Genomic DNA, 230,686 nt, shown 5'->3' with positions numbered 1-230,686 from the left:
CTTCGTGACACCTAATTTATCCATAGCGTCAACTAACGGGGCGGCACCTCCGTTGGAGTTGGCAATTGAGCGAAAAAGATATTTCCATCCTTTTTGCAGCCAAGCGGGATTCGTCCCCGTACCGACCTCAGGAATTTTAGCGGACTCGACCAGGTTGCCGGTTGCCTGAATATTTCCGCTTAGCTGCGACGCGATGATTCCGTTTACCTTTTTATTATCGATTAGATAAGAAACGCCCTTTACAGCACCTTCCGTTGTAGCGCCGTCATCGTAAAATTCAAATCCGATCTGTCCGCCCAGGACCCCGCCGTTTTCATTCCATTGCTTGATGCAAAGCTTGATCGCATTTAAGCCGGCTGTTCCAGCCGTCGCCACTGAGCCGGTGACACCGCCGTAATGGCCGATGACATAAGAGTACGAGCCGGTACCGGAGTTACCGTTTTCAGAGTTGGCGGCCGATACGCCGGTCTCTCCTGTAGCAGCGTTGTTTGAAGGCCCGCAGGCCGCCAAAGAGGTTGCCATTGCCAATGCCATTAATAAGCTGATGATCCTTTTCATAATAAACGCCTCCATTTTCTAAATGATTTCAATACCTGCTCCGATTCTTAACCTTTCCTCTTTCCCAGGGTAAATTTTCGAGTGATTTCACAGTACCTCCTTTATGAAAACTTGGAGCTCAATCTCCCATTGGAAATGGATTTATGCGATTGCTCTTACTGCTTGACATACTGATTGATGGTTGATGTATATCTGTATTACAACTAAACTAAAAATATTATATTCTTTTGTATATTCGCTGTCAATAGAGAAGAAAAAATTTTATAAAATGTCTTAATGTTTCTAATTATAATATAGCGAATTCCACCAATTGGTTTTTCGTCTGTTTCGAGATCAGCTCTGATTTTTGGTGCAATTCGCAACAAAATGACGAAGTTTCGGACCTGGGTTAAAGATATGGCAGCGTTAAAGTGCAAAATATTTCAATTCTATGGGTTGACAACAATCATTGGGAACGGTATAATCACACTGTAATCTGTATAACAACATACAAACTAACAGCATATACGATTTCCATACTGCTTGATATGGCCCCGGATCAGGAGCGTATCGTTTTTTGTGATGAAGCGCAGGTCCGGGAAGCATGAAGGCCTAAGGCGATCCAATGGCGGACTTTGAACAAAATATGCCGGATAGAAATTCGGTGGAAACTGTAGCTGCCTCTGCTTTACGGAAATACAGAAAAATATGGACATTTTGTGATACAACTCGTATAATTAATTATAATAAAGAAGTTAGATGCTCTAACAGACTTTAGAAACAGGGGTGGCATTGTGGCATTACATGCAATAAAAAGGACGAATATCAGCGAACAGGTTTTTAATCAGATGAAGCAGCAGCTGTTGGATGGCGCTTGGGTTGCGGGGCAGAAGCTTCCTTCTGAAAACGAACTTGCGGAAGCGTTTGGCGTAAGCCGGATTACGGTGCGTCAGGCACTTCAGAAGCTGACGGTATTGGGACTGATCGAAACAAAGCTCGGAGAGGGCTCTTTTGTTAAGGAATTCACTCCGGGAACCTATATGAATGCCATGATTCCGGCGATGTATTTGAACTCCAATTCGGTGGAAGAGGTGCTCGAATTCAGAATGATCATGGAAGTGGAAACCGCGGGAATTGCCGCAAAAAAAGCATCCGAGCAGGATGTTCAAAGACTGTCCAGCAGCTTTTCAAAAATGGAAAAGTATCGTAACAATATTGCGCTGTATACGCAGGAGGATTTTCGTTTTCATATGATCCTTGCTGAAATAACCGGCAATTCTCTGGTGGTGCGCTTGATGGAACTGCTTACGGATATTCTGGAGGCAACGATACAGAACGCAACGAAAACAATCGGGGATGAAGTCGGTTTGAAGTATCACAGCCTGATCCTGGAGGCTGTAAAGAATCATGACTATGAAAAGGCGAAAAGTGCGATGCACGATCATATTGAGATGACGTTGAAACATTTCTGCGAAAAGAACACAAAGAAAAAGTGAGTGTTCTTTTACTTCTATTTGTATGACAGCTATCATCTAACAACTAAATGGAAAGAAGGAATTTCTATGAGGGCACTGAGATATTTAGGTCCGGGTAAAATGGCGGTGGAGGAGCAGCCGAAGCCGAAACCGCAGAAAGGCGAGGTGCTGCTGAAAGTACGCGCATGCGGAATATGCGGAAGTGATGTACACGGTTCTCTCGGCCTTACGGGGAGAAGAATACCGCCTATGACAATGGGACATGAGTTTTCGGCCGAGGTCGAGGAGCTGGGCGAAAATGTCGGTACGGTAAAAGTCGGGGAAAGCGTGATTGTGCAGCCGATCAACTTTTGCGGGGAATGCCTAAACTGCAGACGGGGTTTGACAAATATGTGTCTGAACAAAAAGTTTTTCGGCGTGCTGACCGTGGACGGCGCGATGGCCGAATATGTTTCCGTTCCGGCCAAACTCCTTTATCAGCTTCCACAGGGAAAGTCCTACGCCGTGGGCGCGCTGACCGAACCCTACGCGGTGGCGTATGGGAGCGTAAAGAAAGCCGGCGAGCTGGAAAACAAGGATATCCTGATCGTGGGGGCCGGTACGATCGGCCTTTGCATTTTGCAGCTTGTAAAACTGCACCATCCCAAACAGATCATTGTCTGCGATTTGAGCGACGCACGTTTAAAAACCGCGAAAGAACTCGGCGCGGATCAAACAATCAACCCCAAAAATGAAAACTTTATGGAAGCTGTTTCAAAATACACGGACGCATTGATGATCGACACCTCTTTTGAGGCGGTGGGGGTGGAGCCAACCGCGAATCAGTCCGTAAAGGCGCTGAAGATCGGCGGTACGGCTGTCTGGGTCGGAATGTCCCAGAAGGAAATGCAGATCAATATGCAGGACGTTGTGTGTTCCGCGCGCCGGATTATCGGCTCGTTCAATTACACGCACGAGGAATTCGGTGAAGTTGTCGATTTGATCGCTTCCGGAAAAATGGAGTCGGAGAAGCTGATTACGGAGACAGTTTCTCTGGAGCAGGCCCCGGCCGCGTTTACCGCGCTGCATGAACATCCCGACGAATATATCAAAGTAATCATTGACCCGACCTTATAAGGGGATAGAAAGGGAGCTACTGCAATGAGATTTGGATGCTGTGTCAATATGATTGCGAAGGGCGAGGATGGAACCGGCGTTGAACATGTGGAAAGGCTCGCGGAGTACGGATACGATTATGTAGAGATGCCGCTTGCCGAAATGATGGCTTTGTCTGAGAATAAATTTGCACAATTGGCGGAAAGAATTCAAAAGGCGGGGATTCCCTGCGAGACCTGCAACAATTTCTTTCCAAAGACGATCAGGCTGACAGGTCCCGAAGCGGATGAGGAAAAGAATCTTCTGTATGTGGAAAAAGCGCTTGGGAAAGCGTCGTCCCTCGGGGTGCAATCTGTGGTTTTCGGCAGCGGCGGAGCAAAAAATGTTCCGTCGGGATTTCCCATGGAGGAAGGGTACGGCCAGGTGGTCTCTCTGCTTCGGAAAATAGAACCAATTGCCAAAAAGAACCATATCACGATTGTGATCGAGCCGCTTCGCCGGGCGGAATGCAATCTGATCAATACTTTTGCGGAAGGATGTAAACTGGCGCAGGATGTGGGGCCGGATTATGAAAACGTGAAGGTATTGGTGGATTTTTACCATCTTTCCGAAGAAAAGGAACCGGTTGAAAATCTTCTGCTGCAGGGGAAGGAATACCTCAGGCATGTGCATTTTGCCCGCAGCGAAGGCCGCGTTTATCCGAAGGATATGAACGAGGACAATTACCGTCCGTTTATCGATGCCCTGAAAAAAATCGGGTATGACGCACGCGTGAGCGTGGAGGCTTATGCCGATGATTTCGATCGGCAGGCGCGCGGAGCTCTGCAATTTTTAAGAGAGAATTTCTGAACACCGAAACAAAACGGGAGGATCATACGATGATTAGTCAAACAACGATAAAAAAAATAGAAAAAATGGCCGCCGAGATCAGAAAAGACGTTGTTCTCATGATCGGCGGGGAAGGGCATGTGGGTCATTTGGGCGGTTCCTGCTCTAGCGCCGATATTGTGGCCGCACTCTATGCCTATAAGATGAAGCTGGACCCCAAAAATCCCAAATGGGAGGGCAGGGATAAATTTCTGTACAGCAAGGGCCATGCGTGTATTGCCCAGTATGCCGCAATGGCCGAGCTGGGATATTTCCCGAAGGAAAAGCTTACGACTTTAAAAAGCTTCGGTTCCATGCTCCAGGGACATCCCGACGTAAATAAGACTCCGGGTGTCGAGGCAAATACCGGTTCCCTTGGACAGGGACTGTCCATTGCAAACGGCATGGCTTTGGCAATGCGCCTTGATGGGAAAGACAATAAGGTATACTGTGTGATGGGCGACGGAGAAATGGCGGAAGGGCAAATTTGGGAAGCCGCAATGGCCGCGTCGAATTTTAAGATTGACAATATTGTGGGAATCGTTGACCAGAACGGGCTGCAGGCCACGGGCTCCATCGAAGAGCGCTTTAATACAAACCCGCTTCCTGAGAAATGGGAAAGCTTCGGGTGGCATGTCATACAGATCGACGGGCATGACGTGGAAGAAATTGTCAATGCACTGGATGAGGCGGATACCATAAAGGGCAGGCCTACGGTAATCATCGCCAGAACCGTAAAGGGCAAGGGGGTTTCCTTTGCGGAAAACGTAGTCGGTTTCCATAACGGCGCTTTGACAAAGGAACAATATCAAACCGCTTTAAAAGAACTGGACGAAACCATTTCGACTTTAAACTGAAGCATAAAAATGATGAGGTGAATGATATGAGTAAAACACAAAGCCAGCGCCTGGCGTATGCTGAAGAATTGATCGCTTTAGGAAAAGAGAATCCGAATATTGTGGTGCTTGAGGCGGATTTAGGCAAATCCACCATGTCCAATATGTTCCAGCAGGTTTTTCCGGAGCGGTATTTTGAAATGGGAATTGCGGAACAGGATATGCTTTCTACAGCGGCGGGCCTTGCGGTAAGCGGAAAAATCGCTTTTGCAAGCACGTTTGCGGTATTCGCTTCAGGAAGAGCATATGACCAGATCCGGCAAACCATTTGTATCGGAAAATTAAACGTGAAGATCTGCGGTTCGTCTTCGGGAATGTCCGACTTTGGCGACGGCTCTACCCATCAGGCCATTGAGGATGTCGCGATCATGAGCGCGATTCCGAATATGACGGTTCTGACACCCTGCGACGCCACCGAGACAAAACAGGCCGTGCGGGCGGCTGCGGCGATCAACGGGCCGGTTTATATCCGCGTATTCCGGAACGATTTGCCCGATTATATCAGCGAGGACGATGCATTTGAAATTGGGAAACTCAGAGTGATCAAGGAAGGGGAAGACGCCGTCATTTTCGCACATGGAACCATGCTGGATGCCGCCGTCAAGGCAAGCGAAGACTTGAGCCGACAGGGCATCAGTGCAAAGGTGGTTAATGTCAGCACAATGAAACCTTTCCCCTACGCCGCCGCCGCGGAGATGGTAAAGGGCGCGAAAGCGGTTGTCACTGCTGAGGAGCACAACTTTATCGGCGGGCTTGCAAGTCATGTCGCACTGGCTTTGAGAAAATCCGACATACCGATGGACTATGTGGCGGTGGACGATAAATTCGGGCAGTCCGCGCATCATGTGGACGATTTACTGAACTGTTACGGTTTGACAAAAGAACATATCGCCGAAAAAGTAAAGGCCCTGCTGTAGTCGATACAAATCAATGTGAAAATTTATACATAATGGAGGTATATGGTTATGAAAATCGGATTTATCGGACTTGGAATCATGGGGAAGCCTATGGTCAGAAATTTGTTAAAAGCGGGACATGAACTGCTTGTCTTTGATGTCATTCAGTCCAATGTGGACAATGTGGTCGCAGCGGGGGCATCGGCGGCGAAATCCGCAAAGGACGTGGCGGAGCAATGCGGCCTCATCATTACCATGCTGCCCAATTCTCCGCATGTCAAAGCGGTTGTGATGGGCGAAAACGGTGTGCTTGAAGGAGCGAAACCCGGCACGATCCTGATCGATATGAGTTCAATCGCACCGCTTGCCTCTCAGGAGATCGGAAAGGCCTGTGCCGACAAGGGCGTAAAAATGATTGATGCGCCGGTGTCCGGCGGCGAACCGAAGGCAGTTGACGGCACCTTGTCCATTATGGTTGGCGGAGATCAGGAAGTGTTCGAAAGCGTGAAGGAAATTCTGCTGCTCATGGGCGCTAGCGCTGTGTATTGCGGAAAAATCGGCGCGGGCAACACGACAAAGCTTGCCAATCAGGTGATTGTGGCCGTAAACATCGCGGCGCTTTCCGAGGCACTCATGTTGGCGAAGAAGGCCGGCGTCGACCCGAATTTAGTGTTTGACGCGATCAAGGGCGGCCTTGCGGGTTCAACGGTGATGAATGCGAAAGCCCCAATGATCCTTTCCGGCGATTACAAGCCGGGTTTCAAAATCGATCTGCATATCAAAGATTTAAACAATGCGATTGATACCGGCCATGGTGTGGGGGCACCGCTGCCGCTGACGGCCTCGGTCATGGAAATCCTTCAGACAATGCGCGCCGACGGGTACGGCCAGGAGGACCACAGCGCCATTTCAAAATATTACGAAAAAATTACCGGAGTGGCTATTCGCAACGATTAAGGCCGGAAGACGGGAATGGAATTTTTTGGAGCCTATTATAAAAAGAGGGATCATATGAAAAAGGTTATACTTATCCCGGACTCCTTTAAAGGGACAATGTCATCCAGTGAAATCTGCGGCATTATGGAACAAAAAATCCACGTCTATTATCCAAAGGCGCAGGTAATCAGCATTCCTGTGGCGGACGGAGGGGAAGGCAGCGTGGATGCCTTTTTGGCCGCTGTGGGCGGCAAAAAGGTTCCAGTCTCTGTGAAAGGCCCTTATTTTGAAGAAATACCCGGCTTCTACGGTCTTCTGCCGAACCGTGTTGCCGTGGTTGAAATGGCAGCAGCGGCAGGCTTGCCGCTGGTGGGCGAAAACAAACATGCCGAAAAAACGACCACCTACGGCGTGGGCCAGCTGGTTGAGCACGCGGCGAAAGCAGGCTGTAAGAAAATCATTGTGGGTCTCGGCGGCAGCTCTACCAATGACGGAGGAACCGGCGCGGCGGCAGCTTTGGGGGTCCGTTTTAAAAATGCCGAGGGAAGGGATTTTATTCCGGTCGGTGAAACCCTGTGCAAAATCGATTCTATTGATGTCAGCGGCCTTCATCCGGTACTCGAAGGGGTTGAGCTGACAACAATGTGCGATATTGACAATCCTTTGTGCGGGCCGCAAGGCGCGTCGGCCGTATTCGGTCCGCAAAAAGGGGCGGATGAAGCCATGGTAAAAGAATTGGACATCAATCTCGCGCATCTGGCGGCGATAATCAAAAAAGATCTGGGGAGGGATATTCTCAACCTTCCGGGCGCGGGTGCAGCGGGGGGCATGGGTGCGGGCATGGTTGCTTTTTTCAATTCAAAGCTGCAGATGGGAATTGAAACCGTACTTGATACGGTCAATTTTGACGAGATTGCAAAGGACGCGGATTTTATATTCAGCGGAGAAGGAAAAATTGACAGCCAAAGTCTGCGCGGCAAGGCAGTCATCGGGATAGCGAAACGTGCAAAAAAACTGGGGGTCCCCCTGATTGCGATGGTAGGCGATATCGGAGATCCTATTGAGGGCGTCTATGATATGGGCGTAGCGGCCGTGTTCAGTATCAATAGGGTCGCAGTTGACTTCAACACAGCAAAGACCCGCAGCAAGAGCGATCTTTCTCTGACAATGGATAATCTGATTCGTTTTATGTATCGCATGAACCAACAAGCCGGCAAAGAATAAGTCCAAACTCTGGGACCTCTCTTTTCAAAAACCGCTTCCTGCTGATTTTTCAGTGGGAAGCCTTTTTTGTGTATCGTTCTGCTGCGGTTCCGGCACTGATACCTAAGAGCAGCGAAGGTCTGTGATTAAAATTTGAAAGTTGATATCTACTTTAACAATTCTTAAACAATTATCTGGTATAATACACAAAAAGGGGGGATTTCATGGTTAATATCCTCGTAGTTGAAGACGATATCAAACTTAATCAGATTGTGTGCACATCCCTGAATGACAGTGGATATGCCTCTAAGGGCTGTCTGAATCCCAGGGAAGCTTACGACCTGATGTATAACAATCCTTATGATCTCATTATTTCTGACATCATGATGCCTGAAATCGACGGCTTTGAATTTGCTAAAACGGTACGCGAAATCAATAAAACGATTCCCATCCTGTTTATGACCGCCCGCGACGATATGTCCTCCAAGCGAAAGGGCTTCGGGGCCGGAGTAGACGATTATATGGTAAAACCCATCAACATGGACGAACTTGTTCTTCGGGTTGGTGCTTTGCTTCGCCGTGCAAATATCTTCAATGAGAAGAAGCTGACGGTGGGGAACCTTATCATGGATGCGGACGAAATGACGGTGAAGGTTAGCGGTGAGGAAATTTCAGTGACTTTGCGGGAGTTCAATATCCTGTATAAAATGCTTTCCTATCCGAAGCACACCTTTTCCCGTGCACAGCTGATGGACGAGTTCTGGGGCGTAGACAGTGACACCAGTCTGCGCGCGGTAGACGTGTATGTCACAAAGCTGCGGGACAAATTTTCTTCCTGTGAGGATTTCAAAATCGTTACGGTGCATGGATTGGGCTATAAGGCGGTGTTGTCTTGAAAAAGAAACAGGTTGAAGATGACAGCCGGGTCAAGGCAAAGCACTTTACGTGGAAGGAATATGCGCTGACCTATTTTGTACTGCTGACTCTTTCTGCAGGACAGTGGATGATCTACGATCAATATGTGAATTATGGCAGCATGCCGCCGGAATTCATCTGGGGGATGCTTGGATACTGGGCGATTGTGACCGCCATTTTTTGTCTTGTTACCGCCCGCCAAAAGGTCCGCGCCTTTGACAGGCCAATGCGAAGGATCAGTGAGGCGGCAAAAGATGTGGCAGGGGGGGACTTCTCGGTTTACCTGGAGCCGGTCCACAGAGCCGACAAACATGACTATGTGGACGTAATGTTCGAGGACTTTAATAAGATGGTAGAAGAGCTGGGAAGTATCGAGACGCTGAAAGACGATTTTATCGGCAATGTGTCCCACGAGATCAAAACGCCGCTTTCGGTGATTCAGAGCTATGCCATGGCGCTCCAAAAAGAAAACCTGTCGGCTGAGCAGCGCAAGGAATACACCGCTACGATCATTACGGCGTCCCAGAAGCTTACGGCGCTGGTCACCAATATTCTGAAGCTCAACAAGCTGGAAAATCAGGAGATCAAGCCTTCCGTCGAGCCTTACGATCTGTGCCGGCAGCTCAGCGAATGCGCTCTCGCTTTCGAAGATTTGTGGGAACAAAAGGATATTGAATTTATTGCGGATATCGAAGATCGCGCCGTGATCCGCGCGGATGAAAGCATGATGGAGATCGTATGGAACAACCTGCTTTCCAACGCGCTGAAATTCACAGATTCAGGCGGGACGGTGACACTGACCCAGACTTCGGATGAGGATACTGTAACGGTCACAATATCCGATACCGGCTGTGGCATGAGCAAGGAAACCATGGAGCACATTTTTGACAAATTCTATCAGGCCGATACTTCCCATTCGCAGGAAGGCAACGGCCTTGGGCTTGCCATGACGCTTAAAGCAATCGAACTGTCGGGCGGCGCAATAACGGCTAAAAGCGAGCCGGGAAAAGGGACTGCCTTTATCGTGAGATTAAAAACACATTGATTCAAGAGGAATACAAAACAGCTTTCCACTTCGGAAGGCTGTTTTTTTTGTTTTAATATTTCTCAAACATTTCCTAAGCAATTCATAAACATTTCTCCAGTAAGATAAACCTGTCAAATAAACCACGGCGAACGGAATTAAGAGGTTTTCATACGTGTCTTTTGCTGACTCCATCGCGGATACCATCGAATGGCTGAAGCATGAAAATAAAAATTCAAATCGGAAGGAAAGCGTCATGAAAAAAGTGTGTGTTATTACGGGAGGCGGAAGCGGCATGGGTTTTGCCACCGCCAAAGTCATAGGCAGTCAGGGCTACTACATGATTCTGGCAGGCCGCACTGCAAAGAAACTCGAAAATGCCGTTGCTGAACTGCAAGCCTCTGGGATCGAAGCCGAAGCCTTTAGCTGTGATATCTCCGACCGCAGGAGCACACAGTCCTTAGCAGAGACGGCGCTTGCGCGGGGCGAAGTGAAAATCGTGATCCATGCGGCGGGAATGTCCCCTCATATGGGCGATGCACAGAAGATCATGGAAGCGAATGCACTCGGCACCATCAATGTCAACGATGCCTTTTATGAGGTGATGCACGACGGCGGGTGTGTCATCGACACGTCTTCCATGTCCGCTTATCTTACGCCAAAATTTATTATGCCAAGGCGAAGCTACAAACTCAGCCGGATTGATCGCGGCAAATTTATGAGGAAAATGATGCGCCGTGTCAATCTGTTTCCCGGAAAGGTCCGCGCCGGGGTGGCATACGGAATCAGCAAGAATTTCGTGATCTGGTTCGCCAAAACCGATGCCGCGCGGTTCGGGCAAAAGGGCGTGCGCGTTCTTTCCATTACGCCCGGTAATTTTGAAACGCCGATGGGCGAGCTGGAAAAGGATGAGGCGATGACATATATGAAATACAACGCTATCAAACGCCTGGGGCACCCAGAGGAAATCGCTCAGCTCTATGCCGCCGCTGCCGACGAGCGTATCGGTTATTTGACCGGTACGGATATCCTTTGTGACGGCGGCTGCGTCGCCAGCGGCTGCAATCCGTTGAGACGCTCGCAGTAATTGGCGCTGTACTCCCCACATACTAAAAAATATAAGCGGAGATAAAAATGAAATGGTTTTATAATCTATCAATATTCGGAAAGCTGATCATAGGTTTTATCTGTATTGCATTTACGGCTTTGATTGTCCGAGGGAATCCCCGGAAACGATCATCTAATTTTTTCGATAGATCTCAGGGTGCTGTGACAACGCCCGCAGATTATATAAAATTCAGAAACAGGAAACAGAAAGGAACTCAAAATGAAAGACACAATCTATTTATTAACAGGCGCAGCAGGATTTTTAGGCAACAATATTTCCCACAAACTGGTCTCGCAAGGGAAAAAAGTACGGGTGCTGGTGCTGAACGGTGATCCTGCCGTCAAATATGTACCGAAAGAGGCGGAGGTGTGTTTTGGAGACCTGACAGACCTGAATTCACTGAAACCCTTCTTTGCGGTACCTGAAGGCCATGATGCAGTCGTGATCCATTGCGCAAGCATCGTGACGACGTCTCCAAAGCCCAACCCAAAAGTTTATAATGTCAATGTCACGGGAACAGAAAATGTGGTTGACTTATGTGTTGCCCATCACGTAAAAAAGCTGGTGCATGTAAGTTCCACCGGGGCGATCCTTGAAGCGCCGAAAGGCCGCATCATCCGGGAGCCGGAAGAATTTTTTCCCGATCAGGTAGTCGGCTATTATGCAAAAACAAAAGCGATCGCTACCCAATATGTTCTGGAAGCGGTGTGCAGCAAGGACTTGGATGCCTCCATTGTCTATCCTTCCGGAATATGTGGTCCGGACGACAGCGCTTTCGGACTGTTTGCCAGTTTTTTAATCCGCTATTGCCAGGGGAAAATGCCCGTGGGTGTGGACGGTACCTTCAATTCCGTGGATGTTCGCGATCTTGCGGACGGCGTGATTGCCTGCGTGGAAAAAGGCCGGAAGGGCGAGGGATACATTATGAGCAATGAGATGGTCTCGATGCGAAAGATGTTCGATCTGATCAGCGAGGCAAGCGGGGCGAAGCGTGTGGAGACGATTCTGACTCCTGAGCAGATGCAGGCATCTCAGAGCAGTATCGTTGGGTCTGAAGACAAAGAAAATATGGAAGCACTAAAATTTGAACTCTACAACTTAATCCGCAACAATGACTTTTCTTCCGAGAAGGCGGAGAAAGAGCTCGGATTCCACACACGGCCGTTTTCCCAAACGATTGCCGATACCGTGAAATGGCTGCGCAGCGAGGGGAAAATCTAAGCAATTCACAAATATTCCATAGGTAAAATAAGCATGTCAAATGGCTGGAGTCAGTTTAAAGACAAATCAGAAAAGGAGCTGTTGATGATGTCTGAGATTACAAGGAACGAAAATAATTTTATCGGCTATGAGTACAAAGAGGTCACGGTTAACCGCGGCATGGAATCCGTATATACCGACGGTTATGCTAATTTTGGCTGGGAGCTCGATGGGACTGCGCCTTCCCAGCAGGGGATTTCCGCCATTACGCTGAAATTAAAGCGCGATCGCAAAATTCGCAATAAGGCGGAATTGACAAGGCTTCAGCGTCAGTTTGAATCCTGCGCCGCCGAGATCGATGTTCTGGAGCGCTCCAAGACCACCGGAGCAATGATTGCCGCATTCAGCATCGGCCTTTTCGGAACCGCATTCATGGCAGGCTCCGTGTTTGCTTACCTTGCCGGTATGCTGCCGCTCTGCATTATTCTGGCGATTCCTGCTTTCATCGGCTGGATTCTGCCGTATTTTAGCTATCATAACATTCAGCGGAAAAAGACCGCTAAGGTAACTCCGATGATTGAAAATCAGTATGATGCAATTTATGAGGTATGCGAAAAAGCGAACGCTTTACTTTCAAAGTGAGCAGCTGCCGGGAATAAACATTACGCAAATATTCAACTAAAACTCAAGGGGGAATAAAACTATGAATTTAAAAGAAAAAGCGGAGTCCTTTGCATTGGACCAGGCTATGAACTACCTTTCGGGCGATCCGGAAAAAAACCTGCCGAAACTTCTGGAATGGGTCGACCGCATTGGTTGGGGAAAGGATTTTTCCGGCCCGGACGGGCCGAAAGAAACGATCCATAAAATTGTGGATGACCAGGAGAACATCTGGTACCAGTTTATCATGAAGCTCTGGAAGGACATCGACAACGACATCCTGAAAACCACGTTCCACAATTTTGTGCTGAATGCCGCACTGCTTGGTTTCCCAAAGCAGGAGGCCCTTTCAGAGGATTACGGATGCAACATCCCATGGGCGATCCTGATGGACCCGACCTCTGCCTGCAACCTGCACTGCACCGGCTGTTGGGCGGCTGAATACGGCAACAAGCTGAATATGTCCTACGAAACGCTCGACAGCATTATCCGGCAGGGAACGAAGCTCGGCACTTATTTCTATCTGTACTCGGGAGGGGAGCCTCTGGTGCGGAAAGCGGACATCATCCGTCTTTGTGAAGCGCATCCCGACTGCCAGTTTACCGCCTTCACCAACGGCACTCTCATCGATGAGGCTTTTGCCGACGATATGCTGCGGGTTAAAAACTTCATCCCCGCCATCAGCGTCGAAGGCTTCGAAGCTGATACCGACTTCCGCCGCGGAGAAGGGACTTTCAGAAAGGTGGAAAAGGCTATGGCGCTCCTGAAAGCGAAACGCCTGCCTTTCGGCATCTCCTGCTGTTACACGAGCAAAAATTGTCAGATGATCGGCTCCGAGGAATACTTCGACCAGATGATCGACTGGGGAGCCAAATTCTGCTGGTTCTTTACATATATGCCCGTCGGGGAAGCTGCCGTGCCCGAATTGATGGTCAGCGCCGAACAGCGGAAATTCATGTACGAACAGGTGCGGAAATTCAGGGAGACCAAGCCGATCTTTACTCTGGATTTCTGGAACGACGGCGAATATGCCGGCGGATGCATCGCGGGAGGCAGGCGGTACTTCCACATCAACGCGGGCGGCGATATGGAACCCTGTGCGTTTATCCATTATTCCGATTCAAATATCCATCAAAAAACGCTGCTCGAAGCCCTGCGGTCGCCCCTGTTTATGGCCTATCGAAAAGGGCAGCCTTTCAATGAAAACCACTTGCGTCCCTGTCCTCTGCTGGATAACCCCGGTGCACTGGCGTCTATGGTGGAAACGTCCGCCGCCCGTTCCACCGATCTGGAAAGCCCCGAAAATGTGCTTGACCTTTCCAAAAAGTGTAAAACACCCGCTGAACATTGGGCACCCGTAGCGGATGACCTGTGGGAATGCTCCGGGCACTGCACCGGATGCAAAGCGAGCGCCAAAAGGTTTTCATAATTTCTGTCGCGCGGCAAGGTTTTATCATAACGATTTGAGGTGCTGCTGCGCGTGAAGTGTAAAATCATGGTGGACAGCTGCTGCGATATGACGCCGCAGCTCAAAGAACGTGCACTTTGTGTCAAGATAAATCCGGGAATGGGAGTGAGAAAACCGTGAAGAAGCTGAAAAAATGGATCTCCGGTTTTCACCCCAGGGCCGTGCCGTCTAGCGTCGCCGCCGTTGTTTTCTCGGCGGCGGCCCTTCTGATCGTTGCCAGGGAGAATGACCATGGCCTTCCTGAAGCCGCGGTATCTATCGTCTACGTTTGCGCCGCCGTATCGCTCACATTTGCGGCTTGGTCAATTACCCTTGCGGTCAGGAGCGCGTCGCTGAAAGAGCGCTTGCACAGCGCGGCGCAGAAGACGGGCTTTACCTCTAAGCTCATGGCGGATTATTCCTTTCGCACGATCACCATGACTTACGGAACACTTGTCACGGATATTCTGCTGGCGCTCATGAAAGCCGTGGCAGGCTGGTATTTCGTTTCCACATGGCTGATGGTGCTCGCCGGCTATTACGCTGTTCTGTGTGTCGCACGATTCCTGCTTTTGCGCAATAACCGCAGGCTCGCGGCTTTGAGCGACGAAAGAGACCGCCGCCGTCATGAGTTCAGGGCTTACCGCCTCAGCGGTGTGCTGCTTATTGTTATGACTGCGGCATTACAAGGAGTAGTCGTCCTCATCGTCCGCGAGGGAAAGGGCTTTTTCTATCATGGAACGCTTGTTTTCGCCGTGGCCCTGTACGACTTTTACTGTTTGACCCGCGCCGTTGTCTACATGGCCGGAACGCGGAAAATACACAGCCCTGTTCTTGTCTCCATCAAAACCTTTAGTTTTGCCTCTGCGCTCGTTGCCATGCTGTCCCTGCAGACCGCTATGTTCGCCTCTTTCGGAAGCGATACTGAACTGAGTATCCGGCGGCTCATGAACGCTCTCACCGGTTCGGCGGTCTGTCTGATATTGCTTGCGACCGGTGTTTGTATGGTAATCAGGGCGAGCAGGCAGCTTCGCCGTATGTAGGATGAGAATATCGATGCCCCGTCCGCATTTTTGTACGGACGGGGAATTTTAATATTTCTCAAACATTTTATAAGCAAATCATAAACATTCGGGAAGTAAGATTAGGCCATCAAATGGATGAGAATCATCCGATAATATGGAGGAATATTTTATGAAGAGAAGCAATTTCGTTACTCTGGTTATGTCAACCGTCGGAGGAATTCTGCTGGCAATCGGCATGTGCATGTGCCTGCTTCCCGAATGGAACGCATTTGAACCCGGAATAGTAATGGGTGCGGTCGGCCTTGTGGTTCTTCTTGTAATGGTCGCAGTCCGCCGCAAAATGGAAAATAAAGCGCCCATCAGGTGGAATGCCAAAACCGTTCTGACCGTATTTATAGGAGTAGTCGGCGCTTTGGCACTGGGCATTGGTATGTGCATGACGATGGTCTGGGGAGTGATGGTCGAAGGTATTATCGTCGGTGTTGTGGGTATCGTTATCTTATTGGCACTCATCCCCATTTGCAAAGGGATCAAATAAATGAAGCGACTCTTTTTTAGGAGGTCATCGGTCGAATATGCAATTTCTATGTATCATCATCGGATATCTCTGCGGCCGCTTTCTGACGGCCGATGTCGTTGCCCGCCGTAAAACGGGCAAAAGCGTCTTTTCAATCGGCACAGGAAATCCGGGCATGGCGAATATTTTGGAGCAGTTTGGGTTTAAGTGTGCCGCTGTCACGCTGCTCGGAGATGTTGCTAAGACAGTATTGCCATGCGTTCTCTGCCGCTTTTTGTTCAGGTCACTGGGGCCGTCCGCTACCCTTTATGCGGGATTGGCCGCCGCCGCCGGTCACGCGTTTCCTTTCTGGCACAGATTTCGGGGTGGCAGGAGCGTTGCCGTAACCTGCACTTATCTTGTGCTGTTTTCTCCTCTGTGGGGACTGCTCGTAAATCTGGCCGGACTGTGTGCCGTCCTTGCGACGGGATATCTGGCAGTCGGCGCTCTGGTGATCCCAATCCTGTTTCTGATTCCAGCTTTCCTGAATTTTGGGCTGGAGGCGGGTCTCGTCAGTTTAGCCGGCACCGCGCTCATCTTTTTTCTTCATCGGGATTCTATGCTAAGAATCATAGCCGGAACGGAAAGAAAAGTCGATCTTCCGGCCAAATTCAAGGGCCGTCGATCATGAGCTTTGCTTTTGTTCATACCACATGCTCCGAATTTCGGGGAGGAGGGTGTCTGCTTAGAGGTTGACGGTTTATAAAATGCTTGGCCATGACTAAAATAACGAATAGAATTGACAACTGAAAATTTTGTGTTATAATAAAAAACAGTTGGGATGTTACTGATTAATCAGGCTAAACCAAAATCGTAAGATTTTGGTTTTTTTTATATCCAAAAATTACACGTTAGACGTCTGATTCGGTAAGAATGGAAGACAGGATTGAAGATTTAGGTTCTTGGGGGACCGTGCAGGCCGTTGACAAGAACGGAAATTATGAACCTGACGCACTGCAATTCAGCATTTAAAATAATCAGAATTCATTATAGGAAGGGATGAGCATAGTTGTGAAACAATTCCATTATATTGTGCGTGATAAAGTCGGCATCCATGCAAGACCGGCCGGTCTGTTGGTAAAAGAGGCCGCCAAATATAAATCTACGATTGAAATAGGAAAAGGCGAGGAAAAAGGAAACGCCAAAAGGATTTTTTCTATTATGGGGATGAATATTTGCTGCGGAGACGAAGTGACCGTTTACATTACAGGTGAGGATGAGAACGAAGCTTTTGAGGGATTGCAGTCATTTTTCCAGAAGAATCTGTGACCTTAGCAAGGAGCGCCGGGTGTTAACGTAAAAAATATTTATTTTATTTTTCCGCTTTAATATTATTCAGGCGGGTTTAAATGTTAGCATTATTAAAATTACATAAAAATGAATAATATTACGGATAAATGCAATGGAGCATCGTTTTGATTGAGATTCCATTGCATTTTTTGTTGCTTATCTTAATATATTTTTATATTAATGTTGAAAGTTTATTGACATAATTACAATGATCGTGTATCATGAAACCAATACGTAACCGAAAATTTTATATTAAATAGTTATTTTAAATGGATTGTAACTGAACTGTAACAGGCAAGACCATAAAAATTCGTAATGGATTTTTATGGTCTTAATTTATTATTAGGGAGGTCCCAAATGCTTACCATTAAAAAAGTATATAATAATAACATTGCTCTGGTAACGGATCACAGTTACAACGAATTTATCGTTATGGGGAAGGGAATTGTTTTTCAAAAGAGAAACGGAGACACGGTCAATGAATCTCAGATTGAAAAGAAGTTTATTTTGGATTCCGAAAAGTTAGCAATGAAACTCACTCAATTATTAAACGAAGTTCCGTTGCATTATATTGAAGTAACCGATCGGATTGTCAAAATGGCCGAAAAAGAATTGAAAACAGAATTTAATGAATGTATTTATATCACGTTGAGTGACCATTTGAATTATGCGATATCGAGAGCGAATAGAAAAATCGATCTGCCGAATGCCATGCTCTGTGAAATCCGTAAATTCTATAAAAACGAATTCCAGGCAGCGAAAAAGGCAGTGGATATGATTTACAATTCCGAAAGGATACAGCTTAGCGATAATGAAGCAGGGTATATCACGCTTCACTTTGTAAATGCACAAATGAATTCGGACAGTATGACGGAAACAATCAGTATGGTGGAAACCATAAACGATATCGTAAAGCTTGTACAGGAGGAATTCGGGATCGCGCTGGACGAGGAGAGTGTCAGTTATATCCGTTTTATAACGCATATCAGATTCTTTTTAAAAAGAATTTTTTCAAAAGAATTATATGAGAGTGACGATGAAGATGCGATTTATCATTCATTGAAAATACAATATCCGAAAGAAGATCTGTGCTCGGAAAAGATCGCACAGTATGTTCGCAAAAAATATAATGTGGGAATTTCACTGGAGGAAAAAACATATTTTATTATTCAAATCCATAGAGTCGCTCAGCGCTGCAACAATTAATTTTATTCGGTAAATGAATTAATGGATTGTAACTCGTTAAGAGGCAAAACTTATTAATTCTTTAATAATTATTTTATTGGAGGGTTATTAATGGATTATGATCAGGTTGCCAAAAAAATTGTGGAAGCGGTAGGAGGGAAGAAAAATATTTCCTACTGTACGCATTGCGCGACAAGGATACGACTTACCCTTGCAGACAACAAGCTGGCGGATTTGGACAAGGCTAAACGTATCAAAGGAGTCATTGATGTCATTTGCAGTTCCGGCCAGGTCCAGTTCGTAATCGGGATCGAAGTGGGGCATGTCTATGAAGCCATTGAAAAATTGGGCTTGCCGTCTAAAACAGGAGGAGGGCCTGAAGAGGAGCAGAAGACAGGGAACCTGTTTTCCAGAGCTTTCAGCTTAGTCGCGAATTCTTTTTCACCGATTATTCCGGTCATCATCTCTGCCGGTATGCTGAAAGCCGTTCTGGCCATTTTGAAATTGTGCGGGTTGCCGGCGGAAGCCCAAACATATCAGATTATATCTTTAGTGGCAGATACAGGGTTTTATTTCTTCCCGGTTTTCGTTGCGGCTTCCGCGGCGAAAATACTGAAAACAAACGTATTTCTGGCAGCGGCCGTCGGCGCGGTCTTAATACATCCGAATTTCATAGCTTTAGTGAAGGCTGGAAACCCGCTGTCCATCTTCGGCTTCCTTCCGGTACCGCTGGTGTCCTATAGCTCAGCGATTATACCGTCTATTTTGGCCGCGTGGTTTTTAAGCAAGGTGGAACCTTTTATTCAAAAGATTATCCCCAAAATATTCCGGTATTTTCTGTGCCCGCTGCTCACTTTCTTTATCGTGACGCTGGCTACTCTGACGGTATTCGGGCCGATTGGTTATTGGTGCGGTTACGGTCTCGGCGCCGCCTGCGAATTCCTGCGTGTAAACGTTCCGTGGGTGCTGCCTGTCCTGATTGGCGGATTAAATCCTTTGCTTGTCATAACGGGAATGCACTGGGCTCTTTCTCCGCTGTCCATGCAGTCCTATGCGACGTACGGCTATGAAGCGATTGCCGGTCCGGGCAACTTTGTTTCCAATATTTCTGAAGGCGCCGCAGCCCTTGCCGTTTCTATAAAAACAAAAAACAAAGCCCTGAAGCAGGAAAGCTTTACGGCGGGAATCACCGCTGTTCTATGTGGAATTACCGAACCCGCCCTTTATGCCGTTAACTTAAAATTGAAAAAGCCCTTGTATGCGTGCCTGATCGGCGGCGCAGTCGGCGGATTATTTATGGGACTGACGGGCGTTGTTAAATATGTGGCGGGTACGCCGGGCTTGATTTCGAGCGCGTTGTATATCGGCGCAAACCCGATGAATATTGTATACGCTTTAATTGCCGTGGTCATCAGCTTTGTTGTCACGTTTGGGCTGACCTTTCTTTTTGGATTTGAAGATATTCCCGAAGAAGAGAGTGAAATGGAAGACAGCCGGCAAATGGAGCAGAAGCCTTTGGCGATTTCCGTACCGGTAAAGGGAGAAATCATCAGACTGCAAAATGTAAAGGATAAGGCAATTGCCTCGGGGTCTTTGGGCAGCGGTATTGCCGTTATTCCTTCAGAAGGGGAGATCTTTGCGCCTTTTGACGGTGAGGTATCCATGATGTTTCATACCGGTCACGCTGTTACTGTAAAGAATACGGAGGGTCTTGAATTGTTTATCCACGTCGGCATTGATACTGTTGAACTGGATGGAAAATATTTTGAAATGTTGGTCGCAAAGGGCGATAAAATCCGGGAAGGGCAGCCGCTGATCAAATTTGACATTGATGCTATTAAAAAAGCAGGCTATGACACGACGGTTTCCGTTATCCTAGCAAATGACGAGAATGTCAGCAAAATGAAAGTAGATGTCGTCCAGTCCGGAAGCGGGAATAAGATGCTTGTAACTCCCTCTGAATTAGCCGCAGTATAAATCCTTTAACAATTCCGTTCAGATTTCCCGCGCTGATTCCATTGTGGACATCGGCGCGGGGAAAAGCGGAAAAAAGATTTGAATTTTTCTATGCTGCGTACAGCATTTGATGCCTTGAGACGCAGAGAAAGGATGGATTATCATAATGAAAGTACTAATTGGGTTTTACTCTGAAGAAGCAAATGCCTACTCAAACAAAATCTGCAGAATCCAGGATTTTAATTTGAAGTATGGGGAAGACGTCAAGACGGAGATGTATGTAAAGGACCTTTTCGAAAAGGAAGGGATCGAGCTGATTCCGACGATCCATGCGGATGGATATGCACAGGGCTTGGTACGCAAGGATGCGTTTGATTTTATAGAGAATTGTATTTTGTCCACGCTGAAGGAAAATTTGAATGAGGTCGACGGTATTTTTCTGTTCCTGCACGGCGCGAGCAATGTCGTCGGGCTGGAAGGAGAGTCGGGTGAACATCATATTGCCAGAGAAATACGGGAAATCACCGGCCCCTTTCTTCCAATTGCAGTAGTAATGGATCCCCATGGGAACGTTACCCAGGAAATGTGCGATCTTGTGAACATTGTGACTTGCTACAGACAATCGCCGCATACCGACAGACAGGAGACGTTCATAAAAACGGCTCAACTGTTGATTCAACTGCTCAAAAACCGGAAAGACATCAAGCCGGTCTATCAAAGAGTGCCGATTGTATTGGGCGGAGAGCGCTGTGTTTCTACGGATGAACCGCTTGTTTCCATCAATAAAATGCTGGATGAGGAGGAAAAGTCCGATAAGATATTATCTGCCTGTTACCATATCGGATACACACGTCAGGATAGCTTCCTTTGCTGTGCCGCCGTGACGGTTGTTCCGTCTTCACCGGAAAACACAGAATATGCGGAGCGTGTAAGTACTAAAATAGCGGATTATGTATTTTCCAGAAGGAAGGACTTCCATTTTTCCGGGAACACCATGGAACCGGAGGAAGCGTTGGACAGCGTTTTGCAGTTTCAGGGAAGCCCGGTGTTTCTGACGGATTCCGGAGATAATCTAACGGCGGGCGGTACGGGCTATAATACGCTGGTACTGAAACAGCTGTTGGGTAAAAAAAGTTTAAACAATAAAAAGTGTTTGATCGCGGCGATTACCGACCCCGGTTGCGTGGAGTTCCTGCTTGACTATGAGATTGGGGCACACGTTGAATTTGACTTGGGTACCGAGGCCGATCCATACAGTGGAAAAGTAAAAATCAAGGGCACGATCATTCAAAAGGGCAACGTAAATTCCTACCGTAAGACCATGGTGAATATTGGAGAAACAGTTACCGTTTCCATGGATGATTTCGACATTGATATTATTGTTTCCAACAAAGGCATTTCCTACAATGAAGCGCATCAGTTCGAGGCGGCGAAAGTAAATCCGGAAGGCTACGACGTCGTTATTGTAAAACAGGGATATATTTTTCCGGATCTGATTAAAATTTCCAAATACAGCGTGATGTCGCTGACAGAGGGAACCACCTATCAATATACGGAAAGACTGCCGCGCAGAAGATCCTACAGACCTATTTTCCCGGTTGATAATATCTAAAATGGAAGAGAAATACCACGGAATCTATAGGACCGTTTTCAGAAAGTAGGATGAAGGATGGACACACAATCACAATATAACTCTAAAAATGCAGTGCTGAAGGCGGTGGCGAAACCCTCTGATTCGGCATGTGCATACCCGGTAGCTTTAACGGACGAAACAATGAAAGAGAGGCGGGAAAAGGTCTATTCTTTGATGGAGCAAAAAGGCTTAGACTGTTTGGTGATTTACGCCGACTTGGAACATGGCGCCAATTTCGAATATCTGACCGGATTTCTTCCTAGATTTGAAGAGGCGTTGCTTGTATTGCACAAAAATAGGAAAGCGTACCTTTTGCTGGGCAATGAAAATCTGAAATTTGCGAATTATTCTCGAATAGATGCCAGCGCCATTCATGTTCCCTGTTTTTCCCTTCCGAATCAGCCGACGAATAGTCCTTTTAATATGAGGGAATTGCTTGAGCAGGCGGAAATCAGGAAAGGGATAAAGATCGGACTTGTTGGATGGAAATATTTCACCGGTAACTTGGAATCCAACCGCTCCTTGTTTGATATCCCCTATTATATCGTTCAGAATATCATTGATATTATTGAAAACCCGTCCGATGTCATGAACGCTGCCGACTTATTTTTATGCTCCCCCTATGGGGTGAGAGTAACCAACAACGCCAATGAAATTGCTCATTATGAGTTCGGTTCGTCGCTTGCTTCCAATTGTGTTTTACAGGCGATGGACGAACTTCAGACAGGAAAAACCGAGATGGAGATTGCGAATTACCTGTCCAGATACGGGCAGCATCATAATGTGATTACCATTTGTGCTACAGGGGAACGGTTTCAAAACGCGAACATTTATCCCACGGACAAAAAAGTGTTGCTCGGAGACAGAATATCGCTGACGTCCGGATATAAAGGCGGGCTTTGCAGCCGGGCCGGCTATGCCGTTTACAGTGCCGATGAGCTTCCTGCCGGCGTACAGGATTATTTGAGTGTTCTCGCCGCCCCATATTTTACATCCATTGTGGCGTGGCTTGAAAATATTCATATTGGGATGCGCGGAGGAGAATTATATGATCTTATTGAGGCGGTGCTTCCGAAAAGCAAATACGGCTGGAAGCTGAATCCCGGACATCTGACTTCTGATGAAGAGTGGCTTTCCTCGCCGATTTATAAAAATTCGGTTGAAACTTTAACAAGCGGCATGCTTTTGCAGACCGATATTATTCCGTCGGTAACGGGATATGGAGGAGTCGGTTCGGAAGACGGCATCGCTTTGGCCGATGAAGAATTGAAGTTCCGGATTCAGGATCAGTATCCTGTTTTATGGAATAAATTCGAACGCAGAAGAAAACACCTTGAGAATGTTTTACACATTCGAATTCACCCGGATGTTCTTTTGCTGTCCGATACGGTAGGATATTACAGGCCGTTCTTTTTGAACAAAGATACTGCTTTTGTTTATGAAGGTCCGAAGACACAGGGGTGACATCGTCTGTATAGCCAATTCGCTCCTTCGTTCCTTTGCCCCTAGCTGCAAAACAATCAAGCCAGTCAACTATAGCTGTTGACTGGCTTAATTCATATCTTTACGTTAAATTGTTACCCGAATTATCAGGAGCCGAAAGGTTTTCCCCGCCGGGGAAGGTTTTTACGACCAAATTTTAGGTGTGAAATCTGCATTCTTGTTCAACGCGGTTCCTTCGCTTAAATTTAATGCTTGCAAAAGGCCACGGTTTCAGTAATAATATTATTGTTATAAAAGCAGGTGTGGATAATTAAAAAATGGCCTTCTCTGTGCGCAGCGGCAGTATGCCCATTTTATCATGAGCTGTGTGGAGCAGAAAAGAAGCACCATTTTGAGCAGCCATGCGTGGAACCGAATACATAAATTACATAAAAAAGAAGACAATCATGCCTATGTGACATGGGATGTTTTACCCGGAGGGAAATAAGTGGATAAGGAAACCTTGATTGGATTTAGAAACGATGGAAACGACTTTATGAGGCATAACGGTATATCTGTAAAGTCATATCAAAGAGATTGTGTGGAGGTGGAATTGAGGATTGGGGCGTGCTCTCTCAATCCATTCGGCATCCTTCACGGCGGTGCTTATTATACCATGGCAGACTGTGCGGCGGGTGCTGCGGCAAGAAGCAACGGCGGCCGCTATGTAACACTGAGCGGAGGGCTGAATTACATCAAGTCTGTTTCTCAGGGAACGGTTACTGCGAAAGGATCGGTGATTCACCGCGGGTCCACCACCTGTATTCTCCATGTGGATATTACGGATGAAGAAAGCGCTGTGTTAGCCGAGGGAGACTTCACCATGTTTTGCATTGAGCCCCCGCCGGCGGATAGCTAACAAATTCAAATTGTCTACTCGCCCGTTTTCAGCTTTTGCTTTGCAAAATCGGCGAATTTCCGGGCGGCCGGCGGCAATTCCGCATAGGAACGCATGGCTATGCCGAGTTCGCGGCAGAAAAAGGGCTTCAGCGGCAGCGCCGTGATCCGCTCCGTATAATCCGTCAGGATCAGTTCGGACAGGATGCTGATGCCGAGATGATGAATGACCATAGAGATGATCGCGCGGTCGTCCATAGAGGAATATTTCATGTCCGGATGAACCTTGCAGGTTTCCAGGGCATGGTGTATATCGTAGTCCGTCCCCACAGCCGAAATGATAAACGATTTCCCCTCAAATTCCCCCATGGGAAACGCGTCGCGCGATGCGAGCGGATAATCCTTTGGCAAAACCGCCATAAGCGGGTCGCTGGCGAGCGGAATCCAGTCCAGCCCGCAGGGGCGCGGCAGGCTCAAAAACCCGAGATCGACAATATTTTCCTGAATCCACTGCAGAATGTCATCGGCTCCGCCTTCCTTTAATATAATGTCAATATGCGGATACCGCTCTTTGAACTGATGCAAAAGAGGGGGAAGCCAGTGGACGGATATGCTGGAATACGTCGCGATGGTCAGCTCTCCTGCTTCCAGACCCTGAATCGCATGGATGGTCTGCTCCAGCTTTTCGGTTTCGGAAAGAACATTGCGGATCAGCGGGAGCAAAAGCTCCGCGTTGGGCGTGGGGGTCACTCCCCGCTTGGAACGCACAAACAGGGGGAAGCCGAGCTCCGCCTCCAGCCCTTTCAGGATATGGCTGACGCCGGACTGAGAATAGCCGAGGCGCTCCGCGCTTTTCGTAAAGCTCCTCGTCTCCGCGACATCCTCAAACAGCTTGTATTTACTGATAACCATCCTGCACGGCGATCTCATAAAAACAGGAATTCTGCCCGGAGGCTCTCCAAAATGTCCGGAATGACTTTGCCGCGCAGACTGGTTTTATGGCGGATTGCCGAATCCACCCCCCTTTTTTCCAGTATAAGGAGAAATGACACCTGTGTCAATGTAATACATGAAAATAACTAATGGATAACATTCAAAATGCGAACTTTACTAATCGATAAAGTGCATGTATAATACAAAGCATAATCTATTCAGGGTTCTTTTATCATACGTGTCAAGGGCGACAGAACGCGAAAGCATCTGCCGCCCTTTTTGATTTTTTTAACAGGGAATGAGTGCGGTGACTGCGGAATATCGTTTTTATCTGAAACAGAATATCGGTGCCCAGTCGGAACCGGTCGTCCGGCAGGGCGACCGGGTGGAGCGCGGCGAACGGATCGCCGCAAAGCCGGAGGGCCTCGGCGCTGCCCTCCACAGCAGCGTAACCGGGACCGTCGTGCTGGTGACGGAGGATGAGATCGTCGTCCGGGATACGGGCACCGACTTTTCTTCCTACAGAAGGCTTACGGGAAAAACCCCGTGGGAAAGGGTGGAGGAAGCCGGGCTCGTCGGGCTGGGCGGGGCCGGGTTCCCGACCGCCGAAAAGCTGCGGAGCCGGCTCGGTTTGAACGCGACGGTTATCGTAAACGCGGTGGAATGTGAGCCGATCCTGTGCCACAATATTGCGCGGATCGAAGAAGAGGCGGGCAACCTGTTGGATGCACTGCAGATTGTCATGGACCTGATGAAGGCCCCTAACGGGATCGTAGCAATCAAGCGCAGGCATACGAAGGCGGTCGCCGCGCTGTGCACCGCGGACCGCGGCGGCAGATACCGTATCGCGACGCTGGAGGACCTGTATCCGATGGGAGAAGAAAGAGCCGTTGTCCGTGAAACCATGGGAGTCCTGCTTCCCCCCGATTCACTTCCTTCTGAAGCGAACGCCGTGGTAATCAACGCGGAAACGGCGCTGCGTATCCGCGAGGCGGTCGTTCTGCAAAAACCGATGATCGACAAGGATATCACCGTGGCCGGAAAACTCAGGGAAAACGCCGGAGTGAAGGTCTTGAGGGACGTTCCCGTCGGCAGGAGGGTTTCCGATGTGTTTGAGATGGCCGGCGGCCTTGGAAACGAATACGGCGAGCTGATCATGGGCGGGCCGTTTACCGGAAGCCGCACGACTCCGGCGGAGGCGGTCCGCAAGACGACCGGCGGCCTGCTCGCTGCGGAATGTTTTCCCAAAGGGCCGGAAAAAATTGGGCTTCTCGTATGCGCTTGCGGCGCAAACGAAAACAGGATGCGTGAAATCGCGCGCGGTCTGGAAAGCAGCGTCTGTGGTGTGGCCTGCTGCAAGCAGGCGGTCAAGGTCAAAAGCGCGTATAAATGTGAGAACCCGGGACATTGTCCCGGTCAGATACAAAAGGTGATGGAGCTGAAAAAGCAGGGGGCACAGGCACTGCTGATCGGCAACTGCACGGATTGTTCCAATACCGTGATGGCCTGCGCTCCAAAGCTGAACCTGAAAGTATACCATACCACCGATCAGGCGCTGCGTGCGGTCAATCATCCGCTGGTACGCAGAATGCATCCGGATGAAAAAAATGGAAAGAACAGGAGCGAAGCCAATGTCTATGACGACTGAAACGCTGAAAGCCAATTTGAAGGAACCGGCCATTTTCTGCTGCAGACGCCGCAGGGGGACCGTAATCAGTGCTGCGGATCTGGAAGACCCCAGCCTGTTTGACGACATGGCAGAGGCGGGGCTGCTGACACTGAGCGGCGATGCGCTAACCGTAGAGGAGGCTTTGGGCGCCACGTTGCTTGCGGACTGCGAAGCCCTGGCCCCGATCCTGCCGTCCATGGTGGAGGGGGCGCGCAAAACCGAAAAGGAAAAAGCGGAGCGGCCAGCCCCCATGGAAACCGGAGAGCCCGCAGGCACACTATTTGCGAAAGGAGCGTCGGGTATGATGCATATCGAAATCAAAAGTCTGGAAGGGTTGTCCCTTGATCTGCCGTGGCCCGGCCTTTTCCCCTCGGAGGCTGTGGCAGCCGCTGCACCGGCTGCTTTATCTGCCGCTGTGCCGTCCGCCGCGCAGGGGGAAGGCAAAACGCTGCGGACGCTGACAAAAAAATATTTTCAGGTGGCCGACGTGGTCATCGGGGAAAAGACCTCGTTTGAAAACGGCGTCCTGACGTTGGACCGGGGGCTGCTGGAGAAGGCGCTTCAGGCCGACCCGCTTGTAAAAGAGATCAAAATGGACGTCATCAAGCCCGCCGACCGCCATATTTACACCGACACGATCATGGACGTATGCCCGATCGCCGCCAAGGTAAGCGGTACGCTCGGCGAAGGAGTCACCCATGTGATGGAAGGCGCCGTTTTCATGCTGACCGGCGTGGACGAGGACGGCACTCAGGTGCACGAATTCGGTTCTTCGGAAGGGTATCTGGATGAAAAGATGGCGTTCGGCAACCCCGGCTGCGCGGACGAGAACGATATCATCATCCGCGTGGAAACGGTCATTCAGCGCCATACCGGGATGGAACGCCGCGGGCCGCTGGCGGCGCACAAATGTGAGGACGTCATCATTCAGGCGGCGCGCGACGTGTTAAAGACGGCAAATCAGGCCCCGCTGCGCGAAGAAATCTGCCGCGACGTAAAAAAATACGGCAGGCCGCGTGTGGTTCTGGTAAAGGAAATCATGGGCCAGGGCGCAATGCACGATAATATCCTTTGCCCGAACGAGCCGTGCGGCGTGACGGGCGGGCAGAAAAACGTGGATCTCGGGAACGTCCCGGTCATGCTTTCCCCCAACGAGGTGCTGGACGGCGGCATTCACGCGCTGACGTGTATCGGCCCGTCCACCAAGGAAATGACGCGCCACTATTTCCGCGAGCCGCTGGTCAGGGCGCTGGCGGCGGATGAGGAACTGAATCTTCTCGGCGTCGTCTTTGTGGGCAGCCCCCAGGTGAATGATGAAAAAACCTTTGTATCCGAACGGCTGGGCGCGTGGATGGAAGCGCTCGGGGCCGAAGGCGCCATCGTTACAACCGAAGGCTTCGGCAACAACCACATCGATTTCATTTCCCATATCGAGCAGATCGGCAAACGAGGCATCCCCGTCGTCGGCGTTTCCTTCTGTGCCTATCAGGGCCAGCTGGTGGTCGGCAACCGGTATGCGGACGCAATGATCGAGCTCAACAAAGATCAAAAGGGCTTTGAGAACGAGGTCGCCGGCTGCTCGGAAATCTGCCCGAAGGACGCGCTGCGCGCCGTCCAGATGCTGAAAAACAAGATGATGGGCGTCGAAATCAAGCCGGCTCCCAAAAAATGGTCGCAGCAGGTAGTCGACGGCAACAATCTTCTTCTGGGCCTGTAAAAACAGTCTGCGAAGAAATAGGAGGGCCGCCCGATGCAATACGAACTGAACCCGATCCTGATGGAGGGAAAAGTGGTGGAGGTCAACGATACGGCTATCAAGGTCGATATTCAGGGAAGGCTGGGGGTCATCACAGTCCCGAAGCGCTGGGTCCTGACGGATTTTCCGCTGCGGCCCGGCCTGAAGGTGGAATTTTATTTCAGCTATCTGCAGGTGACCGAACCAAAGCAGGCGCCGCACGGCGCCTGAAACGAAATTTTGAACGGAGGCAAGCCATGAAACTGACGGTAGTAGAAGGGATGCAGTCTGAAATCTTTGTGCCGATCACGCCGAACCCGGTCTGGTCGGAACTGAAAAAGCCGCTGAACGAATGCAGGGTGGCGTTTATCACGGCGGGCGGCATCCACCAGAAAACCCAGACACCCTACGACACTTCCGGGGATTACACCTATCGCGTGATTCCGTCCGATATCCCCACTTCCGAGCTGATGGTCACCCACGGGGGATTCGACAACTCGGATATCAACAAGGATGTGAACGCCATGTTTCCGCTGGACCGCCTGCGGGAGCTGGTCGCGGAAGGCTTTATCGGAAGCCTTGCCGATGAGATGTACGGCTTTATGGGCGGCGGCGGAAACGTCGATAAATTCCGCACGGAAACCGGCCCGGAAATCGCGGCCAAACTGAAAGCGCAGGGAGTCGATATCGTGCTTTGCACCGGCGGATGCGGCACATGTCACCGTTCGGCGACGATCGTAACCAGATGCTGCGAGGCGGCGGGCATGTCCTGCTGCGTGATCGCGGCGCTGCCGCCCATTGCCAAGCAGCAGGGGGCTCCGCGGATCACCGCGCCGCACGTGCCGATCGGTTCCAACGCGGGCGAGCCGAACAATCCGGGGATGCAGACGGCGATCCTGAAGGATACGCTGAATTTCATCGCCCACGAGGCGGACCGCTACGGCATGTGCAAGGTGCTGCCGTACGAATACAGGCATAATGTCTGACGGTCCCGGGAACGGAGCATGAAAAAGCTGATTGTGGTTTTGGGCGTGGCCGGGTCGTCCCTGTCCGCTGTTTTCGTCAGGGTCGCGGACGCGCCGCCGATGGTGCTGGTTCTGTACCGGGTGGGGTTTGCGGCGGCGTTTCTTCTGCCGGTTCTGGTCCTCCGCTGCAGGGCTGAAATCAGGGGCGTACCCCCGAAATATTTCATATGCGCCGCCATCAGCGGCATGTTTTTAAGCTTTCATTTCACCGCTTACTTCCAGTCGCTGAGCTATACGAGCATTGCCTCTTCGGTCGCGCTGGTCGACACGGAAGTGTTCTTTATCGCTCTGGCAACGTTTCTGCTGTTCCGGGAAAAACTGGGAACCAAGCACTGGGCCGCGATCCTAGTCACCTTTTCAGGCACCGTCGTCATCGCCCTGGCGGATGCGGGCAGCGGAAACAACGTTTTGCTGGGGGATTTCCTCGCACTGACCGGCGCGTGTTTTCTGTCCGTTTATACGATGCTCGGCGTGTTCTGCAGAAAGAAAATGTCCACCACGGTCTACACCTTCACGGTGTATTTCTCTGCGGCGCTGACTTTGCTCTTGATTTTATGCGTGCAGCATGTTAAAATAACTCAATATCCCAGAGTCAACGTCCTGTCCGGCATCGGCCTCGCGGTGTTCTGTACGCTTCTGGGTCACAGCCTGTTCAGCTGGGTCCTGAAGTATGAAAAGCCGGCGTATGTGTCGGCCTCAAAGATGCTGGAGCCGGTTTTTGCCACGGGACTGGGGATCGCTTTTTTCCGGGAATTTCCTTCCGCCTATGTGGCGGCGGGCGGCGCCCTCGTTGTTTTGGGCATTGTCTGCTATACTCTTCTCAACTCCGAGGCCCGGCCGGCGGATTCCCCGGACGGTTAACAGGCAGTTTTACATTTTAATATAGGATCAGAGCAAAATGAATGGACAATGGTGTTTATTTTATAACATCCTTGTCTTTTTTTTATTCATTTTTTCTGTTCATATAAATTCAAAGTATTATCAAAGGAGGATTCAACATGAAGAAAAAACTTTTGTCCTTGATTTCCGTAGCGCTGACGTTTGCAATGACGGCGGTTATGCTGACTGGCTGCGCAGGCGGCACCGAAGCTGCTTCCCAGCCGGAGAGCAGCACGGCCCCGGCAGCGTCCTCGCAGGCGGCCGGTGAAAGCGCACCGTCCTTTCAGGGCGCGCTGAAAGGGGTCACGCTGGCTGTTGGCACCTCCGGCACCTACGCGCCGTTCTCCTATTTTAAAGAGGATGGAACAACCCTGCAGGGCTTCGATGTGGAATTTCTGAATGAACTGCAGAAGCTCCTTGGATTCTCCATCAAATCCGATAAACTGCAGGATATGGACTACGGCCCGCTGACCACCTCCGTGTCCCAGGGCCAGCTGGATGTTGTGGCGGCTGCTCTCTGCGCCACGGATGAGCGCAAAAAGACCATGAACTTCACCGATACCTATTATGACGCGGGCATCGTGGTCGTCGTGGGCGAGAACAACAACGACATCAAAAGCGTGGACGATCTGAAGGACGGCAAATATACCGTGGCCGTTCAGGCCGGCACCATCGCCTATGAATACGCCGCCGCCAACCTGCCGGAAAAATGCCTGAAAACCTTCGACTCCCAGTCTCTCGCCTATAAAGCCGTGGAGGGCGGGCAGGCGGACGCCACGATCTACGACGCGCCCGGCACGGCCTATTCCATCAAAACCGGCGAGATCAAGCTGAAGATCGTCGGGGATGAATTCTACAACGGGCAGGCGCCTTACGCTATCGCTCTTTCTTTCAACATCTGCAAGGCGAATCCCGATATCGTCCAGAATTTCAACGACGCCATCGCTTACCTCCAGTCAAACGGAACCATCGATCAGCTGAAGGAAAAATGGTGTGAATAAGCAATGAACCGCCGGCGCGGCCGGCCGCAGATCCGCTTTTTTAACGTCTTTTTCCGGCGGATTTCCTCCCGCTTTGCGTACAAACGGGCTTTTCGCCCCCTTGTACGCGGGCTGCGGCGGAGAAGCCCACATTGAAAGGAGGTGTTCCAATGGATTTGGAATCCGTCAAGAATATTGCTCCCATGCTGCTCCGCGGGCTGAAGCTGACAATGGAAATTTCCGTAGTCGGCATCCTGATAGGCTTTCTGATCGGATCGGTTTCCGGGTATGCCCTGCACGGACATTTCAAGGCGGGCAGACGTATAGCCGGCGTTTATATCTGGCTGATCCGCGGCACACCGCTGGTGGTGCAGGCGCTGTATGTCTATTTTGTGGTCCCCCTGCTGATTTCCGCGGCCACGGGAACGAATTTTACGTTGGAAAGCACGGCGGCGGGCATCATCGTTATCTCCCTGAATTCCGGCGCGTTTATCTCCACCATCGTAAAGGGTGCCCTGGACGGTGTGGAGATCGGCCAGACCGAGGCGGGAAAATCCCTTGGGCTGACAAACAGGCAGATCATGTGGCATCTGATCGTCCCACCGGCGTTTCAATCCATGCTGCCTGCGCTGTTCAACCAGTTTATCATTTCCGTGAAGGATACGGCCCTGTTGTCCATCATATCGGTCAATGAAATGACCAGGCAGACCCAGAATTATATTGCGCGGACCTTTCAGACTGTTCCGGCCTACACGGTCTGCGCTCTGTTTTACTTAGTATTGCTGTCCATACTCATGGTACTGCAAAAATTTATCGAAAAGAAATTCAGTTTGAAATAGGCGGGTGACGAAAATGAGCAGCCCACTTTTACAGATCAGTCATCTATCCAAAATTTTTGGCGATCTGGTGGTTTTGAAAGATATCAACATCGAAGTTTCCGAGGGAGAGGTGGTATGCATCATCGGTCCCTCCGGTTCGGGGAAAAGCACGCTGTTAAGATGCATCAATCAACTGGAGATTCCTACCTCCGGCGATGTTTTTTATAAAGACCAGAACATGTGTGATAAAAAGGCCGATATCCGGAAATTCCGGGAGGAAGTCGGCATGGTGTTCCAGCGCTTCAATCTCTTCCCGATGAGAACCGTCCTGGGAAACGTCGCGCTGGCGCCGGTGCTGACAAAGCGCAGGAACAAGCAGGAGGCCCGCGGTAAGGCCGCAGAGCTGCTGGAGCGGGTGGGCCTGGAAAGCAAAAGGGACGCTCTGCCGTCCACCCTCTCGGGCGGGCAGCAGCAGCGGGTAGCCATTGCACGGGCACTGGCCATGGACCCTGTCGCGCTGCTTTTTGACGAACCGACGTCGGCTCTGGACCCGGAGCTTGTGGGCGAGGTCCTGAGCGTGATGCGTCAGCTTGCAGCGGACGGCATGACAATGGTCGTGGTCACCCACGAGATGGCGTTCGCAAAAGACGTCGCGGACCGCGTCATTTTTATGGATAACGGCTATATTGTGGAGGAAGGGACTCCGCAGGAGGTACTGGAAAGCCCGCGGGAAGAACGGACGAAGGCTTTTCTGTCCAGATTCCTGGCGTCTTAGCGGTCCGCGGCAGCGGACCGCCTGCGGCAAAGAAAGACAGGGGGGAAAGGTTTGGAAAAATATGTGGTCACCATAACAAGAGATTTTGGAAGCCTTGGGCGTCCGATCGCCAGACGATTATCCGAACTGCTGAACATCGAATATTACGACCGCGACATTGTGGAAGCGACCTCGGAAAAAATGGGAATGCCGGTTTCGGTGATCAGCGACGAGGAGGAGAGAGGTTCCAACTTTTTTCGGATGCTGTTTCCGCTTGGAACGGAGTCGATGGAGCGGCAGGCGCGTATCTTCCAGACGCAGAAGGACATCATCGCCGGCCTGGCGGAAAAAGGCTCCTGCATTATCGTCGGCCGCTGCGCCGACTATATTCTCGCTGAGGAAAAGAACGCGATGCACGTTTATATCTATGCGCCGTATAGGATCCGGTACGACAACTGCCTGAACACGCTGGAAATGAAGCCGTACGAGGCAAAACGGATGATCGAGGCGGTGGACAAAGCGCGCGGCAATTATCATAAGCAGTATGCCAAATATGCCCCGGATGATCCTAATCATAAGGACCTGATGGTAAACAGCGGGCTGCTGGGTGTTGAGGGAACCGCGAGGCTGCTGGCGGAGGCCGTCAGGCTGAATTTCGGCGGATAAGGAACAGGATAAATCCATATTTGCGGGAGGAACGGCATGGATATCAGGCCCAAAACGGGCAGTTACGCGCACTGCTTCAAAACCATCGATTCCCACACCGTGGGAGAAGCGACGCGGATCATTTACGAGGGGTTTCCGGAGCTGCCCGGAAGCACGATGATGGAAAAGAAAAAATATCTGGAAAAAAATTACGACCATTACCGCACGGCGCTGATGCTGGAGCCGAGAGGGCACCGCGACATGTTCGGGGCGCTGATTACCGAGCCGGTGAACCCGGAAGCGGATTTGGGCGTGGTTTTCATGGACAGCGGCGGCTACCTGAATATGTGCGGCCACGGCAGCATCGGGACCGCCTCCATGGCGGTTGAAACCGGACTGGTGGCGGTGAACGAACCGTATACCGAGGTCGTGCTGGATACGCCTTCCGGCATTATCCGCGCGAAGGTGCGCGTGGAGGGCGGCAAGGCGGTGGAGGTCAGCATTCTGAACGTGCCTTCTTTTCTGTACCGGGAAAACCTGAAAACCGAGATTCCCGGGTACGGGATGATCCCCTACGATATCTCCTTTGGAGGCTCCTTTTTTGCGCTGGTCGATGCCGAAGCCATCGGCCTGGACCTGAAGGCCAAGTATATCGAGGAAATCACCGAGCTGGGAATGAAGCTCCGGAACCGAATCAATAAGGAAGTAAATATCCGGCATCCTTATCTGGATATCACCACCGTCGATCTGGTGGAATTCTATGCGCGTGCCGATCATCCGCAGGCCGATCTGAAAAACTGCGTCATCTTCGGGCAGGCGCAGGCCGACCGTTCTCCGTGCGGGACCGGAACGAGCGCCAAAATAGCGGCCTTATACGCAAAAGGGAAACTGGGGCTGAACCAGAAATTCGTTTACGAGAGCATGATCGGTTCGATATTCAAAGGCGAGGCCGTTCAGGAGCTGGAAATCAGCGGCATGAAGGCGATTGTTCCGCAGATCACCGGCAGCGCGTATATCACCGGCATGAACCAATGGATTCTGGACGATGACGATCCGCTGGAAGACGGTTTTTTGCTGGGAAACGTAAAAAAGGCGGAGCCGGAAAGCATCCGGACCAGGATCGTCCGGGCGGCGTGGAAGCTGTTCCGGGAAAAGGGCTTCCCCGAGACCCGCACAGCCGACGTGATCGGGCTGGCCGGCGTATCCACCGACGAATTCCACAGCGCTTTTGAAAAAAAAGAGGATCTGCTGGATACGCTCGGAGATTTTTTCGATCAGAAATACGCTGAGCTGATGCTGGAAATGAACCCCCGGTTAAACCATTACGAGCAGCTGCTTTATCTGAACAGGGAGCTGTTCCGGCTGATTGAAACACAGGTGCCCTTTAACCTGGTTGTGTTTCTTTACACGCAGGATGTTGAAAAAAAGAAAAAGAGCCTTTTCAATGAGGAACGGCTCTACTTTAAGCTGATTATGCGCATCCTGCAGGAAGGGCGGAAGACCGGGGAATTTAAAAATTCGGATTCTGTGCAAAACATGGCGGAAATCTATGCCTCTCTGGAAAGGGGAATGATCTACAACTGGTGTGTGGCGGGCGGCGCTTACAGCCTGACAGAGAACAGCCAGAGCCTTTTACCCATCTATCTGAAGGAATTTTTAAGATAAAGCTTTGTAAAAACTGCAGAAATTTACAGCAATTCCATTTCAGCTTGCGAGACACGCAAACTTGTCGCAGAATCAACTGGAAATGCTGTAGTACAGGAAAGAAACGGCATTTTCTTACTTTTGAATAGAAGCTCCGTATCAGGGCATCCCTTTGTTTAGGGATGCCCTTTTTAAAGTGCCGCCGGGGTCCTGTTCATGATTGATGAATTTTTTTCGAATCCGAAATATGCAATGAGTTGCTATTTTTTATGGAAAAACAGACAAACTATCCGTAAAGAGATCCTGTCTTATCCGAAGGGTCTCTTAAATAAGGAGGAGCTTCCATTGCAGATCGTGTTGAAAAAAATTGACTTTTATATAGATTCCCCCTTTCTGCCGGTTGTTTTGCTGATCCTGATTTCCTTGTTCTGTTTTGTTTTGTTTATGCTGTACCGCAGACTGAACCATTTCGGCAGGAAAGTAAATTTTTCGATTTGTTCCCCGGCAGAAGGAGAGAAACCGGGCCCAAGCGAGTGGGAAAAGCAGATGCTTGATCTGGCGGAAAGCCACAGTCAGGTCAGACTGACCGGATATAGCTTTGTTCTGAATGATTATAATCAGGCCGCCTATAAAGAACTGAATAAAATCAGAGACAGCATCTCCGCCGTATCCGCCGATATGATTTCCCTGATTCCGGCGGCGCGCTGGCTTTTTGACAATTTCCAGATGCTGTACCGGGAAATTAAAAAAGTGCGTACCTCGGGAACGGACTATGCTGTATTGCCGGTTCTGAAAGGGAAGGAATACCGTAATTTTCCCCGCGTTTATGTTGTGGCAAAAAAGATGGTGGCTCTTTCCGGCGGACACCTGAGTGAAGAAAATATTTCCGTGATGCTGAAGGCATATCAGCAAAAGATACCGCTTACGGACAAGGAAATCTGGGTTTTACCGGAAGTGCTGGGTTTTTGCCTTCTGGAAGAGATCATTGCAGCCGCGGATGAAATCCTTCAGATGATCGATGTGAAGTCGAAGGCGGAAAAATTTCTGCAGGACAGGCTGACGGATCAGCAGGGGCCGGCCGATCTGTCAGCACTGCTGTGCAAAATAGAAGAGGATTCCTTAAAGCGGAACTGCTCGTTCCATGCCCACGTCGTCTATCTGCTGAAAAACATGTCCTTTGACGAGGCTTCCATACAAAGCTATCTGGAATATCATTTGGCTTCCCCGGAAAAACAGGTGAAGACCTCCGGCATCTTTCTGGAGGAAGGAAAGATCGAATCGTTTCTTGAGACAAATATCCGGACTCTGATTGTCAGCCTGAGGGATATCAATGAAGTGGACGAGGAAAAATTCTTTGAGGAATATTCCTGCCTGGAGCAGATTCTATCGCAGGACCCGGACGGTATCTATCAGAAGATGGATTTGGAGTCCAGGGGCATGTACCGCGGAGTCATCGTGAAATTATCGCTCCGTTATCATCTGATGGAAGAAAAGATAGCCAGGGACTGCCTGGAGTTGGCGGTCCGGGGAAGGGAGGACCTTCATTGTTCCCATCATGTGGGGGCCTATCTTTTGGGGAAAGGCTATCCGGTTCTGAAAGCGAAGGTGTTGGGAGAACCGATTCCCCAAAAAATCAGGAAAACGAGGAATGGAATGGGTTTCCTTTATTTCCTTACCCTGTTCCTGATCACTCTGGGACTGGGTGCCTGCCTGTTCCAGGCTTTCGGGGTCCTTGGCGGGCTGCAGGATACCGGACGGCAAGTGATCGTCCTTCTGGCTGCCATGCCGCTTCTGATCGGTATTTCCATAGAGATTACCAATTTTATATTCACCAGAAAAATCAAGGTCAAGAAGATTCCTTCTCTGAACTATCTGGAGGAAATACCGGAGGAAGCAAGGACCTTTGTGGTCATGCCGGTCATCGTCTCCTCGAAGGAACAGGGTCTGGAGTACATGGACCGTCTTCAAAAGCATTATCTGGCAAACCGGCAGCCGAACCTTTTCTTTGCGTTGCTGCTTGATTTTGAGGATTCTCAGGACCAGTTTCTACCGAAGGACAAGGTGATTGAAAACGCTCTTGCCGCGCGCAGGAAAGAGCTGAACGAACTCTATCCGTCGGAGTACCCGCGGTTTTCCCTGTTCTTCCGCTGCCGCAAATGGAATCAGGCGGAAAACTGTTATATGTGCTGGGAGCGTAAGCGGGGAAAGCTGGAAGAATTCAATAACCTTTTAAATGGAGAGGAAAAGGAGAACACCACCTTCTCTTCTGTTTACTGCGACCAGAAGCTTCTTACCACCATCCGGTATGTGATTACACTGGATGCGGACACCAACCTGATCCGCGACAACGCCGCGAAACTGGTCGGACTGATCGATCATCCTTTGAATCAACCGATTCTCGATCTTGCCAATCAAAAGGTGGAGGAAGGCTATGTCATCATACAGCCCTCGGTAAGAAATCATATCGCGGATAAGAACGGCAGCAGGTTTACGAAAATCTTCGGGGGAGAATCGGGCCTTGCCCATTACGGAACCGTGATCTCGGATATCTACCAGGATATTTTCAATGAAGGAATCTATACCGGAAAAGGTATTTATGATATCAAAGCCTTCCGTAAGGTGCTTCAAAATAAGGTGCCGGAAAACCGGATTCTCAGTCATGACCTTTTTGAGAGCTGCTATGCACGGACGGCTTTTTCCAGCACGGCCAAGATCATGGACAGTTTCCCGAACAGCGTTTTGTCCTTTACCAAAAGGGAACACCGGTGGCTGCGCGGGGACTGGCAGCTGCTGCCCTGGCTGTTTGTGAAGAAGACCGCGGATGGGAGAAGCTTGTGCGCCCTGTCAAAATGGAAAATCTTTGACAACCTGAGAAGAAGTCTGGTTCCTCTGAGCAAGATTCTGCTTCTGCTGTTGAATCTGGCATGGATGCCGCTGGCATATTATCTTTGGCTGCCCCTGATTTTCTTTAACGACCTTTTTTCCACGGTGATTCTGCTGCTTGCGGTGATTAACCAGAAGCTGATCCGGCCGAAGCTGGCCGTTATTTATAAAAGCTTTCTAAAGGAACTTGCCGTGATGCTGGAAAGAGCGTTTCTGGAGTTTACGATCACGCCCTACCGGGCGTATGTCGCATGCGACGCCATTGTCAGAACGCTGTACCGGCTCTTCGTCAGCAAAAAAAATCTGCTTCGCTGGAATACGGCGGAAGCGGTGGATGCCTCTATTGTCAATACGAGAAAAGGGTATTTTCTTACCATGTGGAGCTCTTTTCTTCCGGTGTGTGCGCTTGCGTTCCTTCTATTTATGGGATCTTTGAACCCCGCGGGAATGATTCTGACGGCAGTCATCCTCGCTGACTGGAGCTTTGCCTTTGAAATCGCGTACCGGATCAGTCAGCCGGAAAACAAGCTTCATCCGGGGGACAAAGCGCAGGACAGCGGGCTGCTTCTGGATACCGCGCGCAGAACCTGGCTGTTTTTCAAGGAGTTTTCCACGAAGGAAAACAACTGGCTCTGCCCGGATAATTATCAGATTTCCATAGCTGAAAAAGTCAGCGATAAAACATCGCCGACCAATATCGGACTTCAGTTTCTGGCGATTCTGTCGGCCAGGGACCTGGGATTTGAAACTTTGAGCGCTACGGTCGAAGCCGCGGAAAACCTGATGGATACGGTTCAGAAAATGCCGAAATGGAAGGGACATCTCTATAACTGGTATCATATTCAATCTCTCGAGGTGCTCAACCCCGCCTATATCTCCACCGTGGACAGCGGCAATTTCCTGGGTCATCTGGTCGTGCTGAAAAACGGCCTTTTAGAGCAGATCGACAAGCCGGTTTATCCGGACAATTTTCTGTCCGAGCTCAGGATTGCGGTTCAGAACAGCAATGAGGAAATTCTGCTGAGAACAGGCAATTCTGCAGGAAATAAGCTCAGGGCCGGGTACCAAAGCATCGGGGAGCTGATCGAGGATATCGCGGATATCTGGGAAAACTTAAACGGGAGGGAGCTCAGACCGGCTGCGGATTACCGCTGGACCAGACATCTGATGGACCTGATTGACAGTACCGTCAATGAAGCAGGGGCCTTAAAACTGAAAAAAGAGAGCTTTTCTTCTTATCCTGTGCTTCGCCGTATTGTAACGGAGGATCATCCGTTTGCAAACAGCATGATTCATCGGATCAAAGAACTCTGCAATCAAATAGACCGCCTTTTGGCAAATGTTGATTTTCGCTTTTTGTTTAACGAAAAAAGGATGCTGTTCCATATCGGGTATCATGTATCCTCACACACGCTGGACGACGGCTGCTACGACCTGATGGCGTCGGAATCGGCGCTCACAAGCCTTCTTGCGATCTCCATGGGCCAGGTGCCGTTAAAGCACTGGTATAAACTGGGGAGACCCCTGACCATGGTCAGCGGCATTCCGTGTTTCGTATCCTGGAGCGGTACGATGTTTGAATATCTGATGCCGAATCTGGTATTCAAGGAATATGAGGGCTCCGTCTACGAACAGACTTCCAGGGCGGCGGTACTTCAGCAAATCCAGTATGCACAGGAGGCGGGAATCCCCTGGGGGATATCCGAATCCCAGTATTACCGTTTTGACCTGAACTCAAATTACCAGTACAAAGCCTTCGGGGTCCCAAAGATAAGACTCCAGCCGGTCCGCAGAAATTCCCTTGTGGTCGCTCCCTATGCAACGATGCTGGCACTGGATATCGCGGAAGAGGAATGCATGAAAAATTTGAAGCGGCTGAAGAAATTAGGCGCCTTCGGCGATTACGGCTTCTATGAGTCGGTTGATTTTAACCTGCCGAATTCTGTGGAACTGACGCCTTATTGCATTGTAAAATCCTATATGGCACATCATCAGGGGATGAATCTGGCCGCCATTAATAATTATCTGAATGAGGGCGTCCTTCGGGAGCGGTTTCATGCGGAAATGATGATCAAGGCCTCGGAAGTCCTGCTCGAAGAAAAACGCCAGTCTTATTTGATTTCGATTGCCCGGCAGGGATATACGATCAGAATCGGGAAGTCCCTTTTTAGAGAAGACAGCTACAGTAACCGGTATGTCAACAGTACGGGCGTGAATTCGCCGGTCGTGGATTATCTGTCAAACGGCAAGTATTCCCTGATGATCACTTCGGACGGCGACGGCTTCAGTAAATATGAGGACCGGATGCTTTACCGCTGGCGATCGGATATTTACGAAAATACAGGCAATTATATCTATATTAAGGACATGGAACGGGGAAAGCTCTGGAGTGCCGCTTATCATCCTACAAGAACGGAGCCGGAGGATTACCAGGTGGTCTTCTGCCCGCACCAGGCGGAATTCAAACGCAGGGACGGGGATATTTCGTCGGACATGATCGTCAGCCTGGACGCGGACCACAACTTCGAGATACGCAAGGTTACCTTTACCAATCACGGGAATCGGGAAAAGCGGCTGGAGGTAACCAGCTATCTGGAGGTGGTGGACGACACCTATCCGGCAGAGCTGAGCCATCCTGCGTTCAATAAGCTCTTTCTGGAAAGCGAGTATCTGGAAGAGCAGGAAATCTTCCTCGCGAAAAGGCGAAGGAAGACGGAGGAAGATCATCCTTATGTGATGCACATGCTGAGAACGGGAACGAAACTATGCAAGAAACTGGAATATGAAAATGACAGAAAACGCTTTATCGGAAGAAACAATACTCTCGAAAATCCGGATTCTGTGGTGAACAGCAGTGCCTTTTTCAATCATTCGGGCTTTTGCAATGATCCGATTATGAGCCTGCGGGCACAATTCTGCATAGGCGCGGGGGAAACCGCCTGCGTTTCTTTTATTACCGGAGTGTGCGGCAGTAGGGAGGAAGCAATCAAAATAGCGGGAGAATTGAATGTCAGCTACCGGATCGACGATATTCTGGAGAAATTCAGGCTTCAAAAGAACCTGGAGTTAAAGTATCTGGAAATTACCAGAGCCCAGATGAACGCCTTCCAGGACCTGGTCAGCCCGGTCTATTATCCTGCGGGTATTTACCGGGGGCCGCATGAAAATATAAGACGGAACTTTATGAACCAAAGCTTCTTATGGAAATTCGGCGTATCCGGCGATCATCCCATTCTGCTTTTGACGGTTCGGTCCATTGCGGAGGAAAGAACCGTGAAGGACGTGTTAAAGGCTTACGAATATCTGAAGATCAACCGTGTTGCAGTGGACCTGATTATCCTGATCGATTCCAAGCACGGCTACCTTCAGGAGGTGGATGAATTAATCAACGACATGACAAGCTCTCTTCGGATTTATGATTCCGGAAACGAGAAGCCAAGCTTTTTCACCCTGCATACGTATGAGATGAAACCGGCGGAGATTGATCTGCTGTATACGGCAGCGCGGGTTGTATTTTCAGAGAAAGCGGGGATTTATTTTAACAATGTAAAAGAAAATCCGTATGAGTTACTTGAGAAATATTAGGCCTTCGAGGCCCAGCCTTTAAGGAGGAAGAGGCTTTGGACACAGCATATGCGCCAACAGCACAGGAGAAAGAAACAGAGAATCATGAATTTTTTAACGGCTTCGGGGCATTTGCCTGTGGGGGCAGAGAATATGAAATCCTGCTGGAAGGTGATAACAGGCCGCCGGCACCCTGGATTAACGTTGTCTCAAACAAGAACTTCGGATTCCAGATATCGGAATCGGGCGCGGGCTTTACCTGGAGTGTCAACAGCAGGGAAAATAAGCTTACGCCCTGGTCCAACGACCCCGTAAGCGACAGAGCCTCCGAGGCGATCTATATTTTGGATGAAATCACCGGAGAGGTCATGACTCCCATGTCCCTCGGAAGGTCCGACCGGGGCGTTTACCGGGTAAGGCATGGCTTTGGATACAGCAGGTTCCTGCATGAGGAAGCGTTCGTTGATCAGGAACTGACGGTTTTTACCCCTTTGGAGGAATCATTGAAGCTATGGAACCTGAAGCTGACGAACCGCTCGGATAAAGTGAAGTATCTGAGCCTGACCTATTATGTGGAATGGGTGTTGGGCACGCACTGGGAGCAGACCAATCCCTATCTTCTGACCTCTTATGACAATGAGCACGAATGTCTCTGTGCGAAGAACATCTATACCATGAACTTTCCAAACGTCTATTCCTATCTGTTCTCCAGCGAGACGATCGTCGGCTATACCGGAGACAGGCAGGAGTTTCTGGGGAAAAGGGGCGGCATCCGGGAACCGCGGGGAGCGGAAGTCAAGCTGTCCTGCCATACGGGGGTATGCTACGATCCCTGCGGAGCAATTCAGGTATCCGTCGCGATCCAGCCGCAGGAGAGCAGGATGGTGCTGTTCGGGCTCGGGCAGAGCGGCAGCCTGAACGGGATATACGAAATCAGAAACAAGTACAGGGACACCGCCGCCGCCATCAAGGAGCTTGACCGGGTGAAAGCCTATTGGGACGGGTTGCTGGGGACCGTGCAGGTGAAGACGAAGGACAGGGCGGTCGATATCCTGGTGAACGGCTGGCTGCTCTATCAGACGCTGTCCTGCCGCATTCAAGCGAGAGCGGGCTTTTATCAGTGCGGGGGAGCCTATGGATTCCGGGACCAGCTTCAGGATTCCCTTTCGCTTCTTTTTGCCGATTCCGGTATTCTGCGCAGGCAGATTCTGATTGCCTGCAGCAGGCAGTTTGAAGAAGGGGATGTCCAGCACTGGTGGCATCCTCCGATGGGGATCGGGGTAAGAACGAGAATCACCGACGATCTGCTGTGGCTGCCCTATTGCACCGCCGCCTATGTCCGAAGTACCGGAGACGCCTCGATTTTAAACGAGCAGGTACCTTACATCAGGGGCCCGGCGCTTCAGGAGGGCCAGCAGGATGCCATGTTCACCCCGGAAATATCCGAACGTTCCGGAAGCGTTTATGAGCATTGCAAAAGGGCCGTTGAGCGGACGCGATTCGGGGAACACGGGCTTCCTCTCATGGGGGGAGGCGACTGGAACGACGGCATGAACGAGGTCGGAGCGCAGGGGAAAGGGGAAAGCGTCTGGCTGGCGTGGTTTTTGTATACCGTGCTGGGGGACTTCCTTCCTTTGTGCGGCCAGACAGGCGACGGGGCCTACGGCCGGGAATTGGAGCAGAAACGGGAAAGCCTGCTGCAAAGCATTGAAGAGCACGCCTGGGATGGGGAGTGGTATCTTCGGGCCTTTTACGACGACGGCACGAAGCTTGGCTCTAAGGAAAACGACGAGTGCAGGATCGACTCCATCAGCCAGTCCTGGAGCGTGATATCCAAGGGCGCGAAAAAAGAACGCGCGAAAACAGCGATGCAGTCGGCATGGCGTTATCTGGTAAGGGAGGAGGAAGCCCTTTCCCTGCTTCTGGCGCCTCCCTTTAATAAGACGGCCAAAAACCCGGGCTATATCAAAAATTATATCCCCGGCATACGGGAAAACGGGGGCCAGTACACCCATGCGGCGGTCTGGCTGGCGATCGCCGCGTCGATGCTGCCCGACTGTAACATGGCGAAAACCCTGTTCACCATGCTCAACCCGATTTACGTTACCCAAAACAGGAAGGACGCGCTCAGGTACGAGAAGGAACCGTATGTCATGACGGCGGATATCTCCCTCAGCCCGCCCTATACCGGAAGAGGCGGGTGGAGCTGGTATACCGGTTCCGCTGGCTGGATGTATCAGGGGTTGTTAAACTGGTTTCTGGGCATCCGGAAAGAAGGAAATGAGCTGGTGATTGATCCGGCGACACCCGCAGGTTTCGGGGACTTTTCCGTTGAATACAAATATGGGAAGTCCCTCTATGAAATCAGGGTGGAAAGCAGAAGCAAGGGAACGCTGACAACGGAAGCCGTCACCGTGGACGGCAGGCTGATTCAGGGAAACAGAGTCCTGTTAGTGGACGATGGAGAAAAGCACTGCGTTGTTGTATAGCTGTCCGGACTGTTCCGGGACAGCAGAAACGAAGCATCTTCATCAATGTCAATGTTTCACAGCCGGAGAATACGGACTCTCCCTTCGCTGGGGGAATCAGTAATAGAATGAGCCTGTGGATTCATAAAAGACCGCAAGCTCATTTTTTATCCATCTGTTTATTGTTTATATTCGGTATCTGCAGTATAATAGAGTCAAATTATGTCAGATAAAATCCTTGTTTATCTGCAACAGGAAAGATTCAGATATGGTGATCAAAATGAAACAGGAATTAGAAGTCTTTTTTGATTATGCCTGCCCTTATTGTCTTCAAGCGCACGGGTATTTGACCGAACTCATGCCGGATTATCCGGATGTCGACATAGTTTGGCGTCCCTGTGAATCTCACCCCAGACCGGACCGGTACGGCCCGCATAGCGATCTGTGCATACAAGGCTATTTCTTTGCCGTGGAAAACGGCGTTGACGTTTGGGCCTATCATGACCGTATGTACCGGGCCGCTCTGAAGGAGCATGTCGATGTCGAAAGCATTGACGCGCTTTCTGACTTTGTGCGTGATTTAGTGGATGCCGATGCTTTTCAGCTGGCGCTGCGCCAGGGGATTTATCGCAGGGCGCTGGCGGAGGCAAATGAACTTGCCTTCGAATGTTCCGGCGTATGGGTTGTTCCGGCGTACCGGATGGAAAGCCGGAAAATTGACGCTGTTGAGAATGTCGGCGTTTCCAAAGAACAGCTTCGGCATTTTCTGGATCATGCTCGTTAAAGAGGTCCGTATGAAAATAAGAGTGCGATACGCTTTTACCGGATGCGTACAGGGGGTCGGCTTCCGTTTCAGAGCCTGTCAGGCGGCACAGCTGCTCGGGCTTACCGGATGGGTGCGCAATGAATTCGACGGCAGCGTGACTGCAGAGGTTCAGGGGGAACGGCATGACGTCAATGCCATGCTGAAAATGCTGCAAAAGGGCTATTATATTACCATTGATCATATCGATTCTAGGGATATTCCGACTGAGCCGGAGGAGAAGTCTTTCAGAATCCTCCGCTGAGGGCGGATTCCATTGAATAGAAACACCGCCCTTCCCCGTTGTGATGGGATAAGGCGGCGTTTTTATCATTCTGAATTCGAGGACGGAATTTAAGCTTTTGGGGGCAGCCCTTTCGCCTGGCATTCAGGGCAATAGCCGTATATATTCAGCTTGTGATCCGTAATGATAAAATGGGTTTGCTCCTGCAGCTTTTCCTCATAGGTCTTCAGGGGACACATATCCAGAGAAATCATTTTTTTACAGCCCAGGCACACTAAATAATGCTTGTGTATCATCCTGTTATATTCATAAAGCGCCTTGTTGCTTTCGTTTATCTTTATTTTGAGGGCTAAATTGTTGTTCACTAAACTGTCCAGCTCCCTGTAAACCGTCGACATGCTGATCGAAAGGTCGTAACGGTTCAGTTCCATAAATATTTGTTCCGCTGCCACAGGCTGAGTCTGTTTTTCTAATATTTCCAGAATAGCCATCCTGCGCTTCGTGTTCTTTAATCCCTTTTGCCTGAGATCCGCGCGGTGATCAGTTTTATTTTTCATAATATCACTCCTGATTCATGCAAATGATCCATTCGCATAGGTTATATGACAGCAGATTGCTCCGGCCAACACCAAACTATCAATCATGCTAAGGGACCGCTGATGGAGTTGGAAAAGGAGAGGGGGTCCTGGCAACTTTATTATAGCACAATTTGTAAAGAAGGAAAGCGTTCGTTTTGCGTGGAATAAGACCTGCCCCCTGCCGTAGCTCAATATCCTACGATAGGGGGCAGGTTCGATGTTATCCTTTTATTTCGTTTCCCTGTGCAGTGTATGCTTGCGCAGCCGGGGACAATACTTCATCATTTCCATTCGTTCCGGGTGGGTCTTCTTGTTTTTTGTTGTCGTGTAGTTCCGATCCCCTGTTTCCGTACAGGCTAATGTGATTTTTACCCGCATGTTTTTTCTTCACCGTCTTTCCCAGCCTCTACCAGCTTGCTTTCCTGACGCCGGGAATTTGCCCGCGATGCGCCAGTTCACGAAATACAATACGGGACACTCCGAATTTCCGCAGATAGCCGTGCGGACGGCCTGTCAGAGAACAGCGGTTATGAACCCGTGTCGGAGATGCGTCACGCGGCAGTTCGCCTAATGCGGCGCGGTCTCCTTTTTCAATCAGTTCCCTGCGCAGCGCAGCGTATTTCTGCACCATTTGCTGCTGCCGCCGATGTTTGATTACAATCGCTTTTTTAGCCAATTCAAACCTCCCTGATATTGAAATCCAAAAAGCTTCACGCCTGTTCTCTCATTTTTGCAAAGCATTCGCTGCAATATACGGGACGCCCCTCGGTTGGCTTAAAGGGGACTTTGCAAGGCTTTCCGCAAGCCGCACATACGGCGTCATACATTGCCCTTTCCGGTTTCTGCCCCTCCTTGCGTTTTTTCCTGCATTCGGGGCAGCGCCTCGGCTCGTTTACAAAACCTTTGGCGGCATAAAATTCCTGTTCCCCGGCTGTCCAGGTAAACTCTTTCCCACAATCCTGACAAACCAGCACCTTGTCTTCGTACATACTGTTTTCCTCACTTTACATGTTTTTGCCCTGGGACGGAGTTCAACCGACACCTTTGGAAATACCAAAAACTCTTGCGTTAAGCTACGAGGGCATATAACCTTCCCAAAATCAGGCTTTGCTTTCCAGACTGGAATAGATTTTACTCAGATTGCTTTCGATCCGCTCCAGATACGTTTTGTTGTCTTCGCCGCCCTCAATGGTATAAATGGTTTCGACATTCGCCCCAACTTCCTTGGCCAACGTTTTTGAAACGTCCGGACTTGCCATTTCTTCCGCAAAAATGGTCGTCACCTTGTTATCTTTGCAGTATTTGACAAGCTCCGTCAACTGCTGTGCGCTGGGTTCTCCCTCAGCGAAGACGTCTTCCACGCTGTTTTGCTCCAGCCCGAAATCACGGCAGAGGTAACCGAAAGCGGCATGACCCGTAACAAAGCTCTTTTTTTCCACGGATTGGAATTTTTTATTGTATTCTGTATAAAGACTTTCCAATTGGGAAATAAAATCATCATAATTTTTCTCATAATATTGTTGGTTGGCTCCGTCGGCCTTGACCAGCGCGTCTTTGATGTTTTTCACTTCCACTTCGGCGCCTTTCAGGCCCAGCCAAATATGAGGATCGTACTGTCCGTGTTCCTCAATTTCTTCCGGATCCGTGTTTTTGATCGCATCCGCGCCCTTTGAAGCTTCCACGGTGATCAGATTCGGATTGTTTGCGGATTTGACCGCATCCTCCGCCCAGGCCTCCATGCCCAGTCCGCTGTATACAAAAACCTGTGCTGTGCTTTCGGCTCGAAATCATGCGGCTCTGTTCCGTCCGGGATAATCGTGGCGACGTCCACCTTGTCTTTGCCGACCGCTTCCGTAAACTCTTTCATGGCGTTAAAAGTTACGGAAACCTTGATCTTGCCGTCTGTGCCCTTGCTTTCTTCCGCGGCCGTACTGGAAGCCGGGACCGCGCCGGACGCCCCCGCGCTCGCCGGATTGTTGCTGGCGCACGCCGAAAGGCCTACGCTCATAACGGCTGCTGCACTGAGCAGGAGCGCCGTATACCGTTTAAACATTTTTGTTACCTCCAAAAAATAATACTTGCAAATGCGACTCATTTGTATTTATAATATAATCCGGAAGAAAATACTTGTCAAGCAATTCCTTGAAAATATTTCTACAGCATTTCCATTTGATTCTGCAACAAGTTTGCGTTCCTCCCCCGCCGAAGGCGGGGGAGGAAAACGCGTTTTGTTTCGTAAACGGAAATGAAATTGCTGTGATAGAAATTTTAATTGATACGCTGAATAGGAAGTAAGGGGATTATTATGATCAAAGCAGAGAACTTGTCTTTTTCGTATACGGGGGCCGCGCCTTTTGTGCTCAAGGGGATCGACCTGAATATACGGCAGGGGGAATATGTTTCCGTAGTGGGGGAAAACGGCTGCGGGAAGAGCACGCTGATGCGGCTGATTTTGAAATTCATAAAACCGACGGAAGGAACCATTACCTCGGAAGCCAGGAGAATTGGATATGTGCCGCAGAAAAATGATTTTTCAAACTCCAATTTTCCGATTACCGTTTATGAGATGTTGAATTCCTACCGTAAGCTTTTGAAAATAAAAAACAAAGATATCCTTACGGAGAATCTGGAGAAAGTTGGGATGTCCGGTTTTTCCGGCGCTTTAATGGGGACGCTGTCCGGCGGACAAACTCAGAAGATCCTGATTGCCAGAGCTTTGATAGGTGATCCCGATTTACTGATTCTGGACGAGCCTTCCACCGGAGTGGATATTGGCAGCCAAAAAGAAATTTATGGCTTTTTGAGGGAAATGAACCGGGAGAATCAAATAACGATTGTTTCGGTAGAACACAATCTGGATGCCGCCGTTTCCAATTCCACGCTGATTTACCATCTGGTCAACGGTCAGGGGCATCTTTGTTCCCCGAAACAGTATGCCGATGAATATTTAAAGAGAAATGATAAGGATGATGCAGATGTTAAATTATAGTTTTATGCAAAACGCATTGTTTGTTTCGGTATTTATTTCCGTTTTATGCCCCTGTATCGGAATTTTTCTGGTCCTCCGGCGCTACTCCATGATCGGGGACACCTTGTCCCATGCTTCCCTGGCCGGGATTACGATCGGGCTGATGTTTAACCAGAATCCCGTTCTGGGAGCGTTTGTTTTTACTTCCATCTGCGGCGCGCTGATCGAATTTCTCAGAACCTATTTTAAAAAATATACGGACTTGATCCTGAGCATTGTGCTTGCGTTAAGCGTAGGCACCGCGATCACCATCATCAGTTCCGGAAAGCTTCATGCCAACGCGGATTCCTTTATGTTCGGCAGTATTCTTACCGTTACCCGGTTCGATATGATCATGGTGGTCGTGCTCAGTGTCATTTCTGTTCTGGCCCTTATTTTTCTGTATCATCAGATGCTTTACATCGCATACGACGAGGAAGCCGCAAAAGTTGCGGGGGTCAGGGTGAAGCTGATCAATTATGTGTTTTCGATCCTTGTGGCCTCCGCAATTTCCGTTTCTATCCGGATCGTGGGCGTTCTGGTGCTCAGCTCCATGATCGCGCTTCCGGTCGCCACCGCTCTGCAGCTGGGGAAAGGATTTAAAGCGACCCTGCTGTTTTCCATTCTTTTCAGCGTGATCGATATTATGCTGGGGCTGTTTGTTTCTTTTTACCTGAATGTGGCTCCGGGCGGCTTTACCGCCCTCGTTTCCGTTGCCGTCCTTGTTTTGGTCCTTCTGGCAAAAAGAATTCAGGCCGGGATTCGGGAAATTCATTGACCATGCCCGGGTATCTTCTTTCTTTGCTCTTTCCCTTATGATCGGGTTATGATAAAATATAGAAAAAGATACTTGAGAGATTGAAATGGATGGGAGAGGGTATTGTCATGGAAAAAGGGGATCAAAAAACGCTGCCCGGATGCTTGAACTGTAAAAACGGTCTTTTATGTACGGCGACGATCCCACTGTTCAGTACGCTCCCGAAAGACATACAGAAAAACCTTACGGAGCACTCCGTGCAGACGACCAAAGCAAAGGGAAGCTTCCTGTTTCGGGCGGGGGAGAAAGTCGACTCTGTTTTGATCATCCGGAAAGGAAGGATTAAGCTCTGTAAATATGATGCGGATGGAAACGAATACATCCTTGATATCATTCACGACGGGGACGCCGTATGGGAAAATCTTTTTCTCGAAAATGCCGTTTTTCCATATTCGGCGGTGTGCCTGTCAAAGGTGGAGCTGTGTGAGATCAGAAAGAGTGAATTTATACAGCTTCTCGCCGATCGCCCGGGGATTGCGATGAACCTGATTTCCCTTCTCTCCCTCCGGTTAAAGGACGCCAATGAAAAGGCGTTGCTGCTTTCCATCCGTGACCCGAAGGTGCGGCTGGCGGGATTTTTGCTGGACAGGGACATTCGATGCGTCGGACCGGAGATCAAGCTGAAGCTGGAGGATATCGCCGCCAGCATTGGACTGCGTCCGGAGACCGTCAGCAGGAACCTGAGCCGGTTTGAAAAGGAAGGTCTTATTCAAAGGCTCGGTCAGGGGAAGATTCTGGTCACGGACCGCAGCGGACTGAAGAAGATTTACGAAGCCAGCCAGTCGGTGAAGTGACCCCCAAAACTCAGTCGGATATTCCACGAAAAATTGCGGATATTTTATGATGCTCCCTCCCCGCCGCAGGCGGGGAGGGAGCATCATAATTTTTTATTCTATAAGAAGGCGGAAAATCGGGTCCCTGATTGAGGAATCCACTCGTTGGAAACTTGATTCTGGTCAAAGAAAAAGAACATCAGCGGGAGTATACTGAAAGCACCAGAAAGGAAGAGGCATATGATCAGAGGAGCAATCCATTCCACAGAATCCTTCGGTTCCGTCGACGGCCCGGGAGTCCGTTTTCTTATCTTTTTAAAGGGATGTATGATGCGCTGCCGCTATTGCCATAACGTCGATACGTGGGACCCTTGTTCCAACGACCTGCGCACGGCGGACGAGCTGCTGGATCAGGCGGAGCGGTACCGCAGCTATTGGGGCAAGGAAGGCGGGATTACCGTCAGCGGCGGGGAACCCCTTTTGCAGATCGATTTTCTTCTCGAGCTGTTTCAGAAGGCCAAAGCGCGCGGAATCCATACCGCAATCGATACGGCGGGCCAGCCTTTTACGAGAGAGGAACCGTTTTTTTCAAAATTCCGGGAGCTGATGCGGTATACGGACCTTCTTTTAATGGATATCAAGCATATCGACCCCGTGGAGCATCGAAAGCTGACGGGACAGCCGAACGGGAATATCCTTGATCTGTTCCGGTATCTGTCCGATATCGGCAAGCCTGTCTGGATCCGGTATGTGCTTGTTCCGGGAATTACGGACGATGACGGTTATCTGCGCAGAACACGGGAATTCATCGCTTCGCTTAAAAATGTGGAGAAGATCGAGGTGCTTCCTTACCATGCCATGGGCCAATACAAATGGAAAGAGCTTGGCATTCCGTATTCTCTGGAAGGGGTCGAATCGCCCGGCGCGGAGCGCGTGAAAAATGCCGAACGGATTCTTCGCGGGGAAAGCGGTGCTTCGGACGCGCAGGGAAACGCTGCGCCGCAAGCAGATGAACCCGACAGCATGAAATACTGAATTGTTGATTACAATCAAGGAATTGGCAGAGCAAATCAGCTAAACTATAGTCAGAACATCGGAGCAGCAGAAGAAAAGACTGCGCGTTATCTCAGAAAGGAGTCATACGATGAGACAGGAATGGAGAAGCTTTAAAGGCTCGCATTGGACGGACGACGTCAATGTGAGAGATTTCATTCAGGACAATTACACACAATATGACGGAGACCAGAGTTTTCTGGCAGAACCGACGGATGCGACGAACAAGCTCTGGGGCAAGGTACAGGAGCTGCAGAAGCAGGAGAGGGCGAACAACGGCGTACTGGATATGGAGACAAAGGTCGTCTCCGGTATCACCTCTTACGGCGCGGCCTACATCGACAGCGGGGACAAGAGCCTTGAAAAGGTCGTGGGACTGCAGACGGACAAACCCCTGAAGAGGGCGTTCATGCCCTACGGCGGAATCAAGATGGCGGAGGAAGCCTGCACCACCTACGGCTATACACCCGCTCCCGAGCTGCATAAGATTTTCACGGATTACCATAAGACGCACAATCAGGCGGTTTTCGACGCGTACACGCCTGAAATGAAAAAGGCCCGCCACAATAAAATCATCACGGGGCTTCCGGATACCTACGGACGCGGGCGCATCGTCGGCGACTACCGCCGCGTTGCCCTTTACGGCATCGATCACCTGATTGAAAAGAAGAAAGAGGATCTTTCTTACTGCGGGTCCGGTATCATGACGGACGAAATCATCCGCCAGAGAGAGGAACTCTCCGACCAGATCAGGGCCTTAAAGGACATGAAGGAAATGGCGGCGGCCTACGGCTTCGATATTTCAAAGCCGGCCGGTAACGCGAAAGAAGCCGTCCAGTGGCTGTACTTCGGGTATCTGGCGGCGATCAGGAGCCAGAACGGCGCGGCGATGAGCGTTGGCCGCGTGTCCACGTTCCTTGACATCTATATCCATCGCGATATGGAGGAAGGAACGCTGACCGAGGCGGAGGCGCAGGAGCTGATCGACCATCTGGTGTTAAAGCTCAGAATGGTGAAGTTCGCCCGTATTCCCTCTTACAACCAGCTGTTTTCCGGGGACCCCGTCTGGGCTACGCTGGAAACGGCGGGGCTTGGAATGGACGGCCGCCACATGGTGACCAAAAACGATTATCGGTTCCTTCACACGCTGGAGAATATGGGACCCGCGCCGGAACCGAACCTGACCGTCCTTTATTCTTCCAAGCTGCCGGAAAGCTATAAGAAATACGCGGCTTATATCTCTGTAAAGACAAGTTCCATCCAATACGAAAACGACGATGTGATGCGCCCGATCTGGGGAGACGACTACAGCATCTGCTGCTGCGTATCCGCGACACAGACCGGTAAGGAAATGCAGTTCTTCGGCGCGCGCGCAAACCTCGCCAAGTGTCTGCTGTACGCCATTAACGGCGGCGTGGATGAAAAGAGCGGCATGCAGGTGGGACCCGCTTACAAGCCCGTCACCTCCGCGGTCCTCGAGTACGAGGACGTGATGGCGAAGTACGACGTCATGATGGATTGGCTTGCGGGGCTTTACGTCAATGTCCTGAACCTGATTCAGTATATGCATGACAAATATTACTACGAAGCGGCGGAAATGGCGCTGATCGATACCGACGTGAGAAGAACCTTCGCAACCGGTATCGCGGGATTCTCCCACGTGGTCGATTCTCTGTCCGCCGTGAAATACGCAAAGGTAACCCCTGTGCGCAACGAGCACGGCGTGGCCGTGGACTTTCAGATCGAAGGCGATTTCCCGCGTTACGGAAACGACGACGACCGCGCGGACGACATTGCCGTATGGCTTTTAAAGACCTTCATGAAGAAGCTGACAAAATATCACACCTATCGTGATTCGGAGCCTACGACATCGATTCTTACGATTACATCCAATGTTGTTTACGGCAAGAATACCGGCACGCTTCCGGACGGAAGACAGGCGTGGACGCCGCTGGCGCCGGGCGCGAATCCGTCCTACGGCGCGGAAAAGAACGGACTTCTCGCTTCCCTGAACTCTGTTGCAAAGCTGCCTTACGAGTATGCGCTCGACGGCATTTCCAATACGCAGACCATTAGTCCGGGTGCGCTTGGTCATACCGAGGGAGAGCAGAGCGAAACCCTCGCGCATGTTCTTGACGGATATTTCGACCGCGGCGCCCATCATCTGAACGTCAACGTCTTCGGCACCGAAAAGCTGAAAGACGCGATGGAACATCCTGAGAAACCGGAGTACGCAAACTTTACGATCCGTGTATCGGGATACGCGGTAAAGTTCATCGACCTGACGAGAGAGCAGCAGCTCGACGTCATCGCGAGAACCTGCCACGACAAAATGTAATCTTTAATAAGAGCGCAAACAGCCGCCGCCACCTGTGTACACAGGTGGCGGCGGCTGTCGTTTCACGGGCTTTGCTTTCTGCAGGAGCAACGACAGCAATTCCATTTCAGTTTGCGAGACAAAACACGTTTCTCCCCCGCCGAAGGCGGGGGAGAAACACAACCTTGTTGCAGAATTAACTGGAAATGCTGTAGGCAAAGGGAAATCAAACATTTTTCTGAATTTCTATAATACCCGAACAAAATGAAAACTTTTGGAAAGTCAGGCTGCAGACCGTGCTAAGCTGATCTTTTAACTCCGAGAATACGAAATAGATTTCTTCATTGTCCCAATCGTCGCCATAAGACTCTTTGCACAGAAGCAGGTCGTTTCTTGTGTAAAAGCAAACGTCGCCGATGAGAATGGAGCCCTGCGCTTCCAGTAAATCAAGGAGTTCGGCAATGAAATTGACCTTGGCTTCATCCGTTAGGTGATGCAGGGCATACGTAGCAACGATAAAATCAAACTTCTGATGATTGAGAGCAGGCGGAACCCCATGTGTAAAGTCCCACTGAAATAAATTAGCGTCCGGCATCCGGGACTGAGCGATTTTCAGCATCTCGGCTGAAAAATCGATTCCTGTTATGATGTTGCCGTGATCGTACAGTTTAGAAGTCAGCGCAGCGGTTCCGAAGCCGATGTCCAACACCCTGGCAGGGGCTTGATTCATGATCGTTCCATAAATCGCGTTCATTAAGGCCGTATATCCGGCAAAAGGATACCGGTTGCTTTCCTCTGCGCTCTTTACAGAATCATCGTAACGATTCGACCAAAGGTCAAATCCGTGATTGCTGAGCATGTGTAATCCTCCAGTTTGACGGTTGTATCAGCGATATTGGTATGGCTTGACCGGTGCGCTCTGCCGGCCAGGCCGGACGGCTGGGTTTATTCCAGTTCAAACGCGCCGGTGTAGAGCTGATAGTATTTCCCCTTTTCGCTGATCAGCTGTTCGTGGCTGCCGCGCTCAATGATGCGGCCGTGTTCCAGAACCATAATGACGTCGGAATTCTGAACGGTGGAAAGGCGGTGCGCAATGACAAACACCGTTCTGCCTTTCATCAGCGCATCCATGCCTTTTTGTACGATGGCTTCGGTTCTGGTGTCGATGGAGGAGGTCGCCTCGTCAAGAATCATGACGGGAGGGTCGGCCACTGCCGCGCGGGCAATGGAAATCAGCTGACGCTGCCCCTGCGAAAGGCCGCTGCCGTCGCCTTCCAGCACGGTATGATACCCCTGCGGAAGCATGCGGATAAATCCGTCGGCGTTTGAAAGCTTTGCGGCCGCGATGCATTCCTCGTCCGTCGCGTCCAGCTTGCCGTAGCGGATGTTATCCATTACCGTTCCCGTAAAGAGGTTCACGTCCTGCAAAACGATGCCGAGCGACCGGCGGAGATCGGCTTTTCTGATTTTGTTGATATTGATTCCGTCATAACGGATTTTCCCGTCGGCAATGTCGTAGAACCGGTTGATCAGGTTGGTGATCGTCGTTTTTCCGGCGCCGGTCGCTCCTACAAAGGCGACCTTTTGGCCCGGCTCCGCGTAAAGCGTGATGTTGTGCAGGACGACGTTGTTTTCGTCGTAGCCGAAGTCCACGTCATTGAAGCGGATGTCTCCCTGCAGCGGCGTATAGGTCACCGCTCCGTCGCTGTGCGGATGCTTCCAGGCCCATGTGTCCGTCCGTTCCCTGCATTCTTTTATTTCGCCGTTTTCTATTTTCGCATTAACCAGGGTAACATATCCGTCGTCCTGCTCGCTTTCCTCGTCCATCAGGTCAAAGATTCTTGACGCGCCGGCGAGCGCCATGATCACCATGTTGAACTGCATGGAAATCTGGCCGATCGGGTTGATAAAGCTGCGGGAAAGGGTAAGGAAGGATACGATCGTACCGATCGTCAGGGCCTGGACCCCGGTGAGGCTTAGGTTGGGAATCCCCGCGATGCCCGCCGCGCCCCCGATGATGGCAAGAAGCACATATAGAATATATCCCATATTGCCGACTACCGGCATGGTAATGTTTCCGTACTTGTTCGCCTCGGTCGCACAGTAGCAGAGGTCCTCGTTCTTTTTATCGAAATCTTCCTCGGTTTTTTCTTCGTGACAGAAGACCTTTACGACTTTCTGGCCGTTGATCATTTCTTCAATATAGCCGTTGACGTCGCCCAGGGACTGCTGCTGCTTCATGAAAAAGGCTCCGCTTCTTCCCACCAGGGCTTTGATTACCTTCAGCAGAATCACGGCGAACACGGCGACAAAAGCGGTAAGGCCGACGCTGAGATAAAGCATGGAGAAAAACGCCGCCGCCACGGAGACGAGGGACGCAAACATCTGCGGCAAGCTTTGGGAGATCGCCTGGCGCAGCGTGTCGGTATCGTTGGTATAACGGCTCATGATATCGCCGTGCGTATGCGTGTCAAAATATCGGATCGGCAGGCTCTGCATATGCGTGAACATTTCATCGCGGATTCTTTTCAGCGTGCCCTGCTCAATGATGACCATCATCCGGTTGTAGAATAATGTGGACAGCACGCCGATGATATAAATCGATCCCATTAAGAGAATTGCTCTGAAAAGGCCCGTGAAGGAAGGGGACGCCTGGCCCAGCAGAGGGATAATGTACTTGTCGATCAGCGTCTGAAGAAACAAAGAGGATGCCGCGCCCGCGGCCGCGCTGATCAGGATACAGACAAAAACGAGAATCAGCTGAATCCGGTAGCCGGCCATATAGGTAAACAGTCTTTTGATCGTACCCGGCTTAAAACGCTGCATCGGGGGCCTTCCGCCCGCCGCCGCTTTGCCGTGTACCTGCGGATTTTCTTTCGACGGCATTTTACTCATGGAGAGCACCTCCTCTGTTCTGAGACTCGTAGACTTCCCTGTAAATGGCACAGGTCCCGAGCAGTTCCTCGTGCGTCCCGACCGCATTGATTTTGCCGTCGTCGAGCACAATGATTTTGTCGGCGTCCTGAACGGAGGAAACACGCTGTGCGATGATGATTTTCGTCGTGTTCGGGATATCCTGCCGAAATGCCTGGCGGATCAATTCGTCGGTCTTGGTGTCGACCGCGCTGGTGGAATCGTCCAGAATCAGAATTTTGGGCTTTTTCAGCAGTGCCCGCGCAATGCACAGCCGCTGCTTCTGTCCGCCGGACACATTGGTGCCGCCCTGCTCGATATAGGTGTCGTACTGATCCGGAAATTCCCGGATGAAGCCGTCGGCCTGGGCAAGGCTGCAGGCATGGATCATTTCTTCCTCTGTGGCGTCCGCATTGCCCCAGCGAAGGTTCTCTTTGATCGTGCCGGAGAAAAGTACGTTTTTCTGCAGCACCATCGCCACCTGATTGCGGAGCGATTCAATATCGTAATCCCGCACGTCGACGCCGCCGACGGTTACTTTCCCGTTCGTGACATCATAAAGACGCGGAATCAGCTGAACGAGGCTCGATTTTGAAGAACCGGTTCCGCCGAGAATACCGACCGTTTCTCCCGACGCGATGGACAGGTTGATATCGTCAAGGACCGGCTTGTCGGCCTTTCTGGAATAAGTAAAAGTGACGTTTTCAAAGACGATGGAACCGTCCTGTACGGTATACAGCGGATTTTCCCCGTTTTTCAGATCGCTTTCCTCATTCAGCACTTCCACAATACGTTCCGCCGAAGCGCGGGCAATGATAATCATGACAAACACCATGGAAAGCATCATCAGGCTCATCAGTATCTGCAGGGCGTAGGTGATCAGGCTGGCCAGTTCTCCCGTCGAAAGCCCGATTACGGGATTGTTGCCGCTGGCGATGATTTCTTTGGCGCCAAACCAGGAAAGCAAGAGCATACTGGCATAAAGGCAAAGCTGCATCAGCGGCATATTGAACGCAATTCTTTTTTCCGCCTTTGTGAAATCCTGAAAAATCGACTGGGAAATGTCCGCGAATTTCTCCTCTTCATGATCCTCCCGGATATAGGATTTGACGACCCGGATGCCAAGCAGATTTTCCTGAACAATGCGGTTCAGCTTGTCGTAGGTATTGAATACCCGCACGAAAACAGGGTGGACATGCGAGATGATCAGCCAGAGTCCTACGCCGAGCACGGGGATCGTCGCAAGAAAGATCAGGGAAAGGCGAACGTCGATCCGGAAAGAAAAAATCAACGCGAACACGATCATCATGGGCGCGCGGACCCCGAGACGGACCAGCATCTGATAAGCGTTCTGTACATTGGTAACGTCGGTGGTGAGCCGTGTGATGATACTGGCGGTTGAAAATTTATCAATATTGGAAAAAGAAAATTTCTGCACGTTATAGAACATGTCGCGGCGTAAATTTTTTGCAAAGCCCGCAGAAGCGACCGCCGCGCTGCGGCCCGCGAGAACGCCGGTCAGCAGCGAGATCATCGCGCAGACAATCAGCGCAAGCCCTATCCACAGGACATTGGGCATGTTTTTCTGATTGATTCCGTAGTCGATCAGATACGCCATCAGCGTAGGGATGACGATTTCAAGGATCGACTCGAAGGTCACATATACCGGGGCAAGCAGGGTGTTCTTCTTATATTCTCTCACGCTGGAGAGAAGCTTTTTCATCATATAAAATCTCCTTAACGTTTACTAAAATGTCAGGAAAGAGCAGGATTCATATTGGATATATTTGTCCTCATCCTCTGCAGGTAAGAGTACAGCGTTTCCACTTCTTCCTCCGTAAATCCGTTTGTCAGGGTCCGTTCCATCCTCTCTGCATCCTCCCGCATGAGCCCTTTGATTTTCCATGCTTTTTCCGTGAGGACAAGCTTTTTCAGGCGCGCGTCCTGCGCGACCGCCTGCCTTTGAATCAGCCCCTTTTGTTCCATCAGGCTGAGTACCTTCGACGCTGTGGAACGGGTGATGGTAAAGTGATCCTCCAAATCCTTCTGATAGATATCTTTGTCTGCATTATCGGCAAGATAGCCGATAATCCACCCGTTGTTTCCGGTGATGGTTTCGATTTCATTTTTATGGGAAGAAAATTCAAAATAGCGCCGGATCATATTGTTCAGCGAGCGAAGTTCCAGCCCAATCCTCATCTTTTCCATACAGCACTTCCTTTCTATAACTTAATATGATTTGAATCATATGTTTTATATCATACAGTTCTATGTAAAACATTATAACGATCGACTCGCGATCCGTCAATATTAGCTTTGGTTAATTTCAGCAAAAAAATGGAAGCTAAAACTGGTAAAATTGCTGATCTTGCAAGGGATTCTTGCTTCGTCTATTACGGAAACATTTCGGCCGACAGAATGTGAAAAGGCTGGAAAACTGGAGGCTTTTTGAATCGGATCAACTGATGAGAATCAGTGTTTTAATGGCTTCGGCCCCGGTCAACAAAATCATTCCCTTTAGTTTGGTGAATAGTCCGGGAAGCAGGACTTCCGTGTTTTTACAGGGCTGCAATCTCCGCTGTCTCGCGGATAGGAATGACCTGGATGCTGGATTTATACGAACTGGCACAGAAACACAGATTTCGTAAAATAAGCATTGTGTAATGAAAATAAATAGTAGGACAAAGGGACAAGGGGGAAACGATGTTTCCCCCTTGTCCCTTTTGAAATCAAATAATTTGTATACGGCAATGTGTATACTTCCCCCGTGATCTACTGATAATGGGCAAGTCCGTGTCGTCTGAAAATTTGATTGTTGAAATATTTATTCCTCCTTTATCCATCATGATCTCTAATGTTCGGATCAATTGCCTTACCGGACATTGATTCTCCAGCAATTTCAGAGATATAACCTGTGACGGTAAAATCAGATGTATCAAATTGACTAGATGCATATTCAGCCCATGCAGTTGCTTGAATTTCGATACCAACAATATCCATGTCCGATGGAACGATTACACCCCAATTGTCTCTATTTACTGTTTTACTGGTTTTTCCAGAAACCTGTAATTCTGGATCATCAAGAGAAGACCACACCTGTTGACGTTCACCATCAGACTTTATAACAATAAAAAGGCAGTAAGCTGTATAAGAAGAACCAATACCAAAAGAAACATGTGACATTTTAAAAAGATATTCACCGGTTTTATATGAAATTGGTTCATTAAAATTAAGACGGGCATAACAGTTTCCACCACTAACTGTGCCGGAATGTGCGCCATCAAGTAAAATAACATATGCATCTAGATACATTTGAATAGTGTTTGGCCATGAACCAGTGACACTCGCTGGAGGTGTAATACTAGTGGTGTAGTATCTATGTGCTTTGTCGCTGACATATGGATTGTATACACCAGTGCATTGTCCGCTGATCTGATTTGGGAATGCACTATACGATTGCTTCCACACGCCGCCTGCATTGGCAAACGCCTTTTTTACCGGGTGCCATATCCCATTTATATTGACAAACGGCTTTGCATTATGGGATACACCACCGATATTACAAGATATTGGCATACTCACACCTCTTTACGAATATTGTAGCCATATGTCGCCGTCCTGGCCACCGGATGGCCCCCCTGTAGACATGGTGATATTGCGTAGGCTCGCGCCACCGGATCCGACTGCGTGACTGCTGTAATGGGCGTAATCTGCCGTGCCTCCGTTGGCGGGAAGGCTGCCGGGAATCGCCGGATACGCCGGAAACTGCAATTCCGTTCCGCTCTTAGTCACCGCCGCGCCGCCGAGGGTGGCGGACTGAACAGCCCCGCTGATCTTATCATGATCTTCCTGGGTGACGTGCGCTACCGTGTCGGCCTCGTGCGTCTGAATCATATTGAGCAGATTGCCTGCCGCACTTTCGTCAAGGACGTCACGGATACTTTGAAACCAGGCCGTAAACTCTGCTTGATTTTTTGCTTTGAACTGTGCCAGATCGGACTGAATCTGATTGTAGAAAGTGGATGTGTCCACCTGTGTCACAATGCTTGTCACGATCCCGCAAACCGCGCTGTCCAATCGCGTGTCCGTTATGACCGCCTGGGTGATTGCCGTCGCACCGGGTGCAATGTAAATTTCGGCCAGCTTCAGGTCGTACTGCTCTGCGGTACGTGAAATGGCGGGGGCAACCGGATTGCTGGAAAATTCGCCGGTCAGCACCTGTGCCGTAATGGAACGCTCATTCACGTCCCAGCGCAGAACAACGGTGTCCTTTCTAGCCAGTACGCCATCGGCGTTGGCAATGGGAAGCGCTTTATCGCTGTCGTTTTCGTACTTGTACCGTTCGCCGTTCGGTCCCAACCACGCCCGGCCGGCCGGGACGACGACCTGCATGTTTTCACCGGCAGTAACGGCCAGCTCACCGTTATAAACGCCGTTTGAAACAAAGCATCCGGCCCATTTTGCCAAAAAGCTTACGGAATATTTCCGGTCGCCGTTTACACTTCGAAAAAATCCACTGTTTTCAGCCATTATGTATCACTCCCTAAATTTAATGTTTCCGGCAGCGGAGTCCCGCAAACCGGGGTAATCGTTTCGACTCCGTTTTCATAGACTTCTTCAACCTCGGTAATTCTCTGGTCAAGGCGCAGTTCCCATTTTTCAAAGCTCACGATATCGCCAAGGTCCCAGTCGGTCAGGTATTGAAAGTTTTCCGTGTTGACGGCCGCGGCCTCAAAGCTTTCCGCTTTTGCAGTTTCAGCCAGCTGAACCAGTCCCCGCTGCATGAGCTGTGTCCTGTATTCATCGTCCGTCAGATCGCCTTTTTGAATGTCGCCGGCATCTACCCAAAGTTCCCGCCGGGTTTCTCCGCCCGTCTGGTCCACCTCAACAACCGTGCGGACGGCGTCGTCGCTTTCTGTGACTACATAGGCGAAGTTTCTGTATCCGGTCGTGTCCAATGTGTAGCCTGGCTCCCGGATGTTTCCGAATCCGTCGCTGAAAAGAACATAAGGGTTATCCAGTTGTCCTACGGTATGATCTTTTCCGTCATAGGCTTCAAACACCCACTTTTGATCCGGAATATCCAGCCTGACCCGGAAGCCGAGCGGAGCGGACTTTGACAGAGCCTTCAGCGCGGAAAGAACATTTTTACCGCTGACCTGAAAACTGCACGAGGAAGGAAAGCTCTGCTGCGCTCCAAGTGTAAGAAATGGAATCGGGCGCGCGGCAATCGCATTTTCCGAAACGAGCTTCCTCATGGCGTCCTCCACTGTGCCGGAAAAGCTGATTGCCGGAAGGATGATTCGTTGATCCAGCAGAGAGGAACCCATTCGCCCGGAGGCCTCTATCTCGCTGCCTCCATCCCTGCTTTCCGAAATTTTTACACTCTCAATGATTCCCGCTTCCTGTCGGTCAAGACGGTGCAAAACGTTGCCCGCACGCAGGAGAAAAAGGTTCTCCTGCGTGGCCGGGACATGCAGCTCGAATTCTCCCGGTTCAAAAAAGCGGCGGCGCCAGCGCAGGGAGGAGAAGCTGTCAATTACACCCTGCTGCTCCAGCGTTTCGCTGTAAATATACAATTCCAATTCCTACGCCCCCCAATACGCCTGAGTGCTTAAAATGGACACGCTTAGGCTGTCTATGCCGGAATCGGCATCATACCGGAACAGGTTATCCCCTTCGTATGCCATCAGCCATTTGGGCGGGTATGCCATGAGATTATTGATATTGAAGGTTCTGCCACCTGAAATCAGCTGGACATTTTTGTTTCCGGTGCCGGTGGTAATGAGAATCTTATCGCCGATGTGCATCGTCGTATTTATTTTCATCAGTTCATGCCGGTTAATGTCGTACAGCGAGGGGTTGACTACCTCACCGGAAGCCGTAAACGCCACAGTCAAACCCATTGGAACGGAACTGTCGTTATGGACGTTTCCGATGAGGGTGTTCACCTTTTCCGTCAAAGCAAACGGTTCTTCCCTGATTTCCACGTCCCATTCAATCAAACCGTCCCACGCGGCAAGCTGAGTCAGGCTGTCCTGAGCGGAATAAAATCTGGGATCGGGGCAAATGAGCGAAATTGTGACGCTCCGCGTTTCATACGGCGAGCTGCCCGCGGGGGAGAAGCTTTCCGCCTCAGGGTCGACTTTTTCCACATAATAACCGATTCTTTTAGGTGTGCCGCCTTCAAGGGTAAGCGTTCCGGGTGAGTTTTCCTGAAAAAAACGATAGAGACGTCCAACCTGTTTTTCAAAATCCCCGCGGCTGATCTCCAGATTGAAAACAATGTTGCGCTTCTGTGCGTCGGAGCCGTTGTAGTTTTCTCCATCCTGTCCGCTGGTTTTCGCAGTATAAACGTTAAAGGAAGAGCCGAGACCGTCTACGGAAACCAGCCAGCAGGGAGCGAAAGCTCCAAACGACATCGTTGCTCCGCGGGTGTTATTGCATATCAGTTTCATTCAGCGCCTCCGAAGAAATAGTGATAGTCTTTGTGCGTTCTGCCTCTCCTGCCGCGCGATTTCCACAGGACTGAGCGCCTTGGGACTCTGGAACGTCGGGTGATAGTCAATCACCGGGCGGGAAATGCCGGCTGCAAACAAAGAGCCTTGCTGCTGTGCTGCAAAAGCAGAGCCGCCGCCTGACACGGCGAGAGCCGGGGTCACACTCAGCCCCACGGACATTGCTCCGGCGAGGTCCATCAGTGCGGCAGTGACCAGTGATTTATTTTCAAGGATACCCGAAGCAAGCCCTTTCATCATATCCGGCATCCAGGTCGGAAAATCTACAAGAGGACCTTCGTCGGGTACGCTGAAATGCAGAAATTTCCGGATATCCTGCGCAATTCCCGCGACGGCGTCTCCAACCGCAGCCGCGGCAGATTTAATCCCGTCCACAATGCCGCCAATGATGTCTTTTCCCCATTGTAGCGCCTGGTGGGGCAGATCCTTAATCCAGTCGATTGCCTGCCCGATTCCCGTCTGAACAGCACTTACAACCGTATGGATCGTGCTGTCTATCCCGCTTTTCATCGATTCAAACATTTTTGCACCGATCTGCATCAGGGTCGCGGGCAGGGAGCGGAACCAGCTGATAATCGAGTCCCACAGCGTTGTGATTCCGGTTTTAATCTTTGTACCGGTTGTTGTGACAATGGAAACAAAACCGTTCCATGTGCTGGTAAAGATGGTTCCGATAACGGTGAACACACCGCGGAAATACTGCTGAATGCCGGTCCAGATTTGCTTGAGCGCATTCTGAATATTTGTGAAAATCTTTATCAGGTCCGGAAGAATTTTTCCAAAGTTCCCGGATATCAGATCACAGATCAGCAGTATCGGACCCAGAATGATGTTCTTCAGAAGAGTAAAGGTGCCGGTGAAGATATTCTGTACTCCGGTCAGGATTTGCTTAAAGGTCGTCTGAAGGCCGGTGAATGGTGTCAAAATGGACTGAACGAGAGGCTGAACCATCTTTTTAACAACTGCAGATATGGTGTTCCAAAGATTCGTCATCCCTCCGGTCAGCACACTCCATAGATTGGTAAAGTAAGCCGGTATCCCGACGACAAAGGCCTTAATGTTGTTCCAGGTATCCTGAAAATAATGCAGAAAGGTACCGGTGAACCAGGTCCCCAGCACTTTTGCCTGTGCTTGCAGTGTGTTCCATAAATTTTGAAAGAATGCGCTGATCGGTCCCCAATTTTGTACGATAAGAGCAACGACGGTGGAAATCGCTACCAAGGCCCCGATAAAAAGCAATGCCTGAACGGTGGAAACACTTAGTAATGATGGAATAGTAGTTAATCCCGTTTCCGCACCCTTAGAAGATTTTAAGACATCACTGAAGGTTTTGAATGTATTTGCGACCGTGTTGACTTTACTTGTCACTGAGATAAACTGTTCCACAAAGCCAATGGCGGAACCGAATGCAATTGGGATTTGATTGGACATGCTTAGCACAACTTGGTCAATTTTTGGACCTAAGTTTTGAACAAGTACAGCGCCCAGTGTTTGAACGGACAGGCCCATTTGATTACATATAGAAGATAATTTTTGAGAGGCAGTTTCAAATTGAGGCACAAAATTATTGATTGCTGTTTGCATATTGGTTGAAAAGATTCCGCTTAGATTTAAAAGTTCAGTGGATAAAGCCTGTTTTAAACTTTGCCCTGCCTGAATGCCTGCTGTACCAGCCAGAGCGATTAATTCTTTCACATCCAGCTCATAGGACAGTGATATTTCTTCCTTGCTATCAGCCATCCTGATCCCTCCTTTCATAAAACATGGATTTTAAGCTTTCACGCAGATGTTCGCTGTCTTCAAGCTTCTTCTCAGGCGTCGTCCGGCTGTTCAGCCAAACGTACCAATCGTTCCGCAGCTTTTTCTGCGCAGGGGATAATGAATTCAATTCGTCCCCCTCTGCCATGCGGATCGAGATGATGCGGGCAAGCTGACTTTCTCCCGGAAGGTTGGCCAGAAAAGCGCTGAATTCCCGCCAGCTCATGCGGGTTTCCGCAATCCGCAGGCGGATGCCGTAGGACGCTGCGAACGACGCGCAGATAAGATCATAATCGTATTCGGGATCGAACCCGTTATTTTGTACGGTGTTCCGGCTCCCGAAAGGAAGATGGGGATGCTTTTCCCATCTGTTCTTCCAGTTCGCCCATCTCTTTGCCGGTCATCGCGGCCATAACAGCTATTTCCAGCTTCTGAAGAAGGGAAAAAGGGATACTGTGGGAAAGAATTTCGTCTGCAGCAGCCTCGCCGCCGGTCAGCGAAAAAGAAAGGAAACTGCGAATGGAATCTGCGTCGCCTTTCAGGTCCGAAGCAAAACGCTGCATGCTCAGCACTTTTTTAAAGTCGCTGTCCACCTCGTAGGACTTTCCGAAAATCGTTACGGCGGGCCGGGTCTGATCGGTATAACGGTCAAGATCAATGTTCAAATTTTTCATCCTTTCAAAAAGCAGGTCGGGCATAAAGCCCGACTTGTTTTTTCATTTTTTACGCATGTGTCGCTTCCAGATATTCCGGCTTTCCGTCGACGGTATAGGTCCATTCCATGGAATCCATATCCGTTGAGGCGCCGCCGAACGACGAGGTAATGTCGACAAGCCCGTCGCAGGAAAGGGCGTCGCCGTTCGGGAAAGTGATTTTCAATACGGCCGCACAGCCGCTTCCGATTGACAGCAGCTTATTTGCAACGAAATCGTTGCCGGCGTCGCCGTAGCACCGCTTTCCTTTAAAAGTCAGGGACAAGGTTTTCCCGGTTACCATGTTTCGGGCCCAGCCCTTTAACTCCATCGGGTTCCAGGCTTTTGTGGTTCCTTTCAACTTCATCTCCATACTTTCCACGTTGGAGACCGTGCTGAGCTGCGGTTCCCCTGTTTCTACGGGTGTACCAATTTCAATTTTGTAGTCGCTTACTGAATAAACCATTCTTTTCCGTCCTTTCAAAATTTAGTTGCGGTCTGAAAACCTCCTTCGATCGTTTATCACATGTTTTGCCAATGCTGAGGGAGGTATTTCTCTCAACTACCCCTGCTAAACCATGAGAAATTGCCTTGAACAGGCTAATTAAAAAAGAAATGATAAAAAATATTTAGATGGATATCATGCGATCCCCTTAAAAACTGTTGGAATTAAGATATGTTTCTGACAGACAGTGCCCCCGGCAAAGCCGGGGGCACTGTCTGTTTATACGAAAAATGAATCAATTGACGTTTTTTCTTCATTATGGTAAAATGATCTTAAATACAACAAAAGAAAACAATTTTTCCTGTTTGATAATGAATGGTTCGGATACCCAAAATGTCTTTATAAAAAGGGGAGGTTTGGACAATGGAAATGAGTGCCGCACGACGCAGAATGGAAATTTATCAGCTTCTGCAAAAGGAGAGCTCCGTGGCGGTCAATGATCTGGCGGAGCGGTTCCACGTTTCCGCTATGACGATTCGCAGGGACCTTCTTTTCTTTGAAAAACAGGGCTTTGTGACAACCAGCTACGGGGGAGCGTACTTAAATACCCGCACGGCGATCGAACCGAGCTTTTCCGTGAAATCCGGCCAGATGACCGATCGAAAGAGGGATATCGGGTACGAAGCGTCCCAACTGATCGAGGACGGCGATACCGTGATTATCGACTGCGGAACCACAACCCTGCAAATTGCCAGATACATCCAGGAAAAAAAGCTGACCGTTATTACCAACTCTTGGCCGGTGGTCCAGTATTTGGGGAGCCGTCCGAAAATCCGGCTGATTCTTGCCCCGGGGGAATACAACGAGGTTTCCGCGGGAACCATCAGCGGAATGACCGCCGAGTTTTTTCAGAATTTCCGGGCAGACAAGGTGTTTTCCGGTACGCACGGGTGCAGTCTGGAGTACGGCACAACAGTGCCGGAGCCGGAGGATGCTCTGGTAAAGAAGGCTCTGCTCCACGCTGGAAACCGCAAATACCTTCTGGCGGACCATACCAAATTCGGACAGACGTATCTGACCCGGTACGCCGACCTTTCCGAATTTGACTGCGTCATCACCGACGGCGGCATTCCGCAGACGTATTACTCCAAGCTGGAGAAGGTGTGTAAAAAAATCATGACCGCAAGGCAGGACGCGGAAAGACGGGAACAGAAGGATTAAGAACTGCTGCGGCATAGGACAAAAAAGCTGGGGTGGGCTGGATTATTTCGGCCCGATGTGGTAAAGTACATGATAAGCGGAAACGGCAGCAGATTCTGCGGATTTTTTTCGCAGGAGGACGGCGAGTCGCCGCCCCCGAAAGGGTAAAAGGACCTGCGCTGCGCGCGCAGAAAGCAATCCTCACCGTGTAACCATACACTTCATGTATTTTAAAACACGGCTGCGGTTGCATTCCGAAGGAAGATTTTGTGCCTTTTCCGCTTATTAAAAAATCAGCCGGGTCTGCGGCAGGAGGCAATGGCCATGCTTCATACGCTTGAAGACTTTTGCAGATATCTTTACCATAACCGGGACGAGCGGAAGTTTTACCGGTGCTATTACCAGCTTTTGCGCCTCTCCCGTGAAAAATACCGGTGCAGCTGTTACACCCTTCGTGAGCTGCCGAAAGGAGAAGCCGGTACGCGGCTGCTCTGTGTTCCGAACCGCGCGCTCAGAAGGGTCCAGAAAGGCATTTTAGGGTTGCTGCCCGCCGCCGGGCCGTGCTGTGTGACCGCTTATTTGCCGGGGAAATCCGTACTGGACAACGCGCGCCCCCATCTGGGACAGCCTTTGGTGGTCAAGCTGGACATCCGTGCTTTTTTCGACAGCATTTCTTTCGCGCAGGTATTCCGCGCCGTTGACCGTGCGCTGGAGGCTTCTCCTTACGTGGGGTGCCATTATCTGAATGCGGATGACCGCTCTTCTTTGGAAAATCGGAATTACAACAGCGTTCTCAGCTTCTATTTTGCGCGTTTTTGCACCCGGGGCGGCTCGCTTCCCCAGGGTGCGCCGACCAGTCCCCTTCTTTCCAATCTGGTTTTTGGGCCGATCGACGGCCAAATCAGTGCGTATTGCGGCAGGCGCGGGATCGCCTATACCCGTTACAGCGATGATATGACTTTTTCCGGTACCTTCAATCCGCTGGCACTCATCGATTTTGTGCGGCGCGTTCTGGCGGAAAACGGGTTCACCCTAAACGACCGGAAAACGCGGATTTTAAATCGCGGACAGCGGAGAAAGATTACCGGGGTAGTGGCAAATCAAAAGCTTCAGGCCCCCAGGGAATACCGCCGCGATATCCGCAAGGAGCTGTACTATATCCGGAAATACGGATGGGAGTCCCATCTTTCCCATGAGAACATAGCACAGGGGCCGGAGGAGTACCGGCGCGGCCTGCTTGGGCGCGTCGGCTTTGTGCTGCAGCTCTGTCCTGCGGACGGCGAATTTCAGCAGTACAGGCAGTGGCTTTTGGAAAATTGAAAGGCGCGCGACCGCGGCCGGTTATGGTATAATCTTTTTTATGATCCTTCGGGCATCTCTTCGGAGATGCTTTTTTTATTTCCAGTTTTTTCTTTAGACAAATTCGCTAAATATGGGAGCGTATTATCTACCGGAACTGTTATTTTTTGATTGACGTGGAGAAGAAGATTGTGATATAATAAATACACAATAACAATAATAATACAATATTGCGCAGCAGGGGGCAAAGAAATGATTGATAAAACAAAACCAATACCGTTATATTATCAGATTAAGGAGCAAATCAAGGAACAGATCAAATCCGGGGAACTGGTCCCCGGGGACAAGCTGCCTACCGAACAGTGGTACAGCCAGTATTACGGCGTAAGCCGGGTCACCGTTCGCAAAACGTTGGGCGAGCTGATTTCGGAAGGAATTATTGAGCGGATGAGAGGACAAGGGCCCGTGGTGTCCGCTCCCAAATTCAACCGCCAGTTGGGAAGGCTGACCGGCCTGCATGAAGACCTGACCAGCAGCGGGATCAGTGCGACTTCCCGAATATTGAGCGTGAAAATGATTCAGGCCAACGATGTCTTGGCTGAGCGGATGGGAATCAAAGAAAATGAGGATATCATTTCGATTTACAGGGTGCGGTACGCGAATAAACAGCCTTTCGCAGAGCAGAAAATTTATCTGCGCGACCGGTTCTGTCACGGGCTTGATGCCTATCAGCTCGAAACCAATTCCCTGCTAAAAACTCTGGAAGGTACATTTCAATTAAAGATAGCGCATGCTGAACAGGTGATTGACGCGGTGCTGCCAACGAAAAAGCAGTGTGAAAATCTGGATATTTCTGACAAAACGCCGCTGGTTAGAATGAAACGAACCACTTTTCTGCAGAATGGGGACGCGGTGGAATATACAGAAATCTATTACGTTTCCGACCGTTATAATTTCTCGATGAAGCTGTACAGGTAGCGTATAATTACTTAAATAAATAATAAGGGTGGCTTTTCTGTGAAACCGCTCTTTTTATTTTACTATTTTTTAGACGGAGGATATTGAAAATGGGAAAAAAAGCGTATCTGACGATCGATGTAGGGTCAAGTTCCATACGGGTGTCTCTGTTTGACAATAGTCTGGAATTTTTGCTGGCGAAATCTAAAAAAATTCTGGCTTCGCCTTCCATAGACGTCAATCTGTATTTTAACGAAATCAAGGGATTAATCAGGCAGGTCATGGAAAAAACGGATTATGAAATATGCGCTGTCTGCGCCAGCTCTCTGGTTGGCTGGGTTGCCCTGTCACAGGACGGGACCCCGCTGGCTCCGGCACTGACATGGATGGATCAGAAAAAGGAAGAGCAGGAGGAATTTTCCCGCTCCTTTGACCCGAATGAATTTTATGAGCGCAACGGCAGAAAGCTCAGCCCGGAGCTGGGGGGCCTGAAGCTGAGGCACTTTAAAAATGCCGACCCGGCTCTTTACTCCAAAATCAGTATCTTTTTTACGATCAAGGATTTTATCAACTACCGGCTGACCGGAAACGCCTGCATCGACTACACCTCGGCGTGCTATACGATGCTGTTGAACGTCAGAGAGATGGACTGGGACGAGAGGCTGATCGACGCTTTGGGGGTCGACGGCAGTAAACTGCCCCGACTGAAAGCAAGCTGGGAGGCGGCGGGGTCCCTGACAAAGGAGATGGCGGAGGAACTCGGTTTGCCGGCGGGAATCCCTGTAGCGGTCAGCGGGCCGGACGGGTCGGTGGGCGTGCTTGGCGCCGGAGGAGTGAAAAGCGGCGTGGCGGTAAGCGTCATGGGCACGACGGACGTAACCTTCGCGGTTAGCGACCGGTGGGCCGTGGACCCGGAAAATCGGGTGATGACGAATCCCCACGTCCTTCCGGGACTGTGGCTGGTAGGCGGTTCGCTCGGACTCTCCGGGGGAACGCTTGACTGGATGAGCAATGTTCTGCTTGAGGGGCGGCACAGCCTGAAAGAGCTGGACGATATGAGTTCTGAGGTGGCCCCCGGGGCGGAAGGCGTTCTTTTTATTCCCAGCCTGACCGGTGAGCGCACCCCCTTCTGGAACGCCAATGTCAGGGGAACCGTTACGGGTCTGACACCCTCGCACGGGCCGCGGCACCTGTTCCGGGCATTGCTGGAAGCCAATGGGTATACTATTCGAAATGTGATGGAGATCATTGAAAACGCAGGAATCCCGGTCTGCCGTATTATTTCCATCGGGGGCGGCGCCAGAAGCGATCTATGGATGCAGATCAAATCCAGCATCACCGGAAAAACGGTTGTCGTGCCGCGTATTCTGGAAGCAACCACCAGAGGCTGTGTGATTCTCGCAGCGCTTGCGGCGGGGGAGCAGTTTTCAAAGGAGCAGCTGGAAAATCCCGTCGACCGGATTTTTGAACCCCGCCTGCCGGATAAGGAGCAGTACGATGCACTGTATCCGGAATATTTGTCCCTGATGAAGCTGGCCTGTCAATTTTATGATTTGGTACAGGAGAACAAAGTCGACTCTTAAATTTAGCAATTTGCATAAATAGTGTTTTGGTTATTTAGAGATTTAATTGATTGACACCATATGAAAATATATGATAACATATATACACTAAGACAATATAAATACAATATTAGAAAAAAGGTGCTAACATTGAAAACGGCAAAAGACTATACCCTTTATGAATTATTGGCCGTGAACATTTCCAAGATGTTCAGAGATGACGACGTTGGGTTTACCGGGCTTGTCACCGGCGACCAGACCGCCGTGATGGCCTCCATGGTTCCGTTGGCGGCTATGTCGCTTGCCCAGCATACTCACGCACCGAACATGACGGTGCTTCTGGCGGGAATGCTCCACAATCCGGACCTCTCCAAGCTGACCACGGTGCCGAATTCCGAGTTTGAGCCGACGTCCGTGGATGTGGACAGCGAAGCGATGATGCTGGGGTTCCCCGCTCCATGGTGCGTAAACAGAGGGGACATTACGGTAGGGTTTTCTTCCGGCGCGCAGATCGATGCTTACGGCAATATGAACAGCGTCTGCATCGGCGATCACGACCATCCGAAGGTACGTCTGGTAGGCGCAATTTTCCAGACGGAGCATCTGGCGCTTTTCGGGCGCGAAATCATTACCATGAAGCTTGAAAAAAGAAAATTTGTCGAAAAGGTGGACTTCGTTTCCGCCGTGGGTTACCCGGGCGGCCGCGAAGGCAGGGCAAAGCTGGGCTTGAGCGGTGCGGGACCGGAATATGTGGTAACGGATAAATGTATTTTCAATTTCCATGAGGTCACGGGGCGCATGCAGCTCTACTCCATCCACCCCGGATATACTCCGGAGGATATCCGGAACGAGACGGGTTTCGCCATTGAAAATCTATACGATGCAAAAGAAACACCCGCTCCCACAGAGGAAGAGCTTTATCTGCTGAGAAACATCATTGATCCCAAAGGCCTGCTCCTTCCGAGATCAATATAATTTAGAGGTGTAGAAATTGGAACTGAAAGAAAAATTAATATCCATGAAAGAGGCTGCTTCGCTGGTATCCGACGGGGACCGGCTTGCAATCGGCGGATGTGCTATTCACGCCCATCCGATGGCTTTTCTGAGAGAGCTGGTCAGGCAGAAGAAAAAGGATCTGACCGTTGTCGGTTCTTTGAACGGACTTGACGTTGACCTTCTGGCCGGAGCCGGAATGCTGAAAAAAGTGGAGACCTCCTATGTGGGGCTTGAGCGCTACGGGCTTGCGAAAAATTTCCGAAGGGGAGTCGAGCAGGGCGAGTTTCAGATGGTGGACTATTCCGATTATCTGGCCTTCAACCGTTTTCACGCCAGCCTCGAGAAGCTCAGCTTCTGGCCGTGTTCCTATCTGGGGGGAAGCGATATCCTTGCCAAGAACCCCGATATCAAAGAATTCAACTGCCCGCTGACCGGGAAGAAATACTACGCGGTGCCCCCGGCGGACCCGGATGTGGCGATTATCCATGCGGCTGCCGCCGATGTTTACGGAAATGTTCTGATGCCGCAGAAGCGCTTGGTTCCGCAGGGAGTGGACGTGCTGATGGCACGTTCCTGCGACAAGGTGATCGTCACCGTCGAGCGTATTGTGAGCAACGATCTGATCCGCCGCCACAACGATCTTTGCTTTATTCCGAAATACAGGGTTACGGCGGTTGTACACGCCCCGTACGGTGCGCATCCCTGCTCCATGCCGCAGTTCTACAATGTGGACGAAGGGCATTTTCAGGAGTATGTGGACGCAAGCTCCGACAAGGAGAATTTCTCCAAATACCTCGACACCTATGTCACCGGGGTGGAAGATCAGGAAGAATATCTGGAAAAAGTAGGGGTAAAGAAACTGCTTTCTCTTGATTTGCCGACATTTATCTAAGCAATATTGGAAAACCGGGGAGAGAATGTATGAAAGCATTAGAAGGTATCAAGGTAATCGACTTATCGCGATATATATCAGGCCCCTATTGCGCTCAGCTTCTGGGCGATATGGGGGCGGAAGTCATCAAGGTGGAATCACCCGGCGGCGAAATCGTCCGCCAGTATGAGCCGGCGATAGACGGTAACGGTTTCTATTTCATGGTCTTCAACAGGAATAAGAAGGGGATCACGGTCAATTCCCGCACGGAAAAGGGAAAGGAAATCCTTAGAAAGCTGTTTCAGGAAGCGGACGTCGTTATTCAGAACTTCAAGCCGGGTACCATGGAAGCTATGGGCTTCGGGTGGGAAACGTTACACAAATTAAATCCAAGGCTGATTCTGGCTTCCATTTCCGGCTTTGGCAGTACGGGACCCATGGCGGAGTATCCTGGCTTTGATTCCGTCCTGCAGGCCATGGGCGGTCTGATGAGCATGACGGGCTCGCCGGATTCGGAACCGTATCTGGCCGGCACCTATGTCATAGACTACAATACGGCGAGCAACACCGCCTTCGGAATCCTGTCCGCCTTATACAGCCGCGAAAGGACCGGAGAAGGTCAGCACGTGCAGACTTCCCTGCTCAACACGGCCGCGTCCCTGCTGATCGAAGCGATCCCACAGGATTTGCTGCTGCACCAGCAGAGGAACAGAATCGGCAACAAGGATAAAAATACAGCTCCTGTGGGATGCTTTAAGGCGAAGGACGACTATGTCTATATCATTGCGGCGCCTCAGGCGCACTGGGAAAAGCTGGCGGCCGTAATTGGAAGGCCCGAACTGATCACAGACCCGAAATTCCTGACGGTGGCCTCCCGGTACCAGAACGCCGACGAACTGAACGAATATGTCGCACAGTGGGCGGCCGCCCTCAACCGTGACGAAATCGTCGAAATACTGAATCAACAGGGAATTCCGGCGGCTCCGGTGCTTTCCATTTCCGAATTTATCCGCCTGCCGCAGGTGAAGCATAATCAGCAGATTATTGAAGTGCCCTATCAGGGCGTAGGAAATATTCCCATGCAGGGATTCCCCGTGCAGTTGTCCAAGACACCGCCTCAAATTACAATGGGCCCTCCGAATTTGGGGGAACATTCGGTTGAAATACTGAAAAGTTTGGGCTACACCGAAGAACAAATCAGTGAAATGTCCGAAAAGGGAGATATTTAAACGCGGAAAAGCAATGACTTTTGGCGGGATTTCAACAGGGAGGTGAGGGAATCAAGAGAGCTGTTTTTACCATCATTGCAAAGGGTAAACGAGATTTTGAGACGTATTGAAAAAGAAGAATTTTTGGGAGGTTTATTCATGAAAAAAAGAATCTTAGCGATCCTTACTTGTATGGCAATTTTATTTTCCCTGTCCACCGGCTGCAGCTCCAATCAGGCCGCTTCAGAGGATGCCGCCGCATCCCAGCCGGCCGCTTCCGACACTCAGAGCAAAGCCGAGGCCCCGAAATTTGATTTCAGCTCCGTTCCCGTTCAAAAGCAGGACCCCAACTTCAAAAACGGGGCGGTACTCTATTCGGATCTCAGCAAAGTGCTGGGCGCCGTTTCCGTTCCCAATAAAGAAGTAAAAATCGGATTTATTATGAAATCCCTTGAAAATGAATATTGGTCCATGATGGCCAACGGCATCAGAGAGGAAATCGACCGCATGAAGGCCGCGGGCTGCAATGTCACCGTCGACATCCGTTCCGGCCAGACTGACCAGGATCAGGAAGGCCAGCTTTCCATCATGAGAGACATGATCAACAAAAAATACGACTGCATTATCGCGTTCCCCATCTCCGACGCGAACCTGGTTCCCGGAATCGAGGACGCTCAGAAGGCGGGTATCCCGATCGTGACCGGTTCCGTCGCTTATGACGACGAACCCCACGTCCCCTACTACATAGGCCTGAGCTCTTACGAGTCCGGCAGACAGGTAGCGGAAGCGTTCTCCAAGAAGATCGGCGCCGAGGGCGGCGAGGTCTCCATCATCATGGGTATCCCGAACAACCCGTCCGCCCGTGACCGCACCGCCGGCTTCAAGGCATGGATCGACGAAAATCCGGAATGCAAGCTGAAGATCGTTGATACACAGAACGCCGACTGGGACAGAATGAAAGCAAAGGACATCGCGGATATTCAGATCAAAAAATACCCCAACCTGAAAGCAATCTTCTGCAATAACGACGTAATGGCTCTCGGCGCGGTGGAGTCCGTAAAAGCCGCCGACAAGCTGGGCAAAATCTATGTAGCAGGCACGGACGGAACCAACGAGGCGATCAAATCGATCAAGGAAGGCGAGCTCACCCTGACCGCCGGCCAGTTCTCCTACTATCTGGGCAAAATGGCGCTGGATATCGCTTTCAGGGCCATGGACGGTATTGCTCTTCCGGAACGCGTCTGGGGCTCCATCGGAATCATCGACAGCAGCAACGCGAATCAGAATATGGGAGAGGTTATCAACTGGAAAGATCTGGATTACCAAGTGCAGAAATAAGCAATTGATTCTGTGAATAGCAGGGGACAGAGACACGGCACCCTGTCCCCCGATTTCACAAAGGAGGAAAAAGCATACTATGGCAAATGACAATTACATTGAATTCAAGCATGTTTCCAAGTCCTTTCCAGGCTGCAAAGCACTTGATGACGTCAGCTTTACCATAAGAAAAGGGGAAATCCATGCTTTGCTCGGAGAGAACGGCGCCGGAAAAAGTACGCTGCTCAACATCCTGCACGGCGTTTTCCAGCCCACTGAGGGCGAAGTGTTTATCGACGGAGAAAAGGTGAACTTCAATCTGGCCTATGATGCGATCAAATACGGAATCGTTAAGGTGCATCAGGAAGTCAACATGGTTGCGGACATGACCGTCGCCCAGAATATCATGCTCGGCAGCGAGCCGAAAAAGCACGGCCTGCTCGACTGGAAAAAGATGAACCGGCAGGCACAGGAGCTTCTCGATAAGGTTCAGGCCGATATGAAGCCGACGGACAAAATCAGAAGCCTGAGCGTAGGACAGATGCAGGTTCTGCAAATTGCAAAAGCACTTTTTCTGGATGCGAAAATCGTATCCTTCGACGAACCCACGGCCTCTCTCAGCAGCAGAGAAACAGAAATCCTTTTCAATATTATGCATGAAATGCAGGACAAGGGCATTACCATTCTCTATGTTTCGCACAGACTGGATGAGGTTTTCAAAATGACGCAGCGTGCGACCGTGCTGCGCGACGGAAAATACATCAACACCTTTAACACACAGGATATGACAAAAGAAGAACTGATCCGCAGCATGGTCGGGCGCGACGTGTCCATGTTTGCAAGACGGATGAAGCCCCGCTGTGTCCAAAGCGGCGACACGGTCCTTGAGGTAAAAAATCTTTCGGTAAACAATATATTTGAAAATATCAATTTCAAGCTGAACAAAGGTGAAATACTGGGCTTTTACGGACTGGTCGGCGCCAAGAGGACCGACGTCATGCGTGCGATTTTCGGCGCTGATAAAATCAGCGGCGGGGAAATCTCCATCAACGGTAAAAAGGTAAATAATTCATCTCCCGCCGTGGCGATCAGCAACGGGGTGGGACTGATTCCGGAAAATAGAAAAACAGAGGGTTTTATCAGGGAATTCAGCAATTCCGACAACATCGCGCTTCCGGCGCTGGACCATTTCAAGACGCGCGGCCTGCAGGACTTTGGAAAGAAGAAGAAGAACGGCATAAAATACGCGGATATGGTCAACTTAAAGCCCCGCGATCCAGACTTTAAGACCTTCGATCTTTCCGGCGGCAACCAGCAGAAGGTCGTTCTTGCCAAATGGCTTTCCACTCAGGTCGACATCATGATTTTCGACGAGCCGACCAAGGGGATCGACGTCGGCGCGAAGGCGGAAATTTACGCCCTGATGGAACAGCTGGTCAACGAAGGAAAATCGATCATCATGGTCTCGTCGGAACTGCCGGAGGTCATCGGACTCAGCGATCGCATGCTCGTTATGAACGCGGGAAAAATCGTCGCTGAAATCGACAGTTCGGATTTCGATGAAAACAGAATCGTCACATATGCTTTGGGAGGAGAAGTTCATGAATAACAAGCTCAAGTCGTTAAAGAATTTTGAAAGAGAACTCAGTATCGCAGCCGGTATTGTTTTGATGACAATCATCTTTTCATTGATTAATCCGATCTTTATTTCCTGGTCCAACATCAAGGACATTATCGATCAGGCTACGATCTACGGCCTGATGGGGCTGGGAATGAGCTTCGCCATTATTTCCGGCGGCATCGATCTTTCCGCCGGCTCCATTCTTGCTCTGGTGGCGGTCATTCTGGCAAAAATGCTGGCGGCAGGGGTTTCTCCGATCATTGCCATATTGGTCGCCATTGCTTTCAGCGCGGTGCTGGGGCTTATCAACGGCGTTATCGTCACCAAAATGCGGATTCAGCCGTTTATCGCCACTATGGCGACCATGTCGCTTTTCCGCGGTATAGCGTATCTTATTACCGGCGGCTTCCCGATTACAAGCATGCCTTCCGCCTACAGAAAACTGGTATACGGCAGCATTGCCCTTGATATGCGGTCTTCCGTCCTGATCCTTTTTGCTTTCGCAGTCATTACCCATATCATCTTGAAGTATACGAAAACCGGTAATTACATTTATGCGGTCGGCGGCAACGAGGACGCGGCAAATCTTTCCGGTGTGAAATGTGTGCTGAACAGAAATATTGCCTATATTATCTGCGCAATCGGCAGCGCCCTCGCGGGTATCGTGCTGCTTGCGAAGCTGGGCACGGCGGAGCCCACCGCGGGCAACGGCTACGAGCTTCAGGCAATTGCTGCTGTTGCGATCGGCGGCGCAAGCATGGCGGGAGGACGCGGAACCATCATCGGCACGTTCCTTGGCGCGATCATGCTGACAGGCTTAAAGGTTGGCCTGATTGTTATTGGTGTCGATCCTTTCTGGCAGTATATTGCCACCGGACTGGTGATCGTGATTGCGGTCTATGTGGAAATTGTACAGTCCAACATTAAGAACTCCCAGAGCGGCAAAAAAGGACTGTTCAGAACCGGCAAGTCTTAAGCAAATCAGATGTGGCCCATGCAGAAATAGAAAGCAAAAAGGTTGACATCTCGAAATTTGTGTGCTAACATAAATACATAGATACAATATACATACAATCATAATGGAGGTAATCAAATGAGGATACCAGTAGCTCAGGCAGCCGCGGAAGTCATGAAAGAACAGAATACCAAGGTGGTTTTCGGAATTCCGGGCGGTCAGACGCTCTTTTTAAACAACGCCCTGCTCGACGCGGATATTCAGTTTGTTGCAACGCGTCACGAGGGTGCGGCCGGACACGCTGCGGACGGCTGGGGAAGGCTTACCGGAACCCCCGGATTCTGCCTTGCCACCACAGGCCCCGGCGCAACCAACCTGCTCACGCCGATCGGCGGCGCATTAAGGGATTCCAGCCCGATGATCGCGCTGATTTTCCAGAACAGGCTGGCGGACGTAGGCCGCGGCGACGCTCAGGAAGCCAATCATGAGGCAATCTTCACAAGCCTTGTCAAGGAATACATACCGGTCCGCCACCCCGACGCCGCCGTGTGGGCCATGAGAGAAGCCTACAGAGTGGCCATGAGCGGCCGTCCGGGTCCCGTAGTCGTCGATTTCTACAGGGATGTTCTGGAAGAAGGCGTCTGCGAGTACGAATACAAGGATCCCAAATCCTACTGTTTCCAGCCCATTGTTCCCCCAAATCAGGAGAACCTGACCAAGGCGGCAGACTTCCTCGCAAAAACCGCGAAGGTCTGTATCCTGTGCGGCAACGGCGTAAAGCTTTCCCACGCTTCCGATAAGGTGCTGAAGCTGGCGGAAAAGCTGAACGCTCCCATGGTCACCACTTTTAACGGTATCGGCAGCGTTCCGACCACCCATCCGCTGGTTTACGGCGCAAGGACAAGACACGGCAGCGCCTTTACAAAATCCATTCTGGAAAGCGCCGATTCCGTTCTGGTTCTCGGTTCCAGCATGAGCGCGGTCGGCACGAATAGATGGGGCTTAAAGCTGAACAATATTATCCAGGTGGATTTTGATTCCAAGAACATCGGCCGCCATTATCCGGTAGAGTGCGGCATCGTCGGCGATATCGGACTGACGATCGACGCGCTGCTCAATACCCTTCCTTCCGCCTCAGAGGAAAATAAGAAGATCAACAGCGAGTGGATCACAGGGATCGACAAAGACTTCGATGCATGGAAGAAGAAGGTCTATTCCGGTTCAATCAATGATTCCAAAGCAGTTCCCGCCCCTCCGGTCGCTGTGATGAGGGAGCTGTCGGAGCTTTTAAAGGAGGACGAAATCGTCTGTATCGACGCCGGTAATCCGGGCGCCTGGTCACATCTGCTTACCCTGAAGGAAAAAGTCAGCTATATGAAGCCCGTCAACTACGGCAACATGGCTTTTGCGGTACCGGCCGGTATGGCGAGCAGCCTGGCCGAGCCCGGCAGAGAAGTCATCTCCATTCTGGGCGACGGCTCTATGGGCATGTGTCTCGGCGAACTGGAAAGTGTTGCGCGATCCGGATCCAAACAGATCGTCATCGTTCTGAACGACGGTGCGTACGGGAATATCCGTCAGGAAGAAAACTTCAAGTTCGGCCCCCGTTACACCGGCGTGGATCTGACACAGCTCGATTTCGCGGAGATCGCGAGAAATGCGGGCATGGGTGGAGAAACCATTCAGAAAGCAGAAGACCTGAAGGCGGCGATCGAGCGTGCCAGAGAGCATGAGGGCAACTATCTGATCAATATCCTTTTTGACGGCAGCTATTCCGTCTGGCCGGAAGCATTTTAAGAAAAGAGGCAGTAAAATGCAGGAAAGAAGAACAAAGCTGGTTCCTATTGCAGAAGCCATAGCCAAAATTCCGGATGGAGCAAAAGTGGCGATAGGAGGCTCGCTGATCCGAAAAGCCCCCATGGCGCTTATTCGTGAAATTGTTCGCCAGAAAAAGAAGGACCTTACCCTTTATTCCTGGAGCGCGGGAATGGACTTCGATATGCTGATCGGCGCAGGCTGCGTTAAGGAAGCATGGTCGTCCTATGTAGGAATGTTCAACGTCGGCATGGCGAAAAACTTTCGCCGCGCCGTCGAAGAGCACAGGATTCGCTTTGTGGATATGAGCGAAACCTGCGGAATGGATAAATTCCGTGCGGCGGCCTTCGGCCTGCCGTTTGCCATCAGCAAAACGCCGCTGAATTCCGGCCTGCTCAAGAATCCCGAGTTCAAAGAGATCATCTGTCCGTTTACCGGTGAAAAACTGATTGCGATGGAGGCATTCCATCCCGACTTTGCCATTGTGCATGCCCACAGGGCGGATAAATACGGCAACGTTCAGTTTGACACCGTCCGCATGATGGACAACGAGATGGATCTGTATATTGCAAGGTGCGCCGGGAAGTCGATTCTGTCGGTGGAGGAAATTGTTCCGGAGGAAGAGATTATTCGCACCCCCACCATGACCATGCTGCCGAAGCTGTATGTTGACAGCGTCTGCTGCGCGCCCTGCGGCGCACACCCCAATTCCTGCGATACCCGTTATGATTTCGATCTGGAGCATTCCCATCTTTATCAGGAATGTTCTGAAACGGAAGAAGGGTTCCAAAAATATCTGGACGAATATGTTTACGGAACGAAGGATGAAGAAGAGTACCTCAAAAAGGTCGGCGGGCTGGAATCGCTTCGTAACAGATTGGGGCATGGAGGGGAAGCAGAGTGAAGAATTATACGCTGGAAGAATTACTGACGGTAGAGGTCTCCAAAAGGATCATCGACGACGAGATGAATTTTACAGGCATTGGAACCGGCGGCAAGGCTTATATCCGGGCGTGCGGAATTCCGCTGGTCGCCGTCCGGCTGGCCCAGATGAAGCACGCGCCGAACGCGGTGTGCATGATGGGCCCGGTGCTTGACCCGCTTCTCGACAGGGACTCCGTTCCCGATTCCAACTGGGAATACGACCTGATTCAATGGCCGTGCAGAAGCCAGATTCCGCTGGAAGACGCGCTGGGACTTTTCCGTCTGGGAAAGGTCGGGCTGGCGTTTGCCTCCGGCGCTCAGGTGGACCAGTACGGCAATCTCAACATTGCCTGCATCGGCGACTATGCAAACCCGAAGGTACGCCTTCCCGGCGTGCTGGCGCAGACCGACCTTGCGGCCTTTGCCAAACGCGTGTGCATCATCGTCAACCACGAAAAACGCATTCTGGTGGAAAATGTCGACTTTGTATCGGGCGCCTCCGGACACAATAACCGCGAAGGCCTGCCCGGCGGCGGAGCCACTTATGTAATGACCAATCTCTGTATTATGGACTTCAACCCGGAAACGGGCAAAATGAGGGTCCACAGCATCCACCCCGGCGTTACAAAGGAAATGATCCGCGAAAATACCGGCTTCAATATAGAAATTCCGGACGACGTACCGTTTACTCCGGAGCCGTGCGCACAGGACCTTCGCCTGATCCGTGAGGAAATCGATCCGAAGAAAAAATTCCTCAACGCAGCGATCACCAACGAACCTGCAACGCTGGAAAACTGAGGGGGCAAAACAGATGAGCGGACCTTTACAGGGCGTGCGGGTGCTGGATTTATCAAGATATATCTCCGGCCCGTACTGCTCCATGCTTTTAGGGGACCTGGGCGCGGAAGTCATTAAGATCGAAAAGCCCGTTGTGGGGGAGGAATCCCGCACAATGGGCCCTTACGCAGGCGATGTCAGCCTGTATTTCACCCAGTACAACAAAAATAAGCGAAGCGTTACCCTGAACCTGCGCAGCGGGCAGGGACAGGAAATCCTGCGCGGACTGATTCAGCAGTCGGACGTGCTGGTCGAAAATTTCCGTCCCGGTACGCTGGACGCGATGGGCCTGACGCAGAAAGTGCTGGACGAACTGAATCCCGAGCTGGTGGTTACGTCCATTTCCGGTTTCGGCCAGGACGGTCCTTACCGCGACCGCGTGGCCTTTGACTGCATTGCGCAGGCGATGTCCGGCCTGATGAGCCTGACGGGGGAAGAGGACGGAACCCCTCTTTTGACCGGAACATGGGTCGTCGATTTTGTTTCCGCAATCTACGCCGCGCTGGGAACCGTTTCCGCCCTTTATTCCAGAAGAAACACCGGGGAAGGGCAGCGGATCGACGTATCCCTGCTGGACTGCATTTCTTCGCTGCTGGCGACGACCGTTCCGCTTTACACGACCAGCGGCGTAGTGGAAAAACGCTGGAAGAACAGGGACAAAGTGACGGCTCCGGCCAACGCATTCAAGACCAGGGATGGATATATCTATATTCACGCGGGTACACAGCCGCTCTTTTCGCGTATTGTCAAAATCATCGGGCAGCCCGAACTGATCGACGACCCGCGGTTTGATACGGTGTCGCACAGAATGGAAAATATCGAAGCGGTGGAAGAAGCGGTGCAGAAATGGGCGCAGGAACTGACGACGGCAGAGATCGATTATCTTCTTTCAAAGTCCGGAATTCCCGTCGCGCCGATTTCGGACATTCCGGGTGTCGTAAACAACCCGCAGATTCAGCACAGAAAAGTGTTTGAATATATGGATTACCCTGGGGCAGGAAAAATCTCAATCAACGGCATCACGCTGAAAATGTCTAAGACGCCGGGTGAAATCGAGCTGCGTCCGCCGCTGCTGGGCGAACACAACGACGAAGTCTACAATGGCCTGCTGGGACTGAAAGCGGATGAGATTCAGCGGCTGCAGGAGCAGGGTGTTATTTAGTCCTAAATATTCGCGTGGATTTTTTGGGGGGAATCATCATGAAACAATTCGCATTGAAAACGCAGATATACCGCTTTGACCGCTTTGCAGAGTTTGCGAAGGATTTCGCAATCAAGGAAGACGACCTGCTGATTACGCAACAGTTTATTTACGATCCCTTTATCAAGGCTCTCGGGTTGCCCTGCCATGTGCTCTTTCAGGAAAAATACGGCGGCGGGGAGCCGACTGACGAAATGACGGACGCCATTGTGGCAGATTTAAGCAACACCTCCTACAGCCGTGTCATCGCGGTGGGCGGAGGTACGGTCATCGACATCGGCAAGGTACTGTCGCTGAAAAAATTCGATCGCCTGACGCAGCTGTACGACGAGCCGGAGCGGCTGGTGCGGGACAAAGAGCTGATCATCGTGCCGACTACCTGCGGAACGGGGAGCGAGGTCACCAACATTTCGATTTTCGCGCTGCTTCAGCGCGGGACCAAGATGGGAATTGCCAACGACGCCCTTTATGCCGATTACGCCGTCATGATTCCGGAACTGATTTCCACACTGCCCTACCGCTTTTTCCTGTACAGCTCCATCGACGCGCTGGTGCATTCGCTGGAATCCTTTCTCTCACCGAAGTCCACCGGATATACGGAGCTTTTCGCGGTGGAAGCCTTTACTACCATTCTCAATTCCTACCGGAAACTGGCCGAAAGAGGCGAGGCGGCCCGCGGCGAAATTGAAAAGGATGTGCTCATCGCCAGTAACTTCGCCGGTATTGCGTTCGGAAACAGCGGCGTGGGCGCGGTACACGCTATGTCCTATCCGCTCGGCGGCAACTATCATGTGGCGCACGGCGAGAGCAATTATCAGTTCCTCTGCGCGGTGCTCGAGGCATACTACTCTAAAAAAAGAGACGGAAAGATACAGGACCTGTGCCGGTATCTGTCCCGGCTCCTGGACTGTCCTGCCGACTCCGCAGTGTTCGCGCGGCTGGATGAGCTGCTGGGCGGCCTGATCGCGAAAAAGCGGCTGCGGGAATACGGGATGAAGGAAGCGGAAATTGCCGCTTTTGCTCAGGCTGTGATCGACGGGCAGCAGCGCCTTCTCGCCAATAACTATGTTCCTCTTTCCCAAAAGGAAATAGAAGAAATCTATCGGAAACTATATTAAAAGAATGGGTGGGATTCAAACGTGTTAATGACAAAAGAACAGTATGAAGAAAGCCTCCGCAAGCTGAATCTGGAAGTTTATATGTTTGGCAAGAAAGTGGAATGTCCGGTGGACGACCCGATCATCCGCCCTTCTTTTCAGTCGGTCTGTATGACCTATGAGCTGGCGCAGGACCCCCGGTACCAGGATTTAATGCTTGCGAAATCCAATCTGACGGGGGAAACCATCAACCGATTTACACACCTTCATCAAAGCAGTGAAGATCTGGTAAAAAAGGTTAAGATGCAGCGCCTTTGCGGCCAGAAGACCGCATCCTGTTTTCAGAGATGCGTCGGCATGGACGCCGCAAACGCCATTTACAGCACGACTTTTGAAATCGACGCCGCCCACGGTACCCATTATCATGAGAATTTTATAAAATACTGGAGCAAAGTCCAGACCAGAGACCTGGTCGTGGACGGCGCCATGACCGACACCAAAGGCGACCGCAGCCGTTCCCCAAGCCAGCAGGCAGACCCCGACCAGTACCTGCACGTTGTGGAGCGCCGCCCGGACGGTATTGTGGTGCGCGGCTGCAAGGCGCATCAGACCGGTATCGTAAATTCTCATGAAATTATCGTGATGCCTACGGTTTCCATGAAGCCGGAGGATAAGGATTACGCGGTTTCCTTCGCGATTCCCTCCGACGAGAAAGGCATTTTGATCATTTACGGCCGCCAGTCCTGCGACACCCGCAAGCTGGAAGGCGGACAGTTCGATATGGGCAACAAGAAATTCGGCGGCCACGAGGCGCTGATTATTTTCGAGGATGTCTTTATCCCGAACGACCGGGTTTTCATGGACGGAGAAACAGAATTTTCCGGCATGCTGGTGGAGCGCTTCGCGGGCTACCACCGTCAGAGCTATGGTGGGTGCAAGGTCGGCGTGGGCGATGTCCTGATTGGCGCCACAGCGCTGGCCGCGGACTATAACGGTGTGCAGAAGGCCTCCCATGTCAAGGATAAGATCATCGAGATGACGCACCTGAACGAGTCTCTTTACAGCTGCGGCATCGCCTGTTCCTGCGAAGGCTGCAAAACGGCGGCCGGCAACTATCAGATCGATATGCTGCTCGCGAATGTGTGCAAACAGAACGTGACGCGTTTCCCTTATGAAATCTGCCGTCTGGCCGAGGATATCGCGGGCGGGATCATGGTCACGATGCCCTCCGAACAGGATTTCAACGACGAAAAGCTGCATCCCTACATAGATAAATACCTGCGCGGTGTGGACAGTGTGCCGACGGAAAACAGGATGAGGATTTTACGGCTGATCGAAAACATGACTCTTGGCAGCGCGGCCGTAGGTTACCGCACCGAGTCCCTGCACGGAGCCGGTTCTCCCCAGGCGCAGAGAATCATGATCGCCCGCCAGAGCAATCTCGGTGAAAAGAAAGAGCTTGCAAAAGAAATTGCGGGCATTCAGGAATAACGGACCGGAATGAAGAACAGGCGTGGAGAAAAAACCGCGCCTGTACATTTACCGGGGGAAATACGGGGAAGCGTATGAGAAATATTACGGATAAGAAGGGATGCAGATGAATTGGAAGGAGCTTTACCGCGATAAGCTGACTACCGCCGACGAAGCGGTCAGGCATATCGGGTCAAACAGCCGCGTGGTCATCGGCCATGCGGTCAGCGAGCCTACCGCAGTCATCAACGCGATGGTAAAAAATGCGGAGCAGTATGAAAATGTGGAAATCGTACATATGGTGTCCATGGGGCAGTCCCCGTACTGCCTGCCGGGGATGGAGAAGCATTTCCGCCACAACAGCCTGTTCCTTGGCGCCAGCACAAGACAGGCGGCGGCGGAAGGCCGGGCCGACGTAACGCCGGTGTTTTTTTCAGAAATCCCCCAGCTTTTCCGAACGACCCTGCCGGTGGATGTGGCGCTGATCCATGTTTCCGAGCCGGATCAGCACGGCTACTGCAGCTTCGGTGTGGCGGTGGATTACACCAAGCCGGCGGCGGAGTGCGCCAAAACGGTCATTGCGCAGGTCAACCGCAATATGCCGCGCACGCTGGGCGATTCCTTTATCCATGTAAGCAACATCGACTATCTTGTGGAATCGGACGACCCCATCATTGAGCTTTCTCCGCCGAAAATCGGGGAGGTCGAGTGCGCCATCGGCAAAAACTGCGCTTCCCTGATTCAGGACGGCGATACGCTTCAGCTGGGGATCGGGGCTATTCCGGACGCGGTGCTGCTGTTTTTGAAAGACAAGCACGACCTCGGCATCCATTCGGAAATGTTCTCCGACGGTGTGGTGGAGCTGGTGGAAGCCGGGGTCATTACCAATAAGAAAAAGAATTTTCATCCGGGCAAAAGCGTGGTGACCTTTCTGATGGGAACCCGCCGACTGTATGATTACGTGGACAATAACCCCGAGGTGGAAATGTATCCCGTGGATTATGTCAACGACCCCTGCGTCATTGCCCGGAACGATAACCTGATCTCCATCAATTCCTGCGTACAGGTGGATTTGATGGGGCAGGTGGTTTCTACCTCCGTAGGCCTGAAGCAGATCAGCGGCGTGGGGGGACAGGTGGACTTTGTCAGGGGCGCGAACATGAGCCGGGGCGGAAAAACCATCATGGCAATGCCCGCCACCGCGGCAAAGGGGAAGGTTTCCAAAATCGTTCCGCTGATTGATGAGGGCGCCTCGGTCACCACTTCCCGCTACGACGTGAATTACGTTGTGACGGAGTACGGAATTGCGCAGCTGAAGGGAAAGACCCTGCGCGAAAGGGCCCAAGCGCTGATCACCGTTGCGCACCCGGATTTCCGCCCGGAACTGATTCAGGCGTTTGAAGAGCGTTTTCACTCCAAATTTTCATAAGACACGGGAAAGGTGTTGTGTACGCAGCATCTTTTTTGTGTTTCTCTGGACGGCGGGCATAGTCACGGTAAATAACGGAATAATGATTGACGAAAAGCTCATTTTTAGTCTTAGCAATAGGAGGAGAAACAAATGAAAAAAATCGTATTGGCAGGCGCTGTCCGTACGGCAATCGGAAAAATGGGGGGCGCGCTGACCGGAGTTCCGGCGTCGAAGCTCGGCTCCATCGTCATTGATGAGGCGTTAAAGCTGGCAAACATTTCCCCGGACAGGGTGGATGAGGTCCTGATGGGGTGCGTGCTTCAGGCCGGACTCGGCCAGAGCGTGGCGCGCCAGGCGTCTGTGAACGCCGGTATCCCGCATGACGTCCCGGCAATTACCCTGAACAACGTCTGCGGCTCCGGACTGAAAGCCGTCAACATGGCGGCCGCGCTGATCGAGGCCGGCGAGGCGGAGATTATTGTGGCCGGCGGGATGGAGAATATGTCCTCCGCCCCGTATGTGTTGAACCAGGCGCGCTTCGGCTACCGTATGAACGACGGAAAGCTGATCGACTCCATGGTAAAGGATGCCTTATGGGACGCTTTCAACGATTATCACATGGGAATCACCGCTGAAAATGTTGCCGAAAAATACGGTATTACCCGGGAAATGCAGGATGAATTTGCCGCGTTCAGCCAGCAGAAGTGCGAAAAAGCACAATCCGAAGGGAAATTTAAGGAAGAAATCGTTCCGGTCCCGGTGAAGGTGAAAAAGGAAACCGTTCTGTTCGATACGGACGAGGGACCCCGGGCCGGCGTTACCGCACAGAGCATTGCAAAGCTGAAACCCGCGTTTAAGCCGGATGGAACCGTCACCGCCGCAAATGCTTCCGGTATTAATGACGGCGCGGCCGCGGTGGTCGTCATGAGTGAGGAAAAAGCGAAGGAACTGGGCGTAACGCCAATGGCCGTCTGGGTCGCCGGCCAGTCCGCCGGGGTTGATCCGGCCATTATGGGCGTAGGCCCTGCGTTCAGCACCAAAAAGATCATGGAGAAAACGGGCCTGACCGTGGACGACATGGATCTGATCGAAGCGAACGAGGCTTTTGCCGCGCAGTCGCTGGCGGTCGTCCGGCTGCTTGGCCTTGACCCCGCAAAAGTCAACGTCAATGGCGGCGCAATTGCGTTGGGGCATCCGGTCGGCGCTTCCGGCTGCCGAATTCTGGTTTCCCTGCTTTACGAAATGAAGCGCAGAAACTCCATATACGGCCTTGCAACGCTCTGTGTCGGCGGCGGGATGGGGGTTTCCTCCATTGTCAGAAAATATGAGCCGTGAACCGTTAAGATAAATAGTAAGCCACTGAAGAAAAGCACAGAAAGTCAAAAGTACAAAGAATAATCAAAATCAGAAGGCGGGGAAGCGTACGGCGCGGCTGCCGCTCGCTTTCCCGGCGAATGATAGGAAAAACGATCCTGCAGATGGGTAGATCTCAGAAATCAATTAGGAAATGGGGATCTATATGTTAAAAAATATGAAGATCGGCAAAAAGCTAATTTTAACGTTTGCTCTGGTAACCATTATTTCCAGCATCGGGGGCATTGTCGGACTCACCGTCATGACGAATATGAACGCTACATACGGCAAAGCGTTACAGGATTACGGCTTTGCTCAGGGGGATATCGGGCTTTTCAACACGGAATTCAATAACACAAATTCCATTATCCGCGACATTGTGTTTACGACCGACCCAAAGGTGACCAAAGAGTGTCTGGCGGAATTGGAAGAGTCCACCGCGAAGGTGAACACATATTTTGTGAACATGAAAAAAGGTATGGTTACGAAGGAAGACCTGAACTACTATAATAACATCAAAGCCAATCTGGACAGGTTCGCAACCATCAGGGGACAGGTGGTCGACTATGCCTCGCAGGGCCTAAACTCCGTCGGACAGTCCCTTCTGTCCGGGCAGGGCGAGCCGCTTTCCCAAAAAATCAGGGAATCCACCAATGCCTTAATCAGCGAGAAAACAACCATGGGCAATCAGGTTGCCGCAAAGCTTTCCGCGCAGGGCAGAACGGCGAGTGTCAGCATTTTTCTGGTAATCTTTCTTTCTCTGGTTATTTCAATCCTTATCTCCATCAGCATTTCCAGGAGTATCAGCAAACCCGTCGGCGAGATGGCTGCCGCGGCTCAAAAGATGGCGGAGGGCGACCTGAGCGTGCAGATCGCCGCGGATTCCGGCAATGAAATCGGACAGCTGGGAGCCGCCTTTGCAAAATCGACCGATACCATTCAATCGTACATAGACGATATCAGAAACAGCCTTGCCGGGGTGGAGCAGGGGGATTTGACCGTCGTTTCCCAGCTGGAGTACAAGGGGGATTTTATTGAGCTAAAGAAATCCATTAACAGTATTGTACTCTCCCTGAACGATATCCTAGCGCAGATCAGCCGCACGGCGGAGCAGGTTTCGAGCGGCGCGGAGCAGGTGTCAAACGGAGCGCAGGCGCTGGCGCAGGGAGCAACCGAACAGGCGAGCTCGGTCGAAGAGCTTTCCGCAACCATCACGGAAATTTCCGCTCATGTCAGGAATAATGCCGATTACGCCGGACTTGCGAGCGAAAATGTGGATCATGTCCGTGAGGAAATAGAAATCTGCAATCGCCATATGGCGGAAATGGTAACAGCCATGTCCAAAATCAACGATTCCTCCGGGAAAATCGGTAAAATCATCAAAACGATCGAGGATATTGCGTTCCAGACAAACATTCTCGCCCTGAACGCGGCTGTGGAAGCGGCCAGAGCGGGCGCGGCGGGCAAAGGCTTTGCCGTTGTGGCGGACGAAGTCCGGAATCTGGCCAGCAAAAGCGCGGCGGCGGCAAAAAACACCACCGCCCTGATTGAGGATTCCATGACCCAGGTGGAAAGCGGAACGAAAATTGCCGATCAAACCGCGCAGTCCCTTCTGCAGGTAGTGGAGGGAGCACGGGTCGTTTCCGAAACGGTCGAAAAAATTTCGCAGGCATCCAATCTCCAGTCCGGCGCCATCGTTCAGGCAACGCGGGGAGTTGACCAGATTTCCGGCGTCGTTCAGACCAATTCCGCTACAGCGGAAGAAAGCGCCGCGGCGAGCGAGGAGCTTTCCGGACAGGCGCAGGCATTGAACACTCTCGTGAAAAGATTTAAACTGAAGAAAGAGACGGAGCAGGGTCCCGAACCGGAAGTCCGGGACGAGCCTGAGCGGGAGTCCGAAGCGGAAGAGGAGACAGAAAATAAATATCAATGGCCGCAGACAGCGAACTGACGGGTACGGAAGGCCATATTGAAACCAATTTGCACATAAAAAGCGCAGGGAAATAATTCCCTGCGCTTTTTTGACCGCTTTTCAGCCGTGTGTGGATTCCAGAATCCGTTTCTTTCCGGAAAAACCGGCTTATAAATTGGCCTTGAAGAAAGCCTGCAGCGTTTCAAAGGCTTTTGCCTCGTCGCTGCCTTCCGCAGTAACGGTTACCGTCTCGCCCTTTTTGGCGGCCAGGCCCATGACTGCGAAAATCTTTTTGGCGTTTGCCGCGTTTCCGTCCTTGACGACCTTAATGTCCGAAGCAAACGCCGCCGCTGTTTTTACAAGCAGCCCGGCCGGACGGGCATGGATTCCCTCGGCATCCGTAATGGTATAAGTAAACTGCTTCATAGAAATACTCCCTTTGATGATTTACGCCGTGGCGCTGATTTTTTACTGATTACTATGATATCATACTCGCAATAAAATGCAATATCCGCTGTTTCCGGCGAAGCCGCGTTTCGTGCGCGGACAGGTTGAAATATTATTATATGGAATGATATCCTCCGTATTCCTGATTGTACGGTTCTGTTTTTTCTTGCTTCCGGTTGGATGGCACACAGGCAAAAAAGCCTTGAAACCGCCGGAAATTCAAGAATCGGACACATAAGTTATACAAGATAGACAGTAATTTATTTTCAGTGGCACCATCCCATGTCAAAGATTATAAGGAAATTCCCGAATAAAAAGTTATAATAGAATTGACCGGTGAGATCAAAATAAAAGCGAGGTGATTGGATGCTGACGAAAATTCAAATCAAACTGATACAACATCTCAGCGAGACGCAGACTCCCCTGACGGCGGAGGACATTGCCAAGCTGATCGATATCTCTTCCCGTACCGCCAAACGGTATGTTGAAATCATCAATGAGGAAATCAAGGAAGACGGGCTGGAAATCGTTTCAAAGCGCGGCGTGGGCTACGAGCTGAAAGGCGACCTCAGGGCGGTGAAAAAGCTGCTGAGCGGCGAATCCTACGAAGACAGTGTCGAACGTGTCAGAAGCATTCTTCTGACGATCATCCAGTCACAGCCCGTCACAATAGAAACGCTTTCCGGCTGTGTGCATTTAAGCCCTTCCACCGTAAACAAGATGATGCCGTCCATTAAGGACTATCTTCACAAATACAGTCTGGAGCTGTCTTCAAAGCCCTATTACGGACTGCTGATAGACGGCGGGGAAATCAGCATCCGCGCACTGCTGACGGATATCGGATTCAACAATGAGCAGAGCAGCTTTCAGGTCAATCTGCCGAATCTGAGCGAAGACGAGTATAAGCAGATCGACGGTACCGTGCTGGAGCACTTGAAAAAGATTCACGTCGTCGCCGCGGACAGGGATATTCAGAACTTGTCCATGCGTATCGCCGTTTCCTTTTCCCGCGCAAGACAGGGATGCCGTCTGACCGATCTTTCGCTGCCGAAAAACGTGCGTCGGTACCACCTACAGGTGATCCGTCAGATGATGGACCCGCTCGCCAAGTCCTTTGGCATTGCGCTGAACGACGAGGAAGTTCAGTATATTGCCGCGCTTTCCGGCCCCGTGATCCAGAGCTTTGAAGCGGATAAGGTGAATGTGGAAGACCATATACACAACTTTGTGAAGGACCGGATCAGGGAAATCTCCCTGATTTCCGGCTCCGATTATTCCGCCGACGCAAAAGTGATCGAATCCCTGTCCGTGCACATCAAAATTCTTCTGGAGCGGATGGAGAGCCAGATTCCGGTGAAAAATCCCCTGCTCAGCCAGATCAAAAAGAAGTATCCGATTGAAATGAACTATGCGATCTTTCTGGCGCAGAAGATTGAAAAGGAATACGGCGTAACCATAGGCGAAGACGAACTTGGGTATCTTGCCATGCATTTCGGCGCGTTCCATGAAAGAATGAACAGCCGGAAAAAGGCAGTCGTTCTGTGCAGCTACGGAATCGGCACAAGCCAGCTGGTTACCGAGCGGATCAGCAGGGAAATCCCGGAGCTTGAAATTGCCGGCGTGTACCCGATCCACTATCTGGAAAGCGCGCTCGCACACGATCCCGATATTGTTATTTCCACCGTCGATATCGGCGGCTACCACAGTGATATTCCGCTGGTGGTCATCGAGGATTTTCTGGGCAGCGACTGTATTGTCCGGATCAAGGACGCCCTTTATCACAGCGGGGAAGAAAAGCCCAGCCTCGCCGCCATGTTCCGCCCGGAAGCGTTTTTCCGGTTTCAGGCGCAGACGCGGGAAGAGGCGATTGAAGAAATTGGAAAAAGAATGCTGGCGATGGGCCTCATTCAAAAAAGTACGCTGGATTCCGTTAAGATGAGGGAGAAGAAATCCTCCACGGACATCGGCAATCTGGTGGCCGTTCCGCACACCATCTTTCAGGGGGATTTGCCTTCCGTGGTGGGGATCGGTATTTTACAGCAGCCGATTAAGTGGGGGGAAGAGAACGTTCAGCTGCTGTTCTTTATCAGCTTCAACAGTGCCGACAGCGCCAACGCGTCCATGTTCCGGCAGCTGTACGGATGCGTAAAGGACATCAGATGGGTGAACCAGCTGATTGCTTCCTCTTCTTACGACCAATTTATTAAAAATTTTTCTTTTTGAAGGAGAACACATATGCAGGAAGATAGCGTTTTTAAGAAGGAGTATGTGCTGCTGGATGCGGACGTTTCCACGAAAGAGGAATGCCTGGCCTTCATCGCCGAAAAGGCGGTGAAGTTCGGTATCAGCTCCGGCGTACAGGCGACCGTCGACGGCTTTATGGAGCGTGAGAACGTGGACAGCACCGGCTTCAGCGACGGGTTTGCCATTCCGCACACGCGCTGCGACGCGATCCTGAAGCCCTCAGTGCTTGTGGTCAAGACAAAGCACGGGATTGACTGGCCGTCCATGGACGGCGAAGCGACCGTGGTGGTCCTTGCTCTGCTGGTTCCAAAGGAAGTGGGGGGCACAGTGCACCTGAAGCTTCTTTCCGCGCTTTCGCGCAAGCTGGTCAACGCGGAGTTTCAGAAATCACTGCTCAATTCAGATGATCCCGATGAAATATTCGGTATTATAAATCAAGCGATTCAAAGTTAAGAAGGAGGAACAGAATATGGCAAAGAAACTGGTGGCTCTGTGCGCCTGCACAATGGGTCTGGCCCATACCTTCATGGCTGCGCAGTCCCTGGAGGAAGCGGCGAAGGAGCTTGGGTATGAGGTAAAGATCGAAACGCAGGGGGCGGACGGGATCCAGAACGCGCTTACCCCCAAGGATCTTGCAGAAGCCGACATTATTATTCAGGCCGTGGCGATCACGCCGGAAAACAACGACCGTTTCGACGACTACGACGTGTATGAAATCAGCCTGCAGGATGCTATCAAAAACGCAAAAGGCATCATTAAGGAAATCGAGGAAATGATTTCCGCAGAAGCACAATAATTACATAATCTATTTGAGGAGGAGTTAAAATGGCAATTACCAAAAAGAGCGCAGTCAACGGCGGAGCCGACCGCCCGAAATTGAACATCGGTTCCACTGCCCCCGCACCGGAAAAAAAGAGTATCTGGGCAGAGCTTTCCAAACATGTTATGACCGGTATTTCCAACATGATCCCGTTCCTGATCATGGGCGGACTGATCCTGGCACTTTCCCAGCTGATTCCTTACGTCATCCTCGGTGTCGATCCCTCCATGGGCATTGTTGACGCGATGAACTCCGGAAAATACACGGGGTCGTCCATCGGCCTGCTGAAATTTGCCAACCTGACCGCAGAATTCGGCGGAACCCTGTTCGGCTTTGCCATTCCGATGTTCGCGGCCTTCATGGCGAACTCCATCGGCGGCAAGCTCGCTTTCCCGGCTGGCTTTATCGGCGGCCTGATGGCTACGAAGCCGACTTCCATCCTGAGCCTTGTGGACGGCAAATGGGAAGCCAATTCCCCGGTCGCTTCCACCTTCCTGGGCGCTATTCTGATTGCAATCGCAGCCGGTTATTTTGTGAAATGGCTGAATAAATCCATTAAAGTAAGCCACAACATGCTTGCTTTCAAAACCACCTTTCTGATTCCGATTATCGCGGCCGCCGGAGTAATGCTGGGTATGCACTATGTCGTTACCCCGTTCGGCGGACTGATTAACTCCTGGATCAAAGGGGCTCTGGGCGCGGCAGGCGCGGCAGGCGGCTACGGCTACGCCATTGCGCTTTCCGCGGCGACCGCCATCGACCTTGGCGGCCCGATCAACAAGGCCGCGGGATTTGTGGCGCTGAGCTTTACGACCGACAAGCTGCTGCCGATTACGGCCCGCTGCATCGCCATTGTCGTTCCGTCCATCGGCCTCGGCCTTGCGACGATCATCGACAAACTGGTTGTCGGCAGACATGTCTTTGACAAGCAGTTCTATCCCCAGGGCAAAACCGCCATGTTCCTTGCCTTCATGGGCATCAGCGAAGGCTCCATCCCGTTTGCCCTTGAGAAACCCTCCATCACGATTCCGGCCTATATGATCGGCGCGATCGTCGGCGGTACCTCCGCCGTCGCCATGGGCGCTGTCCAGTGGTTCCCGGAATCCGCTGTCTGGGCATGGCCGCTGATCTCCAATATCGCCGCTTATATTGCGGGCATCGTCATTGGAGCGGTCATCACCGCGCTGATCGTTATTTTCGCACGGAACAATCTGATTAAAAAGGGCAAGCTGGAAGTAGACTCCAACGACTGATTACATAGTAGCTGAGAGAAAGGGGTACGTTTCGTACTCCTTTCTTACATCATATAGGAGAAAACATGAACAGACTTGAAAACTGCCGCGCGCTTCTGGCGGGCTGCGACGCACAGGCAATGCTGTGCACCTCTTACCACAACAAATTTTATCTTTCCGGGCTGTACAGCTCCTCGGGCTATGTGCTGATTACGCAGAAGCAGAAATATGTGATTGTGGATTCACGCTATTACGAGGAAGTACGGCAGAACAACCGGGACGCACAGGTTCTTCTGATGACCGGGAAAAAGACCTATGACCTGCTCATCAACAGAATTATTGAAGAAGAAAATATCCGTACCGTCGGTTTTGAAGGCGACGATCTGTCCTACGACCGGTACCGGTCGCTGGAAAAGAAGCTCCGCGCTTCGCTGGTTCCCGTCAATATCAATCCGATCCGGGCGGTCAAAGACGCTCAGGAAATTGAGACGATACAGAAAGCCTGCGCCATTGCGGACCGCGCCTACGCGCACATTCTCGGCTTTGTCAGGGCCGGAATGCGCGAGGACGAGGTCGCAAACGAACTGGTTTACTTTATGAAGCAAAACGGCGCGATGAAGGAGTCCTTCGACACCATTGTCGCCAGCGGCGTAAGGGGTTCCATGCCGCACGCCAAGGCCGGGGCCAAACAGTTGGAAGCCGGCGACCTTGTCACCCTTGACTTTGGGGCAAAGGTCGGCCAGTACTGCTCCGATATCACCCGCACGTTCGCGGTCGGAAAAATGCCGGTACCCGAATTGCAAAAAATCTATGAAACCGTCCGGGAAGCCCAGCAGAAGGGAATAGAGGCCGTTTGCGCCGGAACCCGCTTCTGTGACGCGGACCGTGCGGCCAGGTCGGTGATTGAAAAAGCCGGGTACGGCGAGTATTTCGGCCACAATCTGGGCCATTCGCTGGGCATCAACGACCACGAGGACCCGCGCCTTTCCCCCACGGAGGAAGCGCGCATGGAGGCCGGGATGGTCGTGACCGTAGAGCCTGGCATCTATGTGCCGGGACTGGGCGGCGTGCGGATCGAAGACGATGTGCTGGTAACGGAAAAGGGCTCCCGGGTACTGACCCGCTCGCCCAAGCAGCTGATTGTTGCAGATAAGGAGTAACCAATGAATATTGAACTGGTAAAAAAACTGAGTAACGCGGACGCGGTCGCCTCGCACGAGGACGAGGTCAGAAGCATCCTGCTGGAAGAGCTGGAGGGTGTTTCGGACGAAGTCGATTTCGACAGGCTGGGTTCCGTCATCTTCCATAAAAAGGGGGATGCGCAGGGCCCGCGCGTCATGGTGTGCGCCCATATGGACGAGGTCGGATTTCTCGTCAGAAGCGTCAGCAAAATCGGTATGCTCCATGTCATTCCGGTCGGGAGCGTCCGCACCTTCTCCAAATTCATGCAGGGAGTCCGGGTCACAACGGAATCCGGGCGTAAAATCCCCGGCGTTTTGAATTCCGTGTACGCGGACGGCGACGTGAAGGATTTGGTCGTCGACATCGGCGCCGTTTCCGATGAAGAAGCCCTTTCTCTTGGTATCCGCACAGGGGACATGGTGACCTTCAGCAGCGAATGTCAGGAATACGGAATCGACGGCACCTTTGCGGGAAAGGCCTTTGACGACCGGCTCGGCTGCTACGTGATGGCGGAAACGCTCAAGCGTCTGGCGGGCACTCCGCTTCCGAATCAGCTGTATATGGCGGCGACTTCCAGCGAAGAGGTGGGGTTGAGGGGCGGAAAGACCTCCGCGTACAGGATTCAGCCCGACATCGTGATCGTGCTGGACGTCGCCTGCTGGGGAAACGAGCTGGTCAGGGACCATACCAATAACCGGCAGATTGGGCACGGTCCCATGCTGCTGCATTACGATAAGACCATGGTGCCTTCCTCCCGCCTTCTGAGCCATATTCAGAAGATCGCCGATCAAAACGGCGTTGCGCTGCAGCAGGATATGTTCAGCAACGGCGGTACGGACGGCGGCCAGGCGCACCTGACCCGCGACGGCGCTGTCTGTGCCGTGCTCGGCATCCCGCTTCGCTACGGCCACAGCCCGTGGTCCATCGGCAGCTGTGCCGATGTGGACAACGCGGTGTTTCTGCTGACGGAGCTGATGAAAAGCCTGGACCGGACCGCTTACCTTTCTACCGTGGATTTTGCACACAGGAGGCAGCCATGACGGATTTTGACCTTTTCCCCGACCGCTATGCGGAAAAATGCCGCAAATGGGACAGAGCGAAAATCGAAGAGCACTTCGGCCCGGTCGGCGACGATTATATTCCCATGTGGATTGCCGACATGGATTTCCGCGCGCCGGAGCCGCTGCTGAACAGGCTGCATCAGGCCGTGGATATCGGCGTTTTCGGCTATACCTACGTTTATGAGGAATTCTACGACGCGGTGCTCCGTTACTTTGAACGGCATCATCACGCTTCCCCGAAAAAGGAATGGCTGACCCTGTGCTACGGCACGGTTTCCACTCTGCACTATACGGTGCAGGCCTTCTGCCAGAAGGGCGATTCCGTTATGCTCAGCACGCCGGTCTACGATCCCTTTGCGCGGGCGGCGACCGCGTTTGGCGCGCGGGTAATCGAAAATGAATTGGTCGTGGAAAACAACCGTTACCGGATGGATTTTGAAAAAATGGAAAAGCAGCTCAAACAATACCGTCCGAAGCTTTATCTGCTCTGCAATCCTCACAACCCCTCCGGCAGGATCTGGAGCCGGGAAGAGCTGGTCATGCTGATTTCCCTGTGCCGGAAATACGGAACCATTGTCGTCGCCGACGAGGTACACAGCGGTCTGATTTTTGACGGAGTTTATACCTCCACCGTTGAAACCGGGGAACTTTTTCAAAATGTTATCCTTTTATCTTCACCGAATAAGCAGTATAATTTAGGTGGCCTGAAAACCTCTTACGCCATTATTGAGAATGACGAGCTGCGCAAAACCTTCCGCAGCCGGCTGACGAAAAATTCCATCACTTCGCCGACGGTGTTCGGTATCATCGCGCTCATTGCCTGTTACAACGAGGGCGAGGAATACACCCGCGCGCTGATGGGCTACCTTGGGGAAAATTATCGTTACGCCCGCGAGTCCATCGGGAACCGGATTCCCCGTCTGTCCTGCATGGAGATGGAATCCTCCTATCTGCTGTGGGTGAATATTCAGAAAACGGGGATGGACAGCGATACCTTTACGCACCGCCTTGCAAAGGAAACAGGCGTGCTGGTGGAAAGCGGGAACAATTTCGTCGGCAACGGCGAAGGGTATATCCGTATCAATCTGGGAACGCAGTTCCGAAACGTAAAGGAAGCGTTTGCGCGGATGGAAAAATTTGTTGACAGGGTTTCTCTTTAGTGCGTAAAAGGCCGGGACAACAACGGAAAGGGGTTCATTGATTTGGGACCGCTGAAACTCATTGCTCCCTGCAAGGATTATCTTTGGGGAGGAACAAAGCTCAGGACGGAGTACCGCCAGCGGAGCGCCGCACAGAAGCTGGCGGAAAGCTGGATGCTCTCCTGCCATCCGGACGGGCTGTCTGTGATTTCCGGGGGAATCTTCGACGGAATGACGCTGAAAGACCTGATTGCACAGGAGGGACGGGGGGTTCTGGGGACAAACTGCGACCGTTTTGAGCAGTTCCCGGTGCTGGTTAAGCTGATCGACGCACAGGACCGTCTGTCCATACAGGTCCATCCCGACAACGAATACGCTCTGGAGCACGAGGGCGAATACGGCAAGACAGAGATGTGGTATATTCTGGAAAACGAACCGGGCGCCTATCTTTACTACGGTTTCCAGAAGGAAATCAGCAAAGAGGAATTCGCCGAGCGAATTCGCAATCAGACATTGACGGAAGTATTAAACAAAGTGGAAGTCCATCCGGGCGACGTGTTCTTTATCGACGCGGGAACGCTTCACGCGATCGGCGCGGGGATCGTCCTTGCCGAAATCCAGCAGAATTCCAACACGACCTACCGCATTTACGATTATGGAAGGGTCGGCGCGGACGGAAAACTGCGCGCTCTGCACGTGGACAAAGCGCTGGATGTCACGCAGCTGAAACGGCCCGTCCGCTCGGCAAAGCCGCAGGGCGAACCGGTGAGGGACGGGGACTGTGTCAGAACGCTGCTCGCATCCTGCCCGTATTTTACCGTATCCCGGATTGTGCTTTCCGGCGAAACGGCAATGACGGCCGACGCTTCCAGTTTTCAGTCGCTGCTGTGCGTTTCCGGCGAAGGAACGCTTTGCCGCGGGAAAGAAGCGCCGGTTCCGCTTCAAAAGGGAGACAGCCTCTTTATCCCCGCGGGAATGGGCGGTTATACGCTGAAGGGCAGTCTGGAATTTTTGCTTACTGCGCTCTGAGATATTTCTGAACTGCATGGAAAAGCCGCCGTCGGGACCTGCTCCCGACGGCGGCTTTTTGTATGCTCCGAAAATTTCTGACGGTCAATCCGGGTCGCTTTTTTCTTTCGGGGCTGTCTGCAAAACTGTCTTGATTTGCGGAATACTGAGCCCATCCTCTTTTAGTTTTTTAATCCAATGAATTCTTTTTACGGTCTCTTCCCGCCGATACCTTCTGGTCAGGTTTTGCTCAGCCTGTTCAAACGGCAGCATGTTTTCTTCCGTATAAAACTTGAGCGTACTGTAGCGGCACCCGGTAATACGTACCAGCTCACCGATGGAGACATATTCGGAGGCCAGGATAGCATCCATAGTACGTTGTCTCGACATGATTTTTTACTCCTTCAAAAAGGGAGGCGGGGCATCAGGCGGACTCCGTGAATCGGAACCCTCCCGTAAATCGCCTGCGGAACTGCCTTATAAACCAGATTGTCTATTTTAATGATCGGGACTGCCCCGGTCTGCAGTACCGTGAATGTATGACCGTATAAGTTCAGGCGGTTTTTAACGTCCTCCAGCCTTTTGTCCGAATTGGAAAACCAGGCCTCCGTATCAATAAAAACTGATTGAGAGCGTTCAAGGATAGGGTAAACAAAATTGATGCCCGCAGCAAAAGGTCTTTTAAAAATCCTTTTTTTCCAATGCAGGAACTGCTTGACCGCCAGCTCTGCGCCGCGGCGAATGCGGATAGGGTATAGGGCTTTCGCAAGAGGATTTTGATGATAAAGCCCGTTCATTCTGACGGCGACCGTTTCCAGGTCATTGAGAGAAAAGAAGTCGCTGAAACAGCCGCTTTCGCGCAAAAGCCAGAGCATACAGACGGTTTCATCCGTTACAGGGCCGTTTTCCAGAATTTCCGCCTTTACGTTTTCTGTAATTGCCGTGTATTCCGGAATACTGCTGCGATATTCCATATACGGGACCCCGGCAGAATCAAAATACAGGTCGCAGCCCAGCAGATTCGGAATTTCTTCGATCAGGTCCTGACTTCTCAGGGAATCGGCGACGCTCTTCTCCAGCTTTTTTAACCTCTTGCCGGACAGCGCGGAAGCCGATTTCAGGCACTGTTTCAGGCTGAGAGGCCGTGAGGCATTGGTTTTTTTATGCTGGATCGGTTCCAAGACAGCTTGACGGTATTCTTCCGAATCGGGGAAAACGATATTCCGTAAATCCACCGTATTCCAGCCCTTGCCCGTGTGATTGTCCAGAAGCACCTCCAGAATTACGGAAGCAGTCATACATCGGAGTGCCACCTTTTTTACAGTAGTCAGGGAAAGGCTGTTCTGTGCATTCAGCGCGATCATCGAAAAGCTCTGCGTTAACTTCAAATCCTTCACAAGAAATCCCCCTATTTGTAAAATAGCTGAGTTTACTTATTACTTACTACTTACGATTTACAATGCTATCTTATTCCGGTTTTTCAAATTTGTCAACCTTATCTTTACATGTTTTACCTGATCGGCAGACTTTTCGGTATGACCGGTGATTTTTGCCCATGAAATTTTAAAAATGATGTCCCCGCAACAGCCGAAATGGGAACAAGATTCCATCGGGAAAAAGCGACACTCCATTTGCTCCGCGCAAATGGAGTGTCATACGTGACGGGCAATTTAATTTTTTAATCCATTAAAGGATATATTCGGAGGCCAGAATCGCATCCATGGTACGTTGTCTCAGTATGGCCAGATAAACAAGAAAATGCAGTTAAAACTGAAACTGCTCAATAAGTGTTTTAAGCAATTGGGCCTGCTGATTCAATTCTTCACTGGCGGCGGCGCTTTCTTCCGAAGTCGCCGAATTGGTTTGTACAACCGATGAAATTTGGTCGACTCCCATAGTTACCTGGTTGATCGATACCATCTGTTCATTAGTCGCTTTGGATATTTCCCCGATTAATTCAGAAGTTGTGTTGACTCCGTTGATAATTATGTTCAGGGACTGTGCCGTTTCATTGGCGATCGAAGTTCCCTTTTTAACGCATGCGATGGAATTTTCAATCAGAGCAGTTGTGTTTTTTGCCGCCTCTGCGCTTTTTTCGGCCAAATTTCTTACTTCGTCGGCCACTACGGCAAACCCTTTGCCCGCCGAACCCGCGCGTGCGGCCTCGACCGCCGCATTCAGCGCAAGAATGTTGGTCTGGAATGCAATATCCTCGATTGTTTTGATAATATTACCGATTTGATGGGAAGATTCGCTGATTTCCTCCATCGCGGAAATCAGTTTCCGCATCGATTCGTTGCCGCGTCCTACTTCGCGGGAAGCATTATCCGCCGATTGGTTCGCGTCGGCAGCGTTAGCTGCATTTTGCGTAACCTGATTGGCAATTTCGATAATGGACGCAGACAGCTGTTCAATGGAACTTGCCTGTTCTGCGGCACCTTGGGCAAGAGCCTGTGAAGTATCTGCAACCTGATCGGAACCGCTTGCGACCTGGTCGGCGGTGGCCGTAATATCGGAAAATGTTTTTACCAGGGTGGATTTAATGTTTTCCAATGATGTTTTGATCTTTGAAAATTCGCCCACATAGTCGCAATGAAGGTCAAAAACCAAATTTCCCAAAGCAATCTGATCGAGTACAGCGGAAATTTCATGGATATAATCAATGTACTGCTTCAGCCTTTCCACTGTCTTTGAAAGAGCCAAGGCTACCTGTCCTGTTTCGTCCTTTGATTTTGTATCGACCTGAACGTCAAGGTCGCCGTCTGCGATTTTCTGTGCAGCGAGAGTTAATTTCTTCAAAGGGTTAATAATGCCCTTTGATATCAGAGAAATCAGCGTGATTAGAAGCAGCAGTGCAATCATAAAAACCGTGAAAACCGCATACCGTACGGTGTTATAGGTCCCGTTGAATTCTTTTTCCGGCATACCGGTTGTTATGGTCCAGCCGGTGCTTCCGACAGGGGATAAGAATCCCACATTTGTTGTATTTTTGGCTGTGTATGTAATGGTCCCTGCCGTTTTTCTGGTGATGGCATCAATAATATTTTTGGACATTTTGGATTCTGATACATTTTTGCCTTTTAAATCTGCATCCGGATAATAAACAAGCTGTCCGCCACCGGTAGTAAGAATATAGAAACCTGTTTGTCCAAGACGGTAATTCTTCACCATGCTGTACAGATGATTGATGGAAATGTCAATTCCCACAAAGCCGATCAAGTCCGTTGCCCCGGCCTTATATACGGGGGCGACCATACTTACAACCGAAGAACCGGTCGTCTGATCCTTATATGGTTCGGTTGTTACAATATCTTTTTTCTCCACGACGGACTTGTACCACGATTTTTCCGTAAGATTCATCTCATACGGTTCGTCGCTGCTCGATATGACAATCGTGTTTGTGGCGCAGTCTGCAATCCAAACCGATGAGTAATTGTCGGGATCGGTCTGAAGAATATTGTCAACCGTTCTTTTTGCGCTTGCGGAGTATGATTCGCTGTTGGATTTTTTCTCATCCGAAGTCTGCTCAAAGTATTGCTGAAACGAATCGTTCGCCATCATCTGCCTGACAGTATTCGTATATTTTGAAAAATACTCATTGATTTGATAAGACGCTGCCTGAGACTTCGCAGTAAGCTCACTTGTTGTCAGCGCAGATACCGACTGCTTCACAGTCATTAATACAATTAACGCCGTAATACAAAAAATAGCCGCAACAGGGACACCAATCAATAATAGCAGTTTTGATAACAGGCCCCTTTTGCAGGAAATTTTCCGCAGCTTTTTGCGGAAGATTTTTTGAGGCATCCTAATTCACTCCGTTTTATTATTAAGAAATACATGGCTGGTCAAGTATTCCTCCTTATTATTATCGGCCGTGATTTGTTGTAACATTTGCATGAAACCGCAACTAAAAAACATTTGGATCATTCCATATTTACACGCTAGAATTCATGAAATCCTTTGGCTAATTGGAAGAATACCAGTGAACAATTGTAGTTATGCTGAAGATAATTCTATCCATATTGCAATAATAACAATTGCAAAACTGGTATGGATTATCGTTTCGTTTGCAGGAATTGGATGTGACGTGACAGGGGCTGGCTATAAATAAAGAGAGAGGTCGGAATGAATAAAACAGAGAGATTTATGGCAGTTTTAGTCAACTTTTGTTAAATTAAATACTTTTAGAATACATATTGACATCTGCATAAAATAGTTTTATTATTTAGATGTTATTTGGTAAGTTTCACTTTGTGACGACTGGTATGGTATCTTGGGAGATTCTTTTATAGGTTTCTGCAAGTTATTTTTTTGGTCCAACTGGTATTAATATTAATACCAGTTGGACCAAAAAAATAACTTATATACTGTAATGATGATAAAGATATCTTATGCATATTGATAAAATGATAACAGAATTACAAAATTATTTAAAAAAAGATGCCAAAATCTGTGGCCCTGAAACTTCCAAAATGACAAGGATGCAAAAGGAGGAATTCTCATGACAAGTTGGATTGAACCCGATAAGCCCATTGAGAAAATAGGCTTAATCGGTGTCGGGACAATGGGGAAATGTATGCTGGACAGCTTATTAAAGGCCGGATGGACTGTGGTTGCCTATGACAAGTTCCCTGCAGCAGCGGAGTATGCAAGATCTGCGGGATGTGAAGTTGCCGACACACCGAAAACATTGACTAAAAGCTGCAAAGTGGTATTGATGTCTTTACCTGGACCGGTACAGATTGAAGAAGTGGTTTTTGGTACGGATGGTGTGTCCGAAGCGCTGAGCGGAGACCATGTTGTTATTGATACCAGCACCGTCGACCCCAATACCACAAAATCGGTTGCAAAGCGGATAGCGCAGCGCGGAGCCGCCTATCTGGACTGCTCGATTCTCGGCAGGCCATCGGCGGTCGGAAAGTGGATGCTGCCGACCGGTGGAAGCGCTGAGGCGCTGGAATATGTGCGTCCGGTACTGTCGGCTTTCGCGGGGAATGCGATTCATGTTGGCGAATCAGGCGCCGGCAATGCACTCAAATTACTTAATCAGATGATGTTTTCCACGATCAATGCCATTTCTTCGGAAGTGATGGCAATCGCGGATAAGGTCGGGATAGATAAGAAAGTTTTCTTTGACACAGTGGCCTGCAGCGGTGCCGCGACCGTTAGCGGGCTGTTTAAGGAAGTAGGACAAAACATTGTCGCGGACGACTATAATCACCCCACCTTTACCGTTGACTTGCTGATCAAGGACACGAAGCTCGCCCTTCAGATGGCCAAGGACGCGAAGGCGCCTTCCGTCATTGCGGGAACCGTACAGATCTATAATGAAATCGCAAGTGCAAATGGATTGGGTGGAAAAGATACCAGCGCGTTGTACAAGGTGTATGACCGCCATTACAAGAAGGAGAAATAAATTATGAAGCAGCTGTCCTTTGAATATGGTCAGGGCCTTATGAACGCAAATCTGCCGGATAACACGGACGTATTTATCCCGGGTACGACCGTACCTGATCCGGCATGTCTTCCGCAGGACTGGGATACTCTGTACAAGGCGACTCTCGATTCCATCCGTAACCCGATTGGAATGCAGACTTTGACAGAGCTGGCACATAAAGGAAGTACGGTCGTCATTGTTATTCCGGATATCGTTAAGGGGGGCAACCAGCCAACGAGTCACCGCAAGGTCTCTGTCCGTGCCTGCCTTGACGAGCTGTATTCCGCGGGTGTGGAGAAAAAAGACATCCTGCTGCTGTTCTCCAACGGCCTTCATCCCCGTACGACCGTATAGGAAATGAAAACGATTCTTGGTGACGACCTGTTCCACGAGTTTTATTTTTCCGGTCAGATTACAAGCCATGACAGTGAAGATTATGACCATCTGGTCGATTTGGGATTCACGGAGCACGGCGACCATGTCATTATGAACAAATATGTATATGACGCGGATGTCGCGATCTTGATCGGTCATACTCAGGGGAATCCGTACGGGGCCTACTCCGGCGGCTATAAACACTGCGCGACGGGCATCAGCCATTGGAGAAGCATCTCAGCGCATCACGTACCGGAAGTAATGCACCGGCCCGACTTCGTTCCCGTTTCGACACACAGTGAAATGCGCCATAAGTTCGACCAGCAGGGGATGCTCATGGAAGAAAAAATGGGCAAAAAGTTTTTCTGCTGTGACGCGGTGCTGGATACGTACTCCCGCCAGATTGAGATCAACAGCGGCTGGGCAAAAGAAATGCAGCCCGTGAGCTGGAAAACAGCGGACAAGCGCACGTTTGTTAAATGGGCGGATAAGAAATATGATGTAGTTGTGTTCGGTATGCCTACGGACTTCCACTATGGAAACGGTATGGGCACCAACCCGATTCAGATGATGCAGGCGCTGTCCGCTCAGGTCATCCGTCATAAACGGATTATGTCGGACCATTGTGTATTTATTGTTTCCAGCATCTGCGACGGCTATTTTCATGAAGAAAGATGTCCTTATCTGCGTGAGCTGCATGAGATGTTCCAGCATGATTACAATCAGGTACTGCCGGATATGAATCATTATGGAGAGTATTTCGCCACAAAGGAAGAGTACATTCGCCAGTATCGTTTTGCGAATGCGTTCCATCCGTTCCACGGGTTCAGCATGATGAGCTGCGGTCATATTGCGGAGATGGATACGAGTGCCATCTATATTGTGGGAGCCAGAGAGCCGGGAATCGCAAGAAGTATGGGCCTGAAAACCCGTGCGACATTTGAGGAAGCGCTGGCCGATGCGGAGAAGAAGTTTGTCGGACCGAACCCGAACATTCTTGCCCTGCCGCAGACCTATAAGCTCGGCGCTGTTCATCTCTGTATGAAGGATGACTGATCTGTTCCCCAGCTCTTTGAAAATCCCTAGAGCATTTCGATAAAGGTTCAGGGCCAAAATATGGGCGTACAAGAAGCTGGAATATTGAATTCCCATATTGACAATAAAATATCTGGGAGGTTTAAGTATGAAAAGGAAATTACTGAGCGCACTACTGATTTTGACATTGTGTACATCCCTTTTAAGCGGCTGCGGACAGGCACAGAACAGTTCGGAAGCCACATCCGGAGAAAAAAGCTCAACGGGAGGCAAGACAACTTTTGGCATTGAACCTTTTAAAGACACTCAAACACTGCGCGTGGGATATTTTGCCGGTTCCGCTCTTTCCATTCCGTTCTATATTGCGGATAAGGAAGGATTTTTCAAAGAACTCAATATTGAAGTCGATTACCAGACCTTTACCAATGGTCCGGCTATGATGGAAGCAAACGCCGACTGGGACATCGCCGGTGCGGGTTCTGCGGGTGTTTTGGTCGGACAGATCGGACACGACACACCGATGATCGGCATTGCCGACTATGAAGATAATCAGGGACTGTTTGTAAGAAAAGACAGTAAGATCGCACAGGATCCCACAAATCCCGACAACTGGAAGGGTACCACGTGGCTGTATCCCGTCGGAACGACTGCTCACTTTACGCTTGCGACACAGCTTGAAAAGCTTGGATTGAGTATGTCGGACATCAAATCGGTCAATATGGACGTATCAAGTGCGTTGAATGCATTTAACGGGGGACAGGGAGACGGTCTTGCAGTATGGAATGCATTTGCCTGCAACGCTGAAGATCAGGGTTATGTAAGAATCAGCGATGCCGGAAAACTGGGTATCACCAATACCAGCGGCCTTGTGTCCACACGAGAGGCTTTGAAAGACAAAAGGGAGCTTCTGACAAAGACCTGGGCCGTTTTTTACAAAACAGTGGACTGGATCAATGCGAGCGAAGAAAATAAAAGCAAGGCGATTGCATACTATAAAGATTCCTGCGACGAAGAGGGCATCAAAGTCGACGAAAGCCTTGCGAAACGTATTATGGATTACTTTAAATGCCCTTCCTTTGACAAGTCGATTGAGCTTATGACAAAAACGGTGGAAGACCCGAAAGGCCTGTATACGAAGAGACCTTTGCTGCAGGCGGAAAATGACCTTCTGGTGACAATGGATTTCTTTGTCAAGCAGGGAAAATACAAGGCTGAGGACAGGGTGAAATTATTGGATGACGGATTAATTGACCCCTCCATTGCCAAAGAAGCGAAAGCATTGATGGAATCGGCTGCAAAATAATTTCCGGTAAATCCATCTATAAAGTTTTGATGTGCTTTTCCCCCGCGATCGCGGGGGAAAAGACAAAAGATATTTCTGAAAACGGGGAAGGGATGGAATAAAATGGACCAACCCAAGAAAAAATTCAGCAACGAGGAACGAATCGCATTTGTACAAAATCAAAAGAGAAAAAGTCAGTATTTTTTAGCAATGCTATCTGTAATAGGAGTGATCGGTTTCTTTCTTATATGGCAGATAAGTGTTTCCACCGGATTGCTCTCTGAAAAATTTTTGGCGTCACCGTTAGCTATATTCAATCTGTTTAAGGAAACAGATTTATAAGGTCCTTCCCGTGGTCTCCATTGTTCTGTTAATCGCCCTCTGGCTTTTCGCATCCAGCTTTGGAAATGCTCAGTTTCCATCCCCGATAGCAACGTGGGACCGGCTTCTTGAACTGCTGAGAAAACCAATCAAAAACCTGAGCCTGTGGGGACATATTCTGATCAGCTTACAGAGAGTGTTTACAGCGCTGCTGTTATCGTGGGTCATTGGAGTTTCTTTCGGTATCGTGCTGGGTTGGAGCAAAAAGTGCAACGCGCTGTTCGGCCCTATTTTTACCGCCTTCAGGGCAGTGCCTCCGTTAGCGTGGATTCCCCTGATCACAATCTGGTTTGGTACCGGTGAAGGGTCCAAAGTCCTGATCGTTTTTATCGGCGCATTGATGCCGGTTGTTGTCAATACACAGGCAGGTATGAGCAATGTCAATAAACTGTATCTGGACGTTGGAACAATCTTTAATGCAAACAGCAGGCAAATGCTGTTCCAGATTGCGATTCCCTCCGCATTGGATGCTATTTTCGCGGGCATACGTACTTCGGCAAGCGCGGGCTGGATGGTCGTTTTGGCGGCTGAAATGCTTGGCGCGAAAGCCGGAGTAGGTTTTTTGATTACAAGAGGTATGGATTCGGGAGATCAAGCCTTAGTTCTCCTGTCTATGATTTGCATTGGCATTGTTGGGGCAATCCTTGCGATTGTTACACAGATTGCAGAAGGAGTGATATGTCCATGGACAAGAAAAAGGTCAAATTAAGGCTGGAGAACATATCTCAAAGCTATGTGGTAAATAACAAGGTGTTTGACGCGGTTTCCGATATCTCTCTGGATGTATACGATAATGAATTCTTAGTTATCCTCGGGCCGGGCCACTGCGGTAAAAGTGTGCTGCTCAATATTATCGGCGGCCTGGAAAAATCCGTGGAGGGAAATACCTATCTCGACGGAGAAAAGCTGGTTGGGAGCGATAAGCGCATTGGCATGGTGTTTCAGAAATTGGCGCTTATGCCTTGGAAAACAGTTATGGGTAATGTGGAGTTCGGGCTGCAGATGGCCGGAGTGAATAAGGACATACGCCGGGAAACCGCCCAGAAATACATTGATCTGGTTGGCCTGAAGGGATTTGAAAAGTCGTATCCCAATCAGCTGTCCGGCGGAATGAAACAGAGAGTAGGCATCGCCAGAGCGTATACCAATAATCCGGAAATACTTGTGATGGATGAGCCCTTTGGACAGTTGGATGCCCAGACAAGATATTCCATGGAAGAGGAAGTTCAGAGAATTTGGCAGCAGGAAAAAAGAACCGTTATCTTCGTAACCAACAATATTGAGGAAGCGGTTTATTTGGGCGACAGAATTGTCTTGTTGAGTGAATGTCCGGCAACAGTAAAGGAAATCTATGATATTGATTTGCCGAGACCTCGTGATACGATTGATCCAAAGTTTTTATCCATCCGTAAGGAAATATCTGAAAATACGGATCTTGCATTATAAATGCCGGGAGGAAAATGTCATGAGTGAGAGCAATCAGGACTATAAAATTGAAGTAAAGAACCTGACAAAATATTTTGGAAACCTCCATGTGTTGAATGATATTTCGTTCAATATTAAAAAGGGAGAATTCGTTTGCGTAGTAGGTCCGACCGGCTGCGGAAAAACCACGTTTTTAAACCTGCTGACCAGGATATACATGCCGTCCAAAGGCGATCTGTTCATTGACGGAGAGTCTGCAGACCCCAGAAAACATAATTTAGCCTTTGTGTTTCAGGAACCATCCGCCATACCGTGGCTTACGGTGGAAAAAAATCTTCGGTTTGGACTGGAACTGAAGAAACTGGATAAAAAGGTAATCGACGAGCGGGTCGAAAATATCATTTCCCTGCTGGGACTCGAAAAATTCAGAAATTCCTATCCCCATCAATTGTCCGTAAGTTCCGAGCAGAGGATCATTATCGGGAGAGCGTTTGCAATGAATCCCGACCTGCTGCTGATGGACGAGCCCTATGGGCAAATGGACGTAAAATTGAGATTTTATCTCGAAGATGAAGTAATTCGTTTGTGGAAAGAGCTGGGAAGTACCGTCGTATTTATCACCCATAATATAGAAGAAGCGGTTTACCTTGCAGAGCGGATCCTGATTATGTCGAATAAGCCTACAACGATTAAAGAAGAAGTGGTCGTTGATCTGCCGAGACCAAGAGATGTTACGGATCCTGAATTTATCAAAATAAGGAAATATGTAACGGATCAGATCAAATGGTGGTAAGGAGAGCATGCGGAGCCGGATTGCTTGTATAATGCTCGAAACCGTATTATAATAAAGTTCACAAATTTATTCGGAAATTGGGTGTTTACATGTTATATCCAGGAAACGGAAAACCTTTGTTTATACAGCTTAAAGACACGATCCTTCAAAAAATTTCTGAAGGCGAGTATAAGGGTGGGGATAAACTCCCCAGCGAGCGGGAGCTTTCAGAGATGTATGGAATCAGCCGTGTTACTGTACGGCAAACACTCAACGAGTTGGTAAAAGACGGCGTACTTGTCAAAAAACAGGGTAAGGGAAACTACGTTGCGATTAAAGTAATCGATCATAAGCTGGACAGTCTCATGGGCTTTGTAGAGGAATTTGCCATCAAGCAAATGAAATGCGAAGTCGTTGTTCGAAAACAGGAGTATGTTGTTGCCCCGCCGGAAGTGTGCGCCGCTATGCACATTGAGCAGGACTTTAAAATGCTGATGATTATACGTCAGATTTATGTTGACGGGAAGACTCTCGGCATTGATTATACATATCTGCCGATGAATGTGGCATATCTGCTTGAAGGCTTGGATTTCCACAATGATATTGTCTACCCGGTTTTGGAGAAAAACGGGTATAAAATCACTACCGCCGATCAGGCCATCACGGCGGAAACCCCCACTCTGGAGGAAGCCGCCCTGCTGAATCAAAAGGTGACCACTCCGGTACTGGCGATACAGCGCGTCACCTATGTTGAGGGCGACCGTGCGATCATGTTCAATCGTACGGTTTATCTGGCGGATCGATATCGTTATACTCTGACGCTCAAACGGTATCACACAACCTTTTAATGTATGGCGGCCGTGAAGCCGCCTGGGAGGTACTATGTTTGAATTTCAGATGACCAATCTGTTATGGATTGTCGTCATCAACTTTCTTGCTGCCTTTTTGCAGGCGTCTGTTGGTTTCGGATATGGTATTCTTGCGATGGCCCTGATGCCGCTGGTGCTGCCGATGCGTTTATGTTCGGCAATTTCCGCAATTACTGTAGTCGCTATCGGCCTGCAGATGGTTGCGATACTGCATAAAAATCTATCTTTGCGTACCGTCCTTGTCCCGGTGCTTTGCTGCCTGCTCACGATTCCTTTTGGAATGTATATTTTAATGCACAACTCTGAAAGGATGTTACGCATTATTCTGGCGGTTTTTATCCTGCTGCTGACAGTATATTTCATTATCTCTCAGAAACATAGGCTGGTGATCAAAAAGTCGTTAAAAAATGCGGTCCTGTTTGGGTTGGTGACGGGAATCTCCACCGGAATGTTTAATATTGTAGGCCCGTTTTTTATGATTTATTATTTCAGCATCTGTGACGACCATCTGAACTTTAAAGCAAACATAGAATTTAGCTTCATTATTGCAGGCCTGTATTCTACATTACTGCATTACCTTTATGGGAATATTACGCTGGATGCAGCACCCTACATCGTGTCTGCGTCGGCAGCGGCGATAGCCGCGGGCTTCCTTGGGCTTTATTTTTTTCGCCGGCTCGACAGGGAGAAGATCTGTAAGATCATCTATGTCGCTTTGCCTGTAATGGCATTTTTATTGATAAAATAAAACTGTAAATAAATTACGGACCTGTCGGTCAGCCCGCTTCCATAGCGGAAGAAACGCTTACCGTACCGGCTGCTTCATTTTTATTGGTTGCTGAGACCCTCAGAAAGTGAATGCATGAAAGGAATACATTATGTCAAAAAAAGAAATCTTGATATCTGTTGTAGACGGGCAAGGCGGAGGTATCGGTAAATCTCTTATGATAAAGCTGAGAGAAAACTTTCTCAAGGGGAACGGTGTGACTCTGTGTGCACTGGGTACAAACTCCATAGCCACAAACTGCATGATGAAAGGTGGGGCTGATATCGGCGCCACCGGGCAAAATGCGATTGTTCAAACGGCTAAACAATCAGATATTATTTTGGGCCCTTTGGCGATTATTTCGGCAAATTCGATGCTGGGGGAGTTAACTCCGGCTATGGCTTTTGCGATCAGCTCTTCTTCCGCTCAAAAAATACTGGTTCCTCTTAACCGATGCAGGATTATGATTGCATCGGAAGTCAGTTCTACAACAGATTCTTATATTAACCACTGCGTTATGCTGGTAAAACAGTACATAAAAGAATTATCCATAGAAAAATAATATTGATTTGGTAATGGAGGCTCATGAAATAAGGCAGCCTAAGCAATTGCCGTGACCTGGCTGCGGTTTCAACAGATTCCTTCATATTTGATAAAACAATGGGGGCAGCTTATGCTTTGGCTGTTTTTTTTAGTCAGTCTGTCGGCTTCGGTTATCGGCGGAATCTGCGGCGTAGGCGGCGGCGTAATCATCAAGCCTGTGCTCGACGCCGCCGGCGTTATGAGTGTCAGCAGCATCAGCTTTCTTTCAGGCTGCACGGTGCTTTCCATGTCCGTTATCTCCGTGCTGAGAAATTCCAGAAATCGCGGGATGATCGATGTCAGGACAAGCACGCCTCTTGCTGTTGGTTCCGTTTTCGGCGGGATTATTGGGAAATCGTTGTTCGATATTCTGAAATCCCTGCTCCAAAATGAAAACCATCTGGGCGCGGTACAGGCGGGCCTGCTGTTAATTGTTACACTGGGTGCACTTCTGTACAGCGTTTATTCCGGCAGAATTCGTACCTGCCATGTGAGCAGTCTGGCGGGATGTGTCCTGATCGGTTTAGCACTGGGGGCTATTTCTTCCTTCCTTGGTATTGGAGGGGGACCTATCAATCTGACGGTTCTGTTTTTCTTTTTTTCCATGGACATCAAGAAGGCTGCCGCCAATTCTCTGTATATCATCATGTTTTCGCAGCTCGCAAGCCTTTTGCAGACTTTGATCAACGGTTCCGTCCCGCCGATCAGTGTGCTGATCCTTGTTTTTATGGTTGTGGCGGGGGTGACCGGCGGTATAATCGGCGGCCATTTAAACCAGAAAATTTCAGAGGAAACAGTGGACCGTTTGTTTATCGCCTTTATGGCTGTGATTATTGTCATCAATCTTTATAATATCGTTAAATTTACCGTGAGCTAATCTGATCCGCCTGTTTGAACCGGCGGCGAAAAACGAACAGAGCGTACGACCTTGTGTCATACGCTCTGTTTGTTTTTGGAGGATATGCTTATTACAAAGAGGGGCGTTCCTGTTTCGGAATGCTTCCGGTTTTTTCTGATGCTCCGAATTGCTTTTGGACCGTTCCGAACTCCCGCAGGGAAGCAAGCTCGTTTTCCGGCACTTCCGAGTATCTTCTGATCCACCTGCGGAAGGCGCAATCGGAGATATCGCATCCGCACACGGGCCCTTCGGGGCGGTGGTTGATATACTGCAGGGAAATGGGGGCCCCCTCTATGGGGGCGTCCTGCGTTTTCAGAATGAGATAGCCCTTTTGAACCGCGTAATTGACGCCCGGCTGAATAACGCCGTTGACAAACAGATTCAGATAGGCGCTTTGTTTCGGGTCCGGAATGCCTTTGTCGCCGTACATCAGCAGCTGATCCTGATCGGTATAGATTTTTTCCTCGTTGGAACGGGCGTTGAACTGATACGTTTCCGTCTTGAAAAGATGGCCGTCCGGGTCCCTGATGACCAGCGCCTCCAGAATGACCAGCTGATTTTTTTCGGGAACGTCCGTCGTGGTCAGCTCCAGAAGCCCTTTGCGGACGATATAGTTTCTGGTTGGCTGCAGCACACCGTTGACATAGAGATTGAAGTACGAGACCTCTTTCGGATCTGGGATGCCCCGGCCGCCGTATTTTTTCAGTTCGTCTTCATTCGTAAAGACCCTTTTCGTGCCGTCGGAAACGGCGTTGTACTGATCGTTGATCACCCGCATCTTCTGATTGGAGTCATTCCGGAGGGTGACGAACAAAATCATCACCGCCTGCCCCGCGGCAGGCGCGTTTTTCGTTGTCAGCTGCAGAAGGCCTTTTGTGATTACATAGTTTTTCTTCGGCTGCAGAACCCCGTTCACAAACACATTGCAGTAGGAGACCTCCCGTGGGGACAGAATCCCCCTGTCACCGTATTGGGTGAGTTCGTCCTGATTGGTGTATGCTTTTTTGACTCCGTCCGATAAAGCGTTGTACTGGTAAATCTCCGCTTTTAAGGTCATGCTCTGATAGTACAGGGAGGTTCCGCTTTTGAAAAGGACGGAATCGTAGATTCTGTCGGCATGGATGCAAACCGCGTTTTTTACCGTAAGGGAAGAATCCACCTCCGGAATCCGGAGGTTTACTTTTAATCTGGAATCGACGGCGGTGTCGACATTGATAAAAATTTTGACCCGGTCGGTACCGGCATCGCTTTTGGGATAAACCGGCACGGCACAGCAATGAAAGCTGCTTACCGCAAAATGGAGCAGAGTCCCCCGGGGCGCGTAAAGGGAAATACACCGGATGATGCTGAACGGAAGAGGGGCCGACATCGTGCTCCCGTCCAGAGACACAGTGACGAAGCCCTCCAGCAGAACGGTCACGATGCTCTGGACGGCTGTTTCCCCGTCCGGGAGCCTGATCTGCTCCTGAGGACGGTCCTTTTGGGACGATAGCTCCATATAGCGAACCGCGCCCGGTTCGCATGGGTTTAAGGCGTTGCCGTTTTGATCTGTTAAACGGCAGGTAATCAGGGGGAATTTACTTTTTAACATAAGATTCACTCCATTTTGCAAACGCCGACATTCTCCAGGGGAATTACTTCTATTTTTTACATGGCGGAATATATTATAGAATAGCGGAAACTTTGTCAGGAGGAATAAGATGAACTTCGATGGGAAAAGGATTCTGGTTACCGGCGCGGATGGTTTTATCGGTTCGCACTTGACGGAAGGTTTGGTCAGAAAAGGAACCAGTGTCCGCGCCTTTGTCTGTTACAATTCGTTTAACTCCTGGGGCTGGCTCGACCAGTCCCCGGCTGAGATTAAAAGCAGTCTGGAAGTGCTGGAAGGGGACATCAGGGATCCTTACCGGGTAAAAAAAGCAATGGAAGGCTGCGATGTTGTTTTTCACCTGGCCGCTTTGGTGGCAATCCCTTATTCATATTATTCTCCCGGTGCATATATTGACACGAATATGAAGGGAACCTTTCACGTTTTGCAGGCGGCGCGGGAGCTTGGGACGGAAAAGATCATCCACACGTCGACCAGCGAGGTCTACGGGACGGCCCGGGCGGTTCCCATACCGGAAACCCATCCTTTGCACGCGCAGTCCCCCTACGCCGCGTCAAAGACCGGAGCCGACCAGCTGGCTCTTTCTTTTTATGATTCCTTTCACACGCCGGTTGCCGTCGTCCGTCCGTTCAACACCTACGGACCCAGACAGTCGGCCCGGGCGGTCATCCCGACCGTCATCACCCAGATCGCCGCGGGCAAACGGAAAATCCGTCTCGGCTCCCTGACCCCCACCCGGGATTTCAATTATGTCCGGGACACGGTGCGGGGATTGATAGAAGCCGCCGGGTGTGACGCAACAGTCGGCGAGGTCGTCAATATCGGCAGCAATTATGAGGTTTCCATAGGAGAAACAGCGCAGCTCATCGCGGAGGTGATGGGGGCCGAAATCGAGATAGAAACCGACCCCGAGCGGGTGCGCCCCCCAAAAAGCGAGGTGGAGCGCCTTTGCGCGGATACCGCCAAAGCAGCCGGCCTGTTCGGCTGGAAGCCGGAGTACGCGGGCAGGGAGGGGCTGAAACGGGGACTGAAAGAGACCGCGGAATGGTTCAGTGATCCCGAACATTTGAAGCTGTATAAGACCGACAGGTATAATCTATGAGTACGGCAAAAAACGAGGATATTTCAAATATTCTTTCCGCGCTGAAAGAAGTGCTGAACGGGGCAGAGAAGCCCATTCCGCTTCACGAACCCTGCTTTCGCGGCAGGGAATGGGAGTATGTGCGGGACTGCCTCGACTCGGGCTTTGTGTCGTCCGTGGGAAGCTATGTGGACCGGTTTGAGGAGCAGCTCGCTCAGTTTACGGGAGTGAAGCGCGCTGTGGCGGTAGTCAACGGGACGGCCGCTTTGTATCTGTGCCTCAGGCTGGCAGGGAGCGGGAGGGACGACGAGGTGCTTGTCCCCGCGCTGACCTTTGTCGCCACGGCGAACGCGGTGTGCTACTGCGGAGCCGTTCCCCATTTTATAGACAGCGATCCGGATACGCTGGGGGCCGACCCCGCGAAGCTGGACGCCTATCTTGCAAAAACAACCGACCAGAAGGACGGCTGCTGCCGCAATCGGATCACCGGGCGGCCGATCCGGGCTGTGATCGCCGTGCACACGTTCGGTCATCCCGCCGACCTTGACCCGCTTCTGGAAGTGTGCAAAAAATATCGGCTGGAGCTGATCGAAGACGCCGCGGAGTCTCTGGGCAGCTATTATAAGGGTATCCACACCGGGAATTTCGGAAAGCTTTCCTCCCTCAGCTTCAACGGCAATAAAATCGTCACCACCGGCGGGGGCGGGGCCGTCCTGACGAACGACGAAGAGCTTGCCGGGCTGGCCAAACATATCAGCACCACCGCAAAGCTGCCTCACCGCTGGGCTTTTCTCCATGACTGCGTCGGGTATAATTTTCGGATGCCGAACATCAACGCCGCGCTCGGATGCGCCCAGTTGGAGCAGCTGGACGGGTTTATCCGAAAGAAACGGGCTCTTGCCGAAAAATACCGGCAGGCTTTCGCGGATGTCCCCGGGATTGCCTTTTTCCGCGAACCGTCCTGCGCGAAGAGCAATTACTGGCTGAACGCCCTGCTTCTTGACCGGAAGGATATGGCCCTGCGCGACCGTATCCTTTCCGAAACCAACCGGCAGGGAATTCTGACGCGCCCGGCCTGGACTTTAATGAATGAATTGCCGATGTTCCGGGACTGTCCCCATATGGATTTGTCCGCGGCGGAAAGCCTGGAACAGCGGATCATCAATGTTCCCAGCAGCGCCCGTCTGGGGGAAAGCCCATGAGCGCCGCAGTACGGAAAATCTGTGTTGTTACGGGGACGCGGGCGGAATACGGGCTGCTGAATCCACTTTTAAAGGAACTGGAACAAGCGCCGGAATTTCAGATGCAGCTGATCGCGACAGGAATGCACCTGTCGCCGGAATTCGGGCTGACGTACCGGGAAATCGAAGAGGACGGCTTTTCCATCGATAAAAAAGTGGAGACGCTTCTGTCGAGCGATACCCCGGCGGGGATCGCCAAGTCCGTGGGACTCGGCGTGATCGGCTTCGCGGATGCTTTCTCGGAGCTGAAGCCAGACCTGCTGGTGGCGACGGGCGACCGGTACGAAATGCTGGCGGCTGTCCAGGCCGCGCTCTTTGCGAAAATCCCCATCGCCCATATCGGCGGAGGGGATACGACGGAGGGTGCCTTTGACGAGGCCATCCGGCACAGTATTACAAAGATGTCCCAGCTTCATTTTGTGACCAACGCGGAAGCTGACCGGAGGGTCAGGCAGCTGGGCGAGGACCCGTTCCATATTTACAACGTCGGCAGCCTTGGAATCGACCGGATTCTTTCCCTGCCCGGAATGAGCCGCACTGAGCTGGAAAAATCGCTTCCCTTCCGGTTTCTGGAAAGGAATCTGCTGATTACGTTCCACCCCGTCACGCTGGACGCCGAGGGCTCTGGGGAGCAGTTCCGGGAGCTGGCGGCGGCCCTGCACAGTCTCGGCCCCGATGTGGGGCTGATCTTCACAAAGCCGAACGCCGACCCGCAGGGGCGGGAAATCATCCGTCTGCTGGACGGTTTTGCGGCCTGCCATCCGAATGCCGCCGTGTTTCCGTCCCTGGGGCAGCCGCGCTATTTCAGCCTGATTGCTCAGGCGGACGCGGTGGTGGGAAACTCCTCCAGCGGGATTTACGAGGTCCCTTCCTTCCATAAGCCGACGGTCGATATCGGCGACCGCCAAAAGGGCAGGCTTTTTGCTTCTTCCGTTATTCACTGCGCTGCGAAAAGGCAGGAAATAGAGAAAGCGGTTCGGGCCGCGTTTACAAAAGACTGCTCGGACGCGGTCAATCCGTACGGAATGGGCGGAAGCGCGCAAAAAATCGTCAGGGCGCTCCGGTCCGTTCCGGACTATCGGCGTTTGCTGAAAAAGCATTTCTATCAGGCGGGGTGTGCGGAAATCCGGCACGGGGAATCCGGGCTTTCCAGAGTGGGGGAGAACAATGGGAACTCTTGAGATCATTCCTTTTGAAAAGCGGGAAAACTGGGACGCAATCGTCCGTTCTTTCCCCCGGTACGACGTGTACTATCTCAGCGGATATGTTTCCGCTTTCCGCTGTACGGGGGACGGCGACCCGCTTTTGCTTTCTTATCGCGGGGAAAAGCTGCGGCTTTGCTACGTTGTGCAGCAGAGGGATATCGCCGGGTCTCCCCCCTACGGCAGTATTCTGGAGAGGGGACGGTACTTTGACTGGTCAACACCCTACGGCTACGGCGGGCCGCTGACAGACGGCTTTGACGGGCGGGAGGTCGGGGATTTTTTCAGACAGCTCAACGACTACTGCCGTTCGGCCCGGATCGTGTCGCAGTTCATCCGTTTCCATCCTCTGCTTCAGAATCACAAGGTTTTTGAGGGAAGCTGCGAGCTGTGGAAAAACAGGCAGACCGTTTTTATCGATACCGCCGATCAGGCCGTGATCAATGCCAATCTGGAATCGAGGTGCCGGGGCGCTGTCCGTAAAGCGCTGAAAAATCATATCCGGATTGAAAACGGCCAAAGTGAGGAAGCGCGGCGGACCTTTGTCCGACTGTATTATGATACCATGCACAGAAGAAACGCCGCCGGCTATTATTATTTCAGCGAGGAATTCTTCAACGATTTTTTTGCCAATACGGCTGACTGCTGCCGCCTGTTTTACGCGGTGCGGAATGAGGAAACCATCTGTTCCGCAATCATCCTGTACTGCAACGGACGGATGCACTATCATCTTTCCGCGGCGCAGAGGGACTCCCTTTCTCTGTCGCCCAACAACCTGCTGCTTTACACGGCGGCGTGCTGGGGGGCCGAAAACGGATACCGGCAGTTTCACCTCGGCGGCGGTGTGGAGCCGCAGGACAGTCTGTTTCTATTCAAGAGATCCTTTCATAAAAAAGGCCTGGCGGATTTTTATATCGGGCGGAATATCTTTTGGGAAGAAGCCTATCGGGAGCTGCTGGATATCCGCGCGGCTTCGGACAAAGACTTCCGCCCGGACAACGGCCGACTGATCCAGTACCGGGCGTAACGGGGGCAAGGGCAAATGAAAAAAACACTGATCGTGGCGGAAGCGGGAGTAAACCATAACGGCAGAATCGATCTGGCCTACCGGCTGATTGACGCTGCCGCGGAGGCCGGAGCGGACTATGTAAAATTCCAGACCTGGAAAAGCGAAGCGATCATATCAAAATATGCAAAGAAAGCGGCGTATCAGAAAGAGACCACCGGCCCGGAAGAGTCCATGCTGGACATGGTCAGAAAGCTGGAGCTGTCCTTTGAGGATTTCCGGCGGCTGAAGGACCACTGCGACGCGGCGGGAATCGGGTTCCTGTCCACTCCGTTTGACACGGAAAGCGCCCGGTTTTTATCCTCTCTGGGCATAAAAATCCTCAAGGTCCCTTCGGGCGAAATCACGAATCTGCCGCTGCTGGAAACCGTCGCCGGGCTGCCCGGCTCTGTTTTTCTGTCGACCGGCATGAGCGAGCTCTGGGAAATCCGGGACGCCGTCTCCGTCCTGCAAAAGAACGCGAAAAAAGACGTTACGGTGCTGCACTGCAACACGCAGTATCCGACGCCCATGCGGGACGTCAACCTGCGCGCCATGCAGACCCTGAAAGAACAGCTGGGGCTGCCGGTAGGCCTGTCGGACCATTCGCAGGGAATCGAGGTTCCGATTGCCGCCGCGGCGCTCGGGGCCCGGGTCATCGAAAAGCATTTTACGCTGAGCCGCGGAATGGAGGGCCCCGACCACCGGGCGAGCATAGAGCCGGATGAACTCTGCAGGATGGTCAGGGACATCCGCAATGTCGAGCAGGCACTCGGCAGCGGGGAAAAGCATGTAACGGATTCCGAAAGGGAAAACCGCAGCGTCGTCAGAAAAAGCATCGTCGCGTCCCGAAAGATTTTCAAGGGCGAGGTGTTTACGACGGACAATATTACGTCGAAAAGGCCGGGGACGGGGATTTCCCCGATGCGCTGGTACGATGTTCTGGGAGCACGGGCCGTTCGGGATTTTGAGGAAGACGAAGGGATCGAGTTTTAGGCGGGAGCGGATTTTACGGCCGGTGTTCAGAAAGGAAATTTGCGATGAAGCTTCTGGTGATTGGTCTGGGATCCATGGGCAGAAGACGGATTGGACTGCTCTTAAACCACTTTGACGGCATTGCGGTATGCGGGGCCGACCTCCGGGAAGAGAGAAGGGCACAGGCACAGGCGCTTTTCTGCATCCCCGTTTACGCGGATGCAGACACGGCGGTCGAACGGGAAAAACCGTTTGCCGCTTTGGTCTGTACTCCCCCAGCCGGCCACGGCGCCGTCATTCTGGACTGCGTGGAAAAGGGGCTGCACATTTTCAGTGAAATCAACCTGCTTTCAGACCGGTATGAGGAGATTTTACAGGCTGCCGAAGAGCACCGGGTCAAACTGTTTTTGTCCTCCACCCTGCTTTACCGCGGAGAGATCGAAAAGATCAGGGACTGTGTTCTCAAGCAGAGGGAAAGAGTGAATTACCGGTACCACGTCGGCCAGTACCTGCCGGATTGGCATCCGTGGGAAAACTACCGCGATTTTTTTGTGAGCGACCCGCGCACCAACGCTTGCCGGGAGATTTTTGCGATTGAACTGCCGTGGATTCTTCATACCTTTGGGAAGATAAGGCGGCTTACGGTTTTCAAGGATCATCTCTCCTCGCTGGAGCTCGGGTACCCCGATAATTATTTCGTTGTGCTGGAACATAAAAACGGGAACAAGGGAATCTGGATCGTGGATGTCGTCTCCAGAAAAGCCGAACGGAACCTTCTTGTCTATTCGGAAAAGCTGCACCTTGCTTGGGATGGAACGCCGGATAGCCTGTACCGATACAATATAGAGGAAAAAAGGACGGAAAGAATAGAAACGGATTCCAACGTGCTCAGGGATGAAAAGTATGCGGAGACGATCACGGAAAACGCTTATCTGAAAGAACTCAGGATATTTGTCGACAAAATAACCGGCGGAAAAAACAGGGAACGGTATACCTTTGAGGAGGACCGGAAAACCCTGCGGCTGATCGACAAAATCGAGGGGAGGGAGCCTTGAAGGTCTGTTTCTGCGGGCTGGGCTCCATAGGGAAACGCCACCTCCGGAATTTGACCGCCGTTGCCTGCGGGCGGAACCTGCCATTGGAAATCTACGCGCTGAGAAAAACCGGCGCGGCGCTGGATACGGAAACGGAAGCGCTTCTTGCCGGGCAGCTTTTTGGCGAAGAGGAGCTCGGCAGCAATTATGACATCGCCTTTATTACCAACCCCACCAGCCTGCATTATGCCGCGATCCGGACAATGGCGGGCAGGGCAAAGCATCTGTTCATTGAAAAGCCGCTGTTTGACGGCGGGGATTACCGGCTGGAAGCCCTGCACCTGAACCCCCAAGGCGTGTATTATGTCGCGGGGCCGCTGCGGTTTTCGCCCGTGATTCAAAAGCTCGGGAAAATTTTACCCGGGGAACCGGTTTACAGTGTACGGGTCATCTGTTCCAGCTATCTGCCGGACTGGCGGCCGGGCGCCGACTACCGGCTGGTGTACAGCGCCAGAAAGGAACTGGGCGGCGGCGTCGCGCTGGACCTGATTCATGAGTGGGATTATCTGGTCGCCCTGTTTGGCTTTCCGCAAACGGTTTCCAGTGTCTTGGGGAGATATTCGCGCCTTGAAATCTCCAGCGAGGACCTGGCGGTCTACCTTGCCCGGTACCCGGATAAAGCGGTCGAGGTGCATCTGGACTATTTCGGCAGGGTGCCGAGGCGGGAAATAGAAATTTTTACTGAAAACGGCACCATTACCGGCAACCTTCTGTCAAATACCCTTTCGTTTACGGACGGCAGGGAACAGCTTCGCTTTGAGGAAGAGGAAAATGAAAGCTATCTCAGGGAAATGCGCTTTTTTATCGATCATATTTGCGACAGAATTCCGTACAGCAATCTTCGCCGCTGTCAGGCAATTTTAAATATTGCTTTGGGAAAGGAGGTCCCATGAACATTCTGATTACGATCTGCGGCAGAGCCGGTTCCAAAGGAATTCCAAATAAAAACATGCGGCTCTTTTTCGGGAAACCGCTGATCGATTATTCCATAGCGGCGGCCTGTCTTTTTAAAAGGAAGCACCGTTTTGATACGGTGGACGTCTGTGTCAACAGCGACAGCGACCAGCTTTTGAAAATGGCCGAACCTTACGGCCCGATCTGCATCAAAAGACCGGAGGAGCTTGCCCTGGATGCGTCCCCAAAACTTCCGGCCATCCGGCACTCGCTTCACGAGATGGAGCAGGAATTCGGCAGGCAGTACGATTATGTCGTGGATCTGGATATCACGTCGCCCTTGCGCAAGACCGCGGACATCGAATCGGCACTGGAGAAAGCCGTGAAAAATCCGGATACGGATGTCGTCTTTTCCGTAGTCCCCTCCAGAAGAAACCCCTATTTTAATATGGTTGAACAAAGGGATGGGGAAATGAGGAAGGTGCTGGACGGCGGCTTTACGGCGCGGCAGCAGGCGCCGAAGGTCTACGATATGAATGCGTCGATCTACTGCTACCGCAGAAACAGCCTGTACAGCAAGCTGAAACAGTCCCCCCTTGACGGCAAATTCGATATTTTCCTGATGCGGGACACCGCGGTGCTGGACCTTGACTGCGAGGACGATTTCAATCTTCTGGAAATACTGGCATGCTATTTCTTTCAGGAGGAATTCAAAGAGCTGTACGACTATGTCAGCAGAATGTAAGGCGGCGCAGGAGCTGACGGCGGGCCCGGACGGAGCCGGAACAGAGATTCCGGCATATAATGAACAACCGTTTATTAAAAATACTGCATGGAACAGGGGCACGCCATGAACGACTGGGAAAAAATCCTGATATCACCGGATACAAAAATTCAGAAAGCCATTGAAATCATTGATGCGAGCTCCCAGCAGATCGCCGTGGTAACGGACCGGGACGGAAAATTGCTGGGTACGGTTACGGACGGGGACGTCCGCCGGGGAATCCTGAAGGGCATTCCGCTGAGCTGTCCGGTGGAAGACATCATGAACCCCCATCCGGTTACGATTCCCGAAATGAAGGATCAAACGAGCATCCTAAATATTCTGAAAGTCAATAAGCTCCGGCATCTTCCCGTGGTGGACGGCGCGGGCCGCGTAACGGGAGTCGAGTGGATCGACGACCTGATCCAGCTGTCCAGAAACGACAACTGGGTCGTGATCATGGCGGGGGGAGAGGGGAAACGGCTCAGCCCGCTGACGGACGGCTGCCCGAAACCGATGCTGAAAATCGGCGGCAAACCCGTATTGGAAACGATTTTAAACCAGTTTATCAAGCAGGGATTTTATCAATTCTGCTTTTCGGTCAACTACCTGTCGGAACAGATCCGGGATTATTTCGGCGACGGCTCCAAATGGGGCGCGGAGATCCGGTATATTATGGAGAAGGACGTGATGGGAACGGCAGGTTCTTTGAGCCTGTTTCCGGTAAAAACAGACCGACCGGTCATTGTCATTAACGGGGATATCCTGACAAAGCTGAGCTTTGAGCAGCTGCTCAATTTTCACCTGAGCCGTCAGGCGCGGGCAACCGTTGCTGTGACTACTTATGATTTTCAGGTCCCGTACGGGGTGGTAAAAGTCAATAAAGACACGCTGATCGGGTTTGACGAAAAGCCCGTTTACGCCAGCTTTATCAACGCGGGGATTTATGTGCTGAATCCGGATGTTTTGAGCGATATTCCGAACTCCTATTTTGACATGAACCGTCTGCTGGAAAATATGCTGAAAAACAAGGAACCGGTCTGCATCTTCCCGATTCGGGAATATTGGATCGATATTGGAAAGCCGGAGGATTTTCATCAGGCAAGTCTGGATTTTCCCGGGGTGTTCCGGTGAAGCGCGGCCGGGCCGCGAAGGGACGCCCCCGGTTACGGAAACAACGGGGAGGGAGCATATGAGAATCAGGGAAAATTTTCACGATGGCTGTGAGCTTTATACGGAGGAACTGCGCAAACGGGCTGCGGACATATTTCGGCAAGCGTTTCAGATTACGGAAATGAAGCGGCTGCTGGCTGAAATACGGAAGCAGTCCGTTTTGCTGCGGGAGGTCTTTCTGACAGAGGAGGAAATGGAGGAGGAACAGAAAATGGCTGATGATTTCGACGCCAAAATGCGGGGGACGGTCTCTTTTACCCTGAACAATCTGGAAACATACCAGCAATCCGCATGGAAAGAATTGATTTACAAAGGAGATGCCGGCCATGAATGAATCGACCCGGCTCCGTGAGCGAAACGACCGCTTCCGGGAATCCCTGCGTTCCTCCGTCGGGCATTTCAGAAGAGGAGAGGACCACTCCGGGCTTGACGAATTCCTGAACAGCCTGGATGACCTGGAGAGCATCCTCGATTATTTACAATGTGTGGGAGAACCCGAAATAGAACTTGAGGAAATGCTGGAGGCACTGAAAGAGCTGCCCGCGTATCTGCGCGGACAGGATGTGACCGCCCTGACCGACGTGCTGGAATTCGCGGTTTATCCGCTGGCTGAGAAATGGATTGGGGGTGTGACGGAAAATGACGATAGCCCCAAAGGATAAAACAAGGGAGATGTATGAGAAAAACCTGCGGCTCCTGGCTCCGTGGATACAGGACTCCCTGGCGAAAATAGAGGAAGAAGAGCTGTGGCGGAAAATAGAGGTTCGCTATAACGGGGAGGGACTCCCCGTCTGCCGGTATCATCAGGGGGAGAAAAGCTTCCGGATCACGGGCGCGCGGCCCGCTGAGGAAGCGCGGCAGTGGTACGCACCCATCCGGGAGCGCGAAACGGGATGCATTTTCCTTTACGGCAGCGGCTTCGGCTATCCGCTGTTTGAGGTGTTCGCGCAAAAAAAGCCCGATACGCTGGTGATCCTGTTCGAGGAAGACTTGTGCCTTTTTAAAGCGATGCTGTATTATTTTGACCTGACGCCGATCATCGAGACGCGCAAAATCATGATGTTCATCGGTGACAGCGGGCATTTCGCCAAGGCCTTCGACCAGCTGTTCCTCAGCATTGCTTTTTACAGCTGTACTTATCCCACCCTTGCCTTTACCCTTGCCGCAAGGCGGAATTTCAGGGAGCAGTATCTGAAAATCCACAGGTATGTCTATGCGAGGCTGTCCCTGTTTACATTCTATACGGGAAACGACCATATGGACAATCTGATCGGGTTCTGCAATCTGCTGGGAAATGTCGGGGAAGTGCTGCGCAGCCCGTATTTAAGCTGTCTGAAGGATCGGTACAAAAATGTTCCCGCGTTCATTGTCGCCAACGGTCCGTCGCTGGATAAAAATATGAGGCAGCTGAAAAAGATTCAGGGAAAAGGGCTGGTCATCTCGGTGGAGTCCGCCATTGTCCCTCTGATCAAAAATCACATTGAACCGGATATCCTGACCATCATTGAGCGCACTCCGGAAACCTATACCTATCACTTTGAAAACAGGGATTACCCAAAGGACATGGCCCTGATCTGCCTCGCGCTGGTCGATCAAAGGGTTTTTCCCTCCTTCCCCGGCCCCCGGATTCCCGTGTTCCGTAAAAGAGAGGCTTTAAACGACTGGTTCAACCGGCACCTTGGGGACGAAAGCGGGCTGGAAGCGGGCGCCAATGTGTCCCACCTTGCTTTGGAGCTCGCCGCGTATCTGGGCGCGAACCCCATTGTGTTCGTGGGGCAGGATTTTGCCTACGGCCCCAGGGGCGCTACCCACAGCAAGGGTGCGGCCTACAATGAGGAGAAGGGGAAGAAAGCGAAGGAAATCTTACAGGCGCTGCCCGTCGTCTATGTGGAGGGAAACAACGGCAGGAAGCTTCCCTCCAACTGGCTGTGGTCGGATTTCAAACTGGGGCTGGAAATAAAAATCGCCGCCCATCCGGAAATCCGCTTTCTCAACGCCACGGAGGGCGGGGCCAAAATAGAGGGAACTACCTGCGAAAAGCTGAGCCAGGTGATTCAGGAATACTGCACGCAGCCCATTCCCTGCCGTGTGAATGAATCAATTTTGGAGAATAAGGAAAAACTGTCTCTCCCCGAAAGGCGGGAGCGTCTTGCGCAGTTTATCACGGCAGTGGAAACCTATGCGGGCCTGTACGGAAATCTGGTCCAAGAGGCGGTCGGGGCCCGGCTGGACTGCAAAAGGATGGTTCGGCTGAACGAAGGGGAGGACAGCGAAAAATACCGCGTACTGCTTGACCGGACATACCGGAAAAATTGGGAGCGGTATCAGCTCTTTCTTTCGGACGCTATGTACCGCTGCTTCCTGCAGCAGGTTTTCTTTGTCTATTATTATCTGATGAACCGGCTGGGACCGCCGGATACGCCGGAAAAGATCACAGAGGTTTTCAAGCTGCAGTATAATTTTTTCAGCCATCTGCAGGTTGTCTGCCAGAGTATCTCGGTCCATCTGGAAAATGCTGTGGAGGAACTGAACAGGGTGCTGGATGAACTGAAAAACGAAACGGAGGGGGCGGAAAATGAACAGCCTGAATGACCTGCGGCGGAAACTCGGCCTTTTCCTGAAGGACCCGGAAAATCCCCGGCTCCTCAACGGGATCGGGGTGCTGCTCTATCAGATGGAGGATTGGGAAAATGCCGGAAGGTATTTGAAAAAGGCATATGAGCTGGATCCGTCCGATCAGGATATCCTTTATAATTACGCAGTCCTGCTGGGTACCCGGTTCCGGTGGAAGGAAGCCGCCGCCGTCTATGGGGTGTATCTTGCGCTTTGCCCTCATGATGAAGAGGCGATCGAAAAGATGGGGGATTCCTTCTATCAGCTTGGCGAGTACGATTCGGCGGCCCGGACATATGAGCTGCTCCGGGAAGCGCAGAAAGGAGCGTCTTGATCATGGAGGAAGGAAAACGGCTGAGCCTTTGCATGGTTACAAAAGACGATGAGGAATTCCTTTCCGCGTGCTTTGGAGAGCTGCAGGGGATCGCCGATGAAACCATTGTCGTCGATCTCGGTTCCCGCGACGGGACGGCCGCGCTTGCCCAAAAGCTCGGCGCGAGGGTTTATCAGATGAAATGGGGGGACAGCTGCAGCGAAGCGAAAAATCTCTGCCTCGATCACGCAAACGGAAGATGGGTCCTGTTCCTGCAGCCGGGCGAAAAGATCCGAGAAGAGCATGTGGAAAGAATCCTTCCGCTTCTGGACAATCCGAACGTGGAAGGGTATCTGTTTCATGTAAACAATCCCTCGGAGGAGCATTCCGTTTCTTCCCCCGTACAGTCGCTCCGCTTGTTTCGGAACCGCGGGAAATACCGCTTCCGGTACCGGTCGTTCGAGCGCATTCCGGATGAGCTGCTCGGCGCGCTGGAACTGGCTCCCGTTACGGTTGTACACAGGGATGATTCCGTGCTTTCCCGGGAACTCGATATGCGGGTCCCTCTCCTTCCGAAGGATTTGGAGGAGCATCCGCAGGACGGCTATGTACAGTATCTGGTCGGCATCGAGCTTCTGAACCGCCGGCAGTACGGGGAAAGTCTTCCGTATTTACAGGCGGCGTACGCCGGTGCGAGCTTTGGAGAGCTCTTCGCCCCCCATTTGTTGAAATGCCTGGGCTGGGCTTATCTTTGCCTGCAGCGGTATGAGGAAGCGCTGGAAATATTGAATGAGGGTGTTGAAAGCTTCCCCTTTTACTCGGATTTTTTGATCCTGCGCGCGGAACTGCACAAACAGCGGGAACGGTATGGGGAAGCGTTTCAGGATTTGAATGACTGCATCAAAATCAGGGAGAAGCCCGATACCTGCGCGCCGGGGCCGGAGATCGGCAGCGCCGTTCTGTTCGAAACGCTGGGGGAGCTCCATGAGCGGCTGTGCAACGACCGTCGGGCGCTGCGCTGTTACTGCAGGGCCTGTGAGCAGGACGGTGCGGATGACAGCCTTCTGTATTCCATCGGGCGGCTGGCCCAAAAGACCGGATTGCCGGAAATAATGGAAAACCTGTGGGCACAGTCCGTACGGCAAAAAAATCCGCAGCGGCTGATGATACTGACGGATATCCTTTTCCAGCAGCGGGAGTATCCGAAAATTCTGGAAAATCTGGGATGCCTGGAATCGTTCCTGGGAAAAGGGGAGCAGACGGAAAGCATCCGCCTTTCCTGCAGCCTGATGCTGGGGGACGCTGTGGAGAATTTTTCGGCCATCGACCGGGGCAGCTCTTTTTACAGCCAGCTTTTGCTGCAGCGAATAGAAAACTGCTGGTTTCGCGACGATTGGCCGCAGGCACAGCGGCTGCTTCTGGAAATGGACGGCGTACAGGAGATCGACGCGCCGTTAAAGTCCCTGTTCCGGCTGATTCAGGACCTGTTTACCGGAAGGCAGACGGGGACCCGAACGCTCGGGCAGCCGGAGGCTGAAACGGCGGTCCAGCTTCACAACCATCTTCTCTGGCTGGGCCGGCAGGAAAAAGCGTCGGCTCTTCTGCCGCTTTTGCTTGCGTCGGAGGACGGGGAAGGCGTGGTGAGCCTTGCGCAGGAATGGGCGCGGCATGACCGGTTCCCAATGCTCCGGACGATTTTTGGGCATATCTCCGGTGAAGAACAGCAGGTCGCGTTCAAGCGACGGATCATAGAGCAGCTGCTGTCCGACGGCCTTCTGGAGACGGCGAAAAGGGTGATGCAGCTGGGCAAACCGCAGTCCATAGGGGATTTGGAATATGTGCTGTGGGCCAGATTCTTTACGGAGAAGCTGGGAAAATGGATACGCGGTTTGCGGGGAGGGGCGCAGGAGAACAAAGAGGAAGAAGCTTTCCCCGCATCGGGTCGGCCGGACGATGCGCTGTTACGGCTTTATCACAGCCTGAATCCGGGGGCGGAAGCGGGCGAAGGCGCTGCCGGTGAGGATGATGCAAACCTTGCAAACGGGGAGATACAGAATCGTATTGGGGATTTTTATGAAAGACAAAGGAAAAAGGAAATGGCCCTGTGCGCTTATCTGCGGGCGCTGCAATGGGATTTCCTGAACGAATACGCACAGAAAAAGGTGAAGGCGCTGTTTAAAGAAGCGCCGGATGGCTTCCGTGACTTTCTGGAACAGACGGAATGGGTGCCGGAAGGAGAATGGTTCTGCCACCGGGAGGAGTTTGTCTACTTCGTTTACGGGTTGATCCATTTCCAGAGCTGCCTGTTTGAGCAGTCCTATGCCTTCTTTTCCCAGACGGCTGTGGGGGAAAAGAGTTACCCCGCCGCGTTCGCCTACAGGGTCGGGATTCTGTGGCTGGAAGGAAAGGAAACGGAAGCCGCAGCCCTGCTGGATCAGCAGGGGAAAACGGCGGAGCTGATTCTGCTGCTCGACCGGATATGCAGAAGCTATGTTTTGTGCAGGCTGGAGGAAGGACGCCAGAAATACCCGTACAGCGAACGGATATCCAGAGAGAGGAAAGAGATACGCAATGGAGCGGATAACGAAAAGGATGCGCGGTAAAGCGCATCCTTTTCGTGCCTGCGAAAGCGGCTTTCTACTCCGTTTATCCGGTGATGGAAGTGACCGGTGCGAAGTTGGTTACACCCAAAGTAATGGGGGAACTGGCCAGAATAGTGACCGGTGCGGTGAGCGCGGCGTTGCCGATGGTAATGCCGGCCGCAGAATCGACGGTGTACATACCGGACTGCGTCAGTGTGCCGTTGATGAACAACATATAGAAACCGTTGTTATCGGTCGCGGTCGTTATCTCTGCTACCGTGGCGCCGTCGTCATCTACCAGACTGTCAGGCGCTATGGTGTAGGAAACAGTGGAGGTAATGGTGATATCCGCGGAGGTTGTTCCAAAATACCTTGACTGTGTCGGCACCGTTTCGGTTGCACCGGCCATAACCAGTTTGAATAACTGTAATGCCATTGATATCCTTCTTTCTTTTTTCAGTGTCAATTTCCCATTTTCGGGCAGTATCCCGTGTCAACGACTGCGGGACAGGGCAGGGGCTTGGGCTTTCCAAGCGGTTGGGCAGAAAATATCCCGCTTAATTCCTGCCGCCCGTGTTTCAGGGTACATGACACTAAGCTAATAGTATAGTATGCGGCGGGCTTTTTGTAGGGAACCGCAAGATGATTTCGACGATAGGGGGAACGGAAATGGACAGCTTTGACCCGGCATGGGAAGAGATTTTTCAAAATCAGGAATGGGGCAGGTACCCCGGCGAAGAAGTCATCCGCTTTGTCGCGAGGAATTTTTACAAAGGCGACCGGGCTCGGATAAAACTGCTGGATGTCGGCTGCGGAACGGGGGCCGTCACCTGGTACATGGCCAGAGAGGGCTTTGACGTTTACGCTTTTGACGGTTCGGAAACGGCTGTCCGCAAAGCCAGGGAAAGAATGCGGGAGGAGGGACTGCGCGCCCGTATCTGCGTCAGCGATGCCGCCGGTATGCCCTATTCCGATCACTTTTTCGACGGTTTGGTGGACTCGGCAATGATCAACGGCAATACGGTCCAAAACATAAAAAGGATTTTACAGGAATGCTTCCGTGTGCTGAAGCCGGGCGGCAAATTCTTCTCCACCGGCCTGTTCAAGACGGGAATGACCGGCTACGGCACAGGGGAGAGACTGGAAGAAAATACTTACCGCGAAATTACCGTGGGGAATCTGGCCCACAGGGGCACGGTCCATTTTTTCGGGGAGCAGGAGATTCAGACTCTCTGGTCGGAAGCCGGATTCCGGAACATTGTCATTGATTCCATCGAAAGAACCGAGCAGGGCGGGCAAAACAGGATATCGTATTATCTGGCGGAGGCTGAAAAATAACCGCTCCGGCGGCAAAGAAATGACCCCCTCTGCGGACAGTGGCTGTCTGTCCGCTTTGGGGGTCATTCCTTATTTGCCTGGAAGAGTTTATGACTTCAATTTATGTCATGAATGATTGGAGCTTTCAGATTTCGAGAATCCCCTCCAGCGGCTCCGCGGGGCTGAGGCGGGGGGCGTCCATTACGGGGCTGGCCACAATGATCGTAACCGGCGTGTCGTCCTGCGCCACGGCGACAAAATGGGCCTTGCCGGGTTGGATGACGATTTGCGTGCCGGCGGGAACTCTGACGAGCTGGACGCTGTCCATATCGATCTTTCCGTCCTTTATGTCCGCAAACGGCATAATGGCGGTCCCCTGCACAAAATAGAACATTTCGCAGTCCTCATGGTACTCCAGCTCTGCAAAAACCGGCGTATGCTTCCAGATGTTCAGCACGCCGCCCGCCAGTGTGCTCTGCTTCATGCCGGCGCGCAGGGTCGTTGCTCTCCACTCAAACCAGTTTTCCCGGTAAACCTGTGCGGCCCCGGGCATCTGGACGTCTACGCCCCCGATCAGGCCGGGGGCAATATCCTGTATTTCCTTTTTCATTGCGAAACTCTCCTTTTTATTTCATCCGGCCTTCTGCCGAAAGCCGGATGAGTTCAATCTGTATAAGGCTTTTCTGTCACAGCGTTTTTTTCATACTTTCGGGCTGCAGATTCTTCAGCATTTTCAGATAATTGATGCGTGAATTGGCAACGTGGACTCTCATCTCTTCCACAGCGGCTTCCATCTGATTGGTTACCATTGCGTCGTACATTTTGCGGTGTCCTTCCTGCGCGTTCAGGCCTTCCCTGTGGCTTTTGAAGGACTCGCAGCGCAGCTCCCGCTGCAGCCAGTTGATATTGTCCATGATGTTCAGGATAAACTGGTTCCGGCTCGTCTCCAGAATTGCCTTGTGAAATTCATAATCGGTTGTTTCCATGACGCTTGGGTCGCCCGATTCCACCGCCTGCTCGAACGCCAACAGCTTCTCGTGTATCTTTTCCATGTCCGCGGGAGTCGCCCGTTCCATCGCCAGCTTGATCGCCAGCGGCTCCATTGCGCCTCTCACGTTGACAAAGTCGGTGATTCTCGTTTTATTCTGCTCATACCAATCCTCGGCGTTCTGCTTTTCATTGCCGACGGGATTGATGATGAACACGCCTTTGCCGCACAGTACCTCTACGACCCCTTCCGCTTCCAGCACGCGGATCGCCTCCCGGACCGCAGAGCGGCCGATGTTCAGAATCAGGCCGATTTCCGCCTGTGTCGGCAGCCGGTCGCCGATCTGATAGCCTTCGGTCTGGATCAGCTCTTTCAGTTTTTCTACTGTCTGGTCAGTCACAGACACCTTATGAATTGGTTTCATATCCTCACTCCCTTTACTGCAAAGCTTCCCTCGATCGTATTTGGGCGGCTCTCACTGTGTTGGTCAGCCGTCCGATCTGTTCGATTTCCACATCCACCGCGTCGCCGGGATGAATGGGCCCTACGCCGGAAGGGGTTCCGGTCAGAATGACGTCCCCCGGTTCCAGAGTCATGACCTGCGAAAGGTAGCTGACGAGCTCGTAAGGCTGGAACAGCAGCTGGGACGTGTTGGAGTGCTGGACCAGCCGGCCGTTCAGATAGGTTCGTATTTCCAGATTTACGGGGTCGGCCTGCGTCTGGATGCAGGGGCCCAGCGGCAGAAAGGTATCAAACCCTTTTGCGATGGTCCACTGCCCGTCCGCCGGCTGATAGTCGCGCGCGCTGACGTCATTTGCGCAGGTGTATCCCAATATGTATTCCGCCGCGTTTTCCCTTTCGACCTGTTTGGCCCTTTTCCCGATCACGATTGCCAGCTCGCCTTCGTAATCCACGTGGGAGGAAATGGCGGGATACTCGATTTCCTGCTGCGGAGCGATCACCGCTGTGCTCGGTTTCAGGAATACGACCGGCGATTCCGGCGTTTTTGCCCCGGATTCCGCAATGTGGTCCTTGTAGTTCAGCCCGATGCAGACCGCCTTTCCGGGCATGACCGGGCTTAAAAGCCGGACCCGGCAAAGCGGGACCGTTTCCCCGGTTTCGGAAAAGCCGCTCCCGATATCGCCCTTCAGGCGGCGGACGGTCTGTTCTTCCAGACTTCCGAATTCCATTTTTTCTTCAAACTGGTAACGGATCAGTTTCATAATGCACCATCTTTCCTTTATCCGCCAAGATACGCTTTTTTGATTGTCGGGCTGTTCAGCAGTTCCTGGCTGTTTCCGCACTGCACCATGTGGCCCACTTCCATGACATAGGTCCTGTCGGAAATGGACATGGCCATAAATGCGTTTTGTTCTACGATGATGACGGGGATTTTGCGGACCTCGTGGATTTTTACGATCGCGTCGAACATTTCGCTGACGGTAACCGGTGCAAGACCCAGAGAAGGCTCGTCGAACATAATGAGCTTCGGGTCGGACATCATTCCTCTGCAAATGGCAAGCATCTGCTGCTCGCCGCCGCTGAGGGTGCCCGCCAGCTGCTTGGAGCGTTCCTTCAGCCGGGGGAAGAGGGCGTAGGATTCCTCGATGTTTTTGTTCAGCTCCGCTTTGGAGAACTTCCTGTTAAATGCACCCATTTCCAGATTTTCAAGCACGGACATTTCGGGAAATACCTCGCGGCCTTCCGGCACATAGACGATTCCCCTGTGAACGATCTTGTGGGCGCGGACATTGCCGATCTCTTCGCCCATGAATTCGATGGTGCCGCTGCTTGCTTTATTCAGCCCGGCAATCGCTTTCATCAGCGTGGACTTTCCCGCGCCGTTGGCGCCGATAATGGACACGATCTCTTTGTCGTTGATCTCCATGGAAACGTCGAAGAGGGCTTGCACTTTTCCGTAGAATACGTCAATCTTATTAATCTTTAGCACGGTTCAACCTCCTCCTTTAGGCTTTCTCGGCCTGGTATCTGTTGCCCAGATATGCCTTGATGACTTCCTCGTTGTTCTTAATTTCATCCGGCGTACCCTCTGCGATTTTTGCACCGAAGTTCAGAACGGTGATCCGGCTGCAAATGTTCATGACGACATCCATGTTGTGTTCAATCAGGAACAGGTCGATCCCAAGGTCGAAGGTCTTCAGCATGATATTGACGAACTCCACACGCTCGGAAGGGTTCAGTCCGGCCGCGGGCTCGTCAAGGAAAAGCAGCTTGGGGTCCATCATCAGCGCGCGGCCCAGCTCGGTCATCTTCTGGCGTCCGTACGGCAGCGACGAGACTTTTTCGTCCTTCAGGTCGTACATACCGATAAAATCCAGAACCTGCTTTGCCTTTTCCTCCACCTGCTTTTCTTCCTGCCTGCTTTTGGCGGGGTCCACCAGAAAGCGGAAAATGCCGGCGGGCATCATCTGGTGGCCGCCTACCATCAGGTTTTCCATCACCGTCATGGAATGGAACAGCTTCAGGTTCTGGAACGTCCTTCCGATCCCCAGCCGGGCGATCTGATAAGTGGGCATTCCGCTGATTTCGGTATCCCCGTAGAAAATCCGGCCGCTCGTTACCGGAAAAGCGCCGGTAATCATGTTGATGGTCGTGGTTTTCCCGGACCCGTTCGGCCCAATCAGCGCGTGGATGTTCCGTTCAGCCATTTCGAAGGACAAATCGCGTACCGCGACCAGCCCGGAAAAGTTTTTTACAACATTTTCAGTTCTTAATATTGTCTTCATTTGGCGATCCTTCCTCCCCATATTTCCCGGGCTTTCTTAATGGAATGGAATATATCGAAATGCCTTTCCTGCCTTTCCGATTTCTTGAAAAGGGACACAATGCCGTACGGCAGGAACACTGCGAAAATCAGCGTGATAATACTGAAAATCAGCCAGTAGTAATTCTGCATAAAGCGCAGGATTTCCGGTAAAAGGGTTACCATGACGGCGCCCAGTACGTTTCCCGCTACGGAGCCGATACCGCCGATCATCATCATAACAAGGTAGTTTACCGACAGGTCCTGATTGAACGCCGTCGGGTTGATGTAGCCCATCATGTGGGTATACAGGAAACCGCCGATGCAGCCGTAAACGGCCGCCATTGTAAAGGCCAGGATTTTCAGGTTCGCGACGTCGATTCCGCACGCCTCCACCGCGTCGCTGTTGTCGCGGATGGCTTTGAAGACCCTTCCCCATTTGGAGGAGACGATTCTCGCCGCCGCGATGGCCATGATGATTGTGAGCGCGAAATAGAGATAGTAGATTTTGAACGGCGTGTTGAATTCAAACCCGAACAGATTCAGGAAAGGAATGTTCTGGACGCCCTGGGAGCCTCCCGTAAAATCGATGGCGTTGGTGAGAATCAGCCTGACGACCTCGCTGAAGCCGATCGTGGTCAGCGACAGATAGACGCCCTTCACACGCAGGCTGGGGTAGCCGAGCCCTCTTCCGATCAGGAAGCCGATCACAATGGCAATCGGGAAGCCGAGCCAGACCGGGGTGCCCAGCTTGGTGCACATCAGCGCGGAGCCGTAGGCGCCCAGCGCGAAAATGCCCGCCGTGCCCAGATTCATCTGGCCGGTCAGGCCGGTAATAAAGTTCAGGCCCATGACCACTATGATATTGACAAACACCTGGTTCATCAGCTGCTGGTGATAAAGATTGCTGTCAAACAGAGGGAATGCAATCAGCAAAACGAGAACCAGAGCCATCAGTGCAATTTTAACTTTTTTCATATCCGGCATTCTCCTTTCTAACGCAGGTTTTTCCGGTGTCCCAAGATGCCGGACGGACGGACCAGCAGGAAGATGATCATGAGCACGAATCCGACACAGTCCTTATAAACGGCAGGAAGCACAAGGGTGCTGAAATTTTCCAGCACGCCGAGGAAAACGCCGCCCGCGATGACGCCGGGCAGGTAGCCGAAGCCGCCGATGACGCCGGAGGAAAAGCCCTTGAGCCCGATCATATTCGCCATGGCGGTATCCACTGTGAATAGTGGGATGACCAGCATGCCGATGACCGTACAAACCAGGGAACTGAGCACGATGGTGAACACGATGTTTCTGCTGACGTCAATTCCCATCAGCGTGGCGGCTTTTTTGTTCTGCTGCACGCACCGCATGGCCTTTCCCGTTTTGGTCGTCTTGAAAAAGATCTGCAGTGCGGCGACCAGCAGAGAGGATATGACGATAATCCAGATATTGACGCGGCCGATCACGATATTTCCGACCTGATAGGTCCCCGTCAGATAATTCGGAAGGGTGAAGGGAATGGGCCCCCAGATCAGGCGCACCATTTCCGAGAGAATCCGTCCAAGCACCACGGTGCCCATAACGGCGAAAATAGGGGAGGCCATGCTGCGCAGGGGATTGAAGATCCCGACCGCCACCAGCACGCCGAAAAGAAACATCACCAGAAGGGATGCGATGACTCCGATCGCGGGGGGAAGGCCCATTCTGATTACGAAGGTACCCGCAAAGATATAGGCGCTCAGCATAATGAATTTGTCATGGCTGAAATTCAAAAGACCGGTTGAATTCCACACCAGAGTGTATTCAATGCCGACCAGGGCGTAGATAAAGCCCATGGCAATGCCGCTGACGATTAATTGCAAGACGCTTTCCAGCATTGTTTTTTCATCTTCTTTCCATATTGTCATAAAAAAGCCGCCTGTTGCTGCGGCGCAAGATGCAACAACAGGCGGGAAGTGCACTTACTTTACGTCAACAGAAATCGTCTTGATAACCTGAGGAACCTTGCTCTTGATCTGAACCAGCTTGCACTCATGGATCAGCTCGTTGTTGCTGTCGTTTGTATATGTACCGGATAATCCCGAAACGCCTTTGGTGCTGGCCAGAGCTTCGCGGATGGCTTCCCTGTCGGCTTTTCCGGCGCGGGTGATCGCGTCCGCAAGCAGGTAAGTGACGCTGTAGTTGTTGCCCGCGTACTGGTCCGGGGCAATCCCGTATTTCTCTTTAAAGCGTTTTGCAAAGTCCTGTACTTCTGCGGACGGGTCGGTAATTACGAAATCGCATACGCTGTAGAAACCTTCGACGGCCTTTTCATCGATCAGGTCAAGAACCTGCTGTGTGGAGGTGGCGGTGGAGGTGATGACAGGCTTGTTCAGGTTAAGCTCATAGAACTGACGCGCTGTCAGTGCGGATTCCGCGTCGTCCGTCCAGGAAATCACGGCGTCGACATTTTCGTTTTTCAGCTTCATGATCTGACCGGTCAGGTCCTTGTCGCCGGAGTTGTGTCCTTCGGAAACAAAGGGGACGCCGACCTTGGTAAGGTATTCTTCGATAACACCCTTGCCGCCAACGCCGAAGTCGTTATTGTTGTAGGAGATGCCGACCTTCTTGGCGCCCAGATCCTCCACCGCGTATTTGGCGGCGACTTCCGCGGAAATCGCGTCGCAGGGTCTGATTTTAAACAGATACTCGTTGCCGATCTTCCTCAGCTTCGGGCTGGTTCCCTGTGACAGGAACGGAACCTTTGCTTTTTTCAAAGTGTCGCTGGCCGCCATGACGCTGCCGCTCAGGTGGGGCCCGATAATGGCGACTACGTCGGGGTTGCTGGCCAATTTGTTGACTGCGTTGATAACGACGCTCTGATTGGACTGGTCGTCCGCGACTTCAATCACCAGTTCCTTGCCCAGCACGCCGCCCTTGGCGTTGATTTCCTCAACTGCCATTTTTACACCCTGCAGTGTTCTTTCGCCGGCCATCGGGATGCTTCCGGTAATACCTGCGGAAACGCCGATGGTGATTTTGCCGTCAAACTTCTGCTCTGCAGCGGAATTTGCCGTGCTCGGACTGCCGGAAGCGTCCGACGACTGTGAATTGCCCGCGCACCCATAGGAAAATGTCAAACATAATGCCATTACCAAAGCCGTGATCTTCCTGAACCAACTTTTGCTGATAGTGGTTGCGCCGTGTGCACTCATAGTTTCGACCTTTTTCATTGTTTTTTTCTCCTCCTAAAATAATACTGAATGGGATACGCGAAGACCTTCACGCCGATTTGTAAGATCATAAAATCATATGATTGTCTGATAACATACGTAAATTATACGAGAGTAAATTCCATCTGTCAATAGTGTTTTTAAGTTAATTATATATTTATTTTTAATCTTTTAATTTTTTTATGTGCAATATTTAAAAATGATCTGTAAGGAGATCTGACAAAAACTGCGGATTTGGGTTTAAATTATGAAGTTCTTAGTTGCTTTTTTCTTTCAAACATTTTATAATTATTTTTAACGATACGTTTCCTGTATATTGAGAGGGGTGTTCTGCTGTATGCAGCCAATCACAAAGGTTTCCATCACGGACAAAGTGGTCGAGGCCATTAAAGAATATATTATTACCGGGAACTATTCTTCCGGGGATAAGCTTCCTTCCGAAAATGGACTGAGCCAGCAGCTTCAGGTGGGCCGTTCCACCATTCGCGAAGCCCTTCGCATTCTGCAGGCGATGGGGTATGTGGATATTCAGCACGGAAGAGGCGCGTTTGTCGCCCAGCCGCGCGACATTACGGCCAGCATTGCGAAGAACTGGTTTTCCGTGAACAATTATAAAATTGCGGACATCATGGAAGTACGCCTCGCGGTGGAGCAGATGATGGCGAAGCTCTGCGCCACAAACATGACGGACAACGAGCTGGCCAGCCTGATGGAAATCCACGAGAATTTTGTGCAGGCCATTCATACCGGGCAGATCAACCAGATCATTATGTACGACGAATATTTTCACGCCGGTATCGCGAAGGGGTCGCACAACCCGCTGTTTATGACCATTAACGCGCAGATTTCCGATGCGCTCAGGTCCTATCGCGCCCACTCGTACTCCATTCCGGAAAACCGCACGCATGCCGTGAAGCCTCACCAGGATATCATCCAGGCGCTGGTCAGGCACGATCCCGCCGAAGCCTCCGAAGCAATGGAAGCGCACATCCTGATCGCGCTGGAAGACATGTCTCTGCTGGTGCAGGGGCAGGACGATACACAGATCGCACCCGAGGCTTTCAACAAATAAATCCGAATTTTATCCATCCTGTTTTTACAAAAGGGTTGTAATTTCCCGATATTGATGGTATTATTTTTACAATCATAGATTGTCTGATATCAGTCAGTATGCTCAACGAACAATGTTACAATACAGAAGGAGTACGGATTTATGAATAATCGGGAAGCGATCCAACTTGGTGCGGGGCGGTACATACAGTATTACGGCGCTTTGGACGAAATCGGCTCCGAAGCTTCGTCCATCGGTCGGAAAGCCTACATATTAGGCGATGAAACCACACTGGCCAAAGTAATGAAGAAAATGGGAATGAAGCTGCAGCAGGCCGGGGTGGACTATGCAGTAAGGGCATTTGACGAGCCGGCAGTGGATGCAAGCTTTGAACAGATCGCTCAGGAGGTCCGCGAGAGCGGCGCTGACGTGATCATCGGTGTGGGCGGCGGCAAAACCATAGACATTGCAAAAGCCGCCAGCGACCTGACGGACGTGAAGATCATTACGGTCCCCACTTCCTCCGCCACCTGCGCCTCCTACGCCGTCCTTTATGTCGCTTACAATGAAAACGGGTCGGTCAACGGAAGCCGGTTTATGCATCACGAGGTCAGTGCGGTCATTGTCGATCTGGAGATCGTCCAGGACGACTGCCCGCCGCGCTATTTCGCCTCCGGCATCGCGGATGCGATGGCGAAGAATCCGGAAATCATGTTTACCATGATCCGGCTGGGAACCGCCAACAACCGCGCCAATACCGACGCCGCGACGGTCGTTGCGAAATACACCTACGACAACTATCTGGAAAAGGCGCAGAAGGCCTATGAAGCCTTTGTAAACGGAGAACACTGCGATCTGGTGGAGGACATCGTTTGCTGCAACATCATGCTTACCGGACTGGTTTCCAACCTTTCCACCGGCGGCAAGCAGCTGGCCCTTGCCCATAACTTTTACGACGCGGTCTGCTGTATGTACAAGGAGGTCCGCCGTCAGTATCTGCACGGAGAGCTGGTCGGCCTGGGAATCCCCCTTCAGCTGGGAGTCAACGGGGTTCCGCAGGAAGAGATCGAAGCAATCAAAAAATTCCTCGCAAGTATCCATCTTCCGGTCACTTTGGAAGAAATCGGAATTTCCACGGACGACGCGACTTTGGAAAAGCTGACGGACTATATCCTGAACGCTACCGACAAAGACGATCTGAAGCTCCGCAAGGCGATCCGCGCCAACCTGAAATACATGCTGTAACCCGGTTCCCTTTGTGAGGGAAAAAGTTTTTCGAAGTTTTCAGCATCCCTTCCGTTTCGGAAGGGATGCTTTGCTTTTGGCATGGGAAGAGCAGGGGGCCGATGGATACTGCCTGCTGCACGGCGGGGAAAATAAAAAGTTCACCTCCCGCATAGAATGACGGGTGGCCGAAGCGGTCGTCACAGTATGCGAAAGGTGAGCTTTATGAATAAAATCAGGAACATATCGGTTCGGGGATAAAATATAGAAAGGGGAATTATGTAAGGATTGTGCTTAAGAAGAATTAATGAATGAAACCGGCGTCTCTGAGAGCGGTTTCAATTCTTTTCTGATCCTGCTCCGCAATATGGGTGATCGGGGAACGGGGATAGCCGGGGTTCCTGCCCAGCAGATGGAGGGCGTGTTTAATCCGGATGGGGAACTGGTTTCCGGCGATCGCCTGCCAGGTGGCGTACATCCTGTTCTGCAGCTCCAGAGCATGGGCGCTGTTTTTATTCTGCACGTCGTTCCACATTTCTACACAGATCTCGGGGAATACGGTCAGAATAGCGGAAATAGCTCCGTCCGCGCCGAGCTCATAGGTGGAATACAGCATGTCGTCCGTCGCGCTGAATATTTTGCCGCGGCTGCCGTTTACCATCTTCATTTCGTAAAACGCCATAATGCCGCCGCAGCTCTGCTTAATGCCGATCACATTCTCAATGTTGAGCAGACGGCTGAACAGAGGGGCGGAAATGGTATTCTGGGGAACAACGTTGTAAATGACGATCGGTAAATCCGTCGCCTTGGAAATAGCCTCGTAAAAGCTGTAGTTGCCTTCGTCGTCCGGGACAAGCACGTTATAGGAAACCGGAGTAACCATCAGCGCGTCCGCGCCTGCGGCCTTTGCGGCCAGTGCGCCTGCAACGGCCGCCCTGGTGCTGTTGCGGATAATTCCGGCTACAATCGGAATGTCCCTGTCGATCGAGCGGATCAGTTTGATCATGCGGACCAGTTCCTCGTCGGTCACAGCGGCTCCTTCGCCGGTGCTGCCTCCGGGGCTGATTCCGTGAACGCCCGATTTCAGTAAAAATTTGATTTCCTTTTCAACAAGTGCCTCATCCAGCTCCCCGTCTTTTGTAAAGGGAGTGATGAGAGGAGCGATAATGCCATAGAGCTTCTTCTCTGCCACTGGAACTTCCTCCTAATATCATAATCACATGACATCGGACGAATCTGGCCCGCTTTATGCCGAAAGCGGCGGCCAACAAGCATAACAATATGATTGTAATATTGTCTGACAATTAATCTTGTGGTTATTATACTTTACTCTGCGGAATCTGTCAATAGAGAAAATCGCGCGGCGCAAAATAATTTCCAGCGGGCCGTGACCTATTCCGACATCATCGTTCCCAAAAGGGAGTGCATGTCGGACTCGATGGTCTGCAGATGCCTGATCAGGGTATTGACGCTTCCCTCGACATTCCTTTCCTTCATCTGCCTGAGGATTTCGGTGTGGTAGGGAAGGGCGTTGCTGTAGACTCCGCTGTCGGAGAAGGTGTAAGCGCGGAACTGGCGAAACAGGTTGACCAGGCCCTTGCTGATATTGATGAGCAGTTTATTGCCCGACAGCTTCATGATCTCTTCGTGAAAAGCCTCGTCCAGCAGCAATAGCTGAGCCGCGTCCTTTTTGGTGACGGCCTTGACGAACGCGGAGTGAATCGCTTCCAATTCCGCGTATTTCTCATCCGTCAGCTTTTCCACCGCAAGGCGCATGGCAATGGGTTCAATGCCCTGGCGGACCTGGATATATTCCTGAAAGGTGGCGCGGTTGGCGACAAACAGCGGCTTGCTGTTTTCGATCTTCTTTTTCCAGTCGGCGACAAAGGAACCCTTGCCGGATTTCAGCTCCACGTAGCCCATGGCTTCCAGCACCTTAAACGCTTCGCGCAGGGTCGGGCGGCTGACGTCCAGTTCCTTGCACAGCACTGCTTCGGGCGCAAATTTTTCTCCCGCTTTGAAAGTTCCCATGATAATCTGTTCTTTGATGGTGTCCACAACGGTGTCCGTCAGTGAAATTCTTTTGATTTGTTCCATTTGCTGCATCTCCGTATAATTAGCTTCGAATATGCAACAAGTATACAAATTGCTCAAAAATCTGTCAAGCTAATTATTTTTTTGAAATAATGATTGACATTTTTATTTTCTTGTATATACTGAAATTATGACGTCAGACAATCTTACAAGCTGATGATTTATCGAAACGGTCTCCATGCCGGAAGACTGTTCAATAAAACAAAAAAGGAGTTATTCAAAATGACAAGAAAAGAGTTTACAGCGAAATATGGCCAGATTCTTCTTCCCCTGGTAACCCCTTATGATGAGAACGAAGAAATCAACTATGGCAGATATGCCGAGCTGATTGAATACCTTATCGCCAACGACCTCTGCGATTCCTTTATCGTAACCGGCACCACCGGAGAAGCTTCCCTTCTGACCTTTGACGAGCGCGTCAAGCTGATGGAGACGGCGGTGAAGACCGTCGCCGGCAGAAAGCCCGTCATCGCCGGTACCGGCTGCGCTTCCACCAAGGAAACGATTGCTCTGACAAAGAAAGCGGTTGAATGCGGCATCGACCTGTGCATGGTAGTCGCTCCTTTCTACAATAAGCCCACACAGGAAGGCATCTACAACCATTACAAAGCGGTTGCGGAAAGCACAACGGCGAATATCCTGCTCTACAATATCCCGATTTTCGTAGGGGTCAACATCGAAGCGGAAACCGTCTCAAGACTGGCGAAATTCGATAACATCATCGGCATCAAGGACGAGGCTGGCATCAATCCCACCCAGATCACGGACTACTTTATCGCTACCGAGAAGATCGATCCCAATTTCGTTATCTTCAACGGCGACGACATCATGCTGCTCCCCACCATCGTACAGGGCGCAATGGGCGTTGTCAGCGGCGGCGCGCATATTTTCGGCCACGAAATCAGAACCATTATCAAAGCGTTTGAAGCGGGCGATCATGAAAAGGCCAAAGACCTGTTCGTGCCCCTTTATAAATTCTGCAAATCCTGCGGCCAGAACGGAAGAATCCTCCCCAATTCCATTATGCGTCCCGCCATTGAGCTGGTTACCGGCATCAAGGTAGGCCCGGCCAGAAAACCCCTCGCTCCCATCACGGAAGAGGAGAAGAAGGTTCTCATCGACACCCTCACTTCCATCGGTGTAAAAGTGAAAGCGTAATGTTTTACAGCCGGTTCGCGATGACCGTTCAGCTGTAGGGAGGAGAAATATGAAAAGGAAACCCAAAATTTTGGTGGTTGGCAGTTTCGTCATGGACCTGATTGTCAGCACGGAAAAATTCCCGAATTCCGGAGAGACGGTTCTGGGAAAAAGCTTTCGCACCGCTCCCGGCGGAAAGGGCGCGAACCAGGCGGTGCAGGCGGCCCGGCTGGGCGCCGAGGTCACTATGGTGGGCAAGGTGGGGAACGACGATTTCGGGAAACGGCTGATCGGCTCCTGCAAGGAGTCCGGCATCCATACCGGATTTGTGGCGACCGACCCGGAAGTATCCTCTGCGGTTGGGAATGTACTGCTGGAAGTCGGTGACGGCCGGGCGGCAAAAAACAGGATCATCGTCGTTCCGGGCGCCAATATGACCATTGCTCCTGAGGAAATCGACTTTCTCAGGGAAGCCGTTGGCCAGTACGACATGGTCGTCCTGCAGCTGGAAATTCCGATGAGCATCAATGAGCTGGTGGCGAAATATGCCTTTGAAAAGGGCGTGCCCGTGATGCTGAATTCGGCTCCGTCCGCTCCGCTGTCTGAAAAACTGCTTTCCCGTCTGGCGTATATCTCTCCGAATGAACACGAGGCGGCCGACCTTACGGGCATTCAGATCCGCAGGGAAGGCTGCCGGGTGAATCAGGACGACCTGAAAGCGGCGGTCGGTTCCCTGCTTTCCAGGGGCGTGAAAAATGTGGTGATCACGCTCGGCAGCGCGGGCGCCGTGGTTGCCAATCAGAACGAATTTATCTATGAACCGTGTGCCGACGTGGTGGAAGTAAAGGATCCGACCGCCGCGGGGGACTCCTTTGTAAGCGCCTTTATCACCGGCGTCTGCGCGGGATTGAAGCATTGGCAGGCGCTTCATTTCGCGAACTATACTGCGGCGCTGACCGTTTCCAGAATGGGTGCTCAGCCTTCCCTGCCTCACCTTTCGGAGGTTGCTGAACTGATGAAGCGGGAAGATCGGACGGATTTTGATTTTTCCCTGCTGGAAGTCCTTAAATAAACCCAAAGGAGCGAGATACCTATGATTAAAAAAGAAAGCCGGGAGGCTTTGCAGGCTTTTGTCAGTGTGGCGAAAGAGGAATTTAACGGGTTTGCCGGGACGATTACAAGCGATGGATATGAAAAAGCGGTGGAATTGATTCTGGATGCGGAAAAGAGCGGGAACCGCGTACATATCACGGGGATCGGCAAGCCGTCCCATGTCGCGGCATATATGGCTTCCCTGCTGTCGTCCACCGGTACACCCACCTATTTCCTGCACGGTACCGAAGCCGTGCACGGATCCTGCGGCCAGCTGGTTGCCGGGGATGTGGTAATCTGCATTTCCAACAGCGGCGAAACCGGGGAACTGAAATCCACGGTCACAGCCATCAAAAATAACGGCTGCAAGGTGATTTCCGTAACGGGGAATCCGGAATCCTGGCTCGCTAAAATGGGCGACGCCTGCCTGTTTGCCGGAATAGGCCAGGAGGGCGGGCCGCTGAACCGCGCGCCTCGCCTTTCGATCCTTGCGGAAATGGTAACCCTTCAGGGTCTGAGCGTGGTGCTCCAGGTCAACCGCGGAATCACGCCCAAGGATTATGTGAAGTGGCACCCGGGCGGAACTCTGGGCAGCCTGAGAGAAAACGAGAAGTAGGAGGGGACAGCTATGTTAAAAACAGCCTGTATTCATCCGGAAATTATGCGCCTTCTTTCTCTGTGCGGTCACGGCGACAAGATTTTGATTGCCGACGGCAACTATCCGCTCGATTCGAAAAGCGGAAGTGCGGCCAAGGTTTATCTGGGTCTTACCAGCGGGATGCCGGAGGTAACTCAGGTGCTGAAGGTGCTGGGGGAAGTCGTCAATTTTGAAAAAGCGGAAGTCATGACCCCCGAGGGGGAACAGCCGCCGATTTTCGGGGAATTCAAAGAGCTTCTCGGCGGAATGGAACTAAGCGGCCTGGAGCGGCACGCGTTTTATAGCGCCTGCTGCCAGCCCGATGTCCGCCTTGCCATATTCACGGGAGAAAAAAGGACATTTGCCAATATTCTTCTTACAATCAATGTTGCTTAAATCCCATAAAAAGAAGATGCCTGTCGCGGGTTGCTCCCCGCGGCGGGCATTTTGCTTTATATTCCTGAACTGCGTTGCAATCCAAAAGTTCATGCGGTAGAATATACAAATACCTTTTGGTACGACAAAATTATCCATTTTAAATGATAAGAATGGAGGGGACATCCTTGCAAGAGATGGACAGAAAAGCAGTGCAGGCTGCCAATGATGAATGCCTGATGGATGATTTTGTCCGGCAGAACGAATCGTTTATCCTGAGATGTGCCTCCTTTACCGTTCACCGCTATATTTCCAAGAGTGATGATGAATGGTCCGTAGCTCTTTTGGCTTTTTCCCAGGCGGTTCAGGATTATTCGCTGGATAAAGGCGGCTTTGTCGGGTTTGCCAGGATGGTGATCCGCCGAAGGCTGATCGACTACCTGCGTACGCAGTCCAGACACAGCGCCGAAACCGCGGTCAGCCTCTCTGTTCTCGATTCCGACCCGGATGATGAGAATGAGGAATCTGCGGTCGGAAAAGCTGTTTTTCAGCGGGCCGGACAGCTGCCGGATGATTCTCTGAAACTGGAAATTGAAGCCGCTAATCAGGTCTTTTCTTCCTACGGCTTTTCCTTTTATGATTTGATTTCGTGTTCTCCCAAGGCGGAGAAGACAAAAAAATCCTGCGCGAAAGCGATCGCGTATCTGATACGCAGCCCCCTGCTGACGAACGATCTGAGAAATTCAAAATACCTGCCTTTGAAATCAATTGAAAAGGATACAAAGGTGCCCCGAAAAATATTGGAACGCCACCGAAAGTATATAATAGCGGCGGTAGAGATCATGACCGGTGATTATCCCTTTCTCGCAGAATATATGCGGTTCGTTCGAGAGGAGCTGGACAGATGAAAGCGGTTGTTGTGGAAATCAGGGAACCTTATGCCGCTGCTCTGACGGACGACGGCTGTATCATCAAAGTAAAAAATCGTGAATACGCGATTGGGCAAGAGATCGAGATGAAAAGGCGGGGATTGAGGAAACCGGGAAAAATCGCCGCGCTGGCATCGGCGGCAGCGGCTGTTGTCATTGTGTCCGGAGCGGGCGCATGGGCTTATTGTACGCCGTATTCTTATGTCAGCCTGGATGTAAATCCGTCCATAGAATATTCTGTCAACAGATTTAACAGGGTACTGAGCGTAGGGGCGGTCAACGGCGACGGTGAGGAGATTATCAAGAAACTGGACTTAAAGAATAAAACGATTGATGAAGCAATCCGGGATACGGTCGGGGAAATTGGCAGGACCGGTTATTTCAGCGCCGAGGATCCGGATGAAATCCTGATTGCGGCCTCCTGCGAAAACGAACAGAATTCCAAAAAGCTGGCGGACGGCCTGCAGAGTTCGGCTAAACAGGCGGTAGGAAATACGAGCGCTCAGGTCGAGGTGGAAACCGTCAGCGTTGGGTATGGGCAGGTACAGGAGGCCCGGTCCCTGGGGACAACTCCCGGAAAATTGAATTTGGTACAAAAGCTGCAGACAAGCGTGAACAGCCCCGAAAGCGTGGATATACAGGAATGGCTGAAAAAACCGGTAAAGGATATCAGAAAGGCGATCGAAACGGCGGAACAGGAGTCCAAAACCGGGGACGGTCAGAACAAGGGCCCGACGGGCACTGCTTCCCGCCGCGGCGCCGGTACCTCTTCCTCACAGTCGAAGATCGCCGCAGGGGAAACTTCTTCCCGGGCGGACGGCAGGTCCGGTATCCATAAAGGCCGGTTCGGGACAACAAAGGATGCGAGGTTAAAATCCAATGAAAAGTCCTTCGCGACGAAAAAAGGAAACAGCAGGGCAAAGGCAGAGGCGGATGCTAAAGTAAAAGCAGCGGAAAAGTTTGCCGCGGAGGGGAATAGAAGCGGCAGAGCGAAGACGGGCTTGGACGCCGGACCCAAGGGCAATAGGCGGTACGATTCGGCGGGCAGGGGAAACAGTGGACAAAAGAAAACCGAAAAATCCGGCAGTGCGTGGGACGGGCGCGAAAGCTTCGGCAAATCCGGCAAAAGCAGAAGATAAAGCCGGTCAGCCATTTGAAAAACAGTTTTTGGGTGTTCCGGTACAGACGACCCCAAAAAATTCTTGCTGCGGTCCGAATTACTATAATAGCGGGAAATTTATGGGGGAAATCTGATGAAATATCGTGTTTATTTATGTGTGAAAATGCAAAGCGATAAATGGGTCACCATAGGCGGAAATCACAGCATCTTATGGGACCTTCGCAGTCTGATTGAGGCTTCAAGCGGCTGGACGGTTCTGAATCAGGAAGATATAGGGCCTGCGGATTCTTTTATTCCGCGGCTGGAAAAGGGAATTCTGGAACTGACACAGCACACGGAGGCCTATCGCAATTATGAGGTTTTCTATGGAATTGGTACCATTGATAACGCGGTGGCTTTTTACACAGGTCTGTTAAAGGACTGCAAAACGCATCCGTTTACGGAGCTTTACGGCTGTATTGTCGCTTAATCCGTATGGGCCTTGGTTCCTATCGTTCTGCCTTTAAGGCCCTGTTTGATAAAATAGCCCTCTCGGCATTCTGACTGCCGGGAGGGCTGTTTCATGTTTGGGTAGGGGGTTCTCTTTCCCCTGCGGGCCTCGGATTTCAGATTGGCGAAGGCTTTACGTAAATACGCACAATTTGCCTGTCGATTTCTTCCGGATAGATTTATTCCCACACCGGGAAAGGTGCAGGGAAGAAAAGAATCTATTTCTTTAATTTTTAAGGGCATCCGGATAAGTCACACTTTCTATCACTTTACCGGTTTCGTCCACAAAATCGACTTTAACCGTTGAATGATTTGCATCTTTTCCATCGAATATCTGATAGAACATGCCTTGCAAGCCGGCATTCAGGGAGGCAAATGAATCCAAACTGGACTCATATTTAGCTTTATTTACCACGATTGAAATTTGGCTGAAATCGTCATTATACTTTACATCGGTGATAGATTCATAATCGCCGCTGGTTTTTAATTGACTCAGTGAATCCGATGTGCTTTTCTTCATCCCGTCCATTAGTTTCTTATGGGTCGCCTTGCTCATTTTATACGTCAGGGATCCATCGGAATTTTTGGTGACCTGGACTCCTTCAGCTTCGGCATTTTCTATTGCCTGGCTTGTATCGGTACCTTCAAACATTGACGCGGGGAAGGTGATCGTTACGTCAAGAAGATTTTTATCAACTTCAAGCTTTTGGGCAGAGCTCGTGGGTTCGGATGCAGCGGAAACGGCAGAAGCAACTGAAGCAGCAGCCGAAGCACTATTGGAAGCGGTAGAAGCGCTGTTGCCAGATGAACAGGCTGATACGGCAAAGGCAAATGCCAAGCCTAACAGCAAACTGATACCTTTCTTCATTTTTATCCTCTCCTTTTTCACTGTTGATACCATTTGGTAATGATTTATATGGTCTATTGAGAAGTACCGGTTTATTCCTTAGCCCGTTTACTTTTCGCAGAGGCGGCGCCTGGTTTTGATCAGTGTTCTTCTTTTGGAAAATATCCGTTGTTTTGTTCGTACCTTGCTTACAATGATACCTTCTTTCATTCTATCAGTCAACAACCTTTTGTTCAACATTCGGTCTGCTTAGACAGACTTCCTCTATTCGATTTTTTGTGTTATAATCAATAATATATATGGTGTAATCTGAAACTGTTGTTGACGATAAAAAGTGAATAAGAAAGGAAAGTGCGCTACTGTGGATTTAGAGTTAAAAGACAAAGTGGTTATGATTACCGGCTCAACCGGAGGAGTAGGAGAAGCTTTGACCAAAGCATTTGCTGCGGAGGGCTGTAAACTGGCCATTTCTTCGACTAAACAGGAAAAATTGGATAAGCTTGTTCCTTCGCTGAACCTTCCGGCAGATCATCTGCTCACGTTTGTGGTAGATGTTACAAAGGAAGAACAGGTTCAGGCAATGGTCGAGAAAACAATTAAGACCTTCGGCGGTTTGGATGTTCAGGTTAACAACGCTGGATTTGAAGGACGCAATGCCCCGATTACCGAGCAAACCTATGATGATTTCATGAAGGTTTATAACATTAATGTGTTCGGCCCAATGTATGGTATGAAATATGCGGTGCGGCAAATGATTAAGCAGAAAAGCGGTTCTATCGTAAATATTGCTTCTAACGGAAGTTTTGTAGGGGCTTCCGGTATGTCTCCTTATGTTTCATCCAAACACGCTGTAGCAGGACTTTCCAAATGTGTGGCACTGGAGACTGCCGCAAGCAATATTCGTGTGAACTGTATTTGTCCGGGAGCGATCGATACCCCGATGATGCGTTCCATTGAGAAGAAATTTTTAGGAGAGAACGTTTCTGTAGAAGAGGCGAAAAAGGCCTTCAGCGGAGCTTATCCGGACGGACGGTATGCTAACCCCGAAGAGGTTGCCGACCTTGCTGTGTACCTTGCTTCAGCACGTGCGGGACACATTACAGGCGCTTGTATCAGGCAGGACGGGGGACTGGAAGCAACATCGAGATAACACAAAATAGCCCTCCCGGCATTCAGACTGCTGGGAGGGCTATTATCATACCTGAATTTATTTTCTTGTATCAAATGCCGGATTGAAAGCATAAAAATTCTTTGAATCAAGCTGATCGGTAATGATACGCAGGCCTTCACCGAAGCGTTGGTAATGAACCACTTCCCGCTGACGCAGGAACTTAATCGGGTCACGGACGTCCGGGTCGTCGGCAAAGCGCAGGATATTGTCATATGTGGTGCGCGCTTTCTGCTCTGCTGCAATCCTATAAAAACAACTTTGCGCTAAAAGTTCCAATGGATTTCAACAGGGACATTCCTTGTACCGAGAATTCGTTTGCCGATTGATAGGTAATCGATCAATGTATCAACAATCTCCCTGCTGAGGTGGTCAAGGCTAGTATATCGCTCGATCAACTGCCGGCGGTTATCGCCCGTTTCCATTTTTTGATCAATTTCAGATAGCTGCCTTTGGCCGTCAGACACAACATGCTCCAGCCTCTCTTTCTCGGCGGTGAAGCTCTTTGAATATTCCACGAAATCGCTTTCTGTAATAATGCCCCTCACTCTGTCCATATACAGATCAAGAATTCCTTTTGTATACTCTGCAATCTTTTTCTCATAGACTGCAATATCGGCAAGGATACGGGATTTTTGCTCCTGCAAATGATCGCAAAACTTTATCCGCTGCGATAATTCGTCTTTATCAAGATATTCTGCTGCCAAACGATTCAACTCAGCAACGACAGTTTGCTCCAATTTGTCAACGGAAATAAAAGAGCCGGTACAAGCATCCTTTGCTATATGGCGGTTTGAGCACTGCAAGTAGTGTTTCCCGCGGTTTTTAGAGGAACGCATAATATAACCGCAGTTCGCGCAACGGGCCTTTCGTGCAAACAGTCCGATTGTACCTGCATCAAATGGCTTCGCTCTTTGTGCAATCAGGGCTTGCGCTTTATCCCAAAGTTCCATTTCTATAATTGGCTCATGCGTTCCTTCAACCCTATACCAATCTCTCTTCGACCGCGGCTTGTTTTGCTTGGTTTTGTAGGACACGCTGCCATATTTCCCCTGTACCATATTACCGATATAGATTTCGTTTGTCAGCATATCCGAAATAGCAAAATATTTCCAAAGAGTACTGTTTTTCATTTTGGGCTGATGATAACGCAACCCATGTAAACGCTTGTATTCCGTCGGATTGGGTATGCCCCTGTCATTGAGCATACGAGCGATGGCTGTTTTACCGTACCCCTGCGAGAAAAGAACGAAAACTTCCCTGACCACGGCAGCAGCTTCCTCATCAATGATGAGGTGTCCCTTCTGCTCCGGGTCTTTTTGATACCCATAGAGAGCAAAAGCACCAATATGAAAACCATTTTTTCGTCTGTTAGTCAAAACACTGCGGATATTGTCAGACATATCCTCCAGATACCACTCATTTACAAGCCCGTTGATTTGCCGGGATTTCTTATTCCCTTTATTAGCGGTATCCGCATTATCGACTATGCTTACAAAACGAATACCCCAAACAGGGAATAACCCATGGATGTATTTTTCGACTAATTCCAATTCGCGGGTAAATCGTGATTGCGTTTTACAAAGGATAATATCAAATTTATGTTGCTGAGCGTCCTCTAATAAGTGATTAAACTCCGGTCGCTTTCTATCCGCACCCGTGTAATCGTCATCGCTGTAAATACGATAGATTTCCCATCCCTTTTCCATAGCGTATTGTATCAACATGGACTTCTGATTCTGGATGCTTTCGCTGTCGTCCGTTTCAGCATGCTTGTTTCTATCTTCTTCCGATAAGCGGCAATATACAGCTGTTTTCATCTCTTCATATCTCCATAGAGACAGAACAAGCCATTTCTTATATTTATTTACCGGTATAAGCAAATGGCCTGCATATTACCGCTTCTCGGTTGTTATCCTTTTATTTTTTTCAATTTGATTGATAATCTCAATCCACCTTTGGGTGAATTGCTGCTTTAATGTCGTGTTCTCGCCGCTTTTGAAAACACTTTTGCAAGCTACCTGCGTTTCCTTTTTTCCCATTTTATCACCATACCTTTCGATAAAGCTTATGTAAATTTGCTTGTACGATATGCTACAGTATGGTTACTGGTTTCTAAGACATTTTTTAAGAGTGTTTCAGTCATTAGCCTGTGCCCCCGCAGCTGATCCTTATAGAAGATGCGAAGCAAACGTCGGTCACGCAGAGATGTCAGGAGCTTTTCGATGTAGCTTGCACTCCCAATCAGCCTGTGAACCTGACTGGCGGGCAGTTCTCCCAATACAGCGACGAGACTGCGGAGCAGGCGTTTGGAAAGACCAATCAGGTTTTTCTTTCTAGGATCAAGAAAATTGTCCTGCCTGTATGTCTGTCTCCCCTGCATACCCGACCTCTTCTATACCTGCAGGATTTCAGGATATAAGTCATTTCACTGAATAGAATATTTTCTGTTTTTTTCTAGATTTACTTAACATGTTATAATATTCGGAAGATCACGCAATATAGTGTTCATAAGTGCGCGGTACACTTATGGGACACCGAATCGATTTTATTCCTTTCAGACAACCGGTCGGCACCTTTCCGGGAAACGCGGCGGTTGTGTCCTTTCTGGACCTTGTTTGATAAATAAAAAACGATGGATTTTCGAGACAAAATCGTGCCAACCTTATTCCGGGCATTTTTGGCGCTGGGCGGTGCAATTTTGGCCGGAACAGACAAGTTCCTTGATTCTTCAAACGAGGTCTAATAACGGGGGGTGCTGAATTGGCAATCAACAGGGCAATGCGCGCGGCCTTGAAAGCGATGACCGCTTTGAATCCTGATGTGGAAAAAAGCTATAAGGCCGAACGTCGGGTCGAGCTTCTCATGGCGAGACTGCGGGGAATGCCCACAGATTACGAGATGTGGGACCGGAAAATCACATGTGGGAATCATCATGTCCCCGTACGTATCTTTCAGCCCCGCGGCGTCGGGCCGTTCCCTTTGCTTTTGTTTTTCCATGGAGGCGGATGGGTGACCGGCGGAATCGAAAACTACACCGGCGTCTGCGCCGATCTTGCAAAAGCGACGGGGCATGTGGTGGCCTCCGTGGATTACCGGCTGGCGCCGGAATTTCGTTTTCCCTCCGCGCCGGAGGATTGCTATGCTGCCGCGAAAGAATTTTTTTCGGGGCACATTCTTCCTGTCGATCCGGAGAAGATTACGCTGATCGGCGACAGTGCCGGAGGGAATCTTGCCGCCGTCGTTTCCCTGATGGCACGCGACCGAGGGGAATTCCTTCCCCGGCGTCAGATTTTGCTGTATCCCTCCGTCTTCAACGATCACGGCGACGGTTCCCCGTTTCCTTCGGTCAGGGAAAACGGAACGGAATATCTGCTGACCTCCAAACGCATCCAGAGCTTTATGAAGCTGTACAGCAGTTCGAAAAAGGATTTCAGCAATCCGTATTTTGCCCCCCTCCTGGCCAATGATCTGTCAAATCAGCCCCGTACGCTGATTATCACGGCTGAATTCTGCCCGCTGCGGGACGAGGGGGAATTCTACGGAAAAAAGCTTCGGGATGCCGGCAATGACGTCGAAATCTATCGGATGAAAGACGCGCTGCACGCATTTCTGATGCTGCCTCCCCGTTTTATTCATGTCAAGCGGGCGTATCAAGTAATCAATCGATTTTTGTCTGGAGGGACATCTTGACATGAGAGTAATCAGAAAATGGACCAGACTGGACAATGCCGCTAAGATTTTCCCGCCGACCAGCTCAAGCCGGGATCCTAAAGTCTTCCGTTTTGCCTGTGAGTTATATGAAACGGTGGACGCAAAAATTCTCCAACGTGCTCTTGACCAGACGGCGGCGCAGTTTCCGTTCTATCGATCCATCCTGAAAAAGGGCCTGTTCTGGTATTATTTTGAGGAAAGCACCCTGCATCCGACCGTAAAAGAGGAAGATCAGCATCCCTGCGCTCCGATCTACAGCGCGGACCGGCCGGACCTGATGTTCCGGGTGTGCTATTATAAAAAGCGGATCAATCTGGAGGTTTTTCACGCATTGGCAGACGGCATGGGCGCCTTGCTTTTTCTGCGAACCCTGGTTTTGTTTTATCTGGCCGAAAAGCACCCGGGTTCGGCGGGGGAAGGCGTTTCTCTCGCCGACGGTGTTTCCTCCCAGGAACAGATTCGGCAGGACGCGTTTGAGAAGTATTACGATAAGGATCAAAATATCCGGAGTCGGAAGGCGGAACGGGCTTACCGCATTGGAGGGTCATACCTGCCGGAAAACCGTCTCGGAATCATGGAAGGCGTTTTGTCGGTGAAATCCGTATTGGCGATTGCCCATGAATACCATGCTTCTTTGACAGAGTTTCTGACGGCGCAACTGATTTGTTCCGTTCACGACGGAATGACTGTCAGAGACTGTGTGCGCCCTGTGGTAATCACGGTTCCGGTCGATCTGAGAAACTATTTCAAAACGCAGACGGCGCGCAATTTTTTCGGGATCATCCATGTTGCCCATCATTTTAAGAAGGACGGGGATTCTTTTCTTGAGGTGCTGGAAAATGTAAAACGCGCTTTCAAAGAACAGCTGAGCTCCGAAACCATGAGGGGGATCATAAACCACTATTGCGCTCTTGAGAATAATGTTCTGATCAAGGCAATTCCTTTGGAAATAAAATTCCTTGCCTGAAGCTGGCGGGACAGCATGCGGAGGGGGAGGACACGGCCGCAATTTCCAATCTCGGCAAAATCGCAATGCCCCCGGGGATGGATGCCCATATACGGCTTTTCAGCGTTATGGTCAGCACCCGGCGTCCGCAGATCTGCCTTTGTTCATTTGGGGACACGCTGACCGTCAGCTATTCCGCGCGGCTGGAAAGCACCGGCATCCCTCGGCGTTTTTTCCGGAGACTGGCGGATTTTGGGATCGGGATTGAAATCAACTCCAATTTAGAGCAATTGAGGGAAGAAAGCGATGATGTATTGTAAAAACTGCGGAATCCATTTGCCGGGGGAATATGGCTGCTGCCCCCTGTGCAAGGGCAAGCTGACGGGAACTCCGGAAGAAGCCGGGAATGTGTTCCCTATAATTCCACCTCGCAGAGAAACAGAACAGATTCTGCTGGTATGGCTTGCATTCGGTTCGGTCGCTGCGGCGGCAATCAGTACTGCGGTCAATCTGATTCTGCCGTCCGGGGGCTGGTGGTTTCTGTTTGTTCTCGGAGGAATTGGAAGCGTCTGGATTTCCCTTGCGCTGGTTCTGAAAAAGAGAAAGAATATCCCCAAAACCATTTTATGGCAGGTAGGTCTTCTTTCCGTGATGGCCTTCGTCTGGGATCTGTCAACAGGATTTCACGGCTGGTCGTTAGACTATGTGCTTCCCATCCTTTGCACCGGGGCCATGAATGCAATGGCTGTGATTGCGAAAGTCAGGAAGCTTAACATACAGAATTACATTCTGTATTTAATCATCGATTGTGTGTTTGGGCTTTTGTCTTTTACTTTGCTGGTAATGGGCAAAATTCATATTATCATTCCAACGCTTATCTGTTTTGTTTCCACTATTATTTTTCTTGCCGCTTTATTGTTTTTTGAGGGAAAAGCGCTTTTAGCTGAAATTCAGCGCAGATTCCACTTATAAACCGCAAGGAAAAAGAGAGTATCGAAAACCAAGATGATGGATAGAAACATTATGCTTACAATCAATACCTGGTTATAACCAAATAAATTCGTCTGTCCAGCACCTCTTCAGAGGTGCTTTTCTTTTTGCAAAGAAAACATATCAGTACAATCGTAATTGTGATTTTTGGCAGCCATTGCCTTTTTAGACTTCGGAAGCCGAGAATGGAAATCGGAACCGGCAGATGTGGGCAAATGGGTAAATATCGTCTATGGTAGATCAAAATTTATTCTATTGTTAAAACAGGAAATCAAGCATATTATAATAAACATATATATTTAGTATATAACTTAAAAACCGGAAGCCTTGAGTATTGAACAAACAGCACAGGAGGTGTGGTTTTCCTATGAAGCTGGAGCAAATCCGAATTTTGTGGATGTGGCAGCGGAGCTGTCGCAGCAAAAATGTCGTTTCTCAATCAACTACGAGAATAAAGGAGAATCATAACATGAAAAAAAGAATCCCTGCGGCTGCGGTTGCTGTCGCTTTGGTTACAGCACTTTTCACGGGCTGTGCCGCGGGCCAGCCGCCTGCTGTCTCCAGCACGGCAATTTCGGAAGCCTCCTCGACGGCTCCGGCCTCCTCCGATAAAACCGCGGCCGGCGCGCTCGAAAAACTTCCGACCCTAAAAATAGCTGCCAGCGATTGGGCGTATGTGGCAGACAAAAAGGGCTGGTTTAAAGAAACTTTTGAAAACAATGGTGTCAAGGTGGAAATTGTACAGGGCACGCTGGGAAATGAAGCGCAGCTGATCGCCCGCGATGATCTGCACTTTGCGAACCGGATGCTGTACCCCTACCTGCTTTACCGGTCGCAAGGTGCGGACCTGACGGCGGTTCAGGTCTCCCAACATCCGGAGCCGAAAATTGCCAGCATCATTGTTCCCAAGGATTCCCCGATCAAAACCTTTGACGATTTAAAGGGAAAGAAAATTGCCAGCTGGCGCGCCGGCTGCCCATACATGGTGCTGTATGAGCTGGCAGAAAACAAGGGCTGGGAAGAGGGGAAGGACTGGACCTATGTCAATATTCCCTCCAGCGAAAGTAAAACGGCCCTGCTGTCCAAGCAGGTGGACGCAATCTCTGCCCATCCGCTCACCGACATTGCTGCAATGCTGATCGACGGCTCCGCGCGTGAAATCGCCAATCCCTCACAGCAGTCCGTGTATATCAATGGCGGCGGCGTGACAATGACCTTCACATCTTCTGAGTTTGCAGAAAAATATCCAAATATCACGAAGGCGTACATTGCCTTACAGGATAGTACAGAACAGTGGATGCTTCAAAACGCGGATGATGCTTCGTCCATTGTACAGGGTGTCAGCCGTGTGCCCGCAAACATTTCCAAATTCACATGGGACCGCATGGGCACCGCATGGAACTCCAACAGGAATCTGAAAGAGATCGAAGCGGAAACAAAGACCATGCAGGACTGGCTCGTAGAACATAAAGACATCGAGGCCGGCAAACAGGTTGAAGTAACAAAACTGTTTGCCTCCCAATATTTCGACCAGTAAAGGAGAAATGATTTATGGCACACGCTGCAATTAAAGAAATTCATTATACGATCTGCCCCGTGGGGAATTCCAGCTACCTTGCGGCCAACCGCAACAAACTGGTGGAAGGACTGAAAAAGCTGGATGTGACGCCGGTGCTGCTGCAAAGCCTGCCCCAGCCGTTCTGGAAGGCACATTTCGATTATCAGGACCCCGTTCTGTTCCGGGAGGGAGGGAATATTCCGCCCATCTGGGCGAAATCAAACGATGCGGATGTCGTGCTGATCGGCCTTGCGTTGTTGCGGCAGAAGCAGTACATCCTTGTACGGGCGGATTCCCCGATCGATTCTGTGGAACAACTCCGCGATTTCAAGATCGGGATTCCAGTCCACCCTGCGGCTCTGATCGATTTTCACAGGGCGTCGGCGGAACATGGTTTTGCCCTTGCGCTGGCCGCACGCGGCGTTTCACTCAAGGAAGCGAACTTCGTCGAGGTGCATGCGGAGGGGGACTTCGTGTCCGTTCCCCCTTGGGCGAGGGACCGCTCCGTGTCTGAGGAGGAAGCGGCGCTCGACCGCGGCGAGGTGGACGCTATCTACGTCAAGAGCTCGCGGGCGCAGAAGCTGCTCGACACCGGAAAATACAGGGTGATTTTCGACATTGCCGCGAATCCGTCTCAGCTTTCCCCGATCAACAACGAATACCCCAACGCGCTGACCGTCAGCCGCTATTTGGCGGAGGAATTTCCGGAGGTGGTGACCGCTTACGTCAAGGAGCTGCTCCTCGCGGCGGAGTGGGCAAAAACGAACCGAGAAGAGGCGCTGGCACTGCTTGCAAAGCAGACGCTCGGCACGGTCGGTCAGACCGTTTCCTCCCACTCCAACGGCTTTTACCGGGAGCTCGCACCCAACCTTTCGCAGGAAAGCCTGCAGGCGCTCGAGGGGCAGAAACGGTTCCTGTACGATCATGGGTATCTAAAGAAGGATTTCGACCTTGACAAATGGGCGGACGATCGCTTTCTGAAAGCGGCGTTGGCTGAAATTCATTCCGAACAAAAGAAGGAGGCGTAACGCCATGTCTATTCAGGAATTTCGTTATACGATCTGCCCGGTGGGAAATGCCAGTTTCCTTTCGGCCAACCGTGAAGAGTTTTTGCAGACGGCATTTAAGAAACGCGGTGTAAAACCTACGCTGCTGCAAAGCCTGCCACGTGACCAGTGGCATGTTCATTTCGATTATCAGGACCCGGCCCTGTTCCGGGAAGGTGGAAATATTCCACCCATCTGGGCCAAATCCAACGGCGCGGATGTTGTTCTGATCGGCTTAGCCTTTTTACCGCACCGTGAATTTATCCTGGTTCGGAACGATTCCGGGGTGGATTTTGTCGAGCAGCTCCGTGGCCTGCGCCTCGGCGTGCCGGTGAACGCGGATGCGATCATTGATTTTTACCGGGCGACTGTAGAGCATGGCTTTGAAACGGCTCTTTCGGCGCGTGGGGTCGCCGCTGCGGAGGCGGAGTTTGTGCATCTCTCCGCCAACGTGTCCTTTTCCTCCGGCAGGCCGGACCATAAGAACAGTCTGGGACAGGTGGAGGCCGACGCTCTGGAAGCCGGTACAGTGGACGCGATTTACGCGGGCGGTGTCTTTGCTCAACGCTTGCTGGCAACCGGAAAATTCAAGCCGGTCTATGAGCTTAGCGCAGACCCGGCGCTGGTACTGCCAATTAACAATTCTTACCCGAATGCGTTGACAGTCAGCCGTCAGTTGGCTGAGGAGGCGCCGGAAATTGTGGTGGAGTATGTGAAGCAGGCCCTTCTTGCGGCAAAATGGGCACAGAGCAACTACCCCGCGGTGCTGGAGCTCTTTACCCGCCAGCTGCATGGCACCCCCGGCGAGGTGACGACATCCCTGCCCCTCAACTTCCATAAGGATCTTGCACCAAACCTGTCCGAGCAGGCCCTTCTTGCTCTGGAAGGACAGAAGCGGTTCCTGTACGATCATGGGTATCTGACGAAGGACTTCGACCTTGCCAAATGGGCTGATGACAGGTTTCTGAAAGCTGCTCTCGCGGAAATAGAACAGAATGCCTGACGACGAAAGTGTATCTGCAAAAGAGGAAGGTGGGACGCTTATGACGAACATTATTTCAACCATTTTCGGATTGAGCAGGCAGGCAACAGATAAACCACACAAACGGGGAACCGTCGTCTCTCCGTTTGTCAGCCGTATAAAAATTTATGCGAATCTGATGATCGTACCGCTGCTGCTCCTGGCCGTATGGCAGATTCTCTCCGGTACGGGCCTTCTGCTTGAGGTAGTCCTGCCTTCCCCATGGAAGGTGCTGATGGGGCTGAGATCCATTATTCTGGATGGGACGCTTGGAATCGATCTCCGCGACAGTGGCATCCGTGTGCTGGTGGGTTACTTCTGGGGAGTGCTGATCGGCCTGTCGCTGGGGCTTGCCAGCGGACTGTCCAAGTTTGTAGAGCGTCTGGTCGGCCCCGTAGTGGATGTACTGCGGCAAATCCCGCTTTATGCATGGATCCCGCTGATCATTCTATGGTTCGGTATAGGGGAAATGTCCAAATATGTGATCATCGCCAAGTCGGTCTTCATCCCTGTCTTTGTCAACACACTGCAGGGAATCCGAGGCGTTTCAAAGGATTATATTGAAGTATCTCAGGTGTTGGAACTGCGTTATTTCAAGCTTCTCTCAAAGGTAGTGCTGCCGTCCGCGCTGCCTTCCATTTTTACCGGGCTGCGCCTTGGAGCAGGCTTCGCGTGGATGGCCGTTGTCGCAGCTGAAATGTTAGGCGGGCTGACGGGGATCGGCTACGGTCTGTTGCAGGCGAAGGATTTCCTGCAGTCCGACAAGCTGATCGCGCTGATGCTGGTGATCGGTCTGGTCGGCTTTTTGGTGGATCGTGTGCTAAAGGTGGCTGAATCGTCCGTGCTGCACTGGAGAAAGGGTTTTAGCGGTGAAAAATAATAAAGGTCCGGATGGGGGAAAAGCATGTCGGCCGATGACAGTCGACAATTCCGCGGAACTGACGGTCAGCAGGGTCTCAAAAACTTTTTCTTCCAAATCCGGCGATGTAAAGGCAATCAATAACGTATCCCTGAACATTTACAAAGGGGAATTCGTATCTCTGATCGGGCCAAGCGGTTGCGGAAAGACGACGCTGCTGCGTCTGATCTCCGGTCTGGAACAGGACTACGAAGGGGAAATTGTGCTGGAAGGCCGCAGAATTGAAAAGCCCGGTCTGGACCGCGGGATGATCTTTCAGGAGCATCGGCTTCTTCCTTGGCTTACAGTGGGCGCCAATGTCGCATTGGGACTGCCGGGATCGAAATCCCACAACAAAGAACGCGTGCAGTTTTATCTGGAAAGGGTGGGCCTGGCGGACTTTATTGACGCCTATCCCGCACAGCTCTCCGGAGGCATGTCTCAGCGGGCAGCTATTGCCCGGGCACTGATCTGCCAGCCCAAAGTCATGCTGCTGGACGAACCGTTCGGCGCGTTGGACGCTCTGACGCGGGTGCATATGCAAGAGGAGATTGAGAAAATCTGGCTGGCGGAAAAAACGACGATGATTCTGGTGACGCACGACATCGAGGAAGCAATCTTTCTCGGCGACCGCGTCGTAGTCATGAGCACAAGGCCAGCGGAGATCGATACGATCGTTCCGGTGAGTTTGCCGCGGACCAGAGATCGCAGCAGTCCGGAATTTGTCGAGCTTCGTAAGAACGTTGTGAACATTTTCCATGAGATGATTGGGACCTATTCGATCTGAGGCGTCCGCAGGTACTGGACAGGGAACATACAGAAATTATTGAAAACCTGCAAGCAACTCATAACCCGAAGGTCGTAGATTCGGATCCTGCCTTCAAAAAACACCTGAAATCTTTGTGTTTTGTTCCCGGTCTTTACAAACGGAACGATGTTTGATCAGAACTATCTGGAACTGCTGGATCGGAAACGGAATTTAATCCCGATTGTAAGCATTGAGGGAAATCGCGAGACAACGGATGCCCGACGCGGGGCCGGGATTTATCAACGACTGCATTCCGCGCTGCAGGAACTACATAACAGGCAGCTGTTATTCGGAGCTTCCGTCACCGTGACAAAACAGAACCTGATGGAGGTTTTATCGGATTCTTTTATCGACGAATTGAGCGTCAGAGGCTGCAAAGCAATTATTTATGTGGAATATGTTCCTGTAGATCATCGGACCGCTGATTTGGCTGTGTGGATCCGTCATGAAGATTTCATTAAATAGGTTTGCAGTGATATGAAAAGTAATCGCCACCAAAATATTGCGTCCCGTTTTGTAATACAGCCAATTCATTAGGATCACAAAGGGGATAATGCTGACCGCATAGTTTACGGTAAACAGCCAACCCGACGCAACCAAATTGCTTTGATAATAATCTTTGATAAAGCTAAGCGGAATGTGCTATGTGATCCAGATGATTCCGAATATCAAAGCACAGACAAAACAAGGGCACGGGAATCTCCCATGCCCTTTGCGTCGATAGGACCTAATTTAAAGTGGTTGCTGCAGTCCGCGTGCAATTCATTGGACAGTCGGTACTACTGCTCTTTTCTGGGTTATCTTATTCGGCGCAGATCCATTCTATTCCCATCTGCGCAAGCACCGGCGCCCACTCCGCGGGAGCGGGCACGTCGCAGATGATCTTGTCCACAGCGGAAAGATCACCGATTTTATAATGGTTCCGGCATCCTATTTTAGAATGGTCGGCGAGTACGATGTTCTGCCCCGCATGATGCAGGATCTTCCTTGTGAGCGTACATTCATACAGGTCATAGGAAGTCAGGCCGCCCTCCAGAGAAAATCCGGCGACGGAAATAAAAGCCTTGTCCGCATACAGATTTTCTATAAAATCTTCGGCAAGCGTCCCGGAAACTGTCATCTGACGTGAATTGATATCACCGCCGATAAAGATAATCCGGCCGGAAAAAGTGTCGCTGTTTTTATATTGAATCAGTTCCTTCAACGCGGCGAAAGAGGATGTGACCACAACAAGGTTTTTCCGGTGCAGAATATGCTGCGCCATTTGCAGCGTGGTGGTTCCAACGTCTATCACGATCAGCTCATCGTTGCAAACAAGACTTGCAGCGGATTCCCCGATCCTCTTTTTCGCGTCGATATTATGGATCGTCCGGTCGGCATAGGGCATCTCATCTCCGCCTGAGATCTTGATAGCACCTCCATACACACGCTTGATCCGCTTCTCCTTTTCCAGCTCCTCCAGATATCGTCTTATGGTCTCCGGCGTTACCTGCAATTCCTCCGAAAGCAGAGTAACCTTTACTTTTCCCATGCTGTCCAACATGCTGAGAATATAGGCTTTGCGGTCTTCACCCTCCAATGACACTGCTCTTTCCTCCCGTTATGATCGTTTATGCATGTATGAAAGAATCTTATCATAGAAATACCGGATTTGTCCATGCTTTACGGCCCTCTATGTCCACGATTTCTGCGCGTACATATTGCTCGTTTCCCAAAAGTTTATGGGTGCAATGCGTCAGAAAGGATCCTTTTTCTGCACGGTATGTCCGGCCGAACCGATTGTCTGTCAGAAAGCGGATCTCTTTCACCTTCGAGCAGCAAATCCCCACGTTCCCTCCGTCAAAATAGAAATTTTCTATCACAGGGCCGCAGGAAGAATAATAGTCGCCGCTCTCAAGTGCCCCGATGATGGCATCATATGTCAGAGAGGCAGCCCTGACCATAAGATACCCTCCACAGGCGTCACCTGGCTCGTGCGTATCGTCACAGGCCATACCGAATGCGCGGACACCGTGGTCCAGCACCGAATCCCAGTGAATGGAGGATTCTTCCCAGGGACTGCTGGCGTGGTTGTAGACTTCCATGGCGGTATGGCCATGGAGGGAAAGCAGAGTTTGTGTATCCAGCTTCGACCATGTCGGATGGGCCACGACGGAAAGACAATCTTTTTCTGCAGCATAATCGATCATATTCTGGATTCCCGTCAGCCGGCAGCTTTCTGCCTCCCAAAACACACTGCTTTCCCGCCGGGAGACGGCAATCACGTGCGGGCTGCACAGCGCATCAATCTTTTGGCAAAGGGAAGGTCTTGCTTTTTTGAATTCAAATTCACCCTTCTGGTATGCCTCCATGGTTTCCATCAATTCACGATCGCTTCTGTCAAACCCCGGCGTAAGCTCGATGCCCGCAAGCATTAAAAACCGCTCGTCGGAGAACTGCGGATAGGCTTGAAACACATTATGATCGGTGATTGCAAGAAAATGATAGCCGGCTTTCCGATACAGTGCGGCAATCTGTTGTGCAGTGGCCTTTCCGTCCGAAAGGACCGTATGTGTGTGCAGGTTTCCTTTGTACCAATTGCCGCGTTTGGAGAACGCGGGAATCTCAATGTTCATCTTTTGATTAACCTTCCATGATGTAAATTTGTTTTCGCCCGGGTTATCCCTTCACAGCCCCGGCGGTAAGGCCCTCGACGATTTTTTTGTTGCACAGCAGAAACAGAACGATGGGCGGGACAAGTGACGCTACGATCCCCGCTGCGCAAAGTCCATAAGACTGTGAGTCTGAAAAGTTCAGCATGCTTATGCCAACCTGGATGGTCCGGTTTTCGGTGCTGTTCGTTACCAGAAGCGGCCACAGATACATATTCCATGAGCCGACGAATTCTATCATCGCAAGAGAAGCAGCCGAGGACTGTGCCACCGGCAGCGCGATGTGCCAAAAAAAGCGCATAGAGCCGCAGCCGTCGATCACAGCAACCTCCCGAAGCTCTTTCGGGATGGAAATAAAACGCTGACGCATGACGAAAACGCCGATCGCCGAGGCCAGGTTGGGCAGCAGTATCGCGGCCATGGTATCCAGCAGCCCCATTTTTGTAATTGTGGAAAAATTCCCAACGATGATTGATTCCGTGGGCACCATATAGGCGAACAGAATCACAAAAAACAGTACCTTTTTTCCCTTAAACTCAAAAAAGGCAAAAGCATAGGCGGCAAGGCTGTCCAGAAGGACTTTGCTTGCGGTGGATATGGTCGCCAGAAACACGGAGTTCGCTAGAAAGCGGAACAGGGGAATCGTTTGAAGAAGCTCCCGGTAGTTGTCTGTATTCAAGCTACCTGGAAACAGCCTGGGCGGGTAACTGAATATCTCGCCCGGCGTCATCAGCGACAGCGAAACACAATAAACCAGCGGAATAACCATTAGAAACCCGAAAATCAGTTTCAACAGGAAGGGGATGGCCCCTGTCCTCTGTATAGACATACGCTTCATATCAAGAATCGTACACCACCCTTTTTTCCAGCCGGAATTGCAGTAGGGTCACCACCAGCAAGATCAGGAACAGGAAGATGGACTGGACGCAGGCGACGGCATATCGGTCATTCACAAAGGCGTTATTGTAGATGGAATAGACCAAAACATTGGTGGACTGCTCCGGTCCGCCGCGGGTAAGGATCATGATCTGCGTGAAGGTCTGTGCAAAGGACGCTATATTCATGATAAATGTCAGAAAGAGGGTAGGCGAGATCATCGGAAGCGTAATTCTGAAGAATTTCTGAAACGGTCCTGCGCCGTCCATGTCTGCGGCCTGAGAAATGCTTCCGGGAACATTTCTTAGGCCGGTCAGGAAAAATATATAATTGATTCCCACACTCAGCCACACGGTCAGCGCCGCAACGGCGAACAGCGCGAACTGCTTGTCCGTAAACCAGTTCTGCTTCTGGCCGAAAATGAAGTTGACAAAGCCGGTGGAGGGACTGAGCATCAGCTTCCAGATCATGGCGCCGGAGGCGGACGCGATTACCACCGGCATGGAAAAGAGCATCTCGAAAACGCTGCTGCCCCGTTTCTTTTTTTCCGTCAGCAGTGCCAGCGCAAGTCCGAGCGCAATGGATGGGATTGCCGTGAGCAGTACAAACTTGCCCGTCACGACACAGGAATTGAGAAACTCCTTGGAAAAGAGGACGGTCCGGTAATTCTCAATTCCCACGAACCGCACCGCATCCCCCATTGCGTTTGTTTTGGAAAGGCTGAGGAAAAGCGTATGGAACAGCGGCCAGTAAACAAAAAGTCCGACCAACATCAAACACGGAACCAGATAAAAATAGGGTTCTATTCTTTTAAAAACGGCCGAGGCGGTATCCGGGCGTTTCATGGTATCCTCTCCTTCCAAATCCCCTGCACCATGGGGTTTTGCCCGTGGCTTGGTCCTTAATCGAGGGGATTATTTTCATTATATTCCGCGATGGTTTTGTTTGCTTGGCCGGCCACATTCTTGATTCCTTCCTCGGGTGTCCACTCCCCGGAGAGCACCTTGTTGATCACATCTTCATACTGTTGGGTAAGCTCGGGGAAAGTGCCGATCAGGACGCCTTGATTCTGGGGGCTCGATTTGTGAAGCTGGTCGATTGCGGCTTTGAACTGGGGCTTCTCCGAAAGGAGCTGTTTCATCTCCGGCAGATCATAGGATTTCGTGGTGACGGGGAAATAGCCCGTCTGACCGCACCAGTAGGCTTGTTGCTCCGGGGAAGCCATAAACTTTATGAATTCAAACGCGGCTTTCTGCCTGTCGAAATCCTTGGTGTCCATCATCCATAGCGCCGCTCCGCCAACGGATATGCCGCCCTTGTCGCCTGCGCTGATGGACGGCATGGGTCCTGTGCCGAGCTCAAATGTGCTACCGATCGTAGTGAGCACCGTGTAAAGACCTGCGGAAGAAGACAGCATCATCGCCGACTGACCGGAAGCAAAACGTCCGAAAATATCATTGATGGTCTTTGCCGAACTCGCTGTGCCGGATTTCTGTACCTCGAGCAGCTTCTGAAGTATTTTCAGACCGCCGCCATTCTGGTCGTAGGCCACGGCGGTCGACCTCTGACTTCTGCCATTGTCGTTGTTGGCAAAGGGCAGACCCTGCAGGCACATCCACTCCGAGAACAGCCATTCATTGATATCGCTATTGTTGATTTCGCAGCCGGAAACCTGCAGATTCCCCTTAGAGCCTTTTTTGGCGATTTTCTTTCCGTATGCTATCAATTCATCCATGGTCTTGGGAGGATTCTCGGGGTCGAGGCCCGCGGCTCGGAAGAGGTCTTTATTGTAGTATAAAATGGGGGTGGAATTGTTGAAGGGCATAGAGTACAGCTTGCCGCCGAGGCTGTAAAAAGCCAGAATGTTCGGTTCCAGGGTGGAAAGATCGTATTTTTCCGCGTCGATGAGATTCTGAAGAGGTAAGACACTTTTGTTTTCCATCATGAACCGCGTGCTCTCGTCTCCCAACTGGACAACATCAGGGAGCTGGCCGCCCTTGATAGAGTTTTTGAGCTTGTTCATTGCATCTGTATAACTGCCTTCATACTTGGCGTCCACATGGATATCGGATTGAGAGCTGTTGAAATCGTTGATCATTTTCTGGAGGGCTTTTTCGCCCAGCCCGCCCATGGAATACCAAAAGGTGACATTGGTCACAGCCTGTTTGCCGGCCGCCGACGTCGCGTTGTTGGGGGAAGACGATGCCTGGCCGCCTGAAGAAGACGGCGTGCAGCCGGAGAACGTTCCGGACAGCATGGTGATGCACAGCAGCAGAATTCCCAACGAAAATATTTTTTCTTTCATGTTGGATTTCCTCCTTACAGTCCTCTGCACAAGCAGAGATTTTTCGTTAATCAATCGTATGCGACATGATATACAGTATAAGGAGTGTTTGTTTTGTTTGTATTATAGCTAAGTAAAATATTTGTTTTAGTTTATTGTGTTTGTTTTTAACTTGTTTTATCTGGTTGCATGTATTGATGGGCCCATCAATACTGGACTCGTCCTCTGCATTCCGTACCTTTACAAACGCAATTTTAAATCTGCTTTGATCTTCATAAACCAGACCGGCCCATAATAAACTTGACTCGGAATTATCTGCAACCAAACAAAAGACACTGTCCTTTTACTAAGACAGCGTCTTTCTTTTTTAGGGCATAGAAAATGGTGGTATCTTTTGATAAATAATTGATAAACCATAAGGCTTTAGTCCTGTGGTTTCCTGTTTTTGGAAGAGCATGGCGGGTCCGGACCGCTGACCTCTATATTGCCAGTGTAGAGAACTCCCAGCTGGGCTAATACCTTTTTGTTTGGAACCCATCGTTCATGTGGGCTCACGGATTTTTCAGTGAGCTTTGTTTGTTAATGAGTACAGATGCTTGTTCATGCTCCAGCCGATATAATAACTCTATGAAACTCTACTGTCCATACGGTTTTGGAATTTTGCTTAATTGGATTATTCTTATGGTTAATGGGGGAGGCATAATGAATGCATTTGTTGATTGATTATACATAAATATAGTAAAATATGATAATACATTGAAAATTATGCTAATAAAAGCTATAATTAGTTTGTAAAATTAGAAATATACTTTATCTTGCAAATTTCTTGAGTGAAGTTTGATGATTATAATGAGAAGATGGAACCACTACACAGTTTAGCAATAATAGGAAGTTGAAAATTTGAATTTTGAAAACTATGAATCATTTGTTTTCGGAATGGCGCTTAATCTCCCAAAATGGATTAGTCTGGAGTAAGTGAGATCTCATCCGAATGGTGATAGTGCAATACTCTGCTAGCGTAGAAGTATTAGAACTTGCCGGAAGACCATTCGGCAATCCGAATGATGTCGAAACAGTAGAAAATAGCCTATAAACATAATCACAAGAGTTGTTGTCTAACTCGATTTTTATAAAAAGTGAGGTAATAGAAAATGAAAAATCCAATTGAAAACCTTGGTGATTATAATAAAGTAAGAGAAGCCTTACAAGCGGCAGGAGGTAATCTGGAGACTCTTTATAAGAGTGTTGGCGATACTGCGGTTTCCAAGGCTGCCCCAAAACTACTATTCAAAGGTGGTATGATTGGTGCAGGCTTATTATATTTTGCTTACGTTGGACATAAAGCGATTTGCTTTATGAAAGATAGAAGACAGAAAATAGAAAATGAACCAGAATTAAAGAAGAAATTTGTTGAGACATTCGAAGCGGAGGCATCGGAAAGCGATAATGAAGAACTCAATGATGGTGACGGTTTATTCTAATTTATTATCGTGATGGTGAGTTGATATGTATACCTAGTAAGCACAATTAAGCACAATGTGTTGTTTTTTCCTTATTTTGAGCTTTTCAGTTTGTTGCTTTTCAGAGAGAAGTAAATTATAAGACTTTAAAAAATATTTATCCCAAAACAAATAAATCGAATCTTTAAAGAATGACTATAAGCAAATAAGTTTTATGATTATAACACAGCTATCAGATCTGCCATTTGGTGATTAACGTATATGTTAATTTGTATGGATATAGTAAACTTTTCAGTAATAATTGTAATTTTTTTTAAAAACTAAGATAGATTGGCAGTGAACTACTTATGCAGAAAATAACAATTGATCACACTAAAAGCATCCGCCATCTCGAGTTTACTCTTCCCGAGCATCATGGTGTGTATTTATTAGTTGGTGCTAATGGAGCAGGAAAGACCACTCTTTTGGTGTGTTTAGATAGGATTTGTAACCCAAATGGTTTTGCAAGAGGTTTTAGTGCTTCTAGAAGTTTTGGAGCAGTTGATCAATATAGCGAAGCAAGTATCAAGTATGAATCCGACAATCCAGCAATGTGCCTCTTGTTTCGAAAAAAAAGCAAACGTTGGGCTGTATCACCAAAGGGAGAAAGTGGTCTGCTGTCAACTTTCGGTTTTTCTACTAGTGTCTTCATTAGAGCAGATTCAAACCGGATAAGCATCTCAGATGATGAAATTAGAGTAGGAACATTTGAACCAGCAGACACAGGAATTAAACAAGAATTAAATACACTTTTTGAAACGGCAAAGTATAATAAGCTAATACGACTGAGAAACTCTAATGGTCGTGGGCACCCTGCTACATATTTTTATGTAATTCAAGAAGGACAAGGAAAATACTATTCTGAAAAACGTTTTAGCACAGGCGAGTTAGCATTGCTGAGACTGGTTGAAAGGCTGTCCGCTGTTGAAGACAATGCTATGGTTCTTTTAGATGAGGCAGAGATGTCTCTTCATCCAAGAATTCAAAAAAGGTTGCTTGATTATCTTAAACATATATCGGAAGAAAAGAACCTTACTGTTTTTATTTCGACACATTCTGTAACCATGATTAAGGCTACTAATAAAAATAATATATTATTGCTTGAAAGAAGGCAAAGTGGTCAAGGACAATTTGTTGTTACAAATCCTTGCTATCCCGCCAAAGCAATTGGTAACGTTGACTTTATGGATAACATTATATATGATGCAGTTTTCTTTGTTGAAGATGATATGGCTCGGTTGCTTTTGAAAAAAATGCTAAAAGTTTGTTGTGAAGCAGATAGGCGATTTATAACCATTACAAACTGTATTGTTCCTGTTGGAGGATACGAGCAAACCGCACAGCTCGCGATAAATACAAAGGCACAACTTTTAGGGAGTTCTTACGTATGTGCTGTCTGGGATGCAGACGTTTTTTTAGAAACAATTCCAAGAAGTGAAAGAATACGCAGTTTGTATGAAGCTAATCGAGCTATGATTTTTGATTTAGGCTGCACTCCCGAAGTTTGGATGATCGAAAAATTAGAAAGTATGAATGAAGAAATCATCAATGCATTGCGTGAGAGATTCCATTATGAAGTTGACACAGTAATTCATTCGGATGAATATGTATCTTGCAACTCATCCAAACCTCGAAAACTTGCAAAGCAAAAAATGGACGTTGTAATTACACAGTTTTCGGCTTCCAGTGGTGATTCAACTGAAATAGTACTTGATGCTTTTGCGCAAACTATTATTGACAAAGCATATACCACTCAAAGAATACGCAGTATTGTAGCTCCCATGCTAGCTAATCTGAGATGAATGCGCTTCATAAATCCGCTATTTAAAAATGCTTACACGAGCAAACTGCCCATTCTGTTTATAATGGACAAACCCATAACAGCAATTAGACAAAGTTCGAATGATGACATATATCCTTAGTTATATAAATCATCTATAAGGAGTGCACTTATGCGTTGCCTTTTTTGTAAGCAGGATAGTTCCAATTCAAAGAGCGTTGAGCATATTATTCCAGAATCTCTAGGAAACACGACTTCCATTTTGCCTAAAGGTGTTATCTGTGATAAATGTAACAACTACTTTGCACGAAAGGTTGAGCAGCCTTTTATGGAATCTATTGATATTTTAACATTAAGATTCCGGGAAGCTATCCCGGACAAAAGGGGCCTTGTCCCACCGATAAATGGCTTTTCCTACGGAGGTATCCCCGTGAAAGTTTATAATCCATTCCCAGGAATACCTTTCTTTGCGCGCAAAGAGAAAATCATTGCTATCGACGCTGAACCTACTGATATCACAAAAATACTGAAACAGGGTAGAATTATCACACCTGCTTTTGTAGATGATATGATACCACTGAATATTGATACTTATTCTTTATATAGCCTGCCATATCAGTCTATTGCTATTTATCAATCATCGATCAACACTATAAAATCATTATTGTTTCATTTGAACTTCTCACCGTGTTTTCTTAATTCCGATGTGTGTATAAGCGGAAATAAAGAGAAACCAACACAAATTTCAGATTGTTTATTTAACTGGAGGAATAGAAATTATGGGGTTTTCACCTTTTGGTGGGTTTGGTGACATAATGTTTACCATAGTGCCTGTGTTCGTAATTATTGGGTTTATATTCGTATTTGGCACAATTATTGCGCATTTGATTAAGAGTGCAAAACAATGGAAAAGAAATAATGAATCCCCCATTCTTACAGTTGATGCGACTATGGTAACAAAACGGACAGACGTGCATCACTATCATCATAATACAGGCACAGACATGCAGCATGTATCATCATCGACTACATATTACGCTACATTTCAAGTAACCAGTGGTGACCGTTTGGAATTTAAAATTCATGACATTGAATATGGAATGCTTGTGGAAAATGATATGGGAAGGTTGACATTTCAAGGTACACGCTATTTGGGATTTGAGCGCAACAGAAGCTAAACAGTCGAAGCACGGCGTTGTATGAGCACAATGTTTATCAACTACTATGGAGGAAAGAATGATTGACAATAATATCTGTCCCTATTGTGGGAACGTTATGAAGTTGGGCTATTTGGGCGGTGTTCGTTATCAACTCGAATGGATTCCAGAAGGTAAAAAACAAAGGCCAACAATATTGTCGAAAAATACTGGAATACCCCTTAACAAAACAAGTATCTTAAAACTCAATAAGGTATATGCATATTATTGCAATCAATGCGATTTATTTATTATTAGGAAATAAATGCGACATCTTCTCATGTAGATAAGCGGATACTGTAGCGCTTATCCCTTATCCTGAATTGTGCATAATGTTTAATAGCCATGATGCTCAATTGAACATCATGGCTAAGGGGTTAGCGTTGACTGCAGCATGAAGCTGATTGTCATCGACATGAGTATAGATTTCTGTGGTTGCAATGCTTTCGTGTCCGAGAATCTGTTGCAGAGATCGGATATCAACATGCCCATACATGAGGGTTGCGGATGTATGGCGGAGTTTATGAGTGGACAAGCCGTCAGGGTTGATGCCTGAGGCCACGATATGCTTTTTAACTACGTTTTGAACGGAGCGGGTCGTGAGACGCTGATGGTTCCGGGAAATAAATAGCGCATTAGTATCTACATTCATGGACTGACGATTTAGAAGCCACTTTGATAAAGCTTTCTTGACTGCCGGCGTCATATAGATTTTTCGTTCTTTATTGCCTTTTCCAATGACAGTCAGTACATCACTATCGACCTGTTCGACGTTGAGCGCTGCCAGCTCTGAAAGTCGCAAAGCACAATTCAGAAAAATTGTGATGATACAGTTATCTCGTGTTGAACTGGAACTGGACTCAATCAGAAGACGCACCGATTCCTCTAAGGTCATACAGCGAACGATGCGCTTGGGTAACTTTGGTGTTTCCAATTCTTCGGCAATGTTATTATTAATAATATGCGCCTTGAATTTGAGATACTTCCAAAATTGTCGGATCGAAACAATCTTTCTGCATCGCGTGCCTGGCGAATTATGAAGCGTTTACTGATGATAAGCAATGAAGCCGTACATATCGGTCAGTTGAATGGAACGGATAAAATCCAAATCAGCAAACTTAAAACTGGCTTTCGTGATACCTCGTTGGTCTGCAAGGTAACGGAAAAATTGGAGCAAATCCATTCTGTACTCAAGTATCGTATTTAGGCTACGTCCCTTGATTGTAATGAGATAAGACAAATACTGTTCCGGAATGGGACATGTTTTAGCAGACTGCATATTATCACCTCTATGCTAAGTATCACCAGGGGTGAGCAAGCGCATACAGATGATAGCAATAATGCTTGCTCGAAAAGATTGACGTCGAATCCAGTAGAATCAAATATGATTCTCGCGCCATATTTAAGCTCGCAAAATTGAGGAGATTTAGATAATGATAGTTTTTAAGAGCAAACTAATAAATGAAAAATCATATAGTGAAATATTAAGCGCGAATTCAGAACAAAATCCAGGATATATAATTAAGAGGCTTTCAAATGAAAAAATAATTTACGTTAAAAAACGTCAGCAAGATATGACGGCACAATATTCAACTCCATTTGTCGGAAAAATAATATTCGACCAAGAGTATTCCACGATAAAAGGTTTTTTTATCCCTGCATTTCAAATGACAATATTCCGGATTTTTATATTGGGAGTGCTTTTTTATTGTCTGACTCCCGATTTTTTTACATATGGACATTGGAACATCGGTGAATCCCTTTTGCTTGCAATCCTATTTATTGCCGAAGCAGCCGGAATTCGAAAGAAGCGGCAAATAAAATGTGAGGTGATTCAATCCATTAAATCAACTTTTCAAGCCGAGTTAGTATCTCCGAAAGGGAAATATCAACAGAAAAAATTAAAAAGACAGGACCAATACGAAATTTGGCATTGTGGATTATTTCTTGTGGCCTATATAGTTTTTATGTTGATCTGCTTACCACCTTTTGCTTTTGGTATTGTTATCAGTATTCTAGCAAAAGTATGGTATGGAGTTGTCTTTTTTATGGGTTTCACTCTTGCAACAGTGGCAACTGGCATCATCCATACCGAATGGCTGTGGCGAATACGATTTAACAATGAAGGTGTTGCATTAAAACTTTTGTGGCGTGAAAAAATTTCTTTTAAGTGGGATGAGATTCAAGAAATAGGTCTTGCCCCTGTCTCTACATATGCGAGAGGTATTCCAACAGGTATTCAAGTTTGGGTTTTTATTTCAAGAGATCATCTGGTTTATAATGATTTCCGTGAGGTGATGAAAAAGAACGAACGTGATCCGGAAATTATTTGGCTAATATATAATAAAAAAAACTATGAGATATTAAGGCAGTTTTATAAAGGAGATATTTTAAACTTTGACTATTTAAAGAGTTTCACACAATAACTCAGTAAATCATAGATAAGAGAAATTACTTTCCATCTCTAGTAATTACGAACTGCCCATTTTGTTTATTACTATGTGAGGGAGGCCATACTGATTATTTATATTAAGAATACTGTGATGTTATCTAAGAAATTATGTTATGGATTAAGAGATGAAAGCAATGAAACTTCATAAAGTAATATGCTTCTTGTTAAGTTGTTCGATCATAATATTATCAGGATGCAGTCTGCTACCTGGCATCCAATCCCGTGCAGAGATGTTGACTTCTGAAGTTGCGGATGAAGATAAGGCCAATTTGAAAACAACACAAGACGTCTTAAACTGCTTTAGTAAGAAAGATATCAAAGCACTAAAGGCTTTACTATGTCCTAAGACTCAGCGCTTGACAGATACCGACCATCAAATTCTTGCAGCCTTTAAATTTTTTGATGGTGAAGTTACTTTTTTTAATAAAGATGTAACAGGAAATCAAGAGGATGATACTGAATACGGAAAAAAAGTACTTCTCACTAGGGGCTGGAATATCGAAGATGTTTTAACGACTGTAGGCAAAAAATATTCAATTTACATTCATACTTATAACATCTGCGATGCTGATAAAAGCCGGGAGGGAATTACAGATATTACTGTCACAAGCGGTGTCAAGAATTTGAAAATCGGTTATAGCTGGCCTTTATATGATAGTGATGGTAATGATTTGTCATACAAGCTTGTTGATGCATTTAGCGATCATAGCATGAATGGGATAAAATCCATGTTATGTCCTAAATCCTCTAAAATGGCAGACATTGAGACTCAAATTGAAGATGGGCTTAACTTTTTTAAAGGTAACGCGACTGAGGGTGTCGTGAAAGGCAATAGCTTACTTTATGATGGCGATCATGATTACCATACTACCGTCAGCGATGATGAAACCGTGAAAAATGGCAAACCAACCCGCACATCCATAACCGTAATAAACGAAAATATTGAAACCGATGCAAATAAAACATATAAAATTGAATTTCATGCAAATATTCTCTATACTGGTGATGAAACCCGTAAGGGAATAACACAAATAATTATTATAGATGGTGAAGGAAAAAGGATAGTAATTGGAGAGAGATTAGACTAATTATTTGCCGGACATTATAGGCACAATAATTGGCTCGAGAGCATTCTCCGAACTTCGTATAATGTTTATGACATCTATTGAACATGGCCAAGCTATCAGCCCTGTTGGGAAATGAGGTAATCCGACTATATGATTAAGCGATTTGCGGCAAGTCAGGCTTGGGCAAGATTATGCCCTTTTATGGGTATGATTGCAACAATAGTCTTATTTTCCTTCAGTAGATGGGATCAGCCGATTTTCTGGGCACTTTGCAATATCCCGTTGTACTTATTCCATCAGACAGAAGAGCATTATTGGCCCGGTGGATTTAAGAAATTTATGAATGAAAAGATTTTCAATTTGTCGGTCGGTGAAGAAAGACTAACTGATATCAAGATATTTTGGATCAATATATTGCTAGTATGGATTGCTTTTTTGATCTTTGGTATAGCGGCCTGCTTCAATATTGGATTCGGGCTTTGTATTATTATTTTTAGTATCATGAATTGTTTAACGCATATCTTACAAGGCATCAAAACGATGGAATGGAATCCAGGATTGGTTATGTCGCTTATACAGTTTTCGTTGTCACTTTATGCCGCCTATTTCATTACATCTCATGGCCTTTCGTATGCCACCGCATGGTGGATTGGCAGCTGTGCATTTTCTGTTGTTATTCATCTGATTGTATTCAAGTTCGTAATGTCGAAAAAATAGGCCGATATTATGATAATGCTGATTATTTAAAGGCAGCACCCTAGACCTCGCATAATGTTTAAACTGGATTGAGAATGCACGGTTCCGGCCGAAGCGATATGCTGGACGGAAAGGATAATATTATCCATTTATCACGTAATGCGTTGAAATATTTGTAATTATGTTAATACGCAGTTCGAAGAGTTTACTGAACTGTGTATAAGCCAGTACTAGAACATTGTAAATAAACGGAGGCTTATTATGCTGTTGGGTACAAATTTAAAGATAAGGCCAATTGAAAAAGAAGATTTCGATCTGATCTACGAATGGTGCAAACACAAGACTGCCTTGGAAATTTTATGGGCATGCAAATGGTATATAAAGAAAGGTTTTTAGAGGCTTTTGAAAATAGTCTAAAAAAGCCTGAGCGATTCTATTCAATTATCGAAAATAAAGACGGAAAGCCAATCGGAGAAATAAATTGTATTCAAATTCTCGGAAGCGATACTACTGTTGAAATTGGAATGTTAATTGCCGAAACAATTTCAAGAGGAAGAGGGATAGGAACAGAAAGCCTTAAACTTTTTGTAAATTATCTTTTTGAGACGAACCATTTGATGAGGATACAGTATAAAACCAGAATTGATAATGTAGGCATGAAAACTATTGGAGAAAAGATTGGATTTCAGATCGAAGAAATATTAAAAAAGTATAAGTTTGACGCTGGCGAGTATAGAGACTACTATTTGTTGGCGATTACACGTGATGAATGGAAACAAAAATATATACATAGTGCTACATAAGATCCTGCGAACTTGTATAAGGCTAGAATTATTCACTTAATAATGGGAAATGTACTTCCCATAATGTTTATTATAGAGATCAGTAATGTGAACATTTCCATGGGAGCAAATATTTGTACCCTTTTCCCTTGAATCTTTATGACCTAACTTTCCAAGGGATCAGCACTACTGGTTCCTTTTTGTTTGGCTGCGAGAGACTCAAATCCAAAAGGGGTTGAACGTTAGAGAACATGCCAGCGATATGTTTTCAGCGAAGAGCCATACTGCTAGTGATGAATTCCTCTATCTCCGCCAGGGGTTGCACCGTGACATATTCATCCACAGTCTTACGGACGCATTTTGCTGTATGAAAAAGCTCAGCCTTTCGGCTGAGCTTTTTCAACTAAATTCGCTTTTGGCAAATGATGCGGGTTTTCACGCTTTCTCTATTGTTTCCTCCGTGGCCGCTTCCGGCTCCGATTTTTTAAGCATCGTCAAAAACAACGTAGGAATTACTGCAGCCACGGTGAAGCCGATCGACCACCAGAACGAGACGTTGAAGGAATAGGCAACAGCAGGAAGATCAGACTGTATGTGGCCCGCCATCTGCTGCTGAGCGGCGGTTGCAAGAATGGCGGACCCGAAAGCTCCGCCGATGGTCTGAAAAATCCGTGTGGCAATGCTCGCATGAGGAACCTGCTCTTTTGGAAGTCCAATATAGGCGGACATCATGATTGCAATAAATAAGCCGCCAAGCCCTGCCCCTCTAACCAACAAGGCGATAGACAAAAGGATATAATTCGTATCCGTACCCGCAAAAGCAAACGGCAGCGTACCGATTGCAATAGCGGCGAGGCTCATCAGCACAATGTTGCGCGAGCCGTTACGGTCAGCTGTTTTCCCGGCCCAGCTTCTGGTCAGCAGCATACCTATGCCCTGAGGAAGCAGCCATAAGCCGGCTGACAGTGCACTTGCACCGCGTACCTCCTGATAATAGAGCGGCAGCATCAGCATGGCCCCGTTCGTAATGATGCCGCTGAAAATCAGCAGAATATTTGAAGCGGAAAAATTGACGGATTTGAACAGCCGCACATTCAGAGCCGGTTCCCGTTTCGTATTCAAAGCATAGACGACATAGGATGCCATTAAAACGACGCCGATGATAAGCGGAATATAGACCGTGCTGCTGCCAAGTCCCCCGTGCGAAGCAATCTGGGCAATGCCATAGATCAGGAGGGCAAACGCGGGAGAGAGCAAAATCATGCCGATCACATCAAGGGATTCTTTCTTTTCCGGCAGTTTGTCGGCCGGTATTCCCCACAAGGCTAACGGGATTGCCACGATGCAGATCGGGATATTTACCCAGAAAATAGCGTGCCAGCCCCAGACATTAATGAGAACCCCTCCCAATACCGGACCAAGGATCGGCCCGAGCAGACCGGGTATGCTGACAATCGACATGATCCGCCCAAGATTGCGTCCGCCGGAAACCTGTACAAGCTCCGTTTGCAGCGTCGGCATCATCAATCCGGCGCCGATCCCCTGAATGACCCGGAAAATAATCATGCTTTCGATGTTCCATGACAGCATAGAGCATATGGAGCCAATTAAAAAAATCGCCAGTGAAAAGACGTATAATCGCTTGCCTCCGAATCGTTTGGTGGCCCATCCTGAAACCGGAACGGCCAGCCCCATCGCCAGAACGTACCCCGTCGTGATCCACTGCACGATAGAAATATTTGCTTTCATATCAGCCGCAATGGCGTGGAGCGCCACGTTGACCATCGTCGAATCGAACAGCGGTGCAAGCGCCCCAACGACCAGAACCATGGCAGTCTTGAACACGACCCGGTCAAGCTTTTCTTTTACCGGTTTTATATTCTCTGTACTCATGAGAAATCTCCCTTCGCTTAATTAAGGAAACGGTTGCGTTTCTTATATGGATATGATATGATAAATACAGATTTTATTCAATTGACACACTCCACATAGAAATAAGAAACTTTTTCGTTCCTTATGTGGATTTTTACAACAGGCTCGTGAAGTGTTGAGGCTTGGAGGGAAACTGAAAAATGGACGAGCAAAAGAAGGGCACGCGCCGCCGGGGAGAAATTCTGGAGGAAGCGATCCTGGACGCTACGATGGATGAACTCGTCGAAAATGGCTATTCGCATTTGACGATGGAAAGCGCCGCGGTGCGGGCGGGGACCAATAAGGCTGTCCTTTACCGCCGCTGGGCCAACAAGTCGGAGCTTGTGATAGCCGCCCTGCGTAAATGGATACCGACAATCAACATAGACGACATACCGGATACCGGGAGCCTGCGCGACGATGTGGTTGCCTATCTGCGCGCACGTGTGGAACCAGTGAAAACAATCGGCCCGCAGACGATCCGGGGACTGATGATGGAACCGCAGGTTTGGCGTACTTTAGTTGCTTCCATGCCTCAAATCGTCCAGCGGAGATCGGAGAATAAAGAGGATAAGATGACGGCGGCTATGATGACAATCATGAAAAACGCGGAACTCCGCGGGGAAATTCGTTTGGAAAAACTGTCGCCCCGGATCATCTTGCTGCCTTTTAATCTGCTGCATTATGAGCTGATCACAAAGCAAGAAATTTCCGACACAACAATAGCGGAGATCGTGGACGATATTTTTATGCCGCTGATCCGATCTAATAACCGATCAGCGGATGAATAATTGCAATAAGGTGTTGCTCACGTCTTTATGTGGATCTTTATATGGCCTGACTTCCCAAAAGACATGGCTTTCCGTCAAGGAATGTCCATGTCTTTTTTTGTATAGGAAAATATGTTATTATAAGCTCAAAAGTTTTTGTAAAGAACCTGAAACAAATGGAGATTTAGACTACATACCTATGTGCATTGATGAAATGATTGCCTCTGATTTCGAAGTTAGAGCCATCGACGCCATCGTGGATAAAATAGACATTCCCTTAATCGGATTTACATATTCAGAAACAAAAGAAGCCCGAAGAAAACCATATAACCCGTCGATATGTTTAAGTTGTATGCATACAGCTACTTTAATGGAATTCAATCCCCGCGAAAAATTGAACAGGAATGCAATAGAAATATAGAAGTAATGGGGGCTAGGCTTATTACTGCAAACAAACAGCAGTGCAAGGATTATGTGAAAGTATCGCTGACTTGGATGTAACAATAGCAACTCTCTCTTTTCGGAAAAGCCTTTAGTTTTATAGCAAGCCCCATTTTATACAGGATATGCAATTGAATGTTCGAAGGGTAGCCAAGTTTTTATTAATTTTAAAAAAGTTCTTGCAAATGATTTTTAATGGATATATCCTTAATTTCAAGGATATCCTTTATTCACTTAAAGGAGATATTAATTTATGAATCAAGAAAAAATTAAAGAGCTTCAAAAGATAATAAACAGCGATTACAGCAATATTGCGGGCATTGTTGTACAGAAAAGCGGCAAAGTGTTATATGAAAACTACTGGAATGGGTACACCTCCCATAATGCTGTTCACGTGGCGTCGGTAACAAAGAGCGCGGTTTCTGTGTTGATTGGTATCGCCATTCATAAAGGATACATCAAAAGCGTCGACCAGAAAGTATTGGACTTTTTTCCGGATTACACTGTTGAAATCGGTGAAAAAACAATACAGGAAGTTACGGTTAAAAATTTACTTACCATGACGGCTCCATATAAATACAAGATGGAACCATATGAAAAGTTCTTTGCCAGCCGAAACCCAATTCAGGATGCACTGGATTTGTTAGGCGGTGATGGGCCCGTTGGGGAATTTAATTATTCTGCTATCGGAGGAACCCACATTTTGTCAGGCATTCTTGTGAAAGCCACAGGGCAGTCAATTCTTGATTTTGCTGGGGAAAATTTATTCTCTCCATTGGAAATCGATGTTGCGCACAATGTGGTATTGCATAGTAAAGAGGAGCAAATGGCTGTAATGAGTGATAAAAACACCAGTGGTTGGGCTGTTGATCCCCAAGGGATAAGCACGGCGAGCTGGGGCCTTTTTTTAACACCTGTGGATATGGCAAAAATAGGTCAACTGTATTTAAACGGCGGTGTGTGGAACGGCAAACAGATTGTACCGACCGGGTGGATAACTGACAGCACGAGGGAACATAGCCGCTGCGTCCAATGGGGCAATCTATCCTATGGCTACCTTTGGTGGATCATTGACGGAGATAGCTATGCAGCTTTGGGTGATGGCGGAAATGTGATTTATGTTAATAGGAAGAAACAGATGGTTGTTTCTATCGCTTCTCTTTTAATGCCGGACGCCAAGGATAGAATAGAATTGATAAAAGAGTATATAGAGCCAATATTTGAAAATGGTATATAATGACTTTCGGCTTATTAGGGAGATTATGAGCCAGACTGCGTTGAAATCTATAGAATGATTTGGAGACACCTGTGAATTCACGGGTGTCTTTTTTTGCAAAATTTAATTTGAATTTCATATTGACGTTTTTCGATTTGATGCATATAATAGTCATATCGAAGTTTATAGATTTGAGGTGCCGGCATGGAAAACTATTCGGAATACAAAAAAGTGTTCAAGGCGCTGGGGGATCCCAAAAGAGCTATGATTGTAGATATGCTCTCCTGCGGGGAGCTTTGCGCCTGCATGATTTTAGAAAAATTTGAGATGTCCCAATCCACTCTGTCCCACCACATGAAGCTCCTGTGTGAGTGCGGGCTTGTCAAGGGCAGAGAAGAAGGCAAATGGACGTACTATTCGTTGGATGCGGATACCATCAGCAAAACAAAGCAATTTTTCTGCGCCATTACCTCCGATAAGGAAAACTGTATCTGTAAGGAAGCTGGGAACTGCTGCAAAGGATGCGATGAGAATCAGTAATTGCTGTAGCAGCCACAATCCCTGGTTAATAACAAATAATTATATTCAAAGGAGCTGTCGGTCATGAAAAAAATGAAAATATTTGAACCGGCCATGTGCTGTTCCACCGGCCTTTGCGGAGTAGGCGTCGATCCTGAACTGCTGCGTATCTCCACTGTACTGAATACGTTGAAAAATCATGGAATTCCCGTCGGACGCTACAATCTGAACAGTGCGCCGATGGAGTTTGTCAACAACAAAACGATCAATACTTATATCAATGCCTATGGTCCGAAGGGTCTTCCGGTTATCATGGTGGACGATAAAATTATCATAGAAGGCAGATACCCGACCAACGAAGAATTTACGAAGCTGCTTGATCTTCCTGAAGAGCTGCTGGCAAAACAGAGTAAGCTTGTGAAAGTGAAAATCACCCGGAAAAAATCAGGAGACTGTTGCTGCAAGGGGGGCTGCTGCTGATGGAGTTTTTTCATCCCTTGACGATTTCCCTGACGAAATACCTGTTTTTCACCGGGAAGGGCGGCGTCGGTAAAACCAGCATCGCCTGTGCCACCGCAGTATCGCTGGCAGACAACGGAAAACGGGTACTGCTGATTAGTACCGATCCGGCCTCAAACCTGCAGGATGTATTTTCAATGGAACTGACAAACAAGGGGACGCCCATCCCCGGCGTACCGAATCTGGTTGTGGCAAACCTCGACCCCATACAGGCCGCCGCCGAGTATCGGGACAGCGTGATCACGCCTTATCGCGGCAGGCTGCCCGCGTCGGTGATCGCCAATATGGAAGAACAGCTTTCCGGCTCCTGTACCGTCGAAATTGCGGCGTTCAATGAGTTTTCCGGATTCATTACAGACGGTAAGGTGCAGAAGGAATACGACCATATTATTTTCGACACGGCCCCTACGGGCCACACCCTGCGGATGCTCCAGCTTCCGTCCGCATGGAGCAACTTTATCAATGAAAGCACGCACGGTGCGTCCTGCCTGGGCCAGCTTTCCGGGTTGGAGAGCAGGAAAGCGGTTTACAAACAGGCCGTGGAAACGCTGGAGGACGAAAACCTCACTACGCTGATTCTCGTTACCCGTCCCGAAACTGCACCGTTCAAGGAGGCGGAACGGGCCTCCGGCGAGCTTTCCGCGTTAGGAGTATATCATCAAATACTGGTTGTCAACGGAGTGCTGACGGGACACAGCGACGCTTTGTCTTCCAGACTGTATGAAAAGCAGCAGGCGGCCCTTGACAAGATGCCGGAAGGCTTACGGGCGCTTCCGCTTTATAGGGTGCCCCTGAGGGCCTATAATGTCACGGGACTTGCCAATGTGCGCGCCTTGCTGAATACCGACCATGTGGCCGCATACGCGGAAACGCTGAAAGCCGCCCGTGTTCCCGTACTGAACGACGTCATAGACGAACTGGCGGCAGCCGGCAAGCGCGTCATTTTTACAATGGGAAAAGGGGGCGTAGGCAAAACCACCGTCGCCGCCGCTGTCGCGTTGGGCCTTGCGAAGCGCGGAAAAAAAGTCCACCTGACCACCACCGACCCCGCCGCACATCTCAAACTTGTGCTGGACGAAACCAGCAGTGTTTCCATGAGTCATATCGACGAGGCCGAAGAACTGAAGAAGTATCAATCCGAGGTGATTGCCAAGGCCCGCGCGTCGGGCATGAGCGATGAGGATATTGCCTATGTGGAGGAGGATTTACGTTCTCCCTGTACACAGGAAATCGCCGTGTTCCGCGCCTTTGCGGAGGTAGTGGAAAAGGCCGACGATCAGGTGGTGGTAATAGACACTGCGCCTACGGGTCACACTCTGCTTTTACTGGAATCCACACAGAGCTATAACCACGAAATCGAACGAACCAAGGGCGAAATCCCCGAGCCGGTAAAGCGGCTGCTGCCCCGGCTGAAATCCGACGAAACCGAGGTTGTCATTGTTACCCTGCCCGAAGCGACCCCCTTTTACGAGGCGCTGCGTCTGGAGGAGGACTTGAAGCGGGCAGGGATTGCCGCCAGATGGTGGGTAGTCAATCAATCCCTATATGGTACGGACACCACCAGCCCCATGCTGGCGGCGAAAGCGGCGAGCGAGGTGGAATGGCTTAACCGTATTGACGAGCATGCGGACGGTAAATTTGCGCTGATTGCGTGGAGTGCCGAAGAAGTCAAGGGCGACCGTCTGTTGACGCTGTGAGGAGGAAAAGATGGTAAAAGTTGCATTTATCTGTGTCCACAATTCCTGCCGCAGCCAGATCGCCGAGGCGCTGGGCCGCCGCCTTGCCGGCGATGTTTTTGAAAGCTATTCGGCGGGAACGGAAACAAAGCCGCGGATCAACCAGGATGCCGTTCGCCTGATGAAGCAGCTTTATGGGATCGACATGGAAAAGACACAGCGTTCAAAGCTGCTTTCCGAAATTCCTCCGGCCGATATTGTCGTTACGATGGGATGTAATGTCGCCTGCCCATACCTTCCCTGTCAACGCAGGGAAAACTGGGGGCTGGACGATCCGACGGGAAAAAGTGACGAAGAGTTTGTTAAGGTCATCAGGCAGATTGAAAGGAATATTCTGTCTCTCAAAGAAAGCCTGACTGGTTTGTAAACGGCCCCCGGTAAACCGGGGGCCGTCATTTATGCGGAGAACGCCCAGAGATTCCGGATCTGGGGCTTTAATGTCCCGTAGCTCCACGCCTGCTCGCTGCGGCTTTTGCTGTTAGGATCGTTCACCAGAAAATTCCCGTTTTCATATCCGTATAAAACAATAAAATGCCCTACTGTTGTGAAGTCGCCCGGGCGCAGGCTGCAGATGATCGGGTGCCCCTTTGCAAGCTCCTGGGCCAAAAGGCTTTCATCCAGAGGGATTTCCCGGGAGGAAAAGCCCAAATCCTTCGCTCCCTTGGACATCAGCGTCCAAAGTGTGCTGCCGGTTGCATCCAGATATCCGTTTTTCTCGCTGAATTCAGCAACCGCTTTGGGGTTTAGGGCGGAATCTCCCGTCAGTCCGACGGCAACCATGGAAAGACAGGTAGGGCCGCAGCCATCCAGCGCAATGATACCGTCCCCATAGGAAGCGTACCCCCAATCCTCGTCCCATTGCATCAGAAGCGGAATCCGGCCCTGCCGGTCCTTTCCAGAAAGGTCGATGTTCTTGGCCGAAGTGCCCTTTTTCTCCGGATAATCCAGCGTGAAATCGAGAAGCTCCGGGTTTCGGGTCAGCGATTCAAGAAGCCTTTCGGGGTAACGCCCCGGATTTTGCAGGATCGGTCCGGCTTTTGGGTTCTGTGCCGCCATGGCCTGCAGCGTCTCTGCCGTCTCTTCAGGGATGGTTCCCGTTTCCAGCCCGGCAGAAGGGGACTTCTGTGACAATAATTTTCCGGGAAGAACATCCTGTTCCAGCGGGATCACTCTGAAATGTATCAGGAGGGCCGCCGCCGCTGCCAGAAGAATCAGCAGCAGCAGGAAAGAATGCTTTTTTCGCGGCCTCTTATATTGATATTCTTTTCTGTTCCGGTTGTCCAAATTGCAACTTCCCTTCTTGAACATATTTCTGTAAAAACACAATTCACTGCATTCCGGAGATGCTTCTGCGGGACTTAAACGAGGATAAGTGCCCGACTGATTAATTATATCAGATGAAAATAGTTTTTGTTTTAAGAGATTTTGACAAATTTCTTACGAAAATCTTATATTTTTATTGGGAGAACATTGATGAATCCCGTGCAGACGATAAAAGGGCCTCCATCTAATCAGAAAACGGAAGCCCTTCCTTTCGGTTCTATTACAAAGTGTATTTGCATTATTTTACGGGAATCTCCACATCACCCACTGTGATTTTTTCGACCTTGTCAAAATCCAGCGGCGCACTAAATTGATAAGTCATAGTAGAGTTTTCTTTGGTTCCGGTTCCGGGGCCTGGGAGAATGTTCTTTTGCGTACCGTCCTTGAACAGGATCATCAAATCGGGGCTCTCGGGAATCGGACCGGTATATGGTTTTGTATTGGTATAAACGATATTTACAGAAGGAGACGAAAAATTTGTTTAGCTTAGGAAAAAACAATGTAACAGACAAAAGCTAACCTTTGTTTTATGCCTTGACAAGCTAGCACTCACTAGCTATACTTAAAGCTAGTATTTACTAGCTTTATTGCAAGGGGGCAAAACATAATGGAAGCAGCCTTTCATCTTGAATCGTATTTGACCGACGGAGTTGAGAATATCGTATCGGGTATTCTGAAAGCAACTCTGTACAACCCAAAAGAGAGTTGTTTTATGGCGAAGTATGCCGCGCAGAGCAAGCGGTCCATCAAACTACGGCAGGCAGCGCAAAAAAACGGACAGCATATTCCGCCGTTTCTGATTGCAAGTATCACTACACAATGTAATTTGCATTGCAAAGGCTGCTATGCGAGAGCCAACCATAGCTGCTATGACCAAGATTCAGCCGAAAATGCCCAACAGCTTCTGCGAGCGGAACAGTGGGGAAGCATTTTTCAGGAGGCAGCCGATTTAGGGATAGGGTTTATTCTTCTGGCCGGCGGTGAACCCTTTGTCCGACGCGATGTGCTGGAAACAGCCGGAGAGTATCCAAGTATTTTGTTCCCGGTCTTTACAAACGGAACGATGTTTAATCAGAACTATCTGGAACTGCTGGATCGGAAACGGAATTTAATCCCGATTGTAAGCATTGAGGGAAATCGCGAGACAACGGATGCCCGACGCGGGGCCGGGATTTATCAACGATTGCATTCCGCGCTGCAGGAACTACATAACAGGCAGCTGTTATTCGGAGCTTCCGTCACGGTGACAAAACAAAACCTGATGGAGGTTTTATCGCATTCTTTTATCGACGAATTGAGCGTCAGCGGCTGCAAAGCAATTATTTATGTGGAATATGTTCCTGTAGATCATCGGACCGCTGATTTGGCGCTGGATGACGAAGCCAGAAAACGGATGGCCCAGAGGCTTGATGCTGTCAGAGCCAGCCGTTCGGATATGTTAATGGTTTCTTTTCCGGGAGACGAAAAAAGTTCAGGAGGCTGCCTGGCAGCAGGGCGGGGATTTTTTCATATCAATGCATTTGGAGGGGCGGAGCCCTGTCCGTTTTCTCCGTACTCGGATGTCAATGTTTCTGATACCTCTTTGCAGGAATCCTTGCAATCTCCCTTTTTTCAAAAGCTGCGCCAGGGCTACCTAATGCGGGAGCATACCGGCGGATGTGCCCTCTTTGACCAAGAGACACAGGTCAAGATGCTACTGAAGGAGTCAACATGACAACAAAAGAAAAGATCATCGAAGAGGCCCTGACGCTCTTTTCCACAAGAGGCTACAAGGGAACCAGCGTAAAGAATGTTGCGGATGCGGTAGGAATCAAGGACAGTTCACTGTATAAGCATTTCAAAAGCAAAAAAGAGATTTTTGACACGATAGTGAAAGAAATGCAAAACCGTATGTCCGGACTCTCTCCTGTGGCCGGGCTGGCATCGGGGGACTGCAAGGCGGAAGCAAATGCATATGGAAAATTGAACATTGACGGTCTCCGGATTCTTAGCAGACAAATTTTCTTATTTTATCTGAAAGATGATTTCGTTTCGCGCTTTTGGAGAATGGCAATGATGGAGCAGTACCACTCTCCAGAGATCTATAAAATTTATCACAGAATATTTATGGAAGAAAGCATTACTTATCAGGCAAACCTATTTCGTGAAATGACACGACAGGGGTATTTTATTTCGATTGATCCTGAAATAATGGCAGTAAGCTTTTATTCTCCTATTTTCTTTCTGCTTACTAAATATATGGGAGAGCCGGAGGAAGAAGAAACTGCACTGATATCGCTTGATAAGCAGGTTGAAGAATTTTGCAGAATATATTGGAATCCAAACAGGTAACGTGGCTTTGCATTCTATGAAACTATTAAGAAGATGCCGACTGGCAGATGTTGATCCGTTTTCTCATTAAATAAAAGCGCCTTTTGACTTCTCATGAAATCAAAAGGCGCTTATCATTGATACGGATTCCCTGTTTTCAAATCTGGCATACGGGCGTCGGGTTTTATGTGATATAATATAAAATCAAGTAATAGGACAGCCGTTCGACACCTATAAAAATTGAATGTCCAATGAAAAGGAGATACGTTATGCATATCAGGCAACTAACTATCATGGTTAAAAATCTTGAGGAATCTATTGAGTTTTATGAGACAATTGCAGAATTGAAGGTATCCCGCCGCTTCAAAGAGGGGCCGGGGGAACTCGCATTTCTAACAAACGGCGGCGGAGAAACGGAAATCGAATTGGTTTACATGCCACAGGCGCAGAAGTTTGAAGGCAAGGGCTTTTCTATTTGCTTCGTAACACAAAAACTGGACGAAATGCATGAGCTTGTGCAAAATAAAGGACTAGCCCCCTCGGATATCCGAAATCCCGACGCACAGAGCCGTTATTTTTATGTCTATGACCCTAACGGAGTGTCTATCCAGATAAGACAAAAATTTTAAGACATCATTCGTTGAACGCATCCATATTCTGATACTTTTATCATACTTTCAAGCTTGCATTTTATAACGGTTTTCAGATTCCGGTTCAGCATGTAAGCATAGTGCCTTCACGGGGTGTAAGCTGTCCGGTGAAGGCCACTTTTTTTGTTCAACCGAGTATGAAATTGAAAATATTCCGAAACAGATCGCGGCGTTTTGTAACAGTTCACTTCAAATGCGTTGTTTCATCAAAAAAATAAGTATATAATGTCGACAATGCATTCCAAAATATAGATAAAGAGAGGAAGACATATGAAAATTCGAGTATACGATTCCTATGAGAAGGTAAGCAGAGCTGCTGCCGACCTGATTGCAGCACAATTGCTCCTGAAGCCGGATAGCCACTTAGGCCTTACCGCCGGGAGTACCCCTGTGGGCATGTTTAAAGAACTGATTACGCTCTATAAAGAAGGCAGTGTTTCTTTTGCCGATGCGTGGTTTTACAATTTGGAAGAAATGGTAGGATTTGGTCCGGAAGACGAAGGAAGCTGCTATAAATACCTGCGTGATCATTTATTGGATCACGTTGACGCGAAACTGGAACATCTTCGCCTGCCTGATGGTTTGGCAGAAGATATTGACAACGAGTGCGAGAAATATGAGGCGTTGTTTAATGGTTTGCCGGAGGGCCGGCTGGATATGCAGATTTTGGGATTGGGCACCGATGCACACATTGGCATGAACAAGCCCGACACGGAGCTTCTTACAGAGTGCTATCATGTTAATCCGGGCACCAGCCACAGTGCCGTTGCAATGGGAATGCGCAGCATGCTCCTTGCAAAAAGAATTGTGCTGATTGCCACAGGAGAAAACAAGGCCCAGGCGGTTGCAGAAATGTGCAGCAAAAAAATCACCACACAAGCACCGGCGACCTTTCTGCAATTGCATCCGGATGTTACGATTATTGTAGATAAAGCTGCCGCTTCAAAGATTTAAGCTCAATCGGAGGGCAAACCAGCTGGATTGGGCCCGCAGTTTAAGAACGTCGTCGCAAAGCCGGAAATAAATAAAAATAATAGGAAAAGTTACTTTAGCCATTCGCAAAGAAGGGAAAAGGCAGGCCTGTTGGGGGCCTGCCTTTTGCTATATAAGCAGTGGAAGCCTGCCCGCTAGTAATTCTCAAATTTGGAGATGATGGAGAAGGTGATGCTGGTAATTTCCTCCACACTTTCCGTCATTCCCTTTTGGCTCCAGTCGATCAGGATATTGTAAAAAATTCCAACCAGAGCCGACACTTCATAGTTGCTTTGAAATCCATAGGAATACAGTAAAAGATAAAAAGTGGTGGTCAGATGGTTCTTAATTGCATTCAGGATGAAATGGGTCAGGTCGGCCCGGATTAGGTTTTCAATCAGGAGCTTGTTCTTATAAAAAAACTGAAAAACTGAACGCAGCGTATCTGGCAAATACATCAGCTTGTTCTTGTTGTTCGCATTGATTCCCAAGGTGGTTTCCTCAAGATAACATGTAATAATATCCACGATATTTGTATAATTTCTGTAAAAAGCCATCCGGGACACCCCGGCCTTTTTGGTCAATTCGGTCACTGTGATCTCGCTGAGCTGCTTCTTTTGCATCAGGTCCATCAGTGCGAGAAACAGGCATTCCTTGACAAAATGCCGCTGCATATTTTCCGCTGAGTTTTTATTAACATTCATGTTACAATCCCCCTAGATATGTCACAGTTGAACAAATTATATTGAATATGTTTAAAATAAGTTGTACAATACGAATACGCTGTTTTATAATCCTTTTGCAGTTTTCTTGAGTTTCAAGAAAGCAAAAATGAATTTTTTGCTGAAGCTAATTTCATGCTTCCTATTTTATCTTTGTTCATTCAGCGTATTTTTCCATAATTTCATTATTTCAAATGTTTTCTATTGGAGCAAGAATAAAAATGAATCATTATATACGGCAGAAAAGGAAGAAAGGGATGTTATCTTTGGTTGGTATTTTGTTAGTGACACACGGTTCCTTCAGCAAGGGGATTACCGAAAGCGTTCATCTGATTGCGGGAGAACAGGAGCGTCTGGAAACATTGTCGCTGATGCCAGACGACAATGTGGTCCTGTTTAAAGAGCAGGCTCTGAAATTGATTCAGAAACTGGACGAGGGGGACGGCGTTCTGGTCCTTGTGGATATGATGGGCGGAAGTCCGTTTAACGTGATCGCATCTACGCTTGTAAATCCCAATGTGGAATGTATAACCGGTCTGAATTTACCAATGTTATTGGCAGCACTGGAAATCCGCAGCGGTACGCCGATCAAGGAGATGGCGAAAACCTGCGTTGAAGTGGGAGCCGATGGAATTGTTGATATCCGAAAAAAACTGCAAATTTAGTGAAAATCGAAAGGGGTATTTTTATGGCAGATATTGTTTTGACAAGAGTGGATTTCAGATTGATTCACGGTCAGGTAATCGTGAAATGGAGACAGGTGTATCAGGTCACAAAGATTGTAGTCGTCGATGATATCCTCGCCGTCGATGATTTTATGACAAGGATTTACACCTCTGCCGCACCCGCGGATATTACAGTGAAAATTTATTCCGAAGAAAAAGCGCTGCGCCTGTGGCAGAAAAATGAGTTCGGAACCGGCAGGGTGATGCTGCTGTTCAAGGATATTGAAACGTGTCACCGGATGATTAAAGCCGGCCTGCCTATTAAGCAGATTCAGCTGGGAGGCGTTCCGCACGCAGAGGACAAGAAGGTGATCCTGAAAGCGGTGTCGCTGAACCGGAAGGAAGTCGGTTTGCTCAAGGAACTCCATGACGATCAGGTGGATATTGTTGTGCAGGTGGTTCCGGAGAATCCAAAGCTGAGCTATGAAGATATTTTAAAAAATTTCGCCAAATAAAATGCTGACTCAGCTTATTTTAGAAAGCTGTTTTTGAAAAGGAAGATATGATTTTCTTGGTTTAACCCTTTGCGTGTAATTTAAAAACGAAATCGCACCGGTAAAACTGGTCATCTGCAGACAAAGCCCCCGCTTTTTTGCAGACAAGTGGAACAGGAGGGGAGAAAGAAAAACGGCTGCGGTTTAGTTCTTGAATGATAAAATTTCAGAGACCAAAAAATTATATTTGGGAGGTAGAAGCTTTTGTTACTTATAGCGATTGTAGCAGGACTTTGGGCGACGATTCAAGCATGGAGGCCCGGATACGGCACCCATGAAGTTTTATTTCAGCCACTGATCACTGCCTTTATCTTCGGTATTGCTTTCGGCGATATGCATACCGCCATGATTCTGGGTTCCGCCATCGGCATGATGTACATAGGCCTGATCGCGCCCGGTTCCGAATTGCCCCAGGATATGGGCCTCGCCGGCAGCATCGGTATTCCGATTGCCATGCAGAGCGGAATGGACGCCCAAACCGCAATGGTGCTTGCCGTACCTTTCGGCGTATTGGGCGTCTTTATCAACCAGCTCAGAAGAATTATCAACGCAAATTCCGCGCACAGAGCCGACAAATTCGCGCTTACCTGCAATGAAAAGGGTATTCAGCATGCCGCTTTGTGGTATCCTCTTGCCGTTAACTTCGTTCTTCGCTTTCCGCCGGTTTTTATTGCCGTATATTTCGGCAGTACGGTTGTTCAGTCGTTTATCGCCATGCTGCCGGCCTGGGTCCTTCACGGAATCTCCGTTGCGGGCGGCGTGCTTCCGGCCATGGGTCTGGCGCTGATTATCACGCTGATCGGCCGTCCCAGCGTAATGCCCTTCTTCTTCATGGGCTTTTTCCTGATTGAGTTTTCCGGTTTGAGCACGCTTGCCGCAGCCTGCTTCGGCATCCCGCTGGCAATCGTGGTCGTGCTGATGAGCAAGGAAAATCAGGACAATGTGATGAAAGAAGTCAAGGTTCTGGTGGCGGGCAGCCGCGACGACGATGACGATGATGATGAATAAGCCGACGACAGGTTCTGTCAGGAGCTTTAACGGCAATGAAAGGAATGAGAGATTACTATGAGTGAAACAGCGGTAAAAAAAGAGTCCAAGCTTACGACGAAAGATTTATGGATCGTTTTCTGGAGATGGTGGTGGGCGTGCGAAATGTCCAACTCCTACGAAAGAATGCAGTCAGTCTCCTACTGCTTTGCAATGATTCCCGTTCTGAAAAAGCTGTATACGAATAAGGAAGACCTTGTGGAAGCCCTGCAGAGACATCTGGTTTTCTTTAATACGGAAGGAAATATCGGAATGTCCATTCTGGGTATTTCGGTTGGTATGGAAGAAGAAAAGAGTGTGTCTTCTCTTCCGGGTGACGCCATCATCAGTGTCAAGACCGGCCTGATGGGCCCGGTTGCCGGTATCGGCGACAGCCTGATCGGCGGCGCTGTCCGCCCGTTGATCTTTTCTCTGGCGCTGACCGCCAGCGCTAACGGCTCCGTTATCGGCGTACCCATTATGTTCCTCTATGTTGTGGTTACCGTGATTCTCGGCTGGTTCCTGATGTGTGCCGGGTACAGGCTTGGTAAGGACGCTGTCGCTTCCATGCTGGAATCCGGCTGGATTAACAGAATCATCACCGGTGCCAGCGTTTTGGGCCTGTTCATGATGGGCGCACTGTCCGCCACCACGATTTCTTTGAAATTGGCGGGTTCTTATGTGAGCGCGGGCCAGACGGTCACGATTCAGAGTGTGCTGGATGGTTTGATTCCCGGCTTGCTGCCGTTGATTGTTGTTATGGCAATCTATCTTTTCTTTAAAAAGAAGGGACAGAAATTCCTACCGGTTATTATCACGATTATTGCCGGCGCCCTGCTTCTTTCCTTACTGGGGATTGTCTGAGCAGGACTCCCTGCGCAGTTTTCCACCGGGGCGGACGGGTATAAAACGCGCCCTTGTTTCCTGATAACGGTGGGATTGCAGGAAGCCATCCTGCCGTTATTCTGATTTATCTGTATGTTCTTAACAATTTTTTGGGGCCGGACGGCCCGGGGAGGAATAAGAATGCGTGAATCCATGCTGCATTTCGGCGGTACGTTCGGTAAACGGTTTACCCGAAAGCAAAAGGACCGTTTTATCGGCTTTATCACCAAAATCATGAAGGAGCTCGGCTACAAGGTCCGGACCGTAACGGAAAAAAGAAAATTCGGCGGGAACTCCGTCCATGTGCTGATCGGTAATGTTGAGAAGGCGGGCGTTGTTTTCGTTTCCTCCTACGATACGGCGTCACGGATTCTTTTTCCGAACTACCGGTATTATCCGCTGGACAGGCAAAAAAATTTTAAAAACGAAAAGCGGAACAGCCTCCTGCAGTACGGGATCGCCGGAACGATTCTTCTGATTTGTTTCCTGATTGCTTTCTTTTCAGGGGGCGTACTGAACGGACAGACCCATCTTTGGCGTTTCTTAGCACTGGCCGTTGCCGTATTCGGGGCGTTCCGGGTCGCCTCCGGAATCCCCAACAAATTCAATTTTAACCGAAATACCTCTTCGCTTTTGCTGATCGGCAAGCTTGCCTCGACGGTGAAAAACAGGAAGAAGGCCGCCTTTGTCCTTGCCGATTTCAGCTGTAATTATTACGAAGGCTACAGGGAATTGCAGGAATTTTTCGGAAAAGAACTGCAAAGTAAAAAAGTCGTTGTGCTGGATTGCGTCGGTACGGGTGCACCGATCTATTTCGCTGAGAGAAAGGGCAGGCCATCGAACGATATCGAACGGTTAAAACAGATTCCTACGGGTCTGGACGTACGGTTCACGGAACTTACGGAAGAGCAGGCGGATGATTCTGTTTTATATTTTTTTCCCGACGGGGTTTATGTTTTCAGCGCACAGCAGGCTGATAACCGGCTTTTTGTCCCGGACACCAGAACCGGGAAGGACAGCCGGGTTGATTTCGAGCAGCTGGAGATGCTGCAGAGGCTGTTTGAGGAATATCTGCGCTGAAAAGCCGGCAGGCTGTTTTAAGACCGGTAAGGTGCCGAAGGTACCTGCCCGGTTTGAAATAAATACAACAAAAAGGAGCCAATACTTATGCGAATCACAAATCATCCGGTCCTGGATGAATTTCCAAAGGGTAGGCAGGTTCGGTTTACTTTGGACGGAAACGAGATGCAGGGATATGAGGGAGAGCCTATCGCGGCGGCGCTGCGCGCAGCCGGTGTAATGGTTCACCGGCATACGGCAAAGCTTGACCAGCCGCGCGGTATTTTCTGCGCCATTGGCCGCTGTACGGACTGTGTCATGATTGTGGACGGTAAGCCCAATGTCCGTACCTGCGTCACACCCCTGAGGGAAGGCATGAAAATACAGACACAGTACGGGGTACGGGGAAAGGAGTAAAGGATCATGAAAAGATACGATCTGATTGTCATAGGAGCCGGCCCCGCGGGACTGTCCGCCGCCATACAGGGGGCAAACAGCGGAATGAATGTCGCTGTGTTTGACGAAAACGCAAAGCCCGGAGGACAGCTGTTCAAGCAGATACATAAGTTTTTCGGCTCTAAAGAGCATCAGGCAAAGACGCGCGGTTTCCGCATCGGGCAAAAACTGCTTGCGGACGCGGAAAAAGCGGGGGTTGAGGTGTTCCTGAACTCCGTTGTCATGGGGCTCTATGAAAATAAGGAAATTATGGTCATGCAGCAGGATAAGGTGTTCCATTACAAGGGCGACACCGTTCTGGTTGCGACCGGCGCGCGCGAAAACATGATCCCGTTTGAGGGCTGGACCCTGCCGGGCGTTATGGGCGCGGGCGCGGCACAGACGATGATGAACCTTCACGGCGTACAGCCCGGCTCGCGGGTGCTGATGGTCGGTTCCGGAAACGTGGGGCTGGTCGTTTCCTATCAGCTGCTTCAGGCCGGTGTGCAGGTTGCGGCCATTGTGGACGCGGCGCCCAGAGTAGGCGGTTACGGCGTGCATGCCTCGAAGCTGACCAGAACGGGAATCCCGTTTTATCTTTCCCACACGGTTGTCAAAGCGGAAGGAACCGATCATGTGACGGGCGCCGTAATTGCGCAGGTCGATGAAAAATTCCGGCCGATTCCCGGTACGGAGAAGCATTTTGATGTGGATACCGTGTGTATGGCTGTCGGCCTGTCGCCAATGTCACAGCTCCTGCAGATGAGCGGCTGTGAGACGACGGACAAGGGTGGTACCGTGCCGGTGGTAAACAGCTGCGGCGAAACAACACTGAGCGGAATCTTCGCGGCGGGCGATGTCGCCGGAATCGAGGAGGCCAGCTCCGCAATGATTACCGGCCGTCTGGCTGGGGCGGCGGCGGCAAACAAGCTCGGCTTTCTTTCCGACGAGGATTTTGTCGAGGTGTCCGCGCAGATGAAAAATTCTCTCAGGCAGCTGCACGAAGGGACCTTCAGCCCGCAGAACAAGGGCAGAACGGACCTTACCCTCACGGACGAGGGGATCGCTCTTTCCGACTCCCTTTTCAAATACGGATATTTAAGCGACGGAGAAATCGGACGGTATCCCGGTGTAACCGAAAAGAAGGTGGGAATCCATCCGGTGATTGAGTGCACACAGAACATCCCCTGCAACCCCTGTCAGGACGCCTGCCGGTTCGGCTGTATTACGATCGGTAAATCCATCACGAATCTTCCGATCGTCAACGGTGAAGCAAAATGTGTCGGCTGTGGCATGTGCGTGGCTTCCTGCTCCGGACAGGCTATTTTCCTGGTGGATGACGATTACGGCGACGGTCAGGCAACCGTCACGATGCCCTACGAATTTCTGCCCTATCCGGAAGCGGGTGCGAAAGGCGTCGCTTTGGGAAGGGACGGAAAAGCGGTGTGCGAGGCCGAAGTGGTTTCCTGCAGGGTAAGCCCTGCCATGGACCATACCGCCCTGCTGACCATTAAGGTCCCGAAGGAAATGTCGATGAAGGCGCGTTTCTTCAGTCAGGAGGTAACAAAATGAGTATCTATATGGATAGAAACGATGATATCGGCGCATTTGACCCGAAGCCGGACGATAATCTGATTGTCTGCCGCTGTGAGGAAATCACAAAGGGAGAAATCCGCAAGGCGATCCACGAAGGAATGCGGACTATGACGGAAATACGCCGTTTCCTGCGTCCAGGTATGGGCCTTTGTCAGGGAAACACCTGCGGAAAAATCGTGAAGGATATTCTTGCGCGGGAACTGGGCACGCGCCCGGCTGCACTGGAGGACTGCACGGCAAGAGGGCCTGCTCGTCCGGTCGAAATAGAAGTCTTCGGAAATGAGGCGGGAAAATAATGGATAAAAACGCAGATGTGATTGTAATCGGCAGCGGCATTGTAGGCTGTGCCGCGGCGTATTATATGGTTCAAAAGGGGCTGAAGGTCCTGGTGCTGGAGCGGGGCAATATCGGTGACGGCGCTTCCAGCCGCAACGGAGCCGGGGTCCGGCTGTCGGGAAGAGAAGAACGGGAATTCCGTTTTGCAAAGGACGCCATTTTCAATATCTGGCCGACTCTTTCAGAAGAGCTTGACGCCGATCTGGAGTACAGCAGAGTGGGAGGCCTTGCCCTGGCCCAGAATGAGTCTCAGATGCAATCCTTAAAAAAAGGGATTGTGCGTGCTCAAGAGCAGGGTATTGAAATACACCTGCTCAGCGGGGACGAGGCCAGAAAGCTCTGCCCATATCTGTCGGAGGAGGTCAATCTGGCAAGCTACTGCCCGATTAACGGGGTGGCAAATCCCATGACCTCTACGCTGGCCTATTACCGCAAAGCGAGAAACATGGGCGTGCATTTCATAACCGGCGAAGAGGCGGTGGAGATTCAGAAAGACAGGGGTCGCGCAAGGAAAGTGGTTACAAGGTCCGGAAATGTGTATGAAGCGCAGAAAATCATACTGGCCGCCGGCTTTGAATCCCGCGTCATTGTCAACACCGTCGGGATTGATTTTCCGATGCTGAAAAGAATCGACGAATGCATCATTACCGAAGTACAGCCGAAAATGTTCCCGTACAGGCTTTCTACCGCGGACGGCAATTTTTACGGGCATCAGACGGCGCACGGTTCGTTTATTTTCGGCGGAAATACCGGAATGGAGCGGTATGTGAACACCTACGCGGAAAACCCGCGCTGCACCACCATGGCTGCGGCGGATAAAAGCCGAGCGGTCATGAAATACATCCCCGCTTTAAAGGACGCGAAAATCGTCCGCCAGTGGGCCGGCTGGCTGGATTCCACGATCGATCGTCTGCCTGTCATTCAGGAAATCCCGGAGGTTCCCGACCTCATCTGTGCTTTCGGCTTCAGCGGTCACGGATTTGCCATAGGGCCTTCCGTCGGCAGGGTCTTGTCCGAGATGGCTGCCGGAGAAACGCCGAGCATCGATATTTCCGGTTTGAATTACGATCGTTTTAAGGCGCTGGGATGCTGATTTTCCGGAGCTTCTGTAAAAACCGAAAGGAATTTATAACAAGATGGTTCAGGCGGTAATTTTTGACATGGACGGTCTGATGATCGATTCCGAACGGATCAGGCTTGAATTTCGCCGTCAGATTCGCAAAGAGATGGGCCTTTCCGGCAGGCCGGACCCGTGGGAACTGACGATGGGAATGGGAAAAGAGGAAGTAAAGCGTGTCTGCCGCCAATATTACGCCGAAGACTATCCCGCGGAGGAAATCAGCAGGAAAAGCTGGGAAATGTGGAAAGATTATCAGTCCGAAAACGGGGTCCCGGTAAAAAAGGGGCTGTTCTCCTTACTTGATACCCTGGACCGGAATGGAATTTCCGCGGCGGTGGCTACGAGCACAGAGAAGGAAAACGCTCTCTATACACTGAAGCTGTGCGGAATCGCGGACCGCATGGAACAGATGGTTTTTGGCAACATGGTGGAGCACGCAAAGCCGGAACCGGATATTTTTTTGAAGACGGCGGAGCTTTTGAAGCTCCCGACGAAGGACTGTCTGGTGCTCGAGGATTCCCCGAACGGGGTCAAAGCGGCTTACAGCGCCGGAATGAAGGTGATTATGGTCCCCGACCTGGTACAGCCGGGACCGGAGATCCGAAGACTGCTGTTTGGCTGTGCGGAAAGCCTCTCGGAGGTGGCTCAATTACTGGACTTGGAATAGATACAGCGGATATGTTTCCCCTGTCATAATATATTTGAAAAAACTAGGAGGAACTATGGTAAGTAAAAAAGTAAAAATCATTAATCCGGTAGGGCTCCATGCCCGCCCGGCCAATAATTTTGTAAAATGTGCAGCCTCTAAAAAAAGCCGGATTCTCATCCGGTACAAAGGACAGGAATATAACGGGAAAAGCATCATTACTGTCTTGAAAGCCTGTATTTCAAGCGGTTCGGAAATTGAAATCGTGGCCGACGGAGAGGACGAAACCGATGCCCTCAACGCCTTGGTCGAGGCAGTCAATTCCGGACTTGGGGAATAAATTCACGGGAAGATGTGGTTTCTAAAGATGAGAACAATAGTGAAAAAAGGAATTGGTGTGTCCGCCGGTGTAGCGGAAGCGAATGCATATGTTCTTCGCCGGCAGAAGATCGAGCTGCCTCAGGGCCGCGCAGAGAACTCCCGGGAGGAACTGCGTCGTTTTCGCGCTTCCATGGAAGCGGTTGTTGAGGAAACGTGTCGCCTGAGCCGGAAGGCCCGGAGCGAGGGCAACACGGACAGCGCGGAAATACTGGACGCCCACCTGACCATACTGAACGATCAGGAATGTGTGTCAGGGCCGATTGAACAGATGATCGGCAGCGACTGCCTCTATGCGGAGCAGGCCGTGGTAAGGCATATGGACGCCCTGGCGGACATGTTCTCGCAGATGGACGACGCTTACATGCGCGCGCGCAGCAGTGATATTCTGGAGCTGAAAAACCGTTTGCTCTTCTCGCTGGCCGGAGTGTGCGATATCGATCTCTCCTGCCTTCCGGGGCCCGTCATCCTTGTCGCCGAGGAGCTTACCCCCTCGGATACCGCTATATGGGACAGGCAGAATGTCCGCGGGATCATCACCTGTTTCGGCGGCAGGACCTCCCATATGGCCATTATCGCCCGCAATACGGGGATTCCCGCCATTGTGGGGGCGGCTGACGCGGTCAGCGAAACGAAGACAGGGGAGCCTTTGGTGATGGACGGGGAAAGCGGAGAGTATGCGTGCCGCCCTGCCCAGCCGCTTCGGGAGGAGTTTCATCAGCGGGAAACGCAGCGTCACCAGTTTGTTTTACAGGCGGAAACCTTCCGTGGAAAAGCGACGGTTTCCGCAGACAATTTCACCGTTGATCTTGCCGCGAACATCGGTTCCGCGTCGGAAGCCGTGTCCGCCGTTCAGGCGGACGCGGAAGGCGTCGGCCTGTTCCGCAGCGAATTCCTGTTCATCGGGCAGTCCCAGCCCCCGGGTGAAGAGGAGCAGTACCGGCAGTACCGCGAGGTGCTGGAAACCATGCGGGGGAAATTTGTGATTGTCCGTACGCTGGACATCGGCGGAGACAAGGAAGCCCCCTGCCTGAAAATGGAACCGGAGAGCAATCCCTTTCTTGGCTATCGCGCCATCCGTTTCAGCCTGGACCATCCAGAGCTTTTCAAAGCGCAGCTAAGGGCGCTGCTGCGGGCGGGTGTTCACGGCGATCTGAAAATCATGATTCCGATGATCAGCGCCGTGGAGGAAATGCGGGCTGTCCGCACTCTTCTGAAGGAATGCGAACAGGAGCTGGAGCGGGAGGGGATTCCGTTCCGCCCGGACATTCCTCTGGGTATGATGGTGGAAACACCGGCCGCGGCCATCCTTGCCGGTCAGTTTGCCAAGGTTTCCGACTTCTTTTCCATCGGCACCAACGACCTTCTTCAGTACACGGTGGCGGTGGACCGCGGAAACGAAAAAATATCGCATCTCTATTCCTTTTACCACCCGGCGGTGCTCAGCCTGATACAGAACACCATCTGTGCGGCGTTGGAGGCCGGTATCCCGTGCGGAATGTGTGGGGAAGCAGCCGGGGACCCTCTTCTGGTCCCCGTACTGTTCGGAATGGGCCTTCAGGAATTTTCCATGAGCGCTTCCGGTATCCTCGCCACACGGATGCTTATTTCCCGGCTGAACCGGCCCGCCTGTGCGCGGCTGGCGGAAACGGTGCTGCGGTTACCTTCGGCTTGCGCAGTAGAAAAAAGCCTTCGTCTTTTCCAAAAAGAGATAGAGTAACAGCAAGAACCAAACCAGTCCGATCCGGGATGACGGCCCCCCGCCGGAAGTCATTCACAGTGCTTATGATGCTCAGGACGCTATGCGCCAGTGCCGGTGTACGTGATTCTTATATGAAAATGGCATTTAGAAAAACCTCTGGTTGTAGAATGGCTACAGCCAGAGGCTTTGTATTTTTATTATTGGATTCTGCTGGTTTTAATGAAAGAGAGTTTGGTTTCCGATATAAGCACGGACGCGAAAATCAGAGCAAATCCGATCATAAGGCGGGCGTTTAAGGTTTCATGAAACAGAATGACCGAAAACAGAATTCCGAAAACCGATTCCAGACTGAGCAGAATAGATGCGCTGGAAGGGTCGGTGTATTTCTGACCGACATTTTGCAGCAGCAGGGAGACTCCGGTACACAAGACCGACAGGTACAGAATCCCCGCCAGCGCTTCCGAGGTCCACTGCACGGCGGAGGAATGCTCCAGCGCCAGGCTGAACAGCCAGGACAGCGCGGCACAGTATCCAAACTGCAAAATGGTAATCAGTACGGGGTCCTTTCCCTTTCCGAATTTCTGCACAGACACAATGTGGGCCGCAAAAAAGAAACCGCTTGCGAGCGCGAAAGCGTCGCCCTTGCTGACGGAAAAATCGGAAGTGATGGAAGCAGAGGCAATTCCCCCGATACAGAGAACAGCGGCAGCAAGATTATAAAGGTCCGGCTTTTTCTTTTCCACCGCCCAAAAGAGAAAGGGGACAATCACGCAGTAAATCGACGATAGAAAGGCGCTTTTGCCCGGCATAGCGAAAATTACGCCGACAGTCTGAATGCAGTAGGCCAAAAACAGGCACAGTCCGATAACGGCGCCGCATTTCAAATAATCCCGGGTAATAAGCTTCAGCTTACGGTAGAAAACAATGCACAGAATAACACAGGCGATTGTAAATCTCATTGCGAGCAAAAACAAAGGGGGCAGACTGTTGACCGTGCTTTTCACCACTACAAGGGAACTTCCCCAGATCACGGCGACACTCAGCAAGGCAAGCTTTGCCCACAGGGCTGTTTTCATATTCTGATTCAATAATATCCTCCTTACAGAAACCTTGGCGGCAAAAGAGAGCACAAAACAAAAAATCATTTTGTGCTTTCAGATAATAATTGATTGATTTATCAGGAGATAATTGCTGTGCCGGATAGACCCTTCAAGGCGTTACCGGCTTTGTCAAGCGATGTGATAACGGCAGTGTGACCGGGAAGAGACTGAACAAAATCCACACAGGCTTCCACCTTGGGGAGCATGCTGCCCGGAGCAAACTGTCCGTCTTTTATGTATTCCAGAGCCTGTTGTACGGTTAAAACGCGAAGCGGCTTTTCGGACGGGGTATGAAAGTGGATGCACACCTGATCCACCGCGGTTAAAATCAGCAGGGCGTCGGCGCGCAGCTCCTGTGCCAGTATGGAACAGGATTTGTCCTTATCCACAACCGCGTCCACCCCGCGGTAATTTTCTCCGTCCTGTACCACTGGAATTCCACCCCCGCCGACGGTAATGACGATCATGTTTTTTTGCACCATTTCCCGGATTGCGTTCAGCTCCACAATGCGTAGAGGCTTCGGGGAAGGAACCACCCTGCGGTATCCGCGGCCGGAATCTTCCGTAAAACGGAAGTCTTTTTCCTCAGAAAGGGCCTTTGCCTGCTCTTGGGTGTAAAATACGCCCACCGGCTTGGTCGGAGTCTGAAAGGAGGGGTCGTCCCTGTCCACTGCCACCTGGGTGATCACACTGACTACGTCCCTGTTTATGTTTCGGGCGCGGATACTCTGCTGCAGCGCCTGCTGAAGGTGGTACCCGATATAGCCCTGTGACATGGCGCCGCATTCCGCCAAAGGGATGCTTGGGGTATGCGGTTCGCCGCAGGAGGAATAATCCATTGCCAAATTGATCATTCCCACCTGCGGACCGTTGCCGTGGCCAATAATTATGTCATAGCCCTCGGCGGCCAGACCGGCAATTATTTCCGCGGCCTTTTTAACCGATTCGACCTGCTCCGCGGGGGTGTTGCCCAAAGCGTTGCCACCCAGTGCAACCACTATTTTTTTCTTCGGCATTACTTTTCCTCCATCAGCACAGAGTGGCATACATGACCGCTTTGATGGTGTGCATCCTGTTTTCCGCTTCGTCGAATACGACGGATTGTTTTGAAGAAAACACCTCGTCGCTGACCTCCATTTCCGTGATGCCGAATTTTTCCGCGATATCCATGCCGATCGCGGTGTCGGTATTGTGGTAGGACGGCAGACAGTGCATGAAAAGGGCGTCAGGCTTCGCGTGGTTCATGACGTCCCGGTTGACCTGATAGGGCTTTAACAGGTCGATTCTGGTCAACCAGACATCGTCCGGTTCTCCCATGGAAACCCAGATATCGGTATAGATCACGTCGGCGTCCGCCGTTCCTTCCGCAACATCCTCCGTAAGAGTGATCGTGCAGCCGTTTTCGGCGGCAATTTTCCGGCAGACGGAAACCAGCTCCTTAGCCGGAAATAATTCTTTGGGTGAACAGGCAGTAAAATTCAGCCCCATTTTCGCACAGGCGGCCATCAGGGAATTAGCGACATTGTTTCTCGCATCCCCCATAAAGGTAAGATTGATCTTTTTGAGTGTGCCGAATTTTTCCTCAATCGTCAGAAGGTCGGCAAGCATCTGCGTGGGGTGAAATTCGTCGGTCAGTCCGTTCCATACCGGGACTCCGGCATTTTCGGCTAAGGACTCGACAATTTTCTGGCTGTAGCCCCGGTACTCAATTCCGTCGTACATTCTGCCCAGCACCTTGGCCGTATCTGCGATACTTTCCTTTTTGCCCATCTGGGAGCTTCCGGGATCGAGGTAAGTTACGCCCATCCCCAAATCTCTTCCGGCCACTTCAAAGGAGCAGCGGGTTCTGGTGGAAGTCTTTTCAAACAGCAGAACGATATTTTTTCCTTCCAGATATCGATGAGGCACGCCGCTTCTTTTCATATTCTTGAAATTTTTGGATAAATCCAGCAGATACCTGATTTCAGCCGGAGAAAAATCCAGCAGCTTTAAAAAATTTTGTCCGCGTAAGTTCATTCCCATTATGCAGAGATCTCCTTATTTCAATTTCGGTTGCTGATAACAGTTTACCCGGTTTGCTGAGACCATGACGGACAATTCGGTATTGCGTTTTGGTATCGGGACATCTGGTGAAGAGGGCTGCGTTTTGCCGGATCGCGAAGAAACAGCTCCTCCCGGTCGGGATCGGGATCGATTCCGCCTCTTGAAAAGGATGTTTAAATACAACAAAAATCAAACGAAATGTCCGAATGCCGCCTTTCCAAACTTTTATTATTAGAAGGAGATTCTTGACAGAAAAATGAGAATTCTATAGATTATAAAAGGGTTTGTTTTATCAGAAAGTGATCATTAGCCGTTTGAAATTCTGCGCCGTTTGCAGGAAGGAAGCTTTATATGCAGGAAATTGTTGAGATGCAGTCGCCCAACTGCTCCAATCTGGATACACGAAAACTGTGCAGCTTTGATATGGAAGTGATAGAAGGCCCGACCAAGCCTTTAATTCATCAGGCGTCCCGGTTTCTCTTTATGAACAGGGGAAAGGGGAAAATCCGGATTCAGAATACGGAATATTCACTGAAGCCGGGCGCCTTCGTCGCCATCCTCCCGTGGGAAATCAGCGAGGTGACGGAGGTCGTAGAGCCGCTTCAATATGACATTATTGTGTATCGTTTCGATACACTCAACGAGATCATAAAGTCTTTTTACAACACGGACAATGAGCCGCTGAACATCATACGCATGATTTTAAACAATCCCGTGGTATACTGCGACCGCGAGCAAAAGGCAAAGATAAAAGAAATCATTTTAACGGTTCGCGATGAGGTGGGCATTGAGTCGACCGCGGTACCCGTTACTCCAAAGGTGCTGAGCAATATTTATATTACCAATCAGCTGGTTGAACTGATCGTTATGTTTGAGAGAATCGGAGAAAACAGCCATCCGCCTGTCGGGGCCGTGTCCGGAGTCGACCGCAGCGAGATTTTTCGCTATATTTACACACATCTCAGTGAAAAGCTGACTCTCAAGACGCTGTCACGCGTTTTTTATTTGAGCGAGTCTTCCATCAGCCTTTATATCAATCAGATGACGGGGCTTTCTTTCTTTGACCTTATCAATGAAATGCGTGTAGGGAAAACGATCAATTTTCTGCTTTATACGGATTTCACGCTCGAAGAGCTGGCGGAAATCCTCGGATATGTCGACGCCTCCCATGTTTCAAAGGTGTTTGCCGCGAGGATAGGCATGAAAGCGAACGAATACCGCAAAACATATCAGAAGGTAAACGATATCTGTAAGGTCAGGGAAAGCAAAAAAGCGTATGCTGTTGTTTCCTACATTTACCGTAATTACCGGGAGGACTTAAGCGCGAAGCTTGTGGCCAGGGACTTTCAGATCAGTGCGGTGGAGCTGAACCGTATTCTGATCTATCAGATGGAAAGAAATTTTGAGGATTTTTTGAACTTCGTCCGGATCAACCGCGCCTGTGAGCTTTTGCTGAAAACCGACAACAGCATTATTGATATCGCAATCGAGGTAGGATACAATACCGTCAAATCGTTTACCAGAAATTTTTTAAAGCTTAAAGTAATGACGCCGGGCGCCTTTCGCCGGACCATCACCCTGCAGCATACCGGCTTGTGATGAAACCGGCACAAGCTGGTCAGCAACCCAAAAAGGACAGGAAATTCCGAAATTTTTCGGAATTTTCTGTCCTTTATAAGTTAGACGCAAAGCTCATTGAAACCATTCAATAAATTCCATAGGATTTTTGCATTTTACCAGCTGGTTAACTTTTTCCTTGTCACAGAGAATCTGAATAATACCGTTATAGATTTTCATAAAGGATTTCCGGTCGGCCTTGTTAATCGCTATCATAAATACACATTTAATGACATGATTGTCCCAGGGAATGCCGTTTTTATTTATCAGTACGCAGAACATGGTCTTTTTTGCTTCCAGTTCGAGTGCGTGCGGAATGGCAAAGGTGTCAAAGAAGCAGGTGGAAGACATGGCCTCACGCTTTAATACGGATTCGGTAAAGCCCGGCCGCGTCAACCCGAATGCTTCTGTTTTCTTTCCGAGAAAGCGTATGACTTCCTCTTTGTCGGAAAATTCCAGATCACGGAAAAACAGCTCCTTGCGGAAGTAGCTGAGCAGTAGATTCTGTCCCTTCTTTTGGGCAATCGCACGCGCGCATTCCTGAATTGCTTCATCAATTTTATATCGGTCCTGCGTGGTGTAAAAGGGGGAAATGGTGACGGCTCTTTTTCCGATCCCAGGCAGTGGTACCGTGGACAGGATCAGGTCCGCGTCGCCTTCCAGACTGCGCTGGGAGGGGGAAGTGATCACATTGGTGATTTCAATCACGTCGGAATAATTTTCCTTTAGCTTTTCAAGAAGGGCCGCGGCAATACGGTGATATTGGTTGCAGAGAAGCAGAACGCGCACCTTATCGGTGGAAGCCGTGGAATTCTCAATTGCGAAGCCGATATGGATGCTGATGAATCCGATTTCCTCGTCGATGACGCGGATTTGAAACCGCTCTTCGATTTCTTTGGCAATATAGACGGCCACGTCGTATATAAAAGGACAGTTGGATTTCACATTTTCCGTAATGTAGCTGCTCACGTACTGATGGTTTTTCGCTCTCCGGATCAGCGCGTCCACATGCAAGACAAAATTATACAGAAAATGGTCATAATTGATGTTGAGCATATAGTAACGAAAGGTCTTCTGGAGAATCCGGTTGATTTCCTCCTCAAAATCCCTGCTGATAGTTTCGTCAAACTGCCCGATATGCTTTACCAGCTGATCCGGCTTGATCTGTCCCATAATCAGCACCCCAATGTACTGGATGTCCGCTTCCTGAAAGTCGATGGAACAATGGGAGGCAAACTGACTGCAGATATCCTTGGCAATCCGGTATTCCTTGCTGTCCTCGGACAGTCTGGCGCTGAAAGCGTCCAGCGAATAAGCCTTCTGCATGCGGGAAAGAGCGATCAGAATATTGATGATCAGGTTGGTGGAGTAGCATTCCTCCACATAACAATTGTACCGCTCGATTGTTTTCAGAATAATGTCGCGGATGGATATGACATTCAGCCCTTCAAAGTATGAGGAGCAGCTCTCTATGTTCAAAAAGATGGGATTGGTTTCTTCATAAATTAAGTCCCGGATCAGTTTGCGCTTGTCCATTTCCGAACCGGCTATGCTGACCCGACCGTTCTTCTTTTCCAGATGCAGATTGTTGCGTTCCAGCCTTTTTTGCACAAGGTTTAATCTTCGGTTCAACGTGGACAAACTCATATAAAGGGAATCTGCCAGTTCGTCGATCTGATAGGAAGTGTCCTCCAGAATCAATTTCTTCAGCAATGCTTCCTGGTCGTTGCTCTCCTGCTGGAAGTCCTGTTCGTCCATTGCCGAAAAACTGTCTCGGTCAAGCTGATACCCGCGGTTTGTCGATAATATGATCTTTCCGTCCATGATCTCATTGATCGCTTTGACCTCCGCCTGTAAAGTCCGCAGAGAAATGTTCAGTTGGCTGCATAAGCTCTTTCCGGTCAGAATTTCAGGCTGGTTGGACAGGATCAGCAGTATATTTTTCTGTCTCGGTGATAACGAATACATTGCATTTTCCCTCCCCGTTGCGTATGGCTTGTCTTGTCAGTAAGTGGCAGTTCCTATGTTTTACCTAAAAACGATTTCGGCACACCTACTCATTATATTAATATTTCCGGATGTGGAGTTCAATTTACTTTTTGCGGGGCACTGCGAAATTAATAATTTGAGAAGCTTCCCCCGTGCCGATATAATGAAGCTGTACTCAGGAAATGGGACGCGAGGTCAAGGAAGGAAGGTTATTTGGTGAAAAAGGAAGAAATACAGTCTATGGCGTTTATGATAATTTCTTATGCCGGAAGCTCATTCGACCACTTTTACAAATCAATTGAATGCGCTCGGACAGGCGATTTTGACAGTGCCGAAAGGGAAATGACGTTGGGAAAGGAGGATCTGAAAAAGGCTCATGAATCACAGACGGACATGCTCAGTGCCGAGACGAAAAATGAGGATATTCCGTTCAGCATCATTATGACCCATGCGCAGGACCATCTGACAATGGCGATCCTGACGGAACGGATGGCAAAGGAATTTGTATGTCTGTACAGAGAGAGGGGAGAGGACAGAAAAAATGGATAAGGACCGATTTTTATGGGGAAGCGCTACCGCCGCCTATCAATGTGAGGGAGCATGGAATGAAGACGGCAAGGGTGTCGGAGAATGGGATGCTTTCTGCCACAGTGAAAAAAACAATGTAAATCCGGTTACCGGCGACGTTTCCTGTGACCATTATCACCGCTATGAAGAGGATATTCGCATGATGGCGGAGGGAAATCAAAATACATACCGATTTTCTATCGCCTGGTCACGGATTATTCCAGAGGGAACCGGGGCAGTCAACCAAAAGGGGATTGACCATTACAATAAGGTCATTGATACCTGTCTCAAGTATCATATTGTCCCCAATGTCACATTGTTTCATTACGATCTTCCGGACGCGCTCGCAAAAAAAGGCGGATGGGAAAATCGCGGGACAGTAGACGCTTTTGCGGTTTACGCGAAGGTATGCTTTGAAGCCTTCGGTGACCGGGTGCCAATGTGGGCGACGCTGAACGAGCCCAAATATTACAATTACTGCAGCTATGCAGCTGGCGTTTATCCTCCAAACGTTCAGGATTTCAAGCGCTACTGCCGTGTGGGGTACCACTTGTTGCTGGCAAGCGCAAAAGCAGTCAACGAGTTCCGCAAAGGAAGCTATATTGGGAAAATCGGTTTGGTCGAGGCTACCGGAAACGTGGAGACGGAAGGAAACGATGAAGCCAACAGAATCGCCTACCGTAATGCGGATCTGTTTTATAACAAATGGATTACGGATACCTGTGTCAAAGGATATTTCCCGGATGACCTGTTCCCCAAGCTGAGAGAGAGCGGAGTCGATTTGAGCTTTGTAAAGGAAGAGGATAAAGCCGACTTTATGTCCGGCACGGTGGACTTTCTGGGTGCAAATGTCTACAGTCGTTCTTATGTGAAGCCGTATACCGCCGGTGAAACACATGTCAACATTAATAACGTCGGTTCAGGATCGAAAGTAAAGGAAGGCGTTGTAATCAAGGGATGGTTTGAAACCGCTTATGACGAAAATGTGCGGCGCAACAAGTGGGGACGCGAAATTTATCCGCACTGCATGTACGATGCTTTGGTAGATCTGAAAAACAACTACGGGAATTTACCGATTTATGTGACGGAAAACGGACATGGCTGTTATGAAGATATCATGGACGGACAGATTCAGGATGATGAACGAATTGAAATTCTCCAGGAATTTATTGACTGGATGCTGAAAGCAAAAAGCGAAGGTGTTAATGTAAGAGGGTACTATGCCTGGTCCACCATGGATTTATACAGCTGGGTAAACGGTTATAAGAAGAGATACGGCTTGGTATATGTGGACTTTGATCATGACAATCGGCGAATTCCCAAAAAGAGCTATTACTGGTATAAAAATCTGATTGCGGCACACAAAGATATTTAAATCGTGTATTTAGGGAGGATTTAGAGTATGGAGACAAAATTTATGTCCTGGATTGAAAAGGCGATTTTACCCATTGCCAACAAAATTCAGAGAAACAAGTATTTACAGGCAATTCAGTCAGCGTTTATGACCTGTATGCCGATTATGCTGGTCGGAAGTATTGTGATTATTTTAACCCGCCCATGGGTGGATTATAAAACCATGGCGGTCACAGACGCGGGTTTTCAGTTTTTTCAGGGGTGGCAATGGCTGATCGATCAGTTTGGAGCACCCTTGCTGGTCCTCCGTTCCATGACGCTTTATAGTTTGAGCCTGTGGATTGTTCTTGCAATTTCCTACCATTTAGCGGTACGCTATAAAATGGATACGATCATCACGCCGATTGTAGCGCTTCTGCAGTTCTTTGTATTATGTACGACGAAAACAAAAGATGGCGGACTGAGCAATGATTTCTGGGGCGGAGAGGGTCTTTTTGCCGCAATTCTGGTCGGCATTCTGACAACGGAATTGTATAGATTTTTTGTTGAAAGAAAGATAGGAACCATTCAGATGCCGGAAATGGTACCGCCTGCTTTGAAGAAATCTTTTTCCGCTATTTTCCCTGTCATCTTTACGACGGCTATTTGTTCGGTCATCAGCATTATCTTTACCTGCGGATTCAAAATTACATTTCCGGCGGCGGTTCTGGCGCTCTTTCATCCGCTGGTACTGGCCATTGACAATGTATTCGGTCTTACTATCAGCTCCATTTTGTCACAGACAGTGTGGTGGTTCGGTATTCACAATACGGCGATCACCTCCATGCTGGAGCCTCTGATGTATGCAAATCTGGCGAGCAATTCGGCGGCTTATGCGGCCGGCACCGCTGCGACGCAGCTCCCGCACATCTGGACGGAGTCCTTGTGGTGGAACTGCATGGTTACCGGCGGCTCGGGCGCAACGCTTGCGGTGGCGTTTATGCTGATAAGAAGCAAATCCAGCCAGATGAAAACGGTTGGAAAGGTTGCTTTAGTACCGGCAATATTCAACATCAATGAACCGATTATTTTTGGTCTGCCCATCGTACTGAATCCGCTTTTTTTCATCCCCTGGATTTCTGCGCAGACACTGAACGGAATTATTACGTACCTGTGCATGCAGTTCGGGCTGGTTAACAGGACCTATGTGTACCCGGGTTGGAATATCCCGACTCCGATCGCCCAGTTCTTGGCGACGATGGATTGGCGTGCGGTTGTGTTGGCTCTGGCGCTTATTGTGCTGGATGGACTGATTTATCTGCCGTTCCTCAGAGTTTATGAAAAGCAGAAAATCCAGGAAGAGAGCCAGGAATCTGCGGAAAGCGGCTCAAAAGAATCTGTTTGACAAAGGATGAGTTTCTATGAGAATTATACTGGTTTGTAACGCCGGAATGAGTACGGGAATCATGCAGCTCAAGCTGCAGGAACAAAGTAAGCTCTATGGCGTTGATTCGGAAATTGAAGCAGTCCCCATGGCGGAAATCAATGAGTATCTGGACGGGACCGACGCGATTTTGCTGGGGCCTCAGGTGCGCTTTGCACTGAATGATATCGCAAAAATGGTGAACAACAGCATCCCGGTAATTGCGATCGACATTCAGGACTTCGGCCTGATGCGGGCGGACCATGTCTGGAAAGTGACCATGGAGGCCATAGAAAAATCCAGGAACGGCAAATAACAACACAAGGAGCACAATCATGAAGCAGTTTGGATATAAGATTCAGGATGCACTGGGAATCCATGCCCGTCCCGCGGGTCAGCTGGTCCAGGAGGCCCAGAAATACAATTCAGAAATTATCATTGAAAAAGACGGAAAAACAGCTAATCTGAAAAAGATTCTGATGTTGATGGGGCTGAACGTCAAGTGTGGAGATGACATCTCTGTGACCGTGTCCGGCGCCGACGAAAATACGGCGGCGCCGATGCTTGAGGCATTTTTCAGAGCCCATTTTTAAAGTCTGTGGCAAGGTGGGCAGGATGCCGATAATCAATCAGAACAAGAACCGGATGGATTTCAACCAGCAGGCGATCTTCTTCTTGTATATTGATGGTACGATAAAACCGTTTGGAAAGCTGCCCTCTTTAAAAATGATAAATTAGCAATGAGCTGCGTTGCGCTAAAAGACGACCCTCATGCCAGGTTCAGTTGCTTTGTTTGAAAACGAGTGGTATTGCAAACCTTTAAACTAATAAGACACATGGCCCCGTAACAAAAGACTTTGGGGCTATGTGTCTTATTGCCCTTTTCTTCAAAGGAACGCCATCCATTGACATTCAGCAATCTCAAAAAGCCGGTTTGCTTCTCAAGAGCAGAATAATCTGACTGTCCTCCAAAACTTTCACTTCCTCCCTGCTGTTTAAAGGCCTTCACTTTATAAGACAATCAAAACGAAAAAAAGGTTCACGAATAACAAAAAGGCCGGAGAAACGCAAAATAAGCGGAAATGGCTTGTCCCATCATAAATTTTTGTAAGTTGTTGTTTCGCAATCGCAGCATCTGCTGCCAGGTCCTCATGAATATCTGAAATAGGATCTCCCTTTACCTGCAAAGCAGCCGCGGTAAATGGGCTTCCGTTTGCGTCGGACGGATATACTCCGGTGGTATGGTTGACAAAGTAAGCGGCAAATCCGCCTTCTCTGATCTGCTCTTCCGTCAGATTCCTGGTAAGCTGGTGGACAATCGTTCCAACCATCTCCAGATGAGCGAGCTCTTAGGTTCCAAGAGGTTATCGGTGTTTAGCATTATTTTCCGTGATTTTGGGGTACATAAGCAACTCAAAATCGTCCGGTTTTCCGTGCCAGCGGCCATTAATGGTCTTGGTGTATACGACTTTTTCAATTACCGATTTCAGCAGTTCGTTCTTTTCCGCTGGCGTTTTGGCTTTCGGATATCGGGACAATACTCGCTCTGCCCGTGGGATGATGATCTTTTGATTTTGCACGGTTCTGATTTCACGCTCTATGTCAGCGTTTATTTGTTGGATTCGGTTCTGCGTGTCTGTTATTTTCTCACTGATGCCCTGGGAACGGGCAAGAAATATTTCAGTAGTGTATACCCCTTTTTCCAGCAGATCGTAAATATTATCAAGCTGCTTTTCGAGGTCCTTCAGCTCGCTTTGTAATTTCTTCAGAGCCCTTTTCTTCAGGTCTGCTTGTGATACTGAGACCGGCTGTTTCCCGTAAGCCAGCTTATATTGGTCAAGCCATTCCTGCAGCGCCTGGAGGATATGATCTTCCACAAGTTCCAAAGCGGAGCTGATGTTGTCACAGGAAGAAACGGGGCACATCAGCGTATCCGGATAATCACGGTTAGTGTAAGGACGTCTTACCATCCTGCGGCCGCACATTCCACAGACAACCAGGCCGGCGAGAGGGTTGGCGATGGCGCTGTTCTTGGGGCATGGATGGGTGGGATTCTCACGAAGTTTTTGCTGAACAGCTTCCCAGGTCTTCAGGTCAATTAACGGCTCATGGAGTCCGTCCACCAGAACCACTTCACTCTCTTTGGCTCTGGGACGCTCTTTTACAAGTTGGCCGTCTACCATTTTTTTCTTCTGCGGCCGGGCGCTCCACCTGATTTTTCCGATGTATACCGGGTTTCGTAACATATCCTGCAATGTGCCATTTACCCAGGTGTTCCCCTTGACTGTAGGAACTTTCAGCTCGTTCAGCTTGCGCGCGATCTTTGAGGTTCCCATATCCCCGACTGTACCATCTTCCTGCCGTTCGCCGTTTGCGTAAAGATCAAATATCATTTTTACGATGGGCGCCTGCTCCGGATCTGGCTCCAGCGTGTATCCCTTGTCGTGCTCCAGTTTTTTGCGGACATACCCGTAAGGCGGTATATTGCCAACATATTTTCCCTCTTTGACTGAGGTGACACGGCCGCGCTGCAGACGCCGGTTAATGGTTTTGTATTCGCGCCGGCTCATGAACAGCCCGAATTCAAAATATTCCTCGTCATATTCGTTATTCGGGTCATAGGTCTTCATTGGGGTTATTATCTTGGTGCCGCTGAATTTGAAAGTCTGCGCGACGATACCCTGGTCGATCGTATCACCGCGAGCCAGACGTTCCACTTCCATGACGAGCACGCCTTCCCACATCCCTTGTTCCACTTCGGAAAGAAGCTGCTGCATGACCGGACGGGCCGCAATGGTTTCTCCGGAGACAATCTCACGGTATATCTGTGTAATATTCAGTTTCAGCCGCTTACCGAGCTCCAGCAATGCCTTTTCATGCCGGGCAAGGGTTTCCCCTTCGCCGCGGGCCTCGGCTTCCAGATCGGCACGGGATTTACGTAAATATTCACAATAGGCCATTCTAATTTCCTCCGGATAGATTTATCCCCACGCCGGGAAGGACGTGGGGAATAGTTGATTAGTTTAACTTGAAATCAATTTCTGATTCAGATGCGAAAATATTTCCGGTGTACTGCAAAAGTAATCCAGTATCGTCTTTGGGCTGTTCAAAAGCAATCGTTCCCTCAATTTCTCCACCGGGAGCTAATTCTCCGCTGGACAAGGCCGTATCGGAATTAACAATTGTAAATGCTTCGTCCGTAATTTGTCCTTTACTATTTTTCATTTTAAAATCGTAAGGATTATAGGATACGGTATCTTTTTCCCCTGCGTTTTTATACTTTACAGTTACAATAACATATTCCATTCCGTTTTTGGGCTTGTCAACATCGGTTCCATTTGATTTTTCAACTTTTGTTATAGTCAGTTCAACATTGTCTTTCTTCACAGGCTGATTAATTCCGAAAACAGTCTGTTCTGTTGTGGAACTGGCTGGAGTAGATTTAGCCTCAGAAGCGGCTCCGGATGTCGGTGTGCTGGCCGGAACAGCCTCCGCAGGTTTATCCTTTCCTCCCATTGCCGAACCGATGATTCCAATAACTACGAGAACGCCCACAACAATTAAGATTCCTTTAAGCCCGCTTCTTTTTTTCTTCTTCGGGGGCTGGTCAGCTGAAATTGGCTGAACCGATGGTGTCGGCTGTCCTTCCTGTGCATTGGCCGGAGTTCCGCATTCCGGGCAAAACTTAGCGTCAAATTCTGTGCCGCACTTTGAGCATTTCATATTAACCTCTCCTTTTTTCACTATTGACATAATTCGACAATGGTTTATAATGTCTATAGAGAAGTACATATTTATATCCCTTGGCCGTTCACTGTTTGCACCGGTGGGCGGTCTATTTTTTTACCCTATTTTCGTTTTCAGTTTATTGATTTCCTTTATGTTTGCTTTGGTTACGATATCGACCGCAGTCATAGCGGCATCAATATCATCCACGGTTTCACTGATATGTTCAATTTTCTCGCTATCCAGCTGGTGACCATCGAACAGGGCGGAAATCTTCTTGCCGATGTCGTTCTCCAGCGTGATTTGAATCTTTAATTGCCCTGCCTGTAAAGATGAAACGTCTTTCTGCAGAGCTTCCTGCCCTTTTTCCAAGCCGTCCAGCTTATTAAGAATCGCTTGTAATAATTCATTATCGTTCATGGCTCGTACTCCTTATGTAAAATCCAGAAAGATTACGTTACCTGTTCGTCGGCAAAGTCGGCGTCTTGCTTATTAGCCATATTCAGGCGGGCCATTTCGCCTTTTATGTAATCTTTCTGTTCGTCTATACATCACCGCTTTAAAACATCTTTTCAATTTTCCTCGTTCTTTGTTTACATGATACCTTTTTTAATTCTATCAGTCAATAACATTGGTCATTAAATTAGAAAGAAGGTGAGACCTTGGAGTTAAAAGATAACATAAAGATTTTCCGCGAGCGGAAAGAGCTTTCACAGCAGCAGCTCGCCGATCTAATAGGTGTTACCAGGCAATGATTCACTATATTGAATCGGGTATAAAGGTCCCCAGCTTAGGGTTACAATCAACCTCGCAAACATTTTTGGCCGTACACTCGACGAGCTGGTGGGGAGGTGAATTGTTTTAACCGCATACCCTGACAGAAAGCATTCATAGGACAAACCGCAGCAAGAATACACATATGAAACGAGGTGATGAAGATGCTCGCGAAGATTCCGATCGAGGGAAACATAGTCAAAGACTATTACATAGGTAATACGCACATCCTGTTTTCCGATGCCGCCTATATCAACAATACGCCTGAAGATAACCAGCGTGTCCTTGATCAGGCCGCGCGGGCGTCACTGAATATTATCTTAAATAATCAGTCTGATCATCTGTAAGTAATCATATCACATGGAGGTGATTCTCCAATATGCAGAAAGCGACGAAAGCGGCCGGGAATGCGTATTATACCGCACGAATGAGAGCCGCGACATATAATGACCTGTTGAACAGCCGCGAAGGTGCCGCAGAGGTCGTTTGTATCGATCGGACACGCCTGGCAATATTGAATCCGATAACATAACTCCTCATTCTGAAGAAGTCAACTTGATGGAAAACGCTTATAATGCACCCGAGCTGCCGAATTATTTTTGTTCCGAGCAATGTCCATTAGGCTGCGGCAGGGTGGACAGGATCCGGCCTCGTAACCTGGAGAGCGCTGCCATGAAAATTGAGCGTGCTACCCGGGACATCGACGAAATTACTCAGGGCATTTTGGACATTGCCGAGGATGGATTCTTCCAATAGGACAGAAAAAACGCTTGCACTTTTAACTGGAGCATCAATAGTCAAAAGCGTAGCTGAAGGTAGATTGGTTTCGCCTCCGGTACGTTGCAAGGATTGTAAAAACAGATACACTATGAGCTGCTGTATCATATACCCATCAGATGATTTTTACTGCAAATACGGAGAACCAAAGTGGGGCGGCCCCGACATGTAATCTACATATCGATGGAGCTGTTCTGCAGTATGAATTAAATTATTTTGTTGATGGGCAGCTATTTGAACCGGAACCGGAAGATTTACAAAATATTGAAGCGTGCTGGAGCTACCTGTTAGCAGATCGTGAAGATCTTGATACATATATATCACCTCACGGATAGTATCCGCAAGGTGTAGTGAATTACAGGAGGAAAAATTTTGAAACGACATGAAGTGTTAAAGTATCTTGATGATATTTTCGAGATGAGCGACCACGAAATAGCCATAAATCCGGATCTGATCCGCGAGACTTCTCTGGCGGCATACAGCCTGATTAAGTAGCCGGTGAAAAAAGCTCCATGGACAACCTGCAAATATTCTTACTGAAGAAATGCAGAGGCAATACGATGAAATCAACCAGTACAATATATCCTGCACAAAGCAAATTGATAAGTTGCTGGTTGAAAAGACCACGTTTAAAAAGGCGCTGGAAATAGCCAGTGATGAATGTAGCTTCCGAGAACACCCATACGAGGATTACATGCAGATGGCACGGGAACAAGCTGATAAATAAAAAATGCGCCTCTTTCGAAGCGCATTCAAAACCTAGTTTATGTTATCTTCTGTTTGCAAAGCAATCGCTGCAATATACCGGACGATCATCACGAGGTTTAAAAGGGACTTTGCAAGTTTTTCCACAAGATGCACAAGTGGCTTCGAACATCTCTCGGTCGCCACCATTTGAATTCCCTCTGGAATTCTTACGTGCATCGCGGCAGGATTTGCATCTTTGGGGCTCATTTGTAAAACCTTTGGATGCATAAAATTCTTGTTCACTTGCAGTAAATTCGAATTCGGCCCCGCAGTCTCTGCAAATTAAAGTTTTGTCTTCGTACATGTGAGTTAAATACCTCAATTTCTAAATATATGCTTAACAAGGTAAGCATTAATATAAAGTATAAATCAATTTAGGAAAAATGTCAAATAAAAATAAAAAGCGAATACAGAAAGGGGGTATTTTTGACGGCCGACGAAGTGAAGAATTTGCTTAAAATCCACTATGATATTCCGCAGATGATTGCCAAGAAATTCGCCACCATTCGCCATTATGAGAAAGAAAAAAATAAAATAACATTGCCGTTCGTCAACCAGTCTGGGCTGCTGGGCGACAAAGGTGTGCCTGGGGATCCACGGCCAACATGGCGTTGGCGGACCCTTCACGTTATTACAACGAAGAGATTAAGCGATGCTCCAGACGGATTGAGGAACTGCGCAACGCTAAAAACTGGCTGGACGCTCTTTTCATCTCCTTAGATCGTGCGGGCCCGACAGAAAGGAGCCGCATGGACTATATCAACAAAATGTTCATATGGACTGCATTGCCGGCATGAGTATGTATCCGGATCACAGCATTGACATGATCCTGTGTGATTTGCCTTATGGTATGACCGGCTGCCGATGGGACAGCTTGATTCCATTCCCGGAGCTCTGGCGACAGTATGACCGCGTTATTAAAGACGATGGTGCAATCGTTCTGACGTCCTGTCAACCATTCACTAGGAAGCTAATCAGTAGCAATCCGAAGATGTTCAAATACTGCTGGTACTGGTACAAGAACAGGGCGACCGGATTCGCCAACGCCAAAAAGCAGCGGCTGCGCTGTGTGGAAGAAATTTGTGTATTTTATAAGCATCAGCCGACATATAACCCGCAGGGTATTATTGCCCTGGACAAACCGATTAAACACCACGGAAAATCAATCCCGCAGCATGGTGATTCTGTTTACCGGATGGACGGTAGCCTTTCCCATGATACGGAAACCTGTATCATACATTATCCGCGTCAGCTGTTTAAAGTAAAGTGCGAGCGAGGCTTGCACCCGACACAAAAGCCGGTGGCGTTGTTTGAATACATAATTAGGACCTACGCTAATTCGGGAGAGCTGGTCCTCGACAACTGTATGGGCAGTGGCACGACGGCCGCTGCCTGCACTCGGTCCGGGCGAAACTTCACCGGGTTTGAAATGGATGAACACCATTATAAAGCTACGATTCATAGAATTCGGAATTTATAATTCTCTTGTTGACTTTTGCAGTATTCGGAATTATTATGAGGGAAAACAAATTTTAATGAAATTAACGGTGAAAATCATGAAAAATAAATGTTTTTGGCCCTATTACACTGCCACGGTCATTTTGCTAGGATGGATAGTTATTTCATGCATATCAGGTATGATTGTCACACATTTAGTGGGCGAAAAGGGGAATTACCCCCCTCCATATTTCTTTCCGTTGCTCATTTTTGCACCTGTTGGTATTTTAATGATTGCTACCATTTTGACTTTTGTTAAAGTAACAGAGGATGAAATTATCTGCTTCAAATATGGCTTTATACGCTGCAAAATTAAGTTTTCTGATGTTACAGAATGGGGCGTATATATAAAAAGTGCTGGAAAAACTGTAGGTGATGTTCTTTATATCACGTCGATTCCAATATCTGAGTTAAAGTCTGGAAAGATTATTAATAAGAAAGCCTTGAGGCATAAGAACAAGCGAAAATTTATTATGCTCGGATATGATGATAAGAGGCTGATAGATTTTTTGAAAGAGAATTTCTCCTTAGTTTTAAACAAAGAATTTTTATATGAAAAACCCGATTACTTGGGTAGAGCTGATGAAAGTAATAGGCCATTGTTTTAATATTCGTTTTCGCAAATAGACAAGGCGTTCAGCATTAGCTGAACGCTATTTTGGTTATTGATTTTTAGAACTTTTGTTATATAATTTATTCGCTAAGCAATACGCGCCCCTAGCAAAATATGAATATTGTTTTTTTATGAACGTGTAGAAATTGGTATTATCCCATTATGATAGAGGTTCAGGTGTGCGCTTAAAACTTAAGAGTTGCCCTTTTAGAAAAATTAAATATACTGATGCCAAAGAGTCGGAAAGGATTGTGGACAAGGTGCGCGATCAGGTGGAAAGCAAGGCGGCACAGGCGCTGCCAGAAGGTAAAAAAACCGAATAGACATAACGAAAGGGCGTCGAATTTCCGATGCCCTTATTTTTTACAATATCATGTATTTAGAATTGACAATCACCACAATATGGTGTATTTTAGTAACACGATCATTATATTTAGGAGATGTTAATATTGGCTGATATTACTGTAACTGGTGGAGAAATCGCTCAGGACGAGATCAATAATTATGTAAAATATCTGTCCGACAAAAACGACGGACGCAGCTTAAAATCTTTGCAGATCGCGGTAGACGGAGAATTTGTAGATCTGACATATGAGTTAGAGCCTATTCCGTTTGAACGGATCCGCAGGATTACCGGTTATCTGGTCGGCACCACTGACCGTTGGAACAACGCGAAACGTGCGGAAGAAAGAGACAGGGTAAAGCACGGATTGGATTGTAGCTGCTGTCACTAATAGTTTATCCCGCTGTTGGCCGGTTGGCTGGCAGCGGGATTTTTTAATCCGTTTATAAATTCTTTTTCAGTGTTAATCTTAACAGCATTACTTGATGGAGAGGATAGTACTGGGAGTCTTGGAGCCATTGATGTAAACGCCCGCGGAAGCACCACTTTTTCCAGTGGCTGTCACCTTAAAGAAATAGTCGGCCCCTTTGTTTCCGCTTAATTTAACTTTAAAGGAATTGCCCGGAACAATGAATGCGGGTTTCTTACCATTTAAAGATGTTATTTTAAATTGATAAGTTGCTCCTGCGCTAAGGGCGAGTTTTGCACCGGTATCACTCTTAAAATTCGAGGAAATCCCGGTCGGAGTTGTGGTTGGAGCCGTAGTTGGGGCCGCTGAAGTAGGTGTCGCTGTGGTTGGAGCATCCGCAGACACAAAGAAATATGCGTCCAATGTGCGTGAATTTTCATCAGAGGTTTCAGCAAACAAATGCACTAATTTTCCCGCGAGATCCGGTGTGGCATCCCAAAAACCGTCTGTTCGATAGTCAGCAGTCCACGTGCTGACATATGTACCATCACTCTGCTTTGTAAATACACGGCGGCAGATTTGAGACAGGTTTGACCGGTCACCTGTCAAAGAAAATTTAGCTCCAACAGGAACTGTATAATAAATGGCAGTTGTTGATTCCCCATTAAGGGTCAATGTTGTGTTTTGCTGGGAAATAGAATCCGAAGTGATAATGCTGTTAATGTCATCATGATATGCAGTTGTCTCCGCCGCAAATGCTGTCACGGATATGCTGACTGTCATGAGGATAGCCAACAGGCTGGAAATTAGTTTTTTCATTTTTTAATACCCCTTTTCTCATATATCGCATTGGATCGGTTCTTCTACCATATAGAAGATAAGCCACAAATAGACCCGCCTGTGAAAATTTCCACCGTTTTTTAAGTACGGTTTCGAACGCTTGATACGACAATTCTAAGGAAAGCAGTATTCTATTTTTAATAATCCGCTCCTAGCTTTCGCCTGCACCTGTCTGCCTTTCCCCCTTTCATTTGGGCTTCTGCCGCGTGAAAGCATTCTGGTCTTATCAAAGGCAGACTTGCGTGAAATCAATCCTTTAAGGATGATTTTCCGCTATTGTGCCAGTGATAAGGCAACAAAAAGAGCGCCGTTACGGAATTATATCCCATAGCACAGCGCTCGGCAGACAAGTGCAATAGAAACACTATACTTCTGTACGGAAAACGGCTTAAGAAGCATATTATAACTGCAATTGTGCGAATATTACGTTGCGTATGGAGCCGATTCTCCGTATGCAGGGATTGGTGCAGCTAACACTTTAAACCTGCTTTGCACCTATTAAGTGCCTTACCTCCAGATTATACTGTTTTTATTTTTCTTTTTCAATAGTTATAGAAAGATTTTTTTATGATTTTTCAGAGACTATTTTTATTTATTTTAAAATGTGATTGACTCTGTTTCCATCATCACCCTGCTTGCCGCTGGCAGCACCCAATACGGAAGAAACCGTTACTCATAATATAATGGTACTGATTCTTCAGTTCCGATATCTGTCAAAATTGCTTTTAATTCCGGATACGGCATACTGTAACGCTGACTTAAATAGCGCAGGGAAGCTCCCAATTCGCCGTCCGGACCACCATATATCAATTTGTTATGATTATATGTAATAAAAAATCTGCACCTGGCAGTTAATGCGGTCAAATACAATTTTATCGATGAAAGTTCTGAGCAGTGTGTTCTTTTCTTCTACGCTGATTTTGGGGTCCCGCAGCCGCTTAATCGTGTCCTTATGGCCAGCTCTGAATTTCTTCATTAGCTCATCCTTCGGCGGCACTTTTTTATTTGGCATCTCTGTCTGCAGCTGCTCAATTCGTTCGAGGATCTTCTGTTTATTAACCCGGTATTCATCCATGGAATCAATACCATTTTCATAAGCTTCTTTGACCCGGATGAGCTTCTGCCTTTCGCGAAGGATCTGTTTTTCAATCGCATCGCTTTGATATTCTTCGTTTGGGGCGGCTTTTTGAATGAGGGGGATGCTTCCCGCCTTCAGGTTCATTTCGATGGCGGCCAGGACCATCTGCTCCAGCTTATCGATTGAGATGCTGTGTGATACATTGCACCGCCCGTGTGCGTAACCCAGGCATTGCATGGAATTGCTGGCGGAGCTGGTGAGAGTGCTTCCGCAGTTGCTGCACTTTACCAGCCCCTGCAGCATAAGCGCGGAAGGCTGCTTCTTGCCGGAGGATCTTCCGTACATCATTTTATTTTTAATTACGCGATCCTGTGTCTTTTGCCACGTTTCATCGTCGATCAGATGCTCGTGGTCGCCGTCAATTAACACAATATCAGGGTCGTCAAAATCCCTGCGGGTTTTGCGCAAAGGATTCCATCTGATTTTCCCGATATAGACCGGATTTCGGATGACATATTCTACGGTTCGGTTTTCCCACCTGCCGCCGCGTCTGGTCCGGATGCCCATGGTGTTCAGCTTTGTAGCGATTGTTCGGCAGCCCATGCCGTTAATATAATCGCGGAAGATCATACGCACCAGGGGGGCTGCGTCCTGGTCAATGTAATATTTTTTATCTTTGATGAGGTACCCGAAGGCCGGAGCCGTCACCGGTTCCCCACGGGATACTTTTTCGTTCATTCCGCGCCGGACTTCCTCGGCCAGGTTGATACTGTAGTATTCGTCCATGGCCTCGATCATGGCCTCGACGATAATGGACATCTTATCGTCGCCCAGCTGCTCCGTAACGGATATGACGTCAATATCGCATTGCTTCCGGAGCATGGACTTATACACGATACTGTCCTGTCGGTTACGGGCGAAGCGGCTGAACTTCCAGACGATAATGGCATCGAACGGTTTAGGCTTCTTTTTTGCAGTTCCGATCATCCGCATAAATTCCGGTCGCTTTTCAGCCTTCTTGCCGCTGATCCCTTCATCCTCACGAAAGACGAATTCTTCCGGAAGGATCATGTCATTACTTTTTGCATATTCGCGGATTTTTTCAAGCTGGCTGTCCGGGCTGTATTCCAGCTGGTCGTCAGTCGAAACGCGAATGTAGGCGGCGGCAATTTTCACAATATTACCTCCTTTGAAAGTAATCCCCACGTCTAGTTAGGACGTGGGGATGTTTTGAGCCTTAATTTTTTCTTTTTCCTTATGCATCAAAAAAACATTTAACATGGGTAGGATCATCTGGCCGGTTTGAAAAGTTTGAGAAGAAACATTGATAATTATTGATCTTGCGATTGAGTATAATGCTGTAGAACCATTAATTTCTAGCAATGGAATAAATTCGTCTTCGCTATTTACACTACTAGAGAAACATCCTTCTATAGTTAAATCAATTACACAATGCTTTTTACCTTTTTTAGCCTCTGTTTTAATAAAGAGTTGAATTAATCCGTAATGTTCTTCCTCTTTTTTTGTTATGTCTTTAACTTCATAGTCAACATCCAGATTATATTTAATGTCTTTATCGTTTCCATCAAGAGAAACAAAATCATTTTTTATTGATAATTTTGTAATTCTGTTTCCAATAAAATGAAAAGGAGATTCAAATTTATTTGCGTTCATCACTTTACCCCGCATAAGCTAATTGACTGTTAGCAAAAGCATATCCGGTAGTGTATTTTTGATAAGCGGATTCAGTATTCATAGCATCGCAATTATAATAGTTCTCAGTAGCCTTGTCAGTTAATAATAAGTCTAATTCTACATCAAATCTATCAAAAATATCTACCAGAGTATCTATGGTGAAGTTACATTTACCGCTTTCCCATTTTGCAACTAAGCTTTGAGACACTTCCATAAACTGTGCTAATTCACTCTGTCCAAATCCTCTCTCGGTTCTTAGCTTTAAAATCTTTGAAGCAATTTTGTGCTTTAAGTCGTGCTTTTTAATATCGACTTCTGATAATTCTGAAAAAAGAGAATTAAAAGCTTCTTGACTTTCATTTTTAATAATCATTTAGCGCACTCCCTTAACAGTATCTTTAAATACTTTACTAATTAGTTTTTCTCTTATTAGCAAGTGCAATGTAACGCTTATAGTGAGCTTTAGTATTTTTTTCATCAAAGCAACACAATAGGATACATGCATAGCCATTATCAGACCGTGAAAAAATAATACGAACATTTTTTTCACCATGCCGATAAGTAATCGCGTATAGATCTTTACTAAGATGTTCAAATTTCTTCGGAAAAATAGAAATATAGTCATTTTGAGGATCGTCAAGTTCTGATAAGGAATCATATAGCCATTCTTGAAAATCTTTTTTATAACTATATCCATTCGTGACAACTTCAATTTCCTTCAAACATCTATTATTAATAAAAATTCGATGAAATTTACCTAGAGGTATTATTGCCATGTTGTACCTCGCTATACATATAATATTACTTATAAGTAATAAATACAACTAATTTTTATAAAAATTTATAAAAAGTTAATGATTTTATACGATTTAATCATTTTGATGTTATAGTACAAGCTTTAAATGTACCTGTTCACTACTTCAACCAGTTTATCCTTGTATTGATCAATATCGTAGATGCTGTTCAGAGTGTACCGCACTTCTTTTTTGTTTTCGTCAGGGATGGCCAGTATTTTGTGCCCGGAGGTCAAGCTGAATCTGCAGATCCATTTGGTAACCTTTCCCTGATACAATATCGATATGTAATTGATAGTATCTTTATACGATAAGTCTTCTAAGGACACAGTGCCTTTTAAAAGCATTTTAACGATAAAGAACGCTTCCAATTCTTCCGGAGTGGTTACAACTCTGTTTTCCGGTTCAGGCTCTGGTACGGGTTCGGCAGTAGCGGCTGTGTTTGTTTCGGCTTCGGCCTGCGCGTCGCTGTTGACGTCAAGAGCGGATTTGATTTTATCGCTCATCAGCTCATTGATATATCCGTTCAGAGATTTTTTTAGAATTGGCCTGAATTTTTCCATAACAGACTGAGTCTTAACACCGGTATAGACCGAAGTCAGGAAAAATTTCAAAAAATCGTCCGACGGATTCTGAAGCTCGTTTGCAAAAACAATCCTGAATTGGTGAGAATATTTTAATTCAGATGCCGTATTAAAAATGTCATTCACATTAAAGGTGGATTTATGGAATTTTTTCAGTTCGGCAACCTGTCCGTCTTTTATGTCCAAAATGTTGATTTCAAGGAACGGGGATTCATCCATTTTGTTTGGCTCTTCAAGATCTGTGTAGAATCTGTAAATCTGACCGTTTGTTAAAATAGCAAACTTAGCCTTTGTCGTTCCGAAATACCTGAAAAGCTGCGAATCGTGTTTTTCGAGGTTTTCCCCGATCCATTTGCATTCAATCAGGATTGCCGGCGCACCGTCTGACATAATTGCGTAGTCAACCTTTTCGCCCTTCTTAATCCCTACATCCGCAGTGAATTCGGGAATAAACTCATCCGGATTGAAGACGTCGTAGCCGAGCAGCGCAAAGAAAGGCATAATGATTGATGTCTTTGTGGCCTCTTCGGTTTGAATGGAATCCTTAAGTCCTTCGACACGTTTCGAAAATTGCTTGACCTGATCAATAAAATCCATGATAGCACCCCTCATAAATTATTTATTGACATAATTCGCCAATATTATATAATGTTCTTGAGGGGCATTTTATAGGGGCTCTTCTTCTTAGGCCGTTCACTATTCGCAGTAGTGGGCGGCCTTTTTTATTTAGTATTTTGCTCTCAATTCGACTACTTTGCCAATCACACAAATCGGCTTACTCTCCACTTCGGCAAAAGTATAGAACATAGGGTCATATTTGGGATTTGATGCAACAAGGGAAACGCCGTTTTCATGCTTTACAAACTTTTTAACGGTCGCGTCGTTGCCGTTGACCAAAACGACCGCGATATCGCCGCTCTCAACATCTGACTGTTTTCGGACGATAACAACATCCCCTTCCTGCATCCTGGGTTCCATGCTGTCGCCCTTGATCTGCAGGCCAAAATATTCCCCTTGGTCGGCCATTGATTTAGGGATCTCTTCATAATCTAATATTTCCTCAATGGCGTCAATTGGAATCCCGGCTCGGACATATCCGAGTACGGGAATTTTTACGCCGATTTTTCTTGTGTCCGCTGTCGGTATATCGCTTTTTCCGAGTAAATAATCAACGGATACTCCAAAATAATCTGCGATTTCATTAAGAATATCTATTGTAGGTAACATATCCCCTGTTTCCCATCTCGAAACTGTTGCTTGGGTGACATGTAGGTCTTCAGCCAATTTTTTTTGGCTGATTTTTTTTTGTTTTCTTAGTGTTTTTAACTGTTCCATAGGATCACATCCTTGAGCACATTATATAACTAGCGCGTATAATTGTAAATTCAAAACTCTAAAATATACGTAATTTGCATAGAATATATTGACAATAGAATTCGTGCGGCGTATTATATACGTATAACGTATCTTTGTGGGAGGGAGTTGATGATTTGAACGGTATAAAGCATCGGCGCGAGAAAATCGGCCTTACTCAAATTGAACTGGCTATTGCATTGCATGTTAAACAGGCATCGGTTTCTAGGTGGGAAAATGGCGAAAGTATGCCGAGCGCAGACAAGCTTCCTGAGATTGCAAAAGTGCTGAACTGTAGGATTGAAGACCTTTATGCTAACAAAAACGCATAGGACAATCCGCATTTACAATACACATTTAAAGCGAGGTGATTAGCTTGGCAGCAAAAAAGCCGTTTACCTTTACCGCGATCAGCTATGTAGTAAATAAGTCCGGTGACGGCTCCGTGCGCTGCCGGGAAGAAATTGTATTTGAACAGGTTCCATCCTCAAAGGGTACATATCAGTTTAAACCCATAAAAAGAACAGTTTTTATGCCGGAAGAAGAACAGGTCGAGTGTGACAAAAAGATGATGAAGCACGCGGGGGAGGTCCTGTCGGATTATCTCTCGTGTCATCGAGGGTAGGCGTAATGGGAAATAATTCCTTTATCAGGATACCATACGGAGGTGAAAATGCAATTATGCAAAAAGCTACGAAAGCCGGCGACAACGTGTATTATTTGGCACGAATGAAAGCGGCGGAATATAACGATCAGCTGAACAGCAGGGAAGGGGCAGCCCAGATTGTGTGTATTGAGCGTACGCGCCTTGCGAATATCGAACTGGGGAACATCAACCCTTATCCGGAAGAAGTAAATCTGATGGCCAATATCTACAATGCTCCGGAGCTCGTGAATTATTATTGCTCCAGTCAATGTCCGTTGGGCTGCGGCAGGGTGGACAGGCTGTCCCCCCGCAATCTGGAAAGCGCGGCATTGAAAATCGGGCGGCTAACTCGGCATATCGATGAAATAGCGCAGGTCGTTTCGGACATTGCCGAGGATGGCCAAATTACACAGGAAGAACGCCCCGCGTTTGAGGAAAGCATGAAGCAGCTGCTTGCGCTGAAAACTTCCATTGAAGAACTGCTTCTCGTCGCGGAGCACACTTGATTATCATTACTAAAGGAGGGTTAAGGACTATGAGTGTGAAAGTATTACAGGGATATATGTCACTCTGCAGGTATTACGGATGGGTTCCGACATGGGATGGCCTGAGGGCCTTCGCACGGGGTGATCGGGGCCGTGTCCTCGGGGGTGTCGGCAAATGATATTTTCAGAACCACCTTGCAATGACTGCACAGGGAGATACATAGGATGTCATAACGATAACGCTTGCCCGGCCTGGCGGGATTGGAAGGCGGAAGAGCTTCGCAAAAATCAGGAACTCATAGAATCTCTGAAGGCTGAAAAGGTTTTTCAGGAAATCCGGGCGGAAAAGAGCGCAAAGTTTGCGCGTAATTCAAAAGGGAGGTAGCGAAATTATGTATTCGATAACAATCATGATGGGCCGCATGGTCGAAGATCCTGAGCTCCGGCATACGCCAAACGACGTCGCCGTCAGTTCGTTCCGGATCGCGGTGGACAGGCCCTATAAAGTGGACGGAAAGAATACAGCGGATTTCTTCACAGTAATTGCTTGGAGGAAATGGGCCGAGTTTGTCTGCAAATATTTTAAAAAGGGTAAACCCATTGTTGTTCAGGGGCACTTTGAAAACCGTTCTTATGATGCTCAGGACGGAAGCAAGCGATATACTACAGAATTAATCGCAGAGCGTATTTCTTTTGCCGGAGACAGCTCCGGGCAAAACAAACCGCCTCTTCCGGAACCGCCTCCGGAGCATGGAAGCACAGCGCCCGCATACTCCAGTGGGAATACCGGTGATTTCGAGGAAATGCCGGTTGATGATGATCTGCCGTTTTGATCGGAGGGCTGAATAATGGATTTAATGGCGCTCGAGCGAGAGGGAAAGGCCAGAGAACGGCACCCTAAGTATTATGAAAATATTGATGTGTTGATTGTTCTGAACGGTTTTGGACAGGCTACGGGCTTTTATGACGCAAAGCAGCTCGCGCGGCGCTGGCTGAAGCTTGGAAACGATAATTTCGTTCGGGAGTATGGATTCAAGTGGGTGCCGCCGCTGGCTCTGCAAGGTAAAGTACGGCTGCACTTATAAGTATGTGAGGTTGAATTATGAAGCAGAAATACATATGCAAATGTGGGAAAACGTTCGAGAAAGACACCACCGCCGATACCACCGGGTACCGGCTCGGAGCAGATTTTGGGCCGGATCATGAGTGTTACGGCTGTCATTTCGTGGTGCCTATTGAGGAAGGTTATCCGAAAGTTAAAATAGTCGATTATGAGTGCCGGGCCAGTAGGAAAATCAATTATAGAACGACCTCCGATATTCCCCGGACCCGGGATTCCTTTCATGTGGCGCATGTGAATACACTCGACATAACTTTCGCACGAGAAATTTGGGAGTTTTCCCGAGCGTTGGACGGGCTTGACGACAGTCATAAGGAAATGGATTTGCGAGGGGTGCTTTATCGCAGTGATGGTCGGTACGATTTGGGGCTGTATTTTACAAAAACAAAAGCCGGTATTGCGTCCTGTGTTGCGATTTCAGACAAGTTTTTCGCCGGCGGATCCGATCGCCCGGGTATGACGGTTGAGCAGGAAAGGACTATCGTCCTGCAACAGATTGAGACTTCAAAGAAAAAAGCGAAGGACCCTGTTCGGATTTCGGCTTCCGGAAGCGGACCTGTGTCCAATGGTGCTCAAAACCAGCGTTCCATTGACCAGATCACGCTGGAGATCAATTTCTATAAGGCCCAAACGGCACAGAATATCATCGAAATCGGAAAGCGGCTGATTGAGGCTAAGCAGCAGCTCCAGCATGGAGAATGGCTTCCTTGGCTGCGGGATAAGGTCGAATTCTCGGTTAATTCTGCTGACAATTTCATGAAAATCGCGCGGGAATATTCAAATTCACAACCGGTTGTGAATTTGTCTTATACAAAATTGCTTGCTTTGCTACAGGTCCCAGAGGATGAGCGCGAGGAATTTTTGCAGGAAACGCACCTGGTTGACGGTCAGGAAAAGACCGTGTCAGAAATGTCCAAACGGGAGCTGCAGGAGGCAATCAAGCAGCGTGACGAAGCCCAGCAGAGGGAAAGACAAGCCCAGGAAAAATGTTGGAAGGCGGAAAAAGAGGCGGCCCAGGCCCGAAAGGAAAAGAAGACAGAATACAACAACTATATGGATGCGTTGGTTAAGGCGGAAAAGGCTAATGAGACGATTAAGGCCCTACGGGGCAGCCGTCAGTTCGACCTGCAGCGCATTACAGACCTTGAAACGCAAATCAAGGAATTGGAGTCCCGCCCGATCGATGTCGCCGTGCAGGAACTGTCAGAGGACGATAAGAAGAAGCTGCGCGGCGAGGGATATGAAGACGCTGCACGCTCATATAAAATCCTTCTCGACCGGGCGCGTGAAGAATTGGAGCAGGCGAAAAATCAGGCCCGGCAGGACGCCGGCATTGAACAGGACGAGCTTGTGGCAGCTGCAGAATCCTTCCGCGATTCGCTCGATTCCAATTTCGATAACTTTCAGCTGATCCTGCGGCTGTCTCCCTCACAGGCAATTGGCGCAGTCATGCCGCCCTGCATCCGGCATTTGAAAGAGCTCGTTTCTGACCTGGAGGATACGGCGAACATGGCCCAGAACATTTCCCTTGCCGATGAAGAGTTTGAGCTTCCACCGGAGGACGGATTTGAGGAATAGTTATTCTTCAATCGGCTCACCTATAAAGAGATATTCATCCAGCTTATGTTGAGGTATGGCGGTCTGAACTCTATAGGTTATTGATTGGATTACGTTTCCATTTAGTTCGTAATCGGCAACCTCTCCGTCAACCTCCTGACGGAATTGTTCAAAATTCCATAAATGTGCGTAATTACCCCTTGATCTAATTTTATACAACAAAATTATCCTCTCCTTTTCTTTTTATATTAACATTTATAAGTCAAATTTAGAAGTATTTTTATGAAAGGTTGATAATATGAAAACAATTATTAATGAAAAACTTTATGATACCGATACCGCTGACCTTGTGGCTGTCGGGAACTATGTAGAGGTCTATCAGACCCAGAAGGGGAACTGGTTTAAAAAATCAGATTCCATGCTTGGCTGGGGTTGCATGCTGATCCCTATTGAGGTGAATGAAGCAAAGAAGCTTATCGGACTTCATGCACCGGAGAAATACGAGAGATATTTTGGTCAGGCTGAGGAGGCCTGACCCGAAAGGGGGCCTTGACTATGGAAAAAAGAGATCGTATCCGCCGGATGGCGATCATTACTGAATCCGGATGCTGGAAAGGTGTAGGCCGGGATGAAGGCAAATCAACTTTGTTTTTTGAAATGGTCTATATTTCGGGATCGGAGAAAGGAAAGGCCATAGAGAAGCGGTATGTATTTGAAGAAGGCCTTCCCGATTCCCTATGCAAAGATATGCTGCGTATGGGGTTTATGGTGAAGTCTTTTGAGGATATCGAATCCATCGCGGGGCTGTTAGTGGGTATTGTTGTTAGGGTGTCGCTGGTTCAGGACGGCGACACTTTACGCATTTATGTCGATGATTATTTCGGTAGGGACGATCCAAAAAAATATGCAGTAAATAGGTGATTGTATGGGTTTAGAAAATATCCCGGTTGAACTGATCCAACGCCCACAATGGGTTTGTCACCGGTTTCCAAATAAAATGCCGCTATCTCCCCGGCTGGATCAGGACGGCAAGCTATGCCCCGCAAAGGCGGACAACAGCCGCACATGGGGGAGCTTTGATGAGGCCGTGCGTGCGGTTCGAGAATATGGTGCTTCGGGGATCGGCTTCGAGTTTGGCGATGGTATCTGTGGTGTGGACGTTGACCATTGCATTAACGATGATGGGGAATTAAGCAATCTGGCTAAAGAGGTTGTTAGCCGGCTGCAAAGCTATACGGAGATTTCCCCGAGTGGAACGGGAATTCACGTTTTATGCAAAGGACATCTTCCCGATCGGGAAGGCCGAAAGGATCAAATGCTTGGCCTGGAAATGTACGACAGGGCCCGCTATTTTACCGTAACGGGAAACGTCTATTGTGACGAAGAGGGTATCCCTTACCCGCTCAGGGAATGCACTCCGGAGCTTGACGAGCTGCACCGAAAGTATCTGACAAAAGAAAAATTGCAGCAGGTCAGGTTAGCCGATGCCGCGGGTGATTCAGATATGCCTGAAGGTGGAGGCGCACAGCAGATAAAGGAATCCAACCCTATCCATACGCAGCCGGAATCGGTGAGGGACTTGTCAGATCAGGATATCCTTGATATCGCTTTTCGATCCCGAAACGGCGAGGAAATAAAGCAATTGTTTGAAGGAGATTGGAGCGGTGCCAAATATCCGTCCCAAAGTGAAGCCGA

Annotated in this window: 227 protein-coding genes and 6 pseudogenes (2 of these 233 only partly in view); 168 read left to right on the top strand and 65 right to left on the bottom strand. The window is 49.4% G+C overall.

Translation table 11 applies throughout. From position 1 onward, the window contains the following. Window positions 1–558: the 5' portion of an ABC transporter substrate-binding protein gene (locus LY85_RS08105; RefSeq protein WP_185741157.1), read on the bottom strand. The gene continues 681 nt to the left of window position 1, outside the view; 558 of the gene's 1,239 nt are visible here — the first part of the coding sequence; the start codon lies at window positions 556–558; its stop codon lies off the left edge, out of view. A 773-nt stretch (window positions 559–1,331) separates the two neighbouring features. Here LY85_RS08105 and LY85_RS08100 point away from each other — a divergent pair. The 22 genes from LY85_RS08100 (at window position 1,332) to LY85_RS07995 (ending at window position 24,245) form a co-directional block, all read left to right on the top strand. After that, window positions 1,332–2,033 carry a FadR/GntR family transcriptional regulator gene (locus LY85_RS08100; RefSeq protein WP_141826224.1) on the top strand — a complete coding sequence of 234 codons (702 nt, stop codon included), beginning with the start codon at window positions 1,332–1,334 and terminating at the stop codon, window positions 2,031–2,033. A gap of 66 nt (window positions 2,034–2,099) precedes the next feature. Next, complete coding sequence (locus LY85_RS08095; RefSeq protein ID WP_141826223.1) at window positions 2,100–3,128, top strand: alcohol dehydrogenase catalytic domain-containing protein; 1,029 nt, start codon at window positions 2,100–2,102, stop codon at window positions 3,126–3,128. A 24-nt stretch (window positions 3,129–3,152) separates the two neighbouring features. Further along, the gene (locus LY85_RS08090; RefSeq protein WP_141826222.1) at window positions 3,153–3,956 is read left to right on the top strand and encodes a sugar phosphate isomerase/epimerase family protein; all 804 of its coding nucleotides are present in this window, start codon (window positions 3,153–3,155) and stop codon (window positions 3,954–3,956) included. Between the two features lie 29 nt (window positions 3,957–3,985). Next, window positions 3,986–4,831, top strand: coding sequence for a transketolase (locus LY85_RS08085; RefSeq protein ID WP_141826221.1), 846 nt, complete (start codon window positions 3,986–3,988; stop codon window positions 4,829–4,831). 26 nt (window positions 4,832–4,857) lie between these two features. After that, window positions 4,858–5,787, top strand: coding sequence for a transketolase C-terminal domain-containing protein (locus LY85_RS08080; RefSeq protein WP_141826220.1), 930 nt, complete (start codon window positions 4,858–4,860; stop codon window positions 5,785–5,787). Window positions 5,788–5,835: 48 nt separating this feature from the next. Next, window positions 5,836–6,723 (top strand): 2-hydroxy-3-oxopropionate reductase, encoded by an 888-nt coding sequence (gene garR / locus LY85_RS08075; RefSeq protein ID WP_141826219.1) that lies wholly within the window; start codon window positions 5,836–5,838, stop codon window positions 6,721–6,723. A gap of 54 nt (window positions 6,724–6,777) precedes the next feature. After that, a complete protein-coding gene (locus tag LY85_RS08070; protein ID WP_141826218.1) occupies window positions 6,778–7,926 on the top strand; it encodes a glycerate kinase in 1,149 nt (382 codons plus the stop codon). A 203-nt stretch (window positions 7,927–8,129) separates the two neighbouring features. Next, window positions 8,130–8,801, top strand: a complete 672-nt coding sequence (locus LY85_RS08065; protein ID WP_141826217.1) for a response regulator transcription factor — start codon at window positions 8,130–8,132, stop codon at window positions 8,799–8,801. Next, window positions 8,798–9,865 (top strand): HAMP domain-containing sensor histidine kinase, encoded by a 1,068-nt coding sequence (locus LY85_RS08060; protein ID WP_243122510.1) that lies wholly within the window; start codon window positions 8,798–8,800, stop codon window positions 9,863–9,865. Before LY85_RS08065 ends, LY85_RS08060 begins: the two co-directional genes overlap by 4 nt. A 154-nt stretch (window positions 9,866–10,019) precedes the next feature. After that, window positions 10,020–10,931, top strand: a complete 912-nt coding sequence (locus LY85_RS08055; RefSeq protein ID WP_243122509.1) for an SDR family oxidoreductase — start codon at window positions 10,020–10,022, stop codon at window positions 10,929–10,931. A 240-nt stretch (window positions 10,932–11,171) separates the two neighbouring features. Continuing rightward, window positions 11,172–12,173 carry an NAD-dependent epimerase/dehydratase family protein gene (locus tag LY85_RS08050; RefSeq protein WP_141826216.1) on the top strand — a complete coding sequence of 334 codons (1,002 nt, stop codon included), beginning with the start codon at window positions 11,172–11,174 and terminating at the stop codon, window positions 12,171–12,173. An 84-nt stretch (window positions 12,174–12,257) separates the two neighbouring features. After that, window positions 12,258–12,794: a hypothetical protein gene (locus LY85_RS08045; protein ID WP_347562426.1), complete on the top strand. Its 537-nt coding sequence runs from the start codon at window positions 12,258–12,260 to the stop codon at window positions 12,792–12,794. A 61-nt stretch (window positions 12,795–12,855) separates the two neighbouring features. Further along, window positions 12,856–14,241 carry a radical SAM protein gene (locus tag LY85_RS08040; protein WP_141826215.1) on the top strand — a complete coding sequence of 462 codons (1,386 nt, stop codon included), beginning with the start codon at window positions 12,856–12,858 and terminating at the stop codon, window positions 14,239–14,241. A gap of 155 nt (window positions 14,242–14,396) precedes the next feature. Beyond that, window positions 14,397–15,302, top strand: a complete 906-nt coding sequence (locus tag LY85_RS08035) for a hypothetical protein (protein ID WP_141826214.1) — start codon at window positions 14,397–14,399, stop codon at window positions 15,300–15,302. A gap of 151 nt (window positions 15,303–15,453) precedes the next feature. After that, complete coding sequence (locus tag LY85_RS08030) at window positions 15,454–15,822, top strand: hypothetical protein (RefSeq protein WP_141826213.1); 369 nt, start codon at window positions 15,454–15,456, stop codon at window positions 15,820–15,822. Window positions 15,823–15,859: 37 nt separating this feature from the next. Then, a complete protein-coding gene (locus tag LY85_RS08025; RefSeq protein WP_141826212.1) occupies window positions 15,860–16,471 on the top strand; it encodes a glycerol-3-phosphate acyltransferase in 612 nt (203 codons plus the stop codon). A 380-nt stretch (window positions 16,472–16,851) separates the two neighbouring features. Next, a complete protein-coding gene (locus tag LY85_RS08020; protein ID WP_141826211.1) occupies window positions 16,852–17,109 on the top strand; it encodes an HPr family phosphocarrier protein in 258 nt (85 codons plus the stop codon). Window positions 17,110–17,445: 336 nt separating this feature from the next. Continuing rightward, entirely contained in the window at window positions 17,446–18,336 is an 891-nt protein-coding gene (locus LY85_RS08015) for a PRD domain-containing protein (RefSeq protein ID WP_141826210.1), read from the top strand. 90 nt (window positions 18,337–18,426) lie between these two features. Beyond that, on the top strand, window positions 18,427–20,292 hold the full coding sequence (locus LY85_RS08010) for a beta-glucoside-specific PTS transporter subunit IIABC (RefSeq protein WP_141826209.1): 1,866 nt from the start codon (window positions 18,427–18,429) through the stop codon (window positions 20,290–20,292). A 145-nt stretch (window positions 20,293–20,437) separates the two neighbouring features. After that, the gene (locus tag LY85_RS08005) at window positions 20,438–21,883 is read left to right on the top strand and encodes a M81 family metallopeptidase (protein ID WP_141826208.1); all 1,446 of its coding nucleotides are present in this window, start codon (window positions 20,438–20,440) and stop codon (window positions 21,881–21,883) included. Window positions 21,884–22,045: 162 nt separating this feature from the next. Then, on the top strand, window positions 22,046–23,368 hold the full coding sequence (locus LY85_RS08000) for an aminopeptidase P family protein (RefSeq protein ID WP_243122508.1): 1,323 nt from the start codon (window positions 22,046–22,048) through the stop codon (window positions 23,366–23,368). 514 nt (window positions 23,369–23,882) lie between these two features. Continuing rightward, on the top strand, window positions 23,883–24,245 hold the full coding sequence (locus tag LY85_RS07995) for a PaaI family thioesterase (RefSeq protein ID WP_279231015.1): 363 nt from the start codon (window positions 23,883–23,885) through the stop codon (window positions 24,243–24,245). A 14-nt stretch (window positions 24,246–24,259) separates the two neighbouring features. Here LY85_RS07995 and LY85_RS07990 read toward each other — a convergent pair whose 3' ends face one another. Further along, entirely contained in the window at window positions 24,260–25,135 is an 876-nt protein-coding gene (locus LY85_RS07990; RefSeq protein ID WP_141826205.1) for a LysR family transcriptional regulator, read from the bottom strand. 328 nt (window positions 25,136–25,463) lie between these two features. Here LY85_RS07990 and prdC point away from each other — a divergent pair, with 328 nt between their 5' ends. The 15 genes and pseudogenes from prdC to LY85_RS07920 all read left to right on the top strand — a co-directional run bounded on the left by prdC (window position 25,464) and on the right by LY85_RS07920 (window position 45,287). After that, window positions 25,464–26,804 (top strand): proline reductase-associated electron transfer protein PrdC, encoded by a 1,341-nt coding sequence (prdC, locus tag LY85_RS07985; protein WP_141826204.1) that lies wholly within the window; start codon window positions 25,464–25,466, stop codon window positions 26,802–26,804. Further along, entirely contained in the window at window positions 26,788–28,542 is a 1,755-nt protein-coding gene (prdA, locus tag LY85_RS07980) for a D-proline reductase (dithiol) proprotein PrdA (protein ID WP_141826203.1), read from the top strand. Before prdC ends, prdA begins: the two co-directional genes overlap by 17 nt. Before the next feature lie 33 nt (window positions 28,543–28,575). Then, window positions 28,576–28,791 carry a CBO2463/CBO2479 domain-containing protein gene (locus tag LY85_RS07975; RefSeq protein WP_141826202.1) on the top strand — a complete coding sequence of 72 codons (216 nt, stop codon included), beginning with the start codon at window positions 28,576–28,578 and terminating at the stop codon, window positions 28,789–28,791. 26 nt (window positions 28,792–28,817) lie between these two features. After that, window positions 28,818–29,546 carry a D-proline reductase (dithiol) protein PrdB gene (gene prdB / locus LY85_RS07970; RefSeq protein WP_038325717.1) on the top strand — a complete coding sequence of 243 codons (729 nt, stop codon included), beginning with the start codon at window positions 28,818–28,820 and terminating at the stop codon, window positions 29,544–29,546. 18 nt (window positions 29,547–29,564) lie between these two features. Continuing rightward, window positions 29,565–30,446 (top strand): DMT family transporter, encoded by an 882-nt coding sequence (locus LY85_RS07965; RefSeq protein WP_141826201.1) that lies wholly within the window; start codon window positions 29,565–29,567, stop codon window positions 30,444–30,446. Window positions 30,447–30,583: 137 nt separating this feature from the next. Continuing rightward, complete coding sequence (locus LY85_RS07960) at window positions 30,584–31,465, top strand: ABC transporter substrate-binding protein (RefSeq protein WP_038325713.1); 882 nt, start codon at window positions 30,584–30,586, stop codon at window positions 31,463–31,465. A gap of 149 nt (window positions 31,466–31,614) precedes the next feature. Continuing rightward, on the top strand, window positions 31,615–32,283 hold the full coding sequence (locus tag LY85_RS07955) for an amino acid ABC transporter permease (protein WP_141826200.1): 669 nt from the start codon (window positions 31,615–31,617) through the stop codon (window positions 32,281–32,283). A 13-nt stretch (window positions 32,284–32,296) separates the two neighbouring features. Continuing rightward, window positions 32,297–33,037, top strand: coding sequence for an amino acid ABC transporter ATP-binding protein (locus LY85_RS07950; protein ID WP_141826199.1), 741 nt, complete (start codon window positions 32,297–32,299; stop codon window positions 33,035–33,037). A gap of 51 nt (window positions 33,038–33,088) precedes the next feature. Beyond that, the gene (locus LY85_RS07945; RefSeq protein WP_141826198.1) at window positions 33,089–33,682 is read left to right on the top strand and encodes a cytidylate kinase-like family protein; all 594 of its coding nucleotides are present in this window, start codon (window positions 33,089–33,091) and stop codon (window positions 33,680–33,682) included. A gap of 36 nt (window positions 33,683–33,718) precedes the next feature. Then, window positions 33,719–34,738: pseudogene (locus LY85_RS19520) on the top strand (proline racemase family protein); the annotation flags it as partial. Next, window positions 34,733–35,326, top strand: coding sequence for a TetR/AcrR family transcriptional regulator (locus LY85_RS19515; protein ID WP_243122649.1), 594 nt, complete (start codon window positions 34,733–34,735; stop codon window positions 35,324–35,326). The pseudogene LY85_RS19520 and the gene LY85_RS19515, both read left to right, overlap by 6 nt. 333 nt (window positions 35,327–35,659) lie before the next feature. Next, on the top strand, window positions 35,660–41,773 hold the full coding sequence (locus tag LY85_RS07935) for a glucoamylase family protein (RefSeq protein WP_243122648.1): 6,114 nt from the start codon (window positions 35,660–35,662) through the stop codon (window positions 41,771–41,773). A 35-nt stretch (window positions 41,774–41,808) separates the two neighbouring features. Beyond that, the gene (locus LY85_RS07930; protein WP_141826195.1) at window positions 41,809–44,241 is read left to right on the top strand and encodes a hypothetical protein; all 2,433 of its coding nucleotides are present in this window, start codon (window positions 41,809–41,811) and stop codon (window positions 44,239–44,241) included. 259 nt (window positions 44,242–44,500) lie between these two features. Further along, a complete protein-coding gene (locus tag LY85_RS07925; RefSeq protein WP_141826194.1) occupies window positions 44,501–45,004 on the top strand; it encodes a DsbA family protein in 504 nt (167 codons plus the stop codon). A 10-nt stretch (window positions 45,005–45,014) separates the two neighbouring features. Beyond that, complete coding sequence (locus LY85_RS07920) at window positions 45,015–45,287, top strand: acylphosphatase (RefSeq protein WP_141826193.1); 273 nt, start codon at window positions 45,015–45,017, stop codon at window positions 45,285–45,287. 89 nt (window positions 45,288–45,376) lie between these two features. Here LY85_RS07920 and LY85_RS07915 read toward each other — a convergent pair whose 3' ends face one another. From LY85_RS07915 to LY85_RS07895, 5 genes and pseudogenes are all read right to left on the bottom strand, one after another. Beyond that, a complete protein-coding gene (locus LY85_RS07915) occupies window positions 45,377–45,823 on the bottom strand; it encodes a transcriptional repressor (RefSeq protein WP_141826192.1) in 447 nt (148 codons plus the stop codon). Between the two features lie 249 nt (window positions 45,824–46,072). Continuing rightward, on the bottom strand, window positions 46,073–46,222 hold the full coding sequence (gene rpmG, locus LY85_RS07910) for a 50S ribosomal protein L33 (protein WP_081928380.1): 150 nt from the start codon (window positions 46,220–46,222) through the stop codon (window positions 46,073–46,075). A 28-nt stretch (window positions 46,223–46,250) separates the two neighbouring features. After that, window positions 46,251–46,520: a 30S ribosomal protein S14 gene (gene rpsN / locus LY85_RS07905; protein WP_141826191.1), complete on the bottom strand. Its 270-nt coding sequence runs from the start codon at window positions 46,518–46,520 to the stop codon at window positions 46,251–46,253. A 34-nt stretch (window positions 46,521–46,554) separates the two neighbouring features. Beyond that, window positions 46,555–46,833, bottom strand: a complete 279-nt coding sequence (locus LY85_RS07900) for a zinc-ribbon domain containing protein (RefSeq protein ID WP_141826190.1) — start codon at window positions 46,831–46,833, stop codon at window positions 46,555–46,557. Between the two features lie 111 nt (window positions 46,834–46,944). Then, a pseudogene (locus LY85_RS07895) lies at window positions 46,945–47,897 on the bottom strand (metal ABC transporter substrate-binding protein). 252 nt (window positions 47,898–48,149) lie between these two features. Here LY85_RS07895 and LY85_RS07890 point away from each other — a divergent pair. From LY85_RS07890 to pflB, 5 genes are all read left to right on the top strand, one after another. Beyond that, window positions 48,150–48,833 carry a metal ABC transporter ATP-binding protein gene (locus LY85_RS07890; protein ID WP_038325700.1) on the top strand — a complete coding sequence of 228 codons (684 nt, stop codon included), beginning with the start codon at window positions 48,150–48,152 and terminating at the stop codon, window positions 48,831–48,833. Beyond that, window positions 48,820–49,629 carry a metal ABC transporter permease gene (locus LY85_RS07885; protein ID WP_038325699.1) on the top strand — a complete coding sequence of 270 codons (810 nt, stop codon included), beginning with the start codon at window positions 48,820–48,822 and terminating at the stop codon, window positions 49,627–49,629. Before LY85_RS07890 ends, LY85_RS07885 begins: the two co-directional genes overlap by 14 nt. Before the next feature lie 89 nt (window positions 49,630–49,718). After that, a complete protein-coding gene (locus LY85_RS07880) occupies window positions 49,719–50,462 on the top strand; it encodes a Crp/Fnr family transcriptional regulator (RefSeq protein WP_141826189.1) in 744 nt (247 codons plus the stop codon). 219 nt (window positions 50,463–50,681) lie between these two features. After that, window positions 50,682–51,476, top strand: coding sequence for a pyruvate formate-lyase-activating protein (pflA, locus tag LY85_RS07875; RefSeq protein ID WP_141826188.1), 795 nt, complete (start codon window positions 50,682–50,684; stop codon window positions 51,474–51,476). A gap of 109 nt (window positions 51,477–51,585) precedes the next feature. After that, window positions 51,586–53,832, top strand: a complete 2,247-nt coding sequence (gene pflB, locus LY85_RS07870) for a formate C-acetyltransferase (protein ID WP_141826187.1) — start codon at window positions 51,586–51,588, stop codon at window positions 53,830–53,832. Between the two features lie 205 nt (window positions 53,833–54,037). Here pflB and LY85_RS07865 read toward each other — a convergent pair whose 3' ends face one another. The 4 genes from LY85_RS07865 to LY85_RS07850 form a co-directional block, all read right to left on the bottom strand. Next, window positions 54,038–54,670, bottom strand: coding sequence for a class I SAM-dependent methyltransferase (locus tag LY85_RS07865; RefSeq protein ID WP_141826186.1), 633 nt, complete (start codon window positions 54,668–54,670; stop codon window positions 54,038–54,040). Between the two features lie 86 nt (window positions 54,671–54,756). Beyond that, window positions 54,757–56,697 (bottom strand): ABC transporter ATP-binding protein, encoded by a 1,941-nt coding sequence (locus tag LY85_RS07860; protein WP_141828019.1) that lies wholly within the window; start codon window positions 56,695–56,697, stop codon window positions 54,757–54,759. A 1-nt stretch (window position 56,698) separates the two neighbouring features. Continuing rightward, on the bottom strand, window positions 56,699–58,450 hold the full coding sequence (locus LY85_RS07855) for an ABC transporter ATP-binding protein (protein WP_141826185.1): 1,752 nt from the start codon (window positions 58,448–58,450) through the stop codon (window positions 56,699–56,701). Window positions 58,451–58,479: 29 nt separating this feature from the next. Next, on the bottom strand, window positions 58,480–58,932 hold the full coding sequence (locus LY85_RS07850; RefSeq protein WP_141826184.1) for a MarR family transcriptional regulator: 453 nt from the start codon (window positions 58,930–58,932) through the stop codon (window positions 58,480–58,482). Between the two features lie 275 nt (window positions 58,933–59,207). Between LY85_RS07850 and LY85_RS19510 the strand changes: the two are divergent. After that, a pseudogene (locus tag LY85_RS19510) lies at window positions 59,208–59,309 on the top strand (glycine radical enzyme activase); the annotation flags it as partial. A 250-nt stretch (window positions 59,310–59,559) separates the two neighbouring features. Here LY85_RS19510 and LY85_RS07840 read toward each other — a convergent pair. From LY85_RS07840 to LY85_RS07805, 8 genes are read right to left on the bottom strand one after another with little or no spacing between them, the layout of a single operon-like run. Beyond that, window positions 59,560–60,300 carry a hypothetical protein gene (locus tag LY85_RS07840; RefSeq protein WP_141826183.1) on the bottom strand — a complete coding sequence of 247 codons (741 nt, stop codon included), beginning with the start codon at window positions 60,298–60,300 and terminating at the stop codon, window positions 59,560–59,562. A 12-nt stretch (window positions 60,301–60,312) separates the two neighbouring features. Further along, window positions 60,313–61,254 (bottom strand): hypothetical protein, encoded by a 942-nt coding sequence (locus LY85_RS07835; RefSeq protein ID WP_141826182.1) that lies wholly within the window; start codon window positions 61,252–61,254, stop codon window positions 60,313–60,315. Continuing rightward, window positions 61,254–62,309, bottom strand: a complete 1,056-nt coding sequence (locus LY85_RS07830) for a siphovirus ReqiPepy6 Gp37-like family protein (RefSeq protein WP_141826181.1) — start codon at window positions 62,307–62,309, stop codon at window positions 61,254–61,256. The genes LY85_RS07835 and LY85_RS07830 overlap by 1 nt, the downstream gene beginning before the upstream one ends. A 3-nt stretch (window positions 62,310–62,312) precedes the next feature. Further along, window positions 62,313–63,182, bottom strand: a complete 870-nt coding sequence (locus LY85_RS07825; protein WP_141826180.1) for a phage tail domain-containing protein — start codon at window positions 63,180–63,182, stop codon at window positions 62,313–62,315. Next, window positions 63,183–64,982, bottom strand: coding sequence for a hypothetical protein (locus LY85_RS07820; protein ID WP_141826179.1), 1,800 nt, complete (start codon window positions 64,980–64,982; stop codon window positions 63,183–63,185). It abuts the gene before it with no gap. Then, window positions 64,975–65,283, bottom strand: a complete 309-nt coding sequence (locus LY85_RS07815) for a Gp15 family bacteriophage protein (protein WP_141826178.1) — start codon at window positions 65,281–65,283, stop codon at window positions 64,975–64,977. Before LY85_RS07815 ends, LY85_RS07820 begins: the two co-directional genes overlap by 8 nt. Before the next feature lie 31 nt (window positions 65,284–65,314). Next, window positions 65,315–65,665: a hypothetical protein gene (locus LY85_RS07810; RefSeq protein ID WP_141826177.1), complete on the bottom strand. Its 351-nt coding sequence runs from the start codon at window positions 65,663–65,665 to the stop codon at window positions 65,315–65,317. Between the two features lie 58 nt (window positions 65,666–65,723). Next, window positions 65,724–66,158: a hypothetical protein gene (locus LY85_RS07805; RefSeq protein ID WP_141826176.1), complete on the bottom strand. Its 435-nt coding sequence runs from the start codon at window positions 66,156–66,158 to the stop codon at window positions 65,724–65,726. Between the two features lie 402 nt (window positions 66,159–66,560). Here LY85_RS07805 and LY85_RS07800 point away from each other — a divergent pair, with 402 nt between their 5' ends. The 19 genes from LY85_RS07800 (at window position 66,561) to LY85_RS07710 (ending at window position 90,182) form a co-directional block, all read left to right on the top strand. Further along, window positions 66,561–67,358, top strand: a complete 798-nt coding sequence (locus LY85_RS07800; RefSeq protein WP_207705552.1) for a DeoR/GlpR family DNA-binding transcription regulator — start codon at window positions 66,561–66,563, stop codon at window positions 67,356–67,358. A 303-nt stretch (window positions 67,359–67,661) separates the two neighbouring features. Next, entirely contained in the window at window positions 67,662–68,657 is a 996-nt protein-coding gene (locus LY85_RS07795) for a reverse transcriptase family protein (protein ID WP_185741153.1), read from the top strand. A 231-nt stretch (window positions 68,658–68,888) separates the two neighbouring features. Continuing rightward, window positions 68,889–69,614, top strand: coding sequence for a GntR family transcriptional regulator (locus LY85_RS07790; RefSeq protein WP_141826174.1), 726 nt, complete (start codon window positions 68,889–68,891; stop codon window positions 69,612–69,614). An 89-nt stretch (window positions 69,615–69,703) separates the two neighbouring features. Then, window positions 69,704–71,176 (top strand): FGGY family carbohydrate kinase, encoded by a 1,473-nt coding sequence (locus LY85_RS07785; RefSeq protein WP_141826173.1) that lies wholly within the window; start codon window positions 69,704–69,706, stop codon window positions 71,174–71,176. Window positions 71,177–71,305: 129 nt separating this feature from the next. Next, window positions 71,306–72,130, top strand: a complete 825-nt coding sequence (locus tag LY85_RS07780) for a CoA-transferase (protein ID WP_038325680.1) — start codon at window positions 71,306–71,308, stop codon at window positions 72,128–72,130. A gap of 16 nt (window positions 72,131–72,146) precedes the next feature. Further along, on the top strand, window positions 72,147–73,043 hold the full coding sequence (locus tag LY85_RS07775; RefSeq protein ID WP_141826172.1) for a CoA-transferase: 897 nt from the start codon (window positions 72,147–72,149) through the stop codon (window positions 73,041–73,043). A gap of 29 nt (window positions 73,044–73,072) precedes the next feature. After that, window positions 73,073–74,251 (top strand): CoA transferase, encoded by a 1,179-nt coding sequence (locus LY85_RS07770; protein ID WP_141826171.1) that lies wholly within the window; start codon window positions 73,073–73,075, stop codon window positions 74,249–74,251. Between the two features lie 138 nt (window positions 74,252–74,389). Continuing rightward, window positions 74,390–75,568 carry a substrate-binding domain-containing protein gene (locus LY85_RS07765; RefSeq protein ID WP_141826170.1) on the top strand — a complete coding sequence of 393 codons (1,179 nt, stop codon included), beginning with the start codon at window positions 74,390–74,392 and terminating at the stop codon, window positions 75,566–75,568. Between the two features lie 79 nt (window positions 75,569–75,647). Further along, a complete protein-coding gene (locus tag LY85_RS07760) occupies window positions 75,648–77,156 on the top strand; it encodes a sugar ABC transporter ATP-binding protein (protein ID WP_141826169.1) in 1,509 nt (502 codons plus the stop codon). Then, window positions 77,149–78,144, top strand: a complete 996-nt coding sequence (locus tag LY85_RS07755; protein ID WP_038325676.1) for an ABC transporter permease — start codon at window positions 77,149–77,151, stop codon at window positions 78,142–78,144. The genes LY85_RS07760 and LY85_RS07755 overlap by 8 nt, the downstream gene beginning before the upstream one ends. 117 nt (window positions 78,145–78,261) lie before the next feature. Next, on the top strand, window positions 78,262–79,920 hold the full coding sequence (locus LY85_RS07750; protein ID WP_141826168.1) for a thiamine pyrophosphate-binding protein: 1,659 nt from the start codon (window positions 78,262–78,264) through the stop codon (window positions 79,918–79,920). Window positions 79,921–79,936: 16 nt separating this feature from the next. Beyond that, window positions 79,937–80,842, top strand: coding sequence for a CoA-transferase (locus tag LY85_RS07745; protein ID WP_141826167.1), 906 nt, complete (start codon window positions 79,937–79,939; stop codon window positions 80,840–80,842). After that, a complete protein-coding gene (locus LY85_RS07740) occupies window positions 80,839–81,660 on the top strand; it encodes a CoA-transferase (protein ID WP_038325671.1) in 822 nt (273 codons plus the stop codon). Before LY85_RS07745 ends, LY85_RS07740 begins: the two co-directional genes overlap by 4 nt. A 13-nt stretch (window positions 81,661–81,673) precedes the next feature. Further along, window positions 81,674–82,861, top strand: coding sequence for a CoA transferase (locus LY85_RS07735; protein ID WP_141826166.1), 1,188 nt, complete (start codon window positions 81,674–81,676; stop codon window positions 82,859–82,861). Window positions 82,862–82,899: 38 nt separating this feature from the next. After that, window positions 82,900–84,018, top strand: a complete 1,119-nt coding sequence (locus tag LY85_RS07730; protein WP_141826165.1) for a 4-hydroxybutyrate dehydrogenase — start codon at window positions 82,900–82,902, stop codon at window positions 84,016–84,018. A gap of 27 nt (window positions 84,019–84,045) precedes the next feature. Beyond that, entirely contained in the window at window positions 84,046–85,488 is a 1,443-nt protein-coding gene (locus LY85_RS07725) for a 4-hydroxyphenylacetate 3-hydroxylase family protein (RefSeq protein ID WP_141828015.1), read from the top strand. Between the two features lie 106 nt (window positions 85,489–85,594). Continuing rightward, window positions 85,595–86,896 carry an acetyl-CoA hydrolase/transferase C-terminal domain-containing protein gene (locus LY85_RS07720; RefSeq protein WP_141826164.1) on the top strand — a complete coding sequence of 434 codons (1,302 nt, stop codon included), beginning with the start codon at window positions 85,595–85,597 and terminating at the stop codon, window positions 86,894–86,896. Between the two features lie 132 nt (window positions 86,897–87,028). Beyond that, window positions 87,029–88,213, top strand: a complete 1,185-nt coding sequence (locus LY85_RS07715) for an acetyl-CoA C-acetyltransferase (RefSeq protein ID WP_141826163.1) — start codon at window positions 87,029–87,031, stop codon at window positions 88,211–88,213. A gap of 184 nt (window positions 88,214–88,397) precedes the next feature. Continuing rightward, window positions 88,398–90,182, top strand: coding sequence for a methyl-accepting chemotaxis protein (locus LY85_RS07710; protein WP_185741152.1), 1,785 nt, complete (start codon window positions 88,398–88,400; stop codon window positions 90,180–90,182). 129 nt (window positions 90,183–90,311) lie between these two features. Here LY85_RS07710 and LY85_RS07705 read toward each other — a convergent pair whose 3' ends face one another. After that, window positions 90,312–90,569 (bottom strand): HPr family phosphocarrier protein, encoded by a 258-nt coding sequence (locus LY85_RS07705; protein WP_038325663.1) that lies wholly within the window; start codon window positions 90,567–90,569, stop codon window positions 90,312–90,314. A gap of 387 nt (window positions 90,570–90,956) precedes the next feature. On the opposite strand from LY85_RS07705, the gene LY85_RS07700 reads away from it, so the two are divergent. From LY85_RS07700 to LY85_RS07665, 8 genes are all read left to right on the top strand, one after another. Next, window positions 90,957–92,813 carry a BglG family transcription antiterminator gene (locus LY85_RS07700; protein ID WP_141826161.1) on the top strand — a complete coding sequence of 619 codons (1,857 nt, stop codon included), beginning with the start codon at window positions 90,957–90,959 and terminating at the stop codon, window positions 92,811–92,813. 12 nt (window positions 92,814–92,825) lie between these two features. Further along, window positions 92,826–93,287 (top strand): PTS sugar transporter subunit IIA, encoded by a 462-nt coding sequence (locus tag LY85_RS07695; RefSeq protein WP_141826160.1) that lies wholly within the window; start codon window positions 92,826–92,828, stop codon window positions 93,285–93,287. Window positions 93,288–93,303: 16 nt separating this feature from the next. Next, window positions 93,304–93,630, top strand: coding sequence for a PTS fructose transporter subunit IIB (locus tag LY85_RS07690; RefSeq protein ID WP_141826159.1), 327 nt, complete (start codon window positions 93,304–93,306; stop codon window positions 93,628–93,630). A gap of 29 nt (window positions 93,631–93,659) precedes the next feature. Then, window positions 93,660–94,907, top strand: coding sequence for a PTS fructose transporter subunit IIC (locus tag LY85_RS07685; protein WP_141826158.1), 1,248 nt, complete (start codon window positions 93,660–93,662; stop codon window positions 94,905–94,907). A 65-nt stretch (window positions 94,908–94,972) separates the two neighbouring features. Beyond that, entirely contained in the window at window positions 94,973–96,046 is a 1,074-nt protein-coding gene (locus LY85_RS07680; RefSeq protein WP_141826157.1) for a M24 family metallopeptidase, read from the top strand. Window positions 96,047–96,049: 3 nt separating this feature from the next. Next, window positions 96,050–97,108, top strand: coding sequence for an aminopeptidase (gene ypdE / locus LY85_RS07675; RefSeq protein WP_141826156.1), 1,059 nt, complete (start codon window positions 96,050–96,052; stop codon window positions 97,106–97,108). Further along, entirely contained in the window at window positions 97,105–98,289 is a 1,185-nt protein-coding gene (locus LY85_RS07670; protein ID WP_141826155.1) for a PatB family C-S lyase, read from the top strand. The genes ypdE and LY85_RS07670 overlap by 4 nt, the downstream gene beginning before the upstream one ends. Window positions 98,290–98,331: 42 nt before the next feature. After that, window positions 98,332–99,297 carry a type I phosphomannose isomerase catalytic subunit gene (locus LY85_RS07665; RefSeq protein WP_141826154.1) on the top strand — a complete coding sequence of 322 codons (966 nt, stop codon included), beginning with the start codon at window positions 98,332–98,334 and terminating at the stop codon, window positions 99,295–99,297. Window positions 99,298–99,381: 84 nt separating this feature from the next. Here the strand turns inward: LY85_RS07665 and LY85_RS07660 are convergent, their stop codons facing one another. The 3 genes from LY85_RS07660 to LY85_RS07650 all read right to left on the bottom strand — a co-directional run bounded on the left by LY85_RS07660 (window position 99,382) and on the right by LY85_RS07650 (window position 102,954). Then, entirely contained in the window at window positions 99,382–99,666 is a 285-nt protein-coding gene (locus LY85_RS07660) for a helix-turn-helix domain-containing protein (RefSeq protein WP_141826153.1), read from the bottom strand. A gap of 14 nt (window positions 99,667–99,680) precedes the next feature. After that, the gene (locus LY85_RS07655) at window positions 99,681–100,673 is read right to left on the bottom strand and encodes a hypothetical protein (protein ID WP_141826152.1); all 993 of its coding nucleotides are present in this window, start codon (window positions 100,671–100,673) and stop codon (window positions 99,681–99,683) included. A 367-nt stretch (window positions 100,674–101,040) separates the two neighbouring features. After that, window positions 101,041–102,954, bottom strand: coding sequence for a methyl-accepting chemotaxis protein (locus LY85_RS07650; protein WP_185741151.1), 1,914 nt, complete (start codon window positions 102,952–102,954; stop codon window positions 101,041–101,043). 826 nt (window positions 102,955–103,780) lie between these two features. Here LY85_RS07650 and LY85_RS07645 point away from each other — a divergent pair. From LY85_RS07645 to LY85_RS07595, 11 genes and pseudogenes are all read left to right on the top strand, one after another. Beyond that, window positions 103,781–104,695 carry an NAD(P)-dependent oxidoreductase gene (locus tag LY85_RS07645; protein ID WP_141826150.1) on the top strand — a complete coding sequence of 305 codons (915 nt, stop codon included), beginning with the start codon at window positions 103,781–103,783 and terminating at the stop codon, window positions 104,693–104,695. 3 nt (window positions 104,696–104,698) lie between these two features. Next, window positions 104,699–106,147, top strand: a pseudogene (locus LY85_RS07640) (lactate racemase domain-containing protein). 127 nt (window positions 106,148–106,274) lie between these two features. Beyond that, window positions 106,275–107,429 carry an NrtA/SsuA/CpmA family ABC transporter substrate-binding protein gene (locus tag LY85_RS07635; RefSeq protein WP_141826149.1) on the top strand — a complete coding sequence of 385 codons (1,155 nt, stop codon included), beginning with the start codon at window positions 106,275–106,277 and terminating at the stop codon, window positions 107,427–107,429. 102 nt (window positions 107,430–107,531) lie between these two features. Continuing rightward, the gene (locus LY85_RS07630) at window positions 107,532–107,750 is read left to right on the top strand and encodes a hypothetical protein (RefSeq protein ID WP_141826148.1); all 219 of its coding nucleotides are present in this window, start codon (window positions 107,532–107,534) and stop codon (window positions 107,748–107,750) included. A 10-nt stretch (window positions 107,751–107,760) separates the two neighbouring features. Further along, a complete protein-coding gene (locus LY85_RS07625) occupies window positions 107,761–108,498 on the top strand; it encodes an ABC transporter permease (protein WP_243122506.1) in 738 nt (245 codons plus the stop codon). Then, a complete protein-coding gene (locus LY85_RS07620) occupies window positions 108,474–109,235 on the top strand; it encodes an ABC transporter ATP-binding protein (RefSeq protein WP_038325639.1) in 762 nt (253 codons plus the stop codon). The genes LY85_RS07625 and LY85_RS07620 overlap by 25 nt, the downstream gene beginning before the upstream one ends. A 19-nt stretch (window positions 109,236–109,254) precedes the next feature. Next, window positions 109,255–110,007, top strand: coding sequence for an ABC transporter ATP-binding protein (locus tag LY85_RS07615; RefSeq protein WP_141826146.1), 753 nt, complete (start codon window positions 109,255–109,257; stop codon window positions 110,005–110,007). A gap of 116 nt (window positions 110,008–110,123) precedes the next feature. After that, complete coding sequence (locus LY85_RS07610) at window positions 110,124–110,834, top strand: GntR family transcriptional regulator (RefSeq protein WP_038325637.1); 711 nt, start codon at window positions 110,124–110,126, stop codon at window positions 110,832–110,834. Between the two features lie 34 nt (window positions 110,835–110,868). Next, a complete protein-coding gene (locus LY85_RS07605) occupies window positions 110,869–111,603 on the top strand; it encodes a sulfite exporter TauE/SafE family protein (protein ID WP_141826145.1) in 735 nt (244 codons plus the stop codon). Window positions 111,604–111,733: 130 nt separating this feature from the next. After that, window positions 111,734–112,183: a DUF3842 family protein gene (locus tag LY85_RS07600; RefSeq protein WP_243122505.1), complete on the top strand. Its 450-nt coding sequence runs from the start codon at window positions 111,734–111,736 to the stop codon at window positions 112,181–112,183. A 111-nt stretch (window positions 112,184–112,294) separates the two neighbouring features. Further along, complete coding sequence (locus LY85_RS07595) at window positions 112,295–113,080, top strand: sulfite exporter TauE/SafE family protein (RefSeq protein WP_141826144.1); 786 nt, start codon at window positions 112,295–112,297, stop codon at window positions 113,078–113,080. 91 nt (window positions 113,081–113,171) lie between these two features. On the opposite strand, the gene LY85_RS07590 is transcribed toward LY85_RS07595, so the two are convergent. Then, window positions 113,172–114,692 carry a DUF4183 domain-containing protein gene (locus LY85_RS07590; RefSeq protein WP_141826143.1) on the bottom strand — a complete coding sequence of 507 codons (1,521 nt, stop codon included), beginning with the start codon at window positions 114,690–114,692 and terminating at the stop codon, window positions 113,172–113,174. A 109-nt stretch (window positions 114,693–114,801) separates the two neighbouring features. Here LY85_RS07590 and LY85_RS07585 point away from each other — a divergent pair, with 109 nt between their 5' ends. The 14 genes from LY85_RS07585 (at window position 114,802) to LY85_RS07520 (ending at window position 129,707) form a co-directional block, all read left to right on the top strand. Continuing rightward, window positions 114,802–115,812, top strand: a complete 1,011-nt coding sequence (locus LY85_RS07585) for an NAD-dependent 4,6-dehydratase LegB (RefSeq protein ID WP_141826142.1) — start codon at window positions 114,802–114,804, stop codon at window positions 115,810–115,812. Then, window positions 115,809–116,993, top strand: a complete 1,185-nt coding sequence (locus LY85_RS07580) for a LegC family aminotransferase (protein ID WP_141826141.1) — start codon at window positions 115,809–115,811, stop codon at window positions 116,991–116,993. Before LY85_RS07585 ends, LY85_RS07580 begins: the two co-directional genes overlap by 4 nt. Beyond that, window positions 116,990–118,213, top strand: coding sequence for a UDP-N-acetylglucosamine 2-epimerase (neuC, locus tag LY85_RS07575; protein WP_141826140.1), 1,224 nt, complete (start codon window positions 116,990–116,992; stop codon window positions 118,211–118,213). Before LY85_RS07580 ends, neuC begins: the two co-directional genes overlap by 4 nt. Further along, a complete protein-coding gene (locus LY85_RS07570) occupies window positions 118,200–119,261 on the top strand; it encodes a GNAT family N-acetyltransferase (protein ID WP_141826139.1) in 1,062 nt (353 codons plus the stop codon). The genes neuC and LY85_RS07570 overlap by 14 nt, the downstream gene beginning before the upstream one ends. Window positions 119,262–119,276: 15 nt before the next feature. Beyond that, on the top strand, window positions 119,277–120,275 hold the full coding sequence (gene neuB, locus LY85_RS07565) for an N-acetylneuraminate synthase (RefSeq protein WP_141826138.1): 999 nt from the start codon (window positions 119,277–119,279) through the stop codon (window positions 120,273–120,275). Between the two features lie 44 nt (window positions 120,276–120,319). Further along, on the top strand, window positions 120,320–121,309 hold the full coding sequence (locus tag LY85_RS07560) for a Gfo/Idh/MocA family oxidoreductase (RefSeq protein ID WP_141826137.1): 990 nt from the start codon (window positions 120,320–120,322) through the stop codon (window positions 121,307–121,309). Next, a complete protein-coding gene (locus LY85_RS07555) occupies window positions 121,306–122,241 on the top strand; it encodes a Gfo/Idh/MocA family oxidoreductase (RefSeq protein WP_141826136.1) in 936 nt (311 codons plus the stop codon). The genes LY85_RS07560 and LY85_RS07555 overlap by 4 nt, the downstream gene beginning before the upstream one ends. Next, a complete protein-coding gene (locus LY85_RS07550) occupies window positions 122,238–122,987 on the top strand; it encodes an acylneuraminate cytidylyltransferase family protein (RefSeq protein ID WP_141826135.1) in 750 nt (249 codons plus the stop codon). Before LY85_RS07555 ends, LY85_RS07550 begins: the two co-directional genes overlap by 4 nt. Window positions 122,988–123,092: 105 nt before the next feature. Then, window positions 123,093–124,139, top strand: coding sequence for a nucleotidyltransferase family protein (locus LY85_RS07545; RefSeq protein ID WP_141826134.1), 1,047 nt, complete (start codon window positions 123,093–123,095; stop codon window positions 124,137–124,139). A gap of 58 nt (window positions 124,140–124,197) precedes the next feature. Continuing rightward, the gene (locus tag LY85_RS07540; protein WP_141826133.1) at window positions 124,198–124,512 is read left to right on the top strand and encodes a hypothetical protein; all 315 of its coding nucleotides are present in this window, start codon (window positions 124,198–124,200) and stop codon (window positions 124,510–124,512) included. Continuing rightward, window positions 124,505–124,840 carry a hypothetical protein gene (locus tag LY85_RS07535; protein WP_141826132.1) on the top strand — a complete coding sequence of 112 codons (336 nt, stop codon included), beginning with the start codon at window positions 124,505–124,507 and terminating at the stop codon, window positions 124,838–124,840. Before LY85_RS07540 ends, LY85_RS07535 begins: the two co-directional genes overlap by 8 nt. Next, window positions 124,818–126,770, top strand: coding sequence for a 6-hydroxymethylpterin diphosphokinase MptE-like protein (locus LY85_RS07530; protein WP_141826131.1), 1,953 nt, complete (start codon window positions 124,818–124,820; stop codon window positions 126,768–126,770). Before LY85_RS07535 ends, LY85_RS07530 begins: the two co-directional genes overlap by 23 nt. Next, the gene (locus LY85_RS07525; protein ID WP_141826130.1) at window positions 126,754–127,125 is read left to right on the top strand and encodes a tetratricopeptide repeat protein; all 372 of its coding nucleotides are present in this window, start codon (window positions 126,754–126,756) and stop codon (window positions 127,123–127,125) included. Before LY85_RS07530 ends, LY85_RS07525 begins: the two co-directional genes overlap by 17 nt. A gap of 2 nt (window positions 127,126–127,127) precedes the next feature. Next, the gene (locus tag LY85_RS07520; protein WP_141826129.1) at window positions 127,128–129,707 is read left to right on the top strand and encodes a glycosyltransferase; all 2,580 of its coding nucleotides are present in this window, start codon (window positions 127,128–127,130) and stop codon (window positions 129,705–129,707) included. A 43-nt stretch (window positions 129,708–129,750) separates the two neighbouring features. On the opposite strand, the gene LY85_RS07515 is transcribed toward LY85_RS07520, so the two are convergent. Further along, window positions 129,751–130,122, bottom strand: coding sequence for a DUF4183 domain-containing protein (locus LY85_RS07515; RefSeq protein WP_141826128.1), 372 nt, complete (start codon window positions 130,120–130,122; stop codon window positions 129,751–129,753). Between the two features lie 206 nt (window positions 130,123–130,328). Here LY85_RS07515 and LY85_RS07510 point away from each other — a divergent pair, with 206 nt between their 5' ends. Continuing rightward, complete coding sequence (locus LY85_RS07510; protein WP_141826127.1) at window positions 130,329–131,024, top strand: class I SAM-dependent methyltransferase; 696 nt, start codon at window positions 130,329–130,331, stop codon at window positions 131,022–131,024. A gap of 124 nt (window positions 131,025–131,148) precedes the next feature. Here LY85_RS07510 and LY85_RS07505 read toward each other — a convergent pair whose 3' ends face one another. The 8 genes from LY85_RS07505 to LY85_RS07470 form a co-directional block, all read right to left on the bottom strand. Beyond that, complete coding sequence (locus tag LY85_RS07505; RefSeq protein ID WP_141826126.1) at window positions 131,149–131,613, bottom strand: hypothetical protein; 465 nt, start codon at window positions 131,611–131,613, stop codon at window positions 131,149–131,151. 76 nt (window positions 131,614–131,689) lie between these two features. Next, window positions 131,690–132,415 carry a FadR/GntR family transcriptional regulator gene (locus LY85_RS07500; protein WP_141826125.1) on the bottom strand — a complete coding sequence of 242 codons (726 nt, stop codon included), beginning with the start codon at window positions 132,413–132,415 and terminating at the stop codon, window positions 131,690–131,692. 13 nt (window positions 132,416–132,428) lie between these two features. Next, complete coding sequence (locus LY85_RS07495; RefSeq protein ID WP_141826124.1) at window positions 132,429–133,214, bottom strand: fumarylacetoacetate hydrolase family protein; 786 nt, start codon at window positions 133,212–133,214, stop codon at window positions 132,429–132,431. A 17-nt stretch (window positions 133,215–133,231) separates the two neighbouring features. After that, window positions 133,232–133,942: an ABC transporter ATP-binding protein gene (locus LY85_RS07490; protein WP_038325614.1), complete on the bottom strand. Its 711-nt coding sequence runs from the start codon at window positions 133,940–133,942 to the stop codon at window positions 133,232–133,234. A gap of 16 nt (window positions 133,943–133,958) precedes the next feature. After that, the gene (locus tag LY85_RS07485; protein WP_038325612.1) at window positions 133,959–134,738 is read right to left on the bottom strand and encodes an ABC transporter ATP-binding protein; all 780 of its coding nucleotides are present in this window, start codon (window positions 134,736–134,738) and stop codon (window positions 133,959–133,961) included. Continuing rightward, complete coding sequence (locus LY85_RS07480) at window positions 134,735–135,733, bottom strand: branched-chain amino acid ABC transporter permease (RefSeq protein WP_038325611.1); 999 nt, start codon at window positions 135,731–135,733, stop codon at window positions 134,735–134,737. Before LY85_RS07480 ends, LY85_RS07485 begins: the two co-directional genes overlap by 4 nt. 17 nt (window positions 135,734–135,750) lie before the next feature. Beyond that, window positions 135,751–136,659 (bottom strand): branched-chain amino acid ABC transporter permease, encoded by a 909-nt coding sequence (locus LY85_RS07475; protein WP_243122504.1) that lies wholly within the window; start codon window positions 136,657–136,659, stop codon window positions 135,751–135,753. 54 nt (window positions 136,660–136,713) lie between these two features. Next, a complete protein-coding gene (locus LY85_RS07470) occupies window positions 136,714–137,964 on the bottom strand; it encodes an ABC transporter substrate-binding protein (protein WP_207705551.1) in 1,251 nt (416 codons plus the stop codon). Window positions 137,965–138,301: 337 nt separating this feature from the next. On the opposite strand from LY85_RS07470, the gene LY85_RS07465 reads away from it, so the two are divergent. After that, window positions 138,302–139,036 (top strand): FadR/GntR family transcriptional regulator, encoded by a 735-nt coding sequence (locus LY85_RS07465; protein ID WP_141826123.1) that lies wholly within the window; start codon window positions 138,302–138,304, stop codon window positions 139,034–139,036. A 141-nt stretch (window positions 139,037–139,177) separates the two neighbouring features. Then, window positions 139,178–140,260 carry an iron-containing alcohol dehydrogenase gene (locus LY85_RS07460; protein WP_141826122.1) on the top strand — a complete coding sequence of 361 codons (1,083 nt, stop codon included), beginning with the start codon at window positions 139,178–139,180 and terminating at the stop codon, window positions 140,258–140,260. A gap of 283 nt (window positions 140,261–140,543) precedes the next feature. Here LY85_RS07460 and LY85_RS07455 read toward each other — a convergent pair whose 3' ends face one another. Continuing rightward, window positions 140,544–141,431, bottom strand: coding sequence for a dihydrodipicolinate synthase family protein (locus tag LY85_RS07455; protein ID WP_141826121.1), 888 nt, complete (start codon window positions 141,429–141,431; stop codon window positions 140,544–140,546). A gap of 200 nt (window positions 141,432–141,631) precedes the next feature. Then, the gene (locus LY85_RS07450) at window positions 141,632–142,336 is read right to left on the bottom strand and encodes a FadR/GntR family transcriptional regulator (RefSeq protein WP_185741150.1); all 705 of its coding nucleotides are present in this window, start codon (window positions 142,334–142,336) and stop codon (window positions 141,632–141,634) included. Between the two features lie 219 nt (window positions 142,337–142,555). On the opposite strand from LY85_RS07450, the gene dapA reads away from it, so the two are divergent. The 7 genes from dapA (at window position 142,556) to LY85_RS07415 (ending at window position 148,092) form a co-directional block, all read left to right on the top strand. Further along, complete coding sequence (gene dapA, locus LY85_RS07445; protein WP_038325605.1) at window positions 142,556–143,491, top strand: 4-hydroxy-tetrahydrodipicolinate synthase; 936 nt, start codon at window positions 142,556–142,558, stop codon at window positions 143,489–143,491. A 49-nt stretch (window positions 143,492–143,540) separates the two neighbouring features. Then, window positions 143,541–144,542 (top strand): ribokinase, encoded by a 1,002-nt coding sequence (locus tag LY85_RS07440; protein WP_141826119.1) that lies wholly within the window; start codon window positions 143,541–143,543, stop codon window positions 144,540–144,542. A 21-nt stretch (window positions 144,543–144,563) separates the two neighbouring features. After that, on the top strand, window positions 144,564–145,178 hold the full coding sequence (locus tag LY85_RS07435) for an SIS domain-containing protein (RefSeq protein ID WP_141826118.1): 615 nt from the start codon (window positions 144,564–144,566) through the stop codon (window positions 145,176–145,178). Between the two features lie 12 nt (window positions 145,179–145,190). After that, entirely contained in the window at window positions 145,191–145,595 is a 405-nt protein-coding gene (locus LY85_RS07430; RefSeq protein WP_038325602.1) for an RbsD/FucU family protein, read from the top strand. Window positions 145,596–145,771: 176 nt separating this feature from the next. After that, window positions 145,772–146,482, top strand: a complete 711-nt coding sequence (locus LY85_RS07425; RefSeq protein WP_243122646.1) for a sigma factor — start codon at window positions 145,772–145,774, stop codon at window positions 146,480–146,482. Next, on the top strand, window positions 146,479–147,642 hold the full coding sequence (locus LY85_RS07420) for an anti-sigma factor domain-containing protein (RefSeq protein WP_141826116.1): 1,164 nt from the start codon (window positions 146,479–146,481) through the stop codon (window positions 147,640–147,642). Before LY85_RS07425 ends, LY85_RS07420 begins: the two co-directional genes overlap by 4 nt. A gap of 114 nt (window positions 147,643–147,756) precedes the next feature. Beyond that, window positions 147,757–148,092: a hypothetical protein gene (locus LY85_RS07415; protein ID WP_141826115.1), complete on the top strand. Its 336-nt coding sequence runs from the start codon at window positions 147,757–147,759 to the stop codon at window positions 148,090–148,092. A 246-nt stretch (window positions 148,093–148,338) separates the two neighbouring features. On the opposite strand, the gene LY85_RS07410 is transcribed toward LY85_RS07415, so the two are convergent. After that, complete coding sequence (locus LY85_RS07410) at window positions 148,339–148,980, bottom strand: hypothetical protein (RefSeq protein ID WP_141826114.1); 642 nt, start codon at window positions 148,978–148,980, stop codon at window positions 148,339–148,341. Between the two features lie 340 nt (window positions 148,981–149,320). Between LY85_RS07410 and LY85_RS07405 the strand changes: the two genes are divergently transcribed. Beyond that, window positions 149,321–150,109, top strand: a complete 789-nt coding sequence (locus tag LY85_RS07405) for an SDR family oxidoreductase (protein ID WP_141826113.1) — start codon at window positions 149,321–149,323, stop codon at window positions 150,107–150,109. A gap of 57 nt (window positions 150,110–150,166) precedes the next feature. Here LY85_RS07405 and LY85_RS07400 read toward each other — a convergent pair. Both LY85_RS07400 and LY85_RS07395 read right to left on the bottom strand, forming a co-directional pair. Then, window positions 150,167–150,373, bottom strand: a pseudogene (locus LY85_RS07400) (manganese catalase family protein); the annotation flags it as partial. Between the two features lie 20 nt (window positions 150,374–150,393). After that, on the bottom strand, window positions 150,394–151,947 hold the full coding sequence (locus LY85_RS07395; RefSeq protein WP_141826112.1) for a recombinase family protein: 1,554 nt from the start codon (window positions 151,945–151,947) through the stop codon (window positions 150,394–150,396). Between the two features lie 943 nt (window positions 151,948–152,890). On the opposite strand from LY85_RS07395, the gene LY85_RS07390 reads away from it, so the two are divergent. From LY85_RS07390 to LY85_RS07350, 9 genes are all read left to right on the top strand, one after another. Beyond that, window positions 152,891–153,820, top strand: a complete 930-nt coding sequence (locus tag LY85_RS07390; RefSeq protein ID WP_141826111.1) for an alpha/beta hydrolase — start codon at window positions 152,891–152,893, stop codon at window positions 153,818–153,820. A gap of 1 nt (window position 153,821) precedes the next feature. Continuing rightward, entirely contained in the window at window positions 153,822–154,808 is a 987-nt protein-coding gene (locus tag LY85_RS07385; RefSeq protein ID WP_243122503.1) for a hypothetical protein, read from the top strand. A 285-nt stretch (window positions 154,809–155,093) separates the two neighbouring features. Continuing rightward, on the top strand, window positions 155,094–155,759 hold the full coding sequence (locus tag LY85_RS07380) for a DUF6320 domain-containing protein (RefSeq protein WP_141826110.1): 666 nt from the start codon (window positions 155,094–155,096) through the stop codon (window positions 155,757–155,759). A 487-nt stretch (window positions 155,760–156,246) separates the two neighbouring features. After that, a complete protein-coding gene (locus tag LY85_RS07375; RefSeq protein ID WP_185741148.1) occupies window positions 156,247–157,314 on the top strand; it encodes an ABC transporter substrate-binding protein in 1,068 nt (355 codons plus the stop codon). 14 nt (window positions 157,315–157,328) lie between these two features. Next, window positions 157,329–158,363: an ABC transporter substrate-binding protein gene (locus tag LY85_RS07370; RefSeq protein WP_141826108.1), complete on the top strand. Its 1,035-nt coding sequence runs from the start codon at window positions 157,329–157,331 to the stop codon at window positions 158,361–158,363. Between the two features lie 4 nt (window positions 158,364–158,367). Next, window positions 158,368–159,384, top strand: coding sequence for a hypothetical protein (locus tag LY85_RS07365; protein WP_141826107.1), 1,017 nt, complete (start codon window positions 158,368–158,370; stop codon window positions 159,382–159,384). A gap of 40 nt (window positions 159,385–159,424) precedes the next feature. After that, entirely contained in the window at window positions 159,425–160,282 is an 858-nt protein-coding gene (locus LY85_RS07360) for an ABC transporter permease (RefSeq protein ID WP_141826106.1), read from the top strand. A 34-nt stretch (window positions 160,283–160,316) separates the two neighbouring features. After that, window positions 160,317–161,087, top strand: a complete 771-nt coding sequence (locus LY85_RS07355; RefSeq protein ID WP_038325574.1) for an ABC transporter ATP-binding protein — start codon at window positions 160,317–160,319, stop codon at window positions 161,085–161,087. Between the two features lie 147 nt (window positions 161,088–161,234). After that, window positions 161,235–161,573: a hypothetical protein gene (locus tag LY85_RS07350; RefSeq protein WP_185741147.1), complete on the top strand. Its 339-nt coding sequence runs from the start codon at window positions 161,235–161,237 to the stop codon at window positions 161,571–161,573. Between the two features lie 337 nt (window positions 161,574–161,910). Here LY85_RS07350 and LY85_RS07345 read toward each other — a convergent pair whose 3' ends face one another. The 5 genes from LY85_RS07345 to LY85_RS07325 are packed head-to-tail and all read right to left on the bottom strand — an operon-like array spanning window position 161,911 to window position 166,940. Beyond that, entirely contained in the window at window positions 161,911–162,693 is a 783-nt protein-coding gene (locus LY85_RS07345) for a DeoR/GlpR family DNA-binding transcription regulator (protein ID WP_141826105.1), read from the bottom strand. Window positions 162,694–162,742: 49 nt separating this feature from the next. Further along, a complete protein-coding gene (locus tag LY85_RS07340; RefSeq protein WP_141826104.1) occupies window positions 162,743–163,723 on the bottom strand; it encodes a PHP domain-containing protein in 981 nt (326 codons plus the stop codon). A 43-nt stretch (window positions 163,724–163,766) separates the two neighbouring features. Further along, window positions 163,767–164,588, bottom strand: a complete 822-nt coding sequence (locus tag LY85_RS07335; protein ID WP_207705550.1) for a carbohydrate ABC transporter permease — start codon at window positions 164,586–164,588, stop codon at window positions 163,767–163,769. Window positions 164,589–164,598: 10 nt separating this feature from the next. Beyond that, window positions 164,599–165,480, bottom strand: coding sequence for a sugar ABC transporter permease (locus LY85_RS07330; protein WP_038325566.1), 882 nt, complete (start codon window positions 165,478–165,480; stop codon window positions 164,599–164,601). A 56-nt stretch (window positions 165,481–165,536) separates the two neighbouring features. Further along, on the bottom strand, window positions 165,537–166,940 hold the full coding sequence (locus tag LY85_RS07325; RefSeq protein WP_141826102.1) for an ABC transporter substrate-binding protein: 1,404 nt from the start codon (window positions 166,938–166,940) through the stop codon (window positions 165,537–165,539). Window positions 166,941–168,070: 1,130 nt separating this feature from the next. Here LY85_RS07325 and LY85_RS07315 point away from each other — a divergent pair. The 4 genes from LY85_RS07315 (at window position 168,071) to LY85_RS07300 (ending at window position 171,376) form a co-directional block, all read left to right on the top strand. After that, window positions 168,071–168,400 carry a hypothetical protein gene (locus LY85_RS07315; RefSeq protein ID WP_141826101.1) on the top strand — a complete coding sequence of 110 codons (330 nt, stop codon included), beginning with the start codon at window positions 168,071–168,073 and terminating at the stop codon, window positions 168,398–168,400. Window positions 168,401–168,726: 326 nt separating this feature from the next. Next, window positions 168,727–170,220: an AAA family ATPase gene (locus LY85_RS07310; RefSeq protein WP_141826100.1), complete on the top strand. Its 1,494-nt coding sequence runs from the start codon at window positions 168,727–168,729 to the stop codon at window positions 170,218–170,220. A gap of 150 nt (window positions 170,221–170,370) precedes the next feature. Further along, the gene (locus tag LY85_RS07305) at window positions 170,371–171,009 is read left to right on the top strand and encodes an HNH endonuclease (RefSeq protein ID WP_141826099.1); all 639 of its coding nucleotides are present in this window, start codon (window positions 170,371–170,373) and stop codon (window positions 171,007–171,009) included. Continuing rightward, window positions 170,978–171,376, top strand: a complete 399-nt coding sequence (locus tag LY85_RS07300) for a DUF2500 domain-containing protein (RefSeq protein ID WP_141826098.1) — start codon at window positions 170,978–170,980, stop codon at window positions 171,374–171,376. The genes LY85_RS07305 and LY85_RS07300 overlap by 32 nt, the downstream gene beginning before the upstream one ends. Window positions 171,377–171,746: 370 nt before the next feature. On the opposite strand, the gene LY85_RS19505 is transcribed toward LY85_RS07300, so the two are convergent. Both LY85_RS19505 and LY85_RS19500 read right to left on the bottom strand, forming a co-directional pair. Then, window positions 171,747–172,328, bottom strand: a complete 582-nt coding sequence (locus LY85_RS19505; protein ID WP_243122502.1) for a tyrosine-type recombinase/integrase — start codon at window positions 172,326–172,328, stop codon at window positions 171,747–171,749. A gap of 111 nt (window positions 172,329–172,439) precedes the next feature. Further along, window positions 172,440–172,673, bottom strand: coding sequence for a site-specific integrase (locus LY85_RS19500; protein WP_243122501.1), 234 nt, complete (start codon window positions 172,671–172,673; stop codon window positions 172,440–172,442). 154 nt (window positions 172,674–172,827) lie between these two features. Here LY85_RS19500 and LY85_RS07290 point away from each other — a divergent pair, with 154 nt between their 5' ends. The 4 genes from LY85_RS07290 (at window position 172,828) to LY85_RS07275 (ending at window position 176,412) form a co-directional block, all read left to right on the top strand. Further along, window positions 172,828–173,820 (top strand): hypothetical protein, encoded by a 993-nt coding sequence (locus tag LY85_RS07290; protein WP_141826097.1) that lies wholly within the window; start codon window positions 172,828–172,830, stop codon window positions 173,818–173,820. A gap of 160 nt (window positions 173,821–173,980) precedes the next feature. Then, on the top strand, window positions 173,981–174,934 hold the full coding sequence (locus LY85_RS07285) for a DUF5104 domain-containing protein (RefSeq protein ID WP_185741146.1): 954 nt from the start codon (window positions 173,981–173,983) through the stop codon (window positions 174,932–174,934). A gap of 129 nt (window positions 174,935–175,063) precedes the next feature. Continuing rightward, a complete protein-coding gene (locus tag LY85_RS07280) occupies window positions 175,064–175,630 on the top strand; it encodes an HXXEE domain-containing protein (RefSeq protein ID WP_141826095.1) in 567 nt (188 codons plus the stop codon). A gap of 338 nt (window positions 175,631–175,968) precedes the next feature. Next, window positions 175,969–176,412 (top strand): GNAT family protein, encoded by a 444-nt coding sequence (locus LY85_RS07275; protein ID WP_207705549.1) that lies wholly within the window; start codon window positions 175,969–175,971, stop codon window positions 176,410–176,412. Between the two features lie 414 nt (window positions 176,413–176,826). Here LY85_RS07275 and LY85_RS07270 read toward each other — a convergent pair whose 3' ends face one another. Beyond that, window positions 176,827–178,284 (bottom strand): MDR family MFS transporter, encoded by a 1,458-nt coding sequence (locus LY85_RS07270; protein ID WP_141826093.1) that lies wholly within the window; start codon window positions 178,282–178,284, stop codon window positions 176,827–176,829. A gap of 179 nt (window positions 178,285–178,463) precedes the next feature. On the opposite strand from LY85_RS07270, the gene LY85_RS07265 reads away from it, so the two are divergent. The 6 genes from LY85_RS07265 (at window position 178,464) to LY85_RS07235 (ending at window position 183,870) form a co-directional block, all read left to right on the top strand. After that, entirely contained in the window at window positions 178,464–179,093 is a 630-nt protein-coding gene (locus LY85_RS07265) for a TetR/AcrR family transcriptional regulator (RefSeq protein ID WP_141826092.1), read from the top strand. A 673-nt stretch (window positions 179,094–179,766) separates the two neighbouring features. Next, window positions 179,767–180,750, top strand: coding sequence for a serine hydrolase (locus LY85_RS07255; RefSeq protein ID WP_141826090.1), 984 nt, complete (start codon window positions 179,767–179,769; stop codon window positions 180,748–180,750). A 183-nt stretch (window positions 180,751–180,933) separates the two neighbouring features. Beyond that, the gene (locus tag LY85_RS07250) at window positions 180,934–181,269 is read left to right on the top strand and encodes a metalloregulator ArsR/SmtB family transcription factor (RefSeq protein ID WP_141826089.1); all 336 of its coding nucleotides are present in this window, start codon (window positions 180,934–180,936) and stop codon (window positions 181,267–181,269) included. 63 nt (window positions 181,270–181,332) lie between these two features. Continuing rightward, a complete protein-coding gene (gene arsD, locus LY85_RS07245; RefSeq protein WP_141826088.1) occupies window positions 181,333–181,728 on the top strand; it encodes an arsenite efflux transporter metallochaperone ArsD in 396 nt (131 codons plus the stop codon). Continuing rightward, window positions 181,728–183,464, top strand: a complete 1,737-nt coding sequence (gene arsA, locus LY85_RS07240; RefSeq protein WP_141826087.1) for an arsenical pump-driving ATPase — start codon at window positions 181,728–181,730, stop codon at window positions 183,462–183,464. The genes arsD and arsA overlap by 1 nt, the downstream gene beginning before the upstream one ends. A gap of 10 nt (window positions 183,465–183,474) precedes the next feature. Further along, on the top strand, window positions 183,475–183,870 hold the full coding sequence (locus tag LY85_RS07235) for an arsenate reductase ArsC (protein WP_141826086.1): 396 nt from the start codon (window positions 183,475–183,477) through the stop codon (window positions 183,868–183,870). 29 nt (window positions 183,871–183,899) lie between these two features. On the opposite strand, the gene LY85_RS07230 is transcribed toward LY85_RS07235, so the two are convergent. After that, window positions 183,900–184,787: a C39 family peptidase gene (locus tag LY85_RS07230; RefSeq protein WP_243122500.1), complete on the bottom strand. Its 888-nt coding sequence runs from the start codon at window positions 184,785–184,787 to the stop codon at window positions 183,900–183,902. Between the two features lie 646 nt (window positions 184,788–185,433). Between LY85_RS07230 and LY85_RS07225 the strand changes: the two genes are divergently transcribed. The 4 genes from LY85_RS07225 to LY85_RS07210 all read left to right on the top strand — a co-directional run bounded on the left by LY85_RS07225 (window position 185,434) and on the right by LY85_RS07210 (window position 188,740). Next, window positions 185,434–186,540, top strand: coding sequence for a radical SAM protein (locus tag LY85_RS07225; RefSeq protein ID WP_141826085.1), 1,107 nt, complete (start codon window positions 185,434–185,436; stop codon window positions 186,538–186,540). Then, window positions 186,537–187,157 (top strand): TetR/AcrR family transcriptional regulator, encoded by a 621-nt coding sequence (locus tag LY85_RS07220; RefSeq protein ID WP_141826084.1) that lies wholly within the window; start codon window positions 186,537–186,539, stop codon window positions 187,155–187,157. Before LY85_RS07225 ends, LY85_RS07220 begins: the two co-directional genes overlap by 4 nt. 248 nt (window positions 187,158–187,405) lie before the next feature. Further along, entirely contained in the window at window positions 187,406–187,765 is a 360-nt protein-coding gene (locus LY85_RS07215) for a VOC family protein (protein WP_141826083.1), read from the top strand. 291 nt (window positions 187,766–188,056) lie between these two features. Then, window positions 188,057–188,740 carry a glucosamine-6-phosphate deaminase gene (locus LY85_RS07210; RefSeq protein ID WP_141826082.1) on the top strand — a complete coding sequence of 228 codons (684 nt, stop codon included), beginning with the start codon at window positions 188,057–188,059 and terminating at the stop codon, window positions 188,738–188,740. 173 nt (window positions 188,741–188,913) lie between these two features. Here the strand turns inward: LY85_RS07210 and LY85_RS07205 are convergent, their stop codons facing one another. Next, window positions 188,914–189,462 carry a TetR/AcrR family transcriptional regulator gene (locus LY85_RS07205; protein WP_141826081.1) on the bottom strand — a complete coding sequence of 183 codons (549 nt, stop codon included), beginning with the start codon at window positions 189,460–189,462 and terminating at the stop codon, window positions 188,914–188,916. 275 nt (window positions 189,463–189,737) lie between these two features. Between LY85_RS07205 and LY85_RS07200 the strand changes: the two genes are divergently transcribed. From LY85_RS07200 to ptsP, 12 genes are all read left to right on the top strand, one after another. Next, window positions 189,738–190,145: a PTS sugar transporter subunit IIA gene (locus tag LY85_RS07200; RefSeq protein WP_185741144.1), complete on the top strand. Its 408-nt coding sequence runs from the start codon at window positions 189,738–189,740 to the stop codon at window positions 190,143–190,145. A 23-nt stretch (window positions 190,146–190,168) separates the two neighbouring features. Continuing rightward, window positions 190,169–190,660 carry a PTS sugar transporter subunit IIB gene (locus tag LY85_RS07195; protein WP_038325472.1) on the top strand — a complete coding sequence of 164 codons (492 nt, stop codon included), beginning with the start codon at window positions 190,169–190,171 and terminating at the stop codon, window positions 190,658–190,660. 243 nt (window positions 190,661–190,903) lie between these two features. Then, a complete protein-coding gene (locus LY85_RS07190; RefSeq protein ID WP_042082145.1) occupies window positions 190,904–191,707 on the top strand; it encodes a PTS sugar transporter subunit IIC in 804 nt (267 codons plus the stop codon). A gap of 57 nt (window positions 191,708–191,764) precedes the next feature. Next, complete coding sequence (locus LY85_RS07185; protein WP_038325471.1) at window positions 191,765–192,589, top strand: PTS system mannose/fructose/sorbose family transporter subunit IID; 825 nt, start codon at window positions 191,765–191,767, stop codon at window positions 192,587–192,589. Between the two features lie 162 nt (window positions 192,590–192,751). Continuing rightward, window positions 192,752–193,690: a hypothetical protein gene (locus LY85_RS07180; protein ID WP_141826079.1), complete on the top strand. Its 939-nt coding sequence runs from the start codon at window positions 192,752–192,754 to the stop codon at window positions 193,688–193,690. 87 nt (window positions 193,691–193,777) lie between these two features. Then, complete coding sequence (locus LY85_RS07175) at window positions 193,778–194,086, top strand: (2Fe-2S)-binding protein (RefSeq protein ID WP_141826078.1); 309 nt, start codon at window positions 193,778–193,780, stop codon at window positions 194,084–194,086. Window positions 194,087–194,092: 6 nt separating this feature from the next. Continuing rightward, on the top strand, window positions 194,093–195,676 hold the full coding sequence (locus LY85_RS07170) for an FAD-dependent oxidoreductase (protein ID WP_141826077.1): 1,584 nt from the start codon (window positions 194,093–194,095) through the stop codon (window positions 195,674–195,676). Further along, a complete protein-coding gene (locus LY85_RS07165) occupies window positions 195,673–195,996 on the top strand; it encodes a (2Fe-2S)-binding protein (protein ID WP_141826076.1) in 324 nt (107 codons plus the stop codon). The genes LY85_RS07170 and LY85_RS07165 overlap by 4 nt, the downstream gene beginning before the upstream one ends. Further along, entirely contained in the window at window positions 195,996–197,129 is a 1,134-nt protein-coding gene (locus tag LY85_RS07160) for an FAD-binding oxidoreductase (RefSeq protein ID WP_141826075.1), read from the top strand. The genes LY85_RS07165 and LY85_RS07160 overlap by 1 nt, the downstream gene beginning before the upstream one ends. A 43-nt stretch (window positions 197,130–197,172) precedes the next feature. Continuing rightward, entirely contained in the window at window positions 197,173–197,823 is a 651-nt protein-coding gene (locus LY85_RS07155) for an HAD family phosphatase (RefSeq protein ID WP_141826074.1), read from the top strand. Between the two features lie 55 nt (window positions 197,824–197,878). Next, window positions 197,879–198,142 (top strand): HPr family phosphocarrier protein, encoded by a 264-nt coding sequence (locus LY85_RS07150; protein WP_141826073.1) that lies wholly within the window; start codon window positions 197,879–197,881, stop codon window positions 198,140–198,142. A gap of 39 nt (window positions 198,143–198,181) precedes the next feature. After that, window positions 198,182–199,900 (top strand): phosphoenolpyruvate--protein phosphotransferase, encoded by a 1,719-nt coding sequence (ptsP, locus tag LY85_RS07145; RefSeq protein WP_185741143.1) that lies wholly within the window; start codon window positions 198,182–198,184, stop codon window positions 199,898–199,900. A gap of 179 nt (window positions 199,901–200,079) precedes the next feature. Here the strand turns inward: ptsP and LY85_RS07140 are convergent, their stop codons facing one another. The 3 genes from LY85_RS07140 to argF form a co-directional block, all read right to left on the bottom strand. Further along, on the bottom strand, window positions 200,080–200,970 hold the full coding sequence (locus tag LY85_RS07140; RefSeq protein ID WP_243122499.1) for a DMT family transporter: 891 nt from the start codon (window positions 200,968–200,970) through the stop codon (window positions 200,080–200,082). An 89-nt stretch (window positions 200,971–201,059) separates the two neighbouring features. After that, window positions 201,060–201,998 carry a carbamate kinase gene (gene arcC, locus LY85_RS07135; RefSeq protein WP_141826071.1) on the bottom strand — a complete coding sequence of 313 codons (939 nt, stop codon included), beginning with the start codon at window positions 201,996–201,998 and terminating at the stop codon, window positions 201,060–201,062. A 13-nt stretch (window positions 201,999–202,011) separates the two neighbouring features. Beyond that, complete coding sequence (gene argF, locus LY85_RS07130) at window positions 202,012–203,004, bottom strand: ornithine carbamoyltransferase (RefSeq protein WP_141826070.1); 993 nt, start codon at window positions 203,002–203,004, stop codon at window positions 202,012–202,014. 372 nt (window positions 203,005–203,376) lie between these two features. On the opposite strand from argF, the gene LY85_RS07125 reads away from it, so the two are divergent. After that, complete coding sequence (locus LY85_RS07125) at window positions 203,377–204,624, top strand: AraC family transcriptional regulator (protein WP_141826069.1); 1,248 nt, start codon at window positions 203,377–203,379, stop codon at window positions 204,622–204,624. 93 nt (window positions 204,625–204,717) lie between these two features. Here LY85_RS07125 and LY85_RS07120 read toward each other — a convergent pair whose 3' ends face one another. Then, the gene (locus LY85_RS07120; protein ID WP_141826068.1) at window positions 204,718–206,610 is read right to left on the bottom strand and encodes a PTS sugar transporter subunit IIA; all 1,893 of its coding nucleotides are present in this window, start codon (window positions 206,608–206,610) and stop codon (window positions 204,718–204,720) included. 237 nt (window positions 206,611–206,847) lie between these two features. Here LY85_RS07120 and LY85_RS07115 point away from each other — a divergent pair, with 237 nt between their 5' ends. From LY85_RS07115 to LY85_RS07095, 5 genes are read left to right on the top strand one after another with little or no spacing between them, the layout of a single operon-like run. After that, window positions 206,848–207,180: a PTS lactose/cellobiose transporter subunit IIA gene (locus LY85_RS07115; protein WP_141826067.1), complete on the top strand. Its 333-nt coding sequence runs from the start codon at window positions 206,848–206,850 to the stop codon at window positions 207,178–207,180. Continuing rightward, on the top strand, window positions 207,173–208,573 hold the full coding sequence (locus LY85_RS07110) for a glycoside hydrolase family 1 protein (RefSeq protein ID WP_141826066.1): 1,401 nt from the start codon (window positions 207,173–207,175) through the stop codon (window positions 208,571–208,573). Before LY85_RS07115 ends, LY85_RS07110 begins: the two co-directional genes overlap by 8 nt. 27 nt (window positions 208,574–208,600) lie before the next feature. Beyond that, the gene (locus tag LY85_RS07105; RefSeq protein ID WP_141826065.1) at window positions 208,601–209,935 is read left to right on the top strand and encodes a PTS transporter subunit EIIC; all 1,335 of its coding nucleotides are present in this window, start codon (window positions 208,601–208,603) and stop codon (window positions 209,933–209,935) included. Window positions 209,936–209,951: 16 nt separating this feature from the next. After that, the gene (locus LY85_RS07100; protein WP_141826064.1) at window positions 209,952–210,269 is read left to right on the top strand and encodes a PTS sugar transporter subunit IIB; all 318 of its coding nucleotides are present in this window, start codon (window positions 209,952–209,954) and stop codon (window positions 210,267–210,269) included. A 19-nt stretch (window positions 210,270–210,288) separates the two neighbouring features. Further along, on the top strand, window positions 210,289–210,546 hold the full coding sequence (locus LY85_RS07095) for an HPr family phosphocarrier protein (protein ID WP_141826063.1): 258 nt from the start codon (window positions 210,289–210,291) through the stop codon (window positions 210,544–210,546). Window positions 210,547–210,963: 417 nt separating this feature from the next. Here LY85_RS07095 and LY85_RS19685 read toward each other — a convergent pair whose 3' ends face one another. The 4 genes from LY85_RS19685 to LY85_RS07075 form a co-directional block, all read right to left on the bottom strand. Continuing rightward, window positions 210,964–211,290, bottom strand: coding sequence for a manganese catalase family protein (locus LY85_RS19685; RefSeq protein ID WP_279231014.1), 327 nt, complete (start codon window positions 211,288–211,290; stop codon window positions 210,964–210,966). Window positions 211,291–211,317: 27 nt separating this feature from the next. Continuing rightward, window positions 211,318–212,913: a recombinase family protein gene (locus LY85_RS07085; RefSeq protein WP_141826061.1), complete on the bottom strand. Its 1,596-nt coding sequence runs from the start codon at window positions 212,911–212,913 to the stop codon at window positions 211,318–211,320. Window positions 212,914–212,971: 58 nt separating this feature from the next. Further along, the gene (locus tag LY85_RS07080) at window positions 212,972–213,676 is read right to left on the bottom strand and encodes a DUF4352 domain-containing protein (RefSeq protein WP_185741142.1); all 705 of its coding nucleotides are present in this window, start codon (window positions 213,674–213,676) and stop codon (window positions 212,972–212,974) included. Window positions 213,677–213,796: 120 nt separating this feature from the next. Beyond that, on the bottom strand, window positions 213,797–214,099 hold the full coding sequence (locus LY85_RS07075; RefSeq protein WP_141826059.1) for a hypothetical protein: 303 nt from the start codon (window positions 214,097–214,099) through the stop codon (window positions 213,797–213,799). 518 nt (window positions 214,100–214,617) lie between these two features. Here LY85_RS07075 and LY85_RS07070 point away from each other — a divergent pair. The 3 genes from LY85_RS07070 to LY85_RS19680 all read left to right on the top strand — a co-directional run bounded on the left by LY85_RS07070 (window position 214,618) and on the right by LY85_RS19680 (window position 215,725). After that, window positions 214,618–214,800 carry a hypothetical protein gene (locus LY85_RS07070; protein ID WP_141826058.1) on the top strand — a complete coding sequence of 61 codons (183 nt, stop codon included), beginning with the start codon at window positions 214,618–214,620 and terminating at the stop codon, window positions 214,798–214,800. Window positions 214,801–215,011: 211 nt separating this feature from the next. After that, window positions 215,012–215,209, top strand: coding sequence for a hypothetical protein (locus LY85_RS07065; RefSeq protein WP_141826057.1), 198 nt, complete (start codon window positions 215,012–215,014; stop codon window positions 215,207–215,209). Between the two features lie 393 nt (window positions 215,210–215,602). Then, complete coding sequence (locus tag LY85_RS19680; protein ID WP_279230992.1) at window positions 215,603–215,725, top strand: hypothetical protein; 123 nt, start codon at window positions 215,603–215,605, stop codon at window positions 215,723–215,725. Between the two features lie 274 nt (window positions 215,726–215,999). Here the strand turns inward: LY85_RS19680 and LY85_RS07055 are convergent, their stop codons facing one another. Then, entirely contained in the window at window positions 216,000–216,281 is a 282-nt protein-coding gene (locus LY85_RS07055; protein ID WP_081928409.1) for a zinc-ribbon domain containing protein, read from the bottom strand. Window positions 216,282–216,403: 122 nt separating this feature from the next. Between LY85_RS07055 and LY85_RS07050 the strand changes: the two genes are divergently transcribed. From LY85_RS07050 to nrdD, 5 genes are all read left to right on the top strand, one after another. Beyond that, window positions 216,404–216,697: a hypothetical protein gene (locus LY85_RS07050; protein WP_141826055.1), complete on the top strand. Its 294-nt coding sequence runs from the start codon at window positions 216,404–216,406 to the stop codon at window positions 216,695–216,697. A gap of 55 nt (window positions 216,698–216,752) precedes the next feature. Next, window positions 216,753–217,457 (top strand): site-specific DNA-methyltransferase, encoded by a 705-nt coding sequence (locus LY85_RS07045; protein WP_141826054.1) that lies wholly within the window; start codon window positions 216,753–216,755, stop codon window positions 217,455–217,457. Between the two features lie 55 nt (window positions 217,458–217,512). Beyond that, window positions 217,513–218,082, top strand: coding sequence for a hypothetical protein (locus tag LY85_RS07040; RefSeq protein WP_141826053.1), 570 nt, complete (start codon window positions 217,513–217,515; stop codon window positions 218,080–218,082). 184 nt (window positions 218,083–218,266) lie between these two features. Continuing rightward, window positions 218,267–218,410: a hypothetical protein gene (locus LY85_RS19240; RefSeq protein ID WP_185741141.1), complete on the top strand. Its 144-nt coding sequence runs from the start codon at window positions 218,267–218,269 to the stop codon at window positions 218,408–218,410. Between the two features lie 117 nt (window positions 218,411–218,527). Continuing rightward, window positions 218,528–218,821, top strand: coding sequence for an anaerobic ribonucleoside-triphosphate reductase (gene nrdD, locus LY85_RS07035; RefSeq protein WP_141826052.1), 294 nt, complete (start codon window positions 218,528–218,530; stop codon window positions 218,819–218,821). 87 nt (window positions 218,822–218,908) lie between these two features. Here the strand turns inward: nrdD and LY85_RS07030 are convergent, their stop codons facing one another. The 8 genes and pseudogenes from LY85_RS07030 to LY85_RS06995 form a co-directional block, all read right to left on the bottom strand. Next, entirely contained in the window at window positions 218,909–219,658 is a 750-nt protein-coding gene (locus tag LY85_RS07030; protein WP_141826051.1) for a hypothetical protein, read from the bottom strand. 714 nt (window positions 219,659–220,372) lie between these two features. Then, window positions 220,373–220,510: pseudogene (locus LY85_RS07025) on the bottom strand (manganese catalase family protein); the annotation flags it as partial. Next, window positions 220,500–221,933 carry a recombinase family protein gene (locus tag LY85_RS07020; RefSeq protein WP_185741140.1) on the bottom strand — a complete coding sequence of 478 codons (1,434 nt, stop codon included), beginning with the start codon at window positions 221,931–221,933 and terminating at the stop codon, window positions 220,500–220,502. The gene LY85_RS07020 and the pseudogene LY85_RS07025, both read right to left, overlap by 11 nt. 36 nt (window positions 221,934–221,969) lie before the next feature. Next, window positions 221,970–222,431 (bottom strand): protein-export chaperone SecB, encoded by a 462-nt coding sequence (locus LY85_RS07015; protein WP_185741139.1) that lies wholly within the window; start codon window positions 222,429–222,431, stop codon window positions 221,970–221,972. A 4-nt stretch (window positions 222,432–222,435) separates the two neighbouring features. Beyond that, entirely contained in the window at window positions 222,436–222,825 is a 390-nt protein-coding gene (locus LY85_RS07010) for a helix-turn-helix transcriptional regulator (RefSeq protein ID WP_141826048.1), read from the bottom strand. A gap of 37 nt (window positions 222,826–222,862) precedes the next feature. Continuing rightward, window positions 222,863–223,228 carry a type II toxin-antitoxin system RelE/ParE family toxin gene (locus LY85_RS07005; RefSeq protein ID WP_141826047.1) on the bottom strand — a complete coding sequence of 122 codons (366 nt, stop codon included), beginning with the start codon at window positions 223,226–223,228 and terminating at the stop codon, window positions 222,863–222,865. 122 nt (window positions 223,229–223,350) lie between these two features. After that, entirely contained in the window at window positions 223,351–224,427 is a 1,077-nt protein-coding gene (locus LY85_RS07000; RefSeq protein ID WP_141826046.1) for a type I restriction endonuclease, read from the bottom strand. Window positions 224,428–224,556: 129 nt separating this feature from the next. After that, the gene (locus tag LY85_RS06995) at window positions 224,557–225,165 is read right to left on the bottom strand and encodes an XRE family transcriptional regulator (protein WP_141826045.1); all 609 of its coding nucleotides are present in this window, start codon (window positions 225,163–225,165) and stop codon (window positions 224,557–224,559) included. Window positions 225,166–225,320: 155 nt separating this feature from the next. Here LY85_RS06995 and LY85_RS06990 point away from each other — a divergent pair, with 155 nt between their 5' ends. The 9 genes from LY85_RS06990 to LY85_RS06950 form a co-directional block, all read left to right on the top strand. After that, the gene (locus tag LY85_RS06990; RefSeq protein ID WP_185741138.1) at window positions 225,321–225,515 is read left to right on the top strand and encodes a helix-turn-helix transcriptional regulator; all 195 of its coding nucleotides are present in this window, start codon (window positions 225,321–225,323) and stop codon (window positions 225,513–225,515) included. Between the two features lie 44 nt (window positions 225,516–225,559). Beyond that, window positions 225,560–225,808, top strand: a complete 249-nt coding sequence (locus LY85_RS06985; protein WP_141826043.1) for a hypothetical protein — start codon at window positions 225,560–225,562, stop codon at window positions 225,806–225,808. A gap of 56 nt (window positions 225,809–225,864) precedes the next feature. After that, window positions 225,865–226,335: an XRE family transcriptional regulator gene (locus LY85_RS06980; RefSeq protein WP_141826042.1), complete on the top strand. Its 471-nt coding sequence runs from the start codon at window positions 225,865–225,867 to the stop codon at window positions 226,333–226,335. 371 nt (window positions 226,336–226,706) lie between these two features. Beyond that, window positions 226,707–227,147 carry a single-stranded DNA-binding protein gene (locus LY85_RS06975; protein WP_141826041.1) on the top strand — a complete coding sequence of 147 codons (441 nt, stop codon included), beginning with the start codon at window positions 226,707–226,709 and terminating at the stop codon, window positions 227,145–227,147. Window positions 227,148–227,162: 15 nt separating this feature from the next. Beyond that, window positions 227,163–227,399 carry a hypothetical protein gene (locus LY85_RS06970; RefSeq protein ID WP_141826040.1) on the top strand — a complete coding sequence of 79 codons (237 nt, stop codon included), beginning with the start codon at window positions 227,163–227,165 and terminating at the stop codon, window positions 227,397–227,399. Between the two features lie 17 nt (window positions 227,400–227,416). Then, entirely contained in the window at window positions 227,417–229,012 is a 1,596-nt protein-coding gene (locus LY85_RS06965) for a DUF3102 domain-containing protein (RefSeq protein ID WP_141826039.1), read from the top strand. 277 nt (window positions 229,013–229,289) lie between these two features. After that, window positions 229,290–229,526, top strand: a complete 237-nt coding sequence (locus LY85_RS06960; RefSeq protein WP_141826038.1) for a hypothetical protein — start codon at window positions 229,290–229,292, stop codon at window positions 229,524–229,526. 20 nt (window positions 229,527–229,546) lie between these two features. Continuing rightward, window positions 229,547–229,912, top strand: a complete 366-nt coding sequence (locus LY85_RS06955; protein WP_141826037.1) for a hypothetical protein — start codon at window positions 229,547–229,549, stop codon at window positions 229,910–229,912. A 4-nt stretch (window positions 229,913–229,916) separates the two neighbouring features. Continuing rightward, window positions 229,917–230,686, top strand: the 5' portion of a protein-coding gene (locus tag LY85_RS06950) for a phage/plasmid primase, P4 family (protein WP_141826036.1). Its footprint extends 1,699 nt past the window's final position; only the first 770 of its 2,469 coding nucleotides appear in the window; its start codon is at window positions 229,917–229,919; its stop codon lies beyond the right edge, outside the window.

The sequence above is a fragment of the Clostridium sp. KNHs216 genome, from assembly GCF_006714885.1.
GTDB lineage: Bacteria > Bacillota > Clostridia > Oscillospirales > Acutalibacteraceae > Caproiciproducens.
Note: the sequence above shows the minus strand (reverse complement) of the source record. Positions and strands in the feature narration are given on the sequence as shown.

Coding starts and splice junctions, on each gene's coding strand:
- LY85_RS07205 (WP_141826081.1), bottom strand. CDS start 189,462: ATGAATGTTAATAAAAACTCAGCGGAAAATATGCAGCGGCATTTTGTC.
- LY85_RS07765 (WP_141826170.1), top strand. CDS start 74,390: ATGAAAAAAAGAATCTTAGCGATCCTTACTTGTATGGCAATTTTATTT.
- LY85_RS07730 (WP_141826165.1), top strand. CDS start 82,900: ATGAAACAATTCGCATTGAAAACGCAGATATACCGCTTTGACCGCTTT.
- LY85_RS07165 (WP_141826076.1), top strand. CDS start 195,673: ATGAGTATCTATATGGATAGAAACGATGATATCGGCGCATTTGACCCG.
- LY85_RS07055 (WP_081928409.1), bottom strand. CDS start 216,281: ATGTACGAAGACAAAACTTTAATTTGCAGAGACTGCGGGGCCGAATTC.
- LY85_RS07005 (WP_141826047.1), bottom strand. CDS start 223,228: ATGGCAATAATACCTCTAGGTAAATTTCATCGAATTTTTATTAATAAT.
- LY85_RS07720 (WP_141826164.1), top strand. CDS start 85,595: ATGAATTGGAAGGAGCTTTACCGCGATAAGCTGACTACCGCCGACGAA.
- LY85_RS07705 (WP_038325663.1), bottom strand. CDS start 90,569: ATGAAGCAGTTTACTTATACCATTACGGATGCCGAGGGAATCCATGCC.
- LY85_RS07510 (WP_141826127.1), top strand. CDS start 130,329: ATGATTTCGACGATAGGGGGAACGGAAATGGACAGCTTTGACCCGGCA.
- LY85_RS07760 (WP_141826169.1), top strand. CDS start 75,648: ATGGCAAATGACAATTACATTGAATTCAAGCATGTTTCCAAGTCCTTT.
- LY85_RS08015 (WP_141826210.1), top strand. CDS start 17,446: ATGGATTTTTATGGTCTTAATTTATTATTAGGGAGGTCCCAAATGCTT.
- LY85_RS07200 (WP_185741144.1), top strand. CDS start 189,738: ATGTTATCTTTGGTTGGTATTTTGTTAGTGACACACGGTTCCTTCAGC.
- garR (WP_141826219.1), top strand. CDS start 5,836: ATGAAAATCGGATTTATCGGACTTGGAATCATGGGGAAGCCTATGGTC.
- prdA (WP_141826203.1), top strand. CDS start 26,788: ATGTCTATGACGACTGAAACGCTGAAAGCCAATTTGAAGGAACCGGCC.
- LY85_RS07150 (WP_141826073.1), top strand. CDS start 197,879: ATGGTAAGTAAAAAAGTAAAAATCATTAATCCGGTAGGGCTCCATGCC.
- LY85_RS08030 (WP_141826213.1), top strand. CDS start 15,454: ATGAAGAGAAGCAATTTCGTTACTCTGGTTATGTCAACCGTCGGAGGA.
- LY85_RS07235 (WP_141826086.1), top strand. CDS start 183,475: ATGGTAAAAGTTGCATTTATCTGTGTCCACAATTCCTGCCGCAGCCAG.
- LY85_RS07185 (WP_038325471.1), top strand. CDS start 191,765: ATGAGTGAAACAGCGGTAAAAAAAGAGTCCAAGCTTACGACGAAAGAT.
- LY85_RS06960 (WP_141826038.1), top strand. CDS start 229,290: ATGAAAACAATTATTAATGAAAAACTTTATGATACCGATACCGCTGAC.
- LY85_RS07925 (WP_141826194.1), top strand. CDS start 44,501: ATGAAACAGGAATTAGAAGTCTTTTTTGATTATGCCTGCCCTTATTGT.
- LY85_RS07095 (WP_141826063.1), top strand. CDS start 210,289: ATGAAGCAGTTTGGATATAAGATTCAGGATGCACTGGGAATCCATGCC.
- LY85_RS07155 (WP_141826074.1), top strand. CDS start 197,173: ATGGTTCAGGCGGTAATTTTTGACATGGACGGTCTGATGATCGATTCC.
- LY85_RS08000 (WP_243122508.1), top strand. CDS start 22,046: ATGAAAGAGAGGCGGGAAAAGGTCTATTCTTTGATGGAGCAAAAAGGC.
- LY85_RS07750 (WP_141826168.1), top strand. CDS start 78,262: ATGAGGATACCAGTAGCTCAGGCAGCCGCGGAAGTCATGAAAGAACAG.
- LY85_RS07290 (WP_141826097.1), top strand. CDS start 172,828: ATGATAGTTTTTAAGAGCAAACTAATAAATGAAAAATCATATAGTGAA.
- LY85_RS07725 (WP_141828015.1), top strand. CDS start 84,046: ATGACAAAAGAACAGTATGAAGAAAGCCTCCGCAAGCTGAATCTGGAA.
- LY85_RS07515 (WP_141826128.1), bottom strand. CDS start 130,122: ATGGCATTACAGTTATTCAAACTGGTTATGGCCGGTGCAACCGAAACG.
- LY85_RS06965 (WP_141826039.1), top strand. CDS start 227,417: ATGAAGCAGAAATACATATGCAAATGTGGGAAAACGTTCGAGAAAGAC.
- LY85_RS07800 (WP_207705552.1), top strand. CDS start 66,561: ATGGAAATGAGTGCCGCACGACGCAGAATGGAAATTTATCAGCTTCTG.
- LY85_RS07695 (WP_141826160.1), top strand. CDS start 92,826: ATGCAGGAAGATAGCGTTTTTAAGAAGGAGTATGTGCTGCTGGATGCG.
- LY85_RS07330 (WP_038325566.1), bottom strand. CDS start 165,480: ATGAAACGCCCGGATACCGCCTCGGCCGTTTTTAAAAGAATAGAACCC.
- neuB (WP_141826138.1), top strand. CDS start 119,277: ATGAAAAAAACACTGATCGTGGCGGAAGCGGGAGTAAACCATAACGGC.
- LY85_RS07105 (WP_141826065.1), top strand. CDS start 208,601: ATGGAGACAAAATTTATGTCCTGGATTGAAAAGGCGATTTTACCCATT.
- argF (WP_141826070.1), bottom strand. CDS start 203,004: ATGGGAATGAACTTACGCGGACAAAATTTTTTAAAGCTGCTGGATTTT.
- LY85_RS07110 (WP_141826066.1), top strand. CDS start 207,173: ATGGATAAGGACCGATTTTTATGGGGAAGCGCTACCGCCGCCTATCAA.
- LY85_RS07820 (WP_141826179.1), bottom strand. CDS start 64,982: ATGGCTGATAGCAAGGAAGAAATATCACTGTCCTATGAGCTGGATGTG.
- LY85_RS07415 (WP_141826115.1), top strand. CDS start 147,757: ATGAAATATCGTGTTTATTTATGTGTGAAAATGCAAAGCGATAAATGG.
- LY85_RS07305 (WP_141826099.1), top strand. CDS start 170,371: ATGCGTTGCCTTTTTTGTAAGCAGGATAGTTCCAATTCAAAGAGCGTT.
- LY85_RS07380 (WP_141826110.1), top strand. CDS start 155,094: ATGATGTATTGTAAAAACTGCGGAATCCATTTGCCGGGGGAATATGGC.
- LY85_RS07850 (WP_141826184.1), bottom strand. CDS start 58,932: ATGGAAAAGATGAGGATTGGGCTGGAACTTCGCTCGCTGAACAATATG.
- LY85_RS07715 (WP_141826163.1), top strand. CDS start 87,029: ATGAAAAAAATCGTATTGGCAGGCGCTGTCCGTACGGCAATCGGAAAA.
- LY85_RS07520 (WP_141826129.1), top strand. CDS start 127,128: ATGGAGGAAGGAAAACGGCTGAGCCTTTGCATGGTTACAAAAGACGAT.
- LY85_RS07045 (WP_141826054.1), top strand. CDS start 216,753: ATGGACTGCATTGCCGGCATGAGTATGTATCCGGATCACAGCATTGAC.
- LY85_RS07955 (WP_141826200.1), top strand. CDS start 31,615: ATGGATTTGGAATCCGTCAAGAATATTGCTCCCATGCTGCTCCGCGGG.
- LY85_RS07825 (WP_141826180.1), bottom strand. CDS start 63,182: ATGAAACTGATATGCAATAACACCCGCGGAGCAACGATGTCGTTTGGA.
- LY85_RS07525 (WP_141826130.1), top strand. CDS start 126,754: ATGAACAGCCTGAATGACCTGCGGCGGAAACTCGGCCTTTTCCTGAAG.
- LY85_RS07605 (WP_141826145.1), top strand. CDS start 110,869: ATGTTTGAATTTCAGATGACCAATCTGTTATGGATTGTCGTCATCAAC.
- LY85_RS07340 (WP_141826104.1), bottom strand. CDS start 163,723: ATGAACATTGAGATTCCCGCGTTCTCCAAACGCGGCAATTGGTACAAA.
- LY85_RS07265 (WP_141826092.1), top strand. CDS start 178,464: ATGGACGAGCAAAAGAAGGGCACGCGCCGCCGGGGAGAAATTCTGGAG.
- LY85_RS08045 (WP_347562426.1), top strand. CDS start 12,258: ATGATGTCTGAGATTACAAGGAACGAAAATAATTTTATCGGCTATGAG.
- LY85_RS07595 (WP_141826144.1), top strand. CDS start 112,295: ATGCTTTGGCTGTTTTTTTTAGTCAGTCTGTCGGCTTCGGTTATCGGC.
- LY85_RS07660 (WP_141826153.1), bottom strand. CDS start 99,666: ATGTCGAGACAACGTACTATGGATGCTATCCTGGCCTCCGAATATGTC.
- LY85_RS07100 (WP_141826064.1), top strand. CDS start 209,952: ATGAGAATTATACTGGTTTGTAACGCCGGAATGAGTACGGGAATCATG.
- LY85_RS07015 (WP_185741139.1), bottom strand. CDS start 222,431: ATGAACGCAAATAAATTTGAATCTCCTTTTCATTTTATTGGAAACAGA.
- LY85_RS07030 (WP_141826051.1), bottom strand. CDS start 219,658: ATGAAAAAACTAATTTCCAGCCTGTTGGCTATCCTCATGACAGTCAGC.
- LY85_RS07300 (WP_141826098.1), top strand. CDS start 170,978: ATGGGGTTTTCACCTTTTGGTGGGTTTGGTGACATAATGTTTACCATA.
- LY85_RS07250 (WP_141826089.1), top strand. CDS start 180,934: ATGGAAAACTATTCGGAATACAAAAAAGTGTTCAAGGCGCTGGGGGAT.
- LY85_RS07280 (WP_141826095.1), top strand. CDS start 175,064: ATGATTAAGCGATTTGCGGCAAGTCAGGCTTGGGCAAGATTATGCCCT.
- LY85_RS07430 (WP_038325602.1), top strand. CDS start 145,191: ATGTTAAAAACAGCCTGTATTCATCCGGAAATTATGCGCCTTCTTTCT.
- LY85_RS07865 (WP_141826186.1), bottom strand. CDS start 54,670: ATGCTCAGCAATCACGGATTTGACCTTTGGTCGAATCGTTACGATGAT.
- LY85_RS07385 (WP_243122503.1), top strand. CDS start 153,822: ATGAGAGTAATCAGAAAATGGACCAGACTGGACAATGCCGCTAAGATT.
- LY85_RS07545 (WP_141826134.1), top strand. CDS start 123,093: ATGAACGACTGGGAAAAAATCCTGATATCACCGGATACAAAAATTCAG.
- LY85_RS07915 (WP_141826192.1), bottom strand. CDS start 45,823: ATGAAAAATAAAACTGATCACCGCGCGGATCTCAGGCAAAAGGGATTA.
- LY85_RS07450 (WP_185741150.1), bottom strand. CDS start 142,336: ATGGAACAAATCAAAAGAATTTCACTGACGGACACCGTTGTGGACACC.
- LY85_RS07225 (WP_141826085.1), top strand. CDS start 185,434: ATGGAAGCAGCCTTTCATCTTGAATCGTATTTGACCGACGGAGTTGAG.
- LY85_RS07475 (WP_243122504.1), bottom strand. CDS start 136,659: ATGACAATATGGAAAGAAGATGAAAAAACAATGCTGGAAAGCGTCTTG.
- arsD (WP_141826088.1), top strand. CDS start 181,333: ATGAAAAAAATGAAAATATTTGAACCGGCCATGTGCTGTTCCACCGGC.
- arsA (WP_141826087.1), top strand. CDS start 181,728: ATGGAGTTTTTTCATCCCTTGACGATTTCCCTGACGAAATACCTGTTT.
- LY85_RS07440 (WP_141826119.1), top strand. CDS start 143,541: ATGAAAAGGAAACCCAAAATTTTGGTGGTTGGCAGTTTCGTCATGGAC.
- LY85_RS07960 (WP_038325713.1), top strand. CDS start 30,584: ATGAAGAAAAAACTTTTGTCCTTGATTTCCGTAGCGCTGACGTTTGCA.
- LY85_RS07270 (WP_141826093.1), bottom strand. CDS start 178,284: ATGAGTACAGAGAATATAAAACCGGTAAAAGAAAAGCTTGACCGGGTC.
- LY85_RS07210 (WP_141826082.1), top strand. CDS start 188,057: ATGAAAATTCGAGTATACGATTCCTATGAGAAGGTAAGCAGAGCTGCT.
- LY85_RS07530 (WP_141826131.1), top strand. CDS start 124,818: ATGACGATAGCCCCAAAGGATAAAACAAGGGAGATGTATGAGAAAAAC.
- LY85_RS07700 (WP_141826161.1), top strand. CDS start 90,957: ATGCTGACGAAAATTCAAATCAAACTGATACAACATCTCAGCGAGACG.
- LY85_RS07630 (WP_141826148.1), top strand. CDS start 107,532: ATGGACCAACCCAAGAAAAAATTCAGCAACGAGGAACGAATCGCATTT.
- LY85_RS07070 (WP_141826058.1), top strand. CDS start 214,618: ATGCTCGCGAAGATTCCGATCGAGGGAAACATAGTCAAAGACTATTAC.
- LY85_RS08065 (WP_141826217.1), top strand. CDS start 8,130: ATGGTTAATATCCTCGTAGTTGAAGACGATATCAAACTTAATCAGATT.
- LY85_RS07175 (WP_141826078.1), top strand. CDS start 193,778: ATGCGAATCACAAATCATCCGGTCCTGGATGAATTTCCAAAGGGTAGG.
- LY85_RS07480 (WP_038325611.1), bottom strand. CDS start 135,733: ATGAAAAAAGTTAAAATTGCACTGATGGCTCTGGTTCTCGTTTTGCTG.
- LY85_RS07615 (WP_141826146.1), top strand. CDS start 109,255: ATGAGTGAGAGCAATCAGGACTATAAAATTGAAGTAAAGAACCTGACA.
- LY85_RS07395 (WP_141826112.1), bottom strand. CDS start 151,947: ATGAAAACAGCTGTATATTGCCGCTTATCGGAAGAAGATAGAAACAAG.
- LY85_RS06975 (WP_141826041.1), top strand. CDS start 226,707: ATGTATTCGATAACAATCATGATGGGCCGCATGGTCGAAGATCCTGAG.
- LY85_RS07375 (WP_185741148.1), top strand. CDS start 156,247: ATGAAAAAAAGAATCCCTGCGGCTGCGGTTGCTGTCGCTTTGGTTACA.
- LY85_RS07360 (WP_141826106.1), top strand. CDS start 159,425: ATGACGAACATTATTTCAACCATTTTCGGATTGAGCAGGCAGGCAACA.
- LY85_RS07620 (WP_038325639.1), top strand. CDS start 108,474: ATGGACAAGAAAAAGGTCAAATTAAGGCTGGAGAACATATCTCAAAGC.
- LY85_RS07855 (WP_141826185.1), bottom strand. CDS start 58,450: ATGATGAAAAAGCTTCTCTCCAGCGTGAGAGAATATAAGAAGAACACC.
- dapA (WP_038325605.1), top strand. CDS start 142,556: ATGACAAGAAAAGAGTTTACAGCGAAATATGGCCAGATTCTTCTTCCC.
- LY85_RS06970 (WP_141826040.1), top strand. CDS start 227,163: ATGGATTTAATGGCGCTCGAGCGAGAGGGAAAGGCCAGAGAACGGCAC.
- nrdD (WP_141826052.1), top strand. CDS start 218,528: ATGTTAATATTGGCTGATATTACTGTAACTGGTGGAGAAATCGCTCAG.
- arcC (WP_141826071.1), bottom strand. CDS start 201,998: ATGCCGAAGAAAAAAATAGTGGTTGCACTGGGTGGCAACGCTTTGGGC.
- LY85_RS08025 (WP_141826212.1), top strand. CDS start 15,860: ATGCAATTTCTATGTATCATCATCGGATATCTCTGCGGCCGCTTTCTG.
- LY85_RS07550 (WP_141826135.1), top strand. CDS start 122,238: ATGAACATTCTGATTACGATCTGCGGCAGAGCCGGTTCCAAAGGAATT.
- LY85_RS07065 (WP_141826057.1), top strand. CDS start 215,012: ATGGAAAACGCTTATAATGCACCCGAGCTGCCGAATTATTTTTGTTCC.
- LY85_RS07410 (WP_141826114.1), bottom strand. CDS start 148,980: ATGAAGAAAGGTATCAGTTTGCTGTTAGGCTTGGCATTTGCCTTTGCC.
- LY85_RS07890 (WP_038325700.1), top strand. CDS start 48,150: ATGATCAAAGCAGAGAACTTGTCTTTTTCGTATACGGGGGCCGCGCCT.
- LY85_RS07805 (WP_141826176.1), bottom strand. CDS start 66,158: ATGGTTTATTCAGTAAGCGACTACAAAATTGAAATTGGTACACCCGTA.
- LY85_RS07215 (WP_141826083.1), top strand. CDS start 187,406: ATGCATATCAGGCAACTAACTATCATGGTTAAAAATCTTGAGGAATCT.
- LY85_RS07900 (WP_141826190.1), bottom strand. CDS start 46,833: ATGTACGAAGACAAGGTGCTGGTTTGTCAGGATTGTGGGAAAGAGTTT.
- LY85_RS07075 (WP_141826059.1), bottom strand. CDS start 214,099: ATGAACGATAATGAATTATTACAAGCGATTCTTAATAAGCTGGACGGC.
- LY85_RS07315 (WP_141826101.1), top strand. CDS start 168,071: ATGAAAAATCCAATTGAAAACCTTGGTGATTATAATAAAGTAAGAGAA.
- LY85_RS07465 (WP_141826123.1), top strand. CDS start 138,302: ATGCAGCCAATCACAAAGGTTTCCATCACGGACAAAGTGGTCGAGGCC.
- LY85_RS08005 (WP_141826208.1), top strand. CDS start 20,438: ATGAAAGTACTAATTGGGTTTTACTCTGAAGAAGCAAATGCCTACTCA.
- LY85_RS08080 (WP_141826220.1), top strand. CDS start 4,858: ATGAGTAAAACACAAAGCCAGCGCCTGGCGTATGCTGAAGAATTGATC.
- LY85_RS07735 (WP_141826166.1), top strand. CDS start 81,674: ATGAGCGGACCTTTACAGGGCGTGCGGGTGCTGGATTTATCAAGATAT.
- LY85_RS07685 (WP_141826158.1), top strand. CDS start 93,660: ATGGCAATTACCAAAAAGAGCGCAGTCAACGGCGGAGCCGACCGCCCG.
- LY85_RS07990 (WP_141826205.1), bottom strand. CDS start 25,135: ATGGTTATCAGTAAATACAAGCTGTTTGAGGATGTCGCGGAGACGAGG.
- LY85_RS07275 (WP_207705549.1), top strand. CDS start 175,969: ATGGGCATGCAAATGGTATATAAAGAAAGGTTTTTAGAGGCTTTTGAA.
- LY85_RS07560 (WP_141826137.1), top strand. CDS start 120,320: ATGAAGCTTCTGGTGATTGGTCTGGGATCCATGGGCAGAAGACGGATT.
- LY85_RS07880 (WP_141826189.1), top strand. CDS start 49,719: ATGGGAGAGGGTATTGTCATGGAAAAAGGGGATCAAAAAACGCTGCCC.
- LY85_RS07195 (WP_038325472.1), top strand. CDS start 190,169: ATGGCAGATATTGTTTTGACAAGAGTGGATTTCAGATTGATTCACGGT.
- LY85_RS07120 (WP_141826068.1), bottom strand. CDS start 206,610: ATGTATTCGTTATCACCGAGACAGAAAAATATACTGCTGATCCTGTCC.
- prdB (WP_038325717.1), top strand. CDS start 28,818: ATGAAACTGACGGTAGTAGAAGGGATGCAGTCTGAAATCTTTGTGCCG.
- LY85_RS07570 (WP_141826139.1), top strand. CDS start 118,200: ATGGGAACTCTTGAGATCATTCCTTTTGAAAAGCGGGAAAACTGGGAC.
- LY85_RS07635 (WP_141826149.1), top strand. CDS start 106,275: ATGAAAAGGAAATTACTGAGCGCACTACTGATTTTGACATTGTGTACA.
- LY85_RS07585 (WP_141826142.1), top strand. CDS start 114,802: ATGAACTTCGATGGGAAAAGGATTCTGGTTACCGGCGCGGATGGTTTT.
- LY85_RS06980 (WP_141826042.1), top strand. CDS start 225,865: ATGCAAAAAGCTACGAAAGCCGGCGACAACGTGTATTATTTGGCACGA.
- LY85_RS07285 (WP_185741146.1), top strand. CDS start 173,981: ATGAAACTTCATAAAGTAATATGCTTCTTGTTAAGTTGTTCGATCATA.
- LY85_RS07600 (WP_243122505.1), top strand. CDS start 111,734: ATGTCAAAAAAAGAAATCTTGATATCTGTTGTAGACGGGCAAGGCGGA.
- LY85_RS07420 (WP_141826116.1), top strand. CDS start 146,479: ATGAAAGCGGTTGTTGTGGAAATCAGGGAACCTTATGCCGCTGCTCTG.
- LY85_RS07965 (WP_141826201.1), top strand. CDS start 29,565: ATGAAAAAGCTGATTGTGGTTTTGGGCGTGGCCGGGTCGTCCCTGTCC.
- LY85_RS07950 (WP_141826199.1), top strand. CDS start 32,297: ATGAGCAGCCCACTTTTACAGATCAGTCATCTATCCAAAATTTTTGGC.
- LY85_RS07335 (WP_207705550.1), bottom strand. CDS start 164,588: ATGTCTATACAGAGGACAGGGGCCATCCCCTTCCTGTTGAAACTGATT.
- LY85_RS07885 (WP_038325699.1), top strand. CDS start 48,820: ATGTTAAATTATAGTTTTATGCAAAACGCATTGTTTGTTTCGGTATTT.
- LY85_RS07470 (WP_207705551.1), bottom strand. CDS start 137,964: ATGAAAAAGGTCGAAACTATGAGTGCACACGGCGCAACCACTATCAGC.
- LY85_RS07995 (WP_279231015.1), top strand. CDS start 23,883: ATGAGGCATAACGGTATATCTGTAAAGTCATATCAAAGAGATTGTGTG.
- LY85_RS08050 (WP_141826216.1), top strand. CDS start 11,172: ATGAAAGACACAATCTATTTATTAACAGGCGCAGCAGGATTTTTAGGC.
- LY85_RS07425 (WP_243122646.1), top strand. CDS start 145,772: ATGGACAGAAAAGCAGTGCAGGCTGCCAATGATGAATGCCTGATGGAT.
- LY85_RS08040 (WP_141826215.1), top strand. CDS start 12,856: ATGAATTTAAAAGAAAAAGCGGAGTCCTTTGCATTGGACCAGGCTATG.
- LY85_RS07160 (WP_141826075.1), top strand. CDS start 195,996: ATGGATAAAAACGCAGATGTGATTGTAATCGGCAGCGGCATTGTAGGC.
- LY85_RS07580 (WP_141826141.1), top strand. CDS start 115,809: ATGAGTACGGCAAAAAACGAGGATATTTCAAATATTCTTTCCGCGCTG.
- LY85_RS07080 (WP_185741142.1), bottom strand. CDS start 213,676: ATGAAATGCTCAAAGTGCGGCACAGAATTTGACGCTAAGTTTTGCCCG.
- pflB (WP_141826187.1), top strand. CDS start 51,586: ATGAGACAGGAATGGAGAAGCTTTAAAGGCTCGCATTGGACGGACGAC.
- LY85_RS07325 (WP_141826102.1), bottom strand. CDS start 166,940: ATGAAAGAAAAAATATTTTCGTTGGGAATTCTGCTGCTGTGCATCACC.
- LY85_RS07255 (WP_141826090.1), top strand. CDS start 179,767: ATGAATCAAGAAAAAATTAAAGAGCTTCAAAAGATAATAAACAGCGAT.
- LY85_RS07310 (WP_141826100.1), top strand. CDS start 168,727: ATGCAGAAAATAACAATTGATCACACTAAAAGCATCCGCCATCTCGAG.
- LY85_RS07485 (WP_038325612.1), bottom strand. CDS start 134,738: ATGAAGACAATATTAAGAACTGAAAATGTTGTAAAAAACTTTTCCGGG.
- LY85_RS08010 (WP_141826209.1), top strand. CDS start 18,427: ATGGATTATGATCAGGTTGCCAAAAAAATTGTGGAAGCGGTAGGAGGG.
- LY85_RS07220 (WP_141826084.1), top strand. CDS start 186,537: ATGACAACAAAAGAAAAGATCATCGAAGAGGCCCTGACGCTCTTTTCC.
- LY85_RS07125 (WP_141826069.1), top strand. CDS start 203,377: ATGCAGGAAATTGTTGAGATGCAGTCGCCCAACTGCTCCAATCTGGAT.
- LY85_RS07495 (WP_141826124.1), bottom strand. CDS start 133,214: ATGAAACTGATCCGTTACCAGTTTGAAGAAAAAATGGAATTCGGAAGT.
- LY85_RS07835 (WP_141826182.1), bottom strand. CDS start 61,254: ATGGCTGAAAACAGTGGATTTTTTCGAAGTGTAAACGGCGACCGGAAA.
- LY85_RS07645 (WP_141826150.1), top strand. CDS start 103,781: ATGACAAGTTGGATTGAACCCGATAAGCCCATTGAGAAAATAGGCTTA.
- LY85_RS06995 (WP_141826045.1), bottom strand. CDS start 225,165: ATGGAACAGTTAAAAACACTAAGAAAACAAAAAAAAATCAGCCAAAAA.
- LY85_RS07180 (WP_141826079.1), top strand. CDS start 192,752: ATGCGTGAATCCATGCTGCATTTCGGCGGTACGTTCGGTAAACGGTTT.
- LY85_RS07170 (WP_141826077.1), top strand. CDS start 194,093: ATGAAAAGATACGATCTGATTGTCATAGGAGCCGGCCCCGCGGGACTG.
- LY85_RS06955 (WP_141826037.1), top strand. CDS start 229,547: ATGGAAAAAAGAGATCGTATCCGCCGGATGGCGATCATTACTGAATCC.
- LY85_RS07650 (WP_185741151.1), bottom strand. CDS start 102,954: ATGACTGTGAAGCAGTCGGTATCTGCGCTGACAACAAGTGAGCTTACT.
- LY85_RS07085 (WP_141826061.1), bottom strand. CDS start 212,913: ATGGCCTATTGTGAATATTTACGTAAATCCCGTGCCGATCTGGAAGCC.
- LY85_RS07860 (WP_141828019.1), bottom strand. CDS start 56,697: ATGCCGTCGAAAGAAAATCCGCAGGTACACGGCAAAGCGGCGGCGGGC.
- LY85_RS07505 (WP_141826126.1), bottom strand. CDS start 131,613: ATGAAAAAGGAAATACAGGATATTGCCCCCGGCCTGATCGGGGGCGTA.
- LY85_RS07000 (WP_141826046.1), bottom strand. CDS start 224,427: ATGGATTTTATTGATCAGGTCAAGCAATTTTCGAAACGTGTCGAAGGA.
- LY85_RS08095 (WP_141826223.1), top strand. CDS start 2,100: ATGAGGGCACTGAGATATTTAGGTCCGGGTAAAATGGCGGTGGAGGAG.
- LY85_RS07975 (WP_141826202.1), top strand. CDS start 28,576: ATGCAATACGAACTGAACCCGATCCTGATGGAGGGAAAAGTGGTGGAG.
- LY85_RS08090 (WP_141826222.1), top strand. CDS start 3,153: ATGAGATTTGGATGCTGTGTCAATATGATTGCGAAGGGCGAGGATGGA.
- LY85_RS07710 (WP_185741152.1), top strand. CDS start 88,398: ATGTTAAAAAATATGAAGATCGGCAAAAAGCTAATTTTAACGTTTGCT.
- LY85_RS07435 (WP_141826118.1), top strand. CDS start 144,564: ATGATTAAAAAAGAAAGCCGGGAGGCTTTGCAGGCTTTTGTCAGTGTG.
- LY85_RS19500 (WP_243122501.1), bottom strand. CDS start 172,673: ATGCAGTCTGCTAAAACATGTCCCATTCCGGAACAGTATTTGTCTTAT.
- LY85_RS07755 (WP_038325676.1), top strand. CDS start 77,149: ATGAATAACAAGCTCAAGTCGTTAAAGAATTTTGAAAGAGAACTCAGT.
- rpmG (WP_081928380.1), bottom strand. CDS start 46,222: ATGCGGGTAAAAATCACATTAGCCTGTACGGAAACAGGGGATCGGAAC.
- ypdE (WP_141826156.1), top strand. CDS start 96,050: ATGAATATTGAACTGGTAAAAAAACTGAGTAACGCGGACGCGGTCGCC.
- LY85_RS07785 (WP_141826173.1), top strand. CDS start 69,704: ATGGGAAAAAAAGCGTATCTGACGATCGATGTAGGGTCAAGTTCCATA.
- LY85_RS07350 (WP_185741147.1), top strand. CDS start 161,235: ATGTTTGATCAGAACTATCTGGAACTGCTGGATCGGAAACGGAATTTA.
- LY85_RS07500 (WP_141826125.1), bottom strand. CDS start 132,415: ATGAAACCAATTCATAAGGTGTCTGTGACTGACCAGACAGTAGAAAAA.
- LY85_RS07370 (WP_141826108.1), top strand. CDS start 157,329: ATGGCACACGCTGCAATTAAAGAAATTCATTATACGATCTGCCCCGTG.
- LY85_RS07745 (WP_141826167.1), top strand. CDS start 79,937: ATGCAGGAAAGAAGAACAAAGCTGGTTCCTATTGCAGAAGCCATAGCC.
- LY85_RS07040 (WP_141826053.1), top strand. CDS start 217,513: ATGAAATTAACGGTGAAAATCATGAAAAATAAATGTTTTTGGCCCTAT.
- LY85_RS07680 (WP_141826157.1), top strand. CDS start 94,973: ATGAACAGACTTGAAAACTGCCGCGCGCTTCTGGCGGGCTGCGACGCA.
- LY85_RS07790 (WP_141826174.1), top strand. CDS start 68,889: ATGATTGATAAAACAAAACCAATACCGTTATATTATCAGATTAAGGAG.
- LY85_RS07460 (WP_141826122.1), top strand. CDS start 139,178: ATGAATAATCGGGAAGCGATCCAACTTGGTGCGGGGCGGTACATACAG.
- LY85_RS08085 (WP_141826221.1), top strand. CDS start 3,986: ATGATTAGTCAAACAACGATAAAAAAAATAGAAAAAATGGCCGCCGAG.
- LY85_RS07365 (WP_141826107.1), top strand. CDS start 158,368: ATGTCTATTCAGGAATTTCGTTATACGATCTGCCCGGTGGGAAATGCC.
- neuC (WP_141826140.1), top strand. CDS start 116,990: ATGAGCGCCGCAGTACGGAAAATCTGTGTTGTTACGGGGACGCGGGCG.
- LY85_RS07535 (WP_141826132.1), top strand. CDS start 124,505: ATGAATGAATCGACCCGGCTCCGTGAGCGAAACGACCGCTTCCGGGAA.
- LY85_RS07010 (WP_141826048.1), bottom strand. CDS start 222,825: ATGATTATTAAAAATGAAAGTCAAGAAGCTTTTAATTCTCTTTTTTCA.
- LY85_RS07355 (WP_038325574.1), top strand. CDS start 160,317: ATGACAGTCGACAATTCCGCGGAACTGACGGTCAGCAGGGTCTCAAAA.
- LY85_RS07540 (WP_141826133.1), top strand. CDS start 124,198: ATGAGAATCAGGGAAAATTTTCACGATGGCTGTGAGCTTTATACGGAG.
- pflA (WP_141826188.1), top strand. CDS start 50,682: ATGATCAGAGGAGCAATCCATTCCACAGAATCCTTCGGTTCCGTCGAC.
- LY85_RS07920 (WP_141826193.1), top strand. CDS start 45,015: ATGAAAATAAGAGTGCGATACGCTTTTACCGGATGCGTACAGGGGGTC.
- LY85_RS07590 (WP_141826143.1), bottom strand. CDS start 114,692: ATGTTAAAAAGTAAATTCCCCCTGATTACCTGCCGTTTAACAGATCAA.
- LY85_RS07670 (WP_141826155.1), top strand. CDS start 97,105: ATGACGGATTTTGACCTTTTCCCCGACCGCTATGCGGAAAAATGCCGC.
- LY85_RS08070 (WP_141826218.1), top strand. CDS start 6,778: ATGAAAAAGGTTATACTTATCCCGGACTCCTTTAAAGGGACAATGTCA.
- LY85_RS07795 (WP_185741153.1), top strand. CDS start 67,662: ATGCTTCATACGCTTGAAGACTTTTGCAGATATCTTTACCATAACCGG.
- LY85_RS07770 (WP_141826171.1), top strand. CDS start 73,073: ATGAAAGCATTAGAAGGTATCAAGGTAATCGACTTATCGCGATATATA.
- LY85_RS07840 (WP_141826183.1), bottom strand. CDS start 60,300: ATGCCAATATCTTGTAATATCGGTGGTGTATCCCATAATGCAAAGCCG.
- LY85_RS07690 (WP_141826159.1), top strand. CDS start 93,304: ATGGCAAAGAAACTGGTGGCTCTGTGCGCCTGCACAATGGGTCTGGCC.